This is a genomic window from Spirosoma arcticum (assembly GCF_054779955.1).
Map to the genome: position 1 here is coordinate 56,083 of NZ_BAAGXG010000009.1, position 230,686 is coordinate 286,768.

Consider the following 230,686-nt stretch of genomic DNA (forward strand, 5'->3'; position numbering starts at 1 on the left):
CAATGCGAAAGGTGCCCATCTCGCCCCGGCTGATCTGTTGGGCCTGTCGCTGAATGGTGTCGATAGTGGGGAGTAGTCGTTGCCACTCCTGCCGCATAAACTGCCCGGCCGCCGTTAGTTCCACTTTTCGCTTCGTGCGCTCGAACACCAGAAATCCCAGTTCTTCTTCCATCCCCTTAATGTGGCGGCTCAGTGCCGACTGGGTAATGTTTAATTTATCGGCCGCTCGCCAGAAGTGCAGTTCATCGGCCAAACCCCAAAAGTAGCGTATCTGTATCAAGTCCATGGGGCGAAACAAGCTTCACTAATTCAGTTTCTGCATTAGTTGGCGAGAAAATAACATTTTTTGGACTTAATGCAGTGCGCACCTTTGCCGGACCAAGCGAATCCGTCGCGTTGGTCGATTTGCAAATCATTCCCCACTGATGACGATGTCTGTTCAAATTAAGCCTTATTCCGCCCCGTATCAGCAACAGGTAGTCGACCTTATTCTGGGTATTCAGCAGGGTGAGTTCGGCATTCCGATATCCATTGAGGATCAGCCCGATTTGCTCAGCATCGATACGTTTTACCAGGTCAATCAGGGTAATTTCTGGTGTGCTGTCACCCCAGCCGGGCGGGTCGTCGGTACCATTTCGCTGATTGACGCTGGTGGGGAGTTCGGTACCATTCGGAAGATGTTTGTCCACGCCGACTACCGGGGCCGGGAATTAGCCATTGCTACCACGTTGCTTGGAGTACTCGAAGCCCACGCGACGGGCGTTAACCTGAAAACGCTCTACCTCGGTACGCTGGACATACTGACAGCCGCTCAGCGGTTTTACGTCAAAAACAACTACACGCTCATTGCTGCGGATGACTTGCCCGCAGCGTTTCCAAGGATGCGATTGGATAACCGCTTCTTCAGCAAGAAGTTAGCCGTTAACTGACCCGTACGAGCTAAATGATATCGGGTTAATTCATCGGCTGGACTTTGTCTGTAACGCCGTCCGTATTGCCAGCGTTAGCACGCTATGGCTAATAGGGTTACCCGTGCCTGGAAAACAAACTACACAGAAAGGTGAACAAGCGCACCGGCGTTATTTAACGTGGATCAGATTTGCCCGAACGCGGCTTAGGGTTTCGAGGGTGATGCCGAGGTAAGAGGCAATGTGCGTAAGCGGGACGCGATTAATTAGGCCCGGAAACATGCGCAGGAAATTGGTATACCGCTCCTGGGCTGTGTGAAACTGCAAGGCAAACAGCCGGTTTTCCAAAATCACAAAGTTGTCGAGTGTACTCAGTCGGCCCGCCCGCTCTAAGGCGTGCGACCGCTCGAACAGTTGCGCCAGTTTCTCGTGGTGGACACTGTAGACACCGGTGGGTTCGAGGGTTTCGATGTTGAAGCGCGACGGTTGCCGGTTGATGAGACTGTCCAAATCGGTGAGAAACATGCCGTTGGTGCCAAACCAGGTCGTCACGTCGCGGCCGTCTTTGTAGTAGAAATTACGGGCCCGACCGTCGGCCACGAAATACAGGTAGTTGCACACCTCGCCCGCCCGCATCAGCAGGTAGTGTTTCGGGTAGTCGTGCCGAACGGCCACCTCAGCTACAAACGCCCGGTCGGCGTCGGTGAGTGGTTGAAACTTTTCTAAATGAGAAGCAATCGGGTTCATAAACATAAGGCGATTGCCAAACGGCTTCGGGCACGTCACGGCCTGACTGAATCGCTGCCTATTTGATAATTATCAAAGGATGAGACCAGTAGAACGTTGAAGTTTGCGACTGCTCTTCCATAATCGCAAAAATAGTCTATTCAATCCGGGTATTGTTAAATAAACACGTTCTTAACGGCTCAAGCAAATGCGAATTGTTTTCATAACCGGTTGCGCCAACGGCATTGGTCGGCATTTAGCTACTGTCTTTTATCAACGGGGCGATGCCGTCGTCGTTACCGACGTTGACGAAGCGGGCATCCGCACGCTGACCGCCACCTGGGACCCCAACCGGGTACTGGTAGCCCGGTTAGATGTTCGGGACCGGGCCAACTGGCAGCAACTCATCGACCAGACGCTGGCCCGCTGGGGCCGCATCGACGTTGGCCTGAACGTAGCGGGGGTGTTGCGGGTGGGGTACGTCAGTGAATTCGATCCGGCCGACATCGACTTCATCTTCGACATCAACGTGAAAGGCGTTCTGTTAGGCTCGCGGCTCCTGACCGAACAGATGGTGAAGCAGGAGAGTGGTCACCTCATCAACATAGCTTCGCTGGCGGCTCTATCCCCGGTGCTGGGCATGAGCCTGTACTCGTCCAGCAAGTTTGCGGTGCGGGCTTTTACGCTGGCGGCAGCGGGGGAACTGCGCAGTCAGGGTGTGCGGGTGTCGGTGGTTTGTCCCGATCTGGTGGCTACCAATATGCTCACTCAACAGATCGACCAGCCCGAAGCGGCCCTGTCGTTTACGGGTTCGCGAACATTGACGGTGGGGGACGTGGAACGGGCGGTGCTGCACGATGCGCTGGAACGAAACCGGGTCGAGATCATCATTCCGGCCAGTCGGGGCTGGCTGAGTAAGCTTGGTAACGCGTTTCCGGGCCTGCTGTTCCGGGCTGCCGGGGACCTGACGAAAAAAGGACGGGCGAAACAAAAGCAGTACGCAGCCGACTTAACAAATCACGCACATCGGGTAACTGATTGACTGTTCAGCTAACGGATGTCAAGATGCAGTTCGATGCAATAGTTATCGAGCAGCTTGACGCCAGTTACGCGTGGGTTCATTCTGGTTTTCACTTGTCAAACGGATTAATGATAGTTACCAACTCATCTAAATCCGCAAAATCGCTAACATTTCTCGTTACCAACTGGCAATCGTATTCACGCGCCGTAGCCAGAATAATGGCATCAGGTAATTTGATTCTACGAAATTTGCGGTAGGTAATAACTCGGTCGGCTATAGACTGCGTAACAGGCAGACGTTGTAACGAATTGAACAATGTATTTGTGAATGATTCCTCAATTACGTCAGTAAATTTATAACCAACTACTTCCATATACGTCACTAACGAAACGTGCAACATATCCCCCGGTTGGGCGAAGTCACTTACTGATAGCGTCCGCTTTGATAAGTAGATGGCGATATTGCTATCGAGCAGTAACTTATTCCCACTCATCGCGAATCTGTTTCTGCCATTCAGACGGGTCTCTAATCGCTTTGAAAAAATCAGGAGACGCCTGATCGGTCAGCAGTTGATTAATTGAGTCGAAATTTGATGTTGGATTAGATGGCTTCAGTTCACGAATGATTACTTCCACGTCTTTACCCAACAAATCATCCACATCTGATAGTTGGATAGTAGCGCTGTCCAGATGGATGTAATAGGTGTGCGAAACCATAGTCAGATAGGTATCAATGAATACAAAGGTAGCTAAATCATGCCTGCCGTGTCCACATAGTTCATTGTGAGCCACGGCAGGCACAGTTTACACCGCATCCGACAAACTCGTAAACGTAAATTCGCGAATTTTCATTGGCGGAATCAGATAGCTCTGGTTCGACTCGGTGCTCAACACGCGCTCGGGTTTGCCCAGCGTTTCGAGGTTGTTGAGCATGATAATCGGACTTTCGTTGAAGCGGAAGTTCTTGACCGGATGCTTGATCTTTCCGTTTTCGATGTAAAACGTCCCGTCGCGGGTGAGACCCGTGAGCAGGATCGTTTGCGGATCGACCTCACGGATGTACCAGAGTTTAGTGACCAAAATACCGCGCTGGGTGCTCTTAATCATGTCTTCCAGCGATGCCGAGCCACCGGCCATAATCACGTTGTTTGGACTGGGAACGTCTTTCTTGCCCTGCTTTTGCGCCCAATACCGCGAATAAGACAGGTTTTTGACGATACCCTTGTCGATCCACATCGTTTTTTCCTGCACCCGCCCGTCACCCGACCACGGCGACGCGGGTAGATCGGCGTTTGTTGGGTCAGAGTAGATCGTTACGCGCTCGTCCACAACCTTATCGCCCAACCGGCTTTTACCACCCGCCTTGCTAAAGTACGACCGGCCTTCGTCGGCGGAGCGGGCATCCATATTGAAGAAAATGTTTTCGAGCAGTACCACGGCGGCTGTCGGCTCCAGAATAACGGTGTACTTGCCCGGCTCAATGGCCCGCGCTTCGGCCGATCCCTGCGCTTTCTGCATGGCAATGCGCGTGGCAGCGGCCGTGTCCAGCTTGCTGACGTCGCTGTAGCCCCGCGCCACGTAGCCCGACCCTTTGCCGTCGGGCGTGCGGATGGTCAGCGTGAAATTAACGTTGGTGCTGGGGTAGTACGCAAACAGGCCCTTCGAGTTCATCATGGCGTTGTAGCCGTACTGGTCTTCCATGAAACCGGCGGCCGTGAGGTTGGCTTCCCGCGACAGTTGCAGGCTTTTGGCGACGGCCTCGGCCCGTTTGTCGGGCGTGAGGGTGGCCGTTGAGTCAAAAAAGCCGTTCGCCTTCAGGTACTGCTGGGGTCCCAGGAGGCCAACGTATTCGGGGTTTTCGGGCGCGAGCTGGGCCAGTTCTTCGGACCGGCGCACGACTTTTTCGAGCGATGCATCGTCGAACTCGTCGATGGTGGCCACGCCGACTTTTTTGCCAAATGCCGACTGCACCTGTAAGTTCTGGTTAATAAGCGACCCGCTGGTGCTGACCTCGTTGCGGGCGTAGCGCAGGTTACCGCGTTCTTCGCCGAGGAGGTTCACTTCGCACTCGTCGGCTTTGGAGTAACTCAACACCTTTTGCAGTAAGGTCTTCGCTTCGGATTCGGTGAGTATGATGGCCATGTCTGAGGTTTAAATCTTCCTTGCCGTGTTGATTACGTTGACGCCGTTGAAACGCGTGGTGCTGCTGCCGTGCGAAACGGCGCTGCTTTGGCTGGGCTGGCCCTTGCCGTCGAAAAACGAGCCACCTAAGCGGTAGTCTTTCTCGTCGCAAACCTGCACGCACGAGTTCCAGAATTCCTGGGTGTTCGATTGATACGCCACATCTTTGAGCATTCCGGCGATTTCGCCGTTTTTTATCTCGTAGTACAACTGCCCGCCAAACTGGAAGTTGTACCGTTGCTGGTCGATGGAGAACGAGCCGTCGCCGATGATGTAGATGCCTTTTTTGACGTCTTTAATCATCTGCTGCACCGACAGCGGTGTTTTGCCAGCCGCCAGCGATACGTTGGCCATGCGCTGAAACTGCACCGAACTCCAGCTATCGGCGTAGCAGCAACCCTGTGATTCGGCCTCGCCAATGATGTGCACCTGATCGCGGATGGCCTGATAGTTGACAAGCGTACCGTCCTTGACCAGATCCCACTGCTTGGTTTTCACGCCTTCGTCATCCCAGTCGACCGCACCCAGCGAACCGACCTGCGTTTTATCGGCGAGCAAATTCACCTGCTTGCTGCCGTAATTAAAGTTTTTCGACTGCCATTTGTCGAGGGTGGCGAAGCTGGTTCCGGCGTAGTTGGCTTCGTAACCCAGCACCCGGTCGAGTTCGAGCGGGTGGCCGACGGATTCGTGGATGGTCAGCCACAGGTGCGAGGGGTCGAGCACGAGGTCGTACTTGCCCGCTTCGACCGACTTGGCCGCATGCTTGGCGCGGGCCTGTTTGGCGGCTGCCGTCACGTCTTCGAGCATATCGTAACCCTTATTATAGCGGGTTGTGATGCCCGTTACCTTGTCGGCGGGGTTAGCCTGTAAATACTCATAACCCATACCCATTGGCGCACTCAGCGATTGCCGCGTCTCAAATTTACCTGTCTTGGGGTCGATGGCGGTAACCGTAAAGATGGGCCACATCCGGTGAATATCCTGATCGGCATACGTCCCGTCGGTGGTGGCTAAGTACTTTTGTTCGTTGACCATGAACAGCACCGAGTTCACGTAGTTGGCCCCGTTCTTCAGTGCCGACGCGTTCACGGCCATCAGCAGATCGACCTTTTCTTTGATCGGTACTTCAAAAGCATTTTTGGTAATTGGTGCTTTCCAGCTAACCTCGCCGTAACCTTTCTGCGGAGCTAACTGCACGGGCTCCTTCATTAGCCGGGCATTGGCTTTGGCAATGGCAACCGCTTTTTCGGCGGCTTTGGCCACGTCGGCTTCGCTTTTGGCATCGACGACGGCGGCAAATCCCCAGCAGCCATCGGCAATCACGCGGACGCCCACGCCGTAGGATTCGGTGTTGACGATGTTCTGCACCTTGTCTTCACGCGTCACCACAAACTGGTTCAGGTAGCGGCCGATGCGCACGTCGGTGTAGGTAGCCCCCCGGCTCTTTGCCGCGTTCATGGCGGCATCAGCAAGGCGCTTTTTAGTGGCTACATCAACCCCGGATTCCAGCAGAGCTTCAGGAGCAATGGTACGCGAAAAGGCGGGTAGAGAGGGGAGAAGGAGGCCTGTGGCACCCATCCCCAGTAGTTGGTTGAAATCTCGGCGGTTCATTGTGGTGGCTATTTAAACATAGAGGTAACAGAGACGGTCCGCCGTAGCGGTTTACACGGAGAGCACAGAGCTTCCCCGTCTACTACGTGAGAAATTCTGTGCCTCTATGTTTAAGAAAACTATACTGCGTCCGACAAACTGGTGAATGTGAAGTCACGGATTTTTAGCGGTGGAATCAAGTGACCACCCGCCCGGACGGGCTTGCCCATTGCTTCGAGGTTGTTGAGCATGATGACCGGGCTTTCGTTGAAGCGGAAATTCTTGACCGGAAACTTGATCTGCCCGTTTTCTATATAAAACGTCCCGTCGCGGGTGAGGCCGGTGTAAAGCAGCGTTTGCGGGTCCACGGCGCGGATGTACCACAGGCGCGTGACCAAGATGCCTTTGTCGGTGCCTTTAATAAGATCAGCCAGCGATTGGGTGCCGCCCGCCATGATGATGCCGCCCGGTGGAGGAACGCCCTTTACGCCTTTTTTATCAGCCCAGAAGCGCGAGTAATACATATTTTTAACCACGCCTTTCTCAATCCAGGTTACCTTCTCCTGCGGCCGACCGTCACCCCCGCCACCCCCGAAGCGACCTCCGCCCCCGCCAAACGGGGCCAGCGGCAGTTCCGCGTTCATTGGGTCGGTATAGATCGTCACGCGCTCATCGAACAATTTCTCGCCGAGCCGCGTACCGCCCCCTTTCTTACTCAGAAACGACCGGCCTTCGTCGGCGTTGCGGGCATCCATGCTGCCCATCATGTTTTGCAGGAGTTCGACCGAGGCCGTTGGCTCCAGAATGACGGTGTATTTGCCTGGTTCCAGCGCCCGCGCCGTCGACGAGGCCAGCGCTTTTTGCATGGCAACTTCGGTGGCGGCTTTAGTGCTCAGCTTACTCACGTCGTTCACGTCGCGGGCCGCGTAGCCTGAGCCAGTGCCGTCGGCTGTGCGAACCGTAATCGAGAAGTCGACGCCCGTAGCGCGGTTATAGCCGAACAGCCCTTTGCTATTGCCGATGGCCGTGAACCCGGTCGTATCTTCCATGTAGCCAGCCGCCGTCAGGTTCTTTTGGCGGCAGGGATCGAGGCTGTCAAAGGTAGCTTTGGCCCGGAAGTCCGGCGTTATTTTGTCAGTACTCTCGGCGAACGTGGCCGTTTGCAGGTACGTTTGTGGACCCAGCATCGGCACGTATTCGGGGTTTTCGGGAGCCAGCCGGGCAATTTCTTCGGCCCGCCGAACGGTTTTTTCCAGCGACGCATCGTCAAACTCGTTGATGGTCGCCGTGCCTGACTTCTTACCGAACACGGCTGTCACGCCCAGCGACAGGTTGCTGGATTCGCCCGACGTCGAAACCGAATTACGGGCGTAACGAATGTTGCCGGTACGGTCGCCGGACAGACTTACGAACGTCTCGTCGGATTTGGCATACCCCAGCACCTTATCAATAATTTTCTTTGCTTCTTCTTTCGTTAAAATGGCCATGTGCTTAGTTTGTGATTTGTGCGGTTCCCCGCCGGGATTTGTAGTTTGCTGTGGCGACAACCACGAACAACAAACTACAAATCCCGGCGGGGAACCGCACCAACTATTTTTAAATCTTCCGTCCGGTATTAATGACATTCACCCCGTTGAAGCGGGTGGTAGCGCTGCCATGCGAAACGGCGCTGACCTGACTGGGTTGGCCCTTGCCATCGAAAAACGAGCCGAAGGTGCGGTAGTCATCCTGGTCGCAAAGCTGGGCGCAGGAGTTCCAGAATTCCTGCGTGTTCGACTGATAAGCTACGTCATCGAGCATGCCCACGACCTCGCCATTTTTGATTTCGTAGAACAGTTGACCGCCAAACTGGAAGTTGTAGCGTTGCTGGTCAATGGAATATGACCCGCGCCCGATGATGTAAATGCCCTTTTCAACGCCTTTGATCATGTCAAATACCGACCGTTTTTCGGAACCTGCTTTGAGCGATACGTTGGGCATCCGCTGAAACTGCACCGAGTTCCAGTTGTCGGCGTAGCAGCAGCCGTGCGATTCCTTTTCGCCGATGATGGCCGCCTGATCGCGGATGGCCTGGTAGTTCACTAAAATCCCGTCTTTTATCAAATCCCACTGTTTGCAGGGAACGCCCTCGTCGTCGTAGCCGACCGTGCCAAGCGTGTGCGGCTGCGTTTTGTCGGCCACAATGTTAACCAGCGGACTACCGTATTTGAACGACTTAGTTTTCCACTTGTCGAGGGTGGCGAAGCTGGTTCCGGCGTAGTTGGCTTCGTAGCCCAGCACCCGGTCGAGTTCGGTGGGGTGCCCAACCGATTCGTGGATGGTCAGGCCGAGGTGGTTGGGATCGAGTACAAGATCGTATTTACCCGGCTGCACGGTTTTGGCCGTCAGTTTTGCCTTAACCTGTTTGGCTGCCAGCGTGGCATCTTCGACCATGTCGTACGAATTTCGATAGCCGACTAAGCCGCCGGGTGCCGAAATTTTCTCGGTTGCTAAGCCATCTAAATATTCATAACCCATGCCCATTGGCGAGGAGAGCGCATCGCGGGTTTTGAACTTACCCGTTGCGCGGTCTACCGCCGAAACGGTAAACGTCGGCCAGACGCGGTGCACGTCCTGGTCGATGTAGGAGCCGTCGGTGGACGCAAAGTACTTCTGCTCGTTGACGAAGAACAGGTTGGATGTCACGAAAGCCGCGCCGTTTTTCACGGCTTCGCTGTTGACCTTCATCAGCAGATCGACTTTCTGCCCAACGGGAATTTCAAACGCGTTCTTCCGGATGGGCGTCTTCCAACTCACCTCACCAACGCCTTTCTGCGGGGCCAGCACGACCGGTTCGGTTTGCACCTTAGCGTTAGCTTTAGCAATGGCCACGGCCGTTTCGGCACATTTGGCGATGGCATCGGGGGTGACGTCACTGGTGGCGGCAAAACCCCACGTGCCGTTCACGATCACCCGGATGCCGACGCCGTAGGACTCGGCGTTGACGATGTTCTGCACTTTCTGTTCGCGGGTAAACATAAACTGCTGTAGATACCGCCCAATGCGTATGTCGGTGTACGTAGCTCCCCGGCTTTTGGCCGCGTTAAGGGCAACGTCGGCTAATCGTTTCTTCGCGGCCACATCGTCGCCGGAACCCCGGACGGCCGCTTCGAGCAGGTAGTCGGGGGCGACTGCGTTGCCCAGAACGGGAATCGAAGCGGTCAATAACCCGCCCACGCCCATGCCGGACAACCAGGTGAAATCTCGTCTATTCATTTATTAAGGTTAGCTTATTTGGTCCACACGTTGATGAACAAGTGCTGCTCATTGCGCCGTGAAACGCGAATATGGCCAAAAAAGGCCAGTGCATTTATATGGTCTTTTGATTTTATGACGAATGGCACGTCCGTGTTCGGTTAGAATTGGCCAATACTATTCTGTCAATAACTTATTTGGCCGCGTTTAAAACATCAAAAGCGACGCCCGCCATATTGATAATGACAGGCGTCGCTTTTGACAAAGATGGCGACGTTTACTTTAACCGGACCAGCGTTCGGATGGCGGTGGCGGGCTGGTTAACCCCAAGTTCGTAGAAGTTTTCGACGCGCAGTTCGTTGCCTCTCCCTTCAAAAATATACGGGGCTGCCACACCAAGGCTGGAAAAAGGTGCCTTAACAAGAATTTTTCCGTCGCCAAGTATATATGTCCACAAGTCGCCGTTTTTGGGAGGAGTATAGCCACTCGGATAAACTTGTTTACTCCATTTTACGAGCAACATTCCCAACACATTTTGCCTTTGGAATTCCGGATTGAAGGTGAGCGTGTCTTGCCGGGCTGATTTCTCAACCCACACGCCGGTCAGCGATTGGGGCGTAATGGTCTCAGGTTGACGGCAGGACGCAATCGTGAGTGCGACAATCAGGAGCGTAAGAAGTGGACGCATGGTCGTGGTTTTCAGAATAGGATTCATCCAATACCCAAACGGTTGGAACCCGTTCCGTCAACGCTGCCTACTTTGCTGCTTTTGTTTCGTCAACAATGCGTTGAACGCGCTCAGCGGGCAGGTCGGGGTACTGGCGAGCCAATGCCGCAATGTCGATTCCCTGCTGATGGGCAATCCTGAGCATTGTCCGAAAGGCTTTCTCCTGACCTTCCTGCCGACCCTCTTGCCGACCTTTAATGACTCCCTCTTCTATGATCTGATCGTATGTGCTCATAATAGTAGTTGCGTTGCTCAGTGGGACGAATAAAGTTTCAAAAAATGCTTTAGGTCGAAGGTCGAGATTTTTAGATAGGTAAACAACCGTCGTGGTCAGGTAGTTTCTGCCGGTTTCGGCTTAAAAACAACGAAGTCGAATAGCATCTATTCGACTTCGTTGCTGACGCCCAGCGTGTTAACTATAATCGTTACTTCTTTGCTTTTTTAGGCTTCTCTTCCTTTTTCTCGTCCTGTTTTGGCTTAGCCGCTTTAACGACTTTCGGCTCTTTCTCTATGACTGGTTCGCCCACATCAACGCCCTTGGTTTTCTTAACGGGTGCATCCAGCGAACCCGGTCCCTGTGTGGAGTTGCGCACGAACGTTCCCCACGTCAGATTGTCACCGCCTTTCTGCGCCCGTTTGGCCCGCTCAATGGCCATGTTAGCTGCGGCTTCCACTACCCACTCAAAATTAGATTGCCCCACCGAATGCACGTCGGCGTCGGGGGCAGGGTTGCAGAAGTCGATGGCGATGGGAATACCGTCGCGCACGGCAAACTCAACCGTATTGAAGTCGTAGCCGAGGCCGTGGTTCAATTTTAGCACGTACTCTTTGATAGTCGCCAGCAGTTTTTTGCCCGCGTCGCCGGTTGCTTTCAACTCCGCTGCGTAGCGCAGGTGATGCACGTTCCGTGGTTCGTAGGGCATAATCAGCACGTCTTTACCGCCAATGCAGTAGCAACGCACATAATCTGTGAAGTCGATGGCTTCCTGATACAGCATGACCAACTGCCCGGTTTCGTTGTAAGACCGGAACATCTGCTCCTTGTTGTCTACTTTATAGACGCTCTTCCACCCGCCCCCGGCATGGGGTTTCATAAATGCCGGGAAGCCAATGTGGTTGAAAATAGCGTCCCAGTTCATGTGATCCAGATTGCGGAACGAGTTGTGGTTGGTATCGTCGGGGCGCTCTTTGGACGGCAGCAGAATTGTTTTCGGCACCGGAACGCCGAGTTGAACGGCCAGCGCATTATTGAAGAACTTCTCGTCGGCGCTCCACCAAAACGGGTTGTTGATGACGGCCGTACCGGTCAGGGCTGCATTTTTCAGGTATGCTTTATAGAACGGCACGTCCTGCGAAATACGGTCGATAATGACGGCGTACTCGGTCGGAACGCTCTGCTCGACCTGGTCGATGCGGACGAACTCGGCGGGGAAGTCGCTCTGCTTCTCATTGACGCGATCAACGAATGCCTGGGGAAAGGTGTTTTCCTGTCCGAAAAGGATGCCTATTTTTTTCATGTCTGTGAGTAGCCGTCTAAGCTACGTGGAGGTTAGTTAGTAGGTTGAATCAAAATGATACCCGGACATGGCCGATGATGCGCCATCGGACTGGCGCACCAGTCCAACCAAGTATTATAACAAGGTTTTTAAGTGATGTTCTAAATGAGCGACGTAATCTTCGATGAGCCAGCCCAGCGTTCTGTCGGGAACGTCTGACTGACTGAACCGAATCTGTTTGCTGAGACTGTCAACCGGCAATGCTTCGGTCACGTAAACAATCTGGACGTTCAGGCTGCTCCACAGAGTTAACAAGTGCGCCAATGGCAACTGCTGATAGCGATTGACCTCCACCAGATCATCCTGTTGGTAGCCCTGAAGCAGATACGGCCTGTCGGCAAGGGGCGCATCCGTAAATCGTTTCAGGTTGTTCAGGGCCGAGTCGATCAAATGGCCGAGAATCTCTTTGCGCGACCACTTGCCCGGCACGCGTTGCGTCATATCGGCATCCGATAACGCGTTCACCCGCTCCGGCACCTGCGCAATGTGGTTACGGAGTCGGTCGAGGGCGTTTGTGATGGAGCCGGTTGGTTGGGCGTAGGCAGTCATGGGCCACATAAGGATACAATCAAATCATGCTCAAATACCTCGGGAACTGATCTTTCCAGACGGGCCAGTCGTGATTGCCCCAGGGCGTCACGTCGAGCTTGTGGCGGATGCCTTTGCGGTTCAGAATGCCCGACATCTGGTAGTTACCATCCTTGCAGAAATCGTGTTCCGACGTGCCCAGCACGATGTTCATGCGGTGAAACTCGTCGTTTTGTGCCCCCGGCATGAAGTCGGGCGGGTTGTTATAATACACGTTATCGTCGTAATAACCCCCCAGAAACGACCGGATGTTGAAGGCCGCGCCCATCGTGAGCAGGTGCCCGACCTGTTCGGGGTGCCGGAAGGCGAAGTTGAGCGCGTGATACCCCCCGAACGACGCGCCCGAAACGCCAATTTTCTGGACGTTGCACTCGCGCTGAATACCCGGCACCAGTTCTTCGTGCAAAAACTTATCGTACAAAACGTGGTTCCAAATGCGGGTGCCGGGGTGCAGGTGCTTGGCGTACCAACTGTCTTTGTCGATGCTGGCGATGCAATACAGTTTGACTTTACCCGTTTCCACAAACCAGCGGGCCGTTTCGGTGAGGCCAAAGTCTTTATACTCGTAATAATGACCCATCGAGGTCGGAAACAGCACAACGGGGTAGCCCCAGTTACCATAAACCAGCATCTCCATGTTGCGGCCGAGGTGGTGCGAATACCAGGTACGATAGTTTTCCTGCACGGTATTTTCTGAGAAAGAGAACGGTAAAAATATCGGCCGAAATTAGAGGAAATAGCTGGTATCGGCAAAAACAGGTCGGAGCCTATTCTAAAAATTGCCTATTTTGCGTATTGTGACATCCCTACTTCTCTTCGCAATTGCCCTTATGGCTCAACCGTTACCGGCCTCCGTCGTTGCCGAAAACTCCACCGTTACCGTCCGGCGCGACGATTCTCTGATTTCTGTACCCCTCAACCGAAGCGTTCGCTTAGACATCGTGCTACCGCCCGATTACCAGCAAACGGCCGCACCACTGCCAATTTTACTACTTAATGACGGGCAGGATCTGAAGTCGCTTCGCATGAAGGCCGTGCTCGATTCGCTCTATAAACAGCGGGCTATCCGGCCGTTTGTGCTGGTGGCCATTCACGCCGGTGACCGGATTCAGGAGTACGGCACCGCTGCCCAGGCCGACTACATGAAGCGGGGCGCTAAGGCGGGGTTGTACACTGATTTCGTTCTGACCGAACTGCTGCCCTACATCCGAAAACACTACCGCGTTAGCGATGACCCGGCGCAATGCGTGTTCGCGGGTTTTTCGCTCGGCGGGCTATCGGCCTTCGACATTGTGTTTCATCACCCGGATCAGTTTTCGCGGGCGGGCGTATTCTCCGGCTCGTTCTGGTGGCGCAGCAAAAAGTTCGACGGAACCTACTCCGACGATACCGACCGGATTATGCACCAACTGGTGCGGGCCGGTACGCGCAAAACCAACCTGAAATTCTGGTTCGAGGCTGGCACTGAAGACGAAACCAGCGACCGCAACAATAACGGCATTATCGACGCTATTGAAGACACAACCGATCTGATCGACGAATTGGTAAAAAAGGGTTACCGGCGCGATGGCACCGGCCAACCGGGCAGCGGCCAACCGTTCGATATTCGGTACGTGGAGATACCCGGCGGAAAACACAATCAGGATACGTGGAGCCGGATCATGCCCGATTTCCTGATGTGGGCGTTTGCTTTAAAAAGCGAAAGAATGAACGAGCGAAAGGGCGACTGAGTAGCCGCAATCTCTCCGCTTTGGTAATTACTCATTCGCTCTTTGTTTACGTATGAAAACTTTGACTCTGATGGCTTTTCTGTTTGCCCTATTACTGGCCTGCAAAGGTCCCGACATCTCTGTGCCTGCCATGCAGCCGCCCGTGACCGTCACACCTCCGGCGAGCGTAACGGCTCCATCGGCACCCCGCAAACTCGTTTGGGCTGATGAGTTCGAGAAGGCCGGTCTGCCCGACTCAACGAAGTGGGGATATGACGTTGGGGGCAACGGCTGGGGCAACAACGAACTTCAGTACTACACCGCCCGACGGGCCGAGAATGCCCGTGTCGAAAACGGTAAACTCATCGTTGAAGCCCGAAAGGAAGCGTACCAGGGTAAGAACTATACGTCCGCCCGGTTGCTGACGCAGAACAAAGCGACCTGGACCTACGGCCGGTTTGAAGCCCTGGCCAAACTGCCCAAAGGCGTTGGTACGTGGCCCGCCGTCTGGATGCTGGGCGTCGATAAGTCGGCGGCTGGCTGGCCCCGTCGTGGAGAAATCGACATCATGGAACACGTTGGTTTTGACGAAGGGGTAGTTCACGGCACCATCCACTCCGAAGCCTATAACCACGGGAAAAACACACAAAAAGGAAATCAGACGATTGTTCCTGATGTGGCCAGTGCGTTTCACCTGTATGCCATCGAGTGGACCGCCGACCAAATCGATTTTTTTGTCGACGATAAACTGTACTACACCGTTCAAAAATCGGCCCTGGGCGGGACGGAAGCGCAGTGGCCATTTTACCAGCCTTTTTTCCTGATTCTGAACGTGGCCGTGGGGGGCAACTGGGGCGGGCAAAAGGGTGTGGATGAGACCATTTGGCCGCAACGCATGGAAGTGGATTATGTGCGGGTGTATCAGTAGGAAAGGAGCGCATCGGAATAAAACAGGAAGGGAGCGACTGGCTAATGGGCTGGCTGCTCCCTTCCTGTTTTCAACTCATCTGTATCCACCGGCTCCGCTTGTTTCAACTAACGCAACGAATAGTACCCGTAGTACCCACTGCGGGCTGAACAGGGTAATTTTGACCCCCGTGGAACTACGCAGTTTAATCGGGAAAACCCTTGATAACAGGCCACTGCGTTGTTCCCAGGAAAGCAGGTCAGTAACTTTCCTAACGAACCTTAAACATGTAACCCTCAGCCAATTAAGTGCCATGAAACACAACTACAACCGGGCCACCCTACGGATCGCAGCCGCCCTGATCTGGTCGCTCCTGCTAACCGGCGCGTTGGCACAAAGGCCCGTTGCCCTGACAACGGGTGGCGCAGTGGGTAACGAACCGAAAGAGTTTGCTGCCTATGGCGGGGGGCTGTACTTTTCGGCTAAATCAGCAGCGGATGGTCTCGAAGTGTATTCGACCGATGGAACCCCGGCCGGAACCAGTTTGCTGACGAACATTAACACGGCGGCTGGCGCGGGGTCCGACCCCAACGAGTTCACCGTTTACCACGACCGGCTGTTTTTTACGGCGGCTACCGGCGCTACCGGGCGGGAACTGTGGGTAACGAACGGCACCGCTGGGGGTACGATGCTGGTGAAAGACATCTTCCCCGGCAGCAGTTCGTCGGATCCAAAGCAATTAACGGTCAGCAACGGTCGGCTGTATTTTGTGGCGCAGAACGGACCCCAGCGCGAGTTATGGACCAGCGATGGTACAACAGGCGGCACACGGCGGTTGTCGGACGAGCTGGGCGTACCGACGGGCGGAAGCAACCCGACTGAGCTTACCGCCAGTGGAAATAAGCTGTTTTACCGAATTGACTTTACCAACCTGTTGTGGATTACGGATGGCACGGCGGGCGGGACTCGTCTCGTTAAGGGTGGGCCGCTAAACCCGCTGAATCCAGACGGTCCCCGACTATTTATTTCGCTGGGCAACTTCATCCCGCTGAACGAAACGGGTAAGATTATCTTCCGGGCTAACTCACCGGGTACGGAAGATGAGCCGTGGGTAAGCGATGGTACGCCGGAGGGAACATTCTCTTTGGATATCTCGCCGGGCGGGAACGCTTCATTCCCCAACATCATCTCCGGCAGTAATACTGCTTACAATGGCCGGGTTTATTTTGTCGCGAGTCAAGCTATACCATCCAGTCCGGTCCGGACGGGACTCTTCGCGACCGATGGAACCGTGGGGGGAACCCAGTTTATAAAAAACGTCCCTATTGCCAATGAATTTGAGGTCCTCGATGGCAAACTGTACTTCTTCTCGGGGGGCGGGCTTTGGGTTACCGACGGGTCCGAAGCGGGAACCCTGTCGGTGAAGGTCCTGCCCGGTAGCCCAACAAAGTTGACGGCCGTTGGCGACAGTCTCTATTTCACAGTCAGCGGGTCGTTCGACAGCCGCGACCTGTGGGCTTCCGACGGAACAGCGGCTGGGACGATTCGCTTAGCCGACTATAACCTCAATGCCGAATCCATCCTGCGGAGCGTCAATGATCTGACCGGCTTCAACGATAAGTTGTACTTTACGGCCCGCCCCGGCCTGTCTGAACGCGACTTGTGGCGGTTGGATAACGTTAACCTGCCGCCCGTCGCGCCCGTTATTCCCAACGTCACCGGCACGGTAGGGGTGGGGTTCAACCAGGTAATTCCGTCTTTCACCGATCCCGAAGTGCTCCCGCTTTCGTACACCGTTGTTGGCCTGCCCGCTAATTTGTCGTTTAGTGGCGGTTCAGGCGGCATCGTCGCCGGTGTGCCCGTGGTGGCTGGCGTCTTTCCCGTTACCGTGTCGGCCCGCGACCGGAGTGGCAATGTCACGAGTGTTACTTACACAATTACCATCAACCCAATAGGGGGTGGAATGGCGTTCGCCTTGCTGGCTCCGACCTACAACTGCGCCAGCGGGTTTATCTCCTTCAACATCAGCGGGAGCAACGGTTCGCCGGTCGTTTTCAATGCACCCGGCATCCAGCGCGGTAGCCTGACGGCCTTCAATGGTACGGTGGAAGACGGCCTGCGCAACGATCCCAAGCCCATTGTGATTCAAGCCACGCAAAGCGGTACGACGGTGAGTGTCACGTTCGATCTGCCCGGTGCCTGCGGGGGTGGTCCGTCGCCGGGTGGTGCACTAACGCTGCTGGCCCCGACATACAACTGCGCTACGGGAGCCATTACCCTGAACACCAGCGGGGGCGACGGTTCGCCGATTGTGTTTAGTGCGCCCGGTGTGCAGCGGAGCAGCCTCACGGCGGCAACGGGCACGGTTGAGGACGGTTTGCGCAATGATCCCAAACCGATTTTGCTTCAGGCTACGCAAAGTGGCATAACAGTCAGCTACACCTTTAATCTGCCCGCTGCCTGTGGTTCGGCCCGCCGGGGCGTTGGCGAATCGGTCGCTGAACTGAGCGTTCGGGTATTTGCCAATCCATCCGTCAACGGAATCGCCGAAGTAGAAATTAGCGGGGCCGACGGTCAGCCAGTGCAGTGGACGGTGAGCGATACGCGGGGACGGGCAATCAGCGACGAGCGCATTGAGCGGGCGGCTCCGCTGGAGAAACGCACCATTCGGCTCAACGCCGAACCGGGCCTGTATTTTCTCCGGGTGAACACGACGACGCAGACCAAAACGATTAAAATTCTTCGTCAGTAATTTGGTTTATTTTCAGTCCTAAACGGTATGCCTTCCTGAATAATCCAGGAAGGCATACCGCTTTTTATGGGCTGATTAGTATCTTCCCGGTCGTAAGCCAACCTGCCTGTTTGTATGAAGCACTCACTACTGATTTTAGCCCTTCTGTTCGCCCTCGCCGTTAACGCTCAGCCGGTTGGCCCGGTCACGTTCTCCGTCATGTTTCCCGCTTCGCAAACCAAAGATTCGCTCGACGGGCGCGTGTTGCTCATACTGGCCAAAACCAATAAGACGGAACCCCGCCAACAGGTTAGTGACGCCATCGAAACGGCGCAGTTATTCGGTGTCGACGTGAACGGGCTGAAACCCGGTCAGGCGGCTGTGGTTGATGCAAATGCATTTGGTTATCCGAAGCGCAGCCTGCGCGATTTACCGCCCGGCGACTACTACGTACAGGTGGTGTTGCATAAATACGAGACGTTTCAGGTGAAAAACGGACCCAACGGAACCCGGCGTACCGTCAAGCTGCCGATGGACCGGGGCGAAGGGCAAAACTGGCGCACGGCTCCCGGCAACCTGTTCAGTAAGCCGCAGAAAATTACGCTTCGGGCCGGGGCGACGCAATCCGTTGCGGTGGTGATGGATCAGGTAAATCCGGCGCTTCCGACTCCGAAAGACACGAAATTTATTAAGCACATCAAGATCCAGAGCAAACGCCTGACCGAGTTCTGGGGGCGGCCTATGTACCTCGGCGCGCACGTGTTGCTACCCGCCGGGTTTGTTGAGCACCCCGAAGCACGCTACCCGATCTGCATTAACCACGGCCACTTTCCGGCCGACTTCGACGGTTTCAGCGAAACGCCCCCAGTCGCTAACATGGACACGACCGATTACATCGAGCGGTTTAAACTCTACGGCTACAAGAAAATAGTGGCGCAGGAAGCGCATGACTTCTATAAAAAATGGACCAGCAAGGACTTCCCGCGTATGCTGATCGTGGAGATTCAGCACGCCAACCCGTATTATGACGATTCCTACGCCGTGAACTCCGAAAATCTCGGTCCCTACGGCGACGCCATCATGTATGAACTGCTGCCCGAAATTGAGCGGCAGTTCCGGGGTATTGGGCAGGGCTGGGCACGGTTTACGTATGGCGGGTCCACGGGCGGCTGGGAAGCGCTGGCCGCGCAGGTGCTCTACCCCGACGAGTTCAATGGCTGCTTTGCCGCCTGCCCCGACCCCATTGCGTTCGATGCCTACACGGTGTTCAATCTGTATAAAGACAAAAACGCGTACTACAGTGAAGGCCCGTTCCGGCGGACGCCCCGGCCCGGTCAGCGCAATTACCTCGGCCAGGTGAAAGTGACTCTCGAAGAAACCAACCATCGCGAACTGGCGCTGGGCACGCACAGCCGCTCCGGCGATCAGTTCGACATCTGGGAGGCTGTTTACTCCCCCGCCGGACCCGATGGCTACCCCAAACGAATCTGGAACAAGCTAACCGGCGAAATAGACACCACGGTAGCGGCCCATTGGCGCGATCACTATGATTTGCTCCACATTCTCCGGCGCGACTGGAAAACGCTCGGCCCCAAAGTCGTCGGCAAAATTCACCTCTACTGTGGTGATATGGACAATTATTACCTCAATAATGCGGTTTACCTGATGGAGGATTTTTTGAAAGGGGTTCAGAACCCGGCGGCTAACAGCGAAGTGACCTATGGCGACCGCGCTGAACACTGCTGGAACGGCGACCCCACGCAACCCAACTACATCAGCCGTCTGCGCTACAACACCATGTACGTGGACAAAATCCTGAAGCGCATCGAAATGAACCACCCGCCCGGCGCAGACTTAAAAAGCTGGCGGTATTAAGCGTACTCATTGCTATGAATTTACCACATACCTTAAACGGAAACCGGATTCTCAAACGGCTGGATTTCAACTTACTGCGGACCAAGTACAACAACCACCGGCGCTTACAGGTATTCGCAAAAAAAGGAACGGCCTGCGTACGCTGTGGGGTTGAGGGCGTCCACTTACTGTCGTCCGTTGATCCGGGGAAAGGGCATCACGTCGATCTGTACACGGCTGATTTCACGCTCATGACAATCGACCATATCGTTCCCAGATCTAAAGGTGGCGAGAGCACCCTGGCCAATTACCAGCCAATGTGCCAGCACTGTAACGCCCGGAAAGGCAATACCCTGGAGGAACTGTAGAAACGCGACACTTCGCGTCTCTACAGCAATCAATACTTTCCGAAAAACTTGTTGAGGGCCTCGACCTTGTTGTCGACGTGGAGTTTTTCGTAGATGTTATAGATGTGCTTTTTCAAGGTTTTGACGCTGATAAAAAGCCCATCGGCTACTTCGGCGTAGGTCAGTCCTTTCGAGAGCATCGTCAGCACCTCTACTTCGCGGGGCGTGATGTGGTAGTCGGTGCGAACCTGGCCGTTGCGCTGAAGCCGACCCACGATTTTGCGGGCAATGTCGCTGCTCATGGGTGAGCCACCTTCGTACACCTCGCGAATGGCGGACAGCAGCAATTCGGGTTTACTTTTCTTGAGAATATACGAGTTAGCCCCGGCTTCGAGCGACTGAAAAACGGTTTCGTCTTCGTCGTAAATGGTGCACATAATGAACTCGACATTGGGACAAAGCGGCTTCAGCTTCCGGACGCAGTCGATGCCACTCAGGTCGGGCAAGCCAATGTCCATCAGCACCACGTCGGGCAGCAGTTCCGGAATACGGCGGAGCGCGTCGGTGCCGGTCGGGGACACGCCCACGCAGGCGTACTCATCGTCGCGGCTCACAATCGTTTGCAGCAGCAACTGAATATCGGGGTTGTCCTCAACGATAAAAACGGCGATCATAGTGGTGATTGTTAAACCGGCAAGCCGGTTTATGAACTTCAGGTGCTCATCGGCGTCTGAATGCTGACCTGCGTACCGTTGTCAGTGATCCAGTTGATCCGGCCTTTCACGCCTTCAATATTTTTGCGCATGTTCCGCAGGCCGTTGCTCCAGAGTTTAGCGGGTTCTCCGCTCATGCCTTTGCCGTTGTCCCGGATCAGGATGTGCAACTCATTTTCGACGGTGGCGATGGCCAGTTCAACCCGCGACGCTTCGGCGTGTTTCACCACGTTATGAACGGCTTCTTTCACCGACTGATAGACGTTCCGGCGGATAATGCCTTTCAGTTCGCGCTGGGGGTCGGCGATGGTTTCGGTAAAGATCATCTGGATACCGGCTTCCCCTAAAAAGTCGGCACAGAACTTCCGAATGTAGGCGACTAAGCTCTGTAGGTTGTCATTGTTCACGTTGAGGCTCCAGACGATTTCATTCATGCGGGTCGTCATCTCCGACGACGCTCTGGCGATGATCTGTACTTCGGTCGAGTTGGTTTGCTGCTGCTGTTTGAGCAGTTCGCTGGCGAGCGAAATCGACGTCAGCGCCGTACCCAGCTCATCGTGCAGTTCCTGCGAGATGCGGCTGCGCTCTTCCTGCTGGGCTTCCATGCGGCTTTTCAGCGCGTTCCACTCGGTCTCTAACCGAAGTTTGGCGAGTTTCTCCGACTCCAGCAGCTTGCGTTTGCGCCAGTACAGCACCAGCAGCGTGGCCACCCCGGCCAGCAGCAAACAACCCGCTGTCAGCATCACGATGGTGTTGTTTTTCCGGGTGATAACCAACTGCTGCTCGGCGGCCTGTTTCTCGTCCCGTAATTTGCGAACTTTCTCGTCGTACTGAATCAGTTGGCGGTTTTTCTCGCCGTTCTCAAATTCGGCTACGGCTAAGTTATATTTCTCAAGGGCGGCCAGTGCCTGGGCGGGGCGGGCGGTTTTCCGGAAGAGCCGGTACTGGGTCTGGTAATAGTTTTGCCGGTCGAGCATCGGCAGCGAGTCAATGGCCGTGAGCCGGGCTGCGTCGGATAGTCGTTGTTCGGTTGCCCGTAGATCGTTGGCCAGCCAGTCGGTCTGAGCCAGGCCAATGAGCGGCTGCGCTAAGTAAGCGGGGGGATACAGGGTCCGGGTCAGGTGGTAGTAACGGCTGAAGTAGTACCGTGCCGAGTCGCTTCGGCGTTTAGCCAAATAATACTCGCCCGCATTCTTGTAGAGTTCGGTTTGCTGCCGCCACATTTTTGGGCCGGTTGCCAGTGCAATGCCCGTTGCCAAGTAAGCAAATGCCGTAGTTGTGTCTTTGCGGGCCGTTTCAAAGCCGTACAAGTTTACGTAGCTGCCAATCAGTGCGCCCGTGTCGGCTTCGCTGACGGCGTGGCGAAGCGATTTTAACTGATACGCCACGGCCAGATCGTCGCGCTGCTGATAATGAAACAGAATGGCCAGATTGTTCTGAATCATGGGCACCCGCGACGTGTCTTTGGTGAACGGCTGGTTGTCGAGTGCCCGCAGGTAATACACAATGGCCGAATCGTTTTGCTCCTGAAGCTGGTAGTGAATGGCCCTGGAGAAATTCATCAGCATTCTGAATCGCTGCCGGGCGGGGTCCTGCACCAGGGTCATGGCCGTGTCGCTCAGTTGTTTGGCCAGTGTAAAGTCGCCCCGGAAAGCCGCCCGGTTATATATCGCCTGGTTGTAATAGTTAAAAAGTCCCTGGTCGAAGCCGTTCCGGCGGGACAGAGCACCCGCTTCCTGAATCAGGGCGTAGGCGCTGTCGGGGTCGGTGTTTTGCACGCCATACGCCTGCCCGAACAACTGAAACACCCGTACCGAATCCCGCGCCGATATACCTGAACGTTTCGTGTCGGCCGTTTCCCGGCACGAAATGACGAGACCTATTAGGCCAGCGAAAAGCAGGATGTAAACAAGACCTCGCATAGGATGGGGTGGAAGAGGTAAGAACCCGTTCGGTAAACATACGCGTTCGCTCGGCGGTCTGATGCTGCCGCGTGTCAATATACTACTTTGGTAGTATGGTTACTGAAGGAGACGTGATTGACCTTTGCCCCGAACAAAAACAAATTCACGCATGAAAAACGTAATCACTCCATTCACGCTGATCGTGGTCCTCGCCCTGAGCACGGCTTCGGTGGCGCAGGATAATAAAGAACAACTCATCGACAAAATTGAACAGAGCAACGTCTGGATGACGGGCTACGTGGTCGAGAAACTATTTACGATCAATCTCTCGCCGACGATGTGGGAAACGGTGCTGGCCGCACCCAGCCAGCCGCGTGGCCGCGATAGCTTCAAACGAATGGCCCAATCGTTAGTCGATTTCTCGGATAAGGCGGGTTATACAACTCTCGAAGAGAAATGCGGTTATGGCGTTCAGACCGACAAGGCCAAAGAGTGGAAGCCAACCTGCAAAGAACAGATCGACGGCTTAGCCAGCAAGCTCACGTTTAAATACGACGCGCCGGATCTTGCCAAAAATCCGGTTTCGTTTAACCTGGCCATGGGCTACATGACTACCATCGCTGACTTTTTCGGGTCGCGCAGCAAATACATTTCGGATGGCTGGCGGCCGAAGGGAGAAAAACTGGCCATCGTCCTCAGCCCGTCCGATAAAGCGACGGCCATGAAAGTAGCCTGGAGCACCGACGGCCAAACGGTTACCGTCAGCGGCCCGGCCAGTAAAGAAATTGCTGGTTGGAACGACGCCATCCTGAACGGGCTGGCCAAAGGCGGCAAGAAATAATTGTACAGTGTTCGTTGGCAGGATTACAGGATTGAAAATGATGTTTATCGCAGCTAAAACCCTGTAATCCTGTCTAAAAAATCTTCATCTATCAATCAGCAAAACGTATGTCTTTGTTCTCACTGATGCTCATTACCGGGGTAGGCGGTTATCTGTACTATTTTTTCTACGTAAAAAAACGCGAGACAGATACCCCCGTCATGCGCGAATTTTATGGTTACACGACGGGCGAAACACTCGCCCAAATGTGGCCCAACGGCCTGCTCTGGCTCCGGGAAGTGAGCGATTCGGAGAAAACCCTCGTCACGGCGGGCAATGTTGCCGGGGTAGTGCTGGGCTTCCGGGTGCATTCGGTCTATGACACCTTCGCGCTGTCGCTAACTACGGATGGCGTATTTATTATTAAGGATAATAAGAAGGAAAACAACGTCGGTACGGTGCGCTTTCGGCGGGCCGACATTCAGCACGTAAACCGGCTGCACCAGGAGAATAACCTGGCTGCTTCAGGGGTGGGCAAGGTTGAAGGGGCGTTCGACGTCGAATTACAATTGAAGGACGGCGGTACTTACTGGATTCAGATTCCGCAGAGTGCCTACGAAGCCCTGACCGTTCAAAACGTATAATCCGCTATGAAACGAAACTTGCTATTGGTTGGCCTTTATCTGTTGATGACCGCTTGTGGTAGCGATAATACCACCAACGATACAGCCGCTTCGGCAAGCTCAGCCGCTGCTGCCGAAGCCAAGAACGACGATTTGGAAAACAGAGGGGACATACAACATCAGATGCCCGACGGTGACCAGATTGAAGAAGCTTACGAAGCCATACTGGAAAAGGCGGGTGTTGATGATCCTGAACTGATGGAGGTGTACATCAGCTTCAATAAGAGTAACAACGATCCGGCGGGGGACAGGGCACACATGTCGGTGCAAATGGTATCGCCGGAGAACAAGAACAAGATTGTGGCTTACTCGTACGATTTTCAGGGTAAGCAGGTCGAAGATCCCCGCGAAGTAACGCTATCGAGCGGTCTGGGCAGCAAAGAAAAGTTTATCGACACCTACGACGGCTTTAAGGAAGTCCTGTTCAAAAAGTCGGACATCACGGATTTTGATAAAGCGGAGGATGTGTATAAAGAAGCCATCGCCAAATCGGGGTATGAACCGAAAGACTGCTACGTGGATCAGTTGCAGTTTAAGTACGACAACAATGGGGTGCCACGGGGCGATGTAGGTGTGCAAAGTACGCGCAGCATCTCCGCCCATAAAGGCTTCTCAGTCGACAAAGAAGGTAATCTAACTGCTGACTGAACCCAGCCTGTCACATGCAACGCACACTTATTGCGAGCCTGATCGTCGTGTTATTGAGCGGATACGCTCAGGCCCAGTCGGGCAAGTCGGACGCGGCCCGACCCGAAATAGGGCGGTACTGCAAGGTGTACCGGGCCGGTGAAGGGCTGAAGGTTGTGTTGCTGCGGGTTGGTCCCGAAGCTAAAAACGAGTCACTCGTGGCCGTGGATGGCTTCGACCATCCGTGGGACGGGAAGATTTTCAAAGCCAGCGTCGTCAAGGCTGACGGACGCCAGGAGTTCACCATTCAAAACAACGGTCGCCCGTTCGTGATCCTCGTGTTTCGGGAGCGTTACGGGCAATCGACGCTCTTCGTACCCAAATACGGCACCGAGGAAACTGAACGCCCGCTTTCTTACTCCGAAGAACTTTCAGCCAATTGCAAACCCGACATTCTGTTGTCGCAATACCTGAATCAGCAGGCTCAAAAGTAGCCACAAGAGTGGCTGAAATCAGGTGAACAAAACTACCGCAGTTGCTTCAGGAACGCCATTGTATCTACTCCATCGGCATAATCACCTAAACCGGGGCGCTGTGTCTGGCCAAACGGAACACTGCCCGCCAGCCAGCCCTGCGCCGACGCCACGACCTGAATCTGATCGGCGCGGGCACTGAGCCACGCGTCGGCGTCGGCCTGCATCCGGTACGGCTGGAAATACAAAACCGAAATTGGCGACACTAACCCGTCGTTCTGCGTCACCAGCAAATAACCGTTATCGAGGTGAGGAACGCCGTTGATGAGGTAAATCGACTTGTTGTAATCGTAATTATTCTGGTATTTGTGGTTGTTGAGGTACGTTGATACCTGCGGTTCCAAGGTACGCAGCAGCGGAGTGAAGTCGTACGGTTCGCCGTTGGGCCCCTCAGGCACCAGAATTGTTGACACGTTGCGGCACCCCAATCCGTAATAATCGGACACGTCGTGACCGAGTTTCAAAAACTCATCCTCACCCTCTTCGCCCATCAATAACCCAACCGACGTGCGGTTTTTTCGGATCAGATGCGGCTTCTTCCCAAAATAGTATTGAAAATAGCGGGCCGTGTTATTGCTGCCGGTGGCAATGAATGCATCGGCCGCATTGAGCCGGTCAGCCCCCTCAATCCAGATGCCAATGGCTGGGTTGAAGTCCGTTAATTTTTGTATTAAATAATGAATTAATACAAAATCAGGCGAACTAAGTTTGGCTAACAGCCGGTGGCCGCTCAGCAGCACACAGAGTAAATCGTGGAAACCAACGGCCGGAATGTTGCCCGCCATCACAACCCCAACGGTGCGGGGAGTGCTCCCTGATTCGGTATCGTACTGACTTAACCAGGCGGTGAGTTTATCCTCGGTCAGGAATTCATCGGCAAGCATGCGCAGCGCATTCAATGAATTATAGATGGTAAACCAGTTGTTGCGGTAGTTGGCCTGCTGAGCCACTTCGGCTAATTCGGGTTGAGCCTCCGCCGAGCGCAAAAAGTTACCTAACGCTACGAATGTATGTAGTCGTTCAGATTGGAGCATGTATCAGATAAGCAAATGGAATACCCCATCAACCTTTGTGATTAAATTTTAGTTTGGCACCAACCTTTAAATAGTTATATTTGTTGTCCAATCTACAAAGGCCAGAATTTACATTCTATAAATCTGTACTGCTCATGGCAATCATGATCACCGATGAGTGCATCAACTGTGGTGCCTGCGAACCCGAATGTCCAAACACGGCCATCTACGAAGGTGGCGTAGAATGGACGTGGAGCGGAGGAACTGAACTGACTGACGTTGATTTTGGCGACGGCACGGTTGTAAGCGGCAAAGCTCCGCAGGCTCCGGTCTCCAACGAGTTTTACTACATTGTAAACGACAAATGCACCGAGTGCATGGGCTTTCACGAAGAGCCGCAGTGTGCGGCCGTTTGCCCGGTGGATTGTTGCGTGCCCGATCCTGAACACGAAGAGGATGAGGAAACATTGCTGGCTAAGAAAGCGTGGCTTCACGCCGAAGCATAGGCCAGTTTCTTGCCAACTTATTAGTTGAAAAACCCGATCAGGAACTGGTCGGGTTTTTCATTTTACGGATATTTGTCTCCAAAAAAAGTCCTTATAGCATAGTGTATAATATTTGGCAAAAGACTGTTTTAGCAGAATATAATGAAAGGTTATATGTTTTGGTAATTTTTGGGTATTTATATTGGAAATAGTAGAATATTTCAAATAATATTGGCTAAAAAGGCAAAATATCTTAGAATATTTAAGCTAATCTGTTGCATACGCTTATTTTTATCCTAAAATTTGCCACCGAACAAACCACCGCCGGGCCGTCCGTCATACCAAACATTAATTATGAAAAAAATTGTTTTACTTATTACTTCTTTGCTTGCCGGTTATAGTAGTCAAGCTCAGGATACTACTGCTACGTCGCAAAAACGCCCCGCTGATCCAACACCAGCCGAGTCGACGCCAACACCCGGCAAGTTCACCTTCTCGGGCTACATGGATACCTACTATTTCGGCAATTTCAACAGACCCCTCTTCCGCGAAAATGTTGGTGTAAACGGAGCTGCCCGGGCATTTGACCAGCGAGCCGGTCAGTTTCAGCTTGGCTTAGTGCAGGCCAAAGCCGCCTACACTTCCGACAAAGTAGACGCCGTGTTCGACATGGCGTTCGGCAACAACGCCGACCTCGGCAACTACGGCAATTCATTGTCATTGAACACGGGCGCGGCTACATCCACGGCATTAGCCATAAAGCAGGCGTACCTTACCCTGAAGGCGTCGCCCAAACTGTCGTTCACGGCCGGGCAATTTGGTACTCACATCGGGTACGAGGTCATCGACGCCCCCGTCAATTACAATTACTCTTTGTCGAACCTGTTCAACAACGGACCCTTCTATCACCTCGGCCTCAAAGCGCAGTATGCCTTTAGCGACCGGGCCTATCTGATGGTTGGACTGGTCAACAACGTCGACCGCAACTTCGACAATAACCGCGCAAAAGGGTTCATCGCCCAGTTGTTTGTTAGCCCGGTGAGTGGCTGGAACGTGTACCTGAACACGGCCATTTCTAACGAAGCCAACGTGCAGACGACCAATGGTAACGCGGGCGATGACACGACCGGCAACTATACCATCTTCGACCTGACGACGACGTACCAGATTTCCCCCAAATTCTTCCTCGGCGTCAATGCGGCCATTGGTTCGCAAACGGGTGGTTATCAACAGTTGAATCCGTATTTCACGGGTACGTTCGTTGGTGAATCAACCAGTTGGGGCGGTCTGGCAGTCTATGGCAACTACGCAGTGTCGGACAAGTTCGGCTTAGGTGCCCGCTACGAAGTGTTCGACAATTCGGGCGGGGCACGGGCGCTCACAGCCGCCGATGGGTCGGGCGTGAGCGTTAACTCGCTCACGATTACGGGTAATATTACCGTTGCCGATGGCCACGTGCTGCTCAAGCCTGAACTGCGGATCGATAGCTATAGCAAAGACAAATTTATTGATGGTGATGGTCAACTGCAGACGGGACAGACGACCCTCGGCATGGCCGCTATCTTTAAATTCTAAGTTCGTGTAACTACGTTTTGCTTACCCTCAATTTTTCAATTAGTACAACAAAAACCCCTAAAGTACCATGCAAAAACCAACTTACATTCCTCTGGCTATTCTGCTGATTATCAGTATTTTAGCTGTATTGTCGCCCGCTGTTCCGACCCAGATCGTGACCGAAGGCATCAACGCTGGCGACACCGCCTGGATGCTGGTCGCTTCGGCCCTCGTCTTGCTGATGACGCCCGGTCTGGCCTATTTCTACGGTGGAATGGTGAATAACAAGAACGTGATCTCGACCATGTTGCAGAGTTTCGTGGCCATGGGTATTATCAGCATTCTATGGATCGTTGTTGGTTACAGTCTGGCCTTCGGTTCGTCGATTGGCGGATTTATTGGCAACCCAATGGATCACTTCATGTTCAAAGGCGTGCTGGACGGTAAGCCCTGGTCGCTTGCCCCCACGATTCCATTAGTGGTATTCGCTTTCTTCCAACTAAAGTTCGCCGTTATTACACCCGCCCTCGTAACGGGGTCGATGGCTGAGCGGGTTAATTTCCGCTCCTACGTTTTGTTCATTATCCTGTTCAGCCTGTTCGTGTATGCCCCACTGGCGCACATGACCTGGCACCCCGAAGGTTGGCTGTTCAAACTGGGTGTGCTTGACTTTGCCGGTGGCACGGTCGTTCACATGTCGGCAGGCTGGGCCGCGCTGGCTGGTGCTTTGTACCTGAAACGACGGAAGTCGCACCTCGAAGCCTCCTACTTTCCCCCGGCTAACGTACCATTCGTCCTGTTGGGTACGGGCCTGCTGTGGTTCGGCTGGTTTGGCTTCAATGCCGGTTCGGCGGTAGCTGCTTCGCCATTGGCAGCTTCATCATTTGCCACGACCAATACAGCGGCTGCGGCTGGCGGCTTAGCCTGGGTGCTTTTCGACGCGGCCAAGGGCAAGAAAGTATCGGCCCTCGGGTTTTGCATCGGGGCTGTCGTTGGCTTGGTGGCTATCACGCCGGCAGCCGGTTTTGTGACTATCCCAACGGCTATCTTCATCGGTACGATTGGTGGTATGGTCTCGAACTACGTAGCACATCTGCGTACGAAGTCGACCTTGGACGACACGCTGGACGTGTTTCCCTGCCACGGTGTTGGCGGTATGGTTGGTATGATTATGACGGGCATTTTCGCCACTAAAGGCATTAACTCGGCGGTTACGGTCGAAGGGCTGGCTTTTGGCGAAACGGGTTTGTTCTTCGTACACATGATTGCGTTAGTCGCCGTGTCGGCTTTTGCGTTTGGCATGTCGCTGCTGTTACTGAAGGTAACGGATCTGATTTTACCGTTGCGCGTATCGGAAGAGGATGAGAAGGCAGGGCTGGACGTAAGTCAGCACGACGAATACCTGATCGAAGCTTAGAAGTAAATGAACCGTGCGGGCGGCCTCGAATGTATAATGAGTAATGTATAATGAAGAGAGCACCGCAGTGCATTATACATTACTCATTACACATTATCCATTAACTACATCAACAAAGCCACAGGCATCCTGTCTGGCCAACGCGTCTGATAGCTTTACTGTGGTTTTGTTGTACTCATGGAGCCGCTCCCACTTGGGGGCGGTTTCCTGCTTCAGGGGCAATGGTCAATAGGATACGCCCGGCGTCTTCTTCACATACGCATCATCCTGCACTTGTTTCAACATGAAATCAGCAACATCGGCACGCGAAATTTTAACCGTGATAGCCTTGTCAGTCGCTGGAAAGCCGTGCCGGTATGCACCCGTGTGATTTCCGTCTGTCAGATTGCCTGGCCGGACGATTACCCACTCTAATTGGCTTTGCCTAATGTACTCTTCCTGAAGAGCGTGGTCTGCGAAGCCCTTCCGTAGTATGAACGGAACAATGAGGTACTTGAAGTAGAAAGGTGTTTGGTCTAATACGTTCCGGCTATCGCCGTAGCCAAGCGACGTTTGGCAGATGAAACGCCGGACACCGGCTGTTTCCATCGCACGGATAATGTTACGCGTTCCATCCGACCGTACCGTGCCGATTTTATTGGCGGGCGAACCGATTGCCGACAACACGGCCTCCTGACCCTGTATGGCCCGTTCGACCGAAGCGAAATCCATCACGTCACCCTGTACGACTCTTAGATTCGCGTGTTTGGTGGATATAGCTGCCGGATTGCGTGCAAACGCCGTGACGGCGTATCCCTGCATAAGCGCTTGTTCAACCAACTGATGACCGGTGCCGCCCGTCGACCCGAAAATGAGCAATTTCTTTTTGTGCGTGTTTACGCCTAAGCTTTTGTTTTCCATCACCCGTCTGTTTTTCAACAAAAGTAGACGGGGGGCAAGGCGGGAAATAGAACAAAACCGACAGGATATTACAGGATCAGTTCGGATAAATTCTCAACAACCTCGTTCGATTGCCGTTGATACTGACAGGGAGAAAACCCCGCAAATTCCTTAAACGCCCGTATGAAGTGGGATTGATCTGCATACTCGTTCTCGAAGGCTATATCCGAAAGCTTACCGTAATTATTCGCTCTCAACTGATTTAATGACGTTTGGAAGCGACAGATTCTTGAGAACAATTTAGGTGAAATGCCGACGTACTGTTTGAATTTACGTTCTAAACTCCGCTCAGACAGGCGCAGACTTTGCTGGAGTTCTTTCAAGGAGACGTTACCTCTCGATTCAATTAGTTGAGTTAGCGCATAATGCATAGGTTCGTCTACCTGCACATTATTTTCTTTATACTGATGGAATAGGTAGGACGATAGCAGTTCAATCTGGCTATTTATCGACGGCGCGTTTGACAATTGTTCCAACAGATGAGACCCCTGTTTTGCCGCCAGCATATTCAGGTCGAGACACGAGTTGGTGAGTTCCTCCGCGTTGAGCCCGAAGATGGACTTCAGCGCATTTGGATAAAAGTAAACGCCCACTGTGCTGAATTGACCACGCAAGGCTATTTCGGCGTATTTTGTGGATTGTCCGAATAAAAAGACAGCCGGTAGCTGCTTCTTATTTTGGTAAAGTACTCCCTTTTCTGCCTGCTGAAAAATAAGCCCTGGACAACCATCGGCGATGGTTCGAAACGTTTTTTGCGACGTATCAGCACTACTTTCCAGTGTCCAAAAATAGCGGACGTACTCGTTGAGCTGGGCAGGCGGTTGTATTTGCTCGTAGTTCATTTGCTAAGCTTGCTTTTCGACACACTGCCTGTAGGCTTGTTCGCAATTCATTCCTTAGAAACGTCTAAACCGTTGGAATAGGCTCTTAAATCCTGTGGCTTACCGTTCGGGATTTTTTCGGGTGGGGTTCCGTTGGGCTGTTCAGCAGGTCGGTTGCCGTTCGGGTGGTTGCTGGTTTGGAAATTCAGCCGTTCCCGGCGCAACTGCCGCTGCTCGTCGTCATTCAGTACCGTGCGGGTCGCTTCTCCCTGACCATACCCGTCGTTGAAATTGCTGATGCGGGTGTCGGTATGGGCCAGTTTCAAGTCGGCCAGCAGGTCATTTATCTCAACCGTAATCGTCCGGCGCTGCTCCCGTAATTCGTCCAGATCAGGCAGTAAATCGAGGTCGTGCTGCAGAACGGTCTGACGGGTACGCTGCTCGGCTAACTGGGCTTCCAGCGGAGCCATTTCTTTATCTAACCGCTTCAGCCGACGGCGTAGCTTCCACAGCTTAGGGCCAGCCTGCAACCACCGAAACCAGAACGCCGACAGCACAGGCAACGCGATACCCAGACAAACGGCTCCCGCCAGTGCGAACAGAATGCCGCTGAGTACGAACGACAGCATTGCCCACGGGCTGTTTACCAGGGCCAGGTTTAGTTCGCTCGACTCGCCCAATTGCTTCTCGATTTTGCTCAGCGTCAGAGCATCCAGCGTTTGTGTTGCGGAAGATGGGTCGGTGTTAAGCTGCAACTGCCGGACGGATTTGTTAATGGCTGCTTTGAGCTGATCGGTGCGGTAGGCCTCGTAGCGAAACCAGCCCAGCACGGCCAGCGTCAGCAACGAAAACACCGATAACGCTACTTTGAACCGCTCGTATTTGGTGCGGTTTTGTGCTGGATTTTCCAGATATGGTTGCTCAATGAGCCGGTCGTAGGCCGGTTTCAGCAGGATAGATACCATCGCTAAACCAAACGCGAACGCCCAGGCTTCGTTGGTGTCGCGGATGTTCAGCGCGTAGGCGACAATCTCGTGGGAAATGATTAAATCGCCTGCCAAAAAGGAAATGCCCGCTACCAAAAATAGCAGCCCCGCCAGCAGCGAATACTCCGGCGACGCGCTGGCCCGGCGTTTACGCAGGGCGTCGCGTTCCGTTTCTACGAAGAGCCGGTCGGCCTCGCGCTGGCTTACCTGCTTGGCCAATCGTTCAACCTGAAGCGTGTGGCTTTGCAGGTCGGCAAAAACCGTTCGGTTGGCTTGGGTCGTTTCGGCGATCTGCCGCTCAGTTAGGGTCAACTCGCCCCGTTTTTCTGCAATTCGGTCGGTGAGCCATTCCCAGTTGACCTGACTCGATAAATAGCCTTCGTACGTTTCCCGGTTGACGCCTTCCACGCCACTCGTGTAGCCGTGCTGGAAATCGGGGTTGTTGGTTGGTTCCACAGTTTTCAGTTTGTCGTTCGTAGTTTGTGGTGGTTGTTCTGTTCAACAACGTCTCTAAGCGCACATAGTGTGTAACGAAACGAGACTTAGTCGGACGAGGAGACGGAGGCCGGGCGGCTAAGCTGCGGCACAAATCGTTTGAACAACAGCCACGATACGGCTAACAAACCGCTGAAAATGAGCGATAAACCCCGATTGTAATAAATGATGGCCAGCAGACAGATGATGGATAACACCAGCGCAGTCATAGGTACGACCGGGTAAAATGGGGTACTGTAGGGACGCACCAGATTCGGCTCCGTCCGGCGTAATCGAAACAAACTCAGCAGGCTGATGATGTACATAGCCAGCGCTCCAAGTACTGACAGGGTAATAATCTCGCCCGTAGTGCCCGAAAACAAGGCTGCTAAGCCAACCAGCCCGCCAACGATCAGCGACCAATGAGGGGTTTGAAAGCGGGTGTTTATGTTGGCTAAGAACCGGGGTAGGTAACCCGCCCGTGCCAGCGCAAATAACTGCCGCGAGTAACCGAGCGTGTTGGCGTGAAACGACGCAATTAGCCCAAACAGGCCTAAACCAGCAAAGATTTTGGCCCACGAATTCTGCCGACCGAACACCATGGCTAATGTGGCGGGTAGCGGGTAATCGTTTTGGCTCAACTGCCGCCAGTCGCCCGCGCCCGCACAGAGGAGCATGGTGCCAAGGGCTAAAACGACCAGTGTACCAATGCTGAGTAAGTAGCCACGTGGAATGGTTTTTTGTGGATCGCGTACTTCCTCGGCCACCATTGCCACGCCTTCAATGGCTAAGTAGAACCAGATGGCGAACGGCAAAGCGGCAAAAATTCCCCCAATGCCAAACGATTCGTTATGAGCGAGTACGTTTTCGGTTTTGTAAGCAGGGGCCACTAAGGCCATGAATACCAGCAATTCAGCAACCGACAGCACCGTCACGATAACTGAAAAATTAGCAGACTCACGAATGCCCAGTATGTTGATACCAATAAATATGCCATACGAAGCGACCGCTACGCCCAGCACCGGCAGGGCCGGGTTCAGGAAGTGGGCGTAGGCCCCCAGCGCGGCTGCAATGGCGGGCGGAGCCATCAAAAAGTCGATCAGCGTAGCGAACCCGGCCAGAAATCCACCCGTTGGCCCAAACGCCCGGAACGCATACGCAAACGGGCCGCCCGCTTCGGGAATGGCCGTGGTCAGTTCGGTGTAGCTGAAAATGAAGGTGAGGTAAAGAACGGTTACGATCAACGTAGCAATCAGAAAGCCAATGGTCCCGGCCACGGCCCAGCCGTAATTCCAGCCAAAATACTCGCCCGAAATAACCATGCCCACCGCAATGGCCCACAGTTGCGTGGTTGAAATGACCTTGCGCAGGCCTGGTTGTGTTTGGCCGGGCTGCGTGTTGCCGATTTGGGGAGATAAGTTGGAACCGTTGGGAGGGTCGCCCATGATGGAGATGAACGTGTTTATGTGTGTTGGTGTGTGCGCATTTAGGTGTTTAGGTACATTGGTATTTGTGAACCGGAAACACTAACACACTTAAACACTACTTTCTATGCGTATCGCTGTAAAAATACGCGCTGGAGAGCAGCCCACAGTCGTTTTTTTAAATTTTGGTCGGCTTCAATCGTCGGCAGCGAGTCGGCCATCAGAAACGTGATTCCCTCGAACCGAACCGGCGCGTAACGATCCATCATAATGTCGAGGTTGATGCGCTCGAAGGGTACGCCGAACGTAATGAAGTGATTGATGTATTTGCCCTTCAGCAGTTCGTCGAAGTCCACGTTCTGTGCGCCACGCAGATTTAGCAAATCAACCCCGTTGACATTCAGATTCACCGCTTTCAGGATTTTCTCCAGAAACAGCAGGTTGCTCGGATCTAATTCTTCGTCGGCCAGCAGCAACACTTTGTGATTGAGCTGCGGCAGCCGGGATTGTTGTTGAATGGGCGGCAGCAGCGAAGGCGTTGTTGGCCGGGGCGCGGGCTGGGGCAACGGTTGGGGCGTGGCAGGGACAACGGTCAGATCGGGTTCGGGTGCCGCTTCGACCAGCACCGGAGTTGGCTCATCGACTGCCTCAATATTACCTGATTCGACTTCTTCCAGCGGTGTTGCCAACCGGTCCAGTTCAGTCAGAAAATGGGCATCACTTCGGGCATTAATAGCCACTGGAGCAGTGTCCGCCGGAGCAGTAACTTCAATTAGCTGCGTATCAGTCGCTGTTTTAACGGTGCTCCACGGCTCACCGACCAGCCGGAAAAGCTGGTCGGTTTGGTAAAAAGTCTGGTAGAAATTAGTGGCTGACATGAATCGGCAGGTACTGGGAGCAATCAGGCCGCCACCGACTGCCGGTAAATGATGGCTTCCCGATCTGGGCTGGTCGAAATGATACTGATTGGCAACCCTAACGATTCTTCCAAAAAATAGATGTAATTAGCCAGTTCAGCGGGCATATCGTCAAACTGCCGGATAGTGGCGAGGTCCGTTTGCCAGCCTTTAAATGACTTATAAACCGGCTTTAGGTCGGTGTCGGTCAGGTCGTAGGGGAGAAGCTCAGTGGTGGTCTGGTCCGGGTATTGGTAATGCGTGCAGACCTGAATCTGGTCGAAGATATTCAGAACATCGACCTTCATCATCACCAACTGCGTGACGCCATTAATCATGATGGCATACTTAAGAGCGGGCAGATCGAGCCAGCCACACCGGCGCGGGCGGCCCGTGGTGGCACCAAATTCACGCCCTTCCTGCCGTATTTTCTCGCCTGTTTCCTCCAGCAGCTCCGTGGGGAACGGACCACTACCGACGCGGGTGCTGTAGGCTTTGAAGATTCCGTACACTTCGCCAATCTGCTTCGGAGCGATACCCAGCCCCGTGCAGGCACCGGCGGCCATGGTGCTCGATGAGGTCACGAACGGATAGGACCCGAAATCAATGTCTAACAGCGAACCCTGAGCACCTTCAGCCAGGATCTTTTTGCCCGACGTTAGGGCGTCATTAATGGCATACTCACTGTCGGTCAACTGAAACTGCTTCATGAACTCGACGGCTGCAAAGAACTCGGCCTCGGCCTGGGGCAGTACCGACGCATGGTCGAAGTGGTTCTGGTCCAGAATTAATCGGTGAGTTGCCACCAACTTACCGTATTTCTCCCGAAAATTTGGTGACAACACATCGCCCACTCGCAACCCCTGCCGGGCTACTTTATCCTGGTAGGTTGGACCGATGCCGCGCAGCGTTGACCCAATCTTGGAAGCACCTTTGGCAAGTTCATAAGCTTGATCCAGCAGCCGGTGGGTGGGAATAATGAGCGACGCTTTCTTGGAAATCAGCAGGTTGTCGCGCAGGTTGAGACTATACTTCGCCAGCCCGTCGATTTCTTTTTTGAACACAATCGGGTCGAGCACCACGCCGTTGCCGATGATGTTGAGAATGTCGCTGCGGAAAATGCCGGACGGAATCTGGTGCAGCACGTGCTTGAAACCGTCGAATTCGAGCGTGTGCCCGGCGTTAGGCCCACCCTGAAACCGGGCTACAACCTGGTACTGGGGTGCCAGCACGTCCACAATTTTACCCTTTCCCTCGTCGCCCCACTGGAGGCCTAATAAAACATCTACCATTACTTAACTGATTGGTTCTGAATAAACTTACGCTCTAACTTTTGCTTTCATCATCCGCACAATATGCTCCAATTGGATAGACTGGTTTGACTCGTCCCGCTCTCCCTGAATAGCTATGCTATCTTCTCCTTTTGTGACAAATCATACGCATGCGATTCTTACAAGGCCCTAAATGCCAAAATAGCTTCCGGTTTGACATTGGCTACGACAAAGTCGATTAGTTCGATAAAAAGGTTCATATCGCTCTGTTTATGATTGATACGATACAATCGAGGTGATAACGCGTTCAGGCATCGGCCGGATATCCCGAATTGAAAACGCGTCTGGTCCCGATCCATACCGGTTCAACTGCTCCAGTCGTTCTTTCGCTTCCTGCATCGTTGGGAAATGACCGATTGGAACCCACCACAGCACCGTCGTCAGTTCGGCGGGTTTCTCAAACCACTTCCGCCGGTCCTTCATAACATCAGTATGCATACTCTTGAATACGAATGCCTGTAATTTCTCCGGCGATTCCCACACGGACATGTTGACAATGATTCGCTCGTCGTCAAACGCTTTGATGTCGGTCGCGTTACTGCCGTCGCCTTTGAGCCGCCAGATAAACCCGTCACTCGCTTCCGCCAAGTCATTGATTGTATCAAGCTGTGCCACAAAATCGGCCATTAACGGATGGTCGATACTGGGGGCGTTCATGCGCGAAATGTTCAGTTGGGCAAGGTGCATGTTTTAGATGTATAATGTATTATACATGATATATTATTGATGCACCACATACATCATATATAACACATCATACATTTTTACTCTTCTACCGGCACCTGAACGCCCTGTTGATCCTTCTCGGTTACCTGACGATTTTCGCAGAGGTCGCGGGCGCAGGAGCCGTAGAAAATCAGCGAGTGGTGCATCACGTTGAACTTCAGCATGTCGCCCACCATGTTCTGAATATTCTGGACGCGCGGGTCGCAGAATTCCATCACTTTGTGGCAGTCAGTACAAATCAGGTGGTCGTGCTGCCGGTAGCCGTACGATTTTTCGTACTGCGCCAGGTTGCGGCCGAACTGGTGTTTCGTCACTAAATCGCAGTCCACCAGCACATCGAGTGTGTTGTACACGGTGGCGCGGCTGACGCGGTATTTTTTGTTTTTCATCGAGATAAACAACTCATCCACGTCGAAGTGGTCCTGTCGGTTGTAGATCTCTTCCAAAATAGCGAAACGTTCGGGTGTTTTCCGCAGGCCCTTCCGTTCGAGGTAAGCCGTGAAAATCATTCGGGCGTTTTCTATATTCGATTGCATCGGCGCAGGCATGTCTGTTCCGGTTAGTTTGAAAGTGCAAAGGTAAGGAAGGGAACGATGAATGATGGATGATTATGCGTATCATTCATCGTTCTTTCACGAGTCGAACCGAGTCACGTCGAACACGCCCTGAACGCGATCCAGCTTGTGCATGAGCGTTTCGAGGTGGCCCGTGTCGTGGACGTAGAGCCGGATGTTTCCCTCAAATATACCATCCTTCGAGTCAATCGTGACCGACCGCATGTTGATGTGCAGTTCGTTACTGATGATCCGCGTTACGTCGTTTACTAAGCCCACCCGGTCGGTGCCGGTGATGCGCAGCCCCGCCAGAAACGCCAGTTCTTTCTGGGACGTCCACTTGGCTTTGATAATTCGGTTGCCGTGATTCGACATCAGCTCAACGGCGTTGGGGCAGGTGACGCGATGAATTTTGATGCCGTCGTTAATCGTCACAAAACCGAACACGTCATCGCCCGAAATAGGGTTGCAGCACTTGGAGAGCGTGTAGTCAATTTTGTCCATGTCTTCCCCAATGAGGAGCATGTCGGCGTCGGCCCGCTCACCGTGAATTTTCTTGAGTTCCTTCTCGAACGTCTTTCCGTCAGGAATGGCGTCGATGTTGAGTTTATGGGCGCGGTTCTCCTTGGCTTCTTTGTCAGACTTGAATTTTTTCAGTTCCTGTACGTCGATATGACCCTTGCCAACGCGGTAAAAGAAGTCGTCGGTGGTTTTGGAGCCGAAGTAGGCCCGCACCTGATTAATGACTTCATTGGTCATTTCCATCCGCAACACCCGCAATTTCTTGGCAACCAACTCGCGGCCGTCCGTCACAAACCGTTTGTTGTCTTCTTTTATCAGGTCCTTAATTTTGGTTTTGGCCTTCGACGTCACCACAAACCGCAGCCAGTCTTCGCTGGGTTTTTGCCGGTTCGACGTAATCACCTCCACCTGATCGCCGTTTTGCAGCACATAGCTCAGCGGCACCAGCGTGTTGTTCACCTTGGCGGCCATGCACCGTGCCCCAATTTGGGTGTGAATGTCGAACGCAAAATCGAGGGCCGTCGCCCCGCGCTGCAACACTTTCAAGTCGCCTTTGGGCGTAAATACGAATACCTCTTCGCTGTACAGATTGCTCCGGAAATCATCGACAAACTCGATAGCGGCCTTCTTGTCGCCCTTACCCGCCGACTCAATCATGTCGCGCACCTGACTGATCCACGATTCAATACCCGCGCCGGTCTGGGTGTCGTTGCCCTTGTATTTCCAGTGGGCCGCGTACCCTTTCTCGGCAATTTCGTTCATCCGTTCCGACCGGATCTGCACCTCCACCCACTGCCCCGACTTACTCATAACGGTGGTGTGGAGCGACTCGTAGCCGTTGGTACGGGGGCTGCTGATCCAGTCTTTGAGCCGGTCGGGATTGGGCTTGTAGTGGTCGGTGACGATGGAATAGGCCCGCCAGCAGGCTGCTTTTTCTTCCTCCATCGGCACGTTCAGAATAATGCGAATGGCGAAGAGGTCGTATATTTCCTCGAACGGCTTTTTCGACTTATCCAATTTCGTCCAGATCGAATAAATCGACTTTGGCCGCCCTTTGACGATGAATTGAATGCCCGTTTCGGTTAAATCCTGCTCAATTGGTTCGATAAAGCGGCCAATGAACCGGTCGCGGGAGAGCCGGGTTTCGCGCAGCTTTTTAGCGATGTCGCGGTACGCATCCGGCTCAACGTGCTTAAGGTATAGGTCTTCGAGTTCCGATTTGATAGCGTACAAGCCCAGCCGGTGCGCCAGGGGTGCGTAGATGTAGATCGTCTCGGACGCAATTTTTAGCTGCTTGTCGCGGGGCATCGAATCCAGCGTCCGCATGTTGTGGAGCCGGTCGGCGAGTTTGATCAGGATCACCCGCACGTCGTCCGACAGCGTCAGCAGCATCTTCCGGAAATTCTCGGCCTGCTGCGACGTGCCGTACTCGAAGATACCCGAAATCTTAGTTAGCCCGTCGATAATCTTGGCCACTTTCGGCCCGAACGACCGGTCGATGTCGGCAATGGTGGCGTCTGTATCTTCGACAACGTCGTGGAGCAGTGCGGCCACAATACTGGTGGTGCCGAGACCAATTTCTTCAACGGCGATCTGGGCCACGGCCAACGGGTGATAGATGTATGGTTCGCCCGACCGGCGACGCATGTCTTTGTGGGCTTCAGCCGATGTATTAAACGCTTTTTTTATCAGTTTGGCATCATTGTCTTTTAGCAGCGGTTTAGCCGCCCGCAGCAAACGCCGGTATCGTTTAAGAATCTCCTGGCGCTCAAGTTCTAAGTCAATGACGGGTTCAGCAACCGTCCGGGGTTCAATGGCATTCATCAGGATTGGCGTCTGGGCAGATACTGGCCCGGTTAGGTTGTAGTCGTACTACCAATATAACAAGTAAATGTGAAAAAATCGAGTTGATAACCGGTAAAAATAAAATCACCCAACCAAACTTTGCCGAGTTCATAGTTTATCGTACTTTTGCACCCTGAAAAAGTCTTAAACAGCCTTTGTCTGTTCAAGACAGCACACGCGGGTGTGGCGAAATTGGTAGACGTGCCAGACTTAGGATCTGGTGCCGCAAGGCATGGGGGTTCGAGTCCCTCCACCCGTACAACAGTGAAAGAGTGAAAGAGATAAAGAGTGAAAAGTGAAGCGTTCCCGGACCGTCGCTTTTTCACTCATTCGCTCTTTCGCTCTTTATTCATTTTAAACCGATACAAACGTGGATATTACCTTAGAAAAAGCCAGCGATACCAATGCCTCGCTGAAAATTACGCTCACCCCAGCCGACTACAAGCCTGAGGTTGATAAGAAACTCAAAGATTATGGTCGGAAAGTGCAGTTGAAAGGGTTTCGGCCCGGTCACGTACCCGCTTCGGTCGTCCAGAAAATGTACGGCAAGAGCATCATGGTCGATGAAATCAACGCGATGCTGAGCAAGACTGTCAGTCAGTATATCCGCGAAAATAAATTACAGGTTGTTGGCGATCCCGTTCCCGACCGCGAACTGGCCGGAGCCATCGACTGGGACAACCAAACTGATTTTGCGTTTAGCTATACGCTGGGACTGGCGTCGGAATTTGATATTGACTTTTCCGATCTGCCGAGCGTCACCCAATACGAAATTCAGGCGGGTGAGACCGAGATTGACTCGACCATTGCCGACCTGCGTCAGCGTTTTCACACCCACAGTCACGGCGATGAGGTAGCCGACGGCGATACGATCTACGGCGAACTGAAACAGGTTAATGCACCGCAAGGAGCAACAGGGAAAGGCGAGTCGGCGGACTACGCTTCTGCGGAACCCTTCTCGGCGAAAACCGCCTTTCCAATGAATCAGATGGCCGACGACGCCAAAGCGCAATTCATTGGTGCCAAGAAGGGGGACGTTGTGACGTTTATGCTGGAGCAGGCATTCCCCGATGAAAAAGCCCGCGCAACGGCCACCGGTGTAAAAAGAGAAGAAGCCGCTAACCTGACGGGTGAGTTCACGTTTGAAGTCGATGACATCACGCGCCACGAACCGGCCGAACTGAACCAGGAGTTTTTCGATAAGGTGCTGGGGGCCGGTGCCGTTGAAAACGAAGAACAGCTGCGCGTGAAAGTGGCCGACATTGTGCGGAGCAATTACACCCGCGAAGCCGATCAACTGCTGCGGTTAGACATCGAAAAAACGCTGCTCGACAATACGCCAATCCTGCTGCCCGACGAGTTCCTGAAAAACTGGCTGCTGGAGGTGAACGAAGGTAAGTTCACGCCGGAGCAAATCGAAGAGCAATATGACGACTTCACAAAGTCGGTGAAGCTACAACTCATAAAGAACAAAATTGCTGACAAAGCCGACATTAAAGTTGAGTTTGATGAGGTGCTGGCCTCGACTCGGCAGATGGTGAGCGAACAGTTTGGCTTCGCGGGGGGCGAAAACGAGGAGATGAATCAAACCATCGACCGCATTGCCCGCAACTACCTGATGGACGAGAAAAACAACGGTCAGAACTACAGCAGCACGTATAACCGGGTGTATGACGACAAGGTGATTGGGTACGCCAAAACGCAGTTGACCACCGTCACGCAGGAAATAACCGTTGACGAGTTCAAAGCGCTGGTTGAGAATCGGTAGGGATTGCGTTCCGTATATATTTAAAACAGACCCGTCAATGCTGATGGGTCTGTTTCGTTTCGGTACAAGCAGTTTTACAGCCTTTACTATAACACACTAATATATGGGACTGAAGTTTGGTCACTTAATTTTTGTACTCACTCTGTTTGCAAGTTGTCGTCACGAACCACAACCATTTCAAGCATCACTGGCAGGATATAGCATTCAATTTCCTACCACATCCAAAGAATTGCGAAACAGGTATCCAAATGCTGTAGAGACTCTTTTAATCTTTCTAAAGGATACGACTCAAAATGTGCAAGTTGTCTGGCGGTTTGAAAACTCAATTCGAGATCCACGAAGCCAGCCCTACGGTGTTTCGGTTACGCTGAAAAATAAAGGCCATAAAATGGATTCTATTCGTACGGCGCTGGAGACTCAATATGCTCAGTCCTTCGAGCCACTGACGAGACCACAACACTTAGGCGAATACGAATACCATGAGCAAGATTCGTCGTTGGGAGTCATGCAAATTAACGATGACGTGCAATTGTCTATAAACAGAAGGAAGGTTTGGCCTCAAGGTGGGTATAAGTTTACCAACGATGTGGTTGTCTCAATTTGTTATAATCTTGACGTTACTGAAAGAGAGCGCTTTGCTATGAAGCAAGGTGACATTCGTAATCGTGATTAGGGGAAATTAGGGGAAAATAGCTTTAGAATGCTCAACACGTCGTCAAATCTTATATGATTGTTCTGCAAACTGACCGGCTATCCCTGTGCCAACTGTCAACGTCGGATGCTCCGTTTATTGTTGACCTGCTTAATACGCCTTCCTGGTTAAAATTCATTGGTGATCGGGGAGTAAATACCCTCAGCGATGCCCGCGATTACATCCTCAACGGCCCCGTAGCCAGCTATAATCAATTCGGGTTCGGACTCTACTTAGTCAAGTTGACCGAAAACCATGTACCAATTGGGTTGTGTGGGCTGCTGAAGCGGGAAACATTGGAAGACGTCGACATTGGATTTGCCTTCATGCCTGAATATACCCGGAAGGGGTATGGGTATGAAGCTGCATCGGCCGTCATGACGCACGCTCGGGAGATACTAAAATTAGCGCGTATTGTTGCTATTACTGCTCCTGCCAACCAAAGCTCAATCAACCTGCTCGAACGATTGGGTTTACGGTATGAAGCGACGATCACACTGGCTGGGGCCACCAACGAATCACTCCTATTTGGAATCAATTGGGTTGGCACACTGTCCAAGGTTGCGCGTTAGACTATGTAATTGGCGTGAGCCTTCCGAGCAGAAACATATAACAAGTTAGAACTCTGATGTACAGAATGCAAACAAAAATGGCAACCCTAAAAGGTTGCCATTTTTGTTTGCATTCTGGTATTACTGATACTGAATATACATCGGTTTTGGTTCCAGCGCCAGCACTTCGGCCGGGGTCATGATCCGGGACCCTTTTTTACGGAAGTCGTTGTCGTAGAACAGCTTGAAACCGGTAAACTGCACGGGCTCCTTAACAATGTAATCGTGGTAAGAGTCTTTTTTGAGTACCGGTGGTCCCCAGCCGTCCATGTCCATCACGATCTGGACGTTGGGATCGAGTTTAATGTTTTTGTAATTTTTTATCATGCCCTGCGTGAAGCGGTGAACGACCAGCACCTTCGGCGGCAGGTTATTCTCCTTCACCACGCGGCTCAGAAACCGCACCGCCTGGTTGATGTCGGCGGCATCGTAGGAACCAATTTTAGTGCCGGGTTTAGCGCCCGTCACCATCGAAAATTCCGGGTCGATACCGAGGTGAACAAACGGCAGTTTCAGGTATTTCTCCATGTATTCCATTTCGGGACCGAGGGGGGCGTGACCCCGCTGAATGTCGAGGAAAACGAGCGATTTGTGTTCGTTGCCCCACCGCAGTACTTTCTTGATCGTCTTGTCCGACATCCGCATCCGGTAGCCGCCATCTTTACCAGGAGCGCCCTGCGCCGACGTTGCTACCAAGTGCAGCGCGGGCTGAATGGGCGTGGCGGGGTCGGCAGCCTGCCAGTTTTTGATTTCCTCATCCAGCCGACGCAGCATCTCGCTTTTTTCGTACTTACCGAGGATGCCCATTTTTTTGGAATGCGGATTGCCGTAATACGCGAAAATTCGGTATTTGGGCAGCAGGGCGCCCGTGGGAGGAGCGTAGGTCAGCGAGTCGAGGGTAGAGTCGCCGGTGGACACTGCCCTGCTGGAGCCTAAGCGGGTTGAAGCAGCATCGGGCGCGTCGGACGTATCTGGGGTAGTGGCGGGTGTGCTGGCCGACGCGTCGGCGGTGACCTTGTCGGCCCGCGTCGAATCTTCCTGTTTTGATTGAGTACTTGAACAGCCGGTGAGTTGGCTAAACGCCAACAGGGATAAAGCGGCCAATGAAAAACGCATAGTGTATAAGCTGAGTTAAGGGACAATGCACAAAAATAGGGTTAAACTCCAGTACGAAGGAGTGTTAACCCTACGGTGCAAGTATAGCCAGTTACGCTAACTTTTCAAAGCGTTAATTCGCCCAGCCCCTGCCGAATGATGGAGAAGTCGTCGTCGGTGGCGTCGACGATGGTGGAGGCTACGTTGCCGCCGTAACCGCCGTCGATGACAACGTCGACCTGGTGCTGGAACTTCTCGAAGATCAGTTCGGGGTCGGTTGAGTACTCAATCACTTCGTCCTCGTCGCGGATGGAGGTAGTGATAATGGGGTTGCCAAGTGCCTGCACAATCTGCCGGGGAATGGCGTGATCGGGTACGCGGATACCTACCGTCTTTTTGTTGGTATTCAGCAGTTTCGGTACGTTTCCCGTTGCTTCGAGAATGAATGTGTACGGCCCCGGCAACACCCGCTTCATTAGCTTGAACGCCTGATTGCCAACCTTGGCGTAGTCGGCAATGTGGCTCAGGTCATAGCAGATAAACGAAAAATCGTTTTTGACGGGTTTAATTCCCTTAATGCGGGCGACACGCTCCACGGCCCGGGCGTTGTGAATATCGCACCCCATGCCGTAGACCGTGTCAGTTGGATAAATGATGACGGCCCCGTTGCGGAGTGCCCGCACAATGTGCTCAACCCGGCGCGGATCAGGATTTTGTGGGTAGAGTTTAAGGAATTCGGCTGGCATGAAAATGTAGTTCTGAGTTCGTAGTTTTTGGGTTTATGAGTTTGTGGTTGGTTGCCGCGTCCAGAATCATCCGGCAGCCAACCACAAACTCATAAACCACAAACCGCCTGAACTAATTGCACCGACTGGTGGCGAACGCGGGTGTAGTTGAGGTACTGCCGATAGAGTCGATTCACGGGTGGCTGCAAACGGCTTAGCTGTAGAATCAGGCTCGTTGGCCAGCCGGGCCGTTCTATCTGCCGGAGCAACTGCCCGAACTGTAGCGCCAGCCTGAACTGTTCGGTGTAGAACGCCTTGCGGATAAAGGTACGGATGCGCTGGGCCAATGCACCGTATTCGGCGGTGGTGCGGCAACGGTCAAATGCTTTCTGGCACACGACCAGCGTTGAGGGCAATAACTGGTTGCCCGGCAGCGAAACCCGGGCCGAAAGCGAGTCAGGCAGCTTACGTTTGAGCGTCAGCACTTCGTCTACGTAGCCGTAATGATACAACCGTGCCGACCGCACCCAGAAATCGAAGTCCTCGTAGCTCAGCGTTTCGTCGTAGCCACCCAGTTCATTGAGCACATCCCGGCGCATCATCATGGTTGGGGTGCAGATAAAATAGGATTCCAGCACTGGCCGGAACACATTGCCCGATGGTACTTTAACGAGGGCACGGCCGTTGGCATCGACGGGGTAATGAAGGCCCGTTCTACACCCCTGTTCATCAATGTAGGCCGCGTTGGAAAACACGACAGCGTAGGGGCCCGACAGGCGCTCGAAGAGGTCGGCCTGCCGGGCAATTCGGTCCGGCAGCAGCACATCGTCGGCCGACAAATCGATGACGTAGCGCCCGCCCGCCAGAGCCAGCCCTTGATTAAACGCCCGGTTCAAACCCAGATTGGCCTTATTTTTGAGGAAGCGCACGGCCGGGTTCCGCTCAGCGAACCGGTCAATCCGCTCAACGGAGCGATCTGCACTGCCATTGTCAACAACAATCAGCTCTACATTTGGGTATGTTTGGCCGGCAACTGACCAAAGGGCTTCTTCTACGTAGTTTTCATGGTTGTAACTCACGCAGATAACGGTAACCCACGGTTTCATCTGGTCGAGGTACAGGCCCATGGGGAGCGGATTGGATTGGCCAGTAACGGAGTTCATATAAATTTTAGCTCAGAACGTACCTGATATATTCTTTTTGAAAAAGAATGGTTACGTTCGTGCCCTCAAAGTAAGGTCTTTATGATTACTGATAACTATAGTTTTGAGTGAACGGAAACAAGAGTAACATCATCAATTTCAATGATACCTGATTGGCACGATTTTTAATCTATTTCACCCGTATCGGTCCTTCCCGCCATATAGTTGGCGGTTCCGCTACATTTATGGGTTAGATTTCGCAAACGTCACTTCACGTGTTTGAGGTGACGTTTGTTGTTTTCTGCTCTACATCGGGATTTTTTTCGCCTTCGAGGTTGAACAGCGCTACATTCATCTCGAAACCCAGAATGAGCAGCAGCGCAATCAGGTTGATCCAGATCATCAGGGCGATGAGTGTGCCAATGGACCCGTAGACTTTATTGTACGAACCAAAGTTGGACACGTAGTAGGAGAAGGCCAGCGTTGTCAGCACGATCAGGACAGACGCCGTAACCGAACCCGGCGTTACAAAGGTCCACTTCATGTTCACGTCCGGCCCGAACCGGTAAATGATGGAAACCGCAGCTACAAAAACGGCGAACACCACTAAATAACGGGCCAGCGCCAGCAAGTACACGAAAATAACGTTGTTCAGGATGCCGAACTTGAGCAGGTAGTCGCTCACGACGCCCCCCACAATCAGGCCCAGAATGGCCAGCACCAGCGCAATAGCCAGCGTAAACGTTAACCCAACGGCCACACCCCGAATCTTAAAGAAGCCCCGGCTATCCTCGGACCGGTGCGACGAATTAAACGCGTTCATCAGCGCCACCAGGCCGCTCGTGGCCGAAAAAAGCGCCAGTAAAAAACCGAATGACAATACGCCCCCGCGCTGCCGGGTGATGATGTCCTGGATGGTTGTTTTGACCGAGCTAAAAGTGTCACCGGGCAACGCATTCCCCAAAAAACCCATGATCCGCTCCTGAAGGTTGTCGATGGGGATGTACGGAATGAGCGTGAATAGGAAAATAACGGTTGGGAAAACGGCCAGAATCAGGCTGTATGATACCGAAGCGGCCCGCTCACTGGTGTCATTTTCCGTGATCTTATTCGTCATCTTCTTCAAAAACTCGTACCAGGTCGTTTTGGATTTGAACGGGTGATGATCTCTCAGCCAGATGCGCGCTCCCTGCAGCGCGTTCAAACTCATCAATTTGTCGAACATAGCGGTTGTGTCGGTCAGTGAGTTGGTCAGTGAGTTGGTCAGTGAGTTGGTCAGTCAGAGCAAGATTCCTGCTGACTGACCAACTCACTGACTGCCTTCTCTAACCCCTCACTTAAAGAAAGGTTTGGCGGCTTCAACCAAATCATTAGGTGCCGTGCAGGGACGGCCCGTGTCGGTTCGCACGAAGACCAGCGTCGTTTGGCCGGTGTTGAGGAGTTGCCCGTCCTGGTTGAAGATTTCGTAGGAAAACATGAAACGGGTTTTGGGTAAATGCGGAATCGTGACCCGAATGGTCAGCAGGTCGTCGTATTTGGCGGGCCTGATAAAGCGCGAGTTAAGGTCATAGACTGGCATCGAGATACCGCGCTCCTCCAGATCTTTGTAGTTTATGCCCAGATGCCGTATCGCTTCAACGCGGCCAATCTCATAAAAACGGGCGTAGTTACCGTAGTAAACAATACCCATCTGGTCGGTATCGTAGTAGCGCACCCGTATGTCAGTGACGTCGTAAATTAGCATTATTACTTCATGATTTTCATCCGGGTCAGCGCCTGCTGATACAGGCGGGCGTTGGCCAGGTGCTCCGACAGGTTTTTGGAGAATGTATGGTAGCCGTTGAAGCGGGCATCGACCACAAAAAACAGGTAGTCGTGCTGCTCGGCGTTCAGCACGGCGTCGATGGTGGCGGGGGCGGGGAGGTTGATCGGTCCCGGTGGTAAACCCGCGTATCGATAGGTGTTGTAGGGAGAATCGACGGCCAATTGACGCGTCAGCAGCCGCCGGATGCCAAAGTCGCGCAGGGCAAAGATCACCGTTGGGTCGGCTTCGAGTTTAATACCCCGTTTCAACCGGTTCAGGTACACGCCCGCCACGCGGGGTTGCTCGTCGCGCTTGTTGGTTTCGGCTGCTACGATGGACGCCAGCACCTGGGTCTGGGTTTGGCTCAGGCCGAGCGCTTTGGCTTTGGCCTGCCGGTTGGGCGTCCAGAACTTCTTGTATTCGCTGCCCATGCGGTCCAGCAGGGCGTCGGGTTTGATGGTCCAGAAAAACTCGTAGGTATTAGGCAGAAACAGGCAGACGATAGTGGTGGTGTCGAAGCCGTACTTTTGGCAGACGGCCGGGTCGTTGAGCAGTGGGCCGAGGGCTTCAGGGCCAAATTCAAACTTGCTGCCGAGCCGCTGAATCAAATCACTTTTCTGCCGCATACTGTTAAACGTGACGGGCATAGCATCCTGGTCGCCACTGCGGAGTTTGACCAAGGCCGCCCGGTTGCCCATGCGCGGGGTGATCTCGTAGCGGCCTTCTTTCACCAGGTCCGGGTACTTCATCAGCTTGGCCAGAAACCGGAACGACATTTCATCGTTGAGCACGTCGTGTTTTTGAAGCGTGTCCATCACCGACTCGAACGTGGCCCCGCGCGGAATGAGCAGCGCAAACGTCTTGTCATTTTCCCGCGTCTGAAGATTGGGACTCCGGTAGATTTGCCAGAAATAAAAGGTAAACGTCGTCAGCAGAATGGATACGGTGAGGAAGATGCCAATTTTGATGTTGCGCGACATAATACGGAGGAATGAGTAATAGTAAATGAATAATGGGGCGGAACCGCGACTCGATGGTTAGGTGCACCGGCCGCATTATTCGTTTACCATTATTCATTAGTTTGTTCAGTATGCCGCAAAATTACGTCAAAACCAGTCCCGTGATAAGATTGGTCCTCTTTTCGCTAAATGCGTTGTAATTTTGCGCTGAACCAACCCTACTTGTTTTGGTCGTTCGCTCTCTGTTCACCCGTCGGGTTGCCGACTCCCCCTCGCTTTACACGCTCTCGTTCTGGTTACTGAGTGTCAGTAACTTCCTGTTCTGTGCCAGTTTTTCGATGATGATTCCTGAACTGCCCGACTACCTCACGCAGTTGGGTGGCCGGGAGTATGTCGGGTTGATTATCGCGCTGTTTACGCTCACGGCGGGCCTTTCGCGGCCGTTTAGCGGTAAAATCACGGATACCGTGGGGCGGGTGCCGGTGATGGCGTTTGGTTCATTAGTGTGTTTTCTCTGCGGATTTCTGTACCCGTATCTGCTTACGGTCTGGGGCTTTTTGCTGCTGCGGCTCATCCACGGTTTCTCCACCGGCACCAAACCCACCGCCACGGCCGCTTACGTTGCCGACGTAGTGCCTGCCAACCGCCGGGGCGAAGCCATGGGGATGCTGGGCTTATTTACGGCAATGGGCATGTCGCTTGGCCCGGCCATTGGCAGTTGGTTAGCCCACGACTATTCCATGAACGTCATGTTCTGGACCTCATCGGTTTTTGCGCTGCTGTCCATCGGAATCCTGATGCGAATGCCCGAAACGCTGGTCCATACGCAGCCGTTTCGGTTTAGTCTGTTGCGGTTGAAGAAAGACGAACTATTCGACAAACAGGCGCTGCCGCCTTTTATCGTGCTTTTGTTGCAATCGTTCTCGTCGGGGGTGGTGCTCACGGTCATTTCGTCACTGAGCGAGTCGCTGGCGATTAACAACAAAGGCTTATTTTTTACGGTCTACACCGTTGCTTCCCTACTTGTTCGGGTGGTTTTCAGCCGAAGCTCTGACCGCTACGGACGCCTGCCCGTGCTGTTTGTTTCGACGGTGGTACTGGCGCTGGCGATGGGTTTGCTGGTTATCACCAATACACCGGCGCTGTTTTGGACGGCGGCCGTTTGCTTTGGCCTGTCGTGGGGCATGAACTCGCCAACCGTAACGGCCTGGACGGCCGACCTCGCCGACGAAGCTACCCGTGGCCGGGCCATGGCTACTATGTACATTGCGCTCGAAGCCGGTATTGGACTGGGGGCGCTGGTATCGGGCTGGCTGCTGAATCACCTCGTCGGCCCTGCGGGCTTAACGGCCTCGTTTGGACTGTCGGTGGTGCTGGCGCTGGTGGCGACGGGGTATCTGGGCTGGCTCTGGCACAAAAGCCGGGTGCAGCCGGTGGGTCAGGTGTGAGGTTTTGGGTGTTTTGGTGTTTAAGTTTATAGGTGTATCAACGTATGGATCACTTAAAAACCTACAAACCCAAAAACACCAAACCGCATGAACGACATCGAACCCCGCATCCAGCCGCTGGTCGACGCCCTGAACGCAACGGGTATCGTTCAGACGTTTTCGAGCTGCGAAGGCCATTTTGACGCGTCTGAACAAACAATTGTTGACCGTAATCTGGCTTACGTACGATTTGTGTCTGCTGAGGGCGTTTCGGTCGGGCAGACAGAAACCTTGATTAGTTACGTGCTGACGCGCTTCAAAGCGAGACACGGCCTGGTTCCAATAAACCTGACCGGCTACAAATTGTACACTCCTCTCGACGAAAGCACCGAGGAAACGTTCGTACTTGAACTGCGTCCCTTCAACCGCTTCGACTTGCCCGACCGCAAGCGGGCCGATACCGACCGGGCGGTGACGCAAGCAGTGACTCTACTTAATTTATTTGTATCTTCACTGTAGGATGACGTTAGAACTTCATATCCCCGATGAGTTGGCGGCTACGCTGACACGCCTTGTTCCCGACGCCGAATCATTTGCTTTGGAGGCTTTGCAAACCAGGTTGAAAGAAATTGAATCGGATGAACGGTTAGCTGAAGAATACTGCTTTGCCGCGAAGGAAAATGAGTCAGTTACTCGCGACTTTGCCGCAGTAGATGCCGAACACTGGGATGACTATTAAACGGCGGTGTTACAAAAGACTCAAAAGTGAAGCCTGATCAGATCCGCACCATAGACAAGAGTCGTCTCATAAAACTGTACGGGACCTTGCCGGATACGTACGTGCAACAACTTAATAAAGCCCTCAAACTGCACCTTGCGTTAAACTGAGAGCGCACTAATTCGATCAAAAACTTTGAAATAGCCTGATTGCTTTATAATCATAAAGCAATCAGGCTAAAATTGTCACAAAATAAACTGGCTCAGATCCCGGTTTTTAACCAGTTCATTTAATTTCTCGCTGACTAATTCTTTGGTTATAACAACCTGCTCATTAGCCCCGATCACGTCGGGAATGTCGAACATGAAGTCGTTCATGAGGTGGCTCAGCACCGTTTGCAGCCGACGGGCGCCAATGTTTTCGACCTCGCCGTTCACCTCAAACGCAATCCGGGCGAGTTCACGCAGGGCGTCATCCTCGAAGGTCAGGCCAACGTCTTCAGCGGCTAACATCGCCACATACTGCTTGGTCAGCGCGTTTCGGGGTTCTTTCAGAATGTGATAAAAATCGTCCTCCGACAGGCTTTGCAATTCAACCCGAATTGGAAAACGGCCCTGTAATTCGGGAATCAGGTCACTGGGTTTGGCTACGTGGAAAGCCCCGGCCGCGATGAACAATATGTGGTCGGTGTGGATGACGCCGTATTTGGTATTCACCGCGCTACCTTCCACAATTGGCAGCAAATCGCGCTGCACACCCTCGCGGCTAACGTCTGGGCCACCCCCGCCACTGCCCGACCGGGCGGAGGCTACCTTGTCGATTTCGTCGATGAATATGATACCGGCATCCTCCGCTTTACGAATGGCTTCTTCCTTCACTTCGTCCATGTCGATGAGTTTGGCGGCTTCTTCTTCGAGCAGAATCGTGCGGGCTTCGGCGATGGTCACTTTGCGTTTCTTGCCGCGCTTGGGCATCATGCCGCCAATCATCTCCTGAATATTCATCATCGACAGGTCATCGACCGAGCCGCCCATGATGCCGATGTTGGGCGTCTGACTCTGCTGCACGTCGATGTCGATTTTACGGTCGTCCATTTCGCCGGAGCGGATTTTCTCGCGGAAGCGTTCGCGGGTGCGTTCGTTTAATTCAGCGTCGGAATCGGGTTTGGCATTTTCATCAAATCCCATTGTCTGTTGCTGCCCGTTGGTGGACTTGACAGGTGGGATCAGAATATCTAAAATGGCGTCTTCCACGAGTTGCTGCGCCCGCACCTGCACGGCTTCTTTTTTGGCGGCCCGGACCATATTAACGGACTGCTCAACCAGGTCGCGCACCATACTCTCCACATCGCGGCCGACGTAGCCGACTTCGGTGAACTTGGAGGCTTCAACTTTAATAAAGGGCGCATCGGCGATTTTGGCGAGCCGCCGGGCTATTTCCGTTTTGCCGACGCCCGTGGCGCCAATCATCAGAATGTTGTTGGGCGTTATTTCACGCTGCATGTCGGCGGTGCTGTTCATGCGACGCCAGCGGTTGCGGAGGGCGATGGCCACGTTGCGTTTGGCGTCGTTCTGGCCGATGATATACTGGTCCAATTCGGCAACGATCTGCCGGGGGGTAAGGTCTTTAAGTGATTGGGTCATTGAACTGCGGAGACGGGTAGTATGCTCTTCTGGTAAAGAAACACCGGAAACGGGAAAATGTGCGATGGGGCCGGGGAAACTGGGAATTATAATCATCCAGATATGTATAATCCAGTAGGTAATAGCGAGTGAAACCCAGCCATTCCTGATAATGATGGTCAATTAAAACACCCCTTCATACACATCACTTAACTGCAACGTAATGCCCAGCGCAACTACCTCAAAGGAGTCAGTGAGACTGGTATAGAATGTGTATTCCCATTTGGATCCCGTGCGCTGATAAACTTCAACCAATGGTTCGGCTTGGGAAATAATCAGATAACACTGCATTGACGGCATGGATGAATACTCAATCAATTTATCGTGCGTATCGGTTTTTAATGAATTTTCTGAAGTGACTTCGGCCGTTAAAACCGCTTGATAAACCATGTGCGAGTCAGCCATACCAGTCGATGAGCGAACCATTACGTCGGGATAACGGTATTTTTCGGCCGCTTTGGTAAGTAGCTTAACATCCTGGATATACACTTTGTACGGCTGACCACGAAGCAAACTCTTCAGCATAGCAAGCAGGTTGCCCGCAATTTCATTGGCAACCAAGGATTCTCCCGCTATCTCAATTAAGTATCCGTCTATAAATTCGTGCTTGACCCCAGAGTTTTTTTCCAGTTCGAGGTATTCATCAACCGTATAAATGCGCTTATCTGATTGTTCCGCGATCATACCTTGTGTCACGTTGTTAATTGAGTGAAAGTACGCCTTTCGCTTAGCAAATCAAAACGGCTTCACCCCGTTATCCGGTCGGTTCAGCGTCCTTACCAACGTACTGGTACACCAGCTTAGCCTCAATAATGAGTTCGGCCAGTTCGCGCAGGCAACCCTGTCCACCGGCTGTCTCGCAGCAGTAATCAACCACCGCTTTGTTCTGGCGCGTGGCATCGGCGGGGCAGGCCGACAAACCGACCGCCTGCAAAATGGCAATATCGTTGACGTCGTCGCCAATGAAGGCCACCTCCGATGCATCCAAGCCCGTGCGGTTCAGTATCCCAGCCAACAGCGACAGCTTATCGCTCGCTCCAAGGTGCAGTTCGGTGATCTTCAGCTTCGCAGCCCGCGTCACGACCGATGGCGAAGTTTCGCCCGTAACGATGCCCGTTTCTACGCCGACTAATTCGCGCAGCCGCACCACGCCCATGCCATCCCGAATGTTGAAGCGCTTGAAAATCTCGCCCGATTCACCGTAGTACACGCCCGCGTCGGTTAGAACGCCATCGCAGTCGGTGAGCACAAGTTTAATGCGGGCGGCTTTGGTTTGAAGGGTTGGGGTCATGAGTTGCAGTTTGTGGTTTGTGAGTTTGTGGTTTGATAGTTTGTGGTTTGTAGTTGGCTGACCGCACCGGCGGACCGGCGTCCAGCTTACGCGCGTCAGCCAACTACAAACCACAAACTATTTCAACAGTCTATCAAGATCAATGCGTAAGGAAAGTTGACTGGTGCCCGCCGTGGGAACGGATGAGAAACGGCCGTAGGTAAGTTGAAAACCCCGCGCCTGCACGGATGCACCGAAGGATACGCCCCCAATGCCACCCGTTGTCAGCTTGCCTTCCTGCCGTTTTTGATGATTGTAGCCAACCAATAAATGTACGTTACGGCTGATGAGCAGTTCAGCCCCCACGCTCAGGTGTCGCGCTACTTTCTCGGCTACGCTTACCGACTCAGGGATGGGATTGCCGTTCAGGTCATAGCGGACGTTCAGGGTTGGGTCATTATAGGTGATGTCGAAGCGTTGCAGGTGGTGGGCCGTCAGTGTCAGGCGGATGGGGGCGTAGCGGGGCTTGAGCGTGACACCCGCCTGTAAATCGAACGGCAAGTTAACCTCGTCGGTCGGACCGTAATTCATGAATAGATAACCAACGTTTTTCGCGACCAATCCAAACGTCAGTTCCTGCTTTGGATGACGCCAGATACCACCAAAATCGGCTAATACGCCAAATGCCGAGTACGTTTCGATGGCTGACCCAACGGCTTTGATAGTGGCACCGAGCGTAAAATTGCCTTCAGTGCGGGCGTGGGTTAGGCTCAGGGCGTAGTCGTTGGCGGTGAAGGTGCCGAGGGCGTTACCGGCCGGATCGGTTAGTTCAAACTGTCCGTAGGTCAGGTATTGTAAGCCAGCCGCCCACATGCCACGTGATTTCACCGGTAAACTGTAGTGCAGTGTGTAGTATTTCGCAGCCGCCAGATACGGCATTAAGCTGATTGCCAGTTGATTGTCGGGCAGTGAATCGGCCAGCGCGGGGTTGTTCAGAAAGTAGGGGGCATCGGGCCGGGTGGCGGTGGCAACCTGTCCGCCGAGGGCTGCGACGCGGGCGTGGGTGGGCAGATCAAGAAATGAAAAGACGCGCTGCCCGCCGAAGGGCTGAGCGCGGCCGCCCCTCGCTAAACACGTAATCAGGAAAAAAATAAGCAGAGACTGACGCAATTCTATTCAGTAAACGACGATTGCGCAAAGGTCTAAAAACCACGTCACAGCGCAAAACCTACTTTCAGTCCGGCCGTAATGCTGGGCGTTACCTGACTTCCTGTGTCGGTAAACGAGCGGCCAATTCCGCAGCCACAGTCGTACATATTTGCGCCACTATTGCTTCGAACGTCGTTCGTTGACCAACGCGCACCAGCGCCAAGGTAGATGTCGAGCAGCGTCCGCGAAAACACACGCCGTTGGGGATCGTAAAACGCCCACTGCCGTCCAATTTTCAGGTGCGTACCCAGGACATACCGGCTGCTTACCAGACCTAAATACGGCTCGGCTTTGGTGGAAAACAAATCGATTGGCTGAACGGCGCGACCGGCAACATTGATCTGCTTGAACAACCCGTCGATGGCCCAGTAATTACCCAGCGGAAAATTGCTGCGGACCCTAATGCCCTGCCGACGGTTGGTGCGGTAGCGACCACTGTAAAAACGAACTTCGGCCCGACCCCGCCACACTTCGGCGTCGACAAACTCGTTCAGGTCCGAACTGAATAGTGATAAGCCGCGCCAGCCATAACCAATCTCGGCCTGCACGGATGTTCTGACGCCGGTTCGGTACTCCAAACCGGCCTGAATGGTAGCGTCCTGATCCAGCAGCGACAGTGGTGCCAATTTGACGATGGCGCGGGGTGCGCTACGCAACGCAATGGTGGAATCCTGAGCCATCACCGACGAAGCAATGAGGAGGAAGTAAACGAGGTAGATAAGTTGTTTCATGGCTTGTTTTTATTGGTGGTTACGAACGGCCAAGATTAAAGCGCAAACCCTATTTTGAAACCGCCCGACGCGCTTCTCGCCCAGAAATTTCGCCCTGGAACAAAGCGGGTGAACCGTAAGCCTTCCGGCGTGTTACCGTTGGTTGGGATGATTGATGAACCGGCTGTTTGCCGGACGCGAATGTGTCTCGCCCCAACTCCGAGGTACACATCGAAAATGATCCGCGATTCTTTTCTACGCGGATCGAATGCCGCACTGGCGGACCGTCCAAATCCGGTTTGGTAACCCACCTTTACGTGACCGCCGAGCACGGTTCGGTTAACGGTAGCCCTCTCGGTATTCGTCGGACAGGGAGCGACTAAACAAGGAAAAACTGCCGTTTGGGTACGCTCAGCCGAAATTCGTTTTCCCAGAAATTCCCCGGCGACATAAACTCCCGCTGGGTAGGGGACGTCGTCAAAAGAGGCCGTTCTGGGTAGGTAATACCGGCCCTCAGCCCGAATCCGCCCCGTTTGTTTACTCGTAATCCCACCCTCACGCGGTAGGGATCGGGATAGACCGGCCCATCCGTAGCCGCCCTCCAGTTGAATCGTCGTTTGGGCCGCAATGGGAAGCTCAATGGCTCCCTGCACAGTCGCATCAATATCGACCAAAGACAACGGGGCAAATTTGACAACGACGTGGGATGCTCGCCGGACCGAGTCCTGGCCTGACACCGGGGTGATGGCTACGAACGCCCAAAAACAGACCAGCAAAACGGATGAGTGAGTCATACCTGTTTGGTTAAAAAACGTATCCGATCCGAAAGCCGACGGTAGCACTCATTCGCACGGGAATATCGAAAAGGATATCGTCAAAGACGCCACTGCCGCTGGTGAAAAAGTACGAACCGCCGTCTTCGGGTTCGGGTAAGTCGTACTGTTTGACGAGCCGCCGACGAAGGCCCAAACCCAGGTACATATCCAGCACGAACCGACTGTTTCCGTCTGCGTTGAACAGCAGCGCCTGTCGGCCTACTTTCACGTGTGTGGCCCCGACGTACTTGACAACCCGCGACTGAAACCGCTGAAAATATTGGCAGGAGCCATCTTCGCACGCCCGGCCAACGCTGCCGCTTTCGGTGGCGTTGCTTTGCTTATAGAACCCGTCAAACGCTACGTAATTGCCCAATGGTTTGCGGGTAACCGTTCGCCCAACCCGGCCAGGTTGCCACCGACGATGCGACCGAATGCGACGGGTGTAGATGCGCCACTCAACCCGCCCCCGCCAGGTGTCGCGAATCCCGTTGGTTGGTGACGAATTATACGGACGCGACAGACTTAGGGATGATGGACCGTACCCAATTTCGCCCAGCACCGAATAACGGCCCGCCAGCAGCCGTTCAAGCCCAACCTGCACGGTGTTTTCGGGGTCGAGAAAGGCAAGCGGGGCCAAACTGACCACCCAGCGGGGCGGGCGCGTCATGGACTCAACGCGCACCGTATCGGAATAGCGCACAACCGGCTCCTGAGCAACCGCCAGACCCCACCCGCCCGTTAGCGCGGCCAGCAGAAACAGTCGAACGTGGCTCATATCGAAGGCGTAACGACGAGTTTGCTGAGCAGCTTCAGTTGCGTCGGGTCGGCGTAACTGTATTGGTAGATGCCGTCTTTGCCCGTCACGATCAGGAGCTTTTCAGTAGGAATAACGTCGTATGCCCGCACGTCGGTCAGGTGCTGAATCTCGCGCAGGTCGGTGGGTTTGGTGGCATCCATCATCCGTAGGCCATTGTCGCCTTCGGTCACGAACAGCAAATTGCCGTCTATACCTAAACCGTACGGACTGCGCATGGGATAACTGCGCAGCACTTTCGGCGTTCTCAGGTCACGAATATCCAGCACGTCGAGCACGTTGTTGGCGACCGGGTTGCGGCATTCGGTTCCGCTGCGGAGCGTAACGTAGGCGTAATCGCCCTGCACCACCACCGGATCGCAGCTTTGGACGTGGGAATATTGCGATACAAACTTCGGCTGGCCGTTAGCGCCGATCTCGTAGATGAACATACCCGTTTGGGTGCCGATGAACAGGTGATTCTGGTACGGGAAAATGGTTTCTACGCCAATGCCCAACTTGGTCTTATCGCCGGGTTTGGGGTCACTGCTCTGCGTGATGTCGTAGGTTCGCAGGGTAGTACTGCTGACCAAATACAGCGTGTTGCCCGCGATGGTGAAGCGGGCCGTGGAGCCGCCAATGCCCGCGCCGGGCGAAATGCTGTCGCTACTTTTAGAGCAGGCACCGAACAGCGTGACGAGAAATAAAAAGTAGATGGTTGATTTCATGGCGATAGCAGAAAGCTTGATTGGTTAGCGGTCATCGGTAGCACTGAGCGTCTTTCTGGTCGGTTTTTTCCCACCCGACAATCAGGCCTTTGTCCGAATCCGGGCACTCGAAACGGACGTTGCGCATGGGTGGGTAAGCGGTGTAGGGAAACGCGTTTTCGATTCGCTTTACTAACCGCACGTTGCGCGGGTCGGCCACGTTAAGCGCGACCAGATCAACGATGTTGTCGGTGTACAGAATGCTGTCTTTGATGGCTACTTCGCGCACCCCCGGAACGGCCACAAACGAGAGTTTAATCGGATTGGCTGGGTCGTGATTATCGACAATGTGAATGCCCTGCCCCACGTCGTTGATGAACAGAAATCCGTCTTTGACGTAAATTTTACCGGGCGTCCGAATGGGTCGCGGAGCCAGGGTTTCCACCGTTCGGATTTGGTCGTACGAACTGTAAATCGGGCGGTACGTGTCCCACTTATCTGTTGCCGGTTCGGTCGATCTGGATTCGATGCAGCCATCAAGCAGCAGGCAGCCGGCCAGCACGGTAAGCGAAAGCAGGCAGCGGTTCAGGGTAGATTTCATGGCAGATAAAGGAGTTGATGCAACGATGATACAAAAACAATCCGAACCGTTGGAATGCGGATGAATAATTAACTTTGCCATCACACGAACATTGCCCAGACCGCTATTTATGCAAACCGAAACCCGTCCCGGTACCAAACCCGCCGACCTCAACAAACCGACCCCAACCGAACTGCTCGCCCGCAAAAACGCCGAAGCCGAGTTGGGCGGTGGTCAGCAACGCATCGACGCCCAGCACAAAAAAGGCAAACTGACCGCCCGCGAACGCGTTGCGCTGCTACTGGACGAAGGCTCGTTTGAGGAGATCGGTAAGTTTGTGATGCACCGCACTCGCGACTTCGGGATGGACAAGGAACATTACCTCGGCGACGGCGTCGTGACGGGCTACGGCACCATCGACGGGCGGTTAGTGTACGTCTTTGCGCAGGATTTCACGGTCTTTGGTGGGGCACTGTCGGAAACCCACGCTGAAAAAATCTGCAAGCTGATGGATTTGGCCCTGCAAAATGGTGCCCCACTCATCGGCCTGAACGACTCCGGCGGTGCCCGCATTCAGGAAGGTGTCCTATCATTGGCGGGCTACGCCGACATCTTTTACCGCAACACGCGGGCGTCGGGCGTAATTCCGCAACTGTCGGCCGTGATGGGACCGTGTGCGGGCGGGGCGGTCTACAGTCCGGCCATCACTGATTTTGTGTTCATGGTCGAGCACACGAGCTACATGTTCGTGACCGGCCCCAACGTGGTCAAAACGGTGACGCACGAGGAAGTGACGGCTGAGGAACTGGGCGGAGCCAGCACCCACAGCACCAAATCGGGCGTAACGCATTTTGCCTGCGCCAACGAACTCGCCTGCATTCAGGAAATTAAGCAACTGCTCAGTTATATCCCGCAAAACTGCGAAGACGAACCCTTCCAGCTTTCGTACGAGACGCAGGACGAAAGCCGCCCGGCTCTGAACAGCATTATCCCCGACAATCCCAACCAGCCCTACGACATGCGCGAGGTGATTGAGGAGTTGGTCGATGCGGGTACGTTCATGGAGGTTCACAAGAATTTTGCCGAAAACATCGTTGTGGGCTTCGCCCGGATTGGGGGCCGGAGCATTGGCGTGGTCGGCAACCAACCGGCGGTTTTGGCGGGCGTACTGGACATCAACGCCAGCACCAAAGCGGCCCGGTTCGTGCGCTTCTGCGACTGTTTCAACATCCCTCTGCTCGTGCTCGAAGACGTGCCCGGTTTTTTGCCCGGCACCGACCAGGAGTGGAACGGCATCATCACCAACGGGGCCAAGCTGCTGTATGCGTTTTGCGAAGCCACGGTGCCGCGCGTAACGGTCATCACCCGCAAAGCCTACGGTGGCGCCTATGACGTGATGAATTCCAAGCACATCGGGGCCGATCTAAACTACGCCTGGCCGAGCGCCGAAATTGCGGTGATGGGGGCCAGCGGAGCCGCCGAGATCATTTTTAAGCGCGAAATCGCCGACGCCGAAGACCCGCAGGCCAAGTTGCAGGAGAAGGTGCTGGACTACACCGAGAAGTTTGCCAATCCGTACCGGGCGGCCCACCGGGGCTACATCGACGAGGTCATCATGCCCGACCAGACCCGCCACAAGCTCATCCGGGCGTTCACGATGCTGGAAAACAAAGTGGCAACGATGCCGAAGAAAAAGCACGGGAACATTCCGTTGTAGATTGTGGAAGAACTATTGCAGTTCATTTGTGGAGCGTTGGAAGAATGCGGCATTGACTATATGCTGTCGGGCAGCGTGGCGTTAAATGCTTATTCAATCCCCCGGTACACACGTGACATTGACATTGTGATCGAATTACAGGTAGAAAAATTCCCTGAGTTTGCCCAGTTATTCGCCCAACGGGAATGTTACTTTCACTACGAAAGTGCCAAAGAAGAGGTGACAAGGAAGGGAATGTTCAATGTTATTGATTGGAAGTCTGGTATGAAAATAGACTTCATTGTCCGGAAAAACGACGATTTTCAACGAACGGAGTTTGCCCGCAGGCAACGAAAACAGGTACTGCCAGACGTTGTCTGTTGGGTCATATCACCGGAAGACCTGATCATTGCCAAACTCCTATGGATTCAACAATTGTTCAGTCAACAGCAGATTAATGACGTTAGGAATGTGATTCATGATTGCCCGAACCTTGACAAAATGTATGTTAATAATTGGATTAAACGGTTGCAATTGAATGATTTTGGCCTGACTATCTGATGAACGACACTCCGAATCATGTAAAGCGTATCTACGCAGATTTCATCATGCACAAGTCGGACGTCGACCGGTTCAAAATGGGTTTTGAGATGGCTGATATTGGTCGAAGAATGGTTGAAATGAATCTGACTCAGCAACACCCCGACTGGTCAACAGGTCAGTTAAAAGCCGCCGTTTTTGAGCGCATCTACTGTGACGATTTCACGACCGACGAGATGAAGCGAATTACGGAATCTATCCTTGCTTTTCACGACCGGCAAACCACCTGAACGTATGGCGAAACCACCCCGTAACTCCGGCAGTCTGATCAAAACCGTGCTGATTGGCCTGCTGATTCTCTTCGGCATCGCTCTGCTGGTCGGTACGGCGTCGGTGCTGTTTCCTTAACCGGCGACGGCGTCAGTCGCGTCCAGAATCACCGCGCAGGCTTCCCGAATTTGCTCTTCGGTGATGATTAATGGCGGGGCGATGCGCATCGAGTTGTCGCAGAACAGGAACCAGTCGGTAATGACGCCACCCAATGGCCCGCCGTTGATGGCCCGGTCGATGATGGGTTTGAGCACCGAAAATGAGTCAAACTCGATGGCCAGCATCAGGCCCTTGCCGCGCACGTCCCGGATGGCCGGGTGAACGAGCAACTCCCGGAACAACTGCCCTTTCGCTTCGGCCTGTTCATGGAATCTGCCTTCCTGAATAACCTGCAACGTAGCCAATGAAGCCGCGCACGACACCGGGTGCCCGCCAAACGTGGTGATGTGGCCCAGTACCGGATTATTCTTGAACACGCCCATGATCTCCGCCGAACTGATGAAGGCCCCGATGGGCATTCCACCCCCCATGCCTTTGGCGCACAGCAGCACGTCGGGAACGACCGGACCCGATTCATCCGCGCCCTCAAAAGCCCATAACGTACCCGTCCGGCCGAAACCCGTTTGAATTTCGTCGAAAATCAGTAACGCGCCCACCTCGGTGCAGCGCTGGCGAACGGCCTTCAAATAACCCGCGTCGGGAACGCGAATGCCCGACTCGGCTCCAACGACTTCCATTACGACGGCCGCTGTGCGCTGACTAATCTGCTCGATGTCGGCCCGGTTGTTGTAGCGAATATGGCGGACGTCGGGTAGGAGGGGGCGGTAGTTTCGTTTGAAATTTTCGTCGCCGGAGAGGGATAATGCACCCTGCGTGGCTCCGTGGTAGGCGTTGATGCACGAGATGATTTCCGTTCGATTCGTGTAGCGTTTGGCCAATTTCATGGCCCCTTCCACGGCTTCGGTGCCGGAGTTGGTGAAGTACACGTTGTCGAGACCAGCGGGTAGGGTTTCGGCCAGCGCCTGCGCTAATTGCGTTTGGGGCGTTTGCACGTACTCGCCGTACACCATCAGGTGCAGGTACTTGTCCAACTGGTTCTGGATGGCTTCGAGGACTTTCGGGTGGCGGTGACCGACGTTGCTCACGCCAATACCCGAAATCAAATCCATGTAGCGCTTCGGTGCCTGACCTGGTCCGAGTGTCGGACCACCGAGCGTCGGTCCGAAAATAAATACGCCTTCAGCCCGATCAATTTCCAACGCTAAGGGCGAATCGGAGGTCTGTGCTATATGCTGGAAGAATAACTGCCGGTGCGTCACCGTTTGCATGATAAATCGTTCAATAAAGATTCGTATAAAAGCAACATCCTCTGCCATGAAAACAGTTCTGCTTTTACTGTTCATAAGCCCCATCGTTGCGTGGGCACAAGTGTTCAAAATTACGCCCCAGGATGCCCAACGCAGGCAATCGTTTCTGCTCATGCGCGATGGCTCGGTCGTGCGCGGGCAGATTCTACGGCAGGACAGCACAATCATCAGCGTTCGAAAGCGGGGTGGCAACCTGTCGTTTATCGAAGCCGACCAGGTAATCAGCGTCCTGGCCGACCGGTCCGGGTTGCCCGAGAACAAAGCGGGCGTTCGACCGGCTTCGCCCTACAAGGTCTACGTCATGAAAGACGGTGCCCGGATTGAAGGGATGTTTATCCGGCGGGACAGCACCATGATTACGCTTCAGAAACCCAATGGTCAGTTTACCTACTTTGAGCCGGAACTGTTGGCCCGCATCGACACGGTTCAGGGCGAATCGTTCCGCGATGGGGGCCGGACGTTTCCTAACCGCTTTGCGCCCTATCTGCTCACGGGTCTGACGGCTCATAATCCTGAAAAGGGACGGTTCTACTACCGCAATACGTGGCTGTTGCTCAATGAATTGCAGTATGGCATTACGCGAAACTGGAGCGTGGGAGCCAGTTTTATCACCCCCATCCCGTACTTAGCTTATTCGGATCTTTATTTCCGAAGCGGTGAGTACTTATCATACAATTCGCGGCTATTTACGAAAATCAGTGTACCCATTGGTAACCGGTTTCGGTTGGGTGTCGATGCGTCGTATCGTAACAATCAGCAATTTACCTTAATTAGGGGACGGGACATCTGGACATTCCAGGCGCTGGCTACCGTTGGCAGCAGTCAGCGCAACGCCACGCTTGGCTACGGGCTGATAACCCCATCGCGCCGACGGTATGAGTACTATACCTACAGCTTCTCGTCCAGTTATCCACCGCAGCCGGGGTCAGGGCAGTTCGTCACCTACACCATTCCCAACCAGTCGTTTCTGACCCTTGGGCTGGTCCAGAAAGTGTCACCCGGTTTAACGATAGTGTTAGACAATACGCTCCTGCTGGGCCGGACTTACTATCAGTACAACGAGTCGAAAGCATCGCTATCGGCTGCCCTGCGCCTTGACCGTCGGCGACATGCCTTCGACCTCGGCATTTACACCCTTATTTATCAAAAGCCTATCCTCTGGGAAAATGGCCGTAGTACACGTTTCTTTCCGTATGTCGGGTATAATTTGCTAATTGGCCGTGATTAGCTCCCTCACCTCAACCCGGCATGAAACACTATTTACTGTATGCGTTTTTCCTGCTGCCGTTGCTGGCGACGGCGCAGGAGGGCGAGTATTACCAGAAACAACCGGCCGGGGCAGTTTACGTCATCGCGCTGAAAGATGGTACCAAACTGCGGGGTGAACTGCTGCGGCAGGATAGCACCGGAGTCGTTATCAAGACAAAAAAATTCGGCGAAGTCCGGCTGCCCACCGATCAGATCGCCCGTATGGGACCGCAGGACGTGCTGGAGCCGGTTGAAACGTTCCCCAACCTGTTTTCACAAACGATGCGGGTGGCCCCAACGGCTTTTTCGGCCGAAAAAGGGCGAGTGTATTTCAGAAATTATTTTGTTTACTTCAGTCAGTTTGAGTACGGTATAACGGATAACTGGAGTGTGGGCACCACGTTTTTTAGTATTGCACCTACGGCCCTGTTCAGTGTCAACACCAAGGTATCATTTCCGGTCACTAATCGGGTGCGTCTGGGGCTGAACGCCCAGTATGCGACGCTGAGAATCAATAATTTTATTTTCAATGCCGTTCGCGCGGACATTGGTTATCTCCAGGGTATTGTGACCACCGGCGACCGCCAGAATAACACAACGTACGGGTTGGGCTGGAGCTTATCGAACGGAGAGGTGTCCAGAAATTTTATCGGTACGTTCGGGCTGGTGCGCAAAGTGAGTCCGAAACTGACGTTCATTACCGAAAACTTCGTGCTGTTTGGCAGTGGCCGGGTGGATTTCGCCGGGTTAGTATCGGCCGGTATTCGTTTCGACCGCCGACGTCACGCGTTCGATCTGGCAGTCTATGCTCCGCTCGTGTTTGAACAAAACAGTCGGCCCACGTTCACTCTCGCGCCCTTCGGCATTTATCACCTGCGCATCGGCAAATAAGGCAATTGAACGGATTACTGGATGCGATACACCGATTTCCCTTAATTTCGCCGTTGTAGTCAGACAGCCCACCGTTTCCATGCCCGACAACCCCTCTGATTTGCCTCCTTTCGCCCGTTCATGGGCGCAGCTTTACGCCGTTGTCATCGGCAGTTTAGTCGTTGAAATTGTCCTGTTCTACGTCCTAATGCGCTGGCTGTCATGAGTACTATTGACTGGGGCGTACTTGTCCTGACGCTGCTGGGCGTCATTGTCTACGGCGTTGTCCGCAGCCGGGGAAGCCGTAGCATGGACGATTACCTGCTGGCGGGGCAGTCGCTGCCGTGGTATCACGTCGGCCTGTCGGTGATGGCCACGCAGGCCAGCGCCATCACGTTTCTGTCGGCACCGGGGCAGGGCTTTGCCGATGGAATGCGGTTTGTGCAGTTCTATTTCGGTCTGCCTCTGGCGATGGTCGTGCTGTCGGTGACGTTCGTCCCAATCTTCCACAAGCTCAAGGTATTCACGGCCTACGAGTTTCTGGAAAACCGCTTCGACGTGCGCGTCCGAACGCTGACGTCGGGGCTGTTTCTGATCCAGCGCGGTCTTTCCACGGGCCTGTCGATTTACGCACCCGCCATTATTTTGTCCACGATTCTGGGCTGGAACATCTACTGGACCAACTTGCTGATGGGTGGTATCGTGCTGGTGTACACCGTCACGGGCGGCACCAAAGCCATCTCCTACACGCACCTCCAGCAAATGGCTATCGTCACGTTTGCGATGGCGTTGGCCGGTTTTCTCACCGTTCGGCTACTGCCCGAAGGCGTTGGGTTCGTGGATGCGCTGTATGTGGCGGGCAAGGCCGGGCGCATGAACCTGATCGACCTGGAGTTCGACCCCAACAGCCGCTACAACATCTGGTCGGGACTGATTGGCGGTTTCTTTCTGCAACTCTCGTATTTCGGGACGGATCAGTCGCAGGTGGGGCGGTATCTGACGGGCGAAACCATTGGGCAGTCTCGGCTGGGGCTGCTCATGAACGGCTTGCTGAAGGTGCCGATGCAGTTCCTGATTCTGCTGGTCGGGGTGCTGGTATTCGTGTTCTACCAGTACAATCCGGCCCCCACGTTTTTCAACAAGCAGGAAACCGACAAGCTCAAAACGAGTCAATACGCGGGTGTTTACCAACTCGCCGAAATCAAGCACCAGAACTTGGCAACCCAGCGGCAACGGGCCGTGGCCGATATGCAGGTGGCCCTCAAAGCTGACGACGAAGCCGGACAGGACGCGGCCGGGGCCGTGCTGCGCCAAACGGATGAAGCCCTGAAAACCGTGAAAGCCGACGTGGTGAAACTCATCGAAAAAAACAACCCGGCGGCCGACACCAACGACGTCAATTACGTGTTCCTGCGGTTCGTACTCGACTACCTGCCCCACGGCCTGATTGGGTTACTGATTGCCGTCATTTTCAGTGCCTCCATGGGGTCCATTGCCGCTGCCTACAATTCGCTGGCGTCGACAACGGTGGTGGACGTGTACAAGCGGCTCGTCCGGTCCGAAGCCGACGATGCGCATTACCTGCGGGCGTCGCGCTGGGCCACAGTGGGCTGGGGCGTGTTCTGCATTGTGGTCGCGCAGTTTGCCAACCGGCTGGGCAGCATGATCGAGGCCGTCAACATTCTGGGGTCGTTGTTTTATGGCGTCATTCTGGGCGTATTTGTGGTTGCGTTCTACGTCAAGTCGATTGGGGGAAGGGCTACGTTCTGGGCTACCATCATTGCCGAAGGATTTGTGGTGCTAAGCTGGTATCGGGACCTGACGGCGTTCCTGTGGCTCAACGTAATTGGGTGCTTGCTGGTGGTCGGCATCGCGTGGCTGTTGCAGCTAATGATGGGTTTAGGCAGACGGGTAGAGACTGACTGACAGAGTGGGCAATGGCGTTAAAATTGAGTTATATTTGATAAAAAACTCGTCAGCTTATGGAAGCCATCCTTGATATCACCACCGACGACGCACAAGACGAGAAAATGTCCAGTATCAATCATTCTGAATTACAGAGCCATCTGGCTTTTTTATTTCGTGCTGCGTATCGGCAACAGTACAGTATCTATACCGAACTTGACCTGGATTTCGCATCCGGCAAAACCCGTCCTGACCTGTGCATCATGCCCAAACGCCGGGCCAATTGGTTAGCCGACGAAATCATTGTGCAGGATGTACCATTGACGACCATCGAAATTCTTTCTCCAGAGCAAAGCCTGAACAGCCTGACCGACCGAATTTACAAAAAGCACTTCCCGGCGGGTGTTAAAACGGTCTGGTTGGTAGTGCCCACTGTGCAGACCGTTTCCATTCTACTACCCGACCGCAAACAGGTCAACTTCGCCAGTGGAATCGTCATCGACCCCGTGACAACTATTCAACTCAATCTGAGCGAAATATTCGAGGGGTAATCATTCACTCCGCAAACTGGTCACTGGGTTCATCAGCGCGGCTTTTATACTCTGGAAACTCACCGTCAGCAGCGCAATGCCCACCGCCAGCAAACCCGCCAGCGCGAATACCCACCATTCGATGTCGATTTTGTAGGCAAAGTCCTGCAACCACCGGTTCATGGCGTACCAGGCAATGGGCGAGGCAATGACAATCGCAATCAAGACCAACTCTAAAAAATCTTTCGAGAGAAGCGCTACTATACTGGCCACACTCGCGCCCAGCACTTTACGAATGCCAATTTCTTTGGTCCGCTGCACCACGGCGTGTGACACCAATCCGTACAGACCGAGGCAGCAGATCAGGATGGCGATGCCGGTGAAGGCGTTGATAAGCCGGGAAGTCAGCGTCTCAGCTTGGTAAAGCTGGGCGATTTGATCGTTTAAAAACTGGTACTCGAACACCTCATCGGGGAACAATTGCTGCCACGTCTGCCGGATGTGTTGCAGCGTTTGCGCCGGATCATTGCCTGATATTCGGATGCCCGCCTGCCGATACCAGGGTGCCCAGTTGGCGATGATGCAGGGGCCGATCTCGTCGCGCATCGACTTCTGGTGAAAATCGCGCACTACCCCAACAATCGGCAACGGAATCGACGAAAGGTAGTACTGTAGTGTCTTGCCCAATACCTGCTGCGGATTATTGAAACCAAGTTTGTGGAGCAACGTCTCGTTAATGAGGTAATCGCGGATGGTATCGCCGGGCGTGATGTTGCGACCGGCCAGTAGCTTTATTCCGTACGTGCTTACATAATCGGCATCGGCCAGCCGGTCCAGAACCGGATAAAGCTCCCAATCGGTTTTGCCGTTGAATATAAAAGAGCCGCCATAGCCCCGGCTACTGGAAGGCGGCAGAACCGACAAACTGACCGACCGAATGTCGGCATACGACGACAACTGCTGTTTAAAGGCATCATGTTTCGCCTTTTGGTCAAACGGCAGGGCGACGACTACGACGTTATCTTGTCTGAATCCTAAGTCAGACCGTTGGATGTACCGAATCTGATTAGCCACCACCAACGCCCCAACAATCAGTGCCTGACAAACCACAAACTGCGTCACTACCAAAACCCGCTTCATGGTGAAACCCCGTCCCACTGTAGTCGTTAATTTTCCCCGTAGAGCCATATAAGGCGTGAAGCCGGATAGTACGATGGCCGGATAGCCACCCGCCAGCAGCACAACACTACTCAACATCAACCCCACAAAAGCAATTGTCGGCGAGTCGAACCGGAGGGACAAACTCAACTGTACCCAGTCGTTGAAGAGCGGAAGCAAAATCGTGACCAGCAACAGACCCAAACCCAGCGCGGCTCCAGTAATCAGTGCCGTTTCGAGCAGAAATTGCCGAATCAATTGACGACGCGAACTGCCCAGCGTTTTGCGAATGCCTACTTCTTTACCGCGCCGAAGGGCCTGCGCTGTGGCGAGGTTGATGAAGTTGATGCAGGCTGCCAAAATCAGCAGCAGCCCCACCACACCCAGCGACCACAGCAGTGCGGGACGAATGGTGTGGGCGGGGTCCCGCGCCACGTCGAAGTGCAGCTCGGTCATCGGCTGCACCTGAAACTTATAAATGCGTGCTGATTCGCCGTAGTGCTGCTTCGACAGCGCGGGCATTGCCTGTTGCAGGCTGCTGATGGCTTCCGGACTTTTCAGGCGGGCGTAGAGCCGATTTGCGCTGTTGAGCAGACTCCAGTCGGTCAGATCAATAGTTGGTACGAGTTGGCGCACGGTAGGCAGCGATATAAACAGGCCCAGTTCGGTGTCGGTGGGGCCGGGCGGGTCGGCTACTACACCCGTCACGGTTACGATAGCCTTGTTGTCAAGGGTCAGCGTCTGGCCAAGTGCGTTGGTTTCCCCAAAATATCGCTTGGCCCATGACTGGGTCAGTACGACCCGGTTGGGCGCACTGAGGGCCGTTTTGGGGTCACCTTGTAGCCAGGTATAAGTCAGTACGTCAAACCATTCGGGTTCTACGAAGCCCATACCGTCTTGTTCAAAAAAACGGGTAGGTTGTGGGTTGGTTGATCGGTGTGAACTGACCGTAATGTCGCGCCAACCCAGCAGAAATGCCGCCTGCTCAACCTGCGGGTAGCGGGTGCGGAGGGCCGCTGACATCGGTGGTGGTGCTTCGGCATTGTACTCAATCGACCCATCGTCGAGGTGCAAATCCGTGTCGATTCGGACGATGCGGTTGTAATTGGCGTGGTGGCGGTCGGTGCTGAGGTGATGCCGTAGAAATAGAAAAATCAGGAGTCCGCCCGCCATGCCTACCGATAAACCAACGGTGTTAATGAACGTGTAACTGCGTTGCGAACGCAGGTTTCGCAGGGCGATTTTGAGGTAATTACGTAACATGATTGTGTTGGTTTTGGCTATCTTAGATTTCCTTTCCGGGTAATGCTCATTGCGCTATGGAAACACCATCGGTTGATCTTATTGACGAATTCCACACTGAAGACATCATCGGTCCGCCGACGCGGTCTTACAATCACGCTAAACTCACGTATCGACTTTCTAAAAGTTTCAGCCGATATGATGAGCAGTATGATGTTTTGCCAGAACTTGAGTTTGAGCTTTCGCACGGACGGGCAAAGCCCGATGTGGCGGTTTGTCAGCTTGGCAAAACTAATTGGCTTCGTGATATTATCCGGCCAACTACGCCACCATTGCTGGCCGTTGAAATCTCATCTCCTCGCCAGGCCCTGTCTAATCTAACCGACAAAGCGTTAGACATTTACTTTCCATCGGGTACGCCGGTTGTTTGGGTGGTCATTCCCCATTTTAGACAGGTGACGATTATGACTCCGGATGGTCAGGCCACGGTAACATCGGGAACGTTGCAGGATGAACATACTGGTATTGAACTCAATTTGACCGATATTTTCAGCTGAGAATCACTCGCTCCGCAAACTCTTGACCGGATTCGTCAGCGCGGCTTTGATAACCTGCAAACTGACTACCAAACTCGTTAACAGTGCCAGCCCGATTCCGACCTGCACAAAGGGTAACCAGGTTACGGTGGTGTGGTAAGCATAATCCGCAAGCCAGTTGGTGATGAGCCAATACGCTAATGGCCAGGCCAGTAGGTTGGCCAGCAATAATACCCAGACGTATTCCTGCAAAAACAGAGCGATTACGTTTGGTATTGATGCCCCTAACACTTTGCGGATACCCACCTCTTTCGTGCGCCGGGCCACGCTCAACGACACCAGCCCTACCACACCCAGCAACACAATGAGCAGGGCCAGACCGGTGGCAACGTAGGCCGCTTTTTCCAACTGCAATTCGGTCTGGTACAGTTTTTCGAGGGTTTGGTCCATGAAGGCATAATCGAACGGAGCGTCGGGGAAAAGGTCATGCCATTTCTGCTCGACAGATGCGATAGTCCGCTTCGTATTCTCCGGCAGCAACCGGAACGAGAAAAACCGGTAAATCGGAACGGTACGTACCTGACCAATCACCAGCGGGCCAATGGCTTTGTGCATCGTGCCGATATGGAAATTTTGCACCACGCCCCGAATCCGGTACGTCAGCGGGACATTCTGAAACCGCACAGTCTGCCCAACGGCCGATTCGGGCGTTTTGTAGCCCAATGCGTTGATAGCCGCTTCGTTGAGAACTACGCTGGTTGAATCGTAGCCCCCCTGCCCGGAATGAAAATACCGGCCCGCCTGTAAGCCAATCTGATAGGTTTGGGCGTAGTGCTCGTCGGTCGTTATAATGTTCACGCTCACGGCCTGCGTCGAGTCGCGGCCTTCGGAATAGAGACTACCGCTGTTGCCCACATTGCCGTTGGGAATTTCGAACGACAAACTTACCGAACGGATGCCGGGCAACCGGGCGAACTGATCGCGGGCGGCTTCCATTCGGGCTACGCCGTCCCGCGTCCAGGTACGGGGCAGCGACGATACGGTCAGCACCGTCTCTTTCTTGAAGCCCAGATCGGTGTTAAAGAAGTAAGCGATTTGTCGCGAAACAAGCACCGCCCCGACAATCACGAAAATGGCAATCGTAAACTGAAGCGTAACCAAACCGCGCCTGAACAGGGCCGCACCGGCGGACCGGCCTTCTGGTGCCGACATGCCTTTCCCTTTCAGCGAATCGACCGACGAATACGCCGATAAATGCAGGGCCGGGTAGCCACCCGCCAGTCCGCCAACGACCGAAATCAACACCAGAATCAGCCAGCTATACTGCCCCGGCAGGGCCGTCAGCGACGGAATGGTTTTGCCCACTACATCACCAAATAAGGGCCGTAACAGCACGTACAGAAGTATCGAAAGGACCGTAGCAATAGCCGTCAGCGCGAGCGCTTCAGTCAGAAACTGGACGGTCAACTGCCGACGAAAACCCCCTAATGCCTTGCGAACGCCGATTTCGCGCAGCCGCGACGACGATTGGCTCATCGACAGGTTTATAAAGTTTACCACGGCCATCAGCAAAATAAAGAGCGCAATAGCACTGAGCGTCACGATCATCTTTTTGACCAAACCGTTATTGCTTTGCCGGTAATAATTCGTTAGTGGCGTTGCGTAGGCCGTCAGGTTTTTCTGGATTTCGGGCGGGGCATTCGTCCTGATTAACTGAGCGAGCGGTTTTTCTAAATCGTTCGGCGTAATGCCCGGTTGTAACTCCACGTAGTTGACAATGTACTGGTTCTGCCAATTCTTCATATCGGCTCCGAACTGCGGCAGCGCACCCAGAGCCATAAACACTTCGTTCGCTTCGGGCAGCAAGTTCGACACCGAATTCAGTGGCAGCGGCTTCAGAACACCTGTAACTAAGAATGCTTGCTTACCCGATTGGGGTGTTTCGACCGTCAGTGACTGGTTCAGCACGTCGGTTTTACCGAAGAACTTCAGGGCTTTGTCCGCCGTGATGACAATAGCGTTTGGCTCCGTCAGGGCGGTACGTGGGTTGCCGTGCAGCAGGTCGAACCCGTACATGGTCAGCAACGTCGAGTCGCCAATTTGTATCGACTCGCGGAAGTGGTTCGAGCCTTTGGAGATTGTAGCGCTAACCCCGTGAAACCGGTAGAAATTGGCCACTAAGGTCGGGTATTGCGCTCTCAGAGCTGCGCCGATGGGGGCCAGCGTTGTGATGGGCATACCCATGTCGTCGACTCTCCACCGACTTTGTACAAGGCACTGTTGCGGGGCGTTGCGGAGTCCGCGATTCACTTGGAATTCGCCCCAGACGTAGGCGCCGATGAGCAACGTGAAGGTGATACCCACCCCTAAGCCGACGATGTTGAGCAGCGCGTAAAACCGGCGACGTAACAGGTGCCGCCAGGCGATTTTGATGTAGTTCTGAAGCATAACATGTAGTGCCGAAGCTCCAGCTTCGGGTGTAAAAATTAAGTATAGGCCCGAAACTGGAGCTTCCGGGGTGCCGGACCAGGCATAACATCACTCGCTACGTAAACTGTTGACCGGATTCATCAGGGCAGCTTTGATGCTCTGAAAACTCACCGTCAGCAGGGCGATACTCACCACCAGCGCACCCGCCAGGGCGAAGTACCACCACTCGATGTCGATTTTGTAGGCGAAGTCCTTGAGCCACTGATTTATGACGTACCAGGCGATGGGGGAGGCCACCACAATAGCGATCAGCACCAATTTGAGGAAGTCTTTGGAGAGCAGGGCGACAATGCTACTGACGCTGGCACCGAGGACTTTGCGAACGCCGATTTCCTTGGTACGCTGCTCGGCCGTAAAAGCCGCTAAACCGAACAGGCCGAGGCAGGAAATGAAAATGGTAAGGACCGAAAACCAGCTAATGAGCGTCGCCAGCGTTTCTTCCCGGCGGTATTGCTGGTTATACGAGTCATCCAGAAATGAGTACTCGAAGGGCCGATCCGGTACGAGCGCTTGCCAGGCCTGGCGAACGACATCCAGATTTTCTGGTTTCATCCGCACCAACAAAGAACCCGGATTTTCTCCGCCATAATAAAAGAGCAGGGGTTCAACTTTGTGACGTAGTGACTGAAAATGAAAATCTTTGACTACCCCAATCACCCGCGATGTGAGTGAATCATGAGCTGAAGGGTTGATTTTTCGGCCGATTGCCTTTTCCCAGCCCATCCATTTGACAAACGCTTCATTAACGAGTACCCGGTGCTTCTGGTCAGCAGACGAGGAGAAGTTACGGCCCGCCACAAGGTCCAGTTTCAATACCTCAAGGTACGATTCATCAATGAGCGCTATGTTGATGAACAGGTTCGTTTTCTGACCATTTTCCTCTTTGACAAAAGACCCTTTAAAGTCCATCTCAACGGGTTTGCGCCCGGTGGAAACGCCTTCAATCCGGCTGTCGGCAACCAATCGGCGTTTCAGCGCTGGCATTTTTTGCCGGATAGGGTCTTCATCCGGCACCTGAACAACGAGTACCTGATCCCGGCGAAAGCCCGGATTTTTGGTGCGCACATACGTCAGTTGCGCCTGAACGAGCAGCGTCCCCGCAATCAGGGCGATGGCAATGCTGAACTGAACCACGACCAAAACCTGCTGCAACACGGGTTTGCCCGACCGGGTCAGTGGCCCCTTCAACACCCGTGCCGGATCAAACCGGGCCAAATACAAAGCGGGATAGCTACTGGTGAGCAGACCCACGAAGATCAACAGTGCCAGGCTACCTATGACGAATGCCCAGTTCCAATGGACCAATGTACTACCGGAGTTTCCGGTAAACTGTTGGAAAACAGGGCTGGCTACCTGACTAACTACCAATGCCAGCCCTACGCTCAAGCCAATGAGCACGGCCGATTCGGCGATAAACTGCCCCGCCAACTGGGATTTCCCCGCCCCCAGCACCTTTCGCATACCTACTTCCTTCTGCCGGTGAATCGATTGCGCGACGTACAGGTTGACGTAGTTAATACACGCCACGAACAGCAGCAGTCCGGCAATGACAGAGAAGATGACCAGCGACGTCCGGTTACCTTTGGGCGTGTCCTCCGACAGCCCCTCCGTAAAGTGAATGTCGGTCAGCGGCTGAATTTCGTTTTTAACCGAGAAGTCAAATACGCCTAACGCTTTAATTCGGGTGGCAAAGTAGGAACGGGCAAAGTGAGCCAGTTTTTTGTCAAACCCATTGGCCTGACGCGCATCGCCAAATGACAGGTACGTGTAGCAGGGCGCGTCGAGCCAGTCCTGGCGTTCTGCCTCGGTCGTACGCCAGGAAAGCAGGGCCGTAAACCGCAGATCTGAATTCGACGGCACATTCGCCAGTACGCCGGTTACCACGTGGGCCGCGCCGTTTACGGACAGCGTTTTCCCGAGCGGGTTGGTCGATTGGAAATATTTCTCGGCAAGCGCCTGTGTCAGCACGACGCTGTTCGGTCGGTCCAAAGCCGTCGTGTCACCCCGTAGTATTGGATAGGAAAAAACGGTCAACACGGAAGGATCAGCGTAAAAAACGGCTTCTTGGTTCACCAACGTCTGGCCATACCGCACCGTAGCCGCCGTGGGTTTCAGCCGAACGACGTCCCGAACTTCCGGGTAATTTCGTTTCAACAGCGGTCCCACGTCAATTCCAGCGCGGGCGATACCGTCCTCCGAACCACTCGCCTTGATGCGGGTGACTACCCGATAAATCAACTCGGCTCGCTCATGAAACCTGTCGTACTGTAGCTCGTGCCACACGTACGAGGCAATCAGCAGGAACGAAGCCATACCCACAACCAGCCCCAATACGTTGATGGCCGAATAAACCTTATCACGGAGCAAGTTCCGCCAGGCAATTTTGACGTAGTTTCCAAACATAAATGTCCGTATCTGAATTTGAAGTCAAGGTACGGACGAGCCTACTACACAGGCTGTTAATAATTGTTAAGCTTCGTTTGTGGCTTACTCGCTGCGCAAACTTTTGACCGGATTCATCAAGGCCGCTTTTATGGTTTGCAAGCTGACGATCAAGGTAATCACCAGCGCAAACAGCAGACCCACGCTGATGAATGATATCAGGCTAATGTCGATGTGATAAGCGAAGTTTTGAAGCCAGGCTTGCATCAGCAGAAAAGCTACTGGGAAAGCGATTAAAACGGCAATCAATAAAACCAGTAGAAACTCATTCATAAATAACAGAACAATGCTTTGCGCATTGGCTCCCAGTACTTTTCGGATGCCCACTTCTCTGGTTCGCCGGGAAACGCTCAACGAAACCATGCCCAAAATGCCCGACAAAACAATAATCAGCGCTAAAACGGTAGCGGTCTGAGCCGCTTTCTTGAGTTGCAATTCGGATTGATACGTTTGTTGCAAGGCTTCGTCGATAAATGTAAATTCAAAAGGTGCATCGGGTAAAAGTTGATGAAACTTCGTCTCGATTGAGGCAATCGAACTGGTTAACTTATTGGGCCTGAGTCGGATTGAGAAATAAGAGAATAGATTGCCTGCTCCACTTACATGGCCGATGGCAACGGGCGCTATCTTCTCGCGCATCGAGCTAAAACTAAAGTCTTTGGTTACACCAATGATTGTTATGCGGGGTTTGTAGCCTTGAATCTGTAGCTGCTGCCCAATGGCTGCCGCTGGACTCTTGTAGCCTAATGCCTTGATGGCCGCTTCGTTCAGAACCAGTTTGTCTTCGTGATGAACGCCCGCCGAAGATTGGTAGAATTGACCGGCTACCACTGGAATTTGATAGGTTTGGGGGAAATGCTCGTCGGTTTGCAGGACGGATGCGGGTATGGCATTTGTGGAATCTTGTCCAAAACGATATAGATTCAGGGTGTAGCTGGTTCCTCCTTTTACCGTTGATGACGAGATACTTATATCGCTAATTTCCGTCATGCGGGCGAATTCATTGCGGATGGTCTCCATCTTTGCTACCCCCTGTGGCGTCCACTCACGGGGTAGCGATACCAGCACAACAGATTCTTTGTTGTAGCCTAAGTCTTTATCGAAAAAATAGGTCACCTGCTGCGAAATAATCACGGCTGCACAAAAAACGAATAGGGCAATTGAAAACTGAGCAGCCAGCAGAAACCGCCTGAACAACAAACCTTCTTTCACGGATTTCAACTTGCCCTTCAGCGAGTCGACGGAAGGCAGCGACGACAACACAAACGCGGGATAAAGGCCTGATACAATGCCAATAAGCAGCGTAAATAAAAGCGAAACGCCTATGAAGTAAGGCGAACTGATCCACAACGGATCAATCTTTTTTCCGGCAATTTCTATGAACAGCGGCCTGAATAGTTCGTAAAAAAGAAATGAGATAATAATTGCAAGTAGAGCCAGTATAATCGATTCGGTCAGGAATTGACCAATGATCTGACTTTTTCGGCTCCCCAATACCTTGCGAACGCCAATCTCTTTTATCCTTGACGATGAACCGCCAATCGAGCTGTTTATAAAATTCACCATTGCCATAATCATTACAAGTAGGGCAATGGTGGAAAGCGCGTAGATGGTTTTTTTAACAATTCCCTTGTTGAACTCCCGGTAATAGTCTTTTAACGGAGTCAGAAATACCTGAAGATTTCCGTTAACTTCTTTGGGAGCGTAGGTAGCTATCAGTTGCTCAATTGGTTTAGCTAAGTCTTCGGTAGTTACTCCCTCCTTCAACTCAATATAAGTAGGCAAGTTATACGTAGTCCAGCTATCTGCCTCCGTTCGTCCCTGTAAACTGTTGAGCGGGATGAAAACGTTTACGGGTGTGTCCCACAGATAAGTGACGGAGTTTTTGGAAAGACTTTTCAGAACGCCCGTCACGGTAAAGTTCTGCTTACCGCCGACGTAGTTGCTGAGACTCAGCACCTGACCGACTACATCCGTCTTTCCAAAGTACTTTATGGCATTCTCCTCGGTCAGCACAACAGAATTAGGGTCTTTAAGGGCAGTTCGAGCGTCGCCATATAGCATTGGAAACCCGTACATGGAAATCATTGTCGAATCGCCAGCTTCAGCAACTTCCCTCGCGAAGTATTTGTCGCCGTTAGAAACAGCCGTCGTAACTACATCAAAGCGATATTGATTAGCCACTAAGTTAGGGTACTGTGCTTTCAATAATTTCCCCAACGGGGCAAGCGTCGCGTCTTCAAACCCCATACCGGGCTGTTTCCACTTGCTACGGATAATGTACTGATTATCGGCGTTTCTTAACGTGGCATTTACCTGTAATTCGCTCCAGACGAAGCTGCCAATGAGTAAGGTAAACGTCATGCCCACGGCCAATCCGAATATGTTGACTATAGCGTAAAACTTACGTTTCAGTAGATTCCGAACCGCGATTTTAAAGTAGTTCTGTAACATAAATGTCCGTACCTGAATTTGAAATCAAGGTACGGACAAGCTTACTACACAGGCTGTTAATAATTGTTAAGCTGCGTTCGTGGCTATTCGCTCCGGAGGCTATCGGCTGGATTCGCAAGGGCTGCCCGGTAGGTTCGGATGCCAATTGTTAGGCTACCGATCATCAGCAAAATACCGAAGCATAGGCCAATTGTTTCAAGGCCAATGGAAACTCGGTAGGCAAAATTATGTAGTAATGCTCTTCCGGCTAAATAGCCCAGCGGGTAGGCAATAAGCCCGGCAATGAGCAGTAACTTCAGGAATCCCCACGATAGCAGCGTAACAATCTGCGTTACCGTAGCGCCCATCACTTTCCTGATGCCCACTTCCTTAACCCTCATCTGGGTGTTATACGTCACGATACCTAACAAGCCAAGACACGCAATCAACAGCGCCATCCCGATGAGTAGAATCAGCAAGTGGGTATCCTCGCTACGGTCGTACTTTCGGTGTAGAAAGTCGTCGTACCATTCGCCCATGAATGGCTCGTATGGCAGTAACCGCTTCCAGATACGCTCAGTTTTGGCCACCACCGTTTGTTCACCTCCCTGGGCTACCGCAACGCTGATGTAGCGGAACCGGTGCGGTTGATGGAGCAACAGCAGGGGTCCGATGGGTCGAGATAGGGTTGCAAATCGAAAGTTTTTCAGTACACCCGCAATCTGCACCTCCGTGCTGTCATTTAACCAGACTGAGCGTCCGACAGCCTCCGACGGATTGCCTAACTGAAATTTCCGCACGGCTTCTTCATTGATCAGTATAAACCGGGATACCTGACCGCGCGAAGCGGCTTGGCTCGTGGCTGGTAGGTTTCGACCAGCCACGAGCGTCAGCCCCATTGTGCGAACGAAATTGGAGTCAACGGCAAACGCGGTTGTTCGGGCGGAATCGCGGCCATTCCGTTCCCGGCTAACAAAACGCGAATCGCCAAATTCACTCAATAACTCCGACGTAGCCGATACGTGTTCTACGCCCGCTAATTGACTCAGTTCGTTCATCAATCGCTGAGGTGGTTGATTGCCGATAGGAATAGTCAAGAGACGTTCGCGCCGAAAGCCGTAGTCGGCCGTTGCCAAATACTGAAACTGCCGGGTCAGGGTCAACAGGACGATCAGGGCGATGAGTGAAATACTGAATTGGGCAACAATCAACGATTTTCGGAATGACAAGCCCCGCAATACGCGTAGGCCGGTATAGCTGCGGAATACCTGTGCAGGCTCGAAACCGGATAGTATTCGTGCCGGAGCCAGGCCCGCCAGTACACCCGTTACTAAGGTGAAGGCGATCAGTATCAGCCACAGACGTACATCCCACGATAGTCCACCCATAAACCACTGTTGCAAGGTGGGCATTGGCCGGATGAATTCAGCCATACCGTACGCTAAACCCAACGCCAGTAGCGACAGCACAACGGATTCGACCATGAACTGGCCCATTAACTGCCACCGTAAAGCGCCGACTACCTTGCGAACACCCACCTCGCGGGCGCGGCTGATGGATCGGGCGAGGGTTAGGTTGACGTAATTAAAGCCCGCCAGTAGCAATGTGATCAAGCCAACAAATAGCTCAGCCAGCAACTCGCCATAATGTTGTACGTTCATGGACGATCTTAACATCTCTCGGGCCGGGGAGATCTGACTAAGCGATTGGACTCGTAAGCTATAGCTTTTCTCATTTGGTAATTGAAGCCCTTGCGTAGCCCGCTTCACAATGGAAGGTAGCGAATTCTTGAGATTTTCAGCCGTAGCCGTAGACGTCAACAAGACGTACGTATAGCCATTGTCGTACTGTTGCCAGCCCCAGTAGGGATCTTGCTGAGAAGTTGGTAGGTAAGTTGCCAAGGATACGAGAACATCAAACTTGAGATGCGTATTGAGTGGTAAATCGGCCAATACCCCCGTAATAGTTACTGGACCATGATTGGCGTACTGGAGTACTTTACCGATTGGATTCGCTGTCCCAAAATAACGTTCGGCCGTTTTGTGGGTTACTACAGCCGTACGAGGTTCGGTAGCGGGTCGTCCTTTTTTCAACCGGAAGTCAAAAACGCTGAAGAAGCCAGAATCGACCGCAAACACCTGAACGTTAAGACGTTTATAATTACCTGTCATCTCTTCTGGAAGCCTGACGATACGGACGGTTTCTTCTACAAAATCATAGTTCCGCTTTAGTGCGTCTGCCAGAGACAAAGGCGAGGTGGCATACCCCATTCGGTCGTTGTCTAGGCTCGTTACGTCGGTAATAATGCGGTAGATACGGTCGCGGTTTGGGTGAAAATTGTCATAATCCAACGTGCCCTTTACGTGAGCGATAGCCAGAAAACAAACCACTAATCCTGATGCCAGTCCAAAAACATTGATGACCGAAAATAGCTTGTGTTTCCACAGATTCCGAAGCGCAATTTTGAGATAATTTCGTAGCATAACGCTGGATGTTTAGATCGTCTTCACTCGCTGCGCAAGCTTTTCACCGGATTCATCAGGGCGGCTTTCACACTCTGGAATGAGACCGTCAGCAGAGCAATACCAATCGCCACCAGACCCGCCCCCGCGAACACCCACCACTCGATGTCGATCTTGTAAGCAAAGTCCTGCAACCAGCGGTTCATGGCATACCAGGCAATGGGCGTAGCGATCAGGATGGCAATCAGGACCAGTTTGAGGAAGTCTTTGGAGAGTAGCGTTACGATGCTGGCAACGCTGGCTCCCAGCACTTTGCGGACGCCGATTTCTTTGGTGCGCTGTTCAGCGGTGAACGTGGCGAGGCCGAACAGACCTAAGCAGGAAATGAAAATGGCCAGGGCCGCGAAAAGCCCCAATACCTGTCCCGCCCGGCGATCAGCCTGGTAGGAGCGGTTAAAAAAATCGTCCATGAATTCATAGTCGAAGGGGACGTTTGGAAAAGACTGTTTCCACAACCGCTCGATCTGTTGAACGGTTGCCGGTACGTTACCCGCCCTGATTTTGATAGATAGTTGATTTTCCCAGCCTTGGGCGAGCGAAAATAACAGGGGGGAAATCGTCTTTTTTAAGTTTTGCTGGTGGTAATCGGCTACGACACCCACTACCGGACCTCGTTGCGGCACTTCGCGGTAATTGCCGCTCTGGTCATACTCGTAAGTGTAGTAGCCAACCATCTTGTTGGTTAAGTTTTTCCACCCGAAATACGCCATGGCCGCTTCATTAACGAGAAAGGCCCGGCGGTCGGCTGGCCGCTCCGTGGTTAAGGTGCGGCCTTGTACTAACTTGATGTTGAACGTTTTAAAAAAATTTTCGTCCGCCGTCATTCGGCTAATGCTCAAATTAGTAACGCCTTTGGGAGCGTAGTCACTAACGAGTTTTTCGCCCAGCAAGGCTCCGCTGCCGGGTACACTGTAACTCTGCGAGGCTACCGCCACGCCCGCCAGCCGCTGCACCTGCTCCTTGAAGCGTTGCTTTGCCTCAACCGACGCATCGTGCAGGTCGGTAACCAGCACCTGCTCCCGCTCATAACCTAAGCTTTTTTGCTGAATGTAGGTAAGCTGATTATAGACTACCAACGTGGCAATCAGCATACTGATGGAAACGACAAACTGCCCCACCACGAGTGTTTGCCGGAGTAACGGTGTTTTGCTGCCGTTGGTCAACGAGACAACGCCCTTTAAAATCAATGCCGGACGAACCGCCGACAGTACGAAAGCCGGATAGGTGCCAGCCGCTAAACACAGCAGCCCAACGCCCGTAAACAGCCCCAATAGTCGCACCGGAGTCAGGAGCGTATCTAATCTTAATTGCTTGTCGGTCAGGTTGTTGAAAGTTGGCAGTAGCAGCGGTATCAGCAGGGCCGCCAGGCCAAGCGCCAACAGCACAAACAAGGTCGTTTCGCCCAGAAACTGCCGCCGAAGCTGACCAAACGACGAGCCAAGTACTTTACGAACGCCCACTTCCTTAGCCCGCCTGATGGCCCGCGCCGTAGCCAGATTCACGTAGTTGAACGTAGCCAGCGCCAGGATCAGCAACCCTACCACCAGAAAAATGGTGACGTAGGCCAGCCGGTTGGGTGCAATCAGATCGGTTCGTAGGTACAGATCCGTCAGCGGGATCAGTTTCAGCTTCCAAACGCCCGCGTTTGGGTCGTTGAGCTGCCTGGTGTAGGCTGGGAACTGCGCTTCAAGGGCCTGAAGCGTTGTGCCGGGGGTTAGTAACAGGTACGTCCACGCACTGCCAGCCCAAAGGTTGCTTGTCACATCCTGACCGGTAAGTTCGTTGGCGTTGGCATAATTAGCCAGAAAGTCGATCTTCTGGTGTGAGTTGCCCGGCAGGTCGCGCATCACGCCCGTTACGTGCAGGGTGTGTTTGTTGTCGTAGCGCAGCGTCTGCCCCAGCGGGTTCTGGTTGGGAAAGTACTTCCCGGCCATCGACTCCGACAGCACAACGCCATACTGCTCCGAAAGGGCCGTGCGCGGATTTCCCCGAGTGAGTGGCCACGTAAAGACAGTAAACGCGCTGCTATCGGCAAAAAAGAAATTCTCTTCGTAAGCGGCCGTTTGCTGCGTAGTAATTAACGCGTTGGATTCCCTGAGCCGGACCGCATCCACCACCTGAGCAAATCGCTGTTTAAAATCCGTTGCGAATCGTCCGCCGGTTACGGCCGTGTTCTCAAACTGCTGCAACACCACAATCTGGTCTGCATTCTGATGAAAGCGGTCGTAACTCAATTCGTCAAGTACGTATAAGCTAATGAACAGGCCTGAGGTGAGGCCAATGGCCAGCCCGACGATGTTGATGACTGAAAACGTCTTGTTGCGGACCAGATTCCGCCAGGTGATCTTGAAGTAGTTCGTGAGCATAGTTGTACTATTTGGTCCGGTATTCCGTGGTCCGGCATTCCGGAAGCTCCAGCTTCGGGTGTATATGTAATTTTCACGTCCGAAGCTGGAGCTTCGGCGCTAAACGACATTATTCACTTCTCAGGCTCTTGACCGGGTCCATCAGGGCGGCTTTGATGCTTTGGAAACTCACCGTCAGCAGCGCGATGCCCACCGCCAGCGCACCCGCCAGCGCGAAGTACCACCACTCGATGTCGATCTTGTAGGCGAAGTCTTTGAGCCACTGACTCATCGCGTACCAGGCAAGGGGTGAAGCAACGACAATGGCAATTAGGACCAGCCGGAGGAAATCTTTCGATAATAATCCGACGATACTGAAGACACTCGCACCGAGCACTTTGCGAACGCCGATTTCCTTGGTGCGCTGCTCGGCCATGAACGCGGCTAAACCGAACAGGCCTAAGCAGGCAATCAGGATCGCCAGCACCGCAAACGTCAGGGCGATGGTGCCGATGCGCTGCTCAGCGCGGTACATGGCGTCGAAGCTGTCTTCCAGAAACGAGTAACTGAACGGCTGACCGGGCGCGACCTGCTTCCACTTCGCTTCAATCTGACTAATTAAGGCTGGTAGGTTTGTACCGCTTAGCGGAGTGCCGCCCAGCCGGAACGAAGCGGCCCCGGAGTTCGCATCCAGCACCAGGGCCAGCGCACCAATATTCTGACGAAGCGATTCATAATGGAAGTTTTTGACCACGCCGATGACGGTGTACGTCTTCGTGGTTTTTAACTGTGGATTAACGAATTGTAGAATACGCTTCCCAACGATGGCCTTACCGCCAAAGAGCTTAGCGGCCGTTTCGTTCAGGACAATGCCGGACGAGTCGGAGCCGAAATCCCGCGAAAAATCCCGGCCCTGAACAAGCTGCATACCCAGCGTTTTCACGTAATCGTGATCAACGCCCCACGCCTGCATACTGACGGCGTTTTTCTGGTCGATTTTCCCCTCCGGGAAGAATGAATTATTGCTTCGGTTGGAGGGCGTGGGCAGGTAACCAGAGATGGAGCCACTGACCACGCCGGGCAGCCGGAGCACTTCCTGTTTGAACGTCTCCGCCTGTTTGCCAATGGCGTACACCTCGTTGACCGTTAGGACCTGATCGCGTTTAAACCCCAGATTCTTGTTCTGGATGTAGGTGACCTGCCGGTACACAACGATGGTGCCGACGATGAGCACCATCGACATCATAAACTGAAACACGACCAGGCCGCTTCGTAGCCCAGCCCCTTTGAAACTGACGTTAACCTTACCTTTCAGTACAGTAATGGGTTTGAACGACGATAGGAAGAAGGCCGGATAAACACCCGCCAGTAAACCGACCACAATTGGAAGCAGAACGAGTAAGGGCAACCAGTAGGGAGATAACAGGCCTTGGATGCTTAATTGCTTGGCGGCCAAGTCATTGAAGAATGGTATCGACACGGCGACCAGTAGCAGGGCCAGCACCATGGCCAGCACCGTCATTAGCACGGATTCGGTCATAAACTGCCCAATGAGTTGCGGCCGTTCTGACCCCAGTACTTTGCGGACGCCCACTTCTTTGGCGCGATTGGCCGAGCGGGCGGTGGCTAAGTTCATGAAGTTGATACCCGCAATGAGCAGGATAAACAGGGCCACCGCCGAGAAAATGTAGACGTACTGGATGTCGCCGTTGGGCGCGAGTTGAATGGTTTCTTTTGAATGGAGATGGATGTCGGTGAGGGGCATGAGCGAAAAGCGAAAGCGGTTGCCCGCTTGCCGAAACTGCGCCAGCGTAATACCAATAAACTGCAATGCCTGTGGTCCAACGTATTTTTCAATGACGGCGTCGAAATTTTTCTCAAACTGCCGGTAATCTGTGCCTGCGCGTAGCACAATGTAGGTATGGTGGTTGTTGCTCAACCATTGTCCCCATCGGTAACCGTCGCTGAGCATGGCCGGAAAGAAGTCGCTGCGGAAGTGCGAATTGGCGGGCATATCGCGCATAACGCCCGTTACTTTATAGTTCTGATTGTTGTCGAAGGTCAGCGTCTGACCCATTGGGTCCTGGTTGCCAAAATGCCGTTTGGCTGCCGATTCGCTGATGACAACCGTATTAGGCGAGGTCAGTGCTCGTTTTGGATCGCCCGCGACAAGTGGCAGGGTAAACACGTCGAACAGCGTTGAGTCGGCAAACGTAATGTTCTCTTCGCGCAGGCTACTCGTTGATCCGGCCCGTTTGACGAGCCACGTACCGCGCTGGTGAAGCCGCACAAACTGTTCCACCTGCGGGTAGTCCTGTTTCAGCGTCGGCCCGACCGGATCGGCCGTCACGGCACTCTGCGAGTCGTTACCGCCAAACTTAACGTCGGTATGGATGCGGTAGATGCGGTCTGCTTTGACGTTGTAGCGGTCATAGCTCAGTTCGTCGAGGACGTAGAGCGTGATGAGCAGACAGCAGGCCAGCCCAACGGCCAGTCCTGAGATGTTGATAAATGACAGTCCGCGTTGTTTACGCAGGTTTCGCCAGGCGATTTTGAGATAGTTTCGTAGCATAACTGTAGTACCGAAGCTCCAGCTTCGGTTGTATCGTTGACTGTCCTACCCGAAGCTGGAGCTTCCGGGGCGCCGGACCGGGCGCTACATCACTCACTGCGCAGGCTTTTCACCGGGTTCGTCAGGGCGGCTTTTACGCTCTGAAAGCTGACCGTCAGCAACGCGATGCTCACGGCCAGCAGACCCGCTCCGGCAAACACCCACCATTCAATGTCGATCTTGTAGGCAAAGTCCTGCAACCAGCGGTTCATGGCATACCAGGCAATGGGCGTAGCGATCAGGATGGCAATCAGCACCAGTTTCAGAAAGTCTTTGCTGAGCAGGGTGACGATGCTGACCACGGATGCACCCAGCACTTTGCGAACGCCAATCTCTTTGGTGCGCTGCTCAGCCGTGAAGGCGGCAAGGCCGAATAAACCCAGACAGGCAATGAAGATGGCCAGGGCGGTAAGGCCGACCAATAGCTGGCCCTGCTTCTGCTGCGTGGTGTATTGTTGGGCAAAATTTTGATCCAAAAATTGATACGTAAACACGCCACCCGGTTCAAACTGATGATACGTTTTTTCGATCAGGGCCAGAGCCGCTTCGGTCTGCCCCGCCCGAATTTTGATGTACAGATTATCCTGCTCGTTGGGGTCGGCAGGGAGTTGCAGCAGGAGCGGTTCAATTTTGTGTTGCAGCGAGTTCAGGTGGAAATCGCCCACTACGCCAACCACCCGGCGTTCGATTGGGCCGTTCGGACTGAACGACTTCACCCGCTTGCCAATTGGGTTTTCCCAACCCATGGCCTTCGCCAGCGTCTCGTTGACAAGTACGGCGTTCTGGCGGTCGGCGGGCGTTTTGGCGGAAAGGTTGCGCCCCTGCATCAACTGAATCTCCAGTGTGTTCAGAAAATCGTCGTCAACCTGTAAGTTGTTGGCGATCCGGGTTGACTCGCTCATCCTGCCGTCAATCTCGAAGAAATGACCATCGCCACCCATGAAATTCCTGCCGATGGAATTACTGGCTACCGATACGCCCTCAATGAGTGAATTACTCAGCAACTGCGCTTTGATGGCCGGAATCTGAGTGCGCGTGCGGGTCTCGTTGAGGTGGACCGTCAGCACCTGATCTTTGTTAAACCCTAAATTCTTGGTCAGTACGAACCGCAGTTGCTGGTAGAGGATACCCGACGCGGCCATAAGCGCAATGGTGATCACGAACTGGAACGTGACGAGCGATTTCCGAAACGCCAGCACACCTGTCTGACTGCCCAACTGCCCCCGCAACGCCAGTACCGGACGCGCACCGGACAGAAACAGGGCTGGGTATGCACCACTGAGCAGCCCCGCCAGCCCCGCAAACACCGCCACCGCCAACAGACTGTATCCGACCCCAAACTGCCCCATAGACAGTTTTTTGTCAATCAACTCGTTGAACAGGGGCAAGGTCAGCTCAGCCAGCAATATGCCCAGCCCCGTTGCCACGATAATTACGGACAAGGTTTCGGTCAGGAATAGCCCCGCCAGTTGGCTCCGGGCAGAACCGACAGCTTTCCTGACGCCCACCTCCCGAATCCGCATCACCGAGCGGGCCATGGACAGATTCATGTAGTTGATACCCGCCAGCAGCAAAATCAACCCGCCGATGATGCCAAAGACCAGTACTGTCTGACTGTTACCGTTTGGGCTGACTTCAAAGTCGAGGTTAGAGTGCAGGTGAATGGACGCCAGCGGCTGTAGTTCCATCCGGTAGTTTCCGTTGCCTGTTTCGGGCTTGATAAACTGCTCAAAAAAGGCCGGGAATTTGGCCATTAGCTTTTGCGCATCTGTGCCGGGTTTCAGCAGCAGGTACGTGTATAGATCATAATTTTGCCATTCGGCGGTGTAACCCGTTGGCAACGAGCGTACCCCGCTGAACGCAAAGTGTGAATTGCGGGGTACGTTCTGGATCACCCCCGTAACCAGGTTCGGAAAGTTATTCTCGAAGAGTACCGTTTTCCCGACGGCCTTAGCTGCGTCGCCAAACAGACGCGTAGCCAAATCTTTTGTCAGCACGATAGCCTGCGGTTTGCTGAGGGCGGTAGCCGGGTCGCCGTACAAAAACGGATGGCTGAATACCTGAAACAGGTTGGCGTCGGCAAACATAATATCGTTGGCCTCTACCTTTATTGAGCCATGTTGCACCACGCCCCCGCCTTCGTGCAGGACCCGCACGGCCTGTTCAATTTCCGGGTACGTCTGCGTAAGGGCTGGCGCGTACGGGGCCGACGTAATGGCTAAGTTCATGTCGCGCCCTCCCCACGTCATGTGGTGCACGACCCGGTGGATGCGATCAGCCCGCTCGTGGTGGCGGTCGTAGCTGAGTTCATCGGCTACGTAGAGCGTGATGAGCACGCAGGTACCTAACCCCACGGCCAGACCAAACACGTTGATGCCGCTGTAGACGCGGTTTTTCCACAAGTTGCGGAAGGCGATTTTAAGGTAGTTGCGCAGCATAGTTGTAGTGCTTGGTCCGGCATTCCGGAAGCTCCAGCTTCGGTTAGTATTGTTGGCTGTCCTATCCGAAGCTGGAGCTTCGGTACTTCATTACTCGCTTCTTAAACTTTTTACCGGGTCCATCAAAGCCGCTTTCACGCTCTGAAAACTCACCGTCAACAGCGTGATCGCTAACGCGCCCAGGCCCGACAGGGCAAAAATCCACCAAGAGATGTCGGTTCGGTATTCGTATTTCTGAAGCCAGCCGGAGAGGGAATAATAGGCGATGGGTGTGGCAATGAAAAAGGCGATGACGACCAGCATCACGAAGTCCTTGGAAAGCAGCCCCCACAGATTCAGTACCGACGCGCCCAGCACCTTGCGAACACCAATTTCTTTCGTGCGCTGCTCAGCCACGAAGGAGGCTAACCCGAACAGACCTAAACAGGAAATAAAAATAGCGAGCATAGCGAAGATCGAAGCCAGGTTGCCGATACGCTCTTCATCGCCGAATTTTTTGGCGTATTCCTGGTCGATGAACCGGTAGTCGAACGGAATCGCCGGGTTGTATTTTTTGACGACGGTTTCAATACGCGCCAGTGCCTGGCTGGTGCTGACCGCCGGGTCGATCCTGACCATAACAAAGTTGCCGTTGTCAGGAGCTAAATGGTAAATGGATGGCCGGATTGGCTCATAAGGCGATTCGACAACCATATCCTTCACCACCCCGATGATGGTGAACGGTTGCCCGTCCCAGCGGACAACTTCACCAATGGGTGATCCGCCGGTGCCGTCGCGGTTTTTGAAGCCCATGAATTTGGCGGCCGTTTCGTTAATAATAAAACCGGCAGAGTCCGTACCAAACGCCCGCGAAAAATCCCGACCCGCCACCAGTTTCCAGCCAATCGTTTTGCCGAACTCGTAGGATACCCCCGCATTCGGAAAGTCGACCGACAGACCGGGGTCTTTGCCCCGCCATTCAAAACCGCCGTTGGTACTCCATACATCGGTAACCGGGGTGCCCGACTCCGCCAGTTCCGCAGCGATCCCGGCTCCTTTCAACTCTTGCCGTATCGCATCGATGTGCTTGTGCGTATTTTCCGTGCCCATCACCATCAGCAATCCGGCCCGGCTGTAGCCAACGGGTCGATTTTTCGCAAACTGGATCTGACGAAAGACGATAATGGTGCCGACGATCAGCGTGATAGAAACGGTAAATTGGGCAACCACCAGCACCCGGCGCGGAACCCCCGCAAAACGCCCGGCCCGAAAGACACCTTTCAATACGCTCACGGGTTTGAACGACGACAGATACAACGCCGGATAGCTGCCGGCAACCAACCCGGTGAGCAGACTAATACCCAGGCCCAGCAACCAGAAGAACGGGTTGGCCCACGGTAGGCGTATCTGCTTGTTGGCTACCTGGTTGAAAGCGGGCAGCGTGAGCAGGACAGCCGCCAGCGCCAGTCCGAACGCCAGCACCACAACCAACAGCGACTCGCCGAAAAACTGCGTAATCAACTGCCCCCGCAACGAGCCAACGGCCTTGCGGATACCCACTTCCTTTGCTCGTTTTTCGGAGCGGGCCGTACTCAGGTTCATAAAATTGATGCAGGCCAGCAGCAGCACAAACCCACCAATACTGCCGAACAGCCATACGAACTGAATAAGGCCACCGGTGCGAACGCCGTTCTTGAATTCCGAATACAAATGCCATTGCCGCATCGGGTTCAGGAATACCTGCGGCTGATAGCGTCGCTCTTCCGGCCGGATGTTTTTTAGCTTGACGTCTTTGATCCGGGCCGACACGTTGTCAATGGTAGCCTGTTTGGTCAATTGAACAAACAACTGATAAGAGTTAGAACGCCAGGGATTTTCCTGCTTCTGAATATAGGGTTGTTCCGAGAGATACAACGCCCACGGCGCAATGAAGGACAAGTCGCTGAAGGACGAGTTTCGGGGTATGTCTTCGTAAACGCCGGTCACTTTCACCGTCGTTTTATCATTGAGCCGGATGAGTTTGTTCATTGGATCTGTTTCACCAAACAAGTCGCGGGCCACTGACTCGGACAGCAGAATTGACGCCGGATCGGCTAAGCCCGCCCGGGTGCCTTTGCGCATATTCAGGCTCAGCATGTCGGGCGCCTGCGACTCGATATAAATGCCGCTCTTCGACAGGGTCTTGTCGCCAACGGTCAAAACACGGGACATTACCCACGATGCCATCAGAACGTGATCGAAGTTATTCCCATAATTCCGACGTAGTTCATCGCCCAGCGGAAACGGAATAGCTGTTTGCGTGCTAATCTCATTATTGTAAGTCTGATGCTGCATTACCTGGGCGATGCGGTCGTAGTTGGCGAACGATTTGTCGAAGCTGAGTTCATCCCAGACCCATAAGCCAATCAGCATTGCCACGGCCATGCCCACAGCCAGTCCGCTGATGTTGATGAATGAGTAGACTTTATTACGGATCAAATTCCGCCAGGCGATCTTGAGGTAGTTCGTGAGCATAGTTGTAGTGCTTGGTCCGGCATTCCGTGGTCCGGCATTCCGGAAGCTCCAGCTTCGGTTGTGTATTTGGTTTTTACATCCGAAGCTGGAGCTTCGGCGCTACATCACTCGCTCCGCAAGCTCTTGACCGGGTTCATTAGGGCGGCTTTGATGGCTTGGTAGCTGACCGTTAGGCCCGTAATCAACAGGGCTACCAATGTGGTGATAACAAAGACCGACACGCCAATCCGGGTTTGGTACGCAAAGTTCTGGAGCCACTTGTTCATGATAAACCACGCCAGGGGCGAGGCAATCACCACGGCGATCAGTACTAATTTCAGGAAGTCTTTCGACAACAGCAGCACGACATTACCCACCGTTGCGCCCAGCACTTTTCGGATGCCAATTTCCTTAACGCGCTGATCGACGTTGAACGAGGCCAGCCCAAACAAACCCAGACAGGAAATTAGAATGGCGATGAAGGTGAAGTAGCCGACAATGGTCGAGAGTCGGTTTTCGGCTATGTAATTCTTCTGGAATTCCTGGTCCAGAAAACTGTACTCAAATGGCTCATTCGGATTCAGTTTTTTCCAGGTGGCTTCCAGCGATTGTAGCATCGGCTGCACCTCGCCCGCTTTCACATGCGCCACTATGTAATTGTGATCGTTGCGTTGGTTCAACGTGAAGGCGTAGGGTGTAATGGGCAAGTGCAGATCCTCGAAGTGAAAATCCTTCACCACGCCAACAATAGTGAAGCCAACGCGTTCGCCATCCCGTTCGGTGTAGGCCATTTTGCCAACGGCAGCCTGCGCCGATTTATACCCCATTTCTTTTACGGCCTGCTCGTTCAACACAACCCGTAAATTAGTGTCGGCAGGAAAGTCGCGGGAGAATAACCTGCCCGCTACTGGTTTGATAGCCAGCGTCTTGAGGTAATCAGCATCGACCCGATTGGTGCGGGTTCGTTTCCCGTCTTTGGCCGTTTGTCCTTCACCAAACTGGTTGACATCTTCAGGGTTGAAAATACCTGGATAATAGGCCGATGCCCCTACCGATTCGATCTGCGCCAAGCTGGTGAGGGCGGTTTTCAGGGCCGAAGAGCTGGCTTTGGCCATTCCGCTCCGCAGGGGAATGATGATCTGCTGGTCTTTAGCGAAGCCGAGGTCGGCCGAACGCAGGAAGTTCATCTGCTGGTGGATCACCACCGACGCAATAATGAGTACCACCGACAGCATGAACTGAAACACCACCAGCCCCCGCCGAAGCGATACAGCCGCCAGCGAGTTGGTAAACTTTCCTTTCAACACCATAACGGGCCGAAACGAAGATAGGTAAAACGCCGGGTAGCTACCCGCCAGCAAACCCGTGAATACACTCAGGCCAAAAAAGCCGCCCAGAATGACTAAGTGCTGGTTGACCGAAAACTGCAACGTTTTGCCGGACACCTGCTCGAACAGGGGCGTCAGCAATAGCGTAAAACCAACGGCAAGCCCGAATGCGAAAAAGCTGAACAGCAGCGACTCCGCCAGAAACTGCCGGATGAGGGCACCTTTTTCGGCCCCCAACGCTTTCCGAATGCCCACCTCGCCGAACCGTTTGGACGACCGGGCCGTGCTGAGGTTCATGAAGTTAATACAGGCAATGAGCAACGTGAACAGGGCGATGGATGCCAGAATGTACAGGTACGTCAGGCTACCGTTGGGGGTTACGTTATGGGTCAGGTCGGTGCGCAGGTGAATGTCGGATACTGCCGTCAGAAACTGCCGCTTGTCGAAGGAGGCCGTCCGCAGGTCTTTTCGCATATATTTTTCGACAAAAGCGGGCAGTTTGGCTTCGAGTTTGCGGGCATCGGTGCCGGGTTTAAGCTTCAGGTACGTAAAAAACATGTTGTTACTTGCCATACCCGTCTGACCTTTCACGTACTGCGATAGCCCACCCCCCGCAAACGAAATGAAGAACCGCCCGTCGATGTGCGAGGGTACACTGCCGGGCCGAAACACGCCGGTTACGGTGTAGTTACCGTTGCCGTTGGTGTTGCTTTCCACGTGAACGACCTTGTTGAGGGCTGGCTGATTGCCGAACAGTTTGCGGGCGATCTCCTCCGACAGCACAAGGGCATTCGGATTTTTTAGCGCCTGTTCCCCGTCCCCTTCGATGAAGTCGTAGCTGAAAAACGAAAAGAACGTAGGGTCGGCGAGGTAGCCTTTCGTCTCGTAGAAAACCCGGCTTTTGTTGGCCCCGGCATCGTAGCGCAGCAGCGTTTTATCGTCAACGAATAACCCCACTAAGCGCGTTACGCTGCTGATTTCGGGATATTCCAGTTGGAGCGCATCGGCAACAGGGTAGGGCGTATCGGCCGTTTTTGTTTCGCCATCGGGCCGAATAAACACCGTTCCGATTTGATACAATTGCGAGCGGTCTTTGTGCTGCGTGTCGTAGCTCAGTTCGTCGTAGATGTAGAGGCAAATGAGCATACAGCACGACAGCCCGGCCGCCAGCCCAACAATGTTAATAAACGAGAAGACCTTGTTTTTGGCAAGGTTCCGCCAAGTGATTTTGAGATAGTTTCGGAGCATGACACCGATTTATTTAGTGGGTTTCGCGACGTTAATAATTTGAGCGCGACCGGATCTGACTTCGTTCACGGTTTGTGCATTAACGCGAAGGGTCGCGTTGGCGAGTGTGATAACGTTAGCCGTTTGCGTAATCAACTCGTCGGCACGAATACCTCCATTAGCGGCACTGGCCACATTGAAAGTTGTGACTTTGCCAAGCAGTGTTACGTTGCCATTGGCTTCGTTAGCCAGGTCGAACCACTCCCCGCTCAGGCCCTTCACCAGCACGTCGCTATTCGATCCGTGTCTGAGTCTTATGAGTTGGGGCGTTCGGACGGTGACGCTGATGGCCGATTTGCTGACCCAGGACGGTTTACCCTGCGGATCGGCGAATGATAGTTTCAGGATACCATCCTCTTGGTCGATCCGCAGAAATTGGCGCAGGTTGTCGTCAAGGCTGATACCCACCGACGATTCACTGCCGCCGACCTCGACGGTTATTTTGGCCGGAAACTGTCGCGTTTGAATTTCAGTGAACGGCTCGACTCGTTTAATTTCTTGGACTACCTGCCCACTGCCGAGTATTTCTTGCGAAGCATCGTATTTACTATGCTGAGCCTGGAGGATGATTGACAACAGTAAAGCGAAGATGAGTAAGGGCGTTTTCATAAAAACAGAGTTTAAAAGATTATTCGCTTCTCAAACTTTTGACTGGGTTCATTAGGGCGGCTTTCACGCTCTGGAAGCTCACCGTCAGCAAGGCGATGCCCACCGCCAGCAAGCCCGCCAGCCCGAACACCCACCACTCGATGGTGATCTTGTAAGCAAAGTCCTGCAACCACCGATTCATGGCATACCACGCAATGGGTGACGCGATGACAATAGCGATCAGCACCAGTTTCAGAAAGTCTTTGGAAAGCAATGTGACAATGCTGGTGACCGACGCACCGAGCACCTTGCGAACGCCGATTTCTTTGGTCCGTTGCTCGGCGGTAAATATGGCCAGCCCGAACAAACCGAGACAGGAAATGAGGATTGCCAAAAGGGCGAAATAACTTGAAAGTTGGCGGACTACTTGTTCGCTACGGTACAGTCGGGCGTATTCCTGATCGGTGAACGAATAGGTAAATGGAAATTTTGGATTCAATTTTTTGCACACCTGTTCAATTTTGACCAGTGCATCCGGCGTTCTGCCCGCATCAAGTCGAACCAACACGACGCCTTCAGGGCCGCTGTGTTTTAAATAAGTAATAAGTGGTCTGATGGGCGTGTGCAACGACTGAAAATGAAAATCTTCAACCATACCTATTATCGTTCCTCTGGTGTTGCCCCAGGTTACCGGTTGCCCAATCGGATTTTTGAATCCCATTGTTTTAGCCGCCGTTTCATTGATTAAAAAACCAGTTGAGTCGGTAGCAAAGTCTTTAGAATAGTCCCGCCCTTCCAGTAGGCGAAGACTCATCGTTTTGACAAAATTATACCCCACACCAACGGGTGTAAACCGAATTTTAGCCTTCGGGTCACTTCCAGCCCAGCTTAGACCCTCCGTACCATCACCGATACCGGCAGGATTTCCAGTCATTTGTGATACCTGTTTGATGCCCGAAACCTGAGAAAGTTCTTCATTCAGAATGTCAAATTTCTTGGCTAAATCACCCTCCAATGGAAAGTATACTAAGTTCTCCCGATCAAAGCCCAGATTTTTAGTTTGGACGTACTCAACCTGCCGATCAATAACGATCATACCCACAATTAGCAGAATGGAGAGCGCGAACTGAAACACCACCAGCCCCTGACGAAACCAGATGGAACCTCTATCAAATCGTAATCGTCCGGTCAGTACCCGAATTGGCTTCAACGACGACAGGAAAAGAGCCGGGTAGCTGCCCGCTATCAAGCCCGTTGCCAACATCAACCCAATCAGCATTGTCCAAAAGGAAGGATCGCCAACGGGCAGTACTATTTGCTTCTCGGTGAGATTATTAAAAGCCGGTAACATTAGTGCAATGAACAGAACCGCCAGGATAACCGACAAAACGGTCAATAAAAGAGCTTCGCCCATAAACTGTCCGACTAACCCCGAACGGATGGCCCCAACTACTTTGCGAACGCCTACCTCTTTCGCCCGTTTTACCGACCGGGCCGTGGCCAGATTCATGAAATTGATGCAGGCAATTAGCAGGATGAACACCGCCACGATGATGAACAACCGCACATATTCAATACGACCGCCATCAATCCGAGCATCTTTGAAATTGCTGTTAAGGTAGTACTCGTGGAAGGGCTGCATGGCCAATTCGGTCTTTTCCAGACCTTTGCGATGCTTGTCGAGCAGGTGCTGAATTTTGGCTTCTACTTTCGCCGGGTCGGCCGGTACGCCGTTGCGGTCCGCACGAATCATAAAAAAGGTGAGCGGGTCGGTACTATCCCACCCTTTCGCCCATTGATTGCCGTCAGCCACGTAAGCGTCCCAATTTCGCAGGCAGTCAAACTGTATGGTACTGTTTTTAGGCAGATTTTCAAAAACACCTCTGACCACCAAATCCTGACGATTATCGAACCGGATGAGTTTACCAATGGCTGTTTCGGGACTACCAAAGAAGGTCTCGGCCATGTTGCGCGAGATAGCTAAACTGTTCGGGTCTTTCAGAGCCGCTTCGGGAGTTCCCTGTAGCAGTTTGAAACTGAACATCCTGAAAAAATCAGCTCCAGCTACGTTTGTCTGCTGTTTGTTCGTTTTATCACCGACAGTAAAGGTCTGTTGGCTGGGCCAGGAGAAAGGTGTAGCGAGTTGAATTTCAGGAACCGACTTCTTCAGTTCGTCGGCTAAGGGGCCGGGCGTCCATATTACGCCCTGTTCTTTCCCGCTAAAATACTCCCGCATATAGATCCGGTAGAGTTGTTCTTTATTGGCATGGAACGCATCCACACTACGCTCGTCCTGCACCCACAGCATAATCAATAGACTACTGGCTATGCCAAGAGCTAAGCCGACTATGTTGATGGCCGAAAAGGTCTTGTTCTTGACGAGATTTCGCCAGGCGATCTTGACATAATTTCGTAGCATAGTTGTGTTGGTTGAACACCTGCAAGGTTTGTAAAACTTTACAGGGCCGGTTTACTCACTTCTCAAACTTTTGACTGGGTTCATTAGGGCGGCTTTCACGCTCTGGAAACTCACCGTCAATAGAGCAATGCCCACCGCCAGCAAACCCGCCAGCGCAAACACCCACCACTCGATGGTGATTTTGTAGGCAAAATCCTGCAACCAGCGGTGCATGGCGTACCAGGCAACGGGCGACGCGATAACAATGGCGATGAGTACCAGCTTGAGAAAGTCTTTCGAGAGCAGCGTAACAATACTGGTGACGCTGGCACCCAGCACTTTCCGAACGCCAATCTCTTTCGTGCGGCTCTCGGCGGTGAACATCGCCAAGCCAAACAAACCCATACAGGAAATGAAGATAGTTAGCCCACTAAATAGGCCCAGTACCTGGCCTGTTTGTTGCTCGGCCCGATAGACTGCGTTGAAATCATCGGTCAGAAACGAATACGCAAACGGTACATCGACACCAAACGCACGCCATTGATTATCCATCATTTTTAGCAGGTCCGCCACGTCGCCCGTTTTTACATTCACCAGGGTGGTGCCACTGTTATCACCCATCGTCATCATTAGCGGGGTGATGCGCTCGTGCAACGACCTGAAGTGGAAATCCTTCACAATACCAATGACATGGTAAGCCTTTTTGCCGCCGTCGTTAGACGTCTTAATGCGGTGGCCTACCGCATCGTTACCCCAACCGAGTTGTTTGGCGGCCGTTTCATTGAGGATAATACCCAACGAATCGGTGCCGAAAGCCGGGGAGAAATTACGTCCGGTAGCCATCGTCATACCCAGCGTTGGAATGTACCGCTCATCAATATCGTACCGGATGCCTTTGACATACTGCCCGGCCTTGTTGTCGCCATAAACGAGGAAGTTATTATTGTGGGAGTGACCGGCGGGAACGTAGCCCGAAACACTGGCATTGATTACCCGCGAATCCTGCAAAAGTTGTTGCCGAAACAGCGTTTCGTTTTTGCCCAGCCGCCCCGTTTCGTGCAATACCAGTACGCGCTCTTTGTTGTAGCCGAGTTTGGTGTTTCGGATAAAGGTGATCTGCTGCGAAACCACCGCTGTGCCAACAATGAGTACAAACGACAGGCAAAACTGGATCACCACCAGCACACTCCGAAGTGACACCCGTTGCCGACCTGCCGTACCCCGGAATGGAGTATCACCTTTCAGTACGGCAATCGGCTTAAACGACGACAGGAAAAAGGCCGGGTAGCTACCTGCCAAAACCCCTACCACCAGCCCAAACAGGACCAAACCCGGCAATAGCCCCGGCGCATTCAACAAATTGAAACTCAAACTAGTACCCGTTATCGTGTTGAAGGCAGGCAGGACCAGCAACACCAGTCCAACGGCCAGCAACAAAGCGATGGTTGTCAGTAAGAGCGACTCGACCAGAAACTGCCAAACCAACGCGCTTCGGACGGACCCCATTACTTTACGAATGCCGACTTCGCCCGCTCGTTTGGTGGCCCCCGCCGTGCTGAGGTTCATGAAGTTGAAGGTGGCAATCAGGAGCATGAACAGGGCGATGGCTCCAAACCCATACACATACTGGATGTCGCCCGACGGACTTAGGTCGTAGGCGAAATCGGAATGCAGGTGAATGTCGGTCAGGGGTTGTAGCCGCAGGCCCACGTCGTTGCCTGCCTCACGGAACTTGACGAAAGGTATACCAAAGGCCTGCTGAATTTGCGGACCCATATACTTCTCGACTGCCTGCGGAAGTTTAGCTTCCAGTTGTTTAGGGTCATACCCCTCTGGCAACACGAGATACGTATAAAATTCCGACTGCATCCACGAAGTTGCTCTGGCTTCATCCAAACCCGCCATCGCCATCAGAAAATCGTAACGTAAATGCGAATTGGTTGGGAAGTCAGCCATAACGCCGGTTATTTGCAGCGCCTGGTTGCTGCCCTTTGGAGACAGCGTTTTGCCGATAGGGTTCGCATCACCGAAATACTTCCGGGCCATCTTTTCGGCAATAACCACCGTGTTTGGCCGTAGCAAAGCGGTTTTGGCGTTTCCCTTCACCAGCGGAAAGCTGAAAACCTCGAAGAAAGTAGCATCGACGAAGGCGACGGCCTGTTCCCGGACCAGGTCGTTGCCTTTTTTCAGTAGCAGTTCACCCGCGTGCCGCAGCCGGGTGGCTTCGCGTACTTCGGGATAGTCGCGCAGCAGGCCCTGGGCGGTCGGCGGCATCACGTGAGCCTCGTTAATTTTGGTGCCGTTCATATTGGCCCGAAACGTAACGCGCACAATCCGGTCCGCTTTTTTGTGGAATCGGTCGTAACTCAGCTCACGGTACACGTACAGGCTGATGAGCAAACACGTAGCCATGCCCAGCGCCAAACCCGTAATATTGATGGCTGTAAAGGCTTTATTGCGGAGCAGATTCCGCCAGGCGATTTTGACGTAGTTTCTAAACATGGTTTTAGGGGGTGAAACCTGTAAGGTTTGAAAAACCTTGCAGGTTTGGTTCACTCACTTCTCAAACTTTTCACTGGGTTCATTAGGGCGGCCCGGATGCTCTGAAAACTCACCGTCAGCAAGGCAATTCCCACCGCCAGCAAACCCGCCAGACCGAACACCCACCACTCGATGGTGATCTTGTAGGCAAAGTCCTGCAACCAGCGGTGCATAGCGTACCAGGCGATGGGCGAGGCAATGACAATAGCTATCAGCACCAGTTTTAAGAAGTCCTTCGAGAGCAGGGCCACAATGCTGGTGACACTCGCGCCGAGCACTTTGCGGACGCCGATTTCTTTGGTGCGCTGCTGAATAGTGATCAGGGCGATGGCAAACAAACCCATGCACGAGAGCCCAATGGCGATGCCAGCCGCGAGACTGTACATTTGCGACAGTTTTTCTTCTTTACGGTACCAGCGATTCGTATTTTCATCCAGGAAGCTACCCTGAAACTCCGATTTGGGCGCGATCTGCCGCCACTCGCGTTTCAGCGTCTCCATCACAGAGACTCCGCTTTGGGGCGTCACCCGGACCAGCAGATAGCCCACGTCGCGGTTCTGGCTCATGTGCATCGTGATTGGCTTTACTTTCTCATGCAGGGCGTAGAGGTGGAAGTCCGGTACGACGCCGATAATCTGGTATTTCGTTCCGGCGGAGTCGGTCTGGAAAAACTGACCGATGGGCTGCTTCTCACCGAATTGCTTGACGAAACTGGTCGTCACGACCACCGACGAGACGGAGTCGGTAGCGTACTGGCGGCTGAAATCACGACCGGCCAGCAGTTTAATACCAAGCGTTTTGAGGTAATCATAATCCACTCGCAGCCAATCGGTGGTAATTTCCCGGTCTTTGTACGTAAAGCCCGATACACTCCGGCTGCTGCTGCCGTCAAGTCCCCAACCGATGTTGACGCGGGTACCGCTAATGGCCACTACGTTCGGGTTGCTGGCCAGCCGGTTGCGGAGTTGATTCAGAGCGTACATCCCCGTCACTTCGTTACCCACCGGGATGCTGATGACCTGCTCTTTGTCAAAACCCAGCGACGCAGTACGTAGGTAGCCAATCTGCCGCACGACCACGAACGTACTGATAATAAGCAGACAGGCAATGGCAAACTGCGTCACGATGAGACCGTTGCGTAGCAGACCCGGCTTGCCTGCCTTCACTGTTCCCTTTAGCACCTGCACCGTCTGGAAGCGGGTCATGACCCAGGCCGGGTAGCCGCCCGCCACGAGCGTCACGACCAGAAACGTCAGTAAGATAACCAGCAGCGTTGTGGGTTGCAGCAAGTTTGCCAGCGACACCTGGGCGTTGAAAAGCGCGTTGAACGGTCCCCGCAGGAAGATTGCCAGCCCAATACCGGTGGCCAGTCCCAGACCGCAGGTCAGCAGCGTTTCACCCCAAAGTTGCGCGAACAGTTGCCCCCGTAACGCTCCCAGCGATTTGCGAACGCCCACTTCCCGCGCCCGCGTAAATGACCGCGCCAGCGTCAGGTTCACGAAATTAATGACGGCAATCCCCAGAATAAACAGCCCAATCAGACCCAGCGTATAGACGTACATCCGGCTGGTGCCCGCGCCCTGAACCGCGCCCGTGTCGAAGTGGACGTCTAAGAGCGGCTGCAGCCGGATGCTGAACAGCTCACCGCGTTCGTCGGGCCGGGCACCGATTCGTTTCTGGTCCCGAATCACCGACTGGAAATACGTCAGGCTGAACGGTTTCAGCCGTTGCTCCAGCGTGGCCAATCCCACCGCAGGCTTGAGCTTTACGAATAATTCGTGGTCGCCGTGGTCCCACTTATCTTTGTTTTCAGCATAGCTCGGGGCGTTTTCAATCCGGACGAACGCATCGAATTGTAGCGTTGAACTATTTGGAAAGTCGGCCAGCACGCCCGTTACGATGTAGGCTTTCGGTCCGCCTTCGCCCGTCACGCGCAGGGTTTTACCCATTGGGTTTACGTTGCCGAACACGTCCCTGGCCATATTTTCGGTGATAACCATGCTGCTCAGACTGTTCAGGGCGGTTTTTTGGTCGCCCTGCACCATTGGGAACGTAAACATTGTGAGCATGTCCGGGTCAACGCCGTCGATCTGTTTATGCAACTGCCGGTCGCCGTACCGTACGGAGCCGTTGTCTTCCTGGTAGCGCGTTACGCCTTCGAGTTCGGGGTAGGTCTGCTTCAGCGCCGGTGCCAATGGATACGGCATCGTGGTCGAACGCTCGGCCCCTTTGGGGTCCTGCGTCACAAAGTTCGTCCGGTAAATTCGGTCGGCATTGGCGTGGAAGCGGTCGAACGACAGCTCGAAAGCCGCCGTCAGAAACAGCAACGTGGCGCTGGCAAACGCCACGGCCAGGCCCACCATGTTGATTGCCGTATGGGTTTTGTGTTTCCACAGCGTTCGAAAAGCGATTTTCAAATAATTGCGTAGCATACCAATACCGGTAGATGAGTGCACCACCCAACCCGCAAACAACCTGCCAGCATCAAAAAGGCCATTTCTGGGACAACATGCCGGTTTTGCGCCATCCCCCGCGTCCGAAATCGTACAGTTAGTGTCCGTAGGTGGACAGTTTGGCGTGGGCTATAACGCAAAAATGCCCATCGGAGAGTCCCCGGTGGGCATTTTACTAAGTGAGTTGGTTACGCGCTTTTCTTGCCTTTTTTGCCCTTCATTGCGGGCATGGCAGGCATCTTCGCGGTGTATTCGGTGATGCTTTTTTCAATGCCTTCCTTGAAGAAGGGGAACGCGGCATCGTTCGATGACTGACCCAAGGTCAGGGCTTTCTGCGCCACCGGCACGGCTTCGGCAAACTTGCCCATCTTGCCCAGCAACTGCGACTTCACATACAGGTTGCGGAACGTTTCTTTCGCTGTGATGGATTTGTCGATCCAGCCCATTGCCTGTTCCAGATTGCGGCCCTTCGAGAGGTTGTAACTGGCCGCAGCCTGCAACACGGCCGGGTCGTCGGGCTTTTCGGCAACGGCTTTGTCCACGTTGGCGGCTGCGTTGGTGTTCACGTCTACTTTCAGGTCGGCAGTGGCTTTGACATCGGCAAACAGGATGTTCATTTTGGCCGTGCTGTCGGTGAGGTCACTGAAGCCAATCGTGAACGTTTCCATCATTTCGCCCCCTTTGGTGGGCTTTAGCTGAACGCGCAGGACGTCTTCTTCTTGCTTGTAGGTTGGCTCCGTCACGGTCAGGTTCTTGCTGAAAATCAGCGTCCAGTCATCCATCGACGGCATCGACAGAATGGCGTAGGTCCCAGCGGGTAGCATTTTGCCGTTGACCATCAGATCGGTCGAGGTGGTGAAGGCGGTAGCCTGATTGGCACCCGTGCGCCATACTTTACCGGTCGGCACGAAGGCATCCGTAAAGGGCGTCCGGCCTTTTAAACTGGGCCGTGAGTATTTAACGGTCAGATCGGTGGTGCCGATGGTCTGCATTACCGTTGCGCCAGGGCTGGGGGAGGGGAGTTTGATCTGGGCGGTAGCCAACTGAGCCGCGAGGCTCAGCGTTACGCCACTGAGTACGAGTTTACGCATGATGTTGTGTTTGGTTGCGTTACCGGTTATTCCGAATAACAAGACAAATTTGCCCATTTTTACGCAGACTCCCAACCCATGCACCGCCAGCCGCTCCTGAATCTACTCCGCCAGCATACGCCAACCAATGCCGATGAGCAGGCCATGACGCTGGCGACGATTGACTTTGTCAGGCAGCACCCCGACTGCTTCGAGCGGTCGCAGCTACGGGGGCACGTTACCGGCTCAGCCTGGATCGTGAGTCCCGACCGGCGTTCGGCCTTACTTATTCACCACCGCAAACTCGACCGGTGGCTTCAGCCCGGTGGTCATGCCGATGGTGACCCCGACGTGGCGGCCGTGGCGCTCCGGGAAGCGCGGGAAGAAACCGGTCTCCATTCGCTTCAATTCGCTGGTGTGCTTAGTGAGCTACCGCCAATTTTTGATGTTGATGTGCACCCCATTCCCGCCCGTGGCGACGTGCCCGAGCACCTGCACTACGACATCCGTTTTCTGATGGAAGCTGACCCGAATGAAGCATTTGGGTTATCTGAAGAAATAAAGAATATTCGATGGATATCGGTAGAAACTGTAAAATCAATAGCTAAATCGGAGTCCATTTGCAGAATGGTAGGTAAAATATTGAAATACTAAGAATATAGTAGCTGTTTTTGTTGTTTACTTTATGTCCTCAAACACTAATCTATTTACAACAAAACCACAGGAATCGCTATGAAAACGACAGGCACTTATTTTCTACTGGTAGGTTGGCTGGTTTTGGCCGGGCAGGCGTGTGGTCAGGACGACCGGAATAAGTCACGCAATGATCCCACGTATTCAACGCATAACTACAAACACGCGAACAAAGCGGCTGCTGCCCGGAAATGGCAGGGTAACTCGGGGGTGGTGGTTAAACAACCGACCAGTGGCGAAACAGACTTGGCTAACTACAAACGTCAGGTGCCCAATCAGGCCCCGGTGGGCGGTGTAACGGTGGGTCACACGCCGTCGACCGACGTAGCCGACCGAAATTATAAAATGCAGCGACCAATTCAGTCAACCACCTCATCGGGCACGGGCGTTGCCAGCAGGAAGAGAAATCGCGTTGACAAAGGGGCAACGGTGGGCGACTAATAGTTAACGGTCACCTGATGTTCGACAACCACTCGTATACCGGGTGGTTTTTTTATGGGCAGGCCATGACAAACAACGTAGCTGAGTCAGGCGTGGTCTGCACTTGTCAGGGTGTATAGATTAATAGAGGGCGAGGGAATCTCCGCACAAGGTACGAACCCGGTCGCGGGCACGCTTCAGGCGCATCTTCACGGCGCTGTTTCTTAAGTTGAGCTTGTCCGCAATCTGCTGCACGTCCAGCCCTTCCTGATATTTCAACCGCAGGATCTGGGCTTCTTGGGGCGCAATGGTGTTCATAGCCGTTTTGAGTTGTTGCAGGCTGTATTCCATCCGCTCGGCTTCGTCGGTCGTTGGCGACTGGCAGTCGATGTTATCGGCGATGGCCGTCGTTTCCAGGCGTTTAGACACCCTGATCTGGTCGATACAGTAATTGTAGGAGATGGAGTACAACCAGGTTGAAAAAGTGGAACGCTCTTCAAAGCGGTCCAGGCGGGCGAACATCCGAATGAAAATGTCATGCGTGAAATCCTGAGCTTTCTCCGTGTCTTTGGTAATGGACAGGCACCGGTTGTACACTTTACCAACGTAGCGGTTATAAAGTGTCTCGAAGCAATCGTTCGGGCTGGTATTTAGGTACTGCCGGATCACTTCCTCGTCATTCAAGTTAACTTTCATAGGATAGTGCCTGTCGAAACAAGCTTTGAATAGGTTAATGTTTTTGATTGTTGATTAAGTATGATGCAAATGTGCTCATTACTTACAGATTTATCGACGATAATTCGATGAATTGTCACATTTGCCCGTTTTATGGTTGAAAATGTGTAGTGTTTATGTGATTACTGGTAACGATTCTGCATTTATTGAGATAATTTGTTACTTTTAACTGTAGGCTGATTCGCTATTTTACCTTCTCAGTACATGAAAGGAATTGTATTTACCGAATTACTGGAAATGGTTGAGAACCAGTACGGATACGCACTGGTCGATCAGTTACTTGTTGAGAGCGATCTCCCGTCCGGGGGAACTTATACGGCCATTGGCACCTACGATCATGCCGAGATGAGTACGCTGGTTCACAACCTAAGCCAGAAAACCCAACTGCCCATACCAGACCTGCTCCGTGCGTATGGACGCTACATGTTCAACTCGTTTACGCAAACCTACCGACCCCTCGTCGAGCGGTCTACCTCGGCCTTCGACCTGCTCAAATCCGTTCATCACTACGTTCACGTGGAGGTTCGGAAACTGTACCCGGATGCGGAGTTACCCCACTTCAGCGTTGAACAGCCCACTCCAACCCACCTGATTATGCACTATCGGTCGGAGCGCAAATTAGCTGACTTTGCGCATGGGCTTATCGAGGGCTGTTTAACTCACTTTAACGAAACGGCCACGATTACCAAAACAGATAAGGCTGGGGATGGCAGCTACGTGGTGTTTGATATTGTGAAGATGTAGGTTGTGTATGGAAAACATCGATTTGCTCAACCGGCGGCTGGTACGCGAGAAAGCCGCCCGCAAACAGGCTGAGCTTATTCTGGAAAAAAAAGCGCTGGAACTTTACAATGCCAACGAGCAGCTCCAGCACCTGAATCAGCACCTGGAACAGCAGGTTCGCGACAAATTAGCCGAACTCCGCCAAACCGAACAACGCTATCGGCTGCTGATCGAGTCGGTTCAGGACATTATCTACAAAATTTCGCCCCAGGGTTATTTTACCTTCGTTAGTCCCGTTGTCGAAAAACTGCTGGGTTATACCGAGCAGGAATTTCTGGGTCAGCACTTCACCCGTTTCGTCCAGCCTGAGCAACGCCAGCCGCTGATCGAGTTTTACCAGACAATGCTGGATGAGCAGCAGGACAGCACCTACACCGAATTTCCGATACTGACTAAGGATGGACACGTGGTTTGCATTGGGCAAACGGTCCGGCGAGTCGAAGCCAGCAACGGAATCATCGAATTAGTGGCGGTGGCCAGGGACGTGTCCGACCGGAAACAGGCCGAAGACGCGCTCCAAACGGCTCAAACCCGGCTGTCAACGCTGATTACCAATCTACAGTCGGGCGTGATGGTTGAGGATGAACACGGGCGGGTCATTCTGGCCAATCAACTGTTCTGCGATCTGTTCGCCATTCCGTTCACCCCCACTGAATTGATTGGCTTCAACAGTGCTGACGCGCGGCAGCAGGTAAAACACCTGTTTGCCCAGCCCGACGCGTTCATTGAACGGATGGATCAGTTGCTGCTTGACCAGGAGGCCTGCGTGGGCCAAGAAGTCAGTATGGCCAGCGGCAGCATTCTGGAATTTGACTACATCCCGATTCTGCTCGACGACAAGTACATGGGGCATCTGTGGCGATACGGCGACGTTACCGAAAAATACCGCGCCCGCGAACACATCCGCCGGAGCGAAGAAAAATACCGGGGTATCATGAACAACATGGCGCTGGGATTGCTGGAGGTCGACAATGAGCAAACGATTTTGCGGGCCTACGAACGCTTCTGCCACATGCTGGGCTACACGCAGGAGGAACTGATTGGAAAAAATGCCGCTCAACTGCTGGTGGCGACCGAGTTTCAGTCGGTGATTGCGGATGAGCAGCAACAACGCAATCGGGGGAACGCCGGGTCCTACGAGCTGCAGTTAGTTCGCAAGGACGGCAGTCGGATCTGGGTGCTGGTGAGTGGAGTGCCCATCAGTAATGAACACGGTGTGGTGGTTGGTTCGATGGGCATTCATTATGACCTGAGCGAACGAAAACTGCTGGAGCAGGAACTGGCAGCGGCCCGGCAGATTACCGAAGAGGCCCGGCAGGCCGAGAAGCAGTTCTTAGCGAACATGAGCCACGAAATACGAACTCCGCTCAATGCCGTCATTGGCATGTCGCACCTGCTGTTCGATACGCAGCCCAGCCGCCAGCAGCGCGAATACATCGACGTGCTCAAAACGTCGGCCGATTTTCTGCACAGCCTTATCTCTGACTTACTTGATATGACCAAAATTGAAGCGGGCCGCCTTGAAGTTCATCCCCGGCCGTTCGACCTGATTGGCCTGCTGCGGGCTACCCAGAAAGTGTTCGAGATGAAACTTACCGGTCGGCCGGTCACGATTGATGTGATGCTGGATGCCCGCATTACGGGCGATTTTATTGGCGACGACGTGATGCTGAATCAGGTGTTGATGAACTTAGTCGGAAACGCGGATAAATTCACCGAAAAAGGCCAGATCCAGATCACCGCCCGGCTTCAGCAGGATGAAGAAACCAAATGCTGCATCGAATTCAGCGTGGCCGATACGGGCATTGGCATCCCGGCCGAAAAGCTGGGCCTGGTGTTTCAAAAATTCAAACAGGTTAATCCACAGGGCCACAAACACAAAGGAACGGGGCTGGGTCTGGCCATTACCAAAGAGCTGATCGACATTCAGGGGGGCACCATCAGCGTACGAAGCCAGATTGGGCAGGGGAGTGTGTTCACGTTTACGCTGCCCTTTGGCAAAGCCCCCGCCTATCCCAAGCCAAAAAGTGCCGCGCTGAGCGACCTCAACAAAGACGATAAGTTGCGGATTGAGCACGTGCTGGTTGTGGAGGATAACCTCATGAATCAGAAGTACATCGGTGGGCTGTTGACCAAGTGGAAAATCCCCTACACATTGGCAATGAATGGAAAAGCGGCCGTTGAAGAAGCGAAAAAACAGCGGTTCGACATCATTTTGATGGACATTCAGATGCCGGTTATGGATGGGTATGAAGCCACCGTTGCCATCCGAAGCAGCCACAACCCCAACCAGTATGTACCCATCATTGCGCTCACCGCGTCGGCCATGCTCGATCACAAAAAAACGGCCTTAGACGCGGGCATGAATGATTTCCTGACCAAGCCGTTCGATCCCGGTCAATTGATGGCGCTGTTCCGGCGGTATGTGCCCCCGGAACCCGTGGCCGACGGATCGTTTCTGTTCGATAAGGCGCTGGATCAGCCGCGTTTGCTGGAGCTGTACGGCACCGACCGGGCTTATCTGCTGGAAATGTTTAGCTTGTTTCTGACGGATATAGCGCCCGAATTTCTCAAGCTGCCAGCCCTTTGTCAGAAACGGGATTGGGCTGCGCTGGGCCGTGAGGTGCATAAACTGCGGCCAACGCTCGGGATGGTGGGCTTGTCGCGGCTCGAAGAAAAAATGGAGGAAATAGAAAGAGGGTTACAAAAAGGAATTGAAAAAGACGTAATAGTAGTATATTGTAATGATATTGTTGACGGTATTAGTAAAATCATACCCATGCTGCAAAGAGAAACTCGCAAGCTATCTTAAGTTTAACTCATGAGTTTGACCTGTATTATTGTTGAGGATGAGCCGATGTCCCGCAAAGCGTTGCAGCGAATGTGCGAGCAGCACCACTCGCTGACTCTTTTGGCTTCGTTCGACAATGCCACCGGCGCACTGCATTTTTTGACTGAGCACCCCGTTGACCTGATCTGGCTCGACGTTGAAATGCCGGGCCTGACGGGTCTGGAACTGCTGGCGAAACTGTCAGCCATTCCCTACGTTGTGCTGACAACGGGCGAAACCAAGTATGCTTACGATGCTTTCCAGTACCAGGTAACGGATTATTTGAAGAAGCCCATCAGCGTACCCCGGTTCAACTTAGCCGTTAAAAAAGTACTTGAACAAAGTGCGAGTGCGCGGGCCAAACTCGGCTCGCCCGCCGAACGGGAGGAGATTTACATTAAAACAGACGGTCGCTACATTCGACTGCCCTTCGACAGCATCGCGTATATCGAGAATACGGGCGACTACGTAAAAATTTACACCAGCACCCAAATCTACATCGTCTACTCAACGATGAAATACCTCGAAGAAAAACTGGGTACGCAATTCCTCCGGGTTCACCGCTCTTACATTGTGCACTTAGACAAAATCGTCGACATTGAAGAAAACACGCTGGTTATCAACAGTAAGGTGATCCCCATCAGCCGGGCCAATAAGTCGGAGTTGATGAACCGGCTGAATTTGCTGTGACCCGCTCGTTTGTGCTTGGGTAGGGCCAGCCTGGCCGACCTCTAACTACTTAGTTTGCCGCCGATTACAGACTGTGAATTGCCACTTTGATAGGCCGGAATCTGCCGATTTAAACGGCCCGTTTAATCTTCACAGAAATGATGTCTATTTTGAGTCTTCTTAGATAGGTGCAATTCGGTAGGCACTATTAAATCTTAATTGTATTGATCGATTAGGTTGTATATCAAGTTACGCTTCCCGGTTCGTGCCCATGCTACAACCGTCAGATTTTCAGATTCGGGGAAATGCCGCCTGTTTTAGCTTAACCTGACGGCTATGGTGCCCTCACAGACTATAGACTGTGTGAAATAGTAGATAAGCTCATCAACCAATACTCTTAGTTATTATCTCAAGTATAACTAAGGGTAAAATAAAATAAAGAGAACCCGCTGGCGGCTGGTGTGCTGTACCCAAACTTTGTATTAACTCCAGCCTTGGGTGCGGTACTGATGAGTGCGAGTACGGTAACCGTAACCTTGAACGCTCAGTTGCTCAGGCGAAATTTGAGTAATTACCCAGCGTATTTGTAAGCACTCTTTCCATCTCCAAAATGGATACGATAATGTCAGCCATCAAGGGATCTTTGGTGTTCGGGATGGTTTCCTCAGAACAATAGGCCGAGTAACGCAGGCCCAGCAACTGAGATAAATACAGGAAACAGTCCGGCTTGTAATCCGCGTTGAACAACTCAAACAGATGCGTACCTGGCTTGCACCAAATGACATTGGCAAAGGACGCACCATGTGGCCCAAGAATAAAGTCGGCGTTTCTATAGATGGAAACCTGCTCGGCAATGGACCGGGGAGTATCGTCAATGATTGTAAAATCGTATCGCAACAACAGTTCGATTAGCGATTCCTCGTTGATAATGCGACGCCGGCCGGCTCGGCTTATGTAGATTCGATGCTGGTTGGTAAGTTGGACTGATATACGCCCTTCAATGTGCTTTTTGAGTGACATCACGTCCGCTACATTTGGATAACACCAATTGCCACTGTCACCGAACAGGCAGGTATCAAATGAAATCGAGTAAATCCGACTATCCAGTATCTGGTTTTGTTGAAAGCCGATCAAGGCGAGCACTTCTTGTTCATACGCTGTATTGAGCAATGGATAGGCGATTACCGATTGGAGGAACAGGTGTTCAGGTAAGGAATCTTTGATGCGGCATATTTTAGCCGCTACGAGAATCATAAAATCGTAATAGCCTCTAAACGAAATTCCCCTCCGATATGTAAAGCTTGTTTGTGTTTTTTCAAAGTATTGACTCCAAGGGGCAATAAGGGTTTTTGCCTGATAGGATACGCGGTTGCTTCCACCAAACGGATTTATAAAAGCATCGGTGGTATAATCTGTACAAAGTAACTTATAATTCAATAAAATGCCTCCACATCGTAATAAAAGAACATGCTTGCCGAGTTCGCTGATCTGCCAAACATAATTGCATGAGGTGTGAATGTACGTCTCGTAAAATAGAATTGTATTAGAATCCTTGGCATTGTTTACGGTAGGTAAAATAACATGCTTCTCAGGAATAAGGGCAAACTGGTAAGGTACTAAATAGGATTTAGTACGATCTTTATCAAGTACTCCAAGCTGGTTTAAAACGGCTGCTGCATAAGGCTTAATTCTGCGCCAAAGTGATGAACGAACGGATAAAAATAGAGTAATTAGCTTTTTCATATAAGTAGATGGTTAAATCAAACCGTATCGAGGAATCTACTCTTCATTTTAAGTACTATTCAATTAACTAAGGGATTTACCAAGACTGTTCACAAACTATCTTGATAAAGCTACTGGTAAACATTTTCGTACTTCGAGTGAGGAATTAATCAAAATATACCGTTTAATCAACATTCAGGACGTCGATTAATTTATTAAAAGGTAAATGGCCGGTTGAATGGGTAGATAGATTAAAAACTGCTAAATATGAGAAGGAAAATCAATTAATTGATTCTGCATTATTACAAAATTATTCACCAAAGTTGTAATATTTTTGGTAATTCATTGACAGTCATATGAACGGAATTATTTCATAAAATGACCACGGTCACGGCCCGTTTCAAGCTGACAGAGCGGCTCTCGTCCGCTTGATAGGGGAAATAGCTGAGATTACGAGAGAATGCCGCTTAGTAGCAAACCCATTGACGAGCTTTGTTGAAAAACCCGCAAATAGCGTTTCTTTACAAGATTGCTCTGTTCCCTTACAGAATTACCGGGTTTGGGTGACGAAGGTCAAGAGAACCGTCATTACGACATTATCATTGCTTTTTCTTGCCATTTTATAATTCATCCGCTAAAACATGGAACAGGACAATCAGGCAAATGAAGTACATGCCCTTAGTGATGTAGACCGGTTTTACATCTTGATGGAACCGCTTCATGGAGTGGTCGAGACCCAAAATTCAATTGAGCTGGGCCAATGCAGCACGCCGGACGAATTACGTCAGGCTATCATTAGCCGGGCGGCTAAGGTCAAAGCAATACTAAGAAAGAATTAAAGTAAGTTAAATAGTAGCAAAAGCAACGCTGAATGCTCGTTTACAGCGAATCTAATTAAATTATATACCAGATTAACTCACGGGTAAACATATTCTTATAATTCGCTACAGCACTGTTATTTCTTTCTATAAATCCTCGTTTTCTAAAAAGGTTAAGTTAATTTGACCAGAAGCGGAATCAAACACCGTTTTAGATTGGCAATGGACACTTCGATTTCTTCAGCAATCGCGCACATACCTAATTTAACCACTTCTGCAGAGCAATAAGCTGAGTAGCGAAATTCCAGCTCAGTACTTGAGCCAATAAGATAAATAGTTTGGTGCTTAGTTAGCAGAAAATAGCTTGAAAAGGTGCATATCTGACTCACATCAGAAAATGGTATCAAACCACGGGCCGTGTGGGTGGCCCCAGTATGAAAAGCGATTTTATATATAGAAGCTGTTCATGCCACACAAATTAATTTTTCATGATTGATAAATCTTTTTAATGGTTACGGGTACAGAGTTGGTTCACCACACATATCTATTACTCAAATTTTCATTATTTATGGTAAACATAATTAGTAATTAATAGACAAAATTATTGGAATGACGGACATTGTATAAAACACTTTTTTGGACATCTCGTCTCGTAAGTAGTCTGTCAGCATCAGTTATCCATTCAGCCGTCTTGTCCGATGCCTAAAATAACTTATAAGTCGGTGATGGTAGCTAATCAACGCTGCTTATAGGTTTTAACCAGTTTATCGTAAACTTGTACGTAACAGGTGGCTAAAGGTGGAAAGGGCTATCAATGAATACAACACGATCCGCCCCCATGCATCATTGAATTATTTGATCCCCTATCAGATGCACCAGCGTAAGCGAAAACCCCAAGCTTCGCCGGGCACCGGTGCGCTGGTATCCGTCTAAGAAAGTCAGATACGGAAATGTACAATATGAAGCCGTATTCCGGTGATTTTAATAACTGTCCAACTCAATCAGTAGCAACCACACACCCACACACCTAAAAACTCTCTTACCTCTTTACTAGCCTCACCGTCCGTTTTTTCTCGCCCGCTACCAGCGTCATCACGTACATCCCCGCCGATAAGTTCAGGTTTGGCAACGCGAACGCGGCCAGTCCGCCCGCGTCATACTGCCTGCGCCAGACAACGCGCCCGCTCAGGTCGGTGAGTGTGGCATAGAGGGGTACGTTGGTTTCAATCTCACCCCAGATTACCGACAGCGGTTCGTCTTCGCTGAATGGATTGGGATAAATCAGTAGCTGACTCAGGGTTTCGGCGAGCAGCGCAGCCCGCCCAAAGTTGGGAATGCCATAGCCCAACTGATCGTCGGGACTGCTGAACTGACTACCCGACTGCCGGAGCGCCGACGTCACCTGAGCGGCCGTTAATTGCGGGTGGGCCTGCCAGAATCCAGCCGCCAACCCTGCAGCAAGGGGTGCCGCAAAGGACGTGCCGTTGCCCATCACGATCTGCCCGCCGGGACTGCCCACCACGGTGCCCTGTCCGCGGGCTGCCAGATCAGGCTTTACCCGTCCGTCGGCCGAGGGGCCAAACGAACTGAATGCGGCCCGCTCACCGGCTTGGTTAACGGCTCCGATGGCCAGTGCCGAGGGCGCGTCGGACGGCGCCGACAGGTAGCGCCAGGCGTCATTACCTTCATTACCGGCCGCCACCACAACCACCATCCCCGTTTCGGCCGCCACCTGAGCCGCCCGGGTCGAGAGGGCTGTTCTGCCGTTCATATCCTGGTAGGTGTAACTGGTTGTTGCGTCGTCGAACCGGGTATACCCCAGCGACGAACTGATGACGTCGACCCCTGCACTATCGGCGTATTCGGCCCCAAACAGCCAGTTCGCTTCTTCCACGCGGCTTTCACTGGCCGCATCTTCGGTGCGGAGCAGCATAAAGTTGGCCTTGTAGGCCGTGCCGTACAGTTGCCCATCGGCGGTGGCGGCAATGGCTGACAGGCACGACAGGCCGTGCGAATCGTCTTCGTAGACGGCCGTTTCTTTCCTGACAAAGTCATACGTCGCCAGCACCCGGCCTTCGTCGAACAGCGGTTTAAGAAAACCGACCCGATTCGCGTTCAGAAACCCCGCGTCCAGCACACCAATCAGCATCGTCTCGCCGTGGTAGCCCTGCTGATGCATCTGGTCGACGCCAAGCTGGGTAACTTGCCCCTGCGAACTGCCGTAGTTGAGTGGCTCCACCTCGCCAAATTTGCCTACCTGATCAACCGTACGAGTCGATGCAACGGGGGCCGCACTTTGGCGGGCGTTGGCCAGCGACCGGCCGAACTCCAGTCCTTTCACAGCGGGCAGCGTTTGGATGGTGGCAATGGCTGCGTCGGTGGCTTCGACCAGCACGGCGTTGAGCCACCGCGAGGTGTACCAGATTGTTGCACCCGCCTGCCGGATCTGCGTTACGTAAGCCGGGTTGACGGGTAGATCCCGCTCCAGCACGGGAATGGCCTGTTTCTGACGGCGCAGGATCGACCGCTGCGACAAAAACTGGTCGGGGCGGTCTACCCGGTATGGCGTGCCCGCTTTGTCGCGCAGCAGCACTAAGTACTTGCGGGTTGTCTGGCCGAAACCGGGTAACTGACTGAGCAACAGTAGCCCAATGAGCCAGCCTAATTTACTCGCTGCCGGACGAATGAATGCGGTAGATTTGTCGGGTGCCATAATCAATTTGGTAGGTGCCAATGCAGGCCGGTGTCGATGAGCAATACTGGAATTGAACACGTTCTTTATAGATTAACCCGATTTGCCGGGCGTAAATTTCAATTCGTTTATCTTGCGAAAGCAGGGTTGAATCCCGTTGGGCCACCACCGTCACCGTTTCAGTAAACTGTTTATCCGAAACGCGGTAAGACTGGCCGCTATTGCGCATTTCGTACTCGTCTTCACCGATGGCGTTGTACCGGTTGCCGTTCCAGCGGAGCCGGTCGCTGACGGGAAACCGGAGCTTGACGAAATCCAGTCCGTTCTCGGTACGGATGGCCTCCGTATTAACCAGCCGGGCTGACCAAATCGAATCGGTCCGCCACGGCTGATCCTCAGTTGATCGGCGGTAGCGCAGCAACCGATACGCTTTTTGCCCCGTAACGTCAACGTAGGATGCGCCAACCACTTCCTTTAGCTGATACGCCCGCTGAACGGGTAATGTTGCAGTCAGCGAATATTGGTATTCTGTAACGTCGTAGATCGTGTACCGGCCCGTTACGAGCGGAAAATAGTCGTAGCCAGACGAAACCGGCCCCGAGTCGACCGACCGGCAACCGATACTGAGCAACAGGACGATTAGTACAAACAGAAAATTACGCAGGCAAACCATGGTACGGTGGCGGGGTTCAACCGTACAAGATAACCGGTTCGCGTTCGACGGGCAAGAGTTGGTGGATATTGTAACAATTCAGCTTGTTTCGTTGTCATGCTTACCAATGGATACCAACGAACGTTCCGCCCCAATCCGGCCCCTTGTCGCCACCGAACCCACGGCTGTCAGCCCGGCCGAGCAATTTCAGAATCAGACAATCCGGCCCATTCTGAAACTACTGGACAACAGTATTCAAACGCTGTGGCAGCACCACTGGCCCAAGCGCAAAACGCCTTTTAACCGCCTGACTAACCAGGAAAAGGTGGCTTACATTGAGCGGGCCGTTCGGGAGGACACGCGCCTGCGCTTAACGCTCGTGGGGATGGTGTTGGGTCATTTCACCCCTGACGAATGGGTTATTTTTACGGCTGACGAATCCGAAATCACGCGCAGAATCACGTCGTTGCTAACCCAGCGGCTACAAAGCAATGTATAAAGGTTAATGTAAAATGAATAGTGAGACGTATGCAGCTTACCCATTATTCATTTTACATTAACCTTTACACATTCAGAAAATCCGGCTCCAGGCAAGGCGGATAATGAGCAGCAGGGCAATGAAGCCAATAATGATGTATGAAAAGGGCACGTAGGCGATGGCGTAGATGCGGGTTCGGTCGATAAACCACATGATGCCCATAATGGCCGCAATGAGCGTCAGGAAACCCGACAACCTGCCAAAACCGGGAATATAATCGAACGGTATTTTGCGCCGGATGAGCAGCAACGTTCCCACCATCGTCAGGATGGGCAGGACTTGTAGGGCGAGGTTCAGGTTCCAGATGCTTTGCCGCTCGAACAGGAACAGATACACGTTCAGCGTGATGGCGAAAACACCGGGAATGCAGGCCAGATAAACCAGCCCGGCATAAACGTACCGCCACCTCCAGATTTCTTCCGCCGTTTTACCCGATCCCAGATTCACTAAAAAAGCTCCCGTCGGCACCGCCATCAGGAGCAGGAACAGGAGCGTGGGCTGTCCAGAAACAGTCTCAAAAACGTCGCGGAGGGTCATAATAATTAGCCGGTCAGTTAGTCAGTCGGTGAGTCAATCAGTTGCTGACGCAAAAGTTACTCACCTACTGACCGACTCACTGACTCTATTTTAACGTCAACAAATAACCAATTGTGAAGTTGGCGTCCCAGTCGAACACGAACTGGTCGGTGCCGGTGGCGTCGGCAATGGCTTTGTAGATATTAAGGCCCGCTTTCGACTTGGCTTCGTCGAGTTTATAAGCCGAGGGGGCGTCTAATACGGTATATCGCTCCTTGCCCTGCCGCACTTTTTTGGCCATCTCGAAGGGCACACCGCCAATGATGAAGCACGTTTTGCGGTTGCTGGCCGGAATTTGTTTAGCTTTTGCTATCACCTCCGTCGCCACTGTCTCGTCGCTGGTGCTATTCTGAAAATACTTGGCCCCGTAGGTTTCCAGCGCCTTCGTTTCTCCGCCTTCTTTCCACGAGATTTTGGTATTGCCCGAGCCGAGGTCTACTACGTATGAGTTGCCAAAGTACTCGGCGGGCAGCACGGAGCGTAGCGCTAAGGAACCTTCCCGCTCCGGCGTTACGGTATTGACCACGTAGTTCAGCGCTTTGAGCGCTTTGGTGATTTTCAGCGTTCCTTCGGCTTTGGCGGCTCCTGAGCTAACCACAAAATGAATGTCGCGCCCGCCCACGCCAAAGTCGAGCATCTTGCCGATGTAGCTTTTCAAACCCGCCCGGATGTCATCGTCCGACGCCATGTTTTCCAACACGAGGCTGTTACCAAATTCGGCTTTTTCGAGTTTCCACCGCTTTTGATCGTCAACCCGAATGATGAACGAGTTGAAGCCGCTGGCTCCTAATTCCACCACACCCTTCAGTTTGCCATTCTGGGGCGCAGGGGGCGTGTAGGTGAATGCTCCGCGGGGCGTATCGCTGCCCGCGTTATCCGACGAACCGGCCGACGATGCGTTGGCGTCCGACGCGGTTGATTCTTCCACCACGGCTTCCGCCGTTTCGTTGTCAGCGCGGGGCATCGTTGCCGACTCCGAATACTCCTTGTCGTTCGGCGACAGTTTGCGCAGGGCTTCGTTACCGCCAAAATAGCGGAATGCGAAAAAAGCAGCGGCCAGAATGAGGGCCGTGATGAGCAGCCGACCGGCTATGGTTAGACGTTGCATATTGGTTTGGAATTAATTAATGAGTGAATTAGTGAATGAGCGAATTGGTGAATGGATGCGTCAGCTATTCGCTCATTCACCAATTCACTCATCAGTCAAGCAAATTCCGGTAACCGGCGTCTTTGGGCGGATTCAACTGACCCGGTATGGGTGCCGTGATGGGGTTAGCCGTTGGCGCGTCCAACTGTACCATCTTGAACTCGCCTTTGTTGTACGCTTCCAGCAGGGCCTCGCCCTTGTCGGACAAAATACCGTTCTGAATGTCGACGCCGTTGATAAAGTCCATCGACAGGTCCATGGCCCGCTTCATTTCACCGAGTTTATTGCTCATATCGTCCTGAATGTACTCCATCGACTGTTCGAAATAAAACCGCTTGTCGGGGTCACCTTTGAAAATGCTGACGGCCGTTTTGAGGGCGTTCGAGCTTTCTTTCACGATCTGGTATTCGGTTTCCTTCAGCCGGACTTTGATTTCGGTTTCTTTGATGATGTAGTCGGCGCTTTTGTTCACTTTCTCCATGAACGCCAGCACCGTTTGCATGTTCCGCTGGAGGGGTGTCAGTTTCTCATTCATCTCCTGCAAGCCCGCTCCCTCAATGGTGGCCAACTGGGCCGCTTCGCGCATACCCGGCTTTTCGTTCATCGAATTGGCCTTGTTGGCTTCGGCGAATTTCTGCTTGCTGGCTTCGTTGTTCTCGTTGATTTTCTTGTTCAGCTTCACCAACTGCCCCTGTAGAACGTCGATTTGTCCGGTCATCTTTTGCCGTTTGTCCTTCAAATCCTGGACGTAGATTTTCATGATGGCGATGGGGTTCAATTGAATCACCGTACCCGTCAGGCTGCGCATCAGCGACTTAAACAGGAAGAATACCGCCGTGCGAACGTCGCGGCTGGTGAACAGGAAAATCAAAACGCCGAGCGCCCCCAGCAGCAGCGACAGTTCGAGAATGTTGGAGGTGGCCCGGATCAGGAATTCGACGATCCGGTTAAAATACACCAGTCCGAAACCAGCCAGACCGGCCAGCACAATCATACCGAGAACACCTTCGGGGCGGCTCCAGAACGAACGCTTTTCAACGTCGGTGCTGCCGCCAATCTGGGAGAAGTCAGGAGTAGCCATGTTTTTGTAGTTAGTAAGTCGGTAAGTCAATAAGTCGGTAAGTTCTTGGCTGTCATCGGTGTCAGTTACTGACTAACTCGCCAACTGACCAACTTACTGACTCATTTTAAATACTGCGTTATTTTGGCAATGTCGCCTTTAATCTGATCGGTGAAATGAGCAAAGGTGGCGTCGTAATTCTGCCGGTTCTGCGTGATTTTTGCGCTTTGCTCCGCCACCTCGCCGTTGATGGCCGTCAGTCGGTTGCTGTTCGCGTCGATCTGCTGTTGAATGGCCAATAGCTGTTTAGCGAGCGCTTCGTTGTCGGTTTGCAGACGTTTCTGCTCGTTCTGCAATCCACCAACCCGCTCGGCAATGGCCGCTTCCACGCTTTTGCCGAATGCGTCTCGGTCTTTGCTCAGGGCCGCCACAAACTGGTTCGCCGTGTTGGTGAGCGTCGATACGTCGGTTGTACCGGCGAGGGCTTTGAAACTGGCCCAGGCCGCCTGGTACTGCTTGTCTTCGGTCAGGCCAAGGGTAGACAGGCTGCGCAGCGTCTCGCGGAACTCGAAGTAGTCCGGACCGGGCGGATTGTTCTGCGCGAGTACGTCGGCAAAGTGCTGGGCAAACTTCGGGTCAACGGTGCCAGGCCCAACATTGACGGGCGTGACGCCGGGTACCGGAGCGTTTACCGGCGGGCGTGGTACAACGGGTGTTGGCGGAGCGCCGACGGTCGGCGACGTTCCGGTAGCTGGCTTTCCCGTGGCTACCGAACCAGCAGCCGACGTTTCGGACTCATCTTCCTTGATGAAGAAACCCAGAATTTTACGGCCAATGGATTGATCGGACTCAGGCATGGATATCACAGCGTTGGTGAAAGACTGAGCAATGTTACGAGGTTCGGGCCAAACCCACAATAGTCGTTTTGGCCGAACGGTTGCCAAACCTGACAAATTGCTGTGGGGGAGGACGATCTTACAGTCAGTAAGTTGGTCAGGTAGTGAGTCGGTGCGGTCAGCCGCTCACCGACTCATCAACTCACATACCGTTCTTCAGCTTATCCGCCAGCCGCTCCCGGAACTTCTCAACTTTAGGCGTCGAGACGGTGCGAACGTACAGATCGTTCGGGTGGTCATAATAATACCCCTGGTGGTAAACTTCGGCCGGATAAAACACCCTGAACGGCTCCACCTGCGTCACGATGGGACGGCTGTAGTGTCCCGATGCATTCTCCTGCCCGATGGCGGTTTCGATGGCCGCTTTTTCGGCGGGTGTCCGGTAGAAAGCTATCGAGCGGTACTGCGTGCCTACGTCGGGTCCCTGCCGGTTGAGCGAAGAGCCATCGTGACCGATGAAAAAGGCCTTTACCAACGTAGCATACGAAACAACCGTTGGGTCATAATAAACCTGGATTGCTTCGGCGTGGTCCGTCTGGCCGGAGCCGACCTGCTCATAGGTTGGGTTTTCGAGTTCGCCCCCGGCATAACCCGACACCGCGTCCCGAACGCCCCGCAACGACTCAAACTGGGCTTCGGTGCACCAGAAACAGCCAGCCGCAAAGGTGGCAACAGCCTCACCGGGTTGCAGAGCGGGCAATTTAGCCGGGCTGGTATCTTTAGCGGTGCCACTCGTGCTGGCCGGGCGTTGCTGGCAATTGATGAGCAGCAGCAGGAGCAGAAAAGATGCGAATGATTTCATGATTGGATCGTTATCCCGAAATAACAGTAAACCAATGGGAGAGGTTGCGTTATCTTTGAATTCCCACAAAAACCCAAGCCTGAAGGAGTGGGCTAATATTCTGTACATTATCAGCTCATCCCTTCAGGCTTGGGACTCTCGATTATGACCACCCTCGGCCTCGAACTGCCTACTGATCCGCGCTGGGTCGACATTGCCGAAATGAACATCGGCGAAATCCTGATCGACCACGCTTGGTGCGAACAGAAAGCCGCTTCGTCGTGTATATCGCTCATCGTCATGTACACCGACAAAGCAAAGCTGGTCAACGTCCTGACGCCTATTGTGGCCGAAGAGTGGGGCCATTTTCAGCGGGTACTTAATGAACTCCGCAAGCGCAGTATTACGCTGGGACGGCAGCGCAAAGATTTATACGTGAATGAGTTGCGGGTGAAATTGCGCCGGTCTACCAGCGATCAGCACGAGCAGATGATGGACAATCTGCTTATTAACGCCCTGATCGAAGCCCGGAGCTGCGAACGCTTCAAACTCCTCGCTACCCACATTGCCGACGAAGGCCTGCGCAAATTCTACCACGAACTGATGATTTCGGAAGCAGGTCACTACCGGGCCTTCATTGAACTGGCCGAGACCTACCTACCCGCCGAGCGCGTCCGGGCGCGGTGGAAAGAATTCCTGACCGTAGAAGCCGACATCATGGCGACCCTGGTCATACGGAGCGACCGGATGCACTAAGGCGGCCTGCTTACTCCAGAACGGGAAGATACACACTGAATGTAGCACCCTGACCGGGCTGGCTCGTGGCAGTAATAGCTCCACCGTGGTTAGCGGCCACTTTTTCGCAGATGGCTAAACCAATGCCCGTACCAGCGTACTGGTTTCGGCCGTGCAGTCGCTGGAAAACCTGAAAAATGCGGTCTACGTATTTGTCATCGAAGCCAATGCCGTCGTCAGACACCTCAATACGGTAATACGCTACGGCCATCCTCGCTGGTCTGACGGTAGGGGGCAGGTCCGCAACGGCTACTGTTTGGGCGGTGATCTGAATGGTTGGGGTCGTGTTGGGCCGACGAAATTTCAGGGCGTTGCTCAGCAGGTTCTGGAAAAGCTGACCCAATTGGGAGTCATCGCCCTGCACCGTTGGCAGTGGCTCAACGGTTACGCGGGCGCCGGTTTCGGTAAGGCCTACGTCCAGGTCGCTCAGCACACCGTCAACAACCGTGGTTAGTGAAACCGGGCTTGTGGCGTCCTGCTGCGTCGAAATCCGCGAAAACAGTAGCAGGTCTTTAATCAGAACCGACATCCGGCTGGCGGCCGACTGCATCCGCTGAAGGTGATCAATTCCTTCGGCTAACTGGTTGCCATACTGCGATTTAAGTAGATCGCCGAAGGACTGAATTTTGCGCAGGGGTTCCTGTAGGTCGTGGCTGGCGACGTAGGCAAACTGCTGCAGGTTCTGATTGGAACGCTGCAAATCCTGAACCGACGCCTGCAATTGCCGGGTGCGCAGTTGCACCTGTTGTTCCAGTTCGGCCGCGAGGGTTCGAAGGCGGGCTTCGCTGGCTTCTAATTTTTGCCGGGACTGCACCTGCTCCGTTACATCAACGGCCGTTTCCAGAATCGCATACACCTCACCTGTGACATTGCGCAACGGTTTAAAGGTGTAATCAAAATAGTACGTGTCCAGAACGCCATCAACGATCAGATCGGCGCGGTCGGCCTTTGCTTCGTAGGTGTCTCCCGATGTAAACAGGGTATCGAGCGTTGACAAAAAATGTTGCCCCCGTAGTTCCGGCAACGCCTGATGGAGCGGCTGGCCAATAACCGACCGGCCTTTGCCCCAAACGGCAATCATGGCTTCGTTGGCGATATCAATACGCAGGTCGCGGCCCACAAAGAGGCAGGTGGCTACGGGGGCTTCTTCGATCAGGGCGCGGAACTTGGCTTCACTGTCAACCAGTTGCTGGCGGGCGACTGTCTGTTCGTGCACATCGATCACCGTGCCAATCATACCTTCGTAGTTGCCATTCGCGCTAAACCGGGGGCTGGCCTTGTCGATGGACCAGCGGTAAGAGCCATCTTTCTGGCGTAGTCGATACAGGGCGTTGAACGACGTTTGCCGTTCGTTGGCCTCAAGAAATAGTCGTCCGGCCTCTTCCATATCATCCGGGTGGGTGGCGTTGAGCCAGCCGAAACCTTCGGCCTCTTCTTTGGTCTGTCCGGTATACTCGTACCATTGTTTGTTGAGGTAGCTGCAACTGCCGTCGGCTTCGGTGATCCAGATCATGGCCGGTACGGTATCGGTAAGCTGGCGGAAGTAAGTCTCACTCTCCTGTAGCTTTTGCCGCGCAACTACCTGCTCCGTTACGTCAGTAGCCAACACCATCACGCCGGTAACCGCGCCTTTCACATCGCGTGAGGGGGTGTAAACGAAGTCGAAATAAACGTCGTCTAACTGGCCGTGCCGATTTAGTCTGGCTGGTACACCATTGCCGGAAAAAAGCTCGCCGGTGTCATAAACGCCTTCCAGCAGTTCAACGAATCCCTGCCCCTGTAGTTCCGGTAATGCGTCGACCAGCCGCCGTCCGATTATGGATAGGTCTTTGCCCCAGACGTCAAAGAGTTTAGCATTACCCGTTTCGATGACCATATCGCGACTCTTGAGCAAACCAATGGCCATGGGTGCCTGCTCAACAATACTGCGAAAGCGGGCTTCGCTGGTTTCTAACTCCCGCCTTGTCATCACTTCGCTGGTTACATCGATGGCCATCTCCATAATCGCGTAGACTTCATCGTTGGCATTGCGCAGGGGCTTGAAGGTGTAGTCGAAATAATAAGTGCCCAACGCTCCATTGACAACCAGATCGGCGCGACCCGCCTTTGTTTCGTGCGTTCTGCCTGTTGTAAATAATTCGTCAAGTAATGGCAGGAAGTGCTGACTTTTCAGTTCAGGCAGGGCGTCGGCGAGGGGCTGGCCAATAACCGACCCGCCTTTGCCCCAAATGTCGATCATGGCTTCATTGGCCAACTCGATGCGCATGTCCCGGCCAACGAACAGGCAGGTCGCTACGGGCGCTTCTTCGATCAGGGAACGGAGTTTGATTTCGCTGGCTTCGATCTGCTGCCGCGCTTCTACTTCCTGGGTGATGTCGCGGAACGATAAGACGACACCGTCATCGAGCTTGGCCACGACCGTAACGTATTGGTTATTAAAACCCTCACTGGTATAATGGCGTTCTTTCTCAACGAGCCTGCCCGTTTGAACAACCGCAACAAAGTCGTCGAACAGGCCCGCCTGCCGATAGCCTGAGTGGACGACTGAATAGCGCTGCCCAATTAGGTCGGTGCGGTTGTTGATCTGTTCGGTAACCCGGTTCACCAGCCGGTACTCGAAGTCAATGATTTCTTCCTGCTCATTTCGCACACTGGTAAGCACACTGATGCCCGCCATAGCTGAGTCGAGCACCGACTGTAGCAACTCGGTCGTCGTTTGCTGCTGCTGCCTGGCATTGGCGTCGGCCTGTTGCCGGGATAGCACGTCCGGCGTCACATCCTGCGCAATACCCGAAAGTTGGTATGCCCCGCCCTGCTCATCGAAATACGCCCTCCCTTGGCAACGTAACCAGCGTGGTTGCCCGTCTGTAGTGGTGGCGGGTCGAAAGTCAATGGTGTACTGACCACCGGATTCTATGGTCAACGCCCGTTGAATTGCTTCATCCACCCGCTGCCGATCATCGGGATGCACGTGGGTCAACACCTGGCTGTACGGCGCAACGTCGTTTTGAGCAGTGCCGAAGAGGGACTGACAGCGCTCGTCCCAATAAACCAACTGGTGGATCGGGTCCAGTTCCCAGGTGCCGATGTCGGCGGCTTGCAGGGCAAACAGTAGCCGTTCGTTGGTAGAGGTTGTATCGTTTGGTAGGTGCTTGTAGGCGTCCGGCATGTAGTCCTGTCTTGTTTTAAGCGGGTAAATATAGGCAAAGCACCGCTATTGCAGAGACACGCCTGTACCCGAAAAGCCGCGTTCTGAACAAACAGACGCGGCTTTTTAAGAGCATTGACTCGAATGAATCCGTCGTTATTAGTAGACGGCTACTGCGCCCTGTGTTCAGGCAGGCTGCTGCGCCGGTTGAATGCTATTGGCAATGGCCCAGCCTGCGCCAACGCAAAGAATATCTTCGGCCAGCGCAACGAGGGGATCGGGTAAACCGACGCCGTAATGGAGCCACTGCCGCAGATTAAAAAACGCCAGCGTACCGACTACAGCGCCAACACCACCGGCAATGGACCCGACCAGAATAGACTGTCCTTCGACCTCGCTCAGAACTGCTCCGCAACTGCCCCCCGACACAACGCGGCCACCGAACTGGAAGGGAACTGTGCGGTTGGGTACGCCGGGAAGTTTATCGGTTAAAATCTCCGTACCTGCCAACACCTCCAGCGCGAGGGCTACCGGCGGCTGCGCCATGTAGTGAATGGGCTTCGTCGGTTCTTTGACGGGCAGGGTGCGGACTAATTTGCGGCTCAACAGGGCGGGGCCTGCTAAAGCCCGCATGCCAATCACTATTCCAAGGCCGAACGCCTTTGCATACGTATCAAGCATAACGTTGTTGAATTATGTTAGTTTTCGTCTTTGAGCGTTTGCATGTCGATTACAAACCGGAATTGGACGTCTTCATTCAGCATCCGCTTGTATGCTTTGTTGATGTCCTGCATGGCAATCATCTCCACCTCAGGCGCAATTGAATGCGCAGCGCAAAAGTCCAGCACCTCCTGGGTTTCGGCGATGCTGCCAATGAGTGAACCCGATACCGTGCGCCGGTGCATGGCCACTTCCATGTTGTCGGTTGCGCTTTTGAACGGTCCTATAACACCCACCGCCACAAATGCCCCGTCGCGCTTGAGCAACTGAATATACGGATTGAGGTCATACTTGTCGGGGATGGTGTTTAGCACCAGATCGAACGTCAGCTCGTGGTCCTTCATCGCCTTCTTATCGGTCGAGATAATGACCTCGTGCGCGCCCAATGCTTCGGCGATTGCCCGCTTTTCTTCGGTGTGGGTGATAACGGTTACGTTGGCCCCCATTGCTTTGGCTATTTGAACGCCCATGTGCCCCAGTCCACCCAAACCCACCACGGCTACCTTGTCGCCGGGTTTGGTGTTCCAATGCTTAAGGGGAGAATACGTCGTTACGCCCGCGCACAGAATCGGCGCAGCCGCTTTGATGTCGAGCGCGTCGGGAATGCGCAGTACAAACGACTCTTTAACGACAATACCCGTCGAATACCCGCCAAAGGTGTTGTAGCCGCTGCCATCGGGTTTCATGTACCCGTTGTAGGTCGCCGTCCAGCTTACCGGCCCTTCGCAGTAGTTCTCTACCCCGTCCTGACAGGAGTGGCACTGACCGCACGAATCAATCATGCACCCAACGCCAACTACGTCGCCCACGCTGAATTTAGTGACGTCACTGCCGACCTGCGTTACCTTACCAACAATTTCGTGGCCGGGTACGCACGGGTAAACGGTGTTGTTCCAGTCGTTGCGCACTTGGTGTACGTCGGAGTGGCAGACGCCACAGTACAAAACATCAATCTGAACTTCGTCCGGCTTAGGTTCATTCCGCTCGATGTCCATGCGGGACAAACTACTGAGCGAGTCAATCAGGGACGCCTTAGCGCCGTAGGCTTTTGTCTTAGTTGCTTCCATAACGTTTAGTTTGTTGTTTGTGGGGTAGACCTTCACCCCACAAACGAATTATGCCAGTGCGTCTTCAACGGTTGATTTGGCGTCGCTGTACGCGCTTTTTACTGAATCGCTAACGGAAGCCAGAGCGTTTTTTGCTGATCGTTTCGCCCTTCCGGCTTTGTAGCGGTATCGTGCCTTGTCGTAGGCGCTAACGCTTGGCACAACCGACGAGCTATTACGCGATAGTAACCATATCCCAGCCACCGCCACCGCTACTCCAATGATAATAGCCGTTGTTTGCTTCTGTTTTTCGGCGGCTTCATCTTTTGGCATCATGTCGCTGCGGCCCTTAGCGGCAATTAGGGGATCGGGCAGCAAGTGGGCCAGTCCTACCTTGATTTTGTTCATGAAGCCCGCCACCACGTGATCGTCACCGGCCATTAGCGCGTCATAACCCGCTTTGGCCACCGAAGCCGGATCGGCTGTTTTGTTGGGGTCGGCTCCCTTGACGTGCTCAGCACCGGCCGTTTTAAAGAAATTGGTATTGGTGGCTCCCGGCATGAGCACCGTGATCGTGACCTTCGAGCCATTGCCTTTCAACTCGCTGCGAATTGACTCGGCGAACGACTTGATAAACGCTTTGGTAGCGCCGTAAACGGCCATCATTGGGCTGGGCGCAACCGATACTTCCGAACCGAGCATCAGAATTTTGCCGTCGTTGCGGGCCACCATATCCTTCAGGTACAACTTCGTCAGGTGCATGAGCGACGTAGCGTTGCCCTGCACAATGGCCAATTCGCGCTGAAGGTTGGTTTCACTCGCAAACTGGCCGTATTCACCTTCGCCAGCGTCATTTACCAGCACGTCGATGGTCGTTCCGCTCGTTTGCGCGTAGATTTCTTCCGGTGCACTGGGATCAGACAGGTTTTTGGTAATAAGGGTTGCCTGCGTACCGTACTGATTCTTAAGGTTATAAGCTAATTGACTCATGCCCTGTTCGTCTCGGTCAACCAGAATCAAGTTATAGCCGTCTTTGGCAAACAGCCGGGTGAGTTCACTGCCAATGCCGCTGGCCGCGCCCGTAATGAGGGCCGTTTTACTATTGGGTTGAGTTTCCATCGTTGAGAAATTCGATTTTATTGGTTGGTAATTAATTGGTAATCAGCAGAAAATCATAATGTGTGGACAGAGACTGGATACTTGGTTCGTCCATGATTTATACTTGTCAATGAGGGTTAGATTTCGCTCGTCACCGGTTCCTTCTGTTCAACTACCATCAGGGTTTGAGCACTACTTTGGTGCAGTCATCTTCTTTTTTCTTGAATATGTCATAGGCCCGCGACGTCTCCGTAAGTGGCAGCACGTGCGACACGATGTCGTCGAGCACCACCTTACCCTGCACAACGAGATCCAGCAGATGATCGATGTTTTTGTGCACAAAGGATTGGCCCATGCGCATCGTCACGCCTTTGTCGAACATCCGGCCAATCGGGAAGTTGTCGAACGGAGTGCCATAAACACCCACTACCGTCACAACCCCACCCCGGCGCACGGCCCGGAAGCACGTCTCCAGCACACTGATTGAGCCTTTTTCGAGGTTAATAACCGCTTTTGCCCGGTCCAGAACAGATCGGTCAGCCTCCATACCTACAGCGTCGACGCAAACGTCGGGGCCGCGCCCTTCGGTCATGCCCCGGAGCGTTTCGACAATGTCCACATCGTTCGGATTGAGCGTCTCTACCTTGTTGACCCGCTTGGCGCGTTCTAGCCGGTAGTTGACCGTGTCGATAGCAATAACGCGTCCGGCTCCCTGTAGCCAGGCCGATTTTTGCGCCATCAGCCCCACCGGCCCCGACCCAAAAATGGCGACCGTTTCGCCCCCCTTCAGTTCGGCCCATTCGATGGAACTCCAGCCAGTAGGGAAAATATCGGATAAAAACAGAACCTCTTCGTCCTTCAGTTGCTCCGGCACGTGCCGCAGGCCATAGTCGGCGTAGGGCACCCGCACGGCTTCGGCCTGCCCGCCATTGTAGCCGCCGTAGAGGTCGGAGTAGCCGAAGAGTGCCCCGCCTTTTTCGCTGAGCAGCCCGCCGTCCGGTCCGTAGGCTTCTTTGTTGGAGTTTTCGCAGTGCATCTGAAAGTTATGCTCGCAGAAGTAGCACTTGCCGCAGGAGATGGTAAACGGTACGACCACCCGGTCACCTTTTTTGAGGTTTGTTACGCCGGAACCAACGTCCTCCACGATACCCATAAACTCGTGGCCGAGCACCTCCGGGCGAAGCTGGGGGAGAAAACCATTGTAAATGTGCAGGTCGGAACCGCAGATAGCCGTGGATGTAATGCGAATGATGGCGTCGCGGGAATCTTCAATTTTGGGGTCATCAACGTGTTCGTAACGGATGTCGCCCACTTTGTGAAATACGGCTGCTTTCATATGAAGGGTATACAGAAAATAGATAATGCTCTGTGCGCTGGCACAGTGTACCGCTTGTAACGGTCACGGTCCTGATTGGTTTAGTTTACTAAGTAAATGGACCAATTAGACTTTATGGGGTGAAACGGATGCCCACTGCCTGTACACCCGGCGGCTGGCGCATTGACGTTTTCATAAGTACCTGACAGGTAGCATTTAGTAGGCGGTAATGAGACTTATTTAACCTGAACAAAGCGCTTTTTTAGCCGCTAACCCAGTTTGTCGGTTATACAGACTAAATCTTCGCTACACGATCTATGCCCGCTCACTCATTCGACCTTATCGTTATCGGCACGGGTTCGGCCGGGAAAACCGTTGCCGAAGCCGCCCGGGAAGCCGGTAAGTCCGTCGCTATTATTGATAAACAGCCATTTGGCGGTACCTGCTCCCAGCGCGGCTGCGACCCGAAAAAAGTGCTGGCCGGAGCCGCTGAGATCATTGCCCGTTCGGCGCAGATGACCGGGAAAGGAATTGACGGGGCCTTAACCATCAACTGGCCGGATCTGATGGCGTTCAAGAAAACGTTTACCGACCCAATTCCAGAACGCACGGAGGTGAAGTTTACCGACGAAGGCATCGTCCAGTTTCACGGCGTGGCCTCGTTTGTAGACACCAACACGGTGCGCGTGGTTGATGACGAACTACGCGCCACCCACATCGTTATTGCTACCGGACAGCGACCACAACCCCTGAACATTCCCGGCGAGGAGTTGCTCATCGACAGCACCGGGTTTCTGGAACTACCCCAATTGCCCAAACAACTCATTATGGTGGGTGGCGGGTACATCGCCTTCGAGTTTGCGCACATTGCCGCCCGCGCCGGGGCAATGGTGACCATTATCCACAAGGGCAAACGGCCGTTGGAGGGGTTCGACGCCGACGTGGTTGGCTTGTTGGTGAAAGCGATGGAGTCGATTGGCATTCGGTTCGTGCTGGAAGCGGCCGTATCGGCCATTGAGGGGCAGCCGGGTAACCTGACCGTTTGCTACAATCAGCAGCAGAAAGAACATTCGGTTACGACAAACCTCGTTGTTCACGCGGCTGGCCGGGTGGCTGATGTGGCTGAGTTAGGGCTGGAGAAAGCCCGTGTTGAGGTGAGCAAAAAAGGGGTTGTGGTGAACGAGTACCTGCAAAGCGTATCGAACCCGGCGGTGTACGCCTGCGGAGACGTGGCCGACAAAGGCTTGCCGCTAACGCCGATGGCTGGCTACGAGGGTGGTATCGTGAGCGGGAATATTCTGAAGGGCAATCACAAAACGTTCGCCGATGCGCCGGTGCCGACAACCGTTTTTACTGTGCCGCCTTTGGCCTCCGTTGGCCTGACCGAAGAGCAGGCGAAACAACAGGGACGCCGGGTGAAAGTGACCTTAAAAGAAACAACCGACTGGTACAGCTCCCGGCGCATGAACGAGCCAACGTCGGGCTTCAAAACGCTGATTGACGAAGAAACCGGGCAAATTGTGGGCGCACACCTGCTGGGATCAGGTAGCGACGAAGTGATTAACCTGTTTGCCTTAGCCATGAAGCACCAGATTCCGGCGAACGCACTGGGTGATATGCACTTCGCGTATCCGACACATACCTCCGATATGAAGTATATGCTGCCGGAGTGAGACGTTAGTCAGCGGATGGCTGTTGGTTGGTCATTTCATTTTCAATCAGCGTTGTCTCAAAATCTATGGGGTTCTGCAACGCCCGATGGATGGGACAGCGGTCGGCCATTTCCAGCAGTCGCGCCCGCTGATCGTCGTCCAGGTCACCGTTCAGAATCAGCTTCATCGTAAATAGTGAACGCTTGGTTGCTGGATCGCTGGTATAATCAACGTGCGCCACGACGGAGTCAAGCGGCCAGCCCTTGCGGTCGGCGTACATGCGCAGGGTAATGACGGTGCAGGCTGCCAGCGACCCTGCCAGCAACTCACCCGGCCGCATACCCCGGTCTTGCCCACCTACGTCGTTGGGCTCATCAACAACCACAACCTGCGACTCAGTCGACAAGTGCGTTTCATACGGTGTTCGTTCAATACGGGCGGTGATGAGGGCCATGTTAGTTAGTTTGTGGTTTGAGGGTTTGTGGTTCGTAATTGGCTGACCGCACCGGCGGACCGGCGTAAGCTGGACGCGTCAGCCAACTACGCGAACCACAAACCCAAAACTACCTTCCCCATTCCGCCGGGTTTTGCCGCCAGGCCGACAGCGAGTCTATTGCATCAGTCGTTATGTAGTCGAGCGTTTGTGCTTCGGTCAGCAGGGCGTTGTAATTGCTCAGACAAATTAGCGGCACGTTTCTATCCCGGAAATTTTGGTCGGCTGCCGGAAAGCCGTAGGTAAAGATAGCGGCCATGCCCAGCACATCGGCCCCAGCCGCCCGGAGTGCGTCGACTACTTTTAGCGAACTGCCGCCGGTTGAGATCAGATCTTCAATCACCACCACGCGGGCACCCGTTTCCAACTCACCTTCAATTTGCTTGCCCATGCCGTGCGCCTTGGGTTCGGGCCGAACGTAGCAGTAGGGGAGGCCCAGCGCGTCGGCCACCAAGGCACCCTGCGGAATACCGGCCGTAGCCACTCCGGCAATGACCTCCACCGCAGGATAATGCTGACGGATGGCATCGGCCAGGGCATTTTTGATAAATGTGCGTACGTCGGGGTAAGCCAGCGTGACGCGGTTGTCGCAATAGATGGGTGATTTCCAGCCCGAACTCCAGGTGAAGGGTGCATCGGGTTGTAGCCGAACGGCCCGAGCCGACAGCAGATGCCGGGCAACGGTTTGTTGAATGGTACGTGGGTCCACAGTATGAGGTAGATAAAAATATATTTTCAGTTCCCAACGCTAAAGCGGTGGGCTGATAGCCGGTATCAGCCCACCGCTTTAGCGTTGGGAAACCTTAGTCCCGATTCAGTCGCACCTTTACCGTGTCGATTCGGGTGCCGTCCATCGACATGACGGTGAACGTAAACGGAGCAAACTCGATTACTTCGCCCACCTGGGGAATGTCTTCGTTCGTAGCCAGAATCAGTCCGCCAAGCGTGTCGTATCGGTTTGATGTCGATGTTCGGTCACCCTCCGGGATGTTCCAGCCGTACTTCTCGTTCAAATCGTCAATTTCGTGGCGGGCACTCAGCAGCCAGTTATTTTCGTCCAGTTGCCGCTCAACCCAGTCCTCATTGGTGTCATACTCATCCTGAATCTCTCCAAAAATTTGCTCTACCATATCCTCCACGCTGACAATGCCCGCCGTACCGCCAAACTCATCGACTACCAGAGCAAGACTCTTGCGTTCCGACAGAAACCGGAGCAGCAGATCCTGGGCGGGCATGGTTTCGGGAACGGTAATAATGGGAGTAATGATTTCTTCGACTGTGGCTGGTTTTTGAAAGAGCGCCAAGGCGTGACAGTACCCAATTACGTCGTCGATGGTGTCGCGGTACACCACAATTTTGGAGTGACCACTGTCCTGAAATGCCTGCCGCAACTCCTCAACCGTATCATCGACGGCAATGGCCGCAATTTCGGTGCGGGGGATCAGGCAGTCGCGCACCCGCACGTCGCGGAATTCGATGGCTTTGTTAAATATTCGCGTATCAACTTCTACATCTTCTTCCGTATTGGCTTTCTGATTCAGTTGCTGGAGGTAATGATTCAGGTCTGTCAGGCCGAAGACGGGCCGGATTTCCGGATTTTTCTTGCCCAGTCCGTACCGGATAAAGAACCGAGCCGTTCCCACCAGTACCCGAACAATGGGCGCAATAGCCTGATAGATAATCCATAACGGAATGGCTAACCATTCCAGAAACCGGTCGGGATGAATGAGCGCAAGACTTTTTGGCAAGTAATCGGCCAGGGGTAGAAAAATGACCGTCAGGATAATCGTTTCCAGCACAACGAGCAAAAACGGGCTGTCGTAGGCATCGGGAATAAGCGCCATCAGCAACGGATTCAGCACCGATACGCTCAGCACCACGTAGAGCACCAAAAAGAGCGTGTTGCCCGTTAGCGTGGTGCCAACGAAGAGAATCGGGTTTTTGAGAAACCCCGACACGAGTTTTTCGCCCAGTGGTCCTTGCTTGCTGTGGAGTTCAAAGTACAGCCGGTTCACCGACACGTAGGCCATCTCGACCGCCGAGAAAAAACCGGCCAGCACGAGGGCGAGTAGGGCACCGAAAAGTAACGCGTACGAATCCAAATGTGGTTAGTTGGTCAGTAAGTGACACAAAGCTAAGCGCCCGGGCGTCTTATCGCATCTTTTTAGATCGTTCCTCTGGTTCGAGTAGCTCATCGTTGAGATAATCCCGACTGCTATCTACTTTTTCCTCGCTGATTTCTTGCCTGATTCCGACGCTTTCTTACGGTCGTTCACTATTTGCTTAATCGTCGGGGAAACGGCTTTTTCGCGTTCGAGCCGCTTGGTACGAACGAACTGGAACGCCAGCAAAAACGCTAAGCACAGCATCAACAGCCAGTAGCTTTCAGCGAAGGTCGTGCGCTGTAGTTCGGCAATCCAGATGGTCAGGAAACCAGCCGCAGCCGCGAGAAGAAGGATTTCGGAGAGTTTCATAAGGCAATTTTTAAGTACGTAAGTGGTAGGTGTTTAAATAGCTGACGCGAAAGCAACACCCTCGCGTCAGCTATTTAAACACTTACCACTTACGTACTTCTTATACACCTTTCACCTTCATTTTGGCGAACTCGCGGTAGCGCCGGACGGTGGCAATCAGAAAGCCGAGCACAACAATGAGCGTACCGATCCAAAGCAGGTTGATGAGCGGCTTTTCCAGCGCCTTCATCACGATGTAGTCGCGCTGGGTCCGGTTGACGGCAAACGTGAACTTACCCGTCTGCGGATTGATTTCGTTCAGCTGAATCCGCACGCCCAACTCGTCGCTCGTTTCGGCCCGCCGACCCACCAAACGGTCTTTAATGATGAACGCCGGGCTAAGAATGTGTTCGCCGTTTTTGTCCAGCACCCGCACTCGTGCCCGCACAGCGGCATCGTTGGGGCCAATTTCCATGCCTTCAACCTCGTTCGTTCGTGCTACATCGTCCAGGATGGCGACGTAATCATTAAGGAAGAATGTGTCTTTAATGGCAACGGAGTACGTTTCTGTCTTTTCCCACTTGTCCTCTTCCGATGGGTTCGGTGCAGTAGCAATGTAGGTGTAAATATCACGGTCTACCGTGTGCCGACTATCGGGCGAGAGGACCACGCCCATACGCTCGTTAACCTGAATACGCGGGTACAGCGTGAAAATCTTGCCCGTTGGCTCGCGATACTCAACTGCATAATGGACATTCTCAGGATACATAGCCAGCGTATCACCTTTCTTGTAATACAGTTTGCCGTTTTGCTCAATGTCGCGCTGGGCAATGCCGTGAAAATCACCTTCGATCACCGTGACATCCTCACGCGGAACGTAACCAGGCACACCACGAATTTCTACGCGCTGGCCCCGGTAGGTAATCTGGTACTTGTCCATCCGCTCCGGCTGATTCAACCAAAGCAGTACATTTTCTTTATTTTCTTTATTGTCATTTTTGATGAAATCCTCCTGATTAGAAATCGCTATTCCGCTATTATTAAGCGAGACAACGCGCGAATACCCGGACGAGTACAAAATGCCAATCAGCATCAGGGCTAAGCCCATGTGCGCAATGGCCCCACCCGACAGCCGGTAGTTACCCCGGATGATGGACAGCAGAATCGTGCCGTTGGTCATCAGCGCAAAGACGGAAGCGACCATCAGGGCCATGTAAACCGGGTTTTTAATCCCGCCAAACGCAATTAGGGCCGCGCTGATTAGCAGCGTCAGGATGCCGGGCGTGATGAGCGCATCCCATTTTTTGTTCTCTAATTTGCGCCACCACATGTACTGACCAATACCCGTCAGCAACGCGATCACAACGAAAAACCAAACTTGAAATTTACTGTAATGCGCGGGCTGGTCGGCGGGTAGTGCAAGGTTCGAGACCTTACCGAACGCTTCCAGAATTTTGTTGTAAACGGGAATGGAAGTAGTAGCAATCACCTGAAAAGCCGACAGACACAGCACGACGGCACCGATAAATACCCAGAATTCTTTGGTATATACCGAGGCTTCGTCGGCGTCGCTTGGGATGTTTTTCCACTTGACAGCCGCCAGCACAATGGCCATGACCACAAACGCCAGTAAGTACAGTAATATTTGGCCCGACAGGCCCAGATCCGTGAACGAGTGGACCGATGCATTACCCAGAATACCACTACGCGCTAAAAACGTGGAGTAAAGAACCAGCAGAAACGTGGCGATGGTCAGAATAATCGCTGTTTTCAGGCCCGTTGACGAGCGTTTGGCAATTAGCATCGTGTGCGATGCGGCCACCATCACCAGCCACGGTACGTACACCGCGTTTTCGACGGGGTCCCAGTTCCAGTAGCCGCCAAAATTGAGCGTTTCGTAGGCCCAGTAGCCACCCATCATAATGCCGATGCCGAGGATCATGGCTCCAAATAGCGTCCAGGGCAGGGCGGGCCGAATCCATTCGAGGGGCTGGTTGCGCCATAGTCCGGCAATGCAATACGCAAACGGTACGAGTGTCAGGGCGAAACCAAAAAATAGCGTTGGCGGGTGAATGACCATCCAGTAGTTCTGGAGCAGGGGATTCAAGCCGTTTCCGTCCTTGGGCACGAACGTCGGATCAGCAGTGAAAATCGGCGCGTCGGGTATGGCTTCGGTCAGCAATAAAAACGGCGACGAACCAATCTTGAACGCTTCGCCAAAGACGACGCCTAAGATCATCGACGCCAGAAACGCCTGCACCAGCGCAAAAACGGTCATCATGGGCGCTTCCCATCGGGACCCAGCCGTGCGAATCAGAATGGCACCAACGACTGCGTTCCAGAACAGCCAGAGCAGAAACGAGCCTTCCTGCCCTTCCCAAAAGCAGGAGATCATGTACTGCACCGGCAACGCCAGCGACGAGTGACTCCACGCGTAATGGTACTCGAAATAATGGTTATAGATGATCCAGTACAAACTAACGGCGACACCCAGTACGGCTAAACCGTGCGTGTAGAACGCCCACCGCGCCAGCGTCCGCCAGTCATCTCTTTCGGGTTTCGACTGTTGAAAAGCCGCTTTCGGCGGGGTCTTTCGCTTTGTTGTCTTACCCCCAAAGCTCGACTCGCCCGCGTAGGCTAACTGCGGCTCTTCAATAGGAACGACCTGCGCGGTACTGCGTCGACCGAGGGCCGACAGAAAATAAGCGACCGTGGCCACCAGCGCCGTAACGAACGAGAGGATGACGAAAAAGTGGCCGAGTTGCCCGACTGTGGTATGTATCATTGGTTGATAATTCTATCGTATTCTGAGTGATGACCAATCCAGAACCAGGCAACGACGCCTTCTTCAGGTTCAATAGCCACGGCTCTGTAATGTTCGCCTACACGCACCGACCAAAACTGACTTTTCCTGCCTACCTTCTTAAAATGTAAGGATGGATGTAACGGGTCTTGCTTCAGTAACTCGTAATTCTTCTTTGCCAACTCCCTAACTGAATCCGGTAATTGATCGTGACGCTTCCAGAAACGCTCAAACGTTCTGTGCGTCATAGTGGTTTGGTTAAGCCTTGTTTGTACTCTTCAGTTAATTCCGCAATCAGATTGTCGAAATGGCCAGCATCTAAATCACTTTCAAGACGTTGCTCCCAATCCCGATTACGCTGTTCGAGTATCCAATCGGAGAGTTTCCAAAACTCGTCATAACTCAGTTGAGTAATAGCAGTTTCAATTTCTTGTATACTCATAGCTGTGCCGTTTTCGCTTCGTGTTCCGTTGTTTCCAACTTGCCGTCCTGGTATTTCGACGGGCACTTGAGCAGAATCTTGTTGCACTGGAAATGATCGCCCTGCATGGCCCCAACAACGACGACTTGCTCTGAACGGTCAAAATCTTGTGGCTTGGGGCTGTTGTACACCACTTTCTGCGCCTGCTTGTCATTGTCGACGAGCGTAAACTCAAAGTGGTTTGGGTCGATGGCCGGGTTGTAAAGCATGTCCGTAATGCGGCCCTGCGCGTCTTTCTGTACCTTGCCAACAACGTGAATCAGCTTGTCATCGCCGTCTTTAGCGAGTTCGCTCGCCTGCCGGAACGTTACGTACGAACTGGCGTCGCCCGCCGTGGCAACGATGATGCCGATGGCCAGCGCAATGACAACGATACCGAGAATGTGAGAGAGTTTCATAGCTTTAGAGTCGAACAGACTGCGTGTTTTTCTTTTCGTTTACTTCCTTTTCCAACTTACCAATCTGCCGGTCGAGCCGGACGAGGTAGATGATAATGCCCGCGAACACAGCCGCAATAACCGCTACCACCACCCATATTTTGCCGTCGGCCCGGAGTCGGTCGGCCATTTTCACACCATCTGCAACGGGCTGTTGAGCCAGGAGGTTTTGACTAAACAAAAGCAGTGCTGCTAAAAGAGTTTTTGTTAGAAAAAAGGGTCGCATTGGCCTATCGGGATAGTTACAAAAATAACGCAAAAAGCGGCTGAATCATTCGGAGTTGCTCATTCAGATTTACTCCTCTAAAACGGCTTTGACCCGGCGCATCCTGACACGCAGCTCGGTAATCCAAACGCCCAGCAGGGTAAATCCAATTACGGCGGGGTAAAACACCATCCGCATTTTACTGTCCATGTCATACTGGCCGAAGGCTGGGTTTCCCCCATTGCCGGGGTGCAGCGAATCGGTCAGGCGCGGCACCACGAAGATGAGCGGGACAAACACCGCAAAGGCGAAGATGTTGTACACCGCCGAAATCCTGGCCCGGCGCTGCTCATCGTCGAACGAGCCGCGCAGAATCAGGTAAGCAAAGTACATCAGCATCCCTACTGCTACGCTGTTCAGCTTTGGATCGTTGGGCCACGGTTCGCCCCACGTGAAATTAGCCCACAGCGACCCGGTCATGCAACCCAACAGGCCAAACAAAATAGCGGTATTGGCAAACTCTACCGCGACCAAATCATCACCAAACCGGCCACTGCGCAGGTAGCGAACCGAATAAATAGCCGACACCAGCAGCAGCGCAATCATCCCGAACCAGAGCGGCACATGGAAATACACATTCCGAATACTCTCGTTCAGAATTGGCTGGCGCGGCACCACGCCGAGCAGGCCCTGCAACACTACGTAGGTTAAAATAATGACCGCCAGGGTCTTCCACCAGTATGTTTTCATAAATGTATCACGGACTAAAGTCCGTATCTTACTCAACAAATACGGACTAAAGGCTCCGCGCCCCGGTCCGTGATACTTCAACTCCGCCACAAGAACGGAAACAACAGCCAGGACAGTGTCAGCACGATAGCGTCAATGGCCAGCACCGTCCAGATTTCGCTCCAACTGACGCTGCGGTCGAGGCCATCCATCGCGTTTTTCGAGATTTTCAGCAGCAACAGCAGCAGCGGCAGGATAATTGGAAAACTCAGCACTGCCATCAGCGTAGCCGGGTTCTCAGCCTTGCTGGCAATGCCCGATACCAGTGTCAGCGAAGCCGCAAACCCCACCGCCCCCAGCACCAATGTCAGCAGATACAGCGGCACGTCCTGCACCGGATTGCCCAGCACGAACGCGTATGTACTGAACCCTAACAACGCCAGCACCAGCATGAGTGCCGTATTATAGCCAATTTTCGACAGAATTATTTGCTGCGGACTAACCAGCGTGTAGTAATACAGTTGCCGTCCCGCCCGCTCCTGCACAAAGCTTTTAGCGATGGCGTTGATGGCCGTAAACAGGAGAATAATCCAGAACAGCGTGTTCCAGACAATCGGCGTCAATTGTCCGGGGCGGGCGTTGAAACTCAGGTAACACACAAACACCGCTCCCACAATGTACAGTAGCATCCCGTTGAGGGCGTAGCGTTGCCGCCATTCCAGCAGAAATTCCTTCCGCATCAACGCTCCCATCTGCCGTACCGATTCTGCCACGCTTTGTTTCTTTATACGTGTGCAAATTTACGGCAGAACGGTGATGGTAAAAAGGAAACTGCACTATTTGCGGACCCGGTAGGATCGATCATCAGTATCCTGCTTGGTAAGCTCATCATATTTCTGTTCCTCTTCTCTTGCATCAATAAACTTTGAGCCGTAATCTTGCGTTAATTAAATTGAATCTAAATAAAGATAGCCGTCTCACACCGGCACCCTCGGCCATGAGCAAGCGCAGTGTAGCTGACCTTAAAGTAGGCGAACGGGCCATCATTCAGTCGTTTAACGATCAAATGATGTCACTTAAGCTGCTCGAAATGGGTTGTTTGCCAGGTGCTGAAGTATGTTTGCATTGTAAGGCTCCCCTCGGTGATCCAATTTGCCTGAACGTATCCGGCTATTGTCTGTCGATGCGCCGGTCTGAAGCGGCTACTATATTGATTGACAATTAACCGTTGCTGGTGTGTGTGGGTAGGTTTTTAGTATTGTATTTGCGTCCGCGTGACCAGCGTTGAACACGCAAGCCCGCAGGCACCGCATCGGCGGTCCGACGACGGCCCTGCCAAACACACAAACACACTGCGTCCTTGAGTACCTCGCCCATACTTGCCCTCATCGGTAATCCCAACGCCGGTAAATCGTCGCTGTTCAATCAACTGACTGGCCTGCGCCAGAAAACCGGCAACTTCCCCGGCGTTACCGTCGATAAAAAATTTGGCACATGGTCCGTTGATCCCCAAATTAGTGCCACGGTTATTGACCTGCCGGGCGTTTACTCTATCTATCCCAAGTCGTTAGACGAGCAACTCGTCACCGATATTCTGGCTAATCCGGCCCACGTCGATTATCCCGATGTGGCCGTTGTGGTTGTTGATGCCTCAAATCTACACCGGAATTTGCTGCTGTTTACGCAGGTTGCAGACCTCGGCGTACCGACGGTGCTGGCGCTGAACATGCTCGACGTAGCGCTTAAACAAAGCAAGCAGGTTAACTCAGTACGGCTGGCCATGCGGCTGGGTGTGCCCGTTGTGCGCATCAATGCCCGCACCGGTGAGGGGATCGACTCGCTTAAGAAAGCCGTGCTGGGACAGCTTCATCAGCCAACGCTGCCCGGCAAGCTATTCTTCGATCCTGCTGATGACGCGGCTGAGTTAATTGCCGATACCAGAGCGCAGTACCAGCTCAGTAATAACTACCTCGCCCTCCAATACGTCATCCAGCACGACGGTTTCACGTTTCTGAGCCGTCCCCAGCAAGTTGGTCTGGATACCCTTATTACTAAACACAACTTCAGCGAACCAACGTTTCAGGCTAACGAAACCATCACGCGCTACAAGCGCATTGCCACCGTTGTTGCCGAAGCCGTGACGGATCAGCGGCCGGTGGGTCAGCCCACCTGGAGCCAGAAACTCGACCGTATCCTGCTGCATCCTGTCTGGGGTTACGCCATCTTTGGATTCGTGCTGTTACTGATTTTTCAGGCCATTTTTGCCTGGGCACAGCCGTTTATGGATGCCATTGATGCGGGCGTAGCCTGGCTCAACGGTCAGCTAAAGGACAGCCTACCCGCCGGACCGCTTACCGATCTGCTAACCGACGGTATTCTGGCTGGCATTGGGGGTATACTGGTCTTCATTCCCCAAATCGCGTTTCTGTTTCTGCTGGTGGCACTGCTCGAAGAGTCGGGCTATATGTCGCGGGTGATGGTTATCATGGACCGGATCATGCGTAAATTCGGACTAAATGGCCGGAGCGTAGTACCCCTGATTTCAGGCGTTGCCTGCGCCGTACCCGCCATCATGGCTACGCGCAGCATCGGCACCCGGCGCGACCGGCTCATCACGATCCTCGTTACGCCCCTGATGAGCTGCGCGGCTCGTCTGCCCATCTACACCATTCTGATTGCCTTGGTTGTGCCGAGCCAGCGCATACTGGGATTCTTCAATTTGCAGGGACTGGCCCTGATGAGTTTGTACCTGCTGGGCTTAGTTAGCGCATTATTATCGGCTTATGTGTTGAAACTGCTGCTGAAAACAAAGGAGCGCAGCTTCTTCATTATGGAACTGCCCACGTTCAAACTGCCCCGATGGAACCACGTAGGTCTGACCGTTTACGACAGCGTCCGGTCGTTCGTTTGGGAAGCCGGGCGGGTTATTTTGGCTATTTCGATTGTGCTGTGGGTGCTGGCCAGTTACGGCCCCGGCGACGACATGCAACAGGCCGAAATCCGCGTTCGGCAACAGAATACGTCGCTGAACAGCGAGGGATTGGCCAACCGGATTGCGTCCGAACGGCGCGAAGCATCCTACGCGGGCAATTTCGGCCACTTCATCGAACCCGCCATCCGACCCCTCGGCTACGACTGGAAAATTGGCATTGCATTGCTTAGCTCGTTTGCCGCCCGCGAAGTATTCGTTGGCACCATGTCTATCATTTACAGCATTGGTGCCGGGGATGAAGACGGGGAAAACACAACCATCCGGGAGCGGCTTCAGCAGGAGCGTAATCCCGAAACGGGCGGGCCGATGTACACGCCCGCGGTGGCCTGGTCGCTGCTGGTGTTCTACGTATTTGCCATGATGTGCATGAGTACGCTGGCGGCTACCCAGCGCGAAACTAAAAGCTGGACGTGGCCCGCTGTGCAGTTGGCCTACATGATGATACTGGCGTATGTGTCGGCCTTTGCCACCTACCAGTTGATGAAATAAATAACACCCCGCCGGACCAGAAACCGGCGGGGTGCTTTTGCAGGTAATCAATCACTACCAGAGTAATCCTTTCGAGATCAACGGGTAGATGAAATGATAAACAATATAGATGAGCAGAGCGACCGTCAGACTGCCCAGGGCGGTTGTTTGGTCGATGTTAACTTGACTCCTGCGCGAGGGGCGGGACACGCGCCAATCCCGCTGTGCTGTGTGTTTCATGGTGTGTTTGTAAACAGGCTATTTTCCTTCGCACAAATTTGGGGCCTGCCCATCACCAAAAACAGCGCAGAAACCCGGAATCTGCCCATTACGTAAAACTACCCGATGCACCAGCCGACTGTCATTCGTAGATATTTCGTAAGCGGTAGGTAACAGAACCATCCGACTTAGCCAATCGGATGGGCAATGGGGTGAACTATACACACTACCGTTACCCGGCTTCTACAAATCAGTCCCATCGCAACGCATCGACCACATCAGACGCAATCATTCCGATTGGTCCGCGCTGTTGAGCCACCCGGTCGCCCGCCAGCCCATGCGCATACACACCCAACACAGCCGCTTCAACCGGATCATACCCCTGGGCCAGCAGAGCCGTTAGCACACCCGTCAGCACATCGCCGGTGCCGCCGGTACTCAGGCCGGGGTTGCCCGTTGCATTAAAGTGCACGTCGCCATCGGGGGTGGCAACGGCCGAATAAGCGCCTTTCAAAACAACGACAACCCGGTGCGTCCGGGCAAAGTCGCGCAGGAGTGTCAACTTGTGGTAGTCATCGTCCCAGGGTTGGGTGAGCCGCTCAAACTCTTTAGGGTGGGGGGTAAGGATGCTGCTGGGCGGAAGAAGTTTTAGCAGGTCCCGGTTTTCGGCCAGCAGATTCAGGGCGTCGGCATCCACGACCATCGGCTTTTTTAGCGTCGGCAGTAGCTCACGGAACATAGCAAGTGTCTCGGTTGCCTTGCCAATGCCGGGGCCAATACCGACTGTCGAGTAATCGGCCGGAGCCGGACTATCACCTTCGCTCGCAATGCTCAACACATTCTGATGACCGTTGGGGCGGCACATGGCCTCGGGCACGGCTGTTTGCACGACGGCGTAGCCACAGCGCGGCACCTGCACGGTTAGTAACCCCACTCCCGACCGGAGACAGGCCCGGGCGGCCAGCACGGCCGCCCCAATTTTACCGTAGCTGCCCACCAGCAGGAGCGCATGACCGAACGTGCCTTTGTGGGCATGGCGGTCACGCTTACGGAGCAGCAGCCGGGCTTCGTGGGGCTGGGTGAAAAAATAAGGTGTGGGAGCCAGATCGATATAGCGTTTGTGCAGACGGATGTCGACCATGTGCCAATCACCCACGTAACGGCCATTTTGGGGGAGTAGAAACGCCAGTTTTGGCAGTTGAAAGGTAACCGTGTAGTCCGGTTCAATGATGACGTCGCCGGGCGCGTTGGGCTTATCGGCGTATAAACCGCTGGCAATATCGACCGAGATTACCGTGGCCGGTGCCCGGTTGATGGCTTCGATGGTGCTCTTTATAATCCCCTCGGCCGGACGCGACAGTCCCGATCCCAGAATGGCATCAATTACGATTTCATTGTGTCGGATGGCCGGTATATGCTTTGAAAATTCAATGTAATTAACTTGTTCGGTCACTAACTTAAGCCGCCGGTGATTGTGCATAAAGTCGTCTGATTCGCGGGGCGCGTAGCGTACGACGTGAATGTCGACCGGGTAGTTGCGTTCGAGCAGCAACCGGGCAATGGCCATTCCGTCGCCCCCGTTATTGCCCAAACCGCAGAAAATTTTGGTGGGCGTCGTGTCTGGAAACCGGTCCACGTACCAGTCGACAAACGTTAGAGAGGCCCTTTCCATAAGGTTGAGTGGGGCAATCGGTTCGCTTTTGATGGTCGATTGGTCAAGGGCGCGGACCTGGTCAACGTTCAGTATTTTCATGGGCTTAGCACGGGTTGAAGGGGGCAATTTTGCAAAAGTATTTTCTACCCGCTAAAAGATTACTATCTTTGCGGTTCATTTCGCAAATAGTTATCTGGCGATTTATAATACGGTCATGAGCGAGTTAATAAAATTAGTGGAGGCAGACAACGCGCAGCGTCGCGCCGACTTGCCTGCTTTCCGGTCGGGCGATACGGTAAACGTGCACGTCAAAATCCGCGAGGGAAATAAAGAACGCATCCAGGTTTTCACGGGAACGGTTATTCAACGCCGGAATCCGAGCAGCGGTGGTGAAACATTCACCGTCCGCAAAATATCGAACGGCGTTGGTGTAGAGCGCATTTTTCCGGTTCTGTCACCCAACATCGACAAAATCGAAATCGTCCGCATGGGCAAAGTGCGCCGGGCGCGGTTGTTCTACCTGCGTGGTCGTCAGGGCAAGGCTGCCCGGCTTAAAGAGCGCAAGCCAAAAGTTAAGGCCGTAGCCTGATCAACGGGTTGTTCATGGAAAAACAAAAGCTGCCTGAAAAGGTGGCTTTTTTTATATCGGCTACCACAACAGACAATGGACTTCTACAAATACCAGGGCACCGGTAACGACTTCGTGCTACTTGATGATCGGACTGGAACGTTTCCCCATACCAATCAGGCTCTCATTGAGCGGCTGTGTCACCGGCGGTTTGGCATTGGAGCCGACGGGCTGATTCTGCTTCAGAACGATGCCGACTACGACTTTCGGATGGTGTATTTCAACGCCGACGGGGCCGAGGGCAGCATGTGTGGCAACGGCGGGCGATGCATTGTCCGGTTTGCGCATGACCTGGGCCTGTTTGAGAACGAAACGCGTTTTCGAGCGGTCGATGGGGAGCATGTGGCGGTGGTGTGCGAGGAAGAGATATTTTTGAAAATGAGCGACGTTGCCGGTATTGAAAAACGCAGTGATCTGACGTTTCTGGACACCGGTTCGCCCCATGTGGTGCAGTTCGTCGAAAATCTGGAGTCGCTCGATGTCGTGACCGAAGGCCGTACCATTCGGTATAATACGGCTTTCGCCGGAGGGACGAACGTTAATTTTGCGCAGATACTGGACGACCATACGGTGCTTGTCAGAACCTACGAGCGGGGCGTTGAAGACGAAACGTATTCCTGCGGCACGGGCGTGACGGCGGTGGCGCTGGTAGCGCATCAGCAACTGGCAATGCCCGATCCTGTGTTCATCCAAACGCTGGGCGGTAACCTGCGCGTGTCGTTCAATCCGACGGTTAGTAGTGCTTCGTTCAGCGATATTTACCTGATAGGACCAGCCAAACGGGTATTTGCCGGATTTATATCATAACTGTTTAATTCATCAGCGCGTTGTGCTTTATTGACTACTACAAGACGCAAACGAGCATTGTATGATTGTTTATAAATCGAAAGACTGGTTACCCGCTATCTGGCATTTTCACACGGGGCCTACCGCCAAAGGATTAGTCAAACGGATATTGCTGGTGGGACTTTACGTGACTGTTGTTACCGTGGCGGAGTTAAACTACAGCGATATACGAATCAAGGACACGCCCAGTTCATTTCTGCAGGCGATGGGTATTCTGCTGAGTTTGCTCCTGATTTTCCGCACGAACACGGCCTATGACCGCTTCTATGAGGGCCGAATTGCCTGGGGTTCACTGGTAAACAACTGCCGGAATCTGTCGATATTTTTCAACGCTATCCTCGACCGGGATGACGTGGAGAGCCGTACTTTTTTCGCCAAAACGATCTCCAACTTTCCATTTGCGCTCAAAAATCACCTGCGCGATTCACCCGGATTAGACGAATTAGACGAAACTGAGGAGGGGGAACGACGCGACCTGAGCAGCTTCGACCATGTACCGGCGGGCGTATCGAGTCAACTGTGGGTAAAAACCGAGACATTATACCGGCAGCGGCTCATCTCTGAATCGCAGCATATTAACGTCAATCAATACCTAACGTCGTTGATGGACGTTTGCGGCATCTGTGAGCGCATCAAGAGCACGCCAATCCCGTTTTCCTACAATCTGTTTATTAAATTATTTATCCTGTTGTACGTGGCTGTCCTGCCATTTACGGTGATTGAAGTGTACGGTTACTTAACGGTTCCGGCCGTGATGCTGACCTCCTACATTCTGGTGGGGCTGGAGTCAATTGGGGAGGAGATAGAAGAGCCGTTTGGTCTCGAACGGAATGATCTGCCGCTGAATCAGTTGGCGCAGTTGATCCGAGTGAATGCGCACGACATTTTACAGATCGACCTGCCCCACGTCGAGAAGCAAGCGGCCAAACCGGGCTTCACCATCGTCACCTAATCAGTCTTCGGCTTCGATAATGCCCCCGTGTAGATGATAAATTGTTTTGTGCTGAAACTCCGGCTGGCGCAGTAAATCTTTGGCGGCTACGCGACTGCGAGCGCCATTGGTGCAAATAACAATGAGTGAATCGTAGGGCAGAAGTTCGGCTTTTCGAGTGCGTAGATCGGGGAGGGGCACATTCAACCCGCCAACGTTAAATTCGTCAAACTCCCATTCGTCGCGCACATCCACAACCGCCGTTCCAGGTTGCTGACGAAGAGTTTCGAGTTCGGGGAGGGTTATGTCGGTATACATAGATAAAATTAACTGGCACCAAGGGTCAAGGCAGTGCTTACCTTAGATGCTGGTATAACGTCAATCTGTAATTGGCAGTTTCGATTCTGTCAATCTGTCAGCCGCGCCCGTCTTGGAACAGGATTTGACGCCCGCCAGATACCAGTAACCTCATCTTTAAAATACATTATGGAAACCGTACAGAACGAAAAAGGCGAATCCACGCGGGGCCAGATCTCGATCCACACCGAGAACATCTTCCCGATTATTAAGAAATTCCTGTATTCCGACCACGAGATTTTCCTGCGCGAATTGGTCTCGAATGCGGTCGATGCCACCCAAAAGCTGCGCCAACTGGCGTCGTTTGGTGAATTCGGTGGTGAACTGGGCGATTTGAAAGTGACGATCTCACTCGATGAAGAGGCCAAAACAGTTACCGTCAGCGACAATGGCATCGGTATGACGGCCGAGGAAATCAAAAAGTACATTAATCAGATTGCGTTCTCCGGGGCGTCGGATTTTTTAGAGAAGTACAAAGATAAAACGGACGACAAGGGTGCCATCATCGGCCACTTTGGCCTTGGTTTCTACTCGGCTTTCATGGTGGCCGAGCAGGTTGAGATCGTCACGAAGTCGTACCGTGAGGAAGCCCAAGCAGCCCGCTGGGTGTGCGACGGTTCGACCGAATATGAGCTGACGCCCGCCGACCGGACTGAGCGCGGCACCGATATTATTCTCCACATTGCGCCCGATTCGGAAGAGTTCTTAGACAAAAACCGGCTGCGGAGCATTCTGGATAAGTATGCGCGTTTCCTGCCCACGCCGGTTGAGTTCGACGGGGAGACGGTGAACAACACGACGCCGATCTGGACCAAGTCCCCCGCCGACCTGACCGACGACGATTACAAGGCGTTCTACCGCGAATTGTACCCCATGAGCGAGGAGCCGCTGTTCTGGATTCACCTCAACGTCGATTATCCCTTCAACCTGACGGGTATCCTTTATTTTCCGCGCATCAAGAACGAACTGCGGTTTCAGCGCGAGAAAATCCAGTTGTACAGTCGGCAGGTGTTCATTACCGACGAGGTGAAAGATGTGGTGCCCGACTTCCTGATGATGCTCCATGGCGTTATTGACTCACCGGATATTCCACTGAACGTATCGCGAAGTTTTTTGCAGGCCGACAGCAGCGTCAAGAAAATTAACGGCTACATCACCCGCAAAGTGGCCGATAAGTTAGCTGACCTCTTCAACGCCGACCGCAACGGCTTCGAGGAGAAGTTTGACGACATCGGGCTGTTTATCAAGTACGGTATTCTGAGCGACGATAAGTTCTGGGAGAAAGCCAAAAGCTTCGTGCTGCTCAAAAACACCGAGGCTAATTACGCGACGCTGGACGAGTACCGCGAGAAGATTCAGGCTAATCAGACCGACAAAAATGACACGCTGACCATGCTGTATACCAGCGACCGCAAGCAGCAGGACGCTTACGTCGAATCGGCCGTTCGGCGGGGTTACGACGTGTTGCTGATGGACAACGTTATTGATGCGCATTTCATTAATGCCCTTGAGTCCAAGCTGGAGAAGGTTCGTTTTGTGCGGGTTGATGCCGATACGCTCGACAAACTCATCGACAAAGGGCTGAATAACGAAAGCGTGCTGTCGACCGATGACCAGACGAAGCTGAAAGAACTGTTTGAGCAGGTACTGGACAACAAGTCGCTGATGGTAAGCATCGAAGCCCAGCCGACCGATGAATTGCCCGTGACGATTACGCAGCCGGAGTTCATGCGCCGGATGAAGGATATGTCGGCGCTGTCGGGCGAGCAATCGTTCTACGGCAATTTCCCGATGTCGCTCAACGTGGTCGTGAACGCGAACCATCCACTTATTGGTAAAGTTCTTGCCGAAGCAAACGCTGATGCCCAAAAATCGCTGGTGAAGCAAGTCTACGATCTGGCGCTACTGGCCCAGAATATGTTGACGGGCGCTGACTTGACTGCGTTTGTCCGCCGGACGGTAGCGGGTTTGGTGTAGTCAATAAGGCCAGTCATAAAACGGGGTCGTTCGGTTAACCGAACGACCCCGTTTTATTTTGTTTGAACGAATTAAGTTCGACGCGTAAACCAGACTTTTCGTTTGGTCAATAACTGACTGATGATGAAGACGACCACAACGCCAACAACAATTACTGCCACTAAGGGCAGCAATACCGTTAGGATCGATAAACCCAGCGATGCCACGTTTTCACCCGTAGCCACGACCGGATTTCCCAAACCGCCCGTTGTGGCCGTGGAGCCAAGCCGCAGCAAACTCGTGCCAGCTTGTACGACACCCGCCGAGCTGCCGCCCAGCATCAGACCCAGACCCCACTGAAGAATCGGCGTGTCAATATTGAGGAACGATGTGCTAAGCAGCGTACCGGCCGCAATGGAGAGGGGCGTGGCTACGGTATCCAACGCGTTGTCGAGCCAGGGAATGTAATAGGCTCCCAGTTCAAACACCGTTGCCAGAGCCAGTCCCGTCAGGGCGGGCCAGCCACTGATCCACTCGAAACCGTCCATCGTACCAATAATACCCAGCTTAGTAGCCGCGCTGGCAATGAGCAGCGGCACAAACACCCGGAAGCCGCAGCAGGCCGCCAAACCGACGCCGATGCAGGCACTTGTAATCCAGTCGATGCTCATAGTACAACGTTATTACGCAAAAATTCGCAGAGAAGAACAGAGACGGGCAGCCCCCCCTGTTGCTTGTCATTCATTCTGTGCTCCTCTAATTATTACTACTGCCTTTGTCGAAAGTTCTGCTTCGGGCCAGGAATGAAGTACATCTCCATCTTTCAGTACGTTTGCTGGATTGACAAACGCTCGTATCTGGAACTTGACGCCAATGTCTCCTTTATCTTCACTGCCAATATATGTTGCTCCCCGCCATGTACTATCATCTCTCACCTTGATGGGCGGCTGAACCCAATAACGTACGCTCCCAACCGCCCGGACAACAATCCATACGGTGTCTGCACCGGACACTTTGCCACCGGTAAGCAATTCGCGGGGAACAATTCTGTTGTAAGTAGGACGATCAATAAGTAACCCACTTGCTGGTTTCGTAAGTATATCACTTACTGATGTTGCAGAACGCAGATACTGAACAGCCGCGTACCCTATGAGGCCCGTCATTAGCATAAAACCCGCCAAAACAATTCGGCGGGCTACGAGGGAAGGCCGGGCTTCCAGCGGATTTGTGGCCGGAACCGCGCCGTTGACAGCAACTTTCTCTTTGCTCTCTGCATAAGAACGACAGGTGTTAAATATTTTCTTGCTTGGTACATAGCTGTCGTCCGTAAAAATCAGTGATAACGTATTGGTGCTGGGAATGTGGATATTGAGATTGATTCGGTCAATACCTCTAACTACATAAAACTCATTTTCGAAGGAAGCCCGTAACGGCTCGTAATTGGCCCGGTTCGTATTATACTCAAGATCGGGAAACTGCATTGGGTCGGTTAAATGATACTGCCTGTATTTGTTTTTAATTCCCTCCTGTAGGGTATTCATCTCAGGTTTCATAAGGGATTGTCCGAACGTTTCCATATCGACAGAAAACAGAAGCTAAACAGGAGTGGATGAAAGTGAACCGAAATAAAAACGGAACCGGGCGGGAAGTTAAACGAAAAACCAAAACGTTGTCAGCTTCCACAGAAATATAATCTTTGCCCCGTCACAGATGGACGTTCGCTTCTGCGGTTGAGGCTGTCGCCTGATTGAGACATACGCTTTCCGATTCTATCCACACCCCTTTTTGTTATGCACCTACCTATACGCTCCACCTTACGGCTTCTGTTGTGGCCGTCTCCTCAACTTCATAGCCAGCTTGCAAGAAAGATTAATCAGTTCACTACTGGCAGCTGGTAGGTTAGTCTATGCTTCATTTTACGATAAAGCAATTAACAGTCGCTAATTAGTGACGTACACCGCAGCTATCAGGAGAAACGTTGATATCAGCAATGCAAATGCCCTGCAAGTCTGCGTGCAAATCAATGTTGGATGCGGGTCCATAAAATGTCTGCAAAGCAACGTCTTCCTTGCTCCCTATTTTTTTTACGTGAAAAACTGCGGGTTGAAATTCATCAGAAACGTCTCGTCCGTGGCCCGCGTCATGGCTGTGTAGAGCCACCGCACAAACTCATTGTTTACCTGGCCGTCGGGCAAGAAACCCTGGTCAATGAAAACGGCGCTCCACTGCCCGCCCTGGGCTTTGTGGCACGTCAGCGCGTAGGCAAATTTTACCTGAAGAGCATTCAGGTACGGGTCGCGCCGGATGGCTTCGGATCGTTCTTTCTTGCCCTTGATGTAAAAATAATCCTTCGACACGCTTTCATACAGCGCTTTGTACTGCTCCGACGACATCGACGGCACGTGCGTATGGAGCGTGTCGAGCATGATTTTGGCGTCGAAATCGGGCTGCTCTTCGTAATCGACTAACCGCAACGTAACAGTGGCAAACCGGAACCCGTGAATCTCCTCTTTGTGGCGAATCTTGAGCACCTCCGCAAATTCGCCGTTGGCCAGAAAACCAGCCGGTGAGTCCTCTTCCAGCACGGTGTAGTTGTTGCGGGCAATCATGAGCATGTCGCCCGCGTCGAGTTCTTCCTCACATTGGTCAATCATGCGCCGGACAAACTGGTTATACTGCACCGCCGTTTTGTTGGAGCGGCACAGGATCACCGTGTTCTCCCGGCCATATTTGTTGTACGCATACTGAATGCCGTCTTCCAGTTTGGTCATTGGCATCTTGAAAATATCCCGGAACGACTTCACATTCAGCCGGATATCGGGCGGTGCCATTTCTGTAGCCGGACCATTATCATTTAGCAGCGCATCGAACCCAACGGCTTTGGGCTTAGCCGGTTCCGCGCCGTCGAGCAGCATTCGCAGACTGGTTGCGTTGTAAAGAATACCCGATTCCTCATCCTGCCGCATAACCTCGGTCAGTTCCTGCTCAAAAACGGTCATGTCGAACGAGTTGGCTAAGAAGTTCCGGTCGAGGGCGGGGCTTAGCTCGCGGCCAACGGGTGGCAACTGAGCCGTATCGCCTACCAGCAATAATTTATTGCCTTTCGTCTCGAACACGTAATCAATCAAATCCGTCAGGAGACCCTTACCGCCAAAGTCGGCTTCGTCCGAAATCATCGACGCTTCATCGACGATAAAAAGCGTGTCTTCGTGGTAATTTTTCTGTCGTTCAAAGGCCAGCGTTCCCGAGCCGGGGTCGGCCACCTGCCGGTATATCTTGCGGTGGATGGTCTGGGCGGGCTTTTTGGCATAGTTGGATATCACCTTTGCCGCCCGCCCGGTGGGGGCCAGCAACACTGATTTATAACCGAAGCGGGGCAGTACTTTAATGAGCGTACCAACGAGGGTCGTCTTACCCGTACCGGCGTAGCCCCGCAGTAAAAAGCAGTCCCGGTAACGCTCAAAGTCCTCGTGGGCAATGAAAGCACCGATCTGATCGAAGAACTGCACCTGACCGGGCGTGGGCTTATAAGGGAAACGTTTGGCCAGCAATTGCGCGGCCGTTTGGGTTTCGTTCATGGATCTAAATTACGAAAAATTAGGCAAAGGGGAAAGCGGGAAATGCGGTAAAAGCGAGGACGAATGAGGATGAGTAATTTTACGGGTTATCCTCTTTTCTCTATTCTGCCTTTTGTCTGTCTTTCTTTTTTGTATCTTTCACCGACCATTAAATCCTTCCCAATTGTGAAAATAAGCCAAATACTACAGGGGAAAGCCGTTAACGCGCTCTATACCGTCTCTTCCGATCAAACGGTGCTGGACGCCCTCAAACTCATGGCCGAGAAAAATATTGGCGCCGTACTGGTTGTCGATGACGGTCAATTGACGGGTATTTTTTCGGAGCGCGACTATGCCCGTAAGCTCATTCTGAAGGACCGCAGTTCGGACGATACACGCGTCAGCGAAGTAATGACGGCGAAGGTTATCACCATCGAGCCAGATCAGCGTCTTGAGGAGTGTATGGTGATTATGTCGGACAAACACATCCGTCACCTGCCCGTCATGGACAAGGGGCAACTGGTGGGTATTATCTCCATCAATGACGTGGTGACGGCCATTATCCGCGATCAAAAAACCCGCATCGACTCGCTCGAAAGCTACATATCCGGCAGCCCATATTAATTAAGTCGTAAGTCATACCAATCATAACGAGACCGACTTACGACTGCTACGACTTACGACTTTTCTCCACCACTTACATGGATAATTCAATCCGGCAAGAGGTACAGGCGTTGTATGGAAATCGGCTGCGGCTACGCGTTTGTGGACTTTACCGGGAGAATGACCACCTGCTGATGGTGCGTCATCGGGGCATTGGTCCAGCTAATGCGTTCTGGAGTCCGCCCGGCGGTGGCATGCAGTTCGGCGAAACGGCTCCTGATGCGTTGGTTCGGGAGTTTGCCGAAGAAACCGGATTAACTGTCGACACGGGCGATCTGCTGTTTATAAATGAATTTGTTCAACCACCACTTCACGCGGTGGAATTGTTTTTTGCGGTCCGCCTTACCGGCGGCACACTTCAGCAGGGCGTCGATCCCGAAATGGAGGCCGACAGGCAGATCATTGACGAGGTGCGGCTGATGAGTTTTGCCGAAATTAAAAGCTACCCGCCTGCGGAAGTCCATACTTTGTTTCGACACTGTAGTTCACTTGACGATGTATTTGGACTGCGGGGTTACCTGTCTCCGTAGACCGTTTGCTTGTTTTTATTAAGGTTATCTGGAGAAACCGCCTAACTTTTAGTACGTTTATCCCCCCTTGCTGATTTCTATAACCATTAGTTGCTCTGAACTGTGCCAACCGTTGTGACCCTCGCGCCTACCGTAACCATCCGTGCCAATTCGTTCGACCCCGCACTCGCGGCCAAGTCGGTGCTGTGCATTGAAGTTGGACACGACCGGCTGCGGTTTATGGTTCAGAACGGGCGTGGGCGGGGGTGCTACCTCGAAGATTATACATTTCCGGCACTCCTTACCGATAACTCACTGACGGACAGGTTGCCCGACGTATTCCATACCAACCCGGTGCTATCGGCCGGGCCGTGGCAGGATATTCGGATCGGGGTTAACTCGCCGTCGTTTACGCTGGTCCCAAAACCGTTGTTCCGGAAAGAATACGCCAACAGCTACTTAGCGCTGATGCGCGGCAATCCGTTGCCCGCCCATGACTTTGCGCACGCCTACGCACATGAAGCCGAAGAGTTTTTGTCGGTCTTCAATCTGGAACACGCGCTGTTCGATTACTTCGCGGGCGTTTATCCGCTTCAACCGCTGACATTTATTCATCAGACGGGTGCTCTGATTCAGGCCACGGCCGATCTGGACCGCCGTTCGCTCACGCCCCACAACGTCTATCTGTATTTCGACGACGAGTTCGTAACCGTCATCTACCGCGAATCCCATCAACTGCGTTACTGCAACCGATTTGGCTACCGTAACGCGCAGGATTTATCGTATTACATCCTTTATGTCCTGGATGAACAGAAACTATTGCCCGACGCGGCTAACATTACTCTGTACGGCGAGATAACTCCTTTTGCAGAGTCGTACACATCGCTAAGCCGCTTTCTGCCCAACTTATCATTCGGTCACACGCCCCCCAGTCTGGCGTTAGCGCCTGAATTTGACGACTTACCCAACCATCGCTACTTAAGTCTGTACGGGCTTGGACTAATGAGCGAACGAGTGAATGAGTGAAAACCAGTCGGTGCCATTCGCTCGTTCACTCATTCGCTCGTTCACTCATTTACATGAAGCGTATTGCTCTTTTTCCCGGTTCATTCGACCCGTTTACTAAAGGCCACGAGGATATCGTGCTGCGGGGGTTGAAACTGTTTGATGAGGTTGTGATTGGTATCGGTCGGAATGCCCGTAAGGAACGCTATTTCCCGCTGGAGCAGATGATGCGGCTCATCGAGGAAGCGTTTCAGCATCAGCCCGCCGTCCGAATCATCAGCTACGACGACCTGACGGCCAACGTAGCCCGCAACGAAGGTGCAAAATTTTTGCTCCGCGGTCTGCGCAACACCACCGACTTTGAGTACGAAAACGGCATTTCGCAGGTCAATCGCTACGTATACGAAGAGGTCGATACGGTATTTTTAATTACGTCGCCCCACTTGGCGCCAATTAGCTCAAGCATTATCCGCGATCTACACCGCTACGGGCAGCATGTCGATGAATTTTTGCCGTATAAATTGTGAATGATCGGCAATCCCAACCCTAAAGCGGTAGGCTAATATTCTGGTATCAGCCCACCACTTTAGCGTTGGGATTATTGATTGACCAACTTTCCCATCTCCTCAATCACGTACCGGATTGAGCTAAATGAGTTAGTGAGGGCTAATTGAGTTTCCCGGTGGTTGAGCCAGGCTAATTTTTCAATGTCTTCGTCTTCCTGAGGGGTCATGCGGGTATCATCCACCACGTCCATTCGGTACCATTTAGTGCGTTTCAGCACAGGGTTGCCGTTCAGCGAGTAGGTGTGCCAGGTCGTACAAATACGGTCGCCCACCGAAACCCGGACGCCGGTTTCTTCTTCTACCTCGCGGGCGGCACCCTGCCGCGACGATTCGCCATCCTCTAATTTGCCTTTTGGCAGGTCCCAAACGCCCCGCCGAAACATCAGCAGTTGTTTGTTTCCTTTGACAATTACCCCCCCGGCGGCTTTGATAATTTTAAACGGTTTTTTGAGGGCCGTTTCGCAGTCGTCTTTGTCGAGGCACCCCAGCGTAACGGACAGCAGTTGGCTGGCGTCGGCCTTTTGGAAGAGTGCCAATAGTTTTTCGACGGTGGCCGGGGTTGCGTTCAGCACCAGCAGGTGGCCGTGTAGTGCATCGGCCTTGAGCACCTCCAACCGCGCATCCACGATCTGGTCGTAGTCGGTGAAGGCTTTGTGATTCGACGGGGCCGTTGACGCTGAACTCATCAACTGAGAAGCGGCCTTGGGGCCAACAAGCCGAATGGGGCGGTCATGAATGAAAACAATCATTGGGGCGATAGCGGTTCAGGGTGTAAAAGTAGCAAAACCCCCGGTCTGTGGTGCGGATGAACTGGTTGGAAACGATTTCAGTTTCTCTATTTTTGCAGCAGGCCAATTACCTCCCTTTGTGGAAATTCTTCTTATTGTAGTACTGACGATTCTGAACGGCGTATTCTCCATGTCAGAAATCGCCCTCGTTTCCTCCCGACGATCAAAGTTAGAAGCAGACGCTAAAAATGGTGACCGCCGGGCACAGGCCGCGCTCGACCTGGCCAACTCGCCCAACCGATTCTTATCGACAGTACAGATTGGTATCACCCTGATTGGTATTTTACTGGGTATTTTCTCGGGCGATACGCTTACCACCGATGTTCAGAATTGGGTAATCCAAGTCGACTTTTTACGGCCCTACGCACACTCAGTGGCGGTGGTGCTGGTGCTGTTGCTACTGACGTACCTGTCGCTGGTGCTGGGCGAACTGGTACCCAAACGCATTGGCCTCTCCAATCCCGAAGGCATTGCCAAAACGATGGCCGCTCCGATGGAGATACTGTCGAGAATTACCGCCCCGTTTATTGCGCTGCTCACCTTTTCGAGCGATTCACTGATTCGGCTCCTGCGCATCCGAGCCAGCGAAAACGCGGTCACGGAAGAGGAAATCAAGAGCCTGATTCAGGAGGGTACGTCAGGAGGTGCTATTGAAGAGATCGAGCAGGAGATTGTCCAGAACGTGTTTCAACTGGGCGACCGCAAAATCACCTCGCTGATGACCAACCGACAGGAAATTGTTTTTCTTGATCTGGATGACGAACCCGCCGAAAACCGGGCCAAAATTCTCGAATACCGGCATTCCGTTTATCCGCTCTGCAATGGCGGGGTCGATGATGTGGTAGGCCTTATTTACACGAAAGACTTTTTGGGCAAAGACCTCGACACCGAACTGCTGCGGCTGTCCGACGCGAAGCGCGATGCCCTGTTCGTACCCGAGAACAACCGGGCGTATCAGGTGCTGGAGCGATTCCGGGAGCGCAAACAGTACGTCGGCATCATCGTCGACGAGTATGGGGGTGTTTTGGGCATGGTCACGCTCAACGATATTCTGGACGCGCTGATCGGCGAAATTGACGACGATCCCGAATCGGACTACGACATCCGTCCCCGCAACGACGGCACCTACTTAATCGACGCGCAACTGCCGTTCGAGGATTTTCTGTCGTACTTCGACATCACCCTCTCGGCCCAAACCCGGCGCGATTTGACCGGCTTTGATACTCTCGGCGGTTTTGCCCTCTACATACTGAAAGACATTCCCGAAACCGGCGAAACGTTCGTTTGGCAGACGTACCGGTTCGAGATTGTGGACATGGATAAGAGCCGGATCGACAAGATTCTGGTGCATAAATTGGAGCAGGAGTAAAGCGTTCCGGGCCGGTCGTTTTTCAGCGGTGTACTGTTCAGGATACCGGTCACAACCCGTTACTTTTCGTAATATCCTCAAATTGTAGGATACGAAATCATTAGAATCCGGGATTTGCAGGCGGTGCGAAAGGTCAGACCTTTACAGTGTCTGCTATCCACACCATAAACCTGTCCTGTTTGCTCACTTGACTAAGACGGTCATTTTTCTAACTTTGATGAGTGGGCAAACCTAATTTCGGCATCTTAAAAAAACAAATTAACGATACTTACACTCTTGATATCAATATGGTGATTTACAGTTCGTTGACTTTTGACTATTTATTCATCAGATTGCAATTGATTTGTTGTTGACACCCACACCATGCGTATTCTCGTAGCCGAAGACCAACGAATTGTGCTGGACAGCATTGCCATGCTCCTGTCGAGTATCGACGGCATTGAGGTGGTGTCGAAACACACAAATGGTCGGCAGGTATTGACCGCGCTGGACATTGAGCCAGATATTGACTTGGTGGTTTCTGACCTTCAAATGCCCCTGATGGGTGGTATTGAGCTGACCCTTCAAATCCGCGAACGGTTTCCACACGTAAAAATCTGTTTGCTGACGGTGGCCGACGAACCTCAGGCCATTAAAGATGCCATTCGCGCTGGGGCCGATGGATACGTACTGAAAAATGCCGAACGTTGGGAACTGGAAATGGCCTTGAGCATGATTGCCAACGGGAATAAGTTTTACAGTGAACAGGTGCTCATGAAACTGGCTAATGAAGCCGGTATCGAGCTAATACCCGATACGGGAAAACCAGACAAAATAATCATTACGAAGCGGGAGTTGGACGTGCTAAAGTTGATTGCTCAGGAATTTTCGGGGACTCAGATTGCCGAGAAGCTATTCATTGGCTCCTCTACCGTTGAAACACACCGTAAACACCTGATGCAGAAATTAGGCGTTCAAACCACGATTGGTTTGGTGAAGTACGCCATCAAATTTCAAATCATTTAACTAAACTGTTTCACTTTTAACCACCACTCACACAATGGCTGATTTAAAATACGTTCATTTACTAAGTTTTGCGAGAATTGGGGAAACTGAAACTGAGATCGAAGGAATGAAAAGGCCAACGGTGGTTCTTCTTAATGGCAAAGGAGAGCCTCAACATTCCATTCATCACCCCTTGATTTTTAGAGGCCCACTGCCACCTAATAGAGTCTTTGACACAGTACTTGATGATGAGCTTAGCACTCCCGTCAAGCTTATAAATATACTTGCAGAATTTGACGAGAATCAGTTCAACGAACACAAAGCAAACATACCCTCTCTAACCCAAATAGAATGGGATGGTCTCGCCAAATCGAACAATCTGGGTGGCATGACCCCAATTATTCCACCAATACGACGATGAGTAGCAACTTGTAGAAACGAAGTGGTTGCCTGCTTCAGGCCATTTGGATATTCCCATTGAGACGAACGGTTTCAATGGGAATTTTTATGATTATTCGAGTCCCTTTTTCGCCAGGTAATACGAAATTGAACGTTCCGCCCAGCGAGTCTAACCGGGTTTGGATATTTTGCAGACCAACGCCCCGTTTGTCTGAATATTGACCCATTCCTACGCCATCGTCCGTAACCGATACGTCGATGCCGACGTCGGTTCTGAACAGACTGATATCAACGGTGGCGGCTTTGGCGTGTTTGATAGCATTATTAATCAATTCCAGCACAATGCTGTACACATTGAATTCGATCTCTATGGGCAACCGCTCCCGCAAGCCAGTTATCGTGAATGAAAATTGCAGCGGTGAGTTTTGATTCAATAGGTCAATTAACGTGGTCAGCGTTGTGGTAAGTCCTTCTTTTTCGAGTTCTGCTGGGAGAATATTATGCGAAATGTTCCGTACTTCATTATACGCGTTTTGAATAAGCTGTTTTACATTTCGGTAAACGGATTGTTCGGTTTCCGACAGGTTTTGTGGGTCGATTAGCTGAATACTCATGTTCACCGCACTGAGCAAACTGCTCAGGTTGTCGTGCAGTTCAATGGCTACTCGCTTACGTTCGATCGTTTGCCCTTTGAAGAGTGCCCCTTTTATTTCCTCGTTTTTCCGGGTCAGTTCCCGGTTGGCCGTGACGAGTTCTTCGGTGCGTTCCGCTACTCTTGTTTCTAAGGTTCTGTTGATGTCGGCAAGTTGCTCCTGAGCGGTTTCGAGTAACGTTCGTTGCTGGTCGATCTCCCGATTTTTGGCCTCCAGCCGCCTGGTGTTCCAGAAGAGAAGCGCTGCAACAAGCAAAATGGCAGCTATCCCCAGAAACAGTGCGCTTTGAATCTGTGCCAGTTGCTGATTCTGGTTTTGCTGGGCCAGCATTTGTACTTCTTGTCTTCGCAATGTATTCTCTTTCTGCACATTGTCATACTGAGCCTGTACCATCTCAATCTGTTGCTGAGTCTGTACTTTCGACAGGCTGTCTTTCAACAGGACAAAGTTTTCGTGGGCGCTCAGTGCTTTTGCCCATTCGCCTGTCTGCCTGAAAATCTTATAGAAATTTTCGTCGGCTTCAACTACAATACTGCTGTTTTTCACTTGTAGAGCTGTTTGTTTGGCCCGATGGCAATAGGCTAGTGCCTGTTGCCATTTTTTCTGCTGTATGTACGCATTCGTGATGCTAAGCAGAATACTTCCTTCCAGGTCAACACTGCCAATTTTGCGGCATAAAGCCAATGCTTTTCCATAAAAAACGAAGGCTTTGGTTAAGTCTCCCATCTCCTTGAACACACCTCCAATGGCATGCAAACTCTGTGATTCATGCCATTGATTGTGCTCTGTTCGGGCCAGATTATACATTTCCTGATTAACTCTCAGGGCATCCGTCAAGTTACCCTGTGCCCGGTATATCACGCCAAAAACACTCAGAATCGACGACTGGATGGTTGCATCGGGGTGATTACGAAGAATGTCCAGTCCTTGCTGGCAACGTTTTTTTGCTTTCGCGTAGTCCTTAAGGCTGGCATATGCATGAGCCAATGCGGCATACGACCTTGCCATTCGGGTGTACTGTTTTAATTTTTCAGCTAGTGGCAGAGCTTTATAATTATACCATATACTCTGCCAATATTCTCCTCGTACTTGATGGAGATAACTCGCGTACTGGTAGGCATAAATGAGTTCTTTCTGTAGTTTGGGGTTCCCGCACAGCCGAATCAACAGCGTATTATAGTGCGCCGATGAATCCACATTTACGTCAACATATGCGCTCATAATGGCCTTCAGCGTCTGGTAACGGAGTGTATCCTTAGTATATCCCTTCGGTTGTTTCTCCAAGCTTCCTAACTCCCGTTTCAAGCTGTCGATCTGGCGGGGTTGGGAAAACCCAATTTGCACCAGCAAGCATAGAAATAGTAGCAGTTTTTTCATGAAAGTGTGGGGTTTAGACAAACTTACGCAGTCTGCTTTTATTTCCAAACCGGGGATGCCAGATCGTCCACCGACGGTAATATCCCTAAATTAAAGGATGCAAAATCATTAGAATCAGGGATTTATGGGCGGAATTTGCGTATCGACCTTTGAGATGTTCAAACCGCTTCTTGTCCAGTCTTTCAAATAATATAAAATTACATCCGCATGAAAACTACTATCCATACCCTGTTCAGCTACCTGCTGATAGTATCGCTCCTATTCGGTTCAACTGCGTGTCCAACGGGAAACAAAGACCCGCAACCAATTACGCCCACTGTAACGGTTCCAACTACGCCCATTGTGACGGTTCCACCTACATCCGCCGTAACGGTTCTAAGTGATCCAAACGAGGTATCAAAAGTTGTGGTAATTCCTGGAGCTACTCAGCAGCAGGGTAGTCCGCCGACACCGACGAACACACCCAACACACCAGTGCTTTCTACCCCAACACCCGATATAAGTGCGATAAGTGGACAGGAAACAACCATCACTCTTAATTACTCAAATGCGGTAGGTAACATCAATTTTATCTATATTCAATTTGAGGGAGCAAGCTCTTATTTTAAGATTCCTATCGGCTCCAATTCTGGAACAGTGGGGCAAATAAGAATTCCAATCAAAGTTCCTGAAATCGTTTCCATTCCTCGGTGCAGCCGTTACCAAATGTTTGCTACAACGTATAATGGAGCTTGTAAGTCAATTGGTGGCAACTGTTTTACCAGCAATCTGCCACCCAGACCTGGTAAGGGTACTGCAAGTATTAGCGGCCAAAGCTACGATGCTACTGCCGTCTGCGATATTGATTTTGCCCCCTACGGAAAAGGGTACGGTATACTGATTGGTCAAGAGAAAGCGATTATTCTGTACAATATGCGGCAAGGCACCAATCAGTTAGGAGATTTCGAGAAGCTAATAGATGATAGTAATGGTGATATACCAACAAGCCCCTTTGCCGCCTTCTTTGACATCTCTTCTTCAGCCTTTTATTTTTCTGTATCTGGTACGGCCACTGTCAGCGGTAAAACAGCTTCTGCTTCGGGGGTTTTCAAAGAAGTGGGTGGCTCACGCCAAATCAGCGTCTCCGCATCGGGTAACTGTCAGTAAACAATTTTCCACACCATACCAAATAGAACCAACTCTGTTGGCCGACCATCTGATTGGTCAGCGGGGAGGGCTTCCCATCACGGCCATGAAAACCATACAACTCTTTATACTGATACTATTGCTGTGCCCGCTGGTAAAAGCACAGGACACCATCCTGAAAACCGACCAGACTGAACTGTCGGCCAAAGTGGTGGAAGTTACCAACGATGAGGTGAAATTCAAGCACTTCAACCGGCTTGATGGCCCGACCTATACGCTAAAAAAGTCGGAAGTATTCGTCATCATTTACAAAGACGGAACCCGCGAGAAATTCACTTCCGTTCCTATGCCTTTTGTTGCATCGGTGCCAACTTCCCTAACCGATACTCCTCAGCCGGTGGTCCCCCTGGTGCCTTCGGCAAGCAGCCCGACCGCTTTGGTTGAAAACCCACAAACTACTCGCCTGCTACTTACAAAATTGACTAACGGGCGACAATACACGTTCAAGAGCGGAGACCACATACGGCTTAAGAATGACGATGACTTCTATAACGGCAACTTTTCGAGCTATCAGGTGCAGGGGGTTGGTCGCGAAAAATTACTGCTCACAGCAGGTGGAACCGACTACGGCATGCCTTATCGGAATATCACTGGCATCAAGCATAAATCATCCAACGCTGTCCAGAACATATTTCGCTTTGGGGGAGCATTGCTTACCGTGGCGGCTTATCTATCGTCCAATAATAAATCGAACTACGGGTCATATACGACTTACGGCTCCACTTACTACCAAAAAGCACTTACCTGGGAAGTACCGGCTTATGTGGCTGGAGTCGGTATGGTCGTAACCAGTTTCTTTCTTAAAAAGCCCTATCTAAAGTTTAACAATCCCAATCGTTTTAAGTGGGAGGTTATTCCCGATAATTCTCGCCAGGCACCTATTTATAATCCCACCACGAGTACCCGCTAACGATCCGTAGCGAACTTGACAAAAAACGGTTGTGCTTACCAAATACAACCGAACAAATTCTTTACAAAATCATGGAAGTATTAAAGGTGATTACCTCACTTCAGCTTCTCCTATGCCTGTTTTTAGGCGACGGCTGGGTTGAGAAAGAGGTTGTAGTGACCTCATTCGGGAACGACGAACTGTTCATCAATGCCGATGTTACCGCCTTTATCTGCAATGCGAGCGGTAACCGACAACGCAACGGCGATTACCTGAAAATAATCAACAACGGGAAGTATCCATTTTATGTACGGGCAGCACCCTCAAGCGCGTATATCAATCCGAAAAAAGCAACGGTCAAATCGGCAACGGTTTCAAATGTGTTTTTTGATATGGGCCAGGTCTCTCCTGCTACGAGCCGTGTTTTTGCGGTAGTCGAAGGCCGGAGTTCCTCCGAGGAATATTTACCCACTCACGCTGAGGTAATTGTGAAGTACTACGGTAGGACTGACAAGGCTGCTGTATCTGGTGCAAATTCGGGACCAGGACAGCGCAGTTCTGATTGGCAAGGCTCTGATTTGCCGGGTCAAGAGTCAACGTCGAACCGGGCAAATGCTGACATTAGTCCCTTTGATTATGCTGACTATAGCGACTACAAGTTTGCATCGGGCAGTAGTTATGGCTTTCTCAATTTTAGCTGTCCCGGCCAAAAAATCTACTACGTGACCGAGGTATTTAGCTATGACCCAACTAAGCCGGACGAAACGCGGGATAATTTATTGAGGGCTTACCTGCGCTACGTTAACAAAGCCAGTGGTAAAGCGTACAAATTTGACGAAGTGATTCCGTCATACACAAATCCGTGTTCGCTCTATTTTGAGAAGGGAATCAGGTCCTTAACGAAGGAGGAAGCAGCAGAAATTCGGGATGGAGTAATAAAACCGCTCGAACGTCAGCGAATTCAGATCAACAGTATCAAAGTAAAATTCTAAAACCAAACCGGATTACCATGAAAACTCTATCCCCACGCCTGCGAAATGTATTTTTCTGTCTTGCCCTTTGGACACTATTTGTATTAAACAGCCCGACTACAGGGTATGGGCAGCAACTTTACGAGCAGTATGCTAAAGGAGCCCAAACAGCTCGCTGTTTAGCCGACATTACGAAATGCCCGGAACAGCGGGTTTACATGATTAAACTCGCCGAATGGAATGAGTGCATGGTAAAAACGTTGAGAACGGGATCGGGAGTGAGCGAATCTGATTGTGAACGATACAAACCTCTTACTCAAAACCCGCCCAACTGTCCAGAGAATTCTTCCATGACGGATGTGCCCCAGCAATTAGCTGATTGCATGGCAGGGAAAAGTTCTGGTGGTGGCAGTTCACGCAATAACTCCGGAGGTGGCAGCAGGAGCGGTAACTCGTCGCCATCTACTTACTCACCAAGTGGCGGCACTACCCTGAAAGACCAGATGAGAAACCGGTTGAGTCCCGATCAGCAGGTTCAGTTTGACCAGATGACCCCGAATCAACAGGCTATTGTAGGGGGTGCCGGATTACTGGCCGATGCCTTTGAGAAAGCCGGTGAGCGTAAAGAACAGGAGCGGACAAGCAGACGATTCGGTACACTTCAGGAGAAAGAGGCACTCTTGAACGAAGCTAAAGGTTTGAGATATGCTGCAAGTGGTAATTCCCGGTTTCTGTTTCTATTAGGAGGTGGTTTGGGGACAGCTATAGGTGTAAGTGCGGTAAGTAATCCAGCAAATGAGGAGCCAAGCCCATGGGCTTATGTCATGGCAGTGGGAGGTGGTGCTTTATCACTCTTTACCATATTTGGTATTGGCAAAGACATTTCCAGGCGCTCAAGAGCAAAGGAACTGGAACGACAGGCGAAAAATATGCAGGTATCGTTCGCGCCTGTTATCCAAGGTGTACAGAGTGGTTACACATATAATGGCCTGCGTATTAGAACGAGGTTCTGAAACCTCTCCCCGGTCGGTGGTATCACCGACCGGGGAGAGACATTGCCATACCGATCAGTGCATAATTCTTCACTTGATGAAATCGTACTTATCGCTGGCAGACCAATGAATATTCATCAGGGGTAGCTGGAGAGGGACTCTGGAAATTGGCGACACACAAACGAATAGGAGCTACGCTGAATAGTAAATAGTTCACTTAACCGGCTGCTCCTACTCCTAACCGAACTGATAGGTTGTTTTGAAACAGCCAAGCCGGTTGATGCGTTAAATAACTTTACTAAATCAACACGGCCATGCGATACCTCATCCCTGATTCCACTGACCCAGTTGAAATGCCGGACCACGGCGGAGACTCCAGTCAAGTGCCATCGGGTATGGATAATGATCCTCATGCCGACGAAGAAGTAATCAATCAGCAGGCTGGCGAACAATATCCCGAACCCGTTGAGGAATCGACGCAATCCAGTGATTCGCCCAAGTTAGCGCCCGACAACTTAGCCGACTCCATTGCTTACGCACTTGATGGCAGTGGCCCCGGTCCAACCAACGATACGCCCAATGTGTCCGGCCACAAGGTGATTACGGAAGGCACTACCGGTCACGGACCGGACGATGAAGAAGACGCGTTGCGGGCGTAGCGATCAGGGCGTTGCGACGCTTGTACAATTCTATTGCTTCATTCGGTTTTCAAACAAGAAAACGCCATTCTTGTTGGCCGTGACAATGTCCGGCTTTCGGTCGCCGTTCATGTCCTGCACCACGATATTGAGACCCGCCCCAGAATCAGTATCAATCACGTGCTCACTCCAGTGAGGCTGCTTATTCGGGTTGAGGTCTAACCACAGCAGAATGGCCGCATCACTGTCGCCGGGGTCACGGCCGTGGTGAGCCAGAAATCGCTTTCCGGTGATGTAATCGGCCCGGCCATCGCCGTTCAGATCGGCCATAATGGACGAATGGGTCTGGGCGGTTGTGGTACTCATCAGATGGGTTTTGAAGTTGAGCGTACCATCCTCATTCACTTGTTCGTGCCACCACACACCCAACGCGTGGGCCGATGCGCTGACGACATCATTTTTCCCGTCTCCGTTTACGTCCAGCACCTGCATGTGCGAACAAGGTTCGCCCAGATTGGCCGACTGAAATACCCAGTTGCCCGCTTTCCTATCGGCCGTGCCCCTGAACCACCCTTCCCGAACGACCACGTCTTTCAGTCCATCCCCGTCTACGTCGCCGTAGCCAATGCCGTGCGAAAAGATTTCCGTTCCATGAACGTTCTCATTGCTGAGGGCGAACCGCTTCCACATCGTGTCGCCCCGTTTCAGCGGGGCCTGCAGCCAGACAATTTGCTTCTTGGTCTTATCCCCGCATAAGATATCGAGTCGGCCATCACCATCCACGTCAACAAAGCCCGGTGATTCGTTGGTGATGCCTACCGAGTCGGCGATGATGTGTTTTTTCCAGTCACCTGATTCTTTTTTTGGATTCTCGAATCAAAAGCCCGGCTTTCCGGGAAAATCAACGATCACTACGTCATCCCAGCCGTCCTGATTTACGTCCATGCCCAGGTTCAAAAACGAATTGCTGTATTCCTTTCGTGGGTCAAACGTTCGGGAAGGGGCCAGCTCATGACGGGTCCAGGTGGGGGCTTCAAACCAATAGTACCCGGCAACAATATCCGGGCGACCATCCTTATTCAGGTCGGCTACGGCTACACCCTCCGAGATGAAATCGCCGGTGATCTTCGTCTTTTTAAAGTCAGTTGACGGGGTAGCCTGTTTTGTCTGACTGTACGCGTTTGTCAGCCAGCAGAAAAGCAGCAGACTGCTCAATACCCGTCGGCGATTTTGATCGATTCTTGTCCTCATACGTAGTTGACTGATTACGCTTCAGCGAATAGAACGCAGATTGGCTCACTCTCCCAACACTTTAGCAAGCAGCGTTTGAATTTCATGCTGTTCGGGCGAGTGTTCCAGTTTGCCCAATCGGTCATTCAATTCTTTCAGCAGCCTTTTAGAATCGTCGCTGCCAATGGCAGCAATGCGTTGAATCGTGTACGGCAGGTGCTTCGGCATTTTTGATTTTTGAGCCAGCGCCAGCGCCCGCTTCATATCAATAGCAGCTAAGGGTTCGGCAGCGTACCAAAGCATCAGCGGCAGATTATGGTCGTCCTTGTCGTCGAACCGCTGAACAAGCGCATCCAGCACGTCCCACCGCTGAGCCGGTTCCAGCCGGAGAATGGCCGATGTCAGGTAGAGCCGGACCAGCGCGGACGTGTCCTGCTGCGCCAGCGTGGCAAACCGCTTCAGGGTCTGGGGCGAAACGGCTTTATTTTCGGCCAGTAGCTGAATAGACCAGCTTCTGACGTGTTCATTTTCGTGACCCAGTAAATTCGTCAACTCCGCTTCGGTAAGTCCTTTCGTCACGTGAAGTGCCCACAGCGCCCGGAGTTTTCGGGTGGCGTCTGGGTTTTGGGCCAGGATCTCTTTCAGCGCTTTATGCACCTTTTTGTTCGGGCCGCGCTCCTGCAAAATCGTCCGGGCCTGCCGCACGTACCATTCGTTGGTATGAAGCTGATAATTCACCAAGTCCTGGTCCGTAGCTTTGGCTAAATCGACCTGCACCCGTTTGTCGTTTTCGTGGGTGATTTTGAAGATCCGGCCCATGGTTTTGTTATGCACATCGGGATTTGGGCTGTGGCACTGGTTTTTATCGTACCAGTCGATAGCATACACCGAACCGCTGGGGTCATATTTCATATTAAGCCATTGCGACCACGCGTCGTTCATGGTCAGGAAATCCGGTTTGTGGGTGACCGTATACCCCGATCCAGATCGGGTCGGCTGGTCCCGATTCAGCCGGGCGCCGTTGATGTTGTTCATGAAAATGGTATTGCGGTATTCTTTCGGCCATGAATCTCCACCGAGGTAAATCATTGCCCCGGCATGGGCATGGCCACCCCCCGCCGAAGCCGACCGGAAATTACCGGCATGAGGGCCGCGTTCGCCCACCCAGTGAACATGGTCGGCGTGGGTTTTGAGGTCGTCGTAGGTGTAGGGATTGAAATGGTTGCCGCCCTGCCGGTGGTAGCGCCCGCCCTGTATCATGTGATACATGTGCGGAATCACGCAGGCGGTGATGAAAGCGTGCCCGTAGTCATTGAAATCAAGCCCCCAGGGGTTGCTGGTGCCTTCGGCGAAGACCTCGAACTGGTGCGTCGTCGGGTGATACCGCCAGACCCCGGCGTTGAGTTTCGTTCGTTCCGAATCGGGAGCGCCCACTTTCCCGACGTTCGAATGAGTGAACACGCCGTGATTGCCGTACAGCCAGCCATCCGGTCCCCACCGCAGGCTGTTCAGGACCTCGTGCGTATCCTGCGTGCCCCAGCCGTCGAGCAGTTTCTGGGGCGGACCAGCGGGCAAATCAGTTTTGGCATCAACCGGAATAAATAGCAGGTAGGGGGCCGCACCGAGCCACACCCCGCCCATACCCACCTCAATGCCGCTGACTAAGTTCAGTCCTTCGGCAAAGACTTTGCGTTTGTCCAGGGTGCCATCGCCATTGGTGTCTTCAAAAATAAGAATACGGTCCCGACCCTGTCCTTCTGGTGCCGGAACGGGATAAGTGTGTCCCTCAACCACCCAAAGCCTGCCGCGTGAATCAAGGGTAAAGCTGATGGGGCGAATAATATCCGGTTCGGCGGCTGCCAGCATAATGGTAAATCCTTTGGGAAGCGTCATCACCTTGGCCGCTTCGCTACCCGATAGCCCAGCATGAAGGACCGGGTCTAAGGGCGGCAGGATAATAATGTCCTTCTGTTTCAGTTCGTTGGGGAAATTGGGACGGCTGGGGTAAAAAAGAAATTCATCGAAGTTAATGTGCGCCCATTTGTCGTTTGGTATGTAGGGGATCTGCGAAATTCCGGTCTCGTTATCAATGATGCGGATGACGATCTCCCGATTTAGATACGGTTGCAGATCCACCACCACCGGCTGAAGGGTAGCCCTGCCTTGCCCGGTGCTGTGAAAAATGACCTGATCCGTCCCCGCCAGTACGAGTTCAACGCGCGTATCGAGCAAGGCCCCGCCCGAAACCCGGAAGGCGGCAAAAGGCTGGCTCACAGTAAACGGTACGGAGGTTAGTGTGCCGGTCAGTTTATAGTTTGTTGTTCCCCCGCTGCTCAGAAAATGGGTTCCATCGAAGCCGATGTGCATCTCTTTTTCGTGAACGGGGGAAGGGTCTTCGGCGAAAAGCGGGTCGGCAAACGCATCGCCGGTGGCGGTCCAGTCTTTCAGCGTACCCGTCTCGAAGTTTAGATTTAGCGGTTGTCCATTTTTCATCGGTAGCTGTCCGGCAACCGTCGCATTCGAAATCACGCCTTCCACCACCTCAAAAGCGCCGACCATACCGGCCGCCCGGTGCCCCGGAACCGAACAGAAATACGTATCGCTTTTTTCGGCGGTAAACGTAATGCTGGTGCGGGTTCCCTTTTCCTGAAGCGTTCTGCTTTTCACGCCCAGTTTTTCCAGCGCAATGTCGTGCGTCATCAGCTCCCCGTTGGTAATCGTAATCCGAACGCGGTCGCCTTTGTTGGCCCGCAGCGTAGGGTTGCGGGAACCATCCCTGCCGAAATAACCCAGCATGGTCGCTTCCAGTGCATAGTCGCGGTCGATTCGGGCGGTGTCCTGAATTGGCCTGCTTTTGGAAGACTGAGCCGTGCTGTCTGTTCGGGCTACGGAAAGGGCGACAACCAGTATTGAGAAGAGCCAGCGAGCGTTATCCATGGCAGTAATAGCGTAACTTTTAGGAATATTCACCTTAAAAGTAGGAGAAAATTTGTTGCCGCCAATGCTGGATTTATTCCCGAACCTACTCGAATGGCCGTCCCGCTACCCGCGCTACCGGCAGATCAGCCCGAGGGGTTGGCCTCTCCACTGTTGCGACTTAGTGAATCGTTACCGACATTCAGGGCATGGCTCAGTCCCCGCTTTTCACCTACTTCAACGCCATTGCCCCACTTTCGGAAGCTGCCTGGCAGGCCATCGCGCCGTTATTCCAGCAGCGGCTGCTCAGCAAGCACGCCTATTTTGCGGAAGCCGGGCCGGTGGCTGATTCCTTCGCCTTCATGGCCGAGGGCGTGGTTCGGGTATTCTATCGCACTGCCGACGGGACCGAGTACAACAAACACTTTTTCACCGCCCCTACGACCATCGGAGCCTACTCCTCCTTGGTGACGGGGCAACCCAACCTGATCTACCAGCAGGCCATGACCGACTGCACGATCTGGGTGGCCAACTACGCCCGCTTCAACGAATGCTGCGACCGCTTTCCTGACCTGGAGCGGATTGCCCGGCGCAATGCCGAGCTGTATTTTGTTCAGAAGGAACAGCGCGAGGTGGAACTGGTCTTGCTGGATGCAGGTCAGCGCTACGAGCAGTTTCAGCGCGACTATGGCCATTTGGAGCAACTCATTCCGCAGTACCACATTGCCTCTTATCTCGGCGTAACGCCTACTCAGCTCAGCCGCATTCGCCGGGCAATAGCCGGTCGGTAACTGGTTCGTAGTTGCTTCACTTCTTTACCTATGTAAATGACTGGCGTTTGTGGGTACGTGATCTTTGTCTTCATAATCACGTTTAAAAACACCGCAGTGGCGGACCATCGCAGTGGCGGACCATCTCTATCAAATCGCTCTGGTCAGGTTCAGTCAATCAAAAGTCATGAAAACAACGGGGAATTGCATCCTCATCACCGGCGGCTCATCCGGCATTGGCCTGGCTATGGGCCGGCGATTTGTCCAGTCAGGTAACGAAGTTATTATTACGGGGCGGGACGCGGAGAGACTACGGCAGATTCAGCTTACTGAACTGCCTGCGCTCCATACGTTCCGGGGTGATTTGAGCCGGGCCGAAGATCTCCACGAACTGGTTCATTATGTTAGAACAGCACCACCCCCGGCTCAACGTGCTAATTAACAATGCATCGGTACAATACAATTACCAATTCGACACGGAGCCGGATGCCCTCTGTAAAGTCGACTACGAAATCAGGATCAACCTGATAGCACCCACCAAACTGATTGCCTTGCTGACCGCCAACCAGGACCCGGCCATTGTGAACATGTCGTCGGCGCTGGGGTTTGTGCCGAAAGCGTCGGCTCCGGTGTACGACGCTACCAAAGCGGGTATTCATATTTTCACCCAGGCATTGCGGTATCAACTGCCTGGTGTGCGGGTGATGGAAGTGATTCCGCCCTTAGTCGATACGCCCATGACGGCGGGGCGTGCGGTCCGGCAGTGGCAAGATTTCGCCGGACGCGCTGGTTGATGAATTTATGACCGGCTGGCAAACCAACCGGCTCGAAACGCGCATTGGTCGGGCAAAGGTGCTGCTAACCCTGCACCGCTGGCTCCCCGGCGTGGCCGGGCGCATCATGCGACGCAGTTAAGTTATTTGACACTCAACGAATTGGTGGGCTGCGCCGGAGTGCATTTCGACAAATAGCAACTGAACTGTTACTGCCCCGGCTGTCTTCTGCCTGACCGTTCAACCCCGCTTAAGCGCATCCCTGATTCTGACTACACCATAGCTGGTATTCGTTATGAAACGCGCAGGTCGATCTGTTCAGAACGGGCTCTGGATTGGCACATCAGAATCTGACCCTGCTGAATGGCTTGGAGCGTCAGGTACGTCTGAGTCTCATTCATCGTGACCTCGCCAGCAGTGCAGACCGCCCGGCACGTGCCGCAACGACCAGACCGGCACAAGTACGGCACCGACACGCCCGCCCGCAAAGCCGCATCGAGTAATGTCTCGTCCTGATGAACCGGCACCTCATGAACCTGACCGGCCAGCGTTATCTGAGCCTGCGCTACCGCCCGAGCGGGCAAGCTGGCTGGCTGGTCGGCCCCGTCGTCATAGGCTTTGCGGTGTACCTCAACCGCATCGTCCCCCTCCGTTTCAGCCTTGCCCCGGCGAAACAGGGCGCGGTAGGTAGCTTCGTAATCCCCGATTTCGGTATTCATGATCCGGTCCCACCACAGAAAGTACAGCCCGTAGTTACCATCGAACCGTTCGTGGTGCATGTTGTGGTGCGTCGACGGCGTTTTCCACTTCAGCAACCAGTGGTTTGTCCACCAGGCCGGGTATATCTCGTAGCCCATGTGTCCGATGACGTTGAAGGCAATGGCCCCCACCTGCCAGGCAATGATAGCTCCGAGGTGCACCGGCACTACCGCAGCATAGCCAATGATCAGCACCGCCGATCCCATTTCGAGAATGCCCTCTGCGGGGTGAAACCGGTAGGCGGTGAAGGGGGTGGTATCGACGCTTTCGTGATGAACTTTATGCATGTATTTGTAGATCATCGGGTGGTGAATGGTGCGGTGCATCCAGTAAAACCACGTATCGTCGATCACGAACAGCACAAAACAGGTGAAGACCGAATACAGTACCCCGCCATGCTCATTGATGTCGGTGTAGATTTTAAACAGCCCGCCCGTGTCAGCCGCCCCCGAACTGCCGTGGAGCAGCCACAGATCAGCCACCGAATAAAGCAGCACGAAAACCAGCGAATGCCGGATCTCGGCGATGTACTGACGGGTGTCGGCCCGTTGCACTGGCTGAATGCGCCGGTTGGCGAAGTACCGTTTGCCGATTACCCAGAACACCAGAAAAAAGGGGATTGTCCAGAGAAAATACCAAATGGCCTGGTCAAGAAAGGAAGCGGCAAACCGCTCGAAAACGGACTTGTTCATGATGAAGTTGGGATTGACCGTTAATCACTCGATTTGTCTCAGGGTACAAAAACCGTCTTTCCCACAGTCTCTGTCCCTTGTGATTAACAGGACAAACGTAACGGGCGCACTCAGGTTGACTGGCGGAAATCAAACCGAACCGTCAAAAACAGAGACTGGAAAATAGGATCGAGAGACTGAATGATGAGTTGGGATAAAGGATTTTCAACGCCGTGGGGTAATCCTCATGCCCGGCCAGCCGAAGGCCAGTACCAGCGATTTGATTTTCTTATTCGGCAATAGCTTTAACGAAACGGTGTCGCCGAGCATACACCGACATGGCTTCGTCGGCGTTCCAGTACGAATCGCGCCACACGACCTTGCTCCGCACGTCGGCGGGGAGTAAATCGTACACCTGCGTTTTGTTCTGCGCTACTTCTTTGCTCACTTCAGGGGCTAATAGCACTTTCAGGCCAGTTTCGCGCACCCAGGTCGTGTATTAGTTAATAGTAATGCCTGTTCAGAAGTGCCCGGCGAAATTGACAACGGCGCGACCCGTCTCACCGCGTTTGGTCGTAACCTGACCTGTGCATAATTAAGGCCGTAGATATACGCGTCGAATCAGGAAAAAGAATGGGTATTTTTCCCCTTTTCCTGTTGATTAATGACATTTACTTTTGAGCATTAAACATAAGATTGTCTAAAGCACTGAAACGGTTGATGCGGCTACGTTGGTTGCAGCGGCCTGATACAGGCGTTTAGAGAAGTGAGACCCCGGTACATTTCTACTATGAGAGTAACATATCCCACGAGCGTTGATAAAATAAATTTTATGAATATTGACAAGAAAGTACCAGGCCTGACAGTCCGAAGCTGCGTTTCTAACTTCGTTGGTTACAGTTGGTTTGCTTTACTGACTACTTCCTGTTTAACGTTTAATGAGCAAAAACACGTAAATGGTATTATTCGGGATTATCATACTGATACGATAATTTCAAATGCAAGAATAAGGATTCCCCGGGTTGGACTCGACATAGGAACCGATATGCTTGGCTATTTTGAAATACCTAAAAAACATAATTTTCAACTACCTAAAAAATGCATTTTTCGAAAGAAGATTTGCCCCACCTGTTTAACTACAAACGATATAATGGAAATATCTGTTTCCGGCGACACTACAGAAGTTCCGCTTTCAGAAAATATTAAATTTTACAAAATATTAATTAAAAATGGCGATAAAGAATTAAAATCAGATACATTCAAAGTGGCTGATATGCACTACCATGTAACGATGAAACCACATAACGAATTTGCTCAAAATATGTATTTTAGAAAAAAGGACCAAAAGGATCCTCTTTTCTGCGCAAAAAAGAAACTTTCGCAAAAAATATTTGATAATTCAGACAATAACGATCATTATTTACTTTGGGCGCTTCGCTATAGAAAATTAAAGGTACTGCATAATGGGGAGTACGTGAAACCGCCCCGTATCTGTTCAATTGATCCGAAAGCAATGTCTGAACCCGAAGAGCAGGAAAAATACGAATTATTGAAAAAATTGTACGAAACTAAATGGATTAAGCCGCAAAGTAATAACAACAATCTTTTTCATTATTCACAAGCTACATTACCTCACCTAAAAGCAGGCAACGTAAAGCTTGCTTTTAATGCCATATCACCTTTTGAACATAATCTGGCAAATAGTCGGTCAAAAAGAATAATCAGCAGACGTTTTAAATCAAATAGTAGACGCGAGTGGCTTAATACAATCGGGGGAATTGACAAAAAACGAAAGCGCTTCTTTCTAACGCACTGGCAAAACTATAAAAACGAATTAAATCTTATAAAAAACCAAAGTCAAAAATTAAATAATTTTGGATGGAAGCTATTGGAATCCGGTGAACAACTAAATACTGATACGGTTAGTCATTTTATTGTTAACGTAATGGAAGGCGCTCATTCGTTTCAGGACAAAGTATTCATGGGGCATTTGTACCTGAATGAAAAACTTAAAGAAAAACCTCAAAAAGAGAAAGAAATTTTGGAAGAGAAGATAATATTTGCACAACAGGTAATTAAAGAAGATTCTCTATATATTTATAGGAACTTTATAGACACTACTTCTAATTATGATTATAAACAATTAATTGAGAACCCGGCTAATAAAAATAGAGTTCAGATAAAAGAGGCATCCGAAATTGCGGAAGCGAGTTTGAGTGATGTGGTAATGGAGGAACTTAAGAAAAACATACGTGAGTTAAAAGCTGATCGCGATAGGCCCGTATTCATGGTCACCGTATCCCATCTGTCATGGAATGGAATGACCGGAAATGCTACCGCCCTTGATACAAAGGGTGTGGGGCGAACGCTAATCAAACGGTTATACCGCATTAAGGCCAGCGACGATAAAAAATTATTAGAGCAGTGGAGAGGGCTTTTTTATACTGAATCAATTAATCAATACGGCAAGCTCCTGATTGATAGCTTACTGTCAAAAAAAAATGGGGATAGACGCGTACTGATCGATTTAAAACATGCCGATTATCCGACCCGCAAGTATTTTTATGAGACGGTGCTCAAAAACGCTGAATTCGCCGACGTGCCTCCAATCTGTTCACATTGTGGAGTTAACGGGCTACATGAAATAAATTATTCGGACTTTGTTGACGAATATTCATTAATCAAGTCATCAGCGGATAGTGTCTTTTACCCCTTAAGTCTTAATTTATATGATGAAGAAATACGAACTATTTGTGATAAAAATGGAATTATTGGTATCCCTTTTGAACAGCGCGTATTGGGTGGTTTATTGAAACCGGAACGAAAAAAATTCATCTGTAGGTCACTTGATTATTTCAAGTCCGATCCAAAATACAAAAATTTTATTGACGCTGCGTTAGTATACACGAGAGATACGATGCCGATTGGAATGGTCAATCCTGAACAACTGTTTGCTGTTTTCAGGAATGATTATTTAAGTCTTGAACCATTCATTCAGAATTTATTTCATATCATCGACAACTCCGGTAAAGTTGGTGAAAGCGCGTGGAAACACGTCTGCTTAGGGACCGACCTGGATGGTATCATTGATCCCATTGATATTTGCCCAACGGCTTCCCAGTATCCTCATTTTAGGAAAAGGCTCACTCAGTTTATTCCCATCTTTCTGGCAATGCGAAAATTGTCTGATTCCAAAAAATCTGATTATGACGATTATTTTGGTAGTTCATCGACTGCTATTCCATTGAATGAAGCGATGAATTTTCTAATGTATACCAGTTTAAAGAATTTTGTCGCTACTCACTTTAGCAAATGAAAGCAACTACATTCGGTATTTTGTCGTTCTTCTGGTTAGCAGCCAGTTGGCCAGCTTTTGCTCAATTGCCAAATGATCGATTCAGGGATGTGAACGCTTCAGGTCCATTCCCAATTTACGTGGCTGTTCAGGGAACGTATGGCAAAGATTTTGATGAGTATAAGTATCTAAGCAAATTATTTGCCAAAGAATTCGACGCTTTTAAGAAGAGAAATCTTTGGGGTGGCGAGGCTTCCATTGGGTTTATAATTAATGAGGATAAGTTGCGTAATATATTAATTGAACCAATCTGCTTCAGGTACTTGCAAAGAAGAGCAAGAGGAAAAGAAGATAACCGATTACGTTACATTCATCAAACGTCCAGTTTTCGGATAGGTTATAGACAAAATATTTTCTACCCCGTAACGGCTCATTTTCTGATTGGCTTTATTTATTTTTCCCAGCAAGTTGCCCGTATTGACCAAATCGATTCAGTAGGGAGCTACTCCAGTTCAAGGGTATCAATGGTGGATGGGCTATTCAGCGACGGGTATAGAAAAAATAACTCAATTATTCCAGGCGTGGAGGGTAAAGTCAGACTCAATATTATTGATGCGGTAAGTTCTTCGGGTGGCCTCGGAGCCTATATTGAAGTGTATGTTTCCCATATAAATAAAAAGCCACTCGCTGCCCAGCTATTGTTTCCGAATCAGTCCGTTAAATTAGAAACAGATAAATGGAATAGTAGTATTTCCTTTGGACTTGTTATTCCGTTGGCCTTACGGGTGAAGCGCCTTTTTGGAAAAAAGAGTAAATGGCCCCCAAACGGATTGGCCAATTAATGGATACCGTTGATTTCCGTAAGAATTCCTTAGAAGCGGTAACTGATACCGCCACCGAGCATAGAACTAATACCCGCGTCGCCTAAGTTAGCCACCCGCAACCGAACGTCGGCACCCCAGCGCGGGTCAAACAGCCACTCGTATTCGGTGGTCAGGTGCCCACCCGTGTTCAGGCCGTGGCGTTGCTGCCGGTCAATGGCGACGCCCTGCAGGCCGGTTCGCGTAGACAGTGTGCTCGCGCCCCGGTATGTATCGTCGCGCTGATACCAGGCCGACAGCCCCGCGCCCAGCCGCAGCGCGTGGCGTGGGTGGCGCAGAAAATCGAACAGCACCGTAGCATCGGTCGTGAAGCGTTCCCGGCGGTTGGGACCGGGATCAACGTCATTGAACGGCCTGTTCGGCGACGTAACGTATAGATAGCCTGCTTCGGCGGCAACCACGAGCCGGTCGTTGCCGATGTGACGGGCCAAACGGCCTACGTAACGCGGACCAACGGCATCGGGCGCATCGAGCGAGGTGAGGTCAACACCCACGCGGGCCGAGTAGCGACCCACCGGGACCTGGGCGCGTATGAAGCCCGACAACAGTAAAGCGCCGAGTAACAGAACGTAACGGTTCATAGTGGTAGGGGAAGGGTTATTGGAGATACCAGTCGATACTGAGCGAACCCGTTGCGCCCGGTGCGCCTGTCACGACCAGTTCGGTTTGTTCTTTCGAGTAGTAGTCACCACCAAAATACGCGTTCGTGTACGTGCCAGCCACCAGCGTATCACGCCGGACAAATTGCCGTCCGGTAGTAGCGGTTAACTGATTGACAACCAGCGCAACCGGTTGGCTGACGGTGCCGCTAACCCGGATCGTGATGGAATTTGGGTAATCATCGCGGGCCGGAAGCAGCGTGCGGATTGGCGTTGAGAAATTATTGATCAGCACCCGCTGATACGGCCGGTCGATGGTGGTTATTTCGCGGCAGCCAATCAGCGCGAACAGCAACAGCCCGGCAGCGACCGTGCGGTTAAAATAAGCCTTTTTCATGAGTTGAGTGCTGAGGTTCATGGAGCAAAGAGCCGGGAGCGGGCAAATTGGTTGGAAACGGAACCGAAAATAAGTCGATAGCTGACGGCTCATCTAACGGGCATAACTGGCTAAACGTCGACACGTTACACGACTTCTTTGTACTGCATCCGGTACAGGTTGGCGTAAAAGCCTTCACGCTGAAGCAGTTCCTCGTGGTTGCCCTGCTCCGCAATCCGCCCTTTGTCCACGACGATGATATTGTGGGCTTTCTGAATGGTCGACAGGCGGTGCGCAATCACGATGGCGGTACGGCCTTTCATTAATTTGCTGATGGCATCCTGAATCATCTCTTCCGTTTCCGTATCGACCGAGGAGGTGGCTTCGTCGAGCACGATGATTTTAGGGTCCTGCACCATTGCCCGCACAAAGGAGATCAACTGCCGCTGCCCCACCGAAAGCGTTGATCCGCGCTCCATAACGTTGTACTCGTAACCGCCTGGCAGCCGCTCAATGAAGTCGTGAACGCCCACCAATTTGGCCGCTTCAACTATTTTTTCGCGGCTGATGCGTTTGTCGCCGAGCGTAATGTTGTTTTCGATGGTGTCGGAAAACAGGAAAACGTCTTGCAGCACTACGCCAATGTTCTGGCGCAGATACCCCAGTTCGTAGTCATGAACATCCACCCCATCCACCTCAATAGTGCCCTTATTGATGTCGTAGAAGCGGTTCAGCAGATTAATTATTGACGATTTGCCCGCACCCGTTGCGCCCACAAACGCGACGGTGTCGCCCTCGCCCACGGTAAACGAAATATCGCGCAGCACATAGTCCTCGTCGTTATATGCAAACCAAACGTTGTCGAATTTCACTTCACCCCGAATGGTGGCTGGTTTGTAGATGCCATCATTGGTCGTGAACTCGTCGCTATCCAATAGTTTCAGAATACGGTCGGTGCTGACGATGCCCATCTGGAGGGTGTTGAAGCGGTCGGCCAGCATCCTGATCGGTCGAAAAAACAGGTTGATGAACATGACGAAGGCCGTGATCGTACCAAACGTAACATCGGCACTGATGACCCGCCCGGCACCGTACCAGACCACCAGACCAACCGCCACCGCCGATATTATGTCGGCCACGGGATAATAAACCGAATAATACCAGATTGACCGAATGTTGGCCTGCCGGTGCTGATCGTTGATGGTGCGAAACTTTTCGGCTTCGATTTTCTCACTGCCGAAGATCTGGACAATGTTCATGCCCGTGATGTGCTCCTGCACAAACGAGTTCAGGTTGGCAACGGCCGTTCGTACTTCGTTGAACGACGTTTTGATCTTTTCCTTGAAAACGTACGTGCTGAACAGCATCAGCGGAATGGTCGACAGGCTGATGAGCGCCAGCCGCCAGTCGGTGTAGAACATGACGGCAATGATGAGCACTAATTGCAGCAGGTCGCCCGCAATGGCAGCCATGCCTTCGCTGAACACGTCGGCCAAGGTTTCAACGTCCGAAATAGACCGCGTAACCAACCGGCCAATGGGCGTATTGTCGAAGAATTTCAGCCGAAGCTGAATGATTTTCTGGTATAACTGCACCCGAATGTCGCGGATCACATATTGACCCAGCCAACCCGACAGATACGTGTTTGAAAACTGCACAATGGCCTGCACAATTAATACCCCAATCATCAGCACCAGCATCAGCGTTAGCTGTCCATAATCACCCGCAGCAATCACGTTGTCGATGGTGTAACGGATGAGCAGGGGTGTGAGCGGGGCCAGACAGGCCGCCAGCATAATGATGCCGATCAGGGCGTAAAAGCGCAGTTGGTACGGCTTCACAAAGGCGTACAGCCGCTGGAGAATATCAATGTCGAAAATACGGCCGGCGCTTTTTTGTTCTTCGTTCACGGGAAAGTGCAAGTGGGCGGTTCTCCGCCGGGAAAGTTCAGACGGGTAACAGCGTTTCAGGGCCGAACGGTTCAGCGGTTGGTTAGTCGATTTCCGTCACCCGCTCCGGCTCATCCGCTGCCTGACGTATCGCCAATGAGTTGACCGGCCAGGATAGTAGTTCGGCGTCAGTACCTTCGGCGGAGTAGTCGTAGTCACGGAATTTACCTTTAGGGAGCCAGTAGGCCAGCAACCCGGCATACGTCAGCGCAAGGGTGGCCGCCGTCCGGCCAACGAGGGGGTGCTTCGTCCATTGTTGCGTGGCAATGCCGCCAAACCCCGCCACGAACGGGAGCATGTACCACGGGTCGTTCAGGTGCCGCGCAATCACACACCCAGCCGCGCCCGTCGCCCCCAACATGCCCGCTGCCAGTGGCCCATCGCGTTTATCGTCACGTTTCCACAGGCCGAGCGTCAGCAGCGTGTTCGGTGTGCCAACGACGGTGGCGACCGTGAGCCAGCCCGCATACAAACTCACCGGGATGCGGAGGTGTTTTTCGGGAGCCGGTACGCTGGTCCGGCCAATTTCCAGATTCTGGTGCAACGCCAGCGCAGCGGGCAGGTTGAGTTTGGTGGTCAGGTCGGAGATAACAACGCTCCGCGCATCATCCTGCGAGAAGAAGCGGCCGAAAATGGCATTTAGGGTCCAGCTAATCCACCACCACGGCAATGCCCGCTGGTAACGCGGATTCGCCAACTGCCCGGGCAGGGCCTGATGCACCAGCAGCGCTCCTAAACCGGAGTAGACCGTCCACCAAACTACGCCAAACGCCCAGCCCGCCGGAACGATCAGGTTTTTGTCAAACACTTTCTGGTATTCGACCGGCACGTCATAGTCGGATGCCCGTGCATTAGGTTGTCGTTTCCGGCTTTGTTGACGCGAGCGGCTGCTCGACGTGGTTGTGTAAATAATGCTGCCCACGGCAAACACGGCTGTGGCAATGCGCCAGAATGAGGGGTTCTTCATTGCGTATTTGTTTGAGTCTATTGGAATTACGCGAACGGACCTGAACGGGGAGCTTTGCCAAAGGCTATGCGCCCCAGTTAAACTTTGGCAAAGTTCCCCGTTCAGGTCCGTTCTTTATCGTTCTTTAGGCAAACGTATCCGCTATCACGCGGGTGGCGATCTTTTTGATGCCCGCCCACTTATCAACGCCCGCATCTTTAGCCGTACCGAGCGACTCCCCGGCTTCGTCGAACAGATTCAGTGCCTGATCCTTCAGCTTACCGGCCTGGTAGCGATACCGTGCCCTGTCAACGGGGTTGGTATTATTGTAGGCCGTAACCAGAGCGATACCGGTTATCACGGCTGCTGCGATGCCCACAATCGTCCAGACCGACGTTTTGTCCTGCTCCGATTCGTCCTTGGGCGACAGCAGTTTGCGCATCCCCGATGCCAGTCCCTCCTGCGGGGATACGTAGGCCATCATCTCCTGCGCCTTGTTGCCGATGCCACCGGGAATCACTTTGGCTTCGCCTTTCATTAGCGCCTTGTACGCATCTTTGGCAACCACCGCCGGATCGTCCATCATGTCCTCAACGTTTAGTTTCGGCGCACCCGCTTCCCGGAAAAAGTTGGTAGCCGTGGCGTTGGGCATTAGCGCCGTCATGGTCACGTTCGTGTCTTTAATTTCGTTGATGAGCGACTGTGTCAGGTTCCAGATGTAGGCTTTCGTGGCGGCATAAACGGCCATCAGCGGGAAGGGCGTAATAGCAACCAACGAGGCTAATTGCAAAATGCGTCCTTCGTTGCGGCCAACCATGTCCTTCAAAAACAGCTTGGTCAACTGCGTCGTGGCCAGCACGTTCAGGTGAACAATTTGCTTTTCGCGCTCCCAGTCGGTTTCGGTGGCAAACTTACCGTAGGTGCTTGCGCCCGCGTCGTTGACTAAAATATTAACCGTAATGCCCTGCGCTATCACCTGATTATACACATCCTGCGCAGCATCTTCCTCCGACAAATCTTTATTGATAACCGTGACCTGCTGGGTTCCATAGTTACCCTTGAAGACGTCGGCCAGCCGGTCGAGGGTCTCTTCCTTCCGGCCAACTAGCACTAAATTGTAGCCGTCCTGGGCAAATAACTTGGCTAATTCCTGACCGATGCCACTCGATGCACCGGTAACGAGGGCGGTTTTTCCAGTTCCTGAATCCATAGTAGTTGAGTGATTAATGAATAGTTGACTGCTTATTGAACCACATCCGGCCGGAGTTGTTTTGGAAAACGGCTGATTGGCAACGGTGTCAGCGCCTATCAAACCAGGCTGAATCGGGACTAAACGACCCTATTTTTTGTTATCCAATAAATCGAAAAACGTTGTGAAGAAGCTATTAATGATCGTTTTGTTAGGAAGCGTGGTCGCCTGTTCGCCGTATCGCGTTGTCCGTAACCAGTCCGACAAAGCGGCCACCTGGTCGGCTTATCGAACCTTTGCATTTGTGGATACCAACCGCATCGACCCAACGCCCCGCGATGCGTATCAGGTTGCCGTGGAGGAGGTGAAACAGGCTGTTGCCGCCGAGTTGGGAAAGCGGGGCTATCAGCAAACCAAGGATAATCCGGATTTGCTGGTGAATCTGGGAACGGTTATCAAAGAAAAAACGCAGACTCGCCAGACGACCATCAATGAAGCCCCACTTTATATTGGGCAACGGCGGTACTCATGGCGGAGTCAGGAAGTGCCAATTGGTACCTACAACGAAGGCACTGTTAGCCTGCACGTTGTGGATGCGCAGCGAAACGCGCTCGTGTGGGACGTGGCGGTATCGAGCGTGCTGAACCGGCGCAGCGTGACACCCGTACAAATTGGCGAGGCCGTTGCCAGGGTATTCGAGAAATTTCCCGGTAAGCGTTCGTAGCTGCTCACCGCTGAGCGACCACCGTGGTAGTGGTTGGCGGATGGACATCCTGATTGCTTACCGCCACCGTGTCAACCGTCATTGGCGTGGCCAGGACATTGAAGCTTGTCCAGTTGATTCAGTATCGAATAGCGCGAGTTATCCCCCACAGGAGGTACTAATTGCTGATTCCTTTTACGTAAGGTGTTAGCCGGTTAATGTTCATAACCACGTTCGTCCACAAGAAAGCCGCGCCTTTTGAGTAAGGCACGGCTTTTTTTACCCGATATGCTTTTCTGAGCGTCAGGTCAATCAACGCTATTTCACGACAACCTTCAAATCGATTCGGCGCAGGGTGGGTTTCGCAATACCGGACGTATCGAGCCGACTCACTCCCGTGCCGCGTCCGATGGCGTCGATGCGTACGAAATCGATCCCCGACGCCATCAATTGCTGTTTGATCTGGTTCACCCGTTTGAACGACAGACTCTTGTTGGTAAATCCGCCCTGGGCATCGTTGGCGTAGCCGACAAGCTGCACCTGCAAACGCGGATAGGTTTTGAGCAGGGTGGCTAATTCACCAATCGTTGCTGTCGAACCGGGTGTCATCGACAGCGAACCGGGCTGGAACGCTACGCCTTTGAGGGGGAATACGCGGCCTTTGGGCAACGCGACATTACCAATATAAGGAGACAGTTGCTGCGTTAAGGTCCCGGCCGCAACGCCAGAAACGGCCACTGGCGACGTGACGGGGACCTTCGGGGCCGGGGTAGATACAGATGCACTCGTAGGAGCCATGTCGGTGGGCACCGCCAGCGACCGCGAAACGGTGTCGGCCCTAACTGTGTCGCTGGTGACGGTTGCGTCGGTCACGTTTGTCTCATCGGCGTGGTTTTTGGTGTTCTGATACACATAGTAGCCTACGGCTGCGAGGGCTAACACGAGCAATGCTGCCATGCCCCACTTGACCAACGAACCCGTTTCGTCGCCCGAATCATCGGGTTCGTAGGTAATGGCTGGCCGGGTGGCCGCAGCCGTAGCCCTCGACGCACCACCCGACTGGGCTGACGACTGGCGCACGGGCACCTCAACCGTTGTGCGCCGGGCCGGGGCTGCCAGCCCGGCCACGACCTGCTGGAGGCCAACTTTTTCGACGAGCCGGGGCATGAATTCGTCCGGTACGGCATTGACAAACGCTTCGCGCTCGGAAAACAGCGATGCGGCCAGTCCGTCGGCATCTAATTTCTGGTCTTTAACCCGCTTGCCCAGCACGTGTAGCACGATGGTGCTGGTTAGGCCCAGCAACGAAATTGCCGATGAGTTGCGGATGCCGGCATATCCCGATATCATGGTGCCGATGGAGCTTTTCATGGCGGGCAGCAGATGACTAATCACATCGTTGCCCTGCGTAATAAGCGTGTTGGTCTGGGCGGGTTCGCGCAGCACCGTAATCAGGTTGTCGGTCAGGCTGCCGTCGTACCGGCCTTTCTGAATATGATTGAAGAGTTGATTGACGCCAATTTCGGTGGTGGTGCGCTTCATCAGCCCGCCAACAACGGTGTAGACAAGACCGTCAACGGCTTTATGGGCTTTCTCGGCTGGCTCGTCAACATACGCAGCAATGCGCGACAGAACATCCGGGCTGAGAACGTCATTGATTGTGTTAAATAAATTCATAGAGTAGGTAGCTCAATCAGGCAGAAATGGGGTAGTTGGCACTTGGAAACAGAACCGGTAACGAACGTAGGCACCCCTTTCAAAATTTAGTTCCGGATGGGTATCTCCCGAAAGAATGTTTTCAAAATAGCGGTTGTGGAACTATCCACTCCAGTAGCATCTATGCCAGGAGCATCACTCCGGGAGCATCCACTCCGGGATAAAATTAGGCAAGGTTTGGCAAAGGTCGTATAGCGTATCGGCATAAATTCCCGGTTTATCGCTTGGGTAGCCGTTCAATTGCTTTCTGGTAGTCCGTTTCAACCGCCCGAAGCCGCTCCTGACAGAACGTAATGAGTTCTGACGCCAGTCGGATCTTACCGGGCAGTTCGTCGAGGGGTACCTGCTCATTTTCTATTTCGTCAACCAAGGTAGTCAACTGATCGTAAGCGTCCTGGTAGGTCATAATTCAGTTAGTCAGTTTGGTCAGTCAGCGAGTCGGTTAGTGGTTAGTCGGTGAGTACATTTTGCGTCAGCTACTGACCACTAACCGACTCACTGACTGACTACTGTAATAGTTCCGTCGCGTAGCTGTACCTGCAATGGGTCGTTGGGACGAAGGTCGGCAACGTTGGTAACGATACGACCCTCGCGAAGCAGCAGGGCATACCCACGCCGGAGCACGTTGGCCGGGTCGAGGTGGCGCAGCGTCACGGCCTTTTCGGTCAGGTCGGTATGGCGATTGCGGAAGTAGTTGTGCATCACAAAGCGCAGCCGTTCGGTCTCGCTGTCCAACTGCTCACGGGCAATCAGCAGGGATTCGCGGGCAACCACGCCCAGCCGGTCGCGCAGCCGCAGACAGCTTTCTTCAAATTGCCGGTTATGGTCGATCAGAAAGGCGGCTGCTTTGGTCGGTGTTTTCACGCTTTCGTGGCACAGCATATCCGTCAGGCTAACGTTGCGTTCGTGGCCGATACCCGCCAGAATCGGAATGCCAAAACCGGCAACGGCATGACCCATCAGAAAGGTATCGAACGAGCCAAAATCCAGTTGCGAACCGCCCCCGCGCACAATAACTACCGCGTCGTAGGGTACGTTGCTCAACCGAATTCGTTCGAGCTGCCCGCAGATGGCCCGCTCAGCGCCCGCACCCTGCACCTGCGTGAGGTACTCATCGACGGCAAACGCATAGCCAAAGGCATTTTGGGCCAGCTCGTGCCGGAAATCGCGCCAGCCGTCGGAATTAGGAGCCGAAATCAGCGCCAGCCGCTGCATAACCGCCGGGCGGGGCAGGAGTTGGTTGGCCGTGATATACTGCCCGGCTTCGAGCCAGACCAAATCAGGATGGTCGCGGATGAGCGCATCGAGCACGGCCTGCCGCTCGCGCTCCAAGTTGCCGAGGGTGTAGGACGGATCGATTTTCAGGATTTCCACCCGTAATCCGTACACCGGGCTGAACCCAACCGATACCAGCAGCAAGAGTTGAATGTTGCGGGCGAAGGCCACACCCGTCGCGCTTTCGAAGTCGCGAATGGTGTGGTAATTCTTCCGCCAGATGCAGGCGTCGAGTTTAGCGAGCGTTTCATGCCCGGCTTCGCGCTCCACCAGCGTCAGAAAGCAGTAGCCCCGGTCGGGGTAGTTTTTGATGTCGCTCGTTTCGGCCACCACCCACAGCATTTTCTGCCCGAACGCTTCGTCGATGACGGCTTCGAGGGTAAAGGCTAAATCAGATAGTCGGATGGGATTCATTTTTAATGCGTGAAAGAGCGAATGCGTGAAAGAGCGAATTGTGGTGATGCGTCAGCTATTCATTCTTTCACCATTCGCTCTTTCACTCTTCACTAAATTCCTTCAAACTGGCGCAGGAACCGAACGTCGTTTTCAGTGTAAAGCCGCAGGTCGTTGACCACGTACTTTAGCTGGGTAATACGCTCAATCCCCATTCCAAAGGCAAAACCGGTGTATTCATCGGGGTCGATGCCGCAATTGGCGATTACCTGCGGATCAACCATGCCCGATCCGGCAATTTCGACCCATCCGCTGTGTTTGCAGATGTTGCAGCCCGTGCCCCCGCAGATCTGGCACGAAATATCGATTTCAGCGCTGGGTTCGGTAAACGGAAAGTAGGACGGCCGAAAGCGGATTTGAGTGCCTGGGTCAAACATCTCTTTCACGAAATGATACAGCGTGTCTTTCAGGTCTTTGAAACCCACGTTGTGGTCAATGTAAATTCCTTCGACCTGGTGAAACATGCAGTGCGCCCGCGCCGAAATGGTTTCGTTTCGATACACCCGGCCCGGCATAATGGACCGTATTGGCCGGAAGGGCGTTGGCGCACCATCCGGACCAGGCTTCTGATGCTCCATCAGGCGAATTTGCACGTTCGAGGTATGCGTACGCAGCAGCATATCGCCCGAACTGGTGCTGTCTTCGGCCGCCTTTTCCACAAAAAATGTATCCTGCATATCACGGGCGGGGTGATTGGCGGGAAAGTTCAGCGCCCCAAAATTGTACCAGTCCGACTCTATTTCGGGACCGTCGGCAACGTTGAAACCGATTCGTTCAAATATTTGAACGATCCGCTGCCGCACCAAACTCAGCGGATGCTGCGTGCCCGTCAGGTTTGGCACGGTGGGCAGCGTCAGATCAAGGGGCGGGGCACTGTTGGCCGAATTTTGCTGGTTTTCAATGAATTGGCTAAACAACTCGAACCGTTCCTGAGCAAGAGTCTTTACGCCATTCAGGGCCTGCCCAACAGATCGGCGTTCGTCGGACGGCACGTTTTTGAGGGCATCGAACAACTCGGTCACTACCCCTTTCCGACTGATGTAGCGCAGGCGAAACTGGTCTAACTGCTCTTTCGAAACAACGGTGTATTGTAAAATCTCTTCAGTGATGACGTTCACTTTATCCAGCATACCGGGCATTAATAAGGGGCTTTTGCGTAACGACAAAGGTAAGAAAAAGGGCATAGCCTTCACTTTTCCCCGCTTATAAGCCTGACCGTATCCTCATTAACGGCAGAGCGCCCGAACAGCAGCAAGTGGCGATGAGTACAGTAATAAAGACGCTTTGCTGCTTTGTTGATTAAACGGTGAAATAATGTTTGTAGTTAGGGAGTTGTACCACTAACTAAACGAATGAGCAACACTCTGTTACAAGTAGGTCTGATTGTTGTAAATAATACGCATAAGGTACTGAGTAAATGCAGCAGTTACGGGCAGTACCAGTGCGAATTAAGTAACTGAACATCACCTTAGATTAGTGTACGCTAACCATTTTCCCGAACAATTATGAAAGCATTTGTCAACGACTCTATTTTCGATCCAATGTCCATGCCTTTCCACAAAAGTGGGGAAAAGCTTGCCGACTCTACGTGTCGTCAAAAACTGCTGATTCCGTTCTACGACCGCAAACGCACCGTATCCGTCGATGAGATTGTGCGTTTAGAAGGCTCCGGCAACTACACGAACTTTTTTCTTAAAGACGGCACCAAAATGTTGGTTTCCCGCACACTGAAGGAGTATGAGACGTTGCTCGATGGTCAGGCGTTTGTACGGGTGCACAAATCGTGCATTGTAAACCTTGGTTTCGTTCGCAAGTTCTTCGTTAAAAAGGAAGGTGAGCTTGAATTGACTGACGGTCAGCAAGTGAAAATTTCACGTCGGCGGGCGCAGATGTTCATGGATCGCATTCGTGATTTTCAACCGGTTGTCATTAGTTAGAATCGGATAAACAGGCAGTGAAGTAATAGGCCGTGAGCGGCCCGTAGGTGCCCTTTTGTGTCAACCACGTAGTTTTACGTAATACAGAGCGTACATTCACTCAAAGATAAACACAAGGAAAAACACAACGCTTTGATTAGCAACTGGTTGACTCATAATGTCAGCCCTTGCTAATCAAAGCGTTTTTTCTTGATCAGTGGTAGCCAGGTAGCTTTGTTTCATCAATCACGAACTGAAACACAAACCTTTAGCTCATGGAAGCCACTGCTCTCTCGTCTATCCAGTCTCACACCGTTGCCCCCCAGTTTCCCGTCGCCTACCAGCGCGGCTCGCACCGCATTGCATTGCCTTACTTCAACCGCACCATTTTCATCTCGGCCGACGATATAGTCTGTTTGCAGGGCGAGGGGAATTACACCTTTCTGCACACGCGTGACCGTAAGCGGTACTTAGTATCGAAAACGCTCAAAGAATTTGAGAAGACGCTCGACGCATCAATTTTTATCCGGATTCACAAATCGTACATTGTCAGCTTAGCTTACGTACAGCGGGATGTGTTCAGCAAAGAACGGCAGGTGCGTTTAGCCGATGGCCGTGATGTGGCCATCTCGCGTCGGCGCATGAAAGACATCACGCAGCAGTTGGCGCAGTACTGGCAGCGGGCATTTAACTGACAGCTACATCTAAAACGCACTGCCGTTAGAACGGTATGAACAATCCATTTCTACGCCAACGTAACAGCATTTAGTGGGTTAATTGAACAGACAGCCGTTGCTGCAACTTCCCAAAAAGGAGTAGACAGCAACGGCTTGTTTTTTTAGAGAGTCGTAAAAGTCGTAAGGATTGACAGAGCGCGTCGAGTACTTACGACTCTTAAAACTTTTTTAAAATAGTTTGTAAGCGAGCGTAATCTGCCACGATTTCAGCCGCTGACCGAATTTGCCGCTGCTGTCGTTGATCTGAGCAATATCGGACAGATTGCCTTCGTAGCGTACGTCAATACCAAGCGACCCCAGATCCAACCCACCGCCAACCTGATACCCGTAGTACGCTTTGGACCAGGCATCGTTCAATGAGCCATTGGTATACTGAGACAGGGCTACACCAAGTCGCTGATTATCGTCAACGCGGAACGAAACGACCGGGCCTGCCATCACCCGAATGGGGCCACCCTTGATACCCAGCAGAACGGGCACGTCGAAACTGGTCGTTTTGACCGTCACGCTCTCCGATTGCCCATTCCGCTCAATTGTAAAGGAACCAGACCGGGTTGAGTACAAGACCTCGGGCTGGATAAACAGGTTTTTACCAAACCGGGTGTAAATGCCGAACGATGTTCCGGTTTTGCTGCGCAGACTTTCGTTCAGGTTGTTGCGGAATGTCTGCCCGTCGACAGTCACCGACGGCGATCCGTTTGGGTTCGTGCTCGTTCCGACGAAATTCCCGAACGAAAGCTTTGACAGATTGACACCGCCTTTGACGCCAATCTGAAAACCGCCCTGGGCAAACGTCAGGACCGGAAACAAGGCGAGGGCCGTGCAGAGTGTAGTGAATAACCGATTTTTTTTCATGGTTGTACTGATGGTATTATTGGTTAAACGTTCAGTCGCCGTGTCCGGTGTCCGGGTCAACTTATTTCGAGGAAACGGCGTTATTTTAATGAATATTGGTGAATAAATAATGGACAATTTCGGTCGGCGCTATGACTTGGATTCGCTGTAGCAGATTGGGTTTAACCGGATAGCCAACATTATTCATTTTTACATTCTGCATTATTCATTAACCATAGAATGGCCAAATTAAGAACTACGTATTTCTGTCAGAGTTGTGGTCAGCAGGCGGCTAAATGGATGGGCCGCTGCCCAACGTGTGGCGAATGGAACACCATTGTTGAGGAAGTTGTCCAAAAAGACGAACCCGAAAAAGGCGGCTGGCGAACGCCTTCTGCCGGGCCAGGCAATATCAAAATTGCCGCCAAGCCCAAAGCACTGCACGCCATCAACTACGAAGAGCAGCCGCGCATCCGCACCACCGATGGCGAATTGAACCGCGTGTTGGGGGGCGGCATCGTTCCCGGTTCGCTGGTGCTGATTGGCGGGGAGCCGGGCATTGGTAAATCCACGTTGCTGCTGCAAATTGCGCTCGGTCTGGCCGGTATGCGGGTGCTCTATGTGTCGGGTGAGGAAAGTGAACAACAGATCAAAATGCGTGCCGAACGCCTGGATGCACCCACCAGCGACTGTCACGTGATGACCGAAACCTCAACCCAGAACATCTTCCGGGTAGTCGAACATTTTGAGCCAGAAATCCTGATTATTGACTCCATCCAGACTATGCAGTCGTCGCTGGTGGAGTCGGGGGCGGGGAGCGTTTCGCAGGTGCGTGAATGTGCGGCCGAGTTTATGAAATACGCCAAAGAATCGGGCGTACCGGTATTTATGATCGGCCACATTACCAAAGAAGGCACCTTAGCCGGACCGAAGGTGCTTGAGCACATGGTCGATACCGTGCTGACCTTCGAGGGCGACCGCCACACAACGTACCGAATTCTGCGCACCAACAAAAACCGCTTCGGCAGCACCGACGAACTGGGCATTTACGAAATGCTCGGCTCAGGCCTGCGGCAGGTTACGAACCCGTCCGAAATTCTGATTTCGCAGCGCGACGAAGCCCTGAGTGGCGTCACCATCGGGTCGATGCTGGAGGGCAACCGGCCGCTGCTGATTGAGACGCAGGCATTAGTGAGCGTGGCCACGTACGGCACGCCCCAGCGCAGTAGCACCGGTTTCGATGCCAAGCGGTTGAACATGTTGCTGGCCGTGCTGGAAAAGCGGGGCGGTTTTCGGCTGGGTCAGCAGGATGTTTTCCTAAACATTGCGGGCGGCCTGCGCGTGGAAGACCCGGCCATCGACTTAGCCGTGTGCGCGGCCGTCGTGTCAAGTTATGAAGACATTGCCATCCCGCCGTCGGTGGCGTTTGCGGCTGAAATCGGGCTGGGGGGCGAAGTGCGGGCCGTGAGCCGAATTGAGTCGCGCATTGCTGAAGCACAGAAGCTGGGGTTTAAGCAAATGTTTATCTCCAAATACAACTTGAAGGGCTTGGACACCAAGAGCTATACAATCAGCATTAAGCCCGTATCGCGCTTAGACGAGGTGTTTCAAGGCGTGTTGATGTAAGTTTTTAGTACATTTGACGAAAACAGGTAGAGGTATGCGATTGGTCATTGACGTAGATAAACAGTACAAGAAACTGTTCACGGAAGTTGCTAAGGCGGCTAAAGCGCGAGTGCAAATCGAAGAGCAGTATCTGACTGAAGAGGAAGAAGATAAGGCGTTACTGAAGTTAGTAGAGGAAGGAAAAAAAGAAGGTCGGATGAGCAGCGAAGAGCAGATAAACTTTAGGCAATAGCTAAAAAACAGATAAAATAGACGAGTTAACACAAGCACTTTTGTCTCAGAGCAACGCAGTCGGGTTGCTCTTCTGCTTAGCTAACTTGCACCATGAAAATCGAAGAAGATAACTCGTTTGGGCGCGATGCTAAAAAGTTGCCAGAATCTATTCTTGATGAGTTGAAGACCATTTACAAAGCCATCGAAGAGGCACAATCCCTTGACGACTTGACGTATTCAGTAAAGGAGCTGGCGGGCAGATAAGAAGTTAAAGGCGTTTCGGTTGCGATTGAGTGAAAATAGCAATTTTCGCGTTGGTTTCTATCTGGAAGATGATACCATTGTTCTTTCCCGAATCCTGAACCGGAAAGAAATTTATAAAAAATTTCCGCCCAAGTAACAGACTGATATGGGTGACGAACATAATTATAGTCCCATCGGCTGCTCCGCCGTCCGCAACGAACCGCCCAGCCGCAGAATCGTGAAAAAGTGATGCGCTTCGTGGAGTAGGAAAAACTCCGTCCATCCCTCAAGGGTCATGGGGCCGTAAGCCGGATGCAGGCCGACGCACGTGATTTGCTCCTCTCGCAGAATACTCAAAAAAGCACTCAGCGTTGCCCGTTCACCCCGCATCTGTTCGGTCAGTGTCTGCCAGGACAGACGGTTCCACTCGGCAAAGCCAAGGTCATCGTCAGCTGCGTACCGGCTGAACGTCGGCATTTCTTCAGCAATAATGCGTTGGGTACGTTCCAGAAAAACTTCCTGATAGCGGCCTAAATGCGCCAGATTCTCGAAAATTGACCACTTGCCGGTTGGCGGACGTTGGCGAATCTGGTCTTCGGTCAGGCCCGACAGGAGGTGGTCGAGCGCGTCAGGTTGATCGGATAGGCGGGTGAGCAGTGATGGTTTCATACCAGAGAGTAAATACCCCGTAAAAGAGCGTAGAGAAAAAATCTATAGCAAACTATTGTGCGTAGCTACAGTTAATTTAAGGATCAAGTAAACTCAACAACTTTACAAGTAACGCTACGCATATGAGTTACATCAAAGCAGGTACGGATACGTCCGGCGAAGACATCAAGCTTTTTTATACGGACCAGGGCACGGGTAACCCCGTTGTATTGATTCACGGCTGGCCCCTGAGCCACGAAATGTGGGACTACCAGATGGCCGAACTGCCAAAACACAATCTGCGTGTGGTGGCTTACGACCGCCGGGGCTTCGGAAAATCTACCCAAACGTGGGATGGTTATGATTACGATACTTTGGCTGATGACCTGAAAGCAGTGCTCGACGAACTCGACCTGCATAATGTGACGCTGGTTGGTTTTTCGATGGGCGGGGGTGAGGTAGCCCGCTACATGGCACGTCACGGTGGGGCACGTGTATCGAAGGTGGCGTTTGTCAGTGCCGTGACGCCTTATCTGCTGAAAACCGATACCAACCCGGATGGCGTGGATAAAGACACGTTCGACACGATGGTTGAAAACATCAATAAAGACCGGGCCGATTTTCTACAAACGTTCGGTAAGATGTTCTACGGCGTCAATCTCATCAACCACCCCGTTAGCCAGGCCCACCTCGACGGTGATTTCGCCCGCGCTTACGTCGCATCCCACAAGGCTACGGTCGATTGTGTCCGGGCGTTTTCGGAAACGGACTTCCGCAACGACCTGACCCAGATTCGCGTGCCGGTGCTGATTGTCCACGGCGACGGCGACAAAACGGTTCCCATCGAATCGTCGGGCGAGTTGACAGCCAATGCCCTGCCTAACGCGCAGTACCTCGTGTACGACGGTGCGCCACATGGATTATTCGTGACGGAGAAAGATCGGTTGAACGACGATTTGCTGACGTTCATTCAGGAAGGCGTCATGGTAACGAACTCATCGGCTGCAACAGCTTACTGATAAACCCGTTTCGCTTTGTCAAAAAGCCAGTTCTTCCGAGGGCTGGCTTTTTCTATTTCATTCGTCAGAGCTGACGGTAAGTTTTTACGTATCCCGACGGCGTTTGTCCCGTAATATCTTTGAACTGCCGGTTGAAGTTCGAGAGTGTATGAAATCCGCTCTCGAAACTGATCTGGGTAATGCTCAGGGTACCGTTCATGAGCAGTTTGCAGGCATGACCAATGCGGACCTCGGACACGAAACCGGAAAACGTTTTGTTGGCGTGGGCCTTAAAGTACCGGCAAAAAGCGGGAGCCGTCATACCCGCCATATCGGCGATGGTGTCCAAATTAAGATCGTCGTGGAAATGGCTAAGTACATAATCGTGCACTAACTGCATTCGGCGATAGGCCCGTTCCGGCCGCTCGGTTGCCGTAATTTCTGCCGGATTGGCCTCGGAGGCCTTCATGGTATTAGTATAGCCGGGACTCGTCAGAAACCGGTAATCGCTGGTGTGCGAGAGGTCATTCAGCAGGGTCAGCAAACTCAGAATTCGCCCAAAACCAGCGGGCTGCGCCACTAAGTTCTCCAAACCGGCTTCGGCCCGGTCGCGTCCAGAACCCGTCCACTCCAATCCCTGCCGGGCATGGTCAAACAAATGCCGCAACGCCGTCATTTCCTGCCCGGCAAAAAAACGGTCTCCCAGAAAATTCCCGGAGAAGTAAACGACTATGCCTCGCGCTACGAGCGGCCGGGCCACGAGAGCCCCAGCTTTGGGTTGACCGGGTGGAGTGCACGGCTTCGTAAAATAGGCCTGATCGCTGCGCCAGAGGTGAGGCAAATTCGGACCCAAAAACACCAGATCTCCCGGACCGAAGGGTTTGATCGAATCGCCAATGAAGCGCATACCCGTGCCTTCTTTCACCAAAAATAACTGGTAGTGCGGGTGAAAATGCCAGTTCGGATCGAAGTGCGGCTCAATCAGCTCTTTCGCAACAAACGATGCCGCTACTGGCTCAAGATCTTTGTAAAGCGGTTGCTTCATTGATTACTGCTTTTTAACGTAATTGATGAACGATACTGCTTATCTGTGATAAAATAAAGTCAGAACTGACCAAGAAAAGCCGAGTTGATCAGGCAGTTACTGCTTACTTTTGTTTAATTTTTTCTGGACTGAGTATGACTAAGCTGGGAATGAACCTGTTTGTCTGGACGATGAGTATGGACGAGGACCTGTCGGACACATTGTCGTTCCTGAAGAAAAGTGGGTTCGACTTTGTCGAAGTTCCGATCAACGAACCAAACACCGACCGGGCGAACGTAATCAAATGGCAGCGCATCGGTCAGCAGCTTCGTGAACTGGAACTGGGCGTTCAGACCTGCACGATTTGTGGTCCGGAGTACAGCCTGATTAGCCCCATCGAATTGGTCCGTCAGGTGGGCGTCGACTATCTGAAACACGTTGTTGACTGTACAGCCGCCGTGGGTGCTACTATTCTGATGGGGCCACTCTACGCTGGTTTTAAAACATTCACCGGTAAACCCGCAACGGAACAGGAGTGGGCCTGGTCGGTGGCGGGCATGCGGGCCGTAGCCGAACACGCCCAAACGCAGGGCGTTACGCTGGCTATCGAATACCTGAACCGGTTTGAGACCTATTTGCTCACCTGCGCCGATGACGTAGTGCGCTACGTTGAGACCGTTGACCACGTCAATTGTCGGGCCGCGTTCGATACGTTTCACGCGAACATGGAGGAAAAAAGCATCCGCGACGCCATTCGAACGATAGCTCCTTACTTAGTGCACGTTCAGATTTCGGAGAACGACCGCTCCACGCCGGGACGTGGTCACATCAACTTCAGCGAAGTCTTCGACACATTGAGCGAGATTGGCTACATGGGACCAATCACCATTGAAGCCTTCGGTCCAAATCCACCTGAATTAGCAGCCGCAACCCATATCTTCCGTCCTATGTTCGACTCGCCGGAGCAATTAGCGGTGGATGGACTGGCGTTTTTAAAGAGCGAAAGCGTGAAAGAACGAATCGGACCGCCGAAGCGGAGTGCTCTCGCCTGAGATATTCGTTTGCTCCATTACTGATCGCTCTTTTACTCATTCACTCTTTCGCTCTTTGCAAATGCTAAACATCGCCATCGTTGGCCTCGGATTCGGGGCTGAATTCATCCCGATTTACCAGCGGCATCCCGACACGACGATGTACGCGATTTGCCAGCGCAACGCCGATAAGCTAAACCAGATTGGTGATGCGTTTGGCATTGAGAAACGCTACACCAGCTACGACGATTTGCTGGCCGACTCGGCGGTGGACGCGGTACATATTAACTCGCCGATTCCCAACCACGCCGAGCAAACTCTGAAGGCGTTGCGGGCGGGTAAGCACGTGGCCTGCACGGTGCCCATGGCTACGAGTGTCGCCGACTGCCACGCTATTGTAGACGCGTGCCGGGAGAGCGGTAAGAAATACATGATGATGGAGACCGTGGTTTATAGCCGTGAGTTTCTGTTTGTCAAGGAGTTATACGAGAAAGGAGAGCTGGGAAAGGTGCAGTTTCTGAAAGCGTCGCACCAGCAGGATATGGATGGCTGGCCCGACTACTGGCCCGGTTTGCCGCCCATGCACTACGCCACGCACTGCGTCGGGCCGGTGGCGGGCCTGCTCAAACTCGAAGCAGACTATGTGTCGTGCTTCGGGTCGGGCACGATTCGGGAGGAACTGGCCAAGATTCATAACTCGCCGTTTGCCGTCGAGTCGGCGCATATTAAGTTTAAAAACAGCGATTTGTCCGCGTATGTCTACCGGTCGCTGTTCGACGTGGCACGGCAGTATCGGGAGAGTTTCGAGGTGTACGGCGACAAAAAATCGTTTGAGTGGCAACTGATCGAAGACGAACCGCCGGTGATTCATACCGCTAAAAAGCCGGAGCCGGAAATTCCCGAGAAAGTAACCGTGCCCGACTACGCGCATTACCTGCCCGAATCCATTCAGCGTTTCACCACGAAGGGTGTGTATGACGCCGATGAGCAGCAACACCTGTCGTTTACGCAGGGGGGCGGTCATGGCGGTTCGCACCCACACATGGTTCATGAGTTTGTGAGTGCGATTATGACCGACCGCGATCCTTTCCCGAACGCGGCTCAGTCGGCCAACTGGACAAGTGTAGGGATTCTGGCGCACGAGTCGGCAATGCGGAGCGGGGAGATTATGAAACTGCCTGACTTTTAGGTAAGTGGATGATTCACCCGTAACACTCTTGTTTGCTAATGCTTTTCCGGCTGATCCAGGAAAAAATACCGTGCAGAGTGAGCATTATTTTATAGTTGAGAAAAACTCACGGGAAAAAGTAGGAGCAATACGATTGCGGTTAAGCAATGAGGATGACATTCTGCTGTATGCTGGCCACATTGGCTATAACGTGGACGAAGCCCATCGCGGCAGACATTACGCGGCTTACGCCTGTCTGGAACTGAAGCCGGTGGCGTTGCAGCACGGATTTACTGAACTTTGGATTACCTGCGATCCTGATAATTGGCCTTCGCGTCGAACTTGTGAACGCATTGGCGCAAAATTTATAGAGATCGTTGACCTGCCAGAGGATAGTGATATGTATCAGGATGGCGAGCGGCAAAAGTGCCGGTATCGGTGGGAATTAATGTAAAACAGCTTTTTGAACAAATACCTATATGTTGGTTAAGCAAGTGAAAATTACATTGGCGGGACTGGTGCTTGTCGCACTCACTCAATGCGCCCGCCAACCAGCGAAAAGCCCGCGCGATATGTTGGCAAATGCAGCTAAGCCGCGCCGGACGGAAATCCTGTTTCTGGGCGACAACGGCCATCATAAGCCCATTGAGCGGGTACCGCAATTGATGGCCGCGCTGGGCAACAAAGGCATCAATATTACCTATACCGATAAGCTCGAAGACCTCAACGCCGACAATCTCAACAAGTACGACGGGTTGTTGATCTACGCCAATTGGGACAGCATTCCCAAGCCGCAGGAAAAGGCGCTGCTCGACTACGTGGCGTCGGGGCACGGACTGATTCCGGTGCATTGCGCGTCCTATTGCTTCCGTAACTCGTCGGAATACGTCGATAAGGTTGTAGGCGGGCAATTCTGGCGGCATAAGATGGACACCATTCAAACGCGCTTCGTGCAGCCGAACAGCCCGTTAACAACCGGTTTGTCGTCGTTTAAAGCGTATGACGAAACCTATTTGCACACCCACCTGCAAGCCGATAACAACGTGCTGGCGGTTCGGGACATCAAAGCCGATCAGACCAAAGACCGCCCTGACCAAAAGGAGGAACCCTACACTTGGACGCGGCAGTACGGCAAGGGACGGGTGTTCTACACGGCCTACGGCCACGACGAGCGGACCTGGAGTCAGCCGGAATTTGGGCAACTGCTCGAGCGCGGTATTTTGTGGGCCGTGGGCGACGAGGTGAAAAAATGGCACGACGCGCTGAATCCGCAGCCGTTTGCCTATCACGAAGCCAAACTCCCGAACTACGAAAAACGGCCCGGTGCACAGTTACAGCAGGAGCCGTTGTCGCCGGAGGAGTCGATAAAGCATATTCAGGTACCGGTCGGTTTCACGCTGGATCTGTTTGCGCACGAGCCGAACGTGATGCATCCCATTGCGCTGGCGTGGGACGAACGGGGACGTCTATACGCACTCATTACGAAAGATTATCCCAACGAACGTAAGCCCGAAGGTGGCTCTGATTACATTGTCATCTGCGAAGACACCGATAAGGATGGCAAGGCCGACAAGTTTACCAATTTTGCCGAAGGGCTGAGCATTCCGACCGGCATGGTTTTCGCCAACGGGGGCCTGTATGTGTCGCAGGCTCCGCACATGCTGTTCTTGCAGGATACCAACGGCGACGACAAAGCCGACGTCAATAAAATTGTGTTCACCGGCTTTGGTACGTTTGATACTCACGCCGGACCGAGTAATCTTCACTATGGTTTCGACAACTGGATTTGGGGCAGCGTTGGTTACTCTGGCTTCAAGGGCAAAATCGGCGCAGATAGCGTAAAATTCAGTTCTGGTTTTTTTCGATTCAAACCCAACGGTTCCCAACTCGAACACGTCACCGGCACATCCAACAATACCTGGGGTTTGGCTTTCAACGAAACGGGCGACGTGTTTGGCAGCACGGCCAACAACGCACACGGCTGGTACATGGCCATTCCCAATCGGTATTTCCAGGGGGGAGCGCACCTGCGTGAGAACGGCAGTCGCGGCACCGACACGCACAAGGACATGAAACCCATTACGGAGCGCGTCCGGCAGGTCGACGTGTTTGGCGGTTTCACGGCGGCAGCGGGCCACAACTTTTACACCGCCCGCGCCTTCCCCAAAGCGTACTGGAACAAGATCGCATTCGTGTCCGAACCAACGGGCCACATTGTGCACCAGAACCTGATGCGCAAAAGCGGTACTGATTACGAAGACACGGAAGCCGTTGGTACGGGCTTTAACCTGATGGCGGGTGCCGACGAGTGGTTTGCTCCGGTGTTTGCCGAAACCGGGCCAGACGGGGCCGTTTGGGTGGTGGACTGGTACAGTTTCATCATTCAGCATAATCCAGTGCCCAAGGGGTTTGAAAATGGCAGAGGCAACGCCTACGACACCGATTTGCGCGACTTCACGCACGGCCGCATCTACCGCGTTGGCTACAAAGGAGCATCGGCCTACACGCCACTGGCACTCAGCAAAGACCGCCCGGCCGAGTTGATTGCCGCACTCAAAAACGACAATATGTTCTGGCGCATGACTGCCCAGCGGTTGCTGGTCGAGCGGGGCAACAAGGATGTGGTGCCGCAGTTGCTGAAATTAGTGGCCGATCCATCGGTGGATAAAATAGGCATCAATCCAACGTCGATTCATGCACTTCGCGTAATCGAAGGGTTACAGGCGTTGGCCGATCCGTCGGTGTTTCCGGTATTGCAGGCCGCGTTGCGCCACCCCGATGCGCACGTTCGTAAAACAGTCGTGCAGGTACTGCCCCGTACTCAACAGTCGGCCGATGCACTACTACAAGCGGACATGCTGGCCGATAAAGAACCATTGGTCGTGCTGAATACGCTGCTGGCGCTGTCTGAAATGCCTCAGAGTCCAGCCGTACAGAAAATGATACTGACCCACCTTGATAAAGCTAATGAAGCTACGGATCGTTGGTTGCCTGATGCATTTGCCGTAGCACTAAACAGCAACAATGGGCAATTGATGAAGGCATATCTCCAGCAAGTGTCCCTGAGTGCACCCGCCGGACCAAACAGTGCGCCGAAGCACGATATGGGTGCGCATAACCAGGCTGGGATGGGTCATGGTCCAAACGAAACGGCGGCATCACAGCAGACGTCTGTTGTGGTGCCCACTGGCGCTGGTAGTCGGCCGGACCTGGTCATTGCGGCTATCCGAACCACCCCAGAGTCACCCGCCGTGCGCGAAGGCACCCGAATTCACGTGGACTTGACGAACGCGGGGGGCACCGCTATTCCGGCCGGAACACCTATTCCGCTGGCACTACGAATCGAAGGGCCGGATAATGCCTCGGATAAGGCAAAGATTGATTACGTGAGCGTGTCGCACGATACCGGTATTCAGCCCGGCGAAACCGTCACCATCAGCAAGGGAAATAACGGGCCGTGGAATGCCGATTTCACCGTTCAGTTCGACCGGGCTGGTCAGTACACTATCACTGCAATGCTGGACCGTGATAATAAAATTGACGAAGGAAACGAGCAGAATAACAACAAGACCCACTTGCTGACGTACCGTGCCCCGCAGAGCATGAGTGCCTACGTGCTCGAACGCGCCAGCCGGAGCTATGCGTCGGCTGCGCCGGTCGACTCGGTCGTGGCGTTGCTGCGCCAGTCTCAGCGCATGGACGAAGCCCGGAGCGCAGCCGTTGTAAAAGGCGTGGCTGAAGGCTGGAACCTGAAACAAAAAGTCGCCGTTCGCGAAGCCGACAAAGCATTCTTAGCCAGCGTAGCTAACACAACGTCGGCCGACAACCGCGACCGCCTGAACCGGCTCTACGAAGCGTGGGGATTGGTGAAGGACCAGCCGACCGACCCCAACGTTGAGGTGGTGCGGCTGAAAACAGTGCGGGAAGAGATGCGGTATGACAAAAAGGAATTTACGGTTACGGCGGGCAAATCGGTCGAAATCATTCTGGAAAATCCCGACGCTATGCAACATAACATCGTGATTGGCCGACCGAAAAGCATGGACATCATCGGGGCCGCTGCCGACAAGTTGATTACGGCTAAAGATGGGGCCGAACGAGGGTACGTACCAGCCATTCCACAGGTCATTGCGGCTACGCCCTTAGTAAACCCGGATCAGACATACCGGCTCCAGTTCACGGCTCCGGCTCTGCCCGGCGACTACCCGTTCGTTTGCACCTTTCCTGGTCACTGGCGTTTAATGAACGGCGTCATGAAAGTAGTGAAAGCGGGTTCAGCCGTAACCGCAAAATAAACGGCAGCCATCGACCTACACAACCTGCTTCTGCGCGTTGTGACCGGTTTGCAAGGGAAAGAGCGCGGTTGAGGGTATGCGAATCAAGAATTCGCTGCCCCGACCGAGTTCGCTTTTTACGTCAATCGTCCACTTGTGAGCCTGGATAATTCGCTGCACGTAGCTTAATCCCAATCCAAATCCTTTCACGTTTGGCTGATTCCGGTCGTGCACCCGAAAGAACGGCTGAAAGATCTGCGGCAGCAGATGAGTAGCAATACCAACGCCCCGGTCGCAGATTGATATAGACAAGCCGTTACTGCTCATCTCCGCACAGATGGTGATTGCCGGTTCACCAACACTGTATTTAATAGCGTTGTCGAGTAGGTTGTACAGCACGTTGGTAAAGTGGAGCCGGTCTGCCAGCAGGATCGGTTCCGTACCCGTCATGCGCAGGCACAGGTAGTCGCCGTGGCGCTCGGCTACAGAGTGCAATAGTTGATGAACCAAGACCGGCTCGGGTTTTAACATCAGGGTGTTGTGGTCGGCCCGGGCCAGCGTGAGCATCGTCTCGACCTGATGCTGAAGACGCTCTGTCTCTTCGCGAATGATGCGAACGTATTTCTCCGTACGGTTATAGCCGACGGGCGAGTCCAGAATATCGGCAGCCATCCGAATCGCAGCAATGGGCGTCTGGAATTCGTGGACAATTGAGTGCAGCGCTTCTGCCCGTATTGTTGACCGTTGTGTCCGGTGCAATCGCCACCAAAGAAAGTAGCTAACCAACACCTGCGACAACACCACCATCAAAAACAGAGGGAGCCAGCGCATGGAGGGCGGTACAACGTAAATACTCTGAAAAAATGACGATTGGTCCACATAAACCGACCCAACTGTTATGACAACGAGTAGGCAGGCAACTGAAACAAAGCAACGTGTTGTAGACAGGTGGGCCATAAAGCGGGTCTTTACGGATTATGGAAAATGAGCGTTTAGTGCATTGCTTTGTATGTCGTAGTTGAGGAAAAGAGGATGTAAATATCTAAACAAAATTAACTAAAACAAAAAAAAGTAAACAAAAAATGCCTGCAATAAGCAGGCATTAGTAGATTAAGTATACAGAAACGATGGAATTATTTGTTGACGCCCGATGGCTCAACTGTTTCAGTCGACTGAGTGGGAGTGGGAGCAGGCCGGGGCTTGGGCGTTGCTGCCGGTTTGGGCGCGGTGGTTGCCTTGGCGCGGACTGGTGCCGACTTTTTGGTGTTGTCCACTGTCGCTACGGTTTTAGCTGCTTCGCTGGCTTTAGTGTTTGCAGTGCGTTGCGCGTTTTTTGTTGCTTTGGCCGCATTCTTCTTTGCTTTAGCTTCGTTTTTTTTCGCCTTCTTGTCAGCGGATTTCGACGGCTTCGTACCTTCTTTTCCGCGCTTGTCCATGAGCTTGGTCAACTTCCTGGCCAGCTTCTCCGCCGATTTCTCGATGGACTTCTTCATTTTTTTGGTGGCCTCACCAGCATTGCCCAACTGAGTCTCAATCGAACTGACGATATCCGACGTCAGGGACTTCCGTTTTGTTTTTGTCTCTTTATTTGCCATTGTAGATCTGAGATGAAAAAAACCTACAAAGAAATACGATTTTTTATTGAGAATTACAAGGTCAATATTAAATTTTTGTTATTTTTTTGAATGAAGTCCCAGCAGATGATCCCCGTTGTGACAGCAATATTGAGCGAATGCTTCGTGCCAAACTGTGGAATTTCGAGTACCAAATCAGCCAATTGTACGATCTCGTCCCGTACGCCCGATACTTCATTCCCCAGTACGAACGCATATCGGCTGGTTGACTCCGGTTGAAAATTGCTCAGTAGCGTGCTGCCTTCTGCTTGCTCAACGGCCGCAATAAGCCAGCCTTCCGCCTGTAGCTGCTTAGCCAAGGCCACTACATCGGCAACGTGTTCCCATGTAACGGATTCCGTAGCGCCAAGGGCCGTTTTAGTGATGTCGCGGTGGGGCGGGGTTCCGGTAATGCCGCAGAGGTATAGTTTCTCCGCCCGGAACGCATCAGCCGTTCTGAACACCGACCCGACGTTGTTGAGACTACGGATGTCGTCTAAAATCAGGCAGTAGGGAAACTTAGATGCGCCTTTAAAATCATCGACGGACAGGCGATTGAGTTCGTTGAGGGCGAGTTTACGCATTTGGTTGTTTGAGGTTATCCTGTAGTAATTGGTGAATATTGCGCAGGGTGTCGCGCACTTCGGTGAGGAGCGCCTGGTCCGTAGCAGCCGGGTGTTGGCCGCTTTGACCGGTTCGGGCCGCTATCAATTTTTGCCGTTGGTCAAGAATCTGAGTGCGGAAAGTCTGCGCATCAATAATGCCAATTAACTCCATGTCGTTCGCCTGATTGGGACTCTGCCCGGCCGTTTCAAACTTTAAAATGCAAAGATTAAAATAGCGCAGCAACGGACCAGCAACAAAGGTAACGTCCTGAATATTTTCGAGTGGAACTGTCTTTTCAACCTGTACGAAAATGCCTTTCTGGAAGCGCAGCGAACGTTCTGATAATTCGCAGTCGAGTTTGTCGAAATAGTGGTGGCTCCACCACTGACCTACGCCCAAGAGCCAGATCGGAATCAGCACGATACCAATAACCGAGGCCAGCATTACAAAGGCTACATACAAGAGTAGATACGTTCGGATGATCGGATTGAAATGAGCCTTCAGCGGAAAAGTGGCTTCAGCTTCGGGTTGATTTGTCATAAATAAGCTGTTTTGTTGGCGTATTGAGGTCTGCAATCACTGAAGAAAATCGCCATTCTTCGCTGATTTTTCTGTATTTTTGTTTAAATCAGCATACACATAACCAGTGAAGACAGCCACCGCAGCGAAGCCTCAACAGAAGAAGAACGAAACGCCCCTTAACCGCCAATATAACCAGATAAAGGCTAAATATCCCGGTGCGTTACTGCTCTTCCGCGTCGGTGATTTCTATGAAACCTTCGGCGAAGATGCCGTCCGGGCCAGCAAGATTCTGGGTATCACCCTCACTAAACGCAACAACGGCGGCTCGAACGAAGAATTAGCCGGTTTCCCGCATCACTCCCTTGATACGCACTTACCTAAGCTCGTCCGGGCCGGTGAGCGCGTGGCCATCTGCGACCAGCTCGAAGATCCCGCCCTGGCGAAGGGTATTGTCCGGCGGGGCGTGACCGAGTTGGTAACGCCCGGTGTGTCGTTCAACGATAACGTGCTCGACACCCGGCGCAACAATTACCTCGCGGCTATTCACTTTGGTAAAACCGACGATGCGTTCGGGGTGTCGTTTCTGGATATTTCGACGGGTGAATTTCTGGCTTCGCAGGGCAACGGAGCCTACGTTGATAAACTGCTGCAAAGTTTCAACCCGTCGGAGGTGCTCTACTGCAAGCGCAACCGGCAGGAGTTCGGTGCGTTGTTCGGCGATAAGTTTCACACGTATACCCTCGAAGACTGGGCCTTCACGTATGATTTCGGCTATAACTTCCTGAAGCAGCATTTCCAGACGACTTCGCTGAAAGGCTTCGGCATTGAAGGCCTGCCCGATGGGATTATTGCGGCCGGGGTGATTCTGCATTACCTCAACGAGACTGAACATAAAGACCTTCAGCACATTACACGCGTTACGCGGCTTGAAGAAGACCGCTACGTCTGGCTCGACCGCTTCACCATTCGCAACCTCGAACTGACAGCCGCCCAGCAGGAGGGGGGCGTTCCGCTGATTCAGATTCTCGACCAGACCGTAACACCAATGGGCGCACGGCTGCTCAGGAAGTGGCTCAACCTGCCGCTTAAGGAGAAAGCCCTGATCGACGAACGGCTCAATATGGTCAGTCTGCTCACCGACGACATTGATCTGGCCGACGCGATGGTGGGGCACCTGCGGCAGATTGGTGATCTCGAACGGTTGGTTTCCAAAGTGGCTGTTCGGCGCATCAGCCCCCGCGAGTTGCTGCAACTGAAGCGGTCACTGCAACATATTCTGCCTATCAAGGAGTCGCTGATTACGGCCCTGAGTCATACCGAATCACCTTCGTTAAAGAAGTACGCCGATCAGCTCAACCCCGTTTCGTTTCTAATAGACCGGATCGAAGCTGAACTGCGCGAAGATCCACCGGCACTGTCTAACCAAGGTGGTATGATTAAGGTCGGTATCGATGCGGAGCTGGACGAACTGACCGCCATTGCCTATTCGGGGAAAGATTACCTGATTCAGTTGCAGGAACGCGAAGTGCAGCGAACGGGCATCAGCTCGCTTAAAGTGGCGTATAATAAAGTGTTTGGCTACTATTTAGAGGTGACCCACGCGCACAAAACGAGAGTGCCCGATGACTGGATCAGGAAACAGACGCTGGTGAACGCCGAACGCTACATCACGCCCGAACTAAAGGAATACGAAGATAAAATTTTGAACGCCGAGGAGCAGATTTTCCAGATCGAAGCCCGGATGTTCAACGAGATGATTATTGCGGCCGGGGAGTATGTGGGTGCTATCCAGCAGAACGCGCGGGTGCTGTCGGTGCTGGACGTGCTGGCGTCGTTTGCGCGGGTGGCGGTCAAAAACAAGTACGTCCGGCCCCAAATCAACGAAAGTAAGGTGCTGAACATCAAGGACGGTCGGCATCCGGTGATTGAGCAGCAATTGCCCCCCGGCGAACCCTACATCCCGAACGATATTTATTTAGACGACGAAACCCAGCAGATCATCATCATCACCGGGCCGAACATGGCGGGCAAATCGGCTCTGCTGCGTCAAACGGCCCTGATTGTGCTGATGGCGCAGTCAGGCAGTTTCGTGCCTGCTTCATCGGCGGAGATCGGTTTGGTCGACAAGATTTTCACCCGCGTGGGGGCCAGCGATAACCTGTCGCGGGGCGAAAGTACGTTTATGGTTGAGATGACCGAAACGGCCAGTATCCTCAATAACCTCAGCGAACGGAGTCTCGTGCTGATGGACGAAATCGGGCGCGGCACCAGCACCTACGATGGCGTTTCGATTGCCTGGTCCATCACCGAATACCTGCACAACAAAACCGACTGCCGCCCCAAAACGCTGTTCGCCACGCATTACCACGAACTGAACGACCTGGCCACGGATAATCACCGAATCAAAAATTACAACGTGTCGGTAAAGGAACTGGGCAACAAAGTCATTTTTCTGCGCAAACTGAAAGAAGGCGGCTCGGAACATAGTTTTGGCATTCACGTGGCGCAGATGGCCGGGATGCCCGCTCAAATTGTGACGCGGGCGGCTGAGATTCTGAAGCAACTTGAATCGTCACGCGAGCGGGAAACGAACAAAGAGAAAATTCGGGACGCGGTGCCGCAGGAACGGGAACTGGCGCTGCGCATTATCGAATCCGGCGACCCCAAATCCGAAGCCATCAAGGAGAAACTACGCGCCATCGACGTAAATCGGCTAACGCCCATCGAAGCATTACTGAAGCTGAACGAGTTGCTGAAAATGGCCGAGTAGTCGATTTTTTGTAACAGGGTAATAAATTTCAATCATGAACAAGGTCTTTCAACCACAATACATCACCGACGAGCAGGGCCAGCGCGTCTCGGTGGTACTGCCGATTCAACAGCGGCAACAGGTGCTGGATGAATTGGTTGAACTTGATGATATTCGGCTTTTTGATGAAGTAAAGGCCCGCAAAGAGCCAACCATTTCGCTGGCTGAGTACAGGCAAAAACGGCAGCGGGCAAATGGCTGATCCTAATGAGAATTGAATAGTAAACAATAAACAACGAATGGAATTAACCGCGTTAACCGCCCCCCTCACTACCCAAGAAATTGAATGGCGGGTGCAGAGCCAGACCAAAGACGGCCAGAAGATCATTGTCGTGCCGTACATCACAAATCGCAGTGTTATGCAACGGTTCGACGATCAGTTCGGATGGGCGGGCTGGCAGAACGAAATCAAGGAAATTGACGGTGGTTTTCTGTGCACGATCACGGCGGTTCTGCCCGGCGGTGAAATCGTCCGAAAAACTGACGGAGCCAGCCGCACCAATGTCGAGCCGGTGAAGGGCGGTATCAGCGACGCCATGAAACGGTGCGCCGTACAGTTTGGGCTGGGCCGGGCACTCTACGATTTCCCCAAAGTATTCATCGAGACGACCGACAAGTATATTCCCAATTGGGCGACGCCATTATTAGATAAAATGGTCGACAAGATCAACGCGGGTGGCGTCGTTCGCGATGTGGTGGTGCTGAAGCCGGAACATGCGAAGCCAGCAACAAAAACGGCTTAAACAAGACAGGATTTCACCGGTTAGCCATTATTCTCTTTTTTCCTCATGAAAGCACTTCTTATTACGCTGGCTGGCTGGTTTTTACTAAATACGTCTGCTCAGGCTCAGAGCAAAACTGCTTTCACGGTTGCCTCTTCTAAAACGACAAACGACATTGTTGGTGTTTGGGCGTTCGCTGACAATATGGGTCAGGCGGCTTCGACGGATAAAAAGATAAAGATTATCCTCGATAAACACTGGATGTTTTCTCAGCCCGATCCGACAACGAACGTGACGCTGTTTCACCACGGCGGCACCTATCTGCTGGATGGGAATAACTACGCCGAAACGATTGAGTATGCCAATGAATCGACGGGTGGATTGCTCAATCAAACATTCAGGTATGAGATTGAGATCAAAAGCGATACGATGACGTTGAGGGGGGGTGGTAATCCCTGGAATGAGGTTTGGAAACGGATCAAATAGGTAAGCGAACATCAGCGACGCCGGATGATAAAAAATAAAAAGCGACCGGTACTGACGTCAGTGCCGGTCGCTTTTTATGAACAACGTAGTTTTAGTAACTACACCATTTCGGCTTTATAGCCCGCCGTTTCTACGGCTTTCTTCACCGTTTCGGCGTCGGCTTCGTTGGCTTGCACAGTTAATGTCCGGTTCGGGTCTTTGAGGTCAACATCCCAACGGTCGATGCTCGACACGGCGTTGAGATGGGGTGTTACCGCAGCGACGCAGTTGCCGCATTTGATATTAGTTTTGAATTTGAACGTGTTCATAATCAGGTAAGTTTTGGGTGTTTTTGGTGAGTGAACGTTATAAATTAACCGACCGCAGCCGCAAACTGTTCGTCACGACGGACACCGAACTAAGCGCCATCGCAGCCCCAGCGATCATGGGGTTGAGCAGGAAGCCAAACGCTGGGTAAAGCACTCCAGCCGCAATGGGAATCCCGATCAGGTTGTAGATAAACGCCCAGAACAGGTTTTGCCGGATCGTCTGCACCGTCCGGCGGGAAAGCTGTAGCGCACGGGGAACGGACGTCAGATCCGACGTGATGAGTGTGACCTGAGCGACGTCGATGGCAATGTCGGAGCCGCGCCCCATGGCAATGCTCAAATCGGCCTGAGCCAGTGCCTGAGCGTCGTTAATGCCGTCACCGACCATCGCCACCACTTGCCCATCCGCTTGTAACTGGCTCACGAAATGGGCTTTGCCGGCGGGCAGCACGTCGGCTTTGACGTTCGTAATACCCACCTGCCGGGCAACGGCTTCGGCGGTGCGGGCGTTGTCGCCGGTGAGCATGTAAACGGCAATATTCTGACTTTGCAACTGGGCGACGGCCTGCCGCGATGTCATTTTAACTCGGTCGGCGATGGCCAATGCGGCCAGAACCTGCGTTTCGCTCAGGAAGTAAATAACCGTTTTTGCGTCGGTTTGCCACTGCTCAGTTCGTTCGCTCAGCGCACTGGTCACGGTCAATCCGCGCCCATCAACTACTGTTCGGTTGCCGACCCAGAACCGCTCGCCGTTGTGGGTGGCGGTGATGCCCTGCCCGGTCATACTATCGAACCCACTCAGCGGAACGTGCTCCACAGACTGCGCTGACAAGGCCCGCACGACGGCTTCGGCTAAGGGGTGCTCCGACTGTGCTTCCATCGACAGTAACACGGATTGGTACATATTCCGCTGCGCTGGTTCAACCGTCCAGAACCAGTCTGTTACGTCGGGTTTGCCTTCGGTGATGGTGCCGGTTTTGTCGAGCACGACGGCCGTCACCTGCCGACCGCGCTCCAGACTTTCGGCGTCTTTGATGAGAATATTGTTCTCCGCGCCTTTGCCAACACCAACCATGATGGCGGTGGGCGTTGCTAATCCAAGCGCACACGGGCAGGCAATTACGAGCACCGTTACGGCCGCCAGGAGACCCTGCGCGAACGCGTTGTCCCCCGCTCCGGTGTTCCCCCCGAATGTGATCCAGATCACCATCGTCAGCAGCGCAATGCCAAGCACAACGGGTACAAACACCCCGGCAACCCGGTCGACTACCTGCTGAATGGGGGCTTTGCTGCCCTGGGCCTCCTGCACCCGCCGGATAATCTGCGCCAGCACGGTATGACTGCCAACCTGTTCGGCCGTAAACTGAAAATTGCCTTTTTGGTTGATGGTCCCGGCGAAAACCCGGTCGCCGGTTTGCTTAGCGATGGACACCGGCTCGCCCGAAATCATGCTCTCATCCACGAACGATTGCCCGGTCAGCACCCGCCCATCGACCGGAATGCGCTCGCCTGGCCGCACGATAACGGTTTGGCCGATGGACACCTGTGCGGCTGGTACGTCCTGCTCCACACTGTCGATTAATACTCGCACCGTTTTGGGTTGTAGTCCAATCAGTTTTTTAATGGCCGAGCCGGTGTTCGATTTGGCCCGTTCTTCGAGAAATTTACCCAATAGAATAAACGCGATGACCACAGCCGCTGCCTCGAAGTACACATGAGCAACCAGGCCCTGACGTGTCCAGAATTCCGGATAGATCGTATTAAACGTGCTGAAAACGAACGCGATACCTGTCGATAGCGCAACGAGCGTGTCCATGTTAGCCCGCCCGTGACGCGCTTGTTTGTAAGCGTTGACGAAGAATTGCCGTCCAAACCCGAACACTACCGGTGCCGTCAGAAGCAGCATCGTCCAGTTCAGCAGGGTGTGATTAACCGCCAAAAAGGGCATTATAACCATGCCCAGCAACACGACGATACTGGCCAGCACCGAGGCTCCAGTGGTCTGGCGTTTCAGGCTTTCGTAGCGTCGCTGCTGGGATGCCTCCTGTTGCTGCCGGGCTTCGTCTTCGTCCTCAATAACGAGATCGTAGCCAATCGACTGCACGGTTTGGCGGAGCGCTTCGGGATTCGTAGCCGTTGGATCATACTCGATCCAGGCCGACTGATTGGCGTAGTTAACGCCCGCGTCCTGGACCCCGTCCGTTGCCTTGAGCATGGATTCGACGCTGACGGCGCAGGCCGCACAGCTCATTTCCAGCACCGGAAACGTCTTTTTTATGCGTTGTTGCCCGGTTTTCTGTTGCCGCACCGGAACGGTCTTTGTTGCTTCCATAGGTTAACAAACAAGAGCAATGTATGCCCTGTATGTACACAACAAAAGTAACGCCATTGGGGTGCAACGGCGTTACAGAATCTGGACTGGGTTGTGCAGGATTTGTTAGTGATGGCGTCACTCACTCCGTTACTACCTAATGTTAAAATTTCCTGACCGCACACTATGGAGACTTGACATTTGTAAATGGCTTGGATAACTTGTTGACCATTCGACACATATAAACCGAAAACTACCCGATTCATATGAAAAAACTATTCCTGCTCACAGGGCTGTGCGTTTGCCTGCTGCCCATCGTCAAAGCACAAACCAGCGGCTGGACACCCGCCAGCATGATCGCGTATAAACGGGTGACGAACCCGGTTATCTCGCCCGATGGCAAACTTGTCGCCTACGTCGTGAGCAACGCCCGCATGGACGCCGATAACTCGGACTTTCTGGCCCACATTTACCTCGCCAGTACCGATGGTAAACAGAATTACCAGTTCACGTTCGGCGAAAAGTCGTGTAACAAACCGCAGTTCTCGCCCGATGGGCAGTTCCTGTCGTTTACGTCGACGCGGGGCAAAGACGGTAAGGCTCAGTTGTATCTGCTCCGGCTGACGGGGGGCGATGCTGAACCCATCACGACCCAGAAAAACAGCATCAGCGATTACGCCTGGTCGCCCGACAGCAAGCGAATTGCCTTCAGCACCACCGACGCCCGTGCCGATGAAAAAGAGCGGAAGGAACGAAAAGACTGGGATGTAGTCGATGAATTTCAGAACGCTCACCTCTACGCGCTGACGCTGACCAAGAACGACAAAGGTACGTACCCCGTAAAACAGCTTACCAAAGGTGCGTTTCACATTGCGGGCTTCGACTGGTCGCCGGATGGCCGGACGCTGGCGTTCACGCGGCAGAACACGCCCTCGGCCAACGCCTGGACCACCTCAACCATCGCCACCGTGTCGGCCGACAGTGGGGCCGTGAAGGTGCTCATCAGCGAAAAAGGAGCCGCCAGTCAGCCTACGTATTCGCCCGATGGCAAGTGGCTGGCCTACGATTCGGACGGGGGCAAAACAAGCTGGATGCAGCAAAGCAACGTCTACGTCATGCCCGCGCAGGGTGGGAGCGGGGCCAAACGCCTGTCGAACACCCCCGACGAGAGTCCGACCATTATTGGCTGGTCGCCCGACAGCCGGAGTGTCATCGTGAGTGAAGCCTACCGTACCACCTCCGCCATGTATGCCCTGCCCGCCGATGGCAGCCCGGTGAAGAAACTAAACACGCTACCGATGGGCGTGTACGCAAGCCCCGACCTCAACCGTCGGGGCGACGTGGCGTATCTCTACCAAACTCCCGAAACGCCCATCGACGTTTACGCAGCAAGCCTGACAAACATGGCGGGCCGCAAACTGACCGACATTCACGCGGGCTACATGACGGGCAAGAAACTAACCAAGACAGAAGTAATTTCGTGGAAGGCCAAAGACGGCAAATACGATATTGACGGATTACTGACCTACCCGGCGAATTATCAGGCCGGGAAAAAATATCCGATGGTGCTCAACGTCCACGGTGGCCCGACGGGGGTCTTTGTCCAGAGCTATACGGGCGCTGGTTCGCCTTACCCCATTCAGGCGCTGGCACAGCAGGGCTATTTTGTGCTACGACCCAACCCGCGCGGCAGTGGTGGCTATGGGGCCGAGTTTCGCCGGGCCAACTACCGCGACTGGGGCAACAATGACTACGAAGACCTGATGGCGGGCGTTGACAAAGTGATTCAAATGGGCATGGCGCACCCCGATAGTCTGGTGGAAACGGGCTGGAGCTACGGCGGTTACATGACGTCCACGATTATTACCAAAACCAACCGGTTCAAAGCGGTAATGGCCGGGGCACCCGTCACGAACTTGATGAGTTTCAACGGTACGGCCGACATTGCTGATTTCCTGCCGAGTTATTTTGGCGGTGAGTTCTGGGACGACCCGCAAACCTACGCCGAACACTCGCCCATCTTCGCCATCAAAAACGCCAAGACGCCCACCCTTATCATTCACGGTTTAGCCGACGACCGGGTGCCGCCCGAGCAGGGTTTCCAACTCCACCGCGCCCTGCAACGGTTGGGCGTAAAGACTCAGATGGTGACGTACCCGCGCCAGCCGCACGGATTTGTAGAGCCGAAATTCATCCAAAACGTTGGGGAGCGGGTTATCGATTGGTTCAACAGCAACCTCGGCCGCAAGGCACCACCCCTGTACCGGGACTTGACGGCAACAGCGTTGTCGGCTGGTAAATAATTAAACTCAGACAGAATAGAACGCAGATTTTTATGATGGTTATGATTCAAACTATTGATAATCATAACCATCATAAAAATTTGCGTTCCAATTTATCCGGGTACCTGTATGCAAACACAAAAAAGCGGCCCCAAATCAATGGAAGCCGCTTTTCTGCTTTCGATAAAAACGAATTTCTTACTTTGGCTTATTGAAAATAGTTGGATCAATCGCTGAGTTGAACGTAACTTTTTTCAGCTTGGTCGTAACCGTGCCGGGCATCATTGGAGCCGTAATGTCGCTGGTGAAGGGCACCATAATGCCTTCTACTTCTTTGTAATCCGAATATTTACCGGTTGTCTCCACTTTTTGTCCCTGCACATCAACTGCACCTTTAAAGCCAAGTAACTGATACGTGGCGGCATCGATGAAGTAGTTGAATGCGCCCTCCGGGCGGGTCACTTTGAGGTTGTAAACGTCCTTGTCGTTCTGCTTTTCCTTGCCGACCAGTTCGTAGGGATACTTATTGGTCTTCAAATAAGCTAATTGAAACATGTTGGGTTCGGTCGTACTTTTGGCCATTTTCATGGCCTCGGCGGGCATGTCCTGCGCCGTTGTGCCACCCGACATCGGATTGACGGTCCAGCCTTTATCGCCGTCAATGACGTTAGTGATCTGCTGGCCCATAACGGAAACATCATTCCGGACGGATTTGCCCACCACGTAGGCGGCCTTCGATGTGATATCCATGCCCTGAACCGACATGGTTTGCTCGTATTCCATTGTTTTGATAGCGGCAATCTTATCCGCCCCGCCCAATGCCGTTACGTGTTTGGTGAGTACTTCGTCGGCCGTCTGCGCAAACGAAAACGCCGGTACGGCCACGAGCGCCACGAGCGTAATGAGTTGTTTTTTCATGAGAGAGTTAGTTGGAAATTCTCCTAAAGATAACGAACGGGTAAGTGGATATAGTCTTGCTCACCCCAAAACAGGTTCATCTGATGTGGCGGCTGTCCATCTGGTGCTTTTCCAAACTCTGCACCAATTCGTCCGCTAATCGGAGGTATCGTTTGCCGTCGCCCGTGTCATACCCATTCCTGATTAGCCCCTCGGCTTCTTTAGCAGCTTCGTCGGGCTGATCTAAAAAGTAATATAGGGTAGCGAGGTTGTAGAAGGCCGAATACCGCATCTTGACATCAGTTTTGTCGTTGCCGGGGTATTTGGCCTTAAGTTCGTTAAAATAGTCCATGACCGGACGCAGGTTTTGCGCTAATTGCTCGGGCGATTCGGTGGCGGTCATCGCGGGCATCAATGTTTTCACCGCCTTGATCGCTTCCTGCTGAATGGGGTATTCGGGGTGTTTCCGGGAGTCCAGAATCCACAAAAACTCCTGCGATTTCACCGGGACGTAGCCGTACCAATTGTTTGCCTGCTCATTGATGGTGCGCAATGCATCGTTGATGTAGTTGGTAATCAGCTCGTTCTGGATGGAGCGCTGGTTGCGCTCAAAATACTGCGTGGCGTCGACCGACGATTGGTATTCTTTGGTTGAATACGTGATTTTGTCGGGGAAATTCTGCCGCGTAATTTCCGTTTGATAGGCCGATGGATTCGTGGCCTGACTACCGGCAATCGTTTGCAGGAATCGGTTAGGCTGCGCGGGTGGATTAGTTCTGGCCTGACGCACCTCCCCCGTTTTGGGGCCGTATAGTTGGAACCGCCCAGTTGTGCTGTAAGTGGCCGTCAGCGTATACAGGTTCACTTTTATGGGTTTGCCGTCTTTGTCTTTACCGTCGTTCTGGCGGGTTTTCATCTCGGTCTTTTCAATGCGCAGATCGTTCACGGTGAACGTGATACCCACCGCCGGGTTATTATCAACCTTCTGAAAACCCGCTATGTTGATGTTGTCGTAGATGGCTTGTTCAGAAAATGTCCGGCGAATGTTGCCCCCCAGGCCAACGCGTATGCCGACGGTACGGTCGTCGGGCTGAACGTACTCGCGGGGAAGTTTGATGTAGTTGACGTCGAAGTAGAAACGGTCGAGGTCAACTTTTTGGCCTAAACCAGCCGTAGTTACCAGGAGGAATACGATGATGACCAAAAGAGGGGTGCCTTTGTTGGTAAACATAGAGTGGAAAGTAGGGAAGGGCGAAACGGAAACCCACAAACGTAAAGACATTCGTACCGGTCTCAAAATCAACGGCTCAATTGTTCGTAAACGGCTATGCCGAATGATCTCCCGATGCCGAGTTGCACTGATGGCGTCGATTTTATACCTTCAGCGTTCAATTTAACCGGACAAGCCCAATGCTGACCACGACCCGTGTCAAACTGTCTGCCATGATGTTCCTCCAGTTTTTTATGTGGGGAGCCTGGTACGGCCAAATGAGTAAATACCTGCTGACTCAACTCAACGCGTCCGGCGATCAGGTTGGCAACGCCTACGCGGCTTTTTCGCTCGCCATGATCATTGCGCCGTTCTTCGTCGGCATGATCGCTGACCGGTATTTTGCCGCCCAGAAAGTCCTCGGCGTGCTCAACCTGCTGGGTGCCGTGGTGCTGTATTTCATCACGCAGAACACCAACCCCGACAATTTCTTCTACCTGATTCTGGCCTACTGCATCACCTTCGCGCCGACGCTGGCCCTGACGTCGTCCATTGCGCTCCAACAAATGACCACGCCCGAGAAGGAGTTTCCGGGTATCCGGGTGCTGGGTACGGTGGCCTGGATCGTGGTCACGAACATTGTTGGCTACTACGGTTTTGGCGATCAGGTAACGATTTTTCAGTTGGCCATGTATTCGGCCGTGGCGTTGGGCCTGTTCTCGTTCATGCTGCCCAACACGCCCCCCAAAGCCACGGCATCAACGTCGGTGGCGCAGATTTTGGGACTGGATGCCTTCAAACTGTTCAAAGACCGCTCGTTCGCTATTTTCTTTTTATCGTCGGTGCTGATCTGCATTCCGCTTTCGTTTTATTACGCCATGGCTAACCCGTCGCTGACGGATGGCGGTATGCAGAACGTCGAGAATAAAATGTCGCTGGGGCAGGCATCGGAAGTGATTTTTATGCTGCTCATCCCTGTGGCGTACAGCCGGTTGGGCGTTAAAAAAATGCTGATTGTGGGCCTGGTCGCCTGGATTGTCCGCTTCATCTGCTTCGGTTACGGCGATGTCTCATCCGAGTGGCTGCTTTATATTGCGATCATTCTGCACGGCGTCTGCTATGATTTCTTTTTCGTGACGGGCCAGATTTATACCGACAACAAAGCGGGCGAAAAAATAAAATCCTCGGCGCAGGGTCTGATTTCACTCGCTACATATGGTCTCGGCATGGGCATCGGCTCCAAGCTGTCGGGCATGGTGCTCGACATGTACACCCGCCCCGATGGCACGAAAGACTGGCTGTCGGTCTGGCTCGTTCCGGCGGGTATTGCGGCTGTGGTGCTGATCGTATTCGTGCTGCTCTTCACCGACAAAAAGAAAGTTGTGCCAACCGAGGGCGAATTAGTGACGGGACCGTTGTAGCTGGTATATATTATTCTCAAACTATGGAGAAGAAACGACGAATTACGTTCTATACTGACCTGAACGGGCCGCACCAGGATCAGGTTCGGGAGCAGGTTGCCATGACACCCGAAGAGCGGTGGCAGGTGTTCCAACGAATGAAACGCAGGCACTACTACTTATTTGGCAACCCTAAAAAACGGGCCGGACGAATTGTAATCGAGACCCCATCATGGATGTAGGTGATGATGGTTTTGTTCAGTTTGTCGTAGCGGCCGACGCGAACAAGCTCGAATACATGCTTATTGGCGGTATGGCACTTATCCTAAACGGTGGCATACGGTACACGGAAGACGCCGATGTGTGGATGGAGCCTTCCAATGAGAATCGTAACCGATTAATGCGTGTGCTTAGAGAAGTGGGTTTTACCGATGATGAACTAATCGCGCTTGAAACCGCTGACTTCACGCAACCCCAGATTATTCGCTTAGAGGAACAGATCGATATTCTGACAAGGGTGCATTTTCGGTTCAACTATAGGGAGTGTCGCGAACGGGCAAATTCCTTTGTCATGCCAGATGGTCAAACGATCTACTTTCTTCACATCAACGATCTGCGCGAAACAAAAATACTGGCCCGCCGTACCAAAGACCTGAGTGATGTCATAATGATTGACGAGATTATCGAGGAAGTGCGAAAACAGGGTAAATCACCAGACTGAGCACAACTCGCGCGTTTCTTTTCCGTATGCAACTCATTTCCTACAACATCAACGGTATCCGGGCGGCTATCCGTAACGGCCTGACCGACTGGCTTGCGCAACACGAATTCGATATTCTCTGCTTCCAGGAAGTAAAAGCTACGCACGACGTGGTAGACCTGAAGCCGTTCGAGGAGTTGGGGTACGCGTATCACTGGCACGCGGCCGAAAAGAAAGGCTATTCTGGTGTCGCCACGTTTTCGCGCGTAGCTCCGACCAACGTGGTGCTGGGCTGCGGGTTAGCCGTGTACGACTGCGAGGGACGCATCCTGCGCACTGACTTCGGCGACCTGACCCTGCTCAACTGCTACTTTCCCTCCGGCACAACGGGCGAAGTACGGCAGGGCGTTAAAATGGAATTTCTGCGTGATTTCTACGCGTACGTACAGGACCTGCGCCAAACCCGCCCGAACCTGATTGTGGTGGGTGATTATAACGTTGCCCACAACGCCATCGACATTCACGACCCCGTCCGCAACAAGAACACGACTGGTTTCCTGCCCGATGAACGGGCCTGGATGGACCGCTGGTTTGCGAGTGATATGACCGATGCCTTTCGCTACAAACACCCCGACGAGACAGGGTATAGCTGGTGGAGTTATCGGGCAGGTGCCCGCAGTGGCAACAAAGGCTGGCGCATCGACTACGCCTGCGTGACGGACACCCTCCGCGACCGAATTATTGACTGCAGGATGCTACCCAACGCCGTCCACGCCGATCACTGCCCGGTTTGGCTGTCGTTAACCGACTGAACACTTGAGTACGCTGCGCTATTTTCTCATTTACAAACCTTACGGTATGCTTTCCCAATTCTCACCGGGCCACGAAAGGCAGGAAGGTGATAAACTGACGCTGGCTGATCTGGATTTCGATTTTCCCGGCGACGTATATCCCGTTGGGCGGCTCGACGCCGACAGCGAGGGACTGCTGCTGCTTACCAGCGACAAACAACTGAATCACCGTTTGTTAAACCCCAAATTCCGTCACCACCGAACCTACTACGTGCAGGTGGAAGGAAAGCTGACTGAGGAAGCCTGTCGTCAGTTGAGCGAAGGCGTCACTATTTCGCTCGATGGAAAACCGTACCACACGCTTCCCGCCGATGCCCGGCCGCTGGTGTCTGAACCTGCCCTGCCCGCCCGCAATCCGCCCATCCGTTATCGGGCCAGTATTCCAACGTCCTGGTTAGCCATCTCACTCCATGAAGGCAAAAACCGGCAGGTACGCAAAATGACGGCCGCCGTGGGTTTTCCCACGCTCCGGCTCGTGCGCTGGGCCATTGAGAGTCATACTGCTGGGGGAATGGCACCCGGCAACGTCCATGAAGTGAGCAGGGCGGAGGTGATGCGTGGGCTACAAATAAAAGCAGTTTAGCTCCTAACCGGACGTTCGAGTGCGCTAATCCTATTGTTTTTCGGCGACCAGATACAACCCATTTCCTAAGCTTTAAGCACCATCAAACGGTGGCCTAAACGTAGTGGTCAATGTACCGCCCTGAATAACCTCGACGGGAAGTTGTTCGGCCGCTCCTGCTCTTTCAACATCGTTAGAAATTCGGCGCATATATCGAGGCCCATTGGGTGAAAACCCCGTTTTGCCAGTTCAACCGTGTGCCGCCCATTTCCACACTGAATGTCGAGCAGTGAAGCGCCGGGTTGAACGTTTAGCGTCCAGGTTGATTATTCGGTACAAACACAAGAAACAAACGAGTACTTCCGAACGGTTCTCATCATCCGTTCCGTAAACTCACCCACTTGTTAATCAGAGCTTTAACTTATATTAGGCAGAAAAAAGGTTTGTCGTTATGATTTACCAGATTATTCAGCCACACCCCGCACTGAAGCCCTTCGTAAAAGAGTACATGCTTGTCCATTTCAATTTTAAAGGGCTGGCTGGCGAACAACCTTCCAGGCTGCTGGAGGCCCGCGCCGAACAAAGCATTATTCTGTATCCAAGTGGTCTGTTCACCAAAGTAAACCCGGTTTTGGATAAACGGCTGGCCATTCCGCACACGATTGTGCAGGGTCAGCTATTGACCGGTTGGTATCATCATTACCCGGAAGATTTCAAGTTTGTCAAAATCATCTTTCAACCGGGCGGGCTTTTCCACTTGCTGGGTCAGATACCGTCAACGCACTTTACCGATGCTGTAACCGATGCAGAGAGTGTATTGGGAACGGAAATGACTGAAATTATTCAGCAGTTGATGAACACCGAACAGTACCCGGAAATGATTCGGGTAACCGATACGTATCTGCTCGCTAAGTTCGGCAAACTGAAACTACGCATTGAACCCATCGACCGGATAAACCATTTGCTTCGCGGCACAGCTACCGCGTTCGGTTTAGACTATCTGGCCGACCAGGCCTGCCTGAGTTATCGCCAGTTTGAGCGAAAATTTAAAGAACGGAATGGGGTTAGCCCCAAATTATTCGTTCGGATCGCCCGGTTTAACCGCGCGTACACGATGAAAGAAAAAAATCCGACGAAAGACTGGCTCGACGTCGCCATCTCGTGCGGGTATTCCGACTATCAGCACATGGTCAAGGATTTCAAACAGTTTGCCGGGGTCACGCCCGTGGCTATGCTGGAAGCCCATGCCAAACGTCCCGAAAAAGTGCTTGGCTTACACAACGATGTCGTTTTTTGACCACTGAGAACGCGTTGCCTGGCATAGTTTTGCTACCACAAAGCAAACACTACATCGCATGAAAACTCAAGTCCATTCCGACACAGTCGATACGGAATTCCCTTCCGTTCAGCCGGTTGATTCAACGACCAGTACGCCAACGAAACCCTTTGTGCTACGGGAAACAGAAGCACGTCCTGATGGCGTTTATCACCTGCTGGGTATGGATAAGTACCTGAAAATTTCGGGTAAGGATACTAACGGCCAGTTATCGCTTTTCTTCGGTTACTACGTCAAAAGCGACAGTGCACCCCTGCACGTGCACTACGAAGAAGACGAAGAATTCTACATTCTCGACGGGGAGGTACTGTTTCAGGTGGGTACTGAGCGATACACGCTCCAGTCGGGGGATATAATCTTTTTACCCAGAAATATACCGCATACCTACCTCGTGCTCAGCGAGACCGCCAAAATGTTGTTCATGATCCAGCCGAGCGGTAAATCGGAGGCTTTTTTCCGAAAAATGTCGCAGCTCGACAGCCCGGTTTCGCCCGAAGAATTTGGAGAAATCTTTCAGGCACATGATTTGGGGCTGGTCGGGCCGCCGTTGACCTTATAAGAACGAGTATATACAACACGATCTACAACGATGAGACTAAAAGATAGAGTAGCCATTGTCACGGGAGCGGCCCGTGGCATCGGCCAAGAATATTGTCTGGCCTTGGCGCGAGAGGGCGCCCACGTTGTGGCCGTTGACATCCTATCCTGTGCGGACAGCGTTGCTCAAGTACAAAAAGCCGGTGGGCAGGCTCTGGAGATTACAACCGATGTCTCGGACGCCCAGCGTACCCAGGCTATGGCGGCTCAAGTCGTAGAACGATACGGCCGGATCGATATCTTAGTCAATAATGCGGCCCTTATCCCTAAACTCACCGCTTTTGATCAGATTCTGGAAGCCGAATGGGATCAGGTAATGGCCGTCAATTTGAAGGGCATGTGGCTTTGTTGCAAAGCCGTTGTGCCTACGATGCGGCATCAGGGCAAAGGCAAGATTATCAACATCTCCTCGGACACCATCTGGGCCGGAACCCCAATGCTCCTGCCTTATGTCTCCTCGAAAGGGGCTATCCTGGCGTTCACCCGTGCCTTAGCCCGCGAACTGTCGGGCACAGGCATCAACGTGAACGGCATCACACCTGGCCTGACGCTGACTGAGGGCGTCCAGCAAATGGCCGACCCGGAAACGGTAGCCTATATTCAGACGATCACGGTTGAGCAACAAATTATTAAGCGCCAGGAAGAACCAACCGATCTATCGGGGACGATTGTGTTTCTGGCCTCCGATGAGAGCGACTTCATTACCGGCCAGACAATTAATGTGGACGGAGGGGCCACCCACCATTAACTCAATCAGCATTCACTAAACACCCACTGGCTATGAAAACTACACTGTTGTCGACACTCCTATTCCTAGGCTTCGTTCAGATTTCTCACGCTCAAACACCGGAAAGCAATAAGCAGGTTATGAGCCGGTATTTTGAGGAAGTCATCAATAAGCAAAAGCCAGAACGGCTAACTGAGTTTATTTCAGAAGATTATGTCTATTATGATCTGGGCAATTTTACCGGATCGCAAGGTCTTCAAGAGTTAAAGGCCATCTATCCTGTATTTTTCAAAGCCTTCCCAGATGTTCACTTCACGGTTGAAAACATGATAGCCGAGGGCGATAAGATTTTTGTCCAAAACACGTTTACCGCTACGCACAAAGCGGAGTTTGCGGGCTTTCCGGCTACCAATAACAAGGTTAAGATCACAGAAATGTATTTCGTGACGCTGAAAAACAGTAAGATGATCGAGGTTCGTCGGTTGATTGATATGGCTAATTTCACGAAGCAACTTTCCGGCAAGTAGCTGCCTTCAGGTAAAACGCAGGCTAAAAGGATTTTTATTCCTTCACGTTCAGCAAGCCCGCATCTTATACCACCACGCCGTTCACAGATTCATGATAATCTCCGGTCGCTGGGCGTACTCTTTCAGGATGATGTTTGGCGTAACGTTGGTAAACTGCTTAAAATCCTTTGCCAGATGGTTATAATCCGTATAGCCAAATTGAACGGCCACCGTCAGCCAGTCAACTGTTGGATGTTTTTCCTTGTAATCAAATACCTGGAAGAATCGACTGATACGGCTGTATAGCTTGGGACCGATGCCGATCCGTTCGTTGAAGAGTCGTTCAAACTGACGCGGACTTACATTCGCCTGATTGGCTAACCAGTCCAGCGAAAACGGCGTTGGATTATGGAGCAACAATGTACCAATTCGGTCGATGGGATGTGCGTCAATTCGGATGGTTCTGAGTTTTCGAAGCAGATACACTTCGGCTCGCTCAATTATCTCATTATACGTGTAGGCATTGGCAATCTGGTCGTTCACCGACTGTAATTCAGGATGGATGATTGACTCGGCATCGCAAAACTGGGAGGTGAGTTCGTTACTCGAAAAGCCTAATAGCCGATGCATAGCTCCCGGCTGAAAAACAACCATCAGCATCAAGAAATCCGGCTCTTGGTAGGTAAGAAAATTTCGCCTTGACACATGCTGCCCAAATAACGCGTTATGGGCAATTTTTTCTGATTTGCCCGTCAGTGGATTATGGGACTCAATATGACCCCGTGCGAAAAACACGAGTGCCTGCTCAATTCGGGCTGGATAGGGCTTCATTAGGTTACCATCCGGCATGTAGTCAAAATGAAACAACAGGTAGTTCCTGACGTACGGTTGCAGTACCGGACAGGGAAGTATTTCCTGATAAATCATAGCTCAGCAAGAATAGCCACCAGTTTTTCCGGCATCGAAAAGAATGGTGAATGACTACTGGCTAAAGTATACAATTTTTGGCAAGGCACATTCTGAACTAAACTGCTCTTGTCCAGATCTTTAGCCTGCGTGCAAAGAATATAAACTTTCGGAATAGCGCCGTAACGGGCATCCGTTACGTTTACGGGCGTACCTAAGCACGCCATCGGCTGCGGACCTACATGCGCTTTGGCAAATGCTACGTCGTCGGCAGAACAATCGTGGTAAAACAATTGGCCAACCATATCCGGCTTAATTACCGAAGTTTTTTTATCGTCCGAGAGGATCAGGCTTTCGGTTACCGACGGACCTGATTCTGGTTTGCCAGCAGCCTTATTCTGCTCTCCAGCTTTCCCCGCCAACGCAAATACGGATTCGCCATTTTTAGGCATAAAGGCATCCAGAAACACCAGTTTTGATACTTTCTCTTTACCCAATACTTCGGCTGCCTGAGCAATGGCAACGCCCGCCATCGAATGACCAACCAGAATAACCGGACCCGTTTGGACGTTAGCTACGCTTACTATTTTTTGTACATAATCGTTGAGCGTAACACTGGCGGTTGGGGTTTTGTCGTCGCAATGACCGGGCAAATCAATCGCTAACACGCGATTCCCCTTGGCTTCCAGCAGCGGTACTACCTTTTTCCAGCACCAGGCGCCGTGCCAGCCTCCATGAATAAGAATGTACGTTTTGGTCTGGGCGTACGAGATTGTCCGAAGAAAGATCGGAATCAGGAGCAGAAGAAGTACTTTTTTCATGATTGTGGTGGTTTAATGTCCACCACAAACCTATCAGACTAATGCTGGATACGACAAGTAGAAAAACGACATCTTTTGGCATGGAGAGAAATTGATTACGCCTTATCAGTCAACGTTTTGTGGCCCTACTTCACCCCCAACGGCGGACCGACAATCGTTGAATCATACGCCTGATACAGTTTTTGCATAGCGGCCATATCCGGCGCACCTGTTTCGGGCAGCAGCTTGCCGACTTCCCGAAAAAATTCCTCCATGTTGCTGGCCGGTTGGATCGTAACCAGCAACTTACCGGGCTGGCTACTCACGCAATCGAACGTGTGGTTGACGGTGCGCGGAACAAACATCGTGTCGCCCGGTTTCAACCGCGTTTTTTCATCGCCCACCTGAAACAGAAACTCCCCTTCGAGCACGCAGAAAAACTCATCCAATTTATGATGAACGTGAAGCGGAGGGCCACCGCCGTTTCGGTTGTTGCTGCTCACAAAAATGGCCAGATCGCCGGTGGTGTCCTGGCTGAGGAGCTTGAAATCGACTGGTTCACCGGCGCACGCAATTTTTTCATTGTTGCGGGCAGCTCCATCTTTTGTGGCAATGCCTTTGGTGGGCCGATCCACAGGAGACACATCGGCAGCCGATGCATTCGATACGATCAAAGCCGACGAAGCAAAGGCGGTGTTCTGAAGGAAATGACGACGTTTCATAATTTTGATTCATTATCGGTGAAATAGACACGATTAACGAGTCAAAGTTGAGCGTTGTCGGGGCAGATTTGGTGGTAAAAAAACCGCAACTTTCGTCAGCCTAATCCCAAAATTCGTTCGGGCGCGTGGGCCTGAGCCAGCAGCAGGCTGTTGGGCGTTGCGCCCGAAAATTGTTTGAAATCTTTGACTAAATGCTGGTAGTCAGCGTAACCCGTCTGGAGGGCGATACTCAGCCAGTCGAGCGTGGGGTTTTGATCTTTTAGCAGAAAGGCTTTATGAAACCGATTGGTTCGGGCAAAAAGCTTTGGCGAAATGCCCATTTGCTGCGTAAACCGGCGTTCGAACTGACTGATGGACAAACAGGCCAGGTCGGCTAACTGGTGAATTGAATAAGCCGCTGGATTTTCGGCAAGAACCCGAATCACCCGATCAACCGGTTGAAAATCACCCTTTAGGCGTTGAATTCGTTTCCACAGATAGTCTTCAATTACTTGAACAATGGTTTCATACCGAGTGGCGTTGGCCATTCGTTCATGCACTTGGTGGATTTCGGGGTTCAGCATGGCTTCGGCATCGATGCGCTCATCAATAAAATCAGTCGTAAGCGGTAGCCGTAAGAATCTCGACAAAGCGCCGGGTTGAAAATCGACCGAAAACATCAGGTAATCGGGCGAAAGTTGAAAATCGAAGCGGGAAAGTTGCGGACCGTTAACCGACGTTTTAGCGAAAGTAGTGGACGCTCCGGTTTCGTAATTAACCGCGGTGATACAACCTCTTAAGTAGAACACGATACACTGCTGGGGCCGAACCGGAAACGGTTTTATGGGAGCCGGTACATTCTTATCGAACACAAAATGCAGCAGGCAATATTCGTTGACGAAGGCCCTCAGGTGTGGAGATGGCTGTATAAATCGATAAATCATAACCGAATCTATTCTGCATCAAGCGTTTAGTCCGGCAAAGTTTAATCAATTTTCGGGATGTAAAGTGGTAAAAAATCGGCGTCCGGTACGAACAAACAGACGCGTTAGAAAAACATCCACCAAAAAGACCTCCACTGATCGGCATTGATAACAAAGAGAAAAAACAGGTAGATCACCAGATAAGCGGGTAAGCCAATTAGATAAGGCCGGTAAATTTTGTTGTTGAATCGCTCGTAAACCAGCAGTCCGACGATGATAAGCAGGGCTAAAATCGGCCCTGGAAACCCCAAACGGCCTAAAGCAGGATTAATAAAGGGCAGTACTGTCAGCACCATAAACCGGGCATGATAACTAACCTTACGCCGGTAATAGATGGCAAGCCCATAAAACAATACGAAGAAACAGATATCAGCAATGCCGATCAGCCGTATATCGGGTTGATTCGGGGGCACGGGCGCATTTCTGATGAATCCCAGTCGCTCAAGCAAAATGATGGAAAGCACCATTAGCGCAGCAACGGCATACGAAACCTTGCCTATCGACCGGTGAAGGGCTACTTTCCGGGTGCGAATCAGGATGGGTTGCGCAATCAAAACGCCAAACCACAGCAATACCGTAATCGCGTGAACATGGAGAATAGGCGTAATATTCTTAAACTGCGGGAACAACCCGAAATAGGTTGCGTGAAACCCAGCAAACGCCATGAATAACACAGCTATAAATAGATAGCTGCTGTTTTGATACATCTTTTCCATAGGAATCAACTGGTTTGATTTTCAGCCGGTAAGGTCCAGCCCCCTATAGTGTCATAGACAAAATGCAGCAGCAGATATTCCTTTACAAAGGCTTACAGAGCCGAGTGGGGTAAAATGCGCTGGTAGATCATGGGGGAAGATAGCAAGTTACTAACGTTCAGGCAAGTACGTTTTAGTAAGCGGTTAAAGAATCTTTGTCCTTATACCACCCTCTGATGTAAAACGTCATGCTTTCTTCGGGATTGACCGGATACGTTTTTACGGGCGGCTGGGGGCCTGTCGGGTCGAACGCGAAATGAAACAGTACATAGTGCCGGATGTACGGCCGCAGGGCTGGAGCGGGCTGAATGATTCGGAAAACCATAAGACTCCAGGTATCAGTGCCAGGCAAACGTAGCAGGCTTACATGGCTGCTTAGGGGTAAAAAAGCGTTCTTTCGTGGCGTTTTTACTTACACTACCAACCCGTATTTCTTAACAATTTCCCCGTAACGCGGGTCGTCCATGAACCAGACGATATCGAATTTCTTGTCGAGTTCCTGTATCCCGGTCTGCATTCCTTTGCCAAATTCGGGTGTGCCGGGTTTGATGCCCTGCGCGGCTAATTTGGCGGGAATTTCGGTAAACATGCCTTCCAGATACACCTCCATGTCCTGATTCGGGAATATGTCGATGAACCGCATGGGTTTGTCGCCCGGATTAAAAAACGTATGCACCAGCCCGTGCGGACGAAAGCCAAACCCACCCGCTTCGACAATGAAAATCTCCCCATCGACCATCATGCCTGCCGTGCCTTCCACTACATACATCAGTTCGTCGGCTGCTTTGTGCAGGTGAATGGGCGGACCCATACGCCTGGGTGCTACGTAGCCTTCGATGCAACTGAAGCGATTGTTGGTCTGACTTTGGCGAATCATCGTTCGGACCATGTTGACTCCGTTTCCTACGCCGATGTCGGTAGGTTTCGAGGGCGCGACCGTGAAAGGCCGCAGGGGCTTTTCGCCCGACAATTGAGCAAGTGGATTCGTTTCCATACTGATTGATGCACCTCCAGCGAGGCCTGATACGATAAAATTTCTGCGTTCCATGTTGATAGTCTGATTGTTGCCGAAACAGTGAATGAATTTGTTTGAGCAAAACTATCGGTATGGAGTGTCCGGGTGCTGGTAAAAAAGTGACAACTTTTTACTCCCCAGGCAGTCCTAATGCAAATTCGGGGGCTTTCTGATTCTGGGCAAAAAACGAGATAGGCGACAGGTAAGTAAGCTCTTTGCAATCTTTGGCGAAGTGCTGATGGTCGTAGTAGCCGCAGGCGATGGCAACGCTCAGCCAGTCGAGCGATGGGTATTGGTTCCGCATCCGATACGCTCTATCGAAGCGGGCAATGCGGTCGAATTGTTTCGGACTCAGGCCAATGCGCTCTTCAAACTTGCGGATAAACTGCCGGATGCTCAAACACGACTGATCGGCCAAGTGATCTAATGAAAAACGATGTTGCTGCCCGACAATCAATCGGCTGGTGGCATCGATGGCATGGTGGTGTTTACGAAATGACTGGAACAGCCCACTTAGAAACGCTTCGACAATGGTCAACATCTCGGTCAGGTCATCGGTACTGTTGAGCCACTCCGAAACCGGTCGAACGGCTTTGGGCCAGATTGCTTCCGCATCGACAAAGGTGTTGGTCAATTCGCCCGACGGAAGGCCGGTGAGCCGAAATAGCGCACCCGGTTGAAAGATAATCCGGATTGCCAAAAAATCATGACCACCGTAGCGGTGCGTTGGCGTTGTGTGAACGCCATTGACGATGGCGTGGGGGTAGGTAATAACCTCGGTCGAATCGGTATAGCTAAACCGTTGCGGATCTCGGGGGTAGAATGTCAGCGATTGTTCAGGGCGGGGCGTGTGGTATTTAGCGGGCGGGGGCACATCACGCCCAAACACGAAACGAACCACTTCATAATGGTGGATAAACTCACGGAGCGCCAGATTCGCGAACTGGCCTTTATACAGCATAGCGTCCATCCTAACCAGCAGTCCATTTTTCTCTGGAAATGTACTGATTTACAGGTGATAGGTCAAAATGAGTTTAGTTATCGGCTACGTCTCAGCATTGCCAAACGTTCGTTCCGGCGCATGGCTCTCTTTCTGAGCAAATTCGGTGGGGGTCAATTTGGTAAACTCCTTGTAATCGCGCACTAAGTGCTGGTAATCGTAATAGCCATACTCCAGCGCGATGCTCAGCCAGTCTTTGCAGGGCTGAGCGTTTTTGAGTTTTACCGTCTGATCGAAGCGGGCAATGCGGGCGTACAGTTTGGGACTGATGCCCATACGTTGCACGAATAGATTATAAAACTGTTTCGTGCTCAAACAGGCCTGATCGGCCAGCCAATCCAACGAAAATCGGGTTGGATTTTGCAGCAGAAAATGACTCACTTTATCGATGGGTAGTATCGTGTTCCTCCAATAATTTACCCTTCGCCTGCGGACCAAATACATCAAAAAAACCTCGACGATGTCAATCATCTCCAGATGATTATCGCTACTGCTCAATCGTTCATTGACCAATCGGATTTCGCTTGAGAAAACCGCTTCGGCATCCACAAACCGATTGGTTAACTCGTGTGATGGAACGCCCGTTAGCCTGAAGAGCCCACCGGGCTGAAAGACAATCTGGAAGAGGATAAACTCATTGCCAATCTGGCGATTCATCAAGTAGGAATGTTGCCCGACTATGGCTGAACGGGATTGCCATTTTTCAGCAATCCCGTCTTCGCGCTCAATGATGTCACCACCTCTTGGATAAAACGCCAGACAGTTTTCGGGTCGGGGCCAATACGGCTTTACAGGAATAACTACTTCAGGGCCGAACGCAAACCCGATAATCTGGTATTGCCGAACATATTCCCGAAGGGCTGGGCTGGGGGGGCGATAGTCGAAGATGTTCATGTTTGCACAAATGAGACCTGACAAAATACGTCGTTTCAGGATAGGCGGAACCGTTTACTTCGTTATCGGTGGCCCGATGGTTTCTACGCCGTGTTCCCTTGACATTTGCTGCTCTTCGGCAAAGGTGGGCGGACGTTTGAGCGCGTTCATTTTCTTGAAGAAATTCTCCAGAGTGCCCGCCGGTTGCAACAGGTAAATCAATTTTCCTTTATCGGAAAGTTGCAGCCAAGTGTGGGGTACGTTGCGAGGTAAAAAGATTGTGTCGCCTGCTTTCAGCGTCTGCCGTTCGTCGCCCGTCTGAAACAGAAACTCGCCTTCGACCACGTAAAAAACTTCGTCCTGATGCAGGTGCATGTGTAGCGACGGGCCAATTTTGGATAATCCTTCGTACTCAAAAACGGAGAGCAGTCCGCCCGTGTCTTTGGCCGAAATTTTAACGAGATTCGGATTGACACCCCGAAACAGAATCGGTTCGTTGAAGCGATCTTTGCCCGCTTTCACGGTGAAAGGTTTACCGGCCGATGCCGGGCGAATGGGTGTGGCCGACGCGCTCAGGGCGGTGGCGGCTACGGTTGTGGCCACCGTGGATGCGGCCGCCGTGGATACGGCCACCGTGGCATCAGACAAGAATTTTCGACGTTGCATAACTGGTGGATTTTTAAAGTGTTATGCAAAAGTCTACTGATTCTCAGGACAGTTAGTGGTAAAAAATGGCAATGTTTAGCAGCTCGTAAATGGAGTGCTTATTTGCTGACCTACCTGAACTCAGGCACTTAAAGAATTCCCTCATCGGCAAAACTGTAATAGGCTTTGTCGGTGAAAATCAGGTGGTCCAGTACGGGAATGTCCAGTAGTTTACCGGCGTCTTTGAGTTTGCGGGTCAGGTCTTTGTCGGCCTGCGAGGGGGTGAGGTTGCCCGATGGGTGGTTGTGAAGCAGGATCATGGACGAGGCTAAGTGCTCGATGGCCTGCTTGAAGATGATTTTCGGGTCGGCTACGGTGCCCGATACGCCCCCCGCGCTGATCTGCACTGGCCGCAGAATCTCGTTGGCCCGGTTCATCAGCAGAATCCAGAACTCCTCGTGGGGCTTGTCGATCAGGTGTGGAATCATTTCGTTATACGCATCGCGCGAGCACGTAACCCGCGCCCGCAACGGCCGGTCCTGCTCTTTGCGCCGACGACCCAGTTCCAGCGCGGCAATGATGCTGATGGCTTTGGCTTCGCCGATGCCCCGGAACTTGGAGAGGTCTTTAATGCTCAGCCGGGCCAGATCGTTCAGATTATTATTGACGCTTTTGAGGATGATTTTGGCCACGTCGACAGCCGTCAGATCGACCGTGCCGGAGTTAATCAGAATAGCAATCAATTCGGCTTCCGACAGGGCGGCTTTGCCCTTAAGCATGAGTTTTTCGCGCGGTCGGTCTTCTTCGGCCCAGCTTTGGATGTTGCCGGAGGTTTCGTAAGTCATGGGGTGGGGCAGGAACAGTGAGTTGGCGTAATATTCAACATTTCCCCCAACAAAAAAACCTCTCCCCGCAAAAGGGAGAGGTTTTGTAATGCAGAAACGGTCGGAACTAAGCAGCGGCCGGTTTCAGGCCATTCACCAGACGGGCGAGTTTCGACTTGTTGTTCGACGCTTTGTTCTTATGGATAATGTTGCGCTTGGCGAGTTTGTCCAGCGCCGACGATACCGTTTTGAACAGTTCAACGGCCATGGCGTGGTCGGTGGTAAGGCGCAGTCTTTTCACCATATTCCGGGTCGTGGTGTGCTGGTAGCGGTTCAACAGACGCTTCTTGGCGCTCGACCGGATTGCTTTCTTTGCTGACTTATGGTTTGCCATCGGTATGTAATCGGAAATCGTTGTCTCGATATGAAGGCGCAAAAGTAAGAAAATCAGTTGGAAGTATCAACATTCCCAACTGATTTTCTACGGGCGCAACCCCTTTATGGCCGAATGTCAGCGTTGACCGTCAGCGTTTTTTCCCAAACCCCCTCGTTCTGTGCGATAAATTGTTTGTAAGCCGGACTTTGTTCGAATAAATGCATGTCGGCTTCAGTCTGAAACGTTAAATAATGCACCACATCGTAGTCGGCAACGGCCTGATTGGGACGAATTGTCTTACCTGAGGTGTAACTAACCACCTGTGAAATTTCGTGCTTTAGGGCTGCAAAACCGTTCATATGCTGCTCCACAGCTTGCAGTTCGACCCCTTTTTTGAATTTTATGCACACAATCTGCTGTTTCTGGGCTTTTCGGGCGGGAGAGTAAGCACCGTAGATTGTCAAAGCAAATGCGCACATTAGCACAACAATTAGTGTGTAACCCTTCGATTTTCTGCTCATGATTATCTGTATTTTGTTGATTAGTCGAAATTATATTTGGCTAAACACGACGTTTTAGTTGAATAGTTAAACTATTTAAGCAAAAAGTACCATGTTTTGTCAAATGTACAACGGTTTTATTCGGTTGTTGGTTTCGTCTACTATTTTATTGCTAAATTCTTCTTGCAGTAGTCTTGCTCATGGCGAGAAACAACCACCAATACGCTCGTTTGTGGAAGCCCCACACAGGCATTCTCCAACGGGAGCCTCGCCTGTGTGGGGCTTCTATGCGCATCAGCAAATTAACCGGCTGGCGGTATTCACCTTGCCCGTTGAAATGATTCCATTTTTCAAGAAGCACATCGGTTTTCTTGCCGATAACGCCGTCAATCCCGACAAGCGCCGGTATGCCGTGGTGGGGGAGGCTCCCCGCCATTTTATCGACCTCGATGCTTATGCCGATACGTCGGCTCTTACGCTGCCCCGTTTTTATAAAGATGCCGTCGACCGCTACGGCGAAGACACGCTGGCCCTGCATGGGCTGGTGCCCTGGCAAATTCAACTGACAAAATACCAACTGACGGAAGCCTTTAAACAACGCGACGTTCGGCGAATTCTGCGCGTGGCGGCCGACCTGGGCCATTACATTGCCGATGCGAATGTGCCGCTTCACACGACCCGCAACTACAACGGTCAATTGACCAATCAGCAGGGCATTCATGGATTTTGGGAATCACGGTTGCCGGAGTCGTTTAGCGTAGACTATGACTTTATGACGGGGCAGGCCGAGTACGTGTATTCGCCCCAACGGGCGGCCTGGCAGGCGGTGTTCAACGCACATACGGCACTGGATTCGGTATTGCGCTTTGAGCAGACGCTCACGGCAGAAATGGGTGAAACCCGCAAGTTTGGTTTCGAGGAACGAAACGGCATTACGGTGAAGGTGTACTCGGCCGATTTCACGCGGCAGTACCACGAGCGGCTGCGGGGGCAGGTGGAGCGGCAGATGCGGGCATCGGTTAAAATGGTCGGCGACTTCTGGTACACTGCCTGGGTCGATGCGGGCCAGCCGGATTTGCGGGCACTGGCAAAGTATCAACTGACCGAAGCCGAGCAAAAAGAAGAAAGCGAAGAAAAGAAAGGCTGGCTGAAACGACTGTTTTCGGCGCGGGAGGAGAATTAGCCCAAAAGCGGTTCCCACCGATAAACCGTATCTTTGCCCTCTTTCATTGATACGGATGACATTTACCAAGATTTATCTGCAAGCCGGACGTGACGAGGCCGTCCGGCGGTTTCACCCCTGGGTTTTCTCGCGGGCCATCAGCCGCTACGAAGGCAACCTAAACGATGGCGACGTGGTGGAGGTGTTCGATAATAAGAGCAACTACCTCGCCACGGGGCATTACCATGATGGTAGCATTGCCGTGCGGCTCTTCTCATTCAACGCTACCACCGGCGCACCCGTAACGCCCGACGTACCCTACTGGACGCACAAACTGACCCAAATCCGCGCCATCCGGCAGGCAATCATCAGTCCCACAACCAACTGTTACCGGCTCGTGCATGGCGAAGGCGACGGCTGCACAGGCCTCATTATCGACATGTATAACGGGGTGGCCGTGTTACAGGCGCATTCGATTGGGATGCACCGCGAGCGCGAACTTATCACCGAAGCGCTCAAAAACGTGTTCGGCGATGAACTGACGGCCGTCTATGACAAAAGCGCCGAAACGTTGCCCGATGAATACGGCAACACTGTCACCAACGGCTATTTGTATGGACGAACGTCGGTGCCGCATCCCGTGCAGGAAAATGGGCACACGTTTTTGGTCGACTGGATTACGGGTCAGAAAACGGGATTCTTTCTCGACCAGCGCGACAACCGCGACCTGCTGGCCAGATACAGTACAGGTAAGCGGGTATTGAACGCATTCTGCTACTCAGGCGGCTTTTCAGTCTACGCACTTGGAGCGGGAGCCAGCTTGGTGCATTCCGTCGATGCGTCGCAGAAGGCCATTGAGCTAACCGACCGCAACGTAGCCGCCAACAGTAACGAGGGTCAACCGACCGGAGCGCACGAAGCCCATGCCGACGATGTGATGCATTACCTGAAGGCACACGATCACCAGTACGATGTGGTGGTGCTCGATCCACCCGCTTACGCCAAGAGTTTGTCGGCGCGGCACCGGGCCGTCCAGGGCTACAAACGCCTGAATGCCGAAGGCCTGCGCCGGGTGGCCAAAGGCGGTATTCTGTTCACGTTCTCGTGCTCGCAGGTAATCGACCGGGAATTATTTTACAATACCATCGTGGCGGCTGCCATTGAAGCCGGGCGGCAGGTGCGGGTGCTGCATCACCTCAGCCAGCCCGCCGATCATCCCGTGAGCCTGTTTCACCCCGAAGGCGGTTACCTGAAAGGATTGGTGCTGTGGGTCGAGTAGCCATTAACTGAATGGCTGTCTCGGCTGTTCGTATAGAAAATAACCGCTATCTGTTCAACGGTAGTGGCTTTGCGCTAATTTTGAACTGGTTCTCCGGTTTTCACTGGAAAACGAAGTCGTACTAACCCTGTCTCTTTGTAAAACCTGATACACACATAGCTGGATATGGCAGAATTGATCCGAATGCCCAAGATGAGCGACACCATGACCGAAGGGGTCATTGCGGAGTGGCATAAGAAAGTGGGGGATACCGTAAAATCCGGCGATGTGCTGGCCGAAGTCGAGACCGACAAAGCCACCATGGACCTCGAAGCCTACGAGGAAGGCACCTT

General features: G+C 52.6%; 215 protein-coding genes, 1 tRNA gene and 2 pseudogenes (2 of these 218 running past the window's edge). 91 read left to right on the forward strand and 127 right to left on the reverse strand.

What is annotated here, in order from left to right; genetic code table 11:
- A protein-coding gene (locus tag ACYVHB_RS20390; RefSeq protein ID WP_461053634.1) for a LysR family transcriptional regulator crosses the window boundary here: on the reverse strand, positions 1–286 show its 5' end (the start). Its footprint begins 584 nt before the window's first position; 286 of the gene's 870 nt are visible here — the first part of the coding sequence; it begins with the start codon at positions 284–286; the stop codon falls past the left edge of the window.
- A gap of 145 nt (positions 287–431) precedes the next feature.
- On the opposite strand from ACYVHB_RS20390, the gene ACYVHB_RS20395 reads away from it, so the two are divergent.
- Entirely contained in the window at positions 432–929 is a 498-nt protein-coding gene (locus ACYVHB_RS20395) for a GNAT family N-acetyltransferase (protein ID WP_461053635.1), read from the forward strand.
- 150 nt (positions 930–1,079) lie between these two features.
- Here the strand turns inward: ACYVHB_RS20395 and ACYVHB_RS20400 are convergent, their stop codons facing one another.
- Positions 1,080–1,655 carry a Crp/Fnr family transcriptional regulator gene (locus tag ACYVHB_RS20400; protein WP_461053636.1) on the reverse strand — a complete coding sequence of 192 codons (576 nt, stop codon included), beginning with the start codon at positions 1,653–1,655 and terminating at the stop codon, positions 1,080–1,082.
- A gap of 187 nt (positions 1,656–1,842) precedes the next feature.
- On the opposite strand from ACYVHB_RS20400, the gene ACYVHB_RS20405 reads away from it, so the two are divergent.
- Positions 1,843–2,676, forward strand: a complete 834-nt coding sequence (locus ACYVHB_RS20405) for an SDR family oxidoreductase (protein ID WP_461053637.1) — start codon at positions 1,843–1,845, stop codon at positions 2,674–2,676.
- Between the two features lie 88 nt (positions 2,677–2,764).
- Here ACYVHB_RS20405 and ACYVHB_RS20410 read toward each other — a convergent pair whose 3' ends face one another.
- The 11 genes from ACYVHB_RS20410 to ACYVHB_RS20460 all read right to left on the reverse strand — a co-directional run bounded on the left by ACYVHB_RS20410 (position 2,765) and on the right by ACYVHB_RS20460 (position 13,215).
- Positions 2,765–3,148, reverse strand: coding sequence for a type II toxin-antitoxin system VapC family toxin (locus tag ACYVHB_RS20410; RefSeq protein ID WP_461053638.1), 384 nt, complete (start codon positions 3,146–3,148; stop codon positions 2,765–2,767).
- Positions 3,135–3,371 carry a hypothetical protein gene (locus ACYVHB_RS20415; RefSeq protein ID WP_461053639.1) on the reverse strand — a complete coding sequence of 79 codons (237 nt, stop codon included), beginning with the start codon at positions 3,369–3,371 and terminating at the stop codon, positions 3,135–3,137. Before ACYVHB_RS20415 ends, ACYVHB_RS20410 begins: the two co-directional genes overlap by 14 nt.
- An 87-nt stretch (positions 3,372–3,458) precedes the next feature.
- The gene (locus ACYVHB_RS20420; RefSeq protein WP_461053640.1) at positions 3,459–4,796 is read right to left on the reverse strand and encodes a TldD/PmbA family protein; all 1,338 of its coding nucleotides are present in this window, start codon (positions 4,794–4,796) and stop codon (positions 3,459–3,461) included.
- Between the two features lie 9 nt (positions 4,797–4,805).
- Positions 4,806–6,446 (reverse strand): TldD/PmbA family protein, encoded by a 1,641-nt coding sequence (locus ACYVHB_RS20425; protein WP_461053641.1) that lies wholly within the window; start codon positions 6,444–6,446, stop codon positions 4,806–4,808.
- Between the two features lie 119 nt (positions 6,447–6,565).
- Positions 6,566–7,912 carry a TldD/PmbA family protein gene (locus ACYVHB_RS20430; protein ID WP_461053642.1) on the reverse strand — a complete coding sequence of 449 codons (1,347 nt, stop codon included), beginning with the start codon at positions 7,910–7,912 and terminating at the stop codon, positions 6,566–6,568.
- Between the two features lie 109 nt (positions 7,913–8,021).
- Positions 8,022–9,680, reverse strand: a complete 1,659-nt coding sequence (locus tag ACYVHB_RS20435; RefSeq protein WP_461053643.1) for a TldD/PmbA family protein — start codon at positions 9,678–9,680, stop codon at positions 8,022–8,024.
- 256 nt (positions 9,681–9,936) lie between these two features.
- The gene (locus ACYVHB_RS20440; protein WP_461053644.1) at positions 9,937–10,347 is read right to left on the reverse strand and encodes a hypothetical protein; all 411 of its coding nucleotides are present in this window, start codon (positions 10,345–10,347) and stop codon (positions 9,937–9,939) included.
- Between the two features lie 67 nt (positions 10,348–10,414).
- Complete coding sequence (locus ACYVHB_RS20445; protein ID WP_461053645.1) at positions 10,415–10,621, reverse strand: hypothetical protein; 207 nt, start codon at positions 10,619–10,621, stop codon at positions 10,415–10,417.
- Positions 10,622–10,811: 190 nt separating this feature from the next.
- Positions 10,812–11,903 (reverse strand): ATP-grasp domain-containing protein, encoded by a 1,092-nt coding sequence (locus ACYVHB_RS20450; protein ID WP_461053646.1) that lies wholly within the window; start codon positions 11,901–11,903, stop codon positions 10,812–10,814.
- 114 nt (positions 11,904–12,017) lie between these two features.
- Positions 12,018–12,491 (reverse strand): DinB family protein, encoded by a 474-nt coding sequence (locus tag ACYVHB_RS20455; protein WP_461053647.1) that lies wholly within the window; start codon positions 12,489–12,491, stop codon positions 12,018–12,020.
- Between the two features lie 19 nt (positions 12,492–12,510).
- Positions 12,511–13,215 carry an esterase family protein gene (locus ACYVHB_RS20460; protein WP_461053648.1) on the reverse strand — a complete coding sequence of 235 codons (705 nt, stop codon included), beginning with the start codon at positions 13,213–13,215 and terminating at the stop codon, positions 12,511–12,513.
- Positions 13,216–13,360: 145 nt separating this feature from the next.
- Between ACYVHB_RS20460 and ACYVHB_RS20465 the strand changes: the two genes are divergently transcribed.
- From ACYVHB_RS20465 to ACYVHB_RS20485, 5 genes are all read left to right on the forward strand, one after another.
- On the forward strand, positions 13,361–14,260 hold the full coding sequence (locus tag ACYVHB_RS20465; RefSeq protein WP_461053649.1) for an alpha/beta hydrolase: 900 nt from the start codon (positions 13,361–13,363) through the stop codon (positions 14,258–14,260).
- Positions 14,261–14,312: 52 nt separating this feature from the next.
- Positions 14,313–15,167 (forward strand): glycoside hydrolase family 16 protein, encoded by an 855-nt coding sequence (locus ACYVHB_RS20470; RefSeq protein ID WP_461053650.1) that lies wholly within the window; start codon positions 14,313–14,315, stop codon positions 15,165–15,167.
- Between the two features lie 292 nt (positions 15,168–15,459).
- Entirely contained in the window at positions 15,460–17,898 is a 2,439-nt protein-coding gene (locus tag ACYVHB_RS20475; RefSeq protein ID WP_461053651.1) for an ELWxxDGT repeat protein, read from the forward strand.
- Positions 17,899–18,012: 114 nt separating this feature from the next.
- On the forward strand, positions 18,013–19,752 hold the full coding sequence (locus ACYVHB_RS20480) for an alpha/beta hydrolase (protein WP_461053652.1): 1,740 nt from the start codon (positions 18,013–18,015) through the stop codon (positions 19,750–19,752).
- A gap of 14 nt (positions 19,753–19,766) precedes the next feature.
- A complete protein-coding gene (locus ACYVHB_RS20485) occupies positions 19,767–20,099 on the forward strand; it encodes an HNH endonuclease (RefSeq protein ID WP_461053653.1) in 333 nt (110 codons plus the stop codon).
- Between the two features lie 29 nt (positions 20,100–20,128).
- Here the strand turns inward: ACYVHB_RS20485 and ACYVHB_RS20490 are convergent, their stop codons facing one another.
- Positions 20,129–20,752: a response regulator transcription factor gene (locus tag ACYVHB_RS20490; RefSeq protein ID WP_461053654.1), complete on the reverse strand. Its 624-nt coding sequence runs from the start codon at positions 20,750–20,752 to the stop codon at positions 20,129–20,131.
- 38 nt (positions 20,753–20,790) lie between these two features.
- The gene (locus ACYVHB_RS20495; RefSeq protein WP_461053655.1) at positions 20,791–22,713 is read right to left on the reverse strand and encodes a tetratricopeptide repeat-containing sensor histidine kinase; all 1,923 of its coding nucleotides are present in this window, start codon (positions 22,711–22,713) and stop codon (positions 20,791–20,793) included.
- 151 nt (positions 22,714–22,864) lie between these two features.
- On the opposite strand from ACYVHB_RS20495, the gene ACYVHB_RS20500 reads away from it, so the two are divergent.
- The 4 genes from ACYVHB_RS20500 to ACYVHB_RS20515 all read left to right on the forward strand — a co-directional run bounded on the left by ACYVHB_RS20500 (position 22,865) and on the right by ACYVHB_RS20515 (position 25,319).
- On the forward strand, positions 22,865–23,536 hold the full coding sequence (locus ACYVHB_RS20500; RefSeq protein WP_461053656.1) for a hypothetical protein: 672 nt from the start codon (positions 22,865–22,867) through the stop codon (positions 23,534–23,536).
- A 107-nt stretch (positions 23,537–23,643) separates the two neighbouring features.
- Positions 23,644–24,159, forward strand: a complete 516-nt coding sequence (locus ACYVHB_RS20505) for a hypothetical protein (RefSeq protein WP_461053657.1) — start codon at positions 23,644–23,646, stop codon at positions 24,157–24,159.
- A 6-nt stretch (positions 24,160–24,165) separates the two neighbouring features.
- Entirely contained in the window at positions 24,166–24,846 is a 681-nt protein-coding gene (locus ACYVHB_RS20510) for a hypothetical protein (RefSeq protein ID WP_461053658.1), read from the forward strand.
- A gap of 14 nt (positions 24,847–24,860) precedes the next feature.
- Positions 24,861–25,319: a hypothetical protein gene (locus ACYVHB_RS20515; protein ID WP_461053659.1), complete on the forward strand. Its 459-nt coding sequence runs from the start codon at positions 24,861–24,863 to the stop codon at positions 25,317–25,319.
- Between the two features lie 32 nt (positions 25,320–25,351).
- Here ACYVHB_RS20515 and ACYVHB_RS20520 read toward each other — a convergent pair whose 3' ends face one another.
- Positions 25,352–26,392 (reverse strand): acyl-CoA reductase, encoded by a 1,041-nt coding sequence (locus tag ACYVHB_RS20520; RefSeq protein WP_461053660.1) that lies wholly within the window; start codon positions 26,390–26,392, stop codon positions 25,352–25,354.
- A 134-nt stretch (positions 26,393–26,526) separates the two neighbouring features.
- On the opposite strand from ACYVHB_RS20520, the gene ACYVHB_RS20525 reads away from it, so the two are divergent.
- The 3 genes from ACYVHB_RS20525 (at position 26,527) to ACYVHB_RS20535 (ending at position 29,827) form a co-directional block, all read left to right on the forward strand.
- The gene (locus ACYVHB_RS20525; protein WP_461053661.1) at positions 26,527–26,877 is read left to right on the forward strand and encodes a 4Fe-4S dicluster domain-containing protein; all 351 of its coding nucleotides are present in this window, start codon (positions 26,527–26,529) and stop codon (positions 26,875–26,877) included.
- A gap of 333 nt (positions 26,878–27,210) precedes the next feature.
- Positions 27,211–28,431 (forward strand): porin, encoded by a 1,221-nt coding sequence (locus ACYVHB_RS20530; protein ID WP_461053662.1) that lies wholly within the window; start codon positions 27,211–27,213, stop codon positions 28,429–28,431.
- A 67-nt stretch (positions 28,432–28,498) separates the two neighbouring features.
- Positions 28,499–29,827, forward strand: coding sequence for an ammonium transporter (locus tag ACYVHB_RS20535; protein WP_461053663.1), 1,329 nt, complete (start codon positions 28,499–28,501; stop codon positions 29,825–29,827).
- Between the two features lie 225 nt (positions 29,828–30,052).
- Here the strand turns inward: ACYVHB_RS20535 and ACYVHB_RS20540 are convergent, their stop codons facing one another.
- The 9 genes from ACYVHB_RS20540 to ACYVHB_RS20580 all read right to left on the reverse strand — a co-directional run bounded on the left by ACYVHB_RS20540 (position 30,053) and on the right by ACYVHB_RS20580 (position 40,324).
- Complete coding sequence (locus tag ACYVHB_RS20540; protein WP_461053664.1) at positions 30,053–30,727, reverse strand: NAD(P)-dependent oxidoreductase; 675 nt, start codon at positions 30,725–30,727, stop codon at positions 30,053–30,055.
- Between the two features lie 68 nt (positions 30,728–30,795).
- A complete protein-coding gene (locus tag ACYVHB_RS20545) occupies positions 30,796–31,608 on the reverse strand; it encodes a DUF6597 domain-containing transcriptional factor (protein ID WP_461053665.1) in 813 nt (270 codons plus the stop codon).
- Positions 31,609–31,655: 47 nt separating this feature from the next.
- On the reverse strand, positions 31,656–33,029 hold the full coding sequence (locus tag ACYVHB_RS20550) for a LapA family protein (protein WP_461053666.1): 1,374 nt from the start codon (positions 33,027–33,029) through the stop codon (positions 31,656–31,658).
- A gap of 86 nt (positions 33,030–33,115) precedes the next feature.
- A complete protein-coding gene (eat, locus tag ACYVHB_RS20555) occupies positions 33,116–34,492 on the reverse strand; it encodes an ethanolamine permease (protein ID WP_461053667.1) in 1,377 nt (458 codons plus the stop codon).
- 104 nt (positions 34,493–34,596) lie between these two features.
- The gene (locus ACYVHB_RS20560; RefSeq protein ID WP_461053668.1) at positions 34,597–35,349 is read right to left on the reverse strand and encodes a hypothetical protein; all 753 of its coding nucleotides are present in this window, start codon (positions 35,347–35,349) and stop codon (positions 34,597–34,599) included.
- A 23-nt stretch (positions 35,350–35,372) separates the two neighbouring features.
- Positions 35,373–36,659, reverse strand: coding sequence for an adenylosuccinate synthase (locus tag ACYVHB_RS20565; RefSeq protein ID WP_461053669.1), 1,287 nt, complete (start codon positions 36,657–36,659; stop codon positions 35,373–35,375).
- A gap of 249 nt (positions 36,660–36,908) precedes the next feature.
- Positions 36,909–37,385 (reverse strand): DUF3291 domain-containing protein, encoded by a 477-nt coding sequence (locus ACYVHB_RS20570; RefSeq protein WP_461053670.1) that lies wholly within the window; start codon positions 37,383–37,385, stop codon positions 36,909–36,911.
- Positions 37,386–37,462: 77 nt separating this feature from the next.
- A complete protein-coding gene (locus tag ACYVHB_RS20575) occupies positions 37,463–37,972 on the reverse strand; it encodes a Fur family transcriptional regulator (RefSeq protein WP_461053671.1) in 510 nt (169 codons plus the stop codon).
- An 84-nt stretch (positions 37,973–38,056) separates the two neighbouring features.
- A complete protein-coding gene (locus tag ACYVHB_RS20580) occupies positions 38,057–40,324 on the reverse strand; it encodes a RelA/SpoT family protein (protein WP_461053672.1) in 2,268 nt (755 codons plus the stop codon).
- Between the two features lie 198 nt (positions 40,325–40,522).
- Between ACYVHB_RS20580 and ACYVHB_RS20585 the strand changes: the two genes are divergently transcribed.
- The 4 genes from ACYVHB_RS20585 to ACYVHB_RS20600 all read left to right on the forward strand — a co-directional run bounded on the left by ACYVHB_RS20585 (position 40,523) and on the right by ACYVHB_RS20600 (position 43,376).
- Positions 40,523–40,604, forward strand: a tRNA-Leu gene (locus ACYVHB_RS20585).
- A 111-nt stretch (positions 40,605–40,715) separates the two neighbouring features.
- Positions 40,716–42,113: a trigger factor gene (gene tig, locus ACYVHB_RS20590; RefSeq protein ID WP_461053673.1), complete on the forward strand. Its 1,398-nt coding sequence runs from the start codon at positions 40,716–40,718 to the stop codon at positions 42,111–42,113.
- Between the two features lie 103 nt (positions 42,114–42,216).
- Complete coding sequence (locus ACYVHB_RS20595; protein WP_461053674.1) at positions 42,217–42,786, forward strand: hypothetical protein; 570 nt, start codon at positions 42,217–42,219, stop codon at positions 42,784–42,786.
- 53 nt (positions 42,787–42,839) lie between these two features.
- Positions 42,840–43,376 (forward strand): GNAT family N-acetyltransferase, encoded by a 537-nt coding sequence (locus ACYVHB_RS20600; protein ID WP_461053675.1) that lies wholly within the window; start codon positions 42,840–42,842, stop codon positions 43,374–43,376.
- Between the two features lie 120 nt (positions 43,377–43,496).
- Here the strand turns inward: ACYVHB_RS20600 and ACYVHB_RS20605 are convergent, their stop codons facing one another.
- The 6 genes from ACYVHB_RS20605 to mltG all read right to left on the reverse strand — a co-directional run bounded on the left by ACYVHB_RS20605 (position 43,497) and on the right by mltG (position 49,161).
- Positions 43,497–44,531, reverse strand: coding sequence for a hypothetical protein (locus ACYVHB_RS20605; RefSeq protein WP_461053676.1), 1,035 nt, complete (start codon positions 44,529–44,531; stop codon positions 43,497–43,499).
- Between the two features lie 104 nt (positions 44,532–44,635).
- Positions 44,636–45,256 carry an L-threonylcarbamoyladenylate synthase gene (locus ACYVHB_RS20610; RefSeq protein ID WP_461053677.1) on the reverse strand — a complete coding sequence of 207 codons (621 nt, stop codon included), beginning with the start codon at positions 45,254–45,256 and terminating at the stop codon, positions 44,636–44,638.
- An 89-nt stretch (positions 45,257–45,345) separates the two neighbouring features.
- Complete coding sequence (locus ACYVHB_RS20615) at positions 45,346–46,398, reverse strand: glycosyltransferase (protein WP_461053678.1); 1,053 nt, start codon at positions 46,396–46,398, stop codon at positions 45,346–45,348.
- Between the two features lie 250 nt (positions 46,399–46,648).
- Positions 46,649–47,602 carry a YihY/virulence factor BrkB family protein gene (locus ACYVHB_RS20620; RefSeq protein ID WP_461053679.1) on the reverse strand — a complete coding sequence of 318 codons (954 nt, stop codon included), beginning with the start codon at positions 47,600–47,602 and terminating at the stop codon, positions 46,649–46,651.
- 108 nt (positions 47,603–47,710) lie between these two features.
- Positions 47,711–48,121 (reverse strand): acyl-CoA thioesterase, encoded by a 411-nt coding sequence (locus ACYVHB_RS20625; protein WP_461053680.1) that lies wholly within the window; start codon positions 48,119–48,121, stop codon positions 47,711–47,713.
- A 2-nt stretch (positions 48,122–48,123) separates the two neighbouring features.
- Complete coding sequence (gene mltG / locus ACYVHB_RS20630) at positions 48,124–49,161, reverse strand: endolytic transglycosylase MltG (RefSeq protein WP_461053681.1); 1,038 nt, start codon at positions 49,159–49,161, stop codon at positions 48,124–48,126.
- Positions 49,162–49,367: 206 nt separating this feature from the next.
- Here mltG and ACYVHB_RS20635 point away from each other — a divergent pair, with 206 nt between their 5' ends.
- The 4 genes and pseudogenes from ACYVHB_RS20635 to ACYVHB_RS20650 form a co-directional block, all read left to right on the forward strand.
- A complete protein-coding gene (locus ACYVHB_RS20635; protein WP_461053682.1) occupies positions 49,368–50,588 on the forward strand; it encodes an MFS transporter in 1,221 nt (406 codons plus the stop codon).
- Positions 50,589–50,675: 87 nt separating this feature from the next.
- Positions 50,676–51,086, forward strand: coding sequence for a hypothetical protein (locus ACYVHB_RS20640; protein WP_461053683.1), 411 nt, complete (start codon positions 50,676–50,678; stop codon positions 51,084–51,086).
- Between the two features lies 1 nt (position 51,087).
- Positions 51,088–51,306: a hypothetical protein gene (locus tag ACYVHB_RS20645; RefSeq protein WP_461053684.1), complete on the forward strand. Its 219-nt coding sequence runs from the start codon at positions 51,088–51,090 to the stop codon at positions 51,304–51,306.
- 23 nt (positions 51,307–51,329) lie between these two features.
- Positions 51,330–51,455, forward strand: a pseudogene (locus tag ACYVHB_RS20650) (type II toxin-antitoxin system PemK/MazF family toxin); the annotation flags it as partial.
- A gap of 75 nt (positions 51,456–51,530) precedes the next feature.
- Here ACYVHB_RS20650 and hslU read toward each other — a convergent pair.
- The 9 genes from hslU to ACYVHB_RS20695 form a co-directional block, all read right to left on the reverse strand.
- A complete protein-coding gene (hslU, locus tag ACYVHB_RS20655; protein ID WP_461053685.1) occupies positions 51,531–52,928 on the reverse strand; it encodes an ATP-dependent protease ATPase subunit HslU in 1,398 nt (465 codons plus the stop codon).
- Between the two features lie 162 nt (positions 52,929–53,090).
- Positions 53,091–53,651 carry a Uma2 family endonuclease gene (locus ACYVHB_RS20660; RefSeq protein ID WP_461053686.1) on the reverse strand — a complete coding sequence of 187 codons (561 nt, stop codon included), beginning with the start codon at positions 53,649–53,651 and terminating at the stop codon, positions 53,091–53,093.
- 70 nt (positions 53,652–53,721) lie between these two features.
- On the reverse strand, positions 53,722–54,258 hold the full coding sequence (locus ACYVHB_RS20665; RefSeq protein ID WP_461053687.1) for a KdsC family phosphatase: 537 nt from the start codon (positions 54,256–54,258) through the stop codon (positions 53,722–53,724).
- A 117-nt stretch (positions 54,259–54,375) separates the two neighbouring features.
- Positions 54,376–55,407, reverse strand: a complete 1,032-nt coding sequence (porQ, locus tag ACYVHB_RS20670; RefSeq protein WP_461053688.1) for a type IX secretion system protein PorQ — start codon at positions 55,405–55,407, stop codon at positions 54,376–54,378.
- Between the two features lie 44 nt (positions 55,408–55,451).
- Positions 55,452–56,177, reverse strand: a complete 726-nt coding sequence (locus ACYVHB_RS20675; RefSeq protein ID WP_461053689.1) for a hypothetical protein — start codon at positions 56,175–56,177, stop codon at positions 55,452–55,454.
- 35 nt (positions 56,178–56,212) lie between these two features.
- Positions 56,213–56,950 carry a hypothetical protein gene (locus tag ACYVHB_RS20680; protein ID WP_461053690.1) on the reverse strand — a complete coding sequence of 246 codons (738 nt, stop codon included), beginning with the start codon at positions 56,948–56,950 and terminating at the stop codon, positions 56,213–56,215.
- A 10-nt stretch (positions 56,951–56,960) separates the two neighbouring features.
- Complete coding sequence (locus tag ACYVHB_RS20685; RefSeq protein WP_461053691.1) at positions 56,961–57,749, reverse strand: hypothetical protein; 789 nt, start codon at positions 57,747–57,749, stop codon at positions 56,961–56,963.
- Complete coding sequence (locus ACYVHB_RS20690; protein ID WP_461053692.1) at positions 57,746–58,495, reverse strand: LVIVD repeat-containing protein; 750 nt, start codon at positions 58,493–58,495, stop codon at positions 57,746–57,748. The genes ACYVHB_RS20685 and ACYVHB_RS20690 overlap by 4 nt, the downstream gene beginning before the upstream one ends.
- 31 nt (positions 58,496–58,526) lie before the next feature.
- Positions 58,527–59,075 carry a hypothetical protein gene (locus ACYVHB_RS20695; protein ID WP_461053693.1) on the reverse strand — a complete coding sequence of 183 codons (549 nt, stop codon included), beginning with the start codon at positions 59,073–59,075 and terminating at the stop codon, positions 58,527–58,529.
- A gap of 109 nt (positions 59,076–59,184) precedes the next feature.
- Between ACYVHB_RS20695 and ACYVHB_RS20700 the strand changes: the two genes are divergently transcribed.
- Genes ACYVHB_RS20700 through ACYVHB_RS20710 form a run of 3 tightly spaced genes read left to right on the forward strand, consistent with a single transcriptional unit; the run spans position 59,185 to position 61,580 of the window.
- A complete protein-coding gene (locus ACYVHB_RS20700) occupies positions 59,185–60,771 on the forward strand; it encodes an acyl-CoA carboxylase subunit beta (RefSeq protein ID WP_461053694.1) in 1,587 nt (528 codons plus the stop codon).
- A gap of 3 nt (positions 60,772–60,774) precedes the next feature.
- Positions 60,775–61,311 carry a nucleotidyl transferase AbiEii/AbiGii toxin family protein gene (locus tag ACYVHB_RS20705; protein WP_461053695.1) on the forward strand — a complete coding sequence of 179 codons (537 nt, stop codon included), beginning with the start codon at positions 60,775–60,777 and terminating at the stop codon, positions 61,309–61,311.
- Positions 61,312–61,358: 47 nt separating this feature from the next.
- Positions 61,359–61,580 (forward strand): hypothetical protein, encoded by a 222-nt coding sequence (locus ACYVHB_RS20710; protein WP_461053696.1) that lies wholly within the window; start codon positions 61,359–61,361, stop codon positions 61,578–61,580.
- 114 nt (positions 61,581–61,694) lie between these two features.
- On the opposite strand, the gene ACYVHB_RS20715 is transcribed toward ACYVHB_RS20710, so the two are convergent.
- Positions 61,695–62,948: an aspartate aminotransferase family protein gene (locus ACYVHB_RS20715; protein WP_461053697.1), complete on the reverse strand. Its 1,254-nt coding sequence runs from the start codon at positions 62,946–62,948 to the stop codon at positions 61,695–61,697.
- A gap of 46 nt (positions 62,949–62,994) precedes the next feature.
- Here ACYVHB_RS20715 and ACYVHB_RS20720 point away from each other — a divergent pair, with 46 nt between their 5' ends.
- From ACYVHB_RS20720 to ACYVHB_RS20740, 5 genes are all read left to right on the forward strand, one after another.
- The gene (locus tag ACYVHB_RS20720; protein WP_461053698.1) at positions 62,995–64,215 is read left to right on the forward strand and encodes a hypothetical protein; all 1,221 of its coding nucleotides are present in this window, start codon (positions 62,995–62,997) and stop codon (positions 64,213–64,215) included.
- Between the two features lie 20 nt (positions 64,216–64,235).
- On the forward strand, positions 64,236–65,126 hold the full coding sequence (locus ACYVHB_RS20725) for a hypothetical protein (RefSeq protein WP_461053699.1): 891 nt from the start codon (positions 64,236–64,238) through the stop codon (positions 65,124–65,126).
- Between the two features lie 79 nt (positions 65,127–65,205).
- Positions 65,206–65,331 (forward strand): hypothetical protein, encoded by a 126-nt coding sequence (locus tag ACYVHB_RS20730; RefSeq protein WP_461053700.1) that lies wholly within the window; start codon positions 65,206–65,208, stop codon positions 65,329–65,331.
- Positions 65,328–67,031, forward strand: coding sequence for a sodium:solute symporter family protein (locus tag ACYVHB_RS20735; protein ID WP_461053701.1), 1,704 nt, complete (start codon positions 65,328–65,330; stop codon positions 67,029–67,031). The genes ACYVHB_RS20730 and ACYVHB_RS20735 overlap by 4 nt, the downstream gene beginning before the upstream one ends.
- Positions 67,032–67,087: 56 nt before the next feature.
- On the forward strand, positions 67,088–67,561 hold the full coding sequence (locus tag ACYVHB_RS20740) for a Uma2 family endonuclease (RefSeq protein ID WP_461053702.1): 474 nt from the start codon (positions 67,088–67,090) through the stop codon (positions 67,559–67,561).
- On the opposite strand, the gene ACYVHB_RS20745 is transcribed toward ACYVHB_RS20740, so the two are convergent.
- Positions 67,562–69,961 (reverse strand): ABC transporter permease, encoded by a 2,400-nt coding sequence (locus ACYVHB_RS20745; protein WP_461053703.1) that lies wholly within the window; start codon positions 69,959–69,961, stop codon positions 67,562–67,564. It lies immediately after the preceding gene.
- 56 nt (positions 69,962–70,017) lie between these two features.
- On the opposite strand from ACYVHB_RS20745, the gene ACYVHB_RS20750 reads away from it, so the two are divergent.
- Positions 70,018–70,497, forward strand: a complete 480-nt coding sequence (locus tag ACYVHB_RS20750) for a Uma2 family endonuclease (RefSeq protein ID WP_461053704.1) — start codon at positions 70,018–70,020, stop codon at positions 70,495–70,497.
- 3 nt (positions 70,498–70,500) lie between these two features.
- Here the strand turns inward: ACYVHB_RS20750 and ACYVHB_RS20755 are convergent, their stop codons facing one another.
- The 14 genes from ACYVHB_RS20755 to ACYVHB_RS20820 all read right to left on the reverse strand — a co-directional run bounded on the left by ACYVHB_RS20755 (position 70,501) and on the right by ACYVHB_RS20820 (position 101,915).
- Complete coding sequence (locus ACYVHB_RS20755) at positions 70,501–72,924, reverse strand: ABC transporter permease (protein WP_461053705.1); 2,424 nt, start codon at positions 72,922–72,924, stop codon at positions 70,501–70,503.
- Positions 72,925–73,014: 90 nt separating this feature from the next.
- Positions 73,015–75,369 (reverse strand): ABC transporter permease, encoded by a 2,355-nt coding sequence (locus tag ACYVHB_RS20760; RefSeq protein ID WP_461053706.1) that lies wholly within the window; start codon positions 75,367–75,369, stop codon positions 73,015–73,017.
- Positions 75,370–75,453: 84 nt separating this feature from the next.
- Complete coding sequence (locus tag ACYVHB_RS20765) at positions 75,454–77,862, reverse strand: ABC transporter permease (RefSeq protein ID WP_461053707.1); 2,409 nt, start codon at positions 77,860–77,862, stop codon at positions 75,454–75,456.
- 83 nt (positions 77,863–77,945) lie between these two features.
- The gene (locus ACYVHB_RS20770; protein WP_461053708.1) at positions 77,946–80,324 is read right to left on the reverse strand and encodes an ABC transporter permease; all 2,379 of its coding nucleotides are present in this window, start codon (positions 80,322–80,324) and stop codon (positions 77,946–77,948) included.
- Between the two features lie 23 nt (positions 80,325–80,347).
- Positions 80,348–82,729, reverse strand: a complete 2,382-nt coding sequence (locus ACYVHB_RS20775) for an FtsX-like permease family protein (protein ID WP_461053709.1) — start codon at positions 82,727–82,729, stop codon at positions 80,348–80,350.
- Between the two features lie 109 nt (positions 82,730–82,838).
- A complete protein-coding gene (locus tag ACYVHB_RS20780; RefSeq protein ID WP_461053710.1) occupies positions 82,839–85,280 on the reverse strand; it encodes an ABC transporter permease in 2,442 nt (813 codons plus the stop codon).
- Between the two features lie 89 nt (positions 85,281–85,369).
- Complete coding sequence (locus ACYVHB_RS20785) at positions 85,370–87,757, reverse strand: ABC transporter permease (protein ID WP_461053711.1); 2,388 nt, start codon at positions 87,755–87,757, stop codon at positions 85,370–85,372.
- 90 nt (positions 87,758–87,847) lie between these two features.
- Entirely contained in the window at positions 87,848–90,250 is a 2,403-nt protein-coding gene (locus tag ACYVHB_RS20790) for an ABC transporter permease (protein ID WP_461053712.1), read from the reverse strand.
- A gap of 104 nt (positions 90,251–90,354) precedes the next feature.
- Positions 90,355–92,805, reverse strand: coding sequence for an ABC transporter permease (locus tag ACYVHB_RS20795; protein WP_461053713.1), 2,451 nt, complete (start codon positions 92,803–92,805; stop codon positions 90,355–90,357).
- 9 nt (positions 92,806–92,814) lie between these two features.
- The gene (locus ACYVHB_RS20800) at positions 92,815–93,453 is read right to left on the reverse strand and encodes a GIN domain-containing protein (protein WP_461053714.1); all 639 of its coding nucleotides are present in this window, start codon (positions 93,451–93,453) and stop codon (positions 92,815–92,817) included.
- 19 nt (positions 93,454–93,472) lie between these two features.
- On the reverse strand, positions 93,473–95,851 hold the full coding sequence (locus ACYVHB_RS20805; RefSeq protein WP_461053715.1) for an ABC transporter permease: 2,379 nt from the start codon (positions 95,849–95,851) through the stop codon (positions 93,473–93,475).
- Positions 95,852–95,902: 51 nt separating this feature from the next.
- The gene (locus tag ACYVHB_RS20810; RefSeq protein ID WP_461053716.1) at positions 95,903–98,332 is read right to left on the reverse strand and encodes an ABC transporter permease; all 2,430 of its coding nucleotides are present in this window, start codon (positions 98,330–98,332) and stop codon (positions 95,903–95,905) included.
- 50 nt (positions 98,333–98,382) lie between these two features.
- Positions 98,383–100,803 (reverse strand): ABC transporter permease, encoded by a 2,421-nt coding sequence (locus ACYVHB_RS20815; protein ID WP_461053717.1) that lies wholly within the window; start codon positions 100,801–100,803, stop codon positions 98,383–98,385.
- 209 nt (positions 100,804–101,012) lie between these two features.
- Positions 101,013–101,915 carry a DUF2911 domain-containing protein gene (locus ACYVHB_RS20820; protein WP_461053718.1) on the reverse strand — a complete coding sequence of 301 codons (903 nt, stop codon included), beginning with the start codon at positions 101,913–101,915 and terminating at the stop codon, positions 101,013–101,015.
- Between the two features lie 78 nt (positions 101,916–101,993).
- On the opposite strand from ACYVHB_RS20820, the gene ACYVHB_RS20825 reads away from it, so the two are divergent.
- On the forward strand, positions 101,994–102,548 hold the full coding sequence (locus ACYVHB_RS20825) for an NUDIX hydrolase (protein WP_461053719.1): 555 nt from the start codon (positions 101,994–101,996) through the stop codon (positions 102,546–102,548).
- 78 nt (positions 102,549–102,626) lie between these two features.
- Entirely contained in the window at positions 102,627–103,028 is a 402-nt protein-coding gene (locus tag ACYVHB_RS20830) for a hypothetical protein (RefSeq protein ID WP_461053720.1), read from the forward strand.
- Positions 103,029–103,148: 120 nt separating this feature from the next.
- Here ACYVHB_RS20830 and ACYVHB_RS20835 read toward each other — a convergent pair whose 3' ends face one another.
- Positions 103,149–103,703, reverse strand: a complete 555-nt coding sequence (locus ACYVHB_RS20835; protein WP_461053721.1) for an RNA polymerase sigma factor — start codon at positions 103,701–103,703, stop codon at positions 103,149–103,151.
- A 243-nt stretch (positions 103,704–103,946) separates the two neighbouring features.
- Here ACYVHB_RS20835 and ACYVHB_RS20840 point away from each other — a divergent pair, with 243 nt between their 5' ends.
- Genes ACYVHB_RS20840 through ACYVHB_RS20850 form a run of 3 tightly spaced genes read left to right on the forward strand, consistent with a single transcriptional unit; the run spans position 103,947 to position 108,045 of the window.
- Entirely contained in the window at positions 103,947–104,486 is a 540-nt protein-coding gene (locus ACYVHB_RS20840) for a heme NO-binding domain-containing protein (RefSeq protein WP_461053722.1), read from the forward strand.
- A 7-nt stretch (positions 104,487–104,493) separates the two neighbouring features.
- Positions 104,494–107,337 carry a PAS domain-containing hybrid sensor histidine kinase/response regulator gene (locus ACYVHB_RS20845; protein WP_461053723.1) on the forward strand — a complete coding sequence of 948 codons (2,844 nt, stop codon included), beginning with the start codon at positions 104,494–104,496 and terminating at the stop codon, positions 107,335–107,337.
- Positions 107,338–107,346: 9 nt separating this feature from the next.
- Positions 107,347–108,045 (forward strand): LytR/AlgR family response regulator transcription factor, encoded by a 699-nt coding sequence (locus ACYVHB_RS20850; protein ID WP_461053724.1) that lies wholly within the window; start codon positions 107,347–107,349, stop codon positions 108,043–108,045.
- A gap of 531 nt (positions 108,046–108,576) precedes the next feature.
- On the opposite strand, the gene ACYVHB_RS20855 is transcribed toward ACYVHB_RS20850, so the two are convergent.
- Positions 108,577–109,767 carry a glycosyltransferase family 61 protein gene (locus tag ACYVHB_RS20855; protein ID WP_461053725.1) on the reverse strand — a complete coding sequence of 397 codons (1,191 nt, stop codon included), beginning with the start codon at positions 109,765–109,767 and terminating at the stop codon, positions 108,577–108,579.
- A 620-nt stretch (positions 109,768–110,387) separates the two neighbouring features.
- On the opposite strand from ACYVHB_RS20855, the gene ACYVHB_RS20860 reads away from it, so the two are divergent.
- The gene (locus ACYVHB_RS20860; RefSeq protein WP_461053726.1) at positions 110,388–110,585 is read left to right on the forward strand and encodes a hypothetical protein; all 198 of its coding nucleotides are present in this window, start codon (positions 110,388–110,390) and stop codon (positions 110,583–110,585) included.
- Positions 110,586–111,603: 1,018 nt separating this feature from the next.
- Here the strand turns inward: ACYVHB_RS20860 and ACYVHB_RS20865 are convergent.
- The gene (locus tag ACYVHB_RS20865; RefSeq protein ID WP_461053727.1) at positions 111,604–113,277 is read right to left on the reverse strand and encodes a S8 family peptidase; all 1,674 of its coding nucleotides are present in this window, start codon (positions 113,275–113,277) and stop codon (positions 111,604–111,606) included.
- A complete protein-coding gene (locus tag ACYVHB_RS20870; protein WP_461053728.1) occupies positions 113,231–113,929 on the reverse strand; it encodes a hypothetical protein in 699 nt (232 codons plus the stop codon). The genes ACYVHB_RS20865 and ACYVHB_RS20870 overlap by 47 nt, the downstream gene beginning before the upstream one ends.
- A gap of 106 nt (positions 113,930–114,035) precedes the next feature.
- Between ACYVHB_RS20870 and ACYVHB_RS20875 the strand changes: the two genes are divergently transcribed.
- The gene (locus ACYVHB_RS20875) at positions 114,036–114,407 is read left to right on the forward strand and encodes a glyoxalase (protein ID WP_461053729.1); all 372 of its coding nucleotides are present in this window, start codon (positions 114,036–114,038) and stop codon (positions 114,405–114,407) included.
- A 72-nt stretch (positions 114,408–114,479) separates the two neighbouring features.
- On the opposite strand, the gene ACYVHB_RS20880 is transcribed toward ACYVHB_RS20875, so the two are convergent.
- The 5 genes from ACYVHB_RS20880 to msrA form a co-directional block, all read right to left on the reverse strand.
- Positions 114,480–114,983 (reverse strand): hypothetical protein, encoded by a 504-nt coding sequence (locus ACYVHB_RS20880; protein WP_461053730.1) that lies wholly within the window; start codon positions 114,981–114,983, stop codon positions 114,480–114,482.
- A gap of 85 nt (positions 114,984–115,068) precedes the next feature.
- On the reverse strand, positions 115,069–116,130 hold the full coding sequence (locus tag ACYVHB_RS20885) for a hypothetical protein (protein WP_461053731.1): 1,062 nt from the start codon (positions 116,128–116,130) through the stop codon (positions 115,069–115,071).
- A gap of 91 nt (positions 116,131–116,221) precedes the next feature.
- Complete coding sequence (locus ACYVHB_RS20890; RefSeq protein ID WP_461053732.1) at positions 116,222–117,250, reverse strand: hypothetical protein; 1,029 nt, start codon at positions 117,248–117,250, stop codon at positions 116,222–116,224.
- 101 nt (positions 117,251–117,351) lie between these two features.
- On the reverse strand, positions 117,352–118,086 hold the full coding sequence (locus ACYVHB_RS20895) for a hypothetical protein (RefSeq protein WP_461053733.1): 735 nt from the start codon (positions 118,084–118,086) through the stop codon (positions 117,352–117,354).
- A 181-nt stretch (positions 118,087–118,267) separates the two neighbouring features.
- On the reverse strand, positions 118,268–118,927 hold the full coding sequence (gene msrA / locus ACYVHB_RS20900; RefSeq protein WP_461053734.1) for a peptide-methionine (S)-S-oxide reductase MsrA: 660 nt from the start codon (positions 118,925–118,927) through the stop codon (positions 118,268–118,270).
- 144 nt (positions 118,928–119,071) lie between these two features.
- On the opposite strand from msrA, the gene ACYVHB_RS20905 reads away from it, so the two are divergent.
- On the forward strand, positions 119,072–119,662 hold the full coding sequence (locus ACYVHB_RS20905; RefSeq protein WP_461053735.1) for a MiaE family protein: 591 nt from the start codon (positions 119,072–119,074) through the stop codon (positions 119,660–119,662).
- A 10-nt stretch (positions 119,663–119,672) separates the two neighbouring features.
- Here the strand turns inward: ACYVHB_RS20905 and ACYVHB_RS20910 are convergent, their stop codons facing one another.
- From ACYVHB_RS20910 to ACYVHB_RS20930, 5 genes are all read right to left on the reverse strand, one after another.
- Positions 119,673–122,870, reverse strand: coding sequence for a PAS domain S-box protein (locus tag ACYVHB_RS20910; RefSeq protein ID WP_461053736.1), 3,198 nt, complete (start codon positions 122,868–122,870; stop codon positions 119,673–119,675).
- A 165-nt stretch (positions 122,871–123,035) separates the two neighbouring features.
- Positions 123,036–123,530, reverse strand: a complete 495-nt coding sequence (locus ACYVHB_RS20915) for a DUF4126 family protein (RefSeq protein WP_461053737.1) — start codon at positions 123,528–123,530, stop codon at positions 123,036–123,038.
- A 17-nt stretch (positions 123,531–123,547) separates the two neighbouring features.
- Positions 123,548–124,636 (reverse strand): NAD(P)-dependent alcohol dehydrogenase, encoded by a 1,089-nt coding sequence (locus tag ACYVHB_RS20920; protein WP_461053738.1) that lies wholly within the window; start codon positions 124,634–124,636, stop codon positions 123,548–123,550.
- Between the two features lie 48 nt (positions 124,637–124,684).
- Positions 124,685–125,734: an SDR family NAD(P)-dependent oxidoreductase gene (locus ACYVHB_RS20925; RefSeq protein ID WP_461053739.1), complete on the reverse strand. Its 1,050-nt coding sequence runs from the start codon at positions 125,732–125,734 to the stop codon at positions 124,685–124,687.
- Positions 125,735–125,891: 157 nt separating this feature from the next.
- On the reverse strand, positions 125,892–127,049 hold the full coding sequence (locus tag ACYVHB_RS20930) for a zinc-dependent alcohol dehydrogenase (protein ID WP_461053740.1): 1,158 nt from the start codon (positions 127,047–127,049) through the stop codon (positions 125,892–125,894).
- A gap of 296 nt (positions 127,050–127,345) precedes the next feature.
- On the opposite strand from ACYVHB_RS20930, the gene ACYVHB_RS20935 reads away from it, so the two are divergent.
- On the forward strand, positions 127,346–128,701 hold the full coding sequence (locus ACYVHB_RS20935) for a dihydrolipoyl dehydrogenase family protein (RefSeq protein WP_461053741.1): 1,356 nt from the start codon (positions 127,346–127,348) through the stop codon (positions 128,699–128,701).
- Positions 128,702–128,705: 4 nt separating this feature from the next.
- Here the strand turns inward: ACYVHB_RS20935 and ACYVHB_RS20940 are convergent, their stop codons facing one another.
- The 11 genes from ACYVHB_RS20940 to ACYVHB_RS20990 all read right to left on the reverse strand — a co-directional run bounded on the left by ACYVHB_RS20940 (position 128,706) and on the right by ACYVHB_RS20990 (position 137,054).
- The gene (locus ACYVHB_RS20940) at positions 128,706–129,134 is read right to left on the reverse strand and encodes an OsmC family protein (RefSeq protein WP_461053742.1); all 429 of its coding nucleotides are present in this window, start codon (positions 129,132–129,134) and stop codon (positions 128,706–128,708) included.
- Positions 129,135–129,243: 109 nt separating this feature from the next.
- Complete coding sequence (gene pyrE / locus ACYVHB_RS20945; protein ID WP_461053743.1) at positions 129,244–129,882, reverse strand: orotate phosphoribosyltransferase; 639 nt, start codon at positions 129,880–129,882, stop codon at positions 129,244–129,246.
- A gap of 94 nt (positions 129,883–129,976) precedes the next feature.
- A complete protein-coding gene (locus ACYVHB_RS20950; protein ID WP_461053744.1) occupies positions 129,977–131,275 on the reverse strand; it encodes a hemolysin family protein in 1,299 nt (432 codons plus the stop codon).
- Between the two features lie 117 nt (positions 131,276–131,392).
- Positions 131,393–131,647, reverse strand: coding sequence for a hypothetical protein (locus tag ACYVHB_RS20955; RefSeq protein ID WP_461053745.1), 255 nt, complete (start codon positions 131,645–131,647; stop codon positions 131,393–131,395).
- Between the two features lie 100 nt (positions 131,648–131,747).
- Positions 131,748–134,411: a cytochrome c biogenesis protein CcsA gene (gene ccsA, locus ACYVHB_RS20960; RefSeq protein ID WP_461053746.1), complete on the reverse strand. Its 2,664-nt coding sequence runs from the start codon at positions 134,409–134,411 to the stop codon at positions 131,748–131,750.
- A complete protein-coding gene (locus tag ACYVHB_RS20965) occupies positions 134,408–134,677 on the reverse strand; it encodes a ParE family toxin-like protein (protein WP_461053747.1) in 270 nt (89 codons plus the stop codon). The genes ccsA (ACYVHB_RS20960) and ACYVHB_RS20965 overlap by 4 nt, the downstream gene beginning before the upstream one ends.
- Positions 134,674–134,871 carry a hypothetical protein gene (locus ACYVHB_RS20970; protein WP_461053748.1) on the reverse strand — a complete coding sequence of 66 codons (198 nt, stop codon included), beginning with the start codon at positions 134,869–134,871 and terminating at the stop codon, positions 134,674–134,676. Before ACYVHB_RS20970 ends, ACYVHB_RS20965 begins: the two co-directional genes overlap by 4 nt.
- Positions 134,868–135,308: a cytochrome c maturation protein CcmE domain-containing protein gene (locus ACYVHB_RS20975; protein ID WP_461053749.1), complete on the reverse strand. Its 441-nt coding sequence runs from the start codon at positions 135,306–135,308 to the stop codon at positions 134,868–134,870. Before ACYVHB_RS20975 ends, ACYVHB_RS20970 begins: the two co-directional genes overlap by 4 nt.
- A gap of 4 nt (positions 135,309–135,312) precedes the next feature.
- Entirely contained in the window at positions 135,313–135,573 is a 261-nt protein-coding gene (locus ACYVHB_RS20980) for a CcmD family protein (RefSeq protein WP_461053750.1), read from the reverse strand.
- A gap of 69 nt (positions 135,574–135,642) precedes the next feature.
- Complete coding sequence (gene ccsA / locus ACYVHB_RS20985; RefSeq protein ID WP_461053751.1) at positions 135,643–136,302, reverse strand: cytochrome c biogenesis protein CcsA; 660 nt, start codon at positions 136,300–136,302, stop codon at positions 135,643–135,645.
- Positions 136,303–136,379: 77 nt separating this feature from the next.
- A complete protein-coding gene (locus ACYVHB_RS20990; RefSeq protein WP_461053752.1) occupies positions 136,380–137,054 on the reverse strand; it encodes a heme exporter protein CcmB in 675 nt (224 codons plus the stop codon).
- A 224-nt stretch (positions 137,055–137,278) separates the two neighbouring features.
- Between ACYVHB_RS20990 and ACYVHB_RS20995 the strand changes: the two genes are divergently transcribed.
- Both ACYVHB_RS20995 and feoB read left to right on the forward strand, forming a co-directional pair.
- The gene (locus ACYVHB_RS20995; protein WP_461053753.1) at positions 137,279–137,506 is read left to right on the forward strand and encodes a FeoA family protein; all 228 of its coding nucleotides are present in this window, start codon (positions 137,279–137,281) and stop codon (positions 137,504–137,506) included.
- A gap of 135 nt (positions 137,507–137,641) precedes the next feature.
- Positions 137,642–139,762, forward strand: a complete 2,121-nt coding sequence (gene feoB, locus ACYVHB_RS21000) for a ferrous iron transport protein B (protein ID WP_461053754.1) — start codon at positions 137,642–137,644, stop codon at positions 139,760–139,762.
- A 54-nt stretch (positions 139,763–139,816) separates the two neighbouring features.
- Here feoB and ACYVHB_RS21005 read toward each other — a convergent pair whose 3' ends face one another.
- Positions 139,817–139,981, reverse strand: a complete 165-nt coding sequence (locus tag ACYVHB_RS21005) for a hypothetical protein (protein ID WP_461053755.1) — start codon at positions 139,979–139,981, stop codon at positions 139,817–139,819.
- Between the two features lie 229 nt (positions 139,982–140,210).
- On the reverse strand, positions 140,211–141,713 hold the full coding sequence (locus ACYVHB_RS21010) for an NAD(P)H-hydrate dehydratase (protein ID WP_461053756.1): 1,503 nt from the start codon (positions 141,711–141,713) through the stop codon (positions 140,211–140,213).
- A 115-nt stretch (positions 141,714–141,828) separates the two neighbouring features.
- Here ACYVHB_RS21010 and rplS point away from each other — a divergent pair, with 115 nt between their 5' ends.
- The 3 genes from rplS (at position 141,829) to ACYVHB_RS21025 (ending at position 144,040) form a co-directional block, all read left to right on the forward strand.
- Positions 141,829–142,203 carry a 50S ribosomal protein L19 gene (gene rplS / locus ACYVHB_RS21015; protein ID WP_461053757.1) on the forward strand — a complete coding sequence of 125 codons (375 nt, stop codon included), beginning with the start codon at positions 141,829–141,831 and terminating at the stop codon, positions 142,201–142,203.
- A 75-nt stretch (positions 142,204–142,278) separates the two neighbouring features.
- Positions 142,279–143,049, forward strand: a complete 771-nt coding sequence (gene dapF / locus ACYVHB_RS21020) for a diaminopimelate epimerase (RefSeq protein WP_461053758.1) — start codon at positions 142,279–142,281, stop codon at positions 143,047–143,049.
- A gap of 61 nt (positions 143,050–143,110) precedes the next feature.
- Entirely contained in the window at positions 143,111–144,040 is a 930-nt protein-coding gene (locus ACYVHB_RS21025; RefSeq protein ID WP_461053759.1) for a bestrophin family protein, read from the forward strand.
- On the opposite strand, the gene ACYVHB_RS21030 is transcribed toward ACYVHB_RS21025, so the two are convergent.
- On the reverse strand, positions 144,041–144,337 hold the full coding sequence (locus tag ACYVHB_RS21030) for a rhodanese-like domain-containing protein (protein WP_461053760.1): 297 nt from the start codon (positions 144,335–144,337) through the stop codon (positions 144,041–144,043).
- Between the two features lie 168 nt (positions 144,338–144,505).
- Between ACYVHB_RS21030 and htpG the strand changes: the two genes are divergently transcribed.
- Positions 144,506–146,353: a molecular chaperone HtpG gene (gene htpG / locus ACYVHB_RS21035; protein WP_461053761.1), complete on the forward strand. Its 1,848-nt coding sequence runs from the start codon at positions 144,506–144,508 to the stop codon at positions 146,351–146,353.
- A gap of 71 nt (positions 146,354–146,424) precedes the next feature.
- Here the strand turns inward: htpG and ACYVHB_RS21040 are convergent, their stop codons facing one another.
- The 3 genes from ACYVHB_RS21040 to ACYVHB_RS21050 all read right to left on the reverse strand — a co-directional run bounded on the left by ACYVHB_RS21040 (position 146,425) and on the right by ACYVHB_RS21050 (position 149,910).
- Complete coding sequence (locus ACYVHB_RS21040) at positions 146,425–147,003, reverse strand: DUF4126 domain-containing protein (RefSeq protein ID WP_461053762.1); 579 nt, start codon at positions 147,001–147,003, stop codon at positions 146,425–146,427.
- 66 nt (positions 147,004–147,069) lie between these two features.
- Positions 147,070–147,885 carry a hypothetical protein gene (locus ACYVHB_RS21045; protein ID WP_461053763.1) on the reverse strand — a complete coding sequence of 272 codons (816 nt, stop codon included), beginning with the start codon at positions 147,883–147,885 and terminating at the stop codon, positions 147,070–147,072.
- 531 nt (positions 147,886–148,416) lie between these two features.
- Positions 148,417–149,910 (reverse strand): ATP-dependent DNA helicase, encoded by a 1,494-nt coding sequence (locus ACYVHB_RS21050; protein WP_461053764.1) that lies wholly within the window; start codon positions 149,908–149,910, stop codon positions 148,417–148,419.
- A gap of 165 nt (positions 149,911–150,075) precedes the next feature.
- On the opposite strand from ACYVHB_RS21050, the gene ACYVHB_RS21055 reads away from it, so the two are divergent.
- The 4 genes from ACYVHB_RS21055 (at position 150,076) to coaD (ending at position 152,593) form a co-directional block, all read left to right on the forward strand.
- Positions 150,076–150,513: a CBS domain-containing protein gene (locus ACYVHB_RS21055; RefSeq protein ID WP_461053765.1), complete on the forward strand. Its 438-nt coding sequence runs from the start codon at positions 150,076–150,078 to the stop codon at positions 150,511–150,513.
- 77 nt (positions 150,514–150,590) lie between these two features.
- Positions 150,591–151,082 carry an NUDIX domain-containing protein gene (locus ACYVHB_RS21060; RefSeq protein ID WP_461053766.1) on the forward strand — a complete coding sequence of 164 codons (492 nt, stop codon included), beginning with the start codon at positions 150,591–150,593 and terminating at the stop codon, positions 151,080–151,082.
- A 114-nt stretch (positions 151,083–151,196) separates the two neighbouring features.
- Positions 151,197–152,087 carry a DUF3822 family protein gene (locus tag ACYVHB_RS21065; RefSeq protein ID WP_461053767.1) on the forward strand — a complete coding sequence of 297 codons (891 nt, stop codon included), beginning with the start codon at positions 151,197–151,199 and terminating at the stop codon, positions 152,085–152,087.
- Positions 152,088–152,140: 53 nt separating this feature from the next.
- Positions 152,141–152,593, forward strand: coding sequence for a pantetheine-phosphate adenylyltransferase (coaD, locus tag ACYVHB_RS21070; RefSeq protein ID WP_461053768.1), 453 nt, complete (start codon positions 152,141–152,143; stop codon positions 152,591–152,593).
- Positions 152,594–152,664: 71 nt separating this feature from the next.
- On the opposite strand, the gene ACYVHB_RS21075 is transcribed toward coaD, so the two are convergent.
- Positions 152,665–153,381 carry an NUDIX hydrolase gene (locus tag ACYVHB_RS21075; protein WP_461053769.1) on the reverse strand — a complete coding sequence of 239 codons (717 nt, stop codon included), beginning with the start codon at positions 153,379–153,381 and terminating at the stop codon, positions 152,665–152,667.
- 118 nt (positions 153,382–153,499) lie between these two features.
- On the opposite strand from ACYVHB_RS21075, the gene ACYVHB_RS21080 reads away from it, so the two are divergent.
- From ACYVHB_RS21080 to ACYVHB_RS21090, 3 genes are all read left to right on the forward strand, one after another.
- The gene (locus ACYVHB_RS21080) at positions 153,500–154,789 is read left to right on the forward strand and encodes a hemolysin family protein (protein WP_461053770.1); all 1,290 of its coding nucleotides are present in this window, start codon (positions 153,500–153,502) and stop codon (positions 154,787–154,789) included.
- A gap of 363 nt (positions 154,790–155,152) precedes the next feature.
- On the forward strand, positions 155,153–155,794 hold the full coding sequence (locus ACYVHB_RS21085; RefSeq protein ID WP_461053771.1) for a response regulator: 642 nt from the start codon (positions 155,153–155,155) through the stop codon (positions 155,792–155,794).
- Positions 155,795–155,828: 34 nt separating this feature from the next.
- On the forward strand, positions 155,829–156,194 hold the full coding sequence (locus ACYVHB_RS21090; protein ID WP_461053772.1) for a hypothetical protein: 366 nt from the start codon (positions 155,829–155,831) through the stop codon (positions 156,192–156,194).
- Between the two features lie 34 nt (positions 156,195–156,228).
- Here the strand turns inward: ACYVHB_RS21090 and ACYVHB_RS21095 are convergent, their stop codons facing one another.
- Positions 156,229–158,202 (reverse strand): tetratricopeptide repeat-containing sensor histidine kinase, encoded by a 1,974-nt coding sequence (locus ACYVHB_RS21095; RefSeq protein WP_461053773.1) that lies wholly within the window; start codon positions 158,200–158,202, stop codon positions 156,229–156,231.
- Between the two features lie 207 nt (positions 158,203–158,409).
- Here ACYVHB_RS21095 and ACYVHB_RS21100 point away from each other — a divergent pair, with 207 nt between their 5' ends.
- From ACYVHB_RS21100 to ACYVHB_RS21120, 5 genes are all read left to right on the forward strand, one after another.
- On the forward strand, positions 158,410–159,348 hold the full coding sequence (locus ACYVHB_RS21100; protein WP_461053774.1) for a hypothetical protein: 939 nt from the start codon (positions 158,410–158,412) through the stop codon (positions 159,346–159,348).
- Positions 159,349–159,433: 85 nt separating this feature from the next.
- On the forward strand, positions 159,434–160,297 hold the full coding sequence (locus ACYVHB_RS21105) for a hypothetical protein (RefSeq protein WP_461053775.1): 864 nt from the start codon (positions 159,434–159,436) through the stop codon (positions 160,295–160,297).
- A 71-nt stretch (positions 160,298–160,368) separates the two neighbouring features.
- On the forward strand, positions 160,369–161,268 hold the full coding sequence (locus tag ACYVHB_RS21110; RefSeq protein WP_461053776.1) for a hypothetical protein: 900 nt from the start codon (positions 160,369–160,371) through the stop codon (positions 161,266–161,268).
- A 17-nt stretch (positions 161,269–161,285) separates the two neighbouring features.
- On the forward strand, positions 161,286–162,260 hold the full coding sequence (locus ACYVHB_RS21115) for a hypothetical protein (RefSeq protein ID WP_461053777.1): 975 nt from the start codon (positions 161,286–161,288) through the stop codon (positions 162,258–162,260).
- A gap of 293 nt (positions 162,261–162,553) precedes the next feature.
- Positions 162,554–162,898: a hypothetical protein gene (locus ACYVHB_RS21120; protein WP_461053778.1), complete on the forward strand. Its 345-nt coding sequence runs from the start codon at positions 162,554–162,556 to the stop codon at positions 162,896–162,898.
- Between the two features lie 30 nt (positions 162,899–162,928).
- Here the strand turns inward: ACYVHB_RS21120 and ACYVHB_RS21125 are convergent.
- Positions 162,929–164,128, reverse strand: a pseudogene (locus ACYVHB_RS21125) (FG-GAP repeat domain-containing protein).
- Positions 164,129–164,173: 45 nt separating this feature from the next.
- The gene (locus ACYVHB_RS21130; protein ID WP_461053779.1) at positions 164,174–167,044 is read right to left on the reverse strand and encodes a PVC-type heme-binding CxxCH protein; all 2,871 of its coding nucleotides are present in this window, start codon (positions 167,042–167,044) and stop codon (positions 164,174–164,176) included.
- A 188-nt stretch (positions 167,045–167,232) separates the two neighbouring features.
- On the opposite strand from ACYVHB_RS21130, the gene ACYVHB_RS21135 reads away from it, so the two are divergent.
- The 3 genes from ACYVHB_RS21135 to ACYVHB_RS21145 all read left to right on the forward strand — a co-directional run bounded on the left by ACYVHB_RS21135 (position 167,233) and on the right by ACYVHB_RS21145 (position 168,587).
- Positions 167,233–167,814 (forward strand): Crp/Fnr family transcriptional regulator, encoded by a 582-nt coding sequence (locus tag ACYVHB_RS21135; RefSeq protein WP_461053780.1) that lies wholly within the window; start codon positions 167,233–167,235, stop codon positions 167,812–167,814.
- A gap of 166 nt (positions 167,815–167,980) precedes the next feature.
- Positions 167,981–168,235 carry an SDR family NAD(P)-dependent oxidoreductase gene (locus tag ACYVHB_RS21140; protein WP_461053781.1) on the forward strand — a complete coding sequence of 85 codons (255 nt, stop codon included), beginning with the start codon at positions 167,981–167,983 and terminating at the stop codon, positions 168,233–168,235.
- Positions 168,195–168,587, forward strand: a complete 393-nt coding sequence (locus ACYVHB_RS21145) for an SDR family NAD(P)-dependent oxidoreductase (RefSeq protein WP_461053782.1) — start codon at positions 168,195–168,197, stop codon at positions 168,585–168,587. Before ACYVHB_RS21140 ends, ACYVHB_RS21145 begins: the two co-directional genes overlap by 41 nt.
- 272 nt (positions 168,588–168,859) lie before the next feature.
- Here the strand turns inward: ACYVHB_RS21145 and ACYVHB_RS21150 are convergent, their stop codons facing one another.
- A complete protein-coding gene (locus tag ACYVHB_RS21150) occupies positions 168,860–170,017 on the reverse strand; it encodes a sterol desaturase family protein (protein WP_461053783.1) in 1,158 nt (385 codons plus the stop codon).
- Positions 170,018–170,285: 268 nt separating this feature from the next.
- Positions 170,286–170,483 carry a hypothetical protein gene (locus tag ACYVHB_RS21155; protein WP_461053784.1) on the reverse strand — a complete coding sequence of 66 codons (198 nt, stop codon included), beginning with the start codon at positions 170,481–170,483 and terminating at the stop codon, positions 170,286–170,288.
- Between the two features lie 345 nt (positions 170,484–170,828).
- On the opposite strand from ACYVHB_RS21155, the gene ACYVHB_RS21160 reads away from it, so the two are divergent.
- Positions 170,829–173,312: a hypothetical protein gene (locus ACYVHB_RS21160; RefSeq protein WP_461053785.1), complete on the forward strand. Its 2,484-nt coding sequence runs from the start codon at positions 170,829–170,831 to the stop codon at positions 173,310–173,312.
- Complete coding sequence (locus tag ACYVHB_RS21165) at positions 173,309–174,133, forward strand: hypothetical protein (protein WP_461053786.1); 825 nt, start codon at positions 173,309–173,311, stop codon at positions 174,131–174,133. Before ACYVHB_RS21160 ends, ACYVHB_RS21165 begins: the two co-directional genes overlap by 4 nt.
- A gap of 29 nt (positions 174,134–174,162) precedes the next feature.
- Here ACYVHB_RS21165 and ACYVHB_RS21170 read toward each other — a convergent pair whose 3' ends face one another.
- The 5 genes from ACYVHB_RS21170 to ACYVHB_RS21190 all read right to left on the reverse strand — a co-directional run bounded on the left by ACYVHB_RS21170 (position 174,163) and on the right by ACYVHB_RS21190 (position 179,252).
- Positions 174,163–174,753, reverse strand: coding sequence for a hypothetical protein (locus ACYVHB_RS21170; protein WP_461053787.1), 591 nt, complete (start codon positions 174,751–174,753; stop codon positions 174,163–174,165).
- Between the two features lie 16 nt (positions 174,754–174,769).
- Positions 174,770–175,168, reverse strand: coding sequence for a hypothetical protein (locus tag ACYVHB_RS21175; protein ID WP_461053788.1), 399 nt, complete (start codon positions 175,166–175,168; stop codon positions 174,770–174,772).
- A gap of 125 nt (positions 175,169–175,293) precedes the next feature.
- Positions 175,294–177,057, reverse strand: coding sequence for an ABC transporter ATP-binding protein (locus tag ACYVHB_RS21180; protein WP_461053789.1), 1,764 nt, complete (start codon positions 177,055–177,057; stop codon positions 175,294–175,296).
- 82 nt (positions 177,058–177,139) lie between these two features.
- On the reverse strand, positions 177,140–178,063 hold the full coding sequence (locus ACYVHB_RS21185; protein WP_461053790.1) for a tryptophan-rich sensory protein: 924 nt from the start codon (positions 178,061–178,063) through the stop codon (positions 177,140–177,142).
- Positions 178,064–178,187: 124 nt separating this feature from the next.
- Positions 178,188–179,252, reverse strand: coding sequence for an SDR family NAD(P)-dependent oxidoreductase (locus ACYVHB_RS21190; protein ID WP_461053791.1), 1,065 nt, complete (start codon positions 179,250–179,252; stop codon positions 178,188–178,190).
- A gap of 163 nt (positions 179,253–179,415) precedes the next feature.
- On the opposite strand from ACYVHB_RS21190, the gene ACYVHB_RS21195 reads away from it, so the two are divergent.
- Positions 179,416–179,955, forward strand: a complete 540-nt coding sequence (locus tag ACYVHB_RS21195) for a DUF4136 domain-containing protein (RefSeq protein ID WP_461053792.1) — start codon at positions 179,416–179,418, stop codon at positions 179,953–179,955.
- 297 nt (positions 179,956–180,252) lie between these two features.
- On the opposite strand, the gene ACYVHB_RS21200 is transcribed toward ACYVHB_RS21195, so the two are convergent.
- From ACYVHB_RS21200 to pheS, 4 genes are all read right to left on the reverse strand, one after another.
- Positions 180,253–181,611 carry a DUF937 domain-containing protein gene (locus tag ACYVHB_RS21200; RefSeq protein WP_461053793.1) on the reverse strand — a complete coding sequence of 453 codons (1,359 nt, stop codon included), beginning with the start codon at positions 181,609–181,611 and terminating at the stop codon, positions 180,253–180,255.
- Between the two features lie 256 nt (positions 181,612–181,867).
- On the reverse strand, positions 181,868–182,056 hold the full coding sequence (xseB, locus tag ACYVHB_RS21205) for an exodeoxyribonuclease VII small subunit (protein ID WP_461053794.1): 189 nt from the start codon (positions 182,054–182,056) through the stop codon (positions 181,868–181,870).
- A gap of 89 nt (positions 182,057–182,145) precedes the next feature.
- Positions 182,146–183,339 carry an exodeoxyribonuclease VII large subunit gene (locus tag ACYVHB_RS21210; protein WP_461053795.1) on the reverse strand — a complete coding sequence of 398 codons (1,194 nt, stop codon included), beginning with the start codon at positions 183,337–183,339 and terminating at the stop codon, positions 182,146–182,148.
- A gap of 92 nt (positions 183,340–183,431) precedes the next feature.
- Positions 183,432–184,508, reverse strand: a complete 1,077-nt coding sequence (pheS, locus tag ACYVHB_RS21215) for a phenylalanine--tRNA ligase subunit alpha (protein WP_461053898.1) — start codon at positions 184,506–184,508, stop codon at positions 183,432–183,434.
- Between the two features lie 375 nt (positions 184,509–184,883).
- Between pheS and ACYVHB_RS21220 the strand changes: the two genes are divergently transcribed.
- Both ACYVHB_RS21220 and ACYVHB_RS21225 read left to right on the forward strand, forming a co-directional pair.
- Positions 184,884–185,315 (forward strand): LytR/AlgR family response regulator transcription factor, encoded by a 432-nt coding sequence (locus ACYVHB_RS21220; RefSeq protein ID WP_461053796.1) that lies wholly within the window; start codon positions 184,884–184,886, stop codon positions 185,313–185,315.
- A gap of 254 nt (positions 185,316–185,569) precedes the next feature.
- Positions 185,570–185,989, forward strand: coding sequence for a LytR/AlgR family response regulator transcription factor (locus ACYVHB_RS21225; RefSeq protein ID WP_461053797.1), 420 nt, complete (start codon positions 185,570–185,572; stop codon positions 185,987–185,989).
- 210 nt (positions 185,990–186,199) lie between these two features.
- On the opposite strand, the gene ACYVHB_RS21230 is transcribed toward ACYVHB_RS21225, so the two are convergent.
- A complete protein-coding gene (locus ACYVHB_RS21230) occupies positions 186,200–186,886 on the reverse strand; it encodes an outer membrane beta-barrel protein (RefSeq protein WP_461053798.1) in 687 nt (228 codons plus the stop codon).
- A gap of 219 nt (positions 186,887–187,105) precedes the next feature.
- On the opposite strand from ACYVHB_RS21230, the gene radA reads away from it, so the two are divergent.
- From radA to ACYVHB_RS21245, 3 genes are all read left to right on the forward strand, one after another.
- A complete protein-coding gene (gene radA / locus ACYVHB_RS21235) occupies positions 187,106–188,491 on the forward strand; it encodes a DNA repair protein RadA (RefSeq protein WP_461053799.1) in 1,386 nt (461 codons plus the stop codon).
- 34 nt (positions 188,492–188,525) lie between these two features.
- Positions 188,526–188,723 carry a hypothetical protein gene (locus ACYVHB_RS21240; protein ID WP_461053800.1) on the forward strand — a complete coding sequence of 66 codons (198 nt, stop codon included), beginning with the start codon at positions 188,526–188,528 and terminating at the stop codon, positions 188,721–188,723.
- A 92-nt stretch (positions 188,724–188,815) separates the two neighbouring features.
- The gene (locus ACYVHB_RS21245) at positions 188,816–188,968 is read left to right on the forward strand and encodes a hypothetical protein (RefSeq protein WP_461053801.1); all 153 of its coding nucleotides are present in this window, start codon (positions 188,816–188,818) and stop codon (positions 188,966–188,968) included.
- A 162-nt stretch (positions 188,969–189,130) separates the two neighbouring features.
- Here the strand turns inward: ACYVHB_RS21245 and ACYVHB_RS21250 are convergent, their stop codons facing one another.
- The gene (locus ACYVHB_RS21250) at positions 189,131–189,616 is read right to left on the reverse strand and encodes a DinB family protein (protein WP_461053802.1); all 486 of its coding nucleotides are present in this window, start codon (positions 189,614–189,616) and stop codon (positions 189,131–189,133) included.
- 122 nt (positions 189,617–189,738) lie between these two features.
- Between ACYVHB_RS21250 and ACYVHB_RS21255 the strand changes: the two genes are divergently transcribed.
- Entirely contained in the window at positions 189,739–190,614 is an 876-nt protein-coding gene (locus ACYVHB_RS21255; protein ID WP_461053803.1) for an alpha/beta fold hydrolase, read from the forward strand.
- A gap of 64 nt (positions 190,615–190,678) precedes the next feature.
- Here the strand turns inward: ACYVHB_RS21255 and ACYVHB_RS21260 are convergent, their stop codons facing one another.
- A complete protein-coding gene (locus tag ACYVHB_RS21260) occupies positions 190,679–191,638 on the reverse strand; it encodes an AraC family transcriptional regulator (protein ID WP_461053804.1) in 960 nt (319 codons plus the stop codon).
- Between the two features lie 134 nt (positions 191,639–191,772).
- Between ACYVHB_RS21260 and ACYVHB_RS21265 the strand changes: the two genes are divergently transcribed.
- The 4 genes from ACYVHB_RS21265 (at position 191,773) to ACYVHB_RS21280 (ending at position 198,111) form a co-directional block, all read left to right on the forward strand.
- A complete protein-coding gene (locus ACYVHB_RS21265) occupies positions 191,773–192,669 on the forward strand; it encodes a sugar phosphate isomerase/epimerase family protein (RefSeq protein ID WP_461053805.1) in 897 nt (298 codons plus the stop codon).
- Between the two features lie 61 nt (positions 192,670–192,730).
- Positions 192,731–193,837 (forward strand): Gfo/Idh/MocA family protein, encoded by a 1,107-nt coding sequence (locus tag ACYVHB_RS21270; RefSeq protein WP_461053806.1) that lies wholly within the window; start codon positions 192,731–192,733, stop codon positions 193,835–193,837.
- A 28-nt stretch (positions 193,838–193,865) separates the two neighbouring features.
- Complete coding sequence (locus tag ACYVHB_RS21275; protein WP_461053807.1) at positions 193,866–194,270, forward strand: GNAT family N-acetyltransferase; 405 nt, start codon at positions 193,866–193,868, stop codon at positions 194,268–194,270.
- A gap of 25 nt (positions 194,271–194,295) precedes the next feature.
- Positions 194,296–198,111, forward strand: a complete 3,816-nt coding sequence (locus ACYVHB_RS21280) for a PVC-type heme-binding CxxCH protein (RefSeq protein WP_461053808.1) — start codon at positions 194,296–194,298, stop codon at positions 198,109–198,111.
- 15 nt (positions 198,112–198,126) lie between these two features.
- On the opposite strand, the gene ACYVHB_RS21285 is transcribed toward ACYVHB_RS21280, so the two are convergent.
- From ACYVHB_RS21285 to ACYVHB_RS21300, 4 genes are all read right to left on the reverse strand, one after another.
- Positions 198,127–198,921 carry a sensor histidine kinase gene (locus ACYVHB_RS21285; protein ID WP_461053809.1) on the reverse strand — a complete coding sequence of 265 codons (795 nt, stop codon included), beginning with the start codon at positions 198,919–198,921 and terminating at the stop codon, positions 198,127–198,129.
- Between the two features lie 302 nt (positions 198,922–199,223).
- Entirely contained in the window at positions 199,224–199,685 is a 462-nt protein-coding gene (locus tag ACYVHB_RS21290) for a hypothetical protein (protein WP_461053810.1), read from the reverse strand.
- A gap of 53 nt (positions 199,686–199,738) precedes the next feature.
- Positions 199,739–200,287 (reverse strand): RNA methyltransferase, encoded by a 549-nt coding sequence (locus ACYVHB_RS21295; protein WP_461053811.1) that lies wholly within the window; start codon positions 200,285–200,287, stop codon positions 199,739–199,741.
- Positions 200,280–200,849, reverse strand: a complete 570-nt coding sequence (locus ACYVHB_RS21300; protein WP_461053812.1) for a PH domain-containing protein — start codon at positions 200,847–200,849, stop codon at positions 200,280–200,282. Before ACYVHB_RS21300 ends, ACYVHB_RS21295 begins: the two co-directional genes overlap by 8 nt.
- A 106-nt stretch (positions 200,850–200,955) precedes the next feature.
- Here ACYVHB_RS21300 and mutS point away from each other — a divergent pair, with 106 nt between their 5' ends.
- Genes mutS through ACYVHB_RS21320 form a run of 4 tightly spaced genes read left to right on the forward strand, consistent with a single transcriptional unit; the run spans position 200,956 to position 204,848 of the window.
- Positions 200,956–203,601 carry a DNA mismatch repair protein MutS gene (gene mutS, locus ACYVHB_RS21305; RefSeq protein WP_461053813.1) on the forward strand — a complete coding sequence of 882 codons (2,646 nt, stop codon included), beginning with the start codon at positions 200,956–200,958 and terminating at the stop codon, positions 203,599–203,601.
- A gap of 34 nt (positions 203,602–203,635) precedes the next feature.
- Entirely contained in the window at positions 203,636–203,842 is a 207-nt protein-coding gene (locus tag ACYVHB_RS21310; RefSeq protein WP_461053814.1) for a hypothetical protein, read from the forward strand.
- Positions 203,843–203,879: 37 nt separating this feature from the next.
- Positions 203,880–204,383, forward strand: coding sequence for a Rad52/Rad22 family DNA repair protein (locus ACYVHB_RS21315; RefSeq protein WP_461053815.1), 504 nt, complete (start codon positions 203,880–203,882; stop codon positions 204,381–204,383).
- A gap of 45 nt (positions 204,384–204,428) precedes the next feature.
- The gene (locus ACYVHB_RS21320; RefSeq protein ID WP_461053816.1) at positions 204,429–204,848 is read left to right on the forward strand and encodes a hypothetical protein; all 420 of its coding nucleotides are present in this window, start codon (positions 204,429–204,431) and stop codon (positions 204,846–204,848) included.
- Between the two features lie 98 nt (positions 204,849–204,946).
- Here the strand turns inward: ACYVHB_RS21320 and ACYVHB_RS21325 are convergent, their stop codons facing one another.
- Together ACYVHB_RS21325 and ACYVHB_RS21330 are read right to left on the reverse strand one after the other, a co-directional pair.
- Positions 204,947–205,156 carry a heavy-metal-associated domain-containing protein gene (locus ACYVHB_RS21325; protein WP_461053817.1) on the reverse strand — a complete coding sequence of 70 codons (210 nt, stop codon included), beginning with the start codon at positions 205,154–205,156 and terminating at the stop codon, positions 204,947–204,949.
- A 37-nt stretch (positions 205,157–205,193) separates the two neighbouring features.
- Entirely contained in the window at positions 205,194–207,488 is a 2,295-nt protein-coding gene (locus tag ACYVHB_RS21330) for a heavy metal translocating P-type ATPase (RefSeq protein ID WP_461053818.1), read from the reverse strand.
- 245 nt (positions 207,489–207,733) lie between these two features.
- Here ACYVHB_RS21330 and ACYVHB_RS21335 point away from each other — a divergent pair, with 245 nt between their 5' ends.
- The gene (locus tag ACYVHB_RS21335; protein WP_461053819.1) at positions 207,734–209,770 is read left to right on the forward strand and encodes a S9 family peptidase; all 2,037 of its coding nucleotides are present in this window, start codon (positions 207,734–207,736) and stop codon (positions 209,768–209,770) included.
- A gap of 177 nt (positions 209,771–209,947) precedes the next feature.
- Here the strand turns inward: ACYVHB_RS21335 and ACYVHB_RS21340 are convergent, their stop codons facing one another.
- Together ACYVHB_RS21340 and ACYVHB_RS21345 are read right to left on the reverse strand one after the other, a co-directional pair.
- Positions 209,948–210,667, reverse strand: a complete 720-nt coding sequence (locus tag ACYVHB_RS21340; RefSeq protein WP_461053820.1) for a DUF4292 domain-containing protein — start codon at positions 210,665–210,667, stop codon at positions 209,948–209,950.
- Positions 210,668–210,743: 76 nt separating this feature from the next.
- Positions 210,744–211,877 (reverse strand): hypothetical protein, encoded by a 1,134-nt coding sequence (locus tag ACYVHB_RS21345; RefSeq protein ID WP_461053821.1) that lies wholly within the window; start codon positions 211,875–211,877, stop codon positions 210,744–210,746.
- A gap of 179 nt (positions 211,878–212,056) precedes the next feature.
- Between ACYVHB_RS21345 and ACYVHB_RS21350 the strand changes: the two genes are divergently transcribed.
- Genes ACYVHB_RS21350 through ACYVHB_RS21370 form a run of 5 tightly spaced genes read left to right on the forward strand, consistent with a single transcriptional unit; the run spans position 212,057 to position 215,390 of the window.
- Positions 212,057–213,277 (forward strand): nucleoside permease, encoded by a 1,221-nt coding sequence (locus ACYVHB_RS21350; RefSeq protein ID WP_461053822.1) that lies wholly within the window; start codon positions 212,057–212,059, stop codon positions 213,275–213,277.
- Between the two features lie 23 nt (positions 213,278–213,300).
- Complete coding sequence (locus tag ACYVHB_RS21355) at positions 213,301–213,498, forward strand: hypothetical protein (protein WP_461053823.1); 198 nt, start codon at positions 213,301–213,303, stop codon at positions 213,496–213,498.
- Complete coding sequence (locus ACYVHB_RS21360) at positions 213,489–213,977, forward strand: DUF6036 family nucleotidyltransferase (protein ID WP_461053824.1); 489 nt, start codon at positions 213,489–213,491, stop codon at positions 213,975–213,977. Before ACYVHB_RS21355 ends, ACYVHB_RS21360 begins: the two co-directional genes overlap by 10 nt.
- Before the next feature lie 26 nt (positions 213,978–214,003).
- Positions 214,004–214,768, forward strand: coding sequence for an exodeoxyribonuclease III (locus ACYVHB_RS21365; RefSeq protein WP_461053825.1), 765 nt, complete (start codon positions 214,004–214,006; stop codon positions 214,766–214,768).
- Between the two features lie 4 nt (positions 214,769–214,772).
- Positions 214,773–215,390, forward strand: coding sequence for a pseudouridine synthase (locus ACYVHB_RS21370; protein ID WP_461053826.1), 618 nt, complete (start codon positions 214,773–214,775; stop codon positions 215,388–215,390).
- A gap of 107 nt (positions 215,391–215,497) precedes the next feature.
- Here the strand turns inward: ACYVHB_RS21370 and ACYVHB_RS21375 are convergent, their stop codons facing one another.
- Positions 215,498–215,659: a methyltransferase domain-containing protein gene (locus ACYVHB_RS21375; protein WP_461053899.1), complete on the reverse strand. Its 162-nt coding sequence runs from the start codon at positions 215,657–215,659 to the stop codon at positions 215,498–215,500.
- A 161-nt stretch (positions 215,660–215,820) separates the two neighbouring features.
- Here ACYVHB_RS21375 and ACYVHB_RS21380 point away from each other — a divergent pair, with 161 nt between their 5' ends.
- Genes ACYVHB_RS21380 through ACYVHB_RS21395 form a run of 4 tightly spaced genes read left to right on the forward strand, consistent with a single transcriptional unit; the run spans position 215,821 to position 218,556 of the window.
- A complete protein-coding gene (locus ACYVHB_RS21380; RefSeq protein WP_461053827.1) occupies positions 215,821–216,666 on the forward strand; it encodes a helix-turn-helix domain-containing protein in 846 nt (281 codons plus the stop codon).
- A 58-nt stretch (positions 216,667–216,724) separates the two neighbouring features.
- Positions 216,725–217,264 (forward strand): cupin domain-containing protein, encoded by a 540-nt coding sequence (locus ACYVHB_RS21385; protein ID WP_461053828.1) that lies wholly within the window; start codon positions 216,725–216,727, stop codon positions 217,262–217,264.
- Positions 217,265–217,294: 30 nt separating this feature from the next.
- Positions 217,295–218,050 (forward strand): SDR family NAD(P)-dependent oxidoreductase, encoded by a 756-nt coding sequence (locus ACYVHB_RS21390; protein ID WP_461053829.1) that lies wholly within the window; start codon positions 217,295–217,297, stop codon positions 218,048–218,050.
- Positions 218,051–218,082: 32 nt separating this feature from the next.
- Positions 218,083–218,556: an ester cyclase gene (locus ACYVHB_RS21395; RefSeq protein WP_461053830.1), complete on the forward strand. Its 474-nt coding sequence runs from the start codon at positions 218,083–218,085 to the stop codon at positions 218,554–218,556.
- Positions 218,557–218,637: 81 nt separating this feature from the next.
- Here ACYVHB_RS21395 and ACYVHB_RS21400 read toward each other — a convergent pair whose 3' ends face one another.
- The 13 genes from ACYVHB_RS21400 to ACYVHB_RS21460 form a co-directional block, all read right to left on the reverse strand.
- Positions 218,638–219,462: a helix-turn-helix domain-containing protein gene (locus ACYVHB_RS21400; protein ID WP_461053831.1), complete on the reverse strand. Its 825-nt coding sequence runs from the start codon at positions 219,460–219,462 to the stop codon at positions 218,638–218,640.
- Complete coding sequence (locus ACYVHB_RS21405) at positions 219,459–220,262, reverse strand: alpha/beta fold hydrolase (RefSeq protein ID WP_461053832.1); 804 nt, start codon at positions 220,260–220,262, stop codon at positions 219,459–219,461. Before ACYVHB_RS21405 ends, ACYVHB_RS21400 begins: the two co-directional genes overlap by 4 nt.
- A gap of 125 nt (positions 220,263–220,387) precedes the next feature.
- Entirely contained in the window at positions 220,388–220,963 is a 576-nt protein-coding gene (locus tag ACYVHB_RS21410; RefSeq protein WP_461053833.1) for a cupin domain-containing protein, read from the reverse strand.
- Positions 220,964–221,058: 95 nt separating this feature from the next.
- Positions 221,059–221,886, reverse strand: coding sequence for a helix-turn-helix domain-containing protein (locus ACYVHB_RS21415; protein WP_461053834.1), 828 nt, complete (start codon positions 221,884–221,886; stop codon positions 221,059–221,061).
- Positions 221,887–221,990: 104 nt separating this feature from the next.
- Positions 221,991–222,641, reverse strand: a complete 651-nt coding sequence (locus ACYVHB_RS21420) for a hypothetical protein (RefSeq protein WP_461053835.1) — start codon at positions 222,639–222,641, stop codon at positions 221,991–221,993.
- A gap of 172 nt (positions 222,642–222,813) precedes the next feature.
- Positions 222,814–223,005 carry a hypothetical protein gene (locus tag ACYVHB_RS21425; RefSeq protein ID WP_461053836.1) on the reverse strand — a complete coding sequence of 64 codons (192 nt, stop codon included), beginning with the start codon at positions 223,003–223,005 and terminating at the stop codon, positions 222,814–222,816.
- An 87-nt stretch (positions 223,006–223,092) separates the two neighbouring features.
- The gene (locus tag ACYVHB_RS21430; protein ID WP_461053837.1) at positions 223,093–223,674 is read right to left on the reverse strand and encodes a cupin domain-containing protein; all 582 of its coding nucleotides are present in this window, start codon (positions 223,672–223,674) and stop codon (positions 223,093–223,095) included.
- A gap of 151 nt (positions 223,675–223,825) precedes the next feature.
- Positions 223,826–224,665 (reverse strand): helix-turn-helix domain-containing protein, encoded by an 840-nt coding sequence (locus ACYVHB_RS21435; protein ID WP_461053838.1) that lies wholly within the window; start codon positions 224,663–224,665, stop codon positions 223,826–223,828.
- A gap of 75 nt (positions 224,666–224,740) precedes the next feature.
- Positions 224,741–225,589: a helix-turn-helix domain-containing protein gene (locus tag ACYVHB_RS21440; protein ID WP_461053839.1), complete on the reverse strand. Its 849-nt coding sequence runs from the start codon at positions 225,587–225,589 to the stop codon at positions 224,741–224,743.
- Positions 225,590–225,643: 54 nt separating this feature from the next.
- The gene (locus ACYVHB_RS21445; protein WP_461053840.1) at positions 225,644–226,234 is read right to left on the reverse strand and encodes a cupin domain-containing protein; all 591 of its coding nucleotides are present in this window, start codon (positions 226,232–226,234) and stop codon (positions 225,644–225,646) included.
- A gap of 128 nt (positions 226,235–226,362) precedes the next feature.
- Positions 226,363–227,058: a RadC family protein gene (gene radC / locus ACYVHB_RS21450; protein WP_461053841.1), complete on the reverse strand. Its 696-nt coding sequence runs from the start codon at positions 227,056–227,058 to the stop codon at positions 226,363–226,365.
- Between the two features lie 106 nt (positions 227,059–227,164).
- Positions 227,165–227,431, reverse strand: coding sequence for a 30S ribosomal protein S20 (rpsT, locus tag ACYVHB_RS21455; protein ID WP_461053842.1), 267 nt, complete (start codon positions 227,429–227,431; stop codon positions 227,165–227,167).
- Positions 227,432–227,535: 104 nt separating this feature from the next.
- Positions 227,536–227,934, reverse strand: coding sequence for a Dabb family protein (locus ACYVHB_RS21460; protein ID WP_461053843.1), 399 nt, complete (start codon positions 227,932–227,934; stop codon positions 227,536–227,538).
- Between the two features lie 211 nt (positions 227,935–228,145).
- Between ACYVHB_RS21460 and ACYVHB_RS21465 the strand changes: the two genes are divergently transcribed.
- From ACYVHB_RS21465 to ACYVHB_RS21475, 3 genes are all read left to right on the forward strand, one after another.
- Positions 228,146–229,096, forward strand: a complete 951-nt coding sequence (locus ACYVHB_RS21465) for a zinc dependent phospholipase C family protein (protein ID WP_461053844.1) — start codon at positions 228,146–228,148, stop codon at positions 229,094–229,096.
- 55 nt (positions 229,097–229,151) lie between these two features.
- Positions 229,152–230,354: a class I SAM-dependent rRNA methyltransferase gene (locus tag ACYVHB_RS21470; RefSeq protein WP_461053845.1), complete on the forward strand. Its 1,203-nt coding sequence runs from the start codon at positions 229,152–229,154 to the stop codon at positions 230,352–230,354.
- A gap of 165 nt (positions 230,355–230,519) precedes the next feature.
- Positions 230,520–230,686, forward strand: the beginning of a protein-coding gene (locus tag ACYVHB_RS21475) for a pyruvate dehydrogenase complex dihydrolipoamide acetyltransferase (protein WP_461053846.1). 1,729 nt of this gene lie beyond the right edge of the window; only the first 167 of its 1,896 coding nucleotides appear in the window; it begins with the start codon at positions 230,520–230,522; its stop codon lies beyond the right edge, outside the window.

What these genes read in the sequence shown, in the direction of transcription:
- ACYVHB_RS20685 (WP_461053691.1), bottom strand. Translation starts at nt 57,749, where the DNA reads ATGAGCCACGTTCGACTGTTTCTGCTGGCCGCGCTAACGGGCGGGTGG.
- ACYVHB_RS21170 (WP_461053787.1), bottom strand. Translation starts at nt 174,753, where the DNA reads ATGAACCGTTACGTTCTGTTACTCGGCGCTTTACTGTTGTCGGGCTTC.
- ACYVHB_RS20885 (WP_461053731.1), bottom strand. Translation starts at nt 116,130, where the DNA reads ATGCAACGTCTAACCATAGCCGGTCGGCTGCTCATCACGGCCCTCATT.
- ACYVHB_RS21405 (WP_461053832.1), bottom strand. Translation starts at nt 220,262, where the DNA reads ATGAAAAAAGTACTTCTTCTGCTCCTGATTCCGATCTTTCTTCGGACA.
- ACYVHB_RS21175 (WP_461053788.1), bottom strand. Translation starts at nt 175,168, where the DNA reads ATGAAAAAGGCTTATTTTAACCGCACGGTCGCTGCCGGGCTGTTGCTG.
- ACYVHB_RS21105 (WP_461053775.1), top strand. Translation starts at nt 159,434, where the DNA reads ATGAAAACCATACAACTCTTTATACTGATACTATTGCTGTGCCCGCTG.
- ACYVHB_RS21135 (WP_461053780.1), top strand. Translation starts at nt 167,233, where the DNA reads ATGGCTCAGTCCCCGCTTTTCACCTACTTCAACGCCATTGCCCCACTT.
- ACYVHB_RS20815 (WP_461053717.1), bottom strand. Translation starts at nt 100,803, where the DNA reads ATGCTACGCAATTATTTGAAAATCGCTTTTCGAACGCTGTGGAAACAC.
- ACYVHB_RS21165 (WP_461053786.1), top strand. Translation starts at nt 173,309, where the DNA reads ATGAAAGCAACTACATTCGGTATTTTGTCGTTCTTCTGGTTAGCAGCC.
- ACYVHB_RS20420 (WP_461053640.1), bottom strand. Translation starts at nt 4,796, where the DNA reads ATGGCCATCATACTCACCGAATCCGAAGCGAAGACCTTACTGCAAAAG.
- ACYVHB_RS20700 (WP_461053694.1), top strand. Translation starts at nt 59,185, where the DNA reads ATGCAAACCGAAACCCGTCCCGGTACCAAACCCGCCGACCTCAACAAA.
- ACYVHB_RS20500 (WP_461053656.1), top strand. Translation starts at nt 22,865, where the DNA reads ATGAAAAACGTAATCACTCCATTCACGCTGATCGTGGTCCTCGCCCTG.
- dapF (WP_461053758.1), top strand. Translation starts at nt 142,279, where the DNA reads ATGGACTTCTACAAATACCAGGGCACCGGTAACGACTTCGTGCTACTT.
- ACYVHB_RS21355 (WP_461053823.1), top strand. Translation starts at nt 213,301, where the DNA reads ATGGAGAAGAAACGACGAATTACGTTCTATACTGACCTGAACGGGCCG.
- ACYVHB_RS20980 (WP_461053750.1), bottom strand. Translation starts at nt 135,573, where the DNA reads ATGCGACCCTTTTTTCTAACAAAAACTCTTTTAGCAGCACTGCTTTTG.
- ACYVHB_RS20470 (WP_461053650.1), top strand. Translation starts at nt 14,313, where the DNA reads ATGAAAACTTTGACTCTGATGGCTTTTCTGTTTGCCCTATTACTGGCC.
- ACYVHB_RS20525 (WP_461053661.1), top strand. Translation starts at nt 26,527, where the DNA reads ATGGCAATCATGATCACCGATGAGTGCATCAACTGTGGTGCCTGCGAA.
- ACYVHB_RS20625 (WP_461053680.1), bottom strand. Translation starts at nt 48,121, where the DNA reads ATGCTAATTTACGACGTCACTGACATACGGGTGCGCTACTACGATACC.
- ACYVHB_RS20740 (WP_461053702.1), top strand. Translation starts at nt 67,088, where the DNA reads ATGGAAGCCATCCTTGATATCACCACCGACGACGCACAAGACGAGAAA.
- ACYVHB_RS20620 (WP_461053679.1), bottom strand. Translation starts at nt 47,602, where the DNA reads ATGTTCGACAAATTGATGAGTTTGAACGCGCTGCAGGGAGCGCGCATC.
- ACYVHB_RS21290 (WP_461053810.1), bottom strand. Translation starts at nt 199,685, where the DNA reads ATGGCAAATAAAGAGACAAAAACAAAACGGAAGTCCCTGACGTCGGAT.
- ACYVHB_RS21240 (WP_461053800.1), top strand. Translation starts at nt 188,526, where the DNA reads ATGCGATTGGTCATTGACGTAGATAAACAGTACAAGAAACTGTTCACG.
- ACYVHB_RS20835 (WP_461053721.1), bottom strand. Translation starts at nt 103,703, where the DNA reads ATGAAAGTTAACTTGAATGACGAGGAAGTGATCCGGCAGTACCTAAAT.
- ACYVHB_RS21160 (WP_461053785.1), top strand. Translation starts at nt 170,829, where the DNA reads ATGAATATTGACAAGAAAGTACCAGGCCTGACAGTCCGAAGCTGCGTT.
- ACYVHB_RS20475 (WP_461053651.1), top strand. Translation starts at nt 15,460, where the DNA reads ATGAAACACAACTACAACCGGGCCACCCTACGGATCGCAGCCGCCCTG.
- ACYVHB_RS21295 (WP_461053811.1), bottom strand. Translation starts at nt 200,287, where the DNA reads ATGCGTAAACTCGCCCTCAACGAACTCAATCGCCTGTCCGTCGATGAT.
- ACYVHB_RS20875 (WP_461053729.1), top strand. Translation starts at nt 114,036, where the DNA reads ATGGATACCAACGAACGTTCCGCCCCAATCCGGCCCCTTGTCGCCACC.
- ACYVHB_RS20495 (WP_461053655.1), bottom strand. Translation starts at nt 22,713, where the DNA reads ATGCGAGGTCTTGTTTACATCCTGCTTTTCGCTGGCCTAATAGGTCTC.
- radA (WP_461053799.1), top strand. Translation starts at nt 187,106, where the DNA reads ATGGCCAAATTAAGAACTACGTATTTCTGTCAGAGTTGTGGTCAGCAG.
- ACYVHB_RS20530 (WP_461053662.1), top strand. Translation starts at nt 27,211, where the DNA reads ATGAAAAAAATTGTTTTACTTATTACTTCTTTGCTTGCCGGTTATAGT.
- ACYVHB_RS21315 (WP_461053815.1), top strand. Translation starts at nt 203,880, where the DNA reads ATGGAATTAACCGCGTTAACCGCCCCCCTCACTACCCAAGAAATTGAA.
- ccsA (WP_461053746.1), bottom strand. Translation starts at nt 134,411, where the DNA reads ATGATACATACCACAGTCGGGCAACTCGGCCACTTTTTCGTCATCCTC.
- xseB (WP_461053794.1), bottom strand. Translation starts at nt 182,056, where the DNA reads ATGACCTACCAGGACGCTTACGATCAGTTGACTACCTTGGTTGACGAA.
- ACYVHB_RS20680 (WP_461053690.1), bottom strand. Translation starts at nt 56,950, where the DNA reads ATGACTCACTCATCCGTTTTGCTGGTCTGTTTTTGGGCGTTCGTAGCC.
- ACYVHB_RS20405 (WP_461053637.1), top strand. Translation starts at nt 1,843, where the DNA reads ATGCGAATTGTTTTCATAACCGGTTGCGCCAACGGCATTGGTCGGCAT.
- ACYVHB_RS21300 (WP_461053812.1), bottom strand. Translation starts at nt 200,849, where the DNA reads ATGACAAATCAACCCGAAGCTGAAGCCACTTTTCCGCTGAAGGCTCAT.
- ACYVHB_RS21380 (WP_461053827.1), top strand. Translation starts at nt 215,821, where the DNA reads ATGATTTACCAGATTATTCAGCCACACCCCGCACTGAAGCCCTTCGTA.
- ACYVHB_RS21040 (WP_461053762.1), bottom strand. Translation starts at nt 147,003, where the DNA reads ATGAGCATCGACTGGATTACAAGTGCCTGCATCGGCGTCGGTTTGGCG.
- rpsT (WP_461053842.1), bottom strand. Translation starts at nt 227,431, where the DNA reads ATGGCAAACCATAAGTCAGCAAAGAAAGCAATCCGGTCGAGCGCCAAG.
- ACYVHB_RS20955 (WP_461053745.1), bottom strand. Translation starts at nt 131,647, where the DNA reads ATGAAACTCTCCGAAATCCTTCTTCTCGCGGCTGCGGCTGGTTTCCTG.
- ACYVHB_RS21185 (WP_461053790.1), bottom strand. Translation starts at nt 178,063, where the DNA reads ATGAAGAACCCCTCATTCTGGCGCATTGCCACAGCCGTGTTTGCCGTG.
- ACYVHB_RS21320 (WP_461053816.1), top strand. Translation starts at nt 204,429, where the DNA reads ATGAAAGCACTTCTTATTACGCTGGCTGGCTGGTTTTTACTAAATACG.
- ACYVHB_RS21415 (WP_461053834.1), bottom strand. Translation starts at nt 221,886, where the DNA reads ATGATTTATCGATTTATACAGCCATCTCCACACCTGAGGGCCTTCGTC.
- ACYVHB_RS20930 (WP_461053740.1), bottom strand. Translation starts at nt 127,049, where the DNA reads ATGAAAGCAGCCGTATTTCACAAAGTGGGCGACATCCGTTACGAACAC.
- ACYVHB_RS21345 (WP_461053821.1), bottom strand. Translation starts at nt 211,877, where the DNA reads ATGTTTACCAACAAAGGCACCCCTCTTTTGGTCATCATCGTATTCCTC.
- ACYVHB_RS20445 (WP_461053645.1), bottom strand. Translation starts at nt 10,621, where the DNA reads ATGAGCACATACGATCAGATCATAGAAGAGGGAGTCATTAAAGGTCGG.
- ACYVHB_RS20915 (WP_461053737.1), bottom strand. Translation starts at nt 123,530, where the DNA reads ATGCTTGATACGTATGCAAAGGCGTTCGGCCTTGGAATAGTGATTGGC.
- ACYVHB_RS21285 (WP_461053809.1), bottom strand. Translation starts at nt 198,921, where the DNA reads ATGCGCTGGCTCCCTCTGTTTTTGATGGTGGTGTTGTCGCAGGTGTTG.
- ACYVHB_RS20880 (WP_461053730.1), bottom strand. Translation starts at nt 114,983, where the DNA reads ATGACCCTCCGCGACGTTTTTGAGACTGTTTCTGGACAGCCCACGCTC.
- ACYVHB_RS21390 (WP_461053829.1), top strand. Translation starts at nt 217,295, where the DNA reads ATGAGACTAAAAGATAGAGTAGCCATTGTCACGGGAGCGGCCCGTGGC.
- ACYVHB_RS20890 (WP_461053732.1), bottom strand. Translation starts at nt 117,250, where the DNA reads ATGGCTACTCCTGACTTCTCCCAGATTGGCGGCAGCACCGACGTTGAA.
- ACYVHB_RS20805 (WP_461053715.1), bottom strand. Translation starts at nt 95,851, where the DNA reads ATGCTACGAAATTATGTCAAGATCGCCTGGCGAAATCTCGTCAAGAAC.
- ACYVHB_RS21110 (WP_461053776.1), top strand. Translation starts at nt 160,369, where the DNA reads ATGGAAGTATTAAAGGTGATTACCTCACTTCAGCTTCTCCTATGCCTG.
- ACYVHB_RS20935 (WP_461053741.1), top strand. Translation starts at nt 127,346, where the DNA reads ATGCCCGCTCACTCATTCGACCTTATCGTTATCGGCACGGGTTCGGCC.
- ACYVHB_RS20995 (WP_461053753.1), top strand. Translation starts at nt 137,279, where the DNA reads ATGAGCAAGCGCAGTGTAGCTGACCTTAAAGTAGGCGAACGGGCCATC.
- ACYVHB_RS20560 (WP_461053668.1), bottom strand. Translation starts at nt 35,349, where the DNA reads ATGTCAGCCACTAATTTCTACCAGACTTTTTACCAAACCGACCAGCTT.
- ACYVHB_RS20480 (WP_461053652.1), top strand. Translation starts at nt 18,013, where the DNA reads ATGAAGCACTCACTACTGATTTTAGCCCTTCTGTTCGCCCTCGCCGTT.
- ACYVHB_RS20540 (WP_461053664.1), bottom strand. Translation starts at nt 30,727, where the DNA reads ATGGAAAACAAAAGCTTAGGCGTAAACACGCACAAAAAGAAATTGCTC.
- ACYVHB_RS20745 (WP_461053703.1), bottom strand. Translation starts at nt 69,961, where the DNA reads ATGTTACGTAATTACCTCAAAATCGCCCTGCGAAACCTGCGTTCGCAA.
- ACYVHB_RS20400 (WP_461053636.1), bottom strand. Translation starts at nt 1,655, where the DNA reads ATGAACCCGATTGCTTCTCATTTAGAAAAGTTTCAACCACTCACCGAC.
- hslU (WP_461053685.1), bottom strand. Translation starts at nt 52,928, where the DNA reads ATGACCCAATCACTTAAAGACCTTACCCCCCGGCAGATCGTTGCCGAA.
- ACYVHB_RS21140 (WP_461053781.1), top strand. Translation starts at nt 167,981, where the DNA reads ATGAAAACAACGGGGAATTGCATCCTCATCACCGGCGGCTCATCCGGC.
- ACYVHB_RS20770 (WP_461053708.1), bottom strand. Translation starts at nt 80,324, where the DNA reads ATGCTACGAAATTATCTCAAAATTGCGCTTCGGAATCTGTGGAAACAC.
- ACYVHB_RS21385 (WP_461053828.1), top strand. Translation starts at nt 216,725, where the DNA reads ATGAAAACTCAAGTCCATTCCGACACAGTCGATACGGAATTCCCTTCC.
- ACYVHB_RS21335 (WP_461053819.1), top strand. Translation starts at nt 207,734, where the DNA reads ATGAAAAAACTATTCCTGCTCACAGGGCTGTGCGTTTGCCTGCTGCCC.
- ACYVHB_RS21470 (WP_461053845.1), top strand. Translation starts at nt 229,152, where the DNA reads ATGACATTTACCAAGATTTATCTGCAAGCCGGACGTGACGAGGCCGTC.
- radC (WP_461053841.1), bottom strand. Translation starts at nt 227,058, where the DNA reads ATGACTTACGAAACCTCCGGCAACATCCAAAGCTGGGCCGAAGAAGAC.
- ACYVHB_RS20600 (WP_461053675.1), top strand. Translation starts at nt 42,840, where the DNA reads ATGATTGTTCTGCAAACTGACCGGCTATCCCTGTGCCAACTGTCAACG.
- ACYVHB_RS21120 (WP_461053778.1), top strand. Translation starts at nt 162,554, where the DNA reads ATGCGATACCTCATCCCTGATTCCACTGACCCAGTTGAAATGCCGGAC.
- ACYVHB_RS20970 (WP_461053748.1), bottom strand. Translation starts at nt 134,871, where the DNA reads ATGAGTATACAAGAAATTGAAACTGCTATTACTCAACTGAGTTATGAC.
- ACYVHB_RS21250 (WP_461053802.1), bottom strand. Translation starts at nt 189,616, where the DNA reads ATGAAACCATCACTGCTCACCCGCCTATCCGATCAACCTGACGCGCTC.
- ACYVHB_RS20595 (WP_461053674.1), top strand. Translation starts at nt 42,217, where the DNA reads ATGGGACTGAAGTTTGGTCACTTAATTTTTGTACTCACTCTGTTTGCA.
- ACYVHB_RS21200 (WP_461053793.1), bottom strand. Translation starts at nt 181,611, where the DNA reads ATGAATTTATTTAACACAATCAATGACGTTCTCAGCCCGGATGTTCTG.
- ACYVHB_RS21010 (WP_461053756.1), bottom strand. Translation starts at nt 141,713, where the DNA reads ATGAAAATACTGAACGTTGACCAGGTCCGCGCCCTTGACCAATCGACC.
- ACYVHB_RS20430 (WP_461053642.1), bottom strand. Translation starts at nt 7,912, where the DNA reads ATGGCCATTTTAACGAAAGAAGAAGCAAAGAAAATTATTGATAAGGTG.
- ACYVHB_RS20425 (WP_461053641.1), bottom strand. Translation starts at nt 6,446, where the DNA reads ATGAACCGCCGAGATTTCAACCAACTACTGGGGATGGGTGCCACAGGC.
- ACYVHB_RS21150 (WP_461053783.1), bottom strand. Translation starts at nt 170,017, where the DNA reads ATGAACAAGTCCGTTTTCGAGCGGTTTGCCGCTTCCTTTCTTGACCAG.
- ACYVHB_RS21460 (WP_461053843.1), bottom strand. Translation starts at nt 227,934, where the DNA reads ATGAGCAGAAAATCGAAGGGTTACACACTAATTGTTGTGCTAATGTGC.
- ACYVHB_RS21440 (WP_461053839.1), bottom strand. Translation starts at nt 225,589, where the DNA reads ATGAACATCTTCGACTATCGCCCCCCCAGCCCAGCCCTTCGGGAATAT.
- ACYVHB_RS20905 (WP_461053735.1), top strand. Translation starts at nt 119,072, where the DNA reads ATGACCACCCTCGGCCTCGAACTGCCTACTGATCCGCGCTGGGTCGAC.
- ACYVHB_RS20575 (WP_461053671.1), bottom strand. Translation starts at nt 37,972, where the DNA reads ATGCCTGCGCCGATGCAATCGAATATAGAAAACGCCCGAATGATTTTC.
- ACYVHB_RS20895 (WP_461053733.1), bottom strand. Translation starts at nt 118,086, where the DNA reads ATGCCTGAGTCCGATCAATCCATTGGCCGTAAAATTCTGGGTTTCTTC.
- ACYVHB_RS20535 (WP_461053663.1), top strand. Translation starts at nt 28,499, where the DNA reads ATGCAAAAACCAACTTACATTCCTCTGGCTATTCTGCTGATTATCAGT.
- ACYVHB_RS20665 (WP_461053687.1), bottom strand. Translation starts at nt 54,258, where the DNA reads ATGACCCCAACCCTTCAAACCAAAGCCGCCCGCATTAAACTTGTGCTC.
- ACYVHB_RS20785 (WP_461053711.1), bottom strand. Translation starts at nt 87,757, where the DNA reads ATGCTGCGCAACTACCTTAAAATCGCCTTCCGCAACTTGTGGAAAAAC.
- eat (WP_461053667.1), bottom strand. Translation starts at nt 34,492, where the DNA reads ATGGGCGACCCTCCCAACGGTTCCAACTTATCTCCCCAAATCGGCAAC.
- ACYVHB_RS21190 (WP_461053791.1), bottom strand. Translation starts at nt 179,252, where the DNA reads ATGGATTCAGGAACTGGAAAAACCGCCCTCGTTACCGGTGCATCGAGT.
- ACYVHB_RS20395 (WP_461053635.1), top strand. Translation starts at nt 432, where the DNA reads ATGTCTGTTCAAATTAAGCCTTATTCCGCCCCGTATCAGCAACAGGTA.
- ACYVHB_RS20440 (WP_461053644.1), bottom strand. Translation starts at nt 10,347, where the DNA reads ATGCGTCCACTTCTTACGCTCCTGATTGTCGCACTCACGATTGCGTCC.
- mltG (WP_461053681.1), bottom strand. Translation starts at nt 49,161, where the DNA reads ATGTCGCGCAACATCAAAATTGGCATCTTCCTCACCGTATCCATTCTG.
- htpG (WP_461053761.1), top strand. Translation starts at nt 144,506, where the DNA reads ATGGAAACCGTACAGAACGAAAAAGGCGAATCCACGCGGGGCCAGATC.
- ACYVHB_RS20605 (WP_461053676.1), bottom strand. Translation starts at nt 44,531, where the DNA reads ATGCGTTTTTCATTGGCCGCTTTATCCCTGTTGGCGTTTAGCCAACTC.
- ACYVHB_RS20760 (WP_461053706.1), bottom strand. Translation starts at nt 75,369, where the DNA reads ATGTTTGGAAACTACGTCAAAATTGCCTGGCGGAACTTGCTCCGTGAT.
- ACYVHB_RS21270 (WP_461053806.1), top strand. Translation starts at nt 192,731, where the DNA reads ATGCTAAACATCGCCATCGTTGGCCTCGGATTCGGGGCTGAATTCATC.
- ACYVHB_RS21350 (WP_461053822.1), top strand. Translation starts at nt 212,057, where the DNA reads ATGCTGACCACGACCCGTGTCAAACTGTCTGCCATGATGTTCCTCCAG.
- ACYVHB_RS20570 (WP_461053670.1), bottom strand. Translation starts at nt 37,385, where the DNA reads ATGCACCTTGCCCAACTGAACATTTCGCGCATGAACGCCCCCAGTATC.
- ACYVHB_RS21330 (WP_461053818.1), bottom strand. Translation starts at nt 207,488, where the DNA reads ATGGAAGCAACAAAGACCGTTCCGGTGCGGCAACAGAAAACCGGGCAA.
- ACYVHB_RS21090 (WP_461053772.1), top strand. Translation starts at nt 155,829, where the DNA reads ATGGCTGATTTAAAATACGTTCATTTACTAAGTTTTGCGAGAATTGGG.
- ACYVHB_RS21265 (WP_461053805.1), top strand. Translation starts at nt 191,773, where the DNA reads ATGACTAAGCTGGGAATGAACCTGTTTGTCTGGACGATGAGTATGGAC.
- ACYVHB_RS20640 (WP_461053683.1), top strand. Translation starts at nt 50,676, where the DNA reads ATGAACGACATCGAACCCCGCATCCAGCCGCTGGTCGACGCCCTGAAC.
- ACYVHB_RS21145 (WP_461053782.1), top strand. Translation starts at nt 168,195, where the DNA reads ATGTTAGAACAGCACCACCCCCGGCTCAACGTGCTAATTAACAATGCA.
- ACYVHB_RS21260 (WP_461053804.1), bottom strand. Translation starts at nt 191,638, where the DNA reads ATGAAGCAACCGCTTTACAAAGATCTTGAGCCAGTAGCGGCATCGTTT.
- ACYVHB_RS20765 (WP_461053707.1), bottom strand. Translation starts at nt 77,862, where the DNA reads ATGTTACAGAACTACTTTAAAATCGCGGTTCGGAATCTACTGAAACGT.
- ACYVHB_RS20720 (WP_461053698.1), top strand. Translation starts at nt 62,995, where the DNA reads ATGAAAACAGTTCTGCTTTTACTGTTCATAAGCCCCATCGTTGCGTGG.
- ACYVHB_RS20645 (WP_461053684.1), top strand. Translation starts at nt 51,088, where the DNA reads ATGACGTTAGAACTTCATATCCCCGATGAGTTGGCGGCTACGCTGACA.
- ACYVHB_RS21075 (WP_461053769.1), bottom strand. Translation starts at nt 153,381, where the DNA reads ATGATTGTTTTCATTCATGACCGCCCCATTCGGCTTGTTGGCCCCAAG.
- ACYVHB_RS21425 (WP_461053836.1), bottom strand. Translation starts at nt 223,005, where the DNA reads ATGGTTTTCCGAATCATTCAGCCCGCTCCAGCCCTGCGGCCGTACATC.
- ACYVHB_RS20505 (WP_461053657.1), top strand. Translation starts at nt 23,644, where the DNA reads ATGTCTTTGTTCTCACTGATGCTCATTACCGGGGTAGGCGGTTATCTG.
- ACYVHB_RS20730 (WP_461053700.1), top strand. Translation starts at nt 65,206, where the DNA reads ATGCCCGACAACCCCTCTGATTTGCCTCCTTTCGCCCGTTCATGGGCG.
- ACYVHB_RS20940 (WP_461053742.1), bottom strand. Translation starts at nt 129,134, where the DNA reads ATGGCCCTCATCACCGCCCGTATTGAACGAACACCGTATGAAACGCAC.
- ACYVHB_RS21230 (WP_461053798.1), bottom strand. Translation starts at nt 186,886, where the DNA reads ATGAAAAAAAATCGGTTATTCACTACACTCTGCACGGCCCTCGCCTTG.
- ACYVHB_RS20750 (WP_461053704.1), top strand. Translation starts at nt 70,018, where the DNA reads ATGGAAACACCATCGGTTGATCTTATTGACGAATTCCACACTGAAGAC.
- ACYVHB_RS20780 (WP_461053710.1), bottom strand. Translation starts at nt 85,280, where the DNA reads ATGCTACGAAACTATCTCAAAATCGCCTGGCGAAACCTGCGTAAACAA.
- ACYVHB_RS20920 (WP_461053738.1), bottom strand. Translation starts at nt 124,636, where the DNA reads ATGGAAGCAACTAAGACAAAAGCCTACGGCGCTAAGGCGTCCCTGATT.
- ACYVHB_RS21130 (WP_461053779.1), bottom strand. Translation starts at nt 167,044, where the DNA reads ATGGATAACGCTCGCTGGCTCTTCTCAATACTGGTTGTCGCCCTTTCC.
- ACYVHB_RS21395 (WP_461053830.1), top strand. Translation starts at nt 218,083, where the DNA reads ATGAAAACTACACTGTTGTCGACACTCCTATTCCTAGGCTTCGTTCAG.
- ACYVHB_RS20975 (WP_461053749.1), bottom strand. Translation starts at nt 135,308, where the DNA reads ATGAAACTCTCTCACATTCTCGGTATCGTTGTCATTGCGCTGGCCATC.
- ACYVHB_RS20565 (WP_461053669.1), bottom strand. Translation starts at nt 36,659, where the DNA reads ATGGTAGATGTTTTATTAGGCCTCCAGTGGGGCGACGAGGGAAAGGGT.
- ACYVHB_RS20790 (WP_461053712.1), bottom strand. Translation starts at nt 90,250, where the DNA reads ATGCTCACGAACTACCTCAAGATCGCCTGGCGGAATTTGATCCGTAAT.
- ACYVHB_RS21430 (WP_461053837.1), bottom strand. Translation starts at nt 223,674, where the DNA reads ATGGAAACGAATCCACTTGCTCAATTGTCGGGCGAAAAGCCCCTGCGG.
- ACYVHB_RS21420 (WP_461053835.1), bottom strand. Translation starts at nt 222,641, where the DNA reads ATGGAAAAGATGTATCAAAACAGCAGCTATCTATTTATAGCTGTGTTA.
- ACYVHB_RS21435 (WP_461053838.1), bottom strand. Translation starts at nt 224,665, where the DNA reads ATGGACGCTATGCTGTATAAAGGCCAGTTCGCGAATCTGGCGCTCCGT.
- msrA (WP_461053734.1), bottom strand. Translation starts at nt 118,927, where the DNA reads ATGAAATCATTCGCATCTTTTCTGCTCCTGCTGCTGCTCATCAATTGC.
- ACYVHB_RS20510 (WP_461053658.1), top strand. Translation starts at nt 24,166, where the DNA reads ATGAAACGAAACTTGCTATTGGTTGGCCTTTATCTGTTGATGACCGCT.
- ACYVHB_RS20825 (WP_461053719.1), top strand. Translation starts at nt 101,994, where the DNA reads ATGCACCGCCAGCCGCTCCTGAATCTACTCCGCCAGCATACGCCAACC.
- ACYVHB_RS20610 (WP_461053677.1), bottom strand. Translation starts at nt 45,256, where the DNA reads ATGCCAGCCGAATTCCTTAAACTCTACCCACAAAATCCTGATCCGCGC.
- ACYVHB_RS21050 (WP_461053764.1), bottom strand. Translation starts at nt 149,910, where the DNA reads ATGAACGAAACCCAAACGGCCGCGCAATTGCTGGCCAAACGTTTCCCT.
- ACYVHB_RS20810 (WP_461053716.1), bottom strand. Translation starts at nt 98,332, where the DNA reads ATGTTTAGAAACTACGTCAAAATCGCCTGGCGGAATCTGCTCCGCAAT.
- ACYVHB_RS20710 (WP_461053696.1), top strand. Translation starts at nt 61,359, where the DNA reads ATGCACAAGTCGGACGTCGACCGGTTCAAAATGGGTTTTGAGATGGCT.
- ACYVHB_RS21045 (WP_461053763.1), bottom strand. Translation starts at nt 147,885, where the DNA reads ATGAAACCTGAGATGAATACCCTACAGGAGGGAATTAAAAACAAATAC.
- ACYVHB_RS20860 (WP_461053726.1), top strand. Translation starts at nt 110,388, where the DNA reads ATGGAACAGGACAATCAGGCAAATGAAGTACATGCCCTTAGTGATGTA.
- ACYVHB_RS20830 (WP_461053720.1), top strand. Translation starts at nt 102,627, where the DNA reads ATGAAAACGACAGGCACTTATTTTCTACTGGTAGGTTGGCTGGTTTTG.
- ACYVHB_RS20800 (WP_461053714.1), bottom strand. Translation starts at nt 93,453, where the DNA reads ATGAAAACGCCCTTACTCATCTTCGCTTTACTGTTGTCAATCATCCTC.
- ACYVHB_RS20725 (WP_461053699.1), top strand. Translation starts at nt 64,236, where the DNA reads ATGAAACACTATTTACTGTATGCGTTTTTCCTGCTGCCGTTGCTGGCG.
- ACYVHB_RS20820 (WP_461053718.1), bottom strand. Translation starts at nt 101,915, where the DNA reads ATGCGTAAACTCGTACTCAGTGGCGTAACGCTGAGCCTCGCGGCTCAG.
- ACYVHB_RS20910 (WP_461053736.1), bottom strand. Translation starts at nt 122,870, where the DNA reads ATGCCGGACGCCTACAAGCACCTACCAAACGATACAACCTCTACCAAC.
- ACYVHB_RS21360 (WP_461053824.1), top strand. Translation starts at nt 213,489, where the DNA reads ATGGATGTAGGTGATGATGGTTTTGTTCAGTTTGTCGTAGCGGCCGAC.
- ACYVHB_RS20615 (WP_461053678.1), bottom strand. Translation starts at nt 46,398, where the DNA reads ATGAACTCCGTTACTGGCCAATCCAATCCGCTCCCCATGGGCCTGTAC.
- ACYVHB_RS21445 (WP_461053840.1), bottom strand. Translation starts at nt 226,234, where the DNA reads ATGCAACGTCGAAAATTCTTGTCTGATGCCACGGTGGCCGTATCCACG.
- ACYVHB_RS21365 (WP_461053825.1), top strand. Translation starts at nt 214,004, where the DNA reads ATGCAACTCATTTCCTACAACATCAACGGTATCCGGGCGGCTATCCGT.
- ACYVHB_RS20520 (WP_461053660.1), bottom strand. Translation starts at nt 26,392, where the DNA reads ATGCTCCAATCTGAACGACTACATACATTCGTAGCGTTAGGTAACTTT.
- ACYVHB_RS20465 (WP_461053649.1), top strand. Translation starts at nt 13,361, where the DNA reads ATGGCTCAACCGTTACCGGCCTCCGTCGTTGCCGAAAACTCCACCGTT.
- ACYVHB_RS20865 (WP_461053727.1), bottom strand. Translation starts at nt 113,277, where the DNA reads ATGGCACCCGACAAATCTACCGCATTCATTCGTCCGGCAGCGAGTAAA.
- ACYVHB_RS21095 (WP_461053773.1), bottom strand. Translation starts at nt 158,202, where the DNA reads ATGAAAAAACTGCTACTATTTCTATGCTTGCTGGTGCAAATTGGGTTT.
- ACYVHB_RS21115 (WP_461053777.1), top strand. Translation starts at nt 161,286, where the DNA reads ATGAAAACTCTATCCCCACGCCTGCGAAATGTATTTTTCTGTCTTGCC.
- ACYVHB_RS21085 (WP_461053771.1), top strand. Translation starts at nt 155,153, where the DNA reads ATGCGTATTCTCGTAGCCGAAGACCAACGAATTGTGCTGGACAGCATT.
- ACYVHB_RS20695 (WP_461053693.1), bottom strand. Translation starts at nt 59,075, where the DNA reads ATGAAATCTACCCTGAACCGCTGCCTGCTTTCGCTTACCGTGCTGGCC.
- ACYVHB_RS20660 (WP_461053686.1), bottom strand. Translation starts at nt 53,651, where the DNA reads ATGATCGCGGAACAATCAGATAAGCGCATTTATACGGTTGATGAATAC.
- ACYVHB_RS20845 (WP_461053723.1), top strand. Translation starts at nt 104,494, where the DNA reads ATGGAAAACATCGATTTGCTCAACCGGCGGCTGGTACGCGAGAAAGCC.
- ACYVHB_RS20795 (WP_461053713.1), bottom strand. Translation starts at nt 92,805, where the DNA reads ATGCTCCGAAACTATCTCAAAATCACTTGGCGGAACCTTGCCAAAAAC.
- ACYVHB_RS21245 (WP_461053801.1), top strand. Translation starts at nt 188,816, where the DNA reads ATGAAAATCGAAGAAGATAACTCGTTTGGGCGCGATGCTAAAAAGTTG.
- pheS (WP_461053898.1), bottom strand. Translation starts at nt 184,508, where the DNA reads ATGCTGGATAAAGTGAACGTCATCACTGAAGAGATTTTACAATACACC.
- ACYVHB_RS21310 (WP_461053814.1), top strand. Translation starts at nt 203,636, where the DNA reads ATGAACAAGGTCTTTCAACCACAATACATCACCGACGAGCAGGGCCAG.
- ACYVHB_RS20755 (WP_461053705.1), bottom strand. Translation starts at nt 72,924, where the DNA reads ATGCTTCAGAACTACATCAAAATCGCCTGGCGGCACCTGTTACGTCGC.
- ACYVHB_RS21060 (WP_461053766.1), top strand. Translation starts at nt 150,591, where the DNA reads ATGGATAATTCAATCCGGCAAGAGGTACAGGCGTTGTATGGAAATCGG.
- ACYVHB_RS21100 (WP_461053774.1), top strand. Translation starts at nt 158,410, where the DNA reads ATGAAAACTACTATCCATACCCTGTTCAGCTACCTGCTGATAGTATCG.
- ACYVHB_RS21030 (WP_461053760.1), bottom strand. Translation starts at nt 144,337, where the DNA reads ATGTATACCGACATAACCCTCCCCGAACTCGAAACTCTTCGTCAGCAA.
- ACYVHB_RS20490 (WP_461053654.1), bottom strand. Translation starts at nt 20,752, where the DNA reads ATGATCGCCGTTTTTATCGTTGAGGACAACCCCGATATTCAGTTGCTG.
- ACYVHB_RS20715 (WP_461053697.1), bottom strand. Translation starts at nt 62,948, where the DNA reads ATGCAAACGGTGACGCACCGGCAGTTATTCTTCCAGCATATAGCACAG.
- rplS (WP_461053757.1), top strand. Translation starts at nt 141,829, where the DNA reads ATGAGCGAGTTAATAAAATTAGTGGAGGCAGACAACGCGCAGCGTCGC.
- ACYVHB_RS20675 (WP_461053689.1), bottom strand. Translation starts at nt 56,177, where the DNA reads ATGAAACAACTTATCTACCTCGTTTACTTCCTCCTCATTGCTTCGTCG.
- ACYVHB_RS20410 (WP_461053638.1), bottom strand. Translation starts at nt 3,148, where the DNA reads ATGAGTGGGAATAAGTTACTGCTCGATAGCAATATCGCCATCTACTTA.
- ACYVHB_RS20965 (WP_461053747.1), bottom strand. Translation starts at nt 134,677, where the DNA reads ATGACGCACAGAACGTTTGAGCGTTTCTGGAAGCGTCACGATCAATTA.
- ACYVHB_RS20870 (WP_461053728.1), bottom strand. Translation starts at nt 113,929, where the DNA reads ATGGTTTGCCTGCGTAATTTTCTGTTTGTACTAATCGTCCTGTTGCTC.
- ACYVHB_RS20545 (WP_461053665.1), bottom strand. Translation starts at nt 31,608, where the DNA reads ATGAACTACGAGCAAATACAACCGCCTGCCCAGCTCAACGAGTACGTC.
- ACYVHB_RS20925 (WP_461053739.1), bottom strand. Translation starts at nt 125,734, where the DNA reads ATGGAAACTCAACCCAATAGTAAAACGGCCCTCATTACGGGCGCGGCC.
- ACYVHB_RS20415 (WP_461053639.1), bottom strand. Translation starts at nt 3,371, where the DNA reads ATGGTTTCGCACACCTATTACATCCATCTGGACAGCGCTACTATCCAA.
- coaD (WP_461053768.1), top strand. Translation starts at nt 152,141, where the DNA reads ATGAAGCGTATTGCTCTTTTTCCCGGTTCATTCGACCCGTTTACTAAA.
- ACYVHB_RS20515 (WP_461053659.1), top strand. Translation starts at nt 24,861, where the DNA reads ATGCAACGCACACTTATTGCGAGCCTGATCGTCGTGTTATTGAGCGGA.
- ACYVHB_RS21220 (WP_461053796.1), top strand. Translation starts at nt 184,884, where the DNA reads ATGAAAGCATTTGTCAACGACTCTATTTTCGATCCAATGTCCATGCCT.
- ACYVHB_RS21340 (WP_461053820.1), bottom strand. Translation starts at nt 210,667, where the DNA reads ATGAAAAAACAACTCATTACGCTCGTGGCGCTCGTGGCCGTACCGGCG.
- ACYVHB_RS20455 (WP_461053647.1), bottom strand. Translation starts at nt 12,491, where the DNA reads ATGACTGCCTACGCCCAACCAACCGGCTCCATCACAAACGCCCTCGAC.
- ACYVHB_RS20775 (WP_461053709.1), bottom strand. Translation starts at nt 82,729, where the DNA reads ATGCTCACGAACTACTTCAAGATCACCTGGCGGAATCTGGTCCGCAAC.
- ACYVHB_RS20735 (WP_461053701.1), top strand. Translation starts at nt 65,328, where the DNA reads ATGAGTACTATTGACTGGGGCGTACTTGTCCTGACGCTGCTGGGCGTC.
- ACYVHB_RS21410 (WP_461053833.1), bottom strand. Translation starts at nt 220,963, where the DNA reads ATGAAACGTCGTCATTTCCTTCAGAACACCGCCTTTGCTTCGTCGGCT.
- ACYVHB_RS20850 (WP_461053724.1), top strand. Translation starts at nt 107,347, where the DNA reads ATGAGTTTGACCTGTATTATTGTTGAGGATGAGCCGATGTCCCGCAAA.
- ACYVHB_RS21005 (WP_461053755.1), bottom strand. Translation starts at nt 139,981, where the DNA reads ATGAAACACACAGCACAGCGGGATTGGCGCGTGTCCCGCCCCTCGCGC.
- ACYVHB_RS21325 (WP_461053817.1), bottom strand. Translation starts at nt 205,156, where the DNA reads ATGAACACGTTCAAATTCAAAACTAATATCAAATGCGGCAACTGCGTC.
- ACYVHB_RS20485 (WP_461053653.1), top strand. Translation starts at nt 19,767, where the DNA reads ATGAATTTACCACATACCTTAAACGGAAACCGGATTCTCAAACGGCTG.
- ACYVHB_RS21225 (WP_461053797.1), top strand. Translation starts at nt 185,570, where the DNA reads ATGGAAGCCACTGCTCTCTCGTCTATCCAGTCTCACACCGTTGCCCCC.
- ACYVHB_RS20580 (WP_461053672.1), bottom strand. Translation starts at nt 40,324, where the DNA reads ATGAATGCCATTGAACCCCGGACGGTTGCTGAACCCGTCATTGACTTA.
- ACYVHB_RS21400 (WP_461053831.1), bottom strand. Translation starts at nt 219,462, where the DNA reads ATGATTTATCAGGAAATACTTCCCTGTCCGGTACTGCAACCGTACGTC.
- ACYVHB_RS20855 (WP_461053725.1), bottom strand. Translation starts at nt 109,767, where the DNA reads ATGAAAAAGCTAATTACTCTATTTTTATCCGTTCGTTCATCACTTTGG.
- ACYVHB_RS20690 (WP_461053692.1), bottom strand. Translation starts at nt 58,495, where the DNA reads ATGAAATCAACCATCTACTTTTTATTTCTCGTCACGCTGTTCGGTGCC.
- ACYVHB_RS21210 (WP_461053795.1), bottom strand. Translation starts at nt 183,339, where the DNA reads ATGAATCCCATCCGACTATCTGATTTAGCCTTTACCCTCGAAGCCGTC.
- ACYVHB_RS21255 (WP_461053803.1), top strand. Translation starts at nt 189,739, where the DNA reads ATGAGTTACATCAAAGCAGGTACGGATACGTCCGGCGAAGACATCAAG.
- ccsA (WP_461053751.1), bottom strand. Translation starts at nt 136,302, where the DNA reads ATGAAAACATACTGGTGGAAGACCCTGGCGGTCATTATTTTAACCTAC.
- ACYVHB_RS20435 (WP_461053643.1), bottom strand. Translation starts at nt 9,680, where the DNA reads ATGAATAGACGAGATTTCACCTGGTTGTCCGGCATGGGCGTGGGCGGG.
- ACYVHB_RS20840 (WP_461053722.1), top strand. Translation starts at nt 103,947, where the DNA reads ATGAAAGGAATTGTATTTACCGAATTACTGGAAATGGTTGAGAACCAG.
- ACYVHB_RS21025 (WP_461053759.1), top strand. Translation starts at nt 143,111, where the DNA reads ATGATTGTTTATAAATCGAAAGACTGGTTACCCGCTATCTGGCATTTT.
- ACYVHB_RS21280 (WP_461053808.1), top strand. Translation starts at nt 194,296, where the DNA reads ATGTTGGTTAAGCAAGTGAAAATTACATTGGCGGGACTGGTGCTTGTC.
- ACYVHB_RS20450 (WP_461053646.1), bottom strand. Translation starts at nt 11,903, where the DNA reads ATGAAAAAAATAGGCATCCTTTTCGGACAGGAAAACACCTTTCCCCAG.